188 protein-coding genes, 1 tRNA gene, 1 other RNA gene and 2 pseudogenes (2 of these 192 cut by a window edge) are annotated in these 230,686 nt (G+C 38.3%); 157 read left to right on the forward strand and 35 right to left on the reverse strand.

Annotation, left to right across the window (positions count from 1 at the left end; genetic code table 11):
* The 6 genes from ligA to T501_RS00575 all read left to right on the forward strand — a co-directional run.
* Nucleotides 1-1,503, forward strand: the 3' portion of a protein-coding gene (gene ligA, locus T501_RS00550) for an NAD-dependent DNA ligase LigA (RefSeq protein ID WP_044912646.1). Its footprint begins 522 nt before the window's first position; 1,503 of the gene's 2,025 nt are visible here — the last part of the coding sequence; its start codon lies beyond the left edge, outside the window; the stop codon is at nt 1,501-1,503.
* A gap of 66 nt (nt 1,504-1,569) precedes the next feature.
* Complete coding sequence (gene metA, locus T501_RS00555; protein ID WP_026509445.1) at nt 1,570-2,541, forward strand: homoserine O-acetyltransferase MetA; 972 nt, start codon at nt 1,570-1,572, stop codon at nt 2,539-2,541.
* A gap of 141 nt (nt 2,542-2,682) precedes the next feature.
* A complete protein-coding gene (locus tag T501_RS00560; RefSeq protein WP_026509444.1) occupies nt 2,683-3,159 on the forward strand; it encodes a hypothetical protein in 477 nt (158 codons plus the stop codon).
* Between the two features lie 79 nt (nt 3,160-3,238).
* Nucleotides 3,239-3,736 (forward strand): hypothetical protein, encoded by a 498-nt coding sequence (locus T501_RS00565; protein ID WP_044912649.1) that lies wholly within the window; start codon nt 3,239-3,241, stop codon nt 3,734-3,736.
* Nucleotides 3,737-3,738: 2 nt separating this feature from the next.
* Nucleotides 3,739-4,863, forward strand: a complete 1,125-nt coding sequence (locus tag T501_RS00570; RefSeq protein WP_026509442.1) for a DUF6765 family protein — start codon at nt 3,739-3,741, stop codon at nt 4,861-4,863.
* Between the two features lie 25 nt (nt 4,864-4,888).
* Complete coding sequence (locus T501_RS00575) at nt 4,889-5,422, forward strand: DUF308 domain-containing protein (protein WP_026509441.1); 534 nt, start codon at nt 4,889-4,891, stop codon at nt 5,420-5,422.
* A gap of 166 nt (nt 5,423-5,588) precedes the next feature.
* Here the strand turns inward: T501_RS00575 and T501_RS00580 are convergent, their stop codons facing one another.
* Nucleotides 5,589-9,860 carry a 2-hydroxyacyl-CoA dehydratase gene (locus T501_RS00580; protein WP_044912650.1) on the reverse strand — a complete coding sequence of 1,424 codons (4,272 nt, stop codon included), beginning with the start codon at nt 9,858-9,860 and terminating at the stop codon, nt 5,589-5,591.
* A 236-nt stretch (nt 9,861-10,096) separates the two neighbouring features.
* On the opposite strand from T501_RS00580, the gene T501_RS00585 reads away from it, so the two are divergent.
* The 15 genes from T501_RS00585 (at nt 10,097) to T501_RS00655 (ending at nt 34,173) form a co-directional block, all read left to right on the forward strand.
* The gene (locus tag T501_RS00585) at nt 10,097-10,972 is read left to right on the forward strand and encodes a YhgE/Pip domain-containing protein (RefSeq protein ID WP_026509439.1); all 876 of its coding nucleotides are present in this window, start codon (nt 10,097-10,099) and stop codon (nt 10,970-10,972) included.
* A 73-nt stretch (nt 10,973-11,045) separates the two neighbouring features.
* Nucleotides 11,046-11,804 (forward strand): sigma-70 domain-containing protein, encoded by a 759-nt coding sequence (locus tag T501_RS00590; RefSeq protein WP_026509438.1) that lies wholly within the window; start codon nt 11,046-11,048, stop codon nt 11,802-11,804.
* Between the two features lie 68 nt (nt 11,805-11,872).
* A complete protein-coding gene (locus T501_RS00595; protein ID WP_044912652.1) occupies nt 11,873-12,283 on the forward strand; it encodes a hypothetical protein in 411 nt (136 codons plus the stop codon).
* Nucleotides 12,284-12,529: 246 nt separating this feature from the next.
* A complete protein-coding gene (gene recA, locus T501_RS00600) occupies nt 12,530-13,600 on the forward strand; it encodes a recombinase RecA (RefSeq protein ID WP_026509436.1) in 1,071 nt (356 codons plus the stop codon).
* 5 nt (nt 13,601-13,605) lie between these two features.
* Nucleotides 13,606-14,229, forward strand: a complete 624-nt coding sequence (locus T501_RS00605) for a regulatory protein RecX (protein ID WP_026509435.1) — start codon at nt 13,606-13,608, stop codon at nt 14,227-14,229.
* A gap of 101 nt (nt 14,230-14,330) precedes the next feature.
* Entirely contained in the window at nt 14,331-15,884 is a 1,554-nt protein-coding gene (rny, locus tag T501_RS00610; RefSeq protein ID WP_044912653.1) for a ribonuclease Y, read from the forward strand.
* A 342-nt stretch (nt 15,885-16,226) separates the two neighbouring features.
* Entirely contained in the window at nt 16,227-18,365 is a 2,139-nt protein-coding gene (locus tag T501_RS19715; protein ID WP_050008036.1) for an HD-GYP domain-containing protein, read from the forward strand.
* Nucleotides 18,366-18,372: 7 nt separating this feature from the next.
* Complete coding sequence (locus T501_RS00620) at nt 18,373-22,620, forward strand: hybrid sensor histidine kinase/response regulator (RefSeq protein ID WP_081842978.1); 4,248 nt, start codon at nt 18,373-18,375, stop codon at nt 22,618-22,620.
* 97 nt (nt 22,621-22,717) lie between these two features.
* Nucleotides 22,718-25,099, forward strand: a complete 2,382-nt coding sequence (locus tag T501_RS00625) for an HD domain-containing phosphohydrolase (RefSeq protein ID WP_044912655.1) — start codon at nt 22,718-22,720, stop codon at nt 25,097-25,099.
* 84 nt (nt 25,100-25,183) lie between these two features.
* Entirely contained in the window at nt 25,184-25,558 is a 375-nt protein-coding gene (locus T501_RS00630) for a metal-dependent transcriptional regulator (RefSeq protein ID WP_044912657.1), read from the forward strand.
* A complete protein-coding gene (locus T501_RS00635; RefSeq protein WP_044912658.1) occupies nt 25,548-27,134 on the forward strand; it encodes an RsmB/NOP family class I SAM-dependent RNA methyltransferase in 1,587 nt (528 codons plus the stop codon). Before T501_RS00630 ends, T501_RS00635 begins: the two co-directional genes overlap by 11 nt.
* Nucleotides 27,131-28,870 (forward strand): ABC transporter ATP-binding protein, encoded by a 1,740-nt coding sequence (locus tag T501_RS00640; protein WP_044912659.1) that lies wholly within the window; start codon nt 27,131-27,133, stop codon nt 28,868-28,870. Before T501_RS00635 ends, T501_RS00640 begins: the two co-directional genes overlap by 4 nt.
* Nucleotides 28,863-30,590: an ABC transporter ATP-binding protein gene (locus T501_RS00645; RefSeq protein ID WP_242845463.1), complete on the forward strand. Its 1,728-nt coding sequence runs from the start codon at nt 28,863-28,865 to the stop codon at nt 30,588-30,590. The genes T501_RS00640 and T501_RS00645 overlap by 8 nt, the downstream gene beginning before the upstream one ends.
* Before the next feature lie 170 nt (nt 30,591-30,760).
* Nucleotides 30,761-32,410: a putative manganese-dependent inorganic diphosphatase gene (locus tag T501_RS00650; protein ID WP_044912663.1), complete on the forward strand. Its 1,650-nt coding sequence runs from the start codon at nt 30,761-30,763 to the stop codon at nt 32,408-32,410.
* Nucleotides 32,411-32,640: 230 nt separating this feature from the next.
* Entirely contained in the window at nt 32,641-34,173 is a 1,533-nt protein-coding gene (locus T501_RS00655; RefSeq protein WP_044912665.1) for an Ig-like domain-containing protein, read from the forward strand.
* 77 nt (nt 34,174-34,250) lie between these two features.
* On the opposite strand, the gene T501_RS00660 is transcribed toward T501_RS00655, so the two are convergent.
* Complete coding sequence (locus tag T501_RS00660; protein ID WP_026509427.1) at nt 34,251-34,451, reverse strand: hypothetical protein; 201 nt, start codon at nt 34,449-34,451, stop codon at nt 34,251-34,253.
* A 245-nt stretch (nt 34,452-34,696) separates the two neighbouring features.
* On the opposite strand from T501_RS00660, the gene T501_RS00665 reads away from it, so the two are divergent.
* The 35 genes from T501_RS00665 to T501_RS00835 all read left to right on the forward strand — a co-directional run bounded on the left by T501_RS00665 (nt 34,697) and on the right by T501_RS00835 (nt 77,595).
* Nucleotides 34,697-35,446 carry an alpha/beta hydrolase family protein gene (locus T501_RS00665; protein WP_049945655.1) on the forward strand — a complete coding sequence of 250 codons (750 nt, stop codon included), beginning with the start codon at nt 34,697-34,699 and terminating at the stop codon, nt 35,444-35,446.
* A gap of 117 nt (nt 35,447-35,563) precedes the next feature.
* Complete coding sequence (locus T501_RS00670) at nt 35,564-35,845, forward strand: hypothetical protein (protein ID WP_044912666.1); 282 nt, start codon at nt 35,564-35,566, stop codon at nt 35,843-35,845.
* 90 nt (nt 35,846-35,935) lie between these two features.
* Nucleotides 35,936-36,018: transfer RNA gene (locus tag T501_RS00675), tRNA-Leu, on the forward strand.
* A gap of 244 nt (nt 36,019-36,262) precedes the next feature.
* A complete protein-coding gene (locus tag T501_RS00680; protein WP_044912667.1) occupies nt 36,263-38,746 on the forward strand; it encodes a glycoside hydrolase family 2 protein in 2,484 nt (827 codons plus the stop codon).
* A complete protein-coding gene (locus T501_RS00685; RefSeq protein WP_044912670.1) occupies nt 38,747-40,231 on the forward strand; it encodes a DUF6937 domain-containing protein in 1,485 nt (494 codons plus the stop codon).
* Nucleotides 40,232-40,265: 34 nt separating this feature from the next.
* Nucleotides 40,266-41,705, forward strand: a complete 1,440-nt coding sequence (locus T501_RS00690; RefSeq protein ID WP_044912671.1) for a glycoside-pentoside-hexuronide (GPH):cation symporter — start codon at nt 40,266-40,268, stop codon at nt 41,703-41,705.
* A gap of 234 nt (nt 41,706-41,939) precedes the next feature.
* Nucleotides 41,940-42,266 (forward strand): zf-HC2 domain-containing protein, encoded by a 327-nt coding sequence (locus tag T501_RS00695; RefSeq protein ID WP_049945654.1) that lies wholly within the window; start codon nt 41,940-41,942, stop codon nt 42,264-42,266.
* A gap of 38 nt (nt 42,267-42,304) precedes the next feature.
* Complete coding sequence (gene polA, locus T501_RS00700; protein WP_044912673.1) at nt 42,305-45,037, forward strand: DNA polymerase I; 2,733 nt, start codon at nt 42,305-42,307, stop codon at nt 45,035-45,037.
* Entirely contained in the window at nt 45,038-45,634 is a 597-nt protein-coding gene (gene coaE / locus T501_RS00705) for a dephospho-CoA kinase (protein ID WP_044912675.1), read from the forward strand. It begins immediately after the preceding gene.
* On the forward strand, nt 45,634-47,805 hold the full coding sequence (locus tag T501_RS00710; RefSeq protein WP_242845464.1) for a cell division protein FtsA: 2,172 nt from the start codon (nt 45,634-45,636) through the stop codon (nt 47,803-47,805). The genes coaE and T501_RS00710 overlap by 1 nt, the downstream gene beginning before the upstream one ends.
* A gap of 68 nt (nt 47,806-47,873) precedes the next feature.
* A complete protein-coding gene (locus T501_RS00715; protein ID WP_026509419.1) occupies nt 47,874-48,671 on the forward strand; it encodes an MBL fold metallo-hydrolase in 798 nt (265 codons plus the stop codon).
* A 27-nt stretch (nt 48,672-48,698) separates the two neighbouring features.
* On the forward strand, nt 48,699-48,971 hold the full coding sequence (locus T501_RS00720) for an ACT domain-containing protein (RefSeq protein WP_026509418.1): 273 nt from the start codon (nt 48,699-48,701) through the stop codon (nt 48,969-48,971).
* Between the two features lie 47 nt (nt 48,972-49,018).
* Nucleotides 49,019-50,383 carry a PFL family protein gene (locus T501_RS00725; protein WP_026509417.1) on the forward strand — a complete coding sequence of 455 codons (1,365 nt, stop codon included), beginning with the start codon at nt 49,019-49,021 and terminating at the stop codon, nt 50,381-50,383.
* 23 nt (nt 50,384-50,406) lie between these two features.
* Nucleotides 50,407-51,408 (forward strand): carbohydrate ABC transporter permease, encoded by a 1,002-nt coding sequence (locus T501_RS00730; protein WP_242832940.1) that lies wholly within the window; start codon nt 50,407-50,409, stop codon nt 51,406-51,408.
* Nucleotides 51,409-52,362 (forward strand): carbohydrate ABC transporter permease, encoded by a 954-nt coding sequence (locus T501_RS00735; protein ID WP_081675154.1) that lies wholly within the window; start codon nt 51,409-51,411, stop codon nt 52,360-52,362.
* Nucleotides 52,363-52,394: 32 nt separating this feature from the next.
* Nucleotides 52,395-54,248, forward strand: a complete 1,854-nt coding sequence (locus T501_RS00740) for an HlyD family efflux transporter periplasmic adaptor subunit (protein ID WP_044912677.1) — start codon at nt 52,395-52,397, stop codon at nt 54,246-54,248.
* A 44-nt stretch (nt 54,249-54,292) separates the two neighbouring features.
* On the forward strand, nt 54,293-55,462 hold the full coding sequence (locus tag T501_RS00745; RefSeq protein ID WP_207641173.1) for an ABC transporter permease: 1,170 nt from the start codon (nt 54,293-54,295) through the stop codon (nt 55,460-55,462).
* Between the two features lie 32 nt (nt 55,463-55,494).
* The gene (locus tag T501_RS00750; RefSeq protein WP_044912679.1) at nt 55,495-58,152 is read left to right on the forward strand and encodes an extracellular solute-binding protein; all 2,658 of its coding nucleotides are present in this window, start codon (nt 55,495-55,497) and stop codon (nt 58,150-58,152) included.
* A 45-nt stretch (nt 58,153-58,197) separates the two neighbouring features.
* Complete coding sequence (locus tag T501_RS00755) at nt 58,198-58,647, forward strand: NfeD family protein (RefSeq protein ID WP_044912681.1); 450 nt, start codon at nt 58,198-58,200, stop codon at nt 58,645-58,647.
* 12 nt (nt 58,648-58,659) lie between these two features.
* Entirely contained in the window at nt 58,660-59,571 is a 912-nt protein-coding gene (locus T501_RS00760; protein ID WP_026509410.1) for an SPFH domain-containing protein, read from the forward strand.
* A gap of 332 nt (nt 59,572-59,903) precedes the next feature.
* A complete protein-coding gene (rho, locus tag T501_RS00765; RefSeq protein WP_044912682.1) occupies nt 59,904-61,529 on the forward strand; it encodes a transcription termination factor Rho in 1,626 nt (541 codons plus the stop codon).
* A 417-nt stretch (nt 61,530-61,946) separates the two neighbouring features.
* On the forward strand, nt 61,947-63,041 hold the full coding sequence (gene trpS / locus T501_RS00770; protein ID WP_026509408.1) for a tryptophan--tRNA ligase: 1,095 nt from the start codon (nt 61,947-61,949) through the stop codon (nt 63,039-63,041).
* A 14-nt stretch (nt 63,042-63,055) separates the two neighbouring features.
* Nucleotides 63,056-64,501: a glycogen synthase GlgA gene (gene glgA / locus T501_RS00775; RefSeq protein WP_026509407.1), complete on the forward strand. Its 1,446-nt coding sequence runs from the start codon at nt 63,056-63,058 to the stop codon at nt 64,499-64,501.
* A 4-nt stretch (nt 64,502-64,505) separates the two neighbouring features.
* Nucleotides 64,506-66,155: a putative polysaccharide biosynthesis protein gene (locus T501_RS00780; RefSeq protein WP_044912684.1), complete on the forward strand. Its 1,650-nt coding sequence runs from the start codon at nt 64,506-64,508 to the stop codon at nt 66,153-66,155.
* A gap of 87 nt (nt 66,156-66,242) precedes the next feature.
* Complete coding sequence (locus T501_RS00785; protein ID WP_044912686.1) at nt 66,243-66,455, forward strand: hypothetical protein; 213 nt, start codon at nt 66,243-66,245, stop codon at nt 66,453-66,455.
* A 44-nt stretch (nt 66,456-66,499) separates the two neighbouring features.
* Entirely contained in the window at nt 66,500-66,781 is a 282-nt protein-coding gene (locus T501_RS00790) for a class IIb bacteriocin, lactobin A/cerein 7B family (protein ID WP_044912687.1), read from the forward strand.
* A 13-nt stretch (nt 66,782-66,794) separates the two neighbouring features.
* Entirely contained in the window at nt 66,795-67,211 is a 417-nt protein-coding gene (locus T501_RS00795; protein ID WP_044912689.1) for a hypothetical protein, read from the forward strand.
* A gap of 2 nt (nt 67,212-67,213) precedes the next feature.
* Nucleotides 67,214-69,397, forward strand: coding sequence for an NHLP family bacteriocin export ABC transporter peptidase/permease/ATPase subunit (locus tag T501_RS00800; RefSeq protein ID WP_044912691.1), 2,184 nt, complete (start codon nt 67,214-67,216; stop codon nt 69,395-69,397).
* A 6-nt stretch (nt 69,398-69,403) separates the two neighbouring features.
* Complete coding sequence (locus T501_RS00805; RefSeq protein ID WP_044912692.1) at nt 69,404-71,578, forward strand: ATP-binding cassette domain-containing protein; 2,175 nt, start codon at nt 69,404-69,406, stop codon at nt 71,576-71,578.
* 103 nt (nt 71,579-71,681) lie between these two features.
* On the forward strand, nt 71,682-73,454 hold the full coding sequence (locus T501_RS19720; protein ID WP_050008038.1) for a SpoIIE family protein phosphatase: 1,773 nt from the start codon (nt 71,682-71,684) through the stop codon (nt 73,452-73,454).
* 124 nt (nt 73,455-73,578) lie between these two features.
* On the forward strand, nt 73,579-73,947 hold the full coding sequence (locus T501_RS00815; RefSeq protein WP_044912693.1) for a hypothetical protein: 369 nt from the start codon (nt 73,579-73,581) through the stop codon (nt 73,945-73,947).
* A gap of 30 nt (nt 73,948-73,977) precedes the next feature.
* Nucleotides 73,978-75,216, forward strand: a complete 1,239-nt coding sequence (locus tag T501_RS19725; protein WP_050008039.1) for a sensor histidine kinase — start codon at nt 73,978-73,980, stop codon at nt 75,214-75,216.
* 4 nt (nt 75,217-75,220) lie between these two features.
* Entirely contained in the window at nt 75,221-76,015 is a 795-nt protein-coding gene (locus T501_RS00825; RefSeq protein WP_044912695.1) for a response regulator, read from the forward strand.
* A gap of 102 nt (nt 76,016-76,117) precedes the next feature.
* Nucleotides 76,118-76,804 carry a hypothetical protein gene (locus T501_RS00830; RefSeq protein ID WP_044912697.1) on the forward strand — a complete coding sequence of 229 codons (687 nt, stop codon included), beginning with the start codon at nt 76,118-76,120 and terminating at the stop codon, nt 76,802-76,804.
* Between the two features lie 200 nt (nt 76,805-77,004).
* Nucleotides 77,005-77,595, forward strand: a complete 591-nt coding sequence (locus T501_RS00835; protein WP_044912699.1) for an Hpt domain-containing protein — start codon at nt 77,005-77,007, stop codon at nt 77,593-77,595.
* Between the two features lie 171 nt (nt 77,596-77,766).
* Here the strand turns inward: T501_RS00835 and T501_RS00840 are convergent, their stop codons facing one another.
* Nucleotides 77,767-78,684, reverse strand: coding sequence for a glycerophosphodiester phosphodiesterase family protein (locus T501_RS00840; RefSeq protein WP_044912700.1), 918 nt, complete (start codon nt 78,682-78,684; stop codon nt 77,767-77,769).
* 95 nt (nt 78,685-78,779) lie between these two features.
* On the opposite strand from T501_RS00840, the gene T501_RS00845 reads away from it, so the two are divergent.
* From T501_RS00845 to T501_RS00920, 17 genes and pseudogenes are all read left to right on the forward strand, one after another.
* Nucleotides 78,780-81,014: a sulfatase-like hydrolase/transferase gene (locus T501_RS00845; protein WP_050008040.1), complete on the forward strand. Its 2,235-nt coding sequence runs from the start codon at nt 78,780-78,782 to the stop codon at nt 81,012-81,014.
* A 21-nt stretch (nt 81,015-81,035) separates the two neighbouring features.
* Complete coding sequence (locus T501_RS00850) at nt 81,036-82,829, forward strand: Rqc2 family fibronectin-binding protein (protein ID WP_044912701.1); 1,794 nt, start codon at nt 81,036-81,038, stop codon at nt 82,827-82,829.
* 138 nt (nt 82,830-82,967) lie between these two features.
* Nucleotides 82,968-83,855: a YicC/YloC family endoribonuclease gene (locus T501_RS00855; protein ID WP_026509391.1), complete on the forward strand. Its 888-nt coding sequence runs from the start codon at nt 82,968-82,970 to the stop codon at nt 83,853-83,855.
* A gap of 17 nt (nt 83,856-83,872) precedes the next feature.
* Nucleotides 83,873-84,496 (forward strand): guanylate kinase, encoded by a 624-nt coding sequence (gmk, locus tag T501_RS00860; protein WP_044912703.1) that lies wholly within the window; start codon nt 83,873-83,875, stop codon nt 84,494-84,496.
* A 25-nt stretch (nt 84,497-84,521) separates the two neighbouring features.
* Entirely contained in the window at nt 84,522-84,803 is a 282-nt protein-coding gene (gene rpoZ, locus T501_RS00865) for a DNA-directed RNA polymerase subunit omega (protein ID WP_044912704.1), read from the forward strand.
* Between the two features lie 17 nt (nt 84,804-84,820).
* The gene (gene rimO / locus T501_RS00870) at nt 84,821-86,233 is read left to right on the forward strand and encodes a 30S ribosomal protein S12 methylthiotransferase RimO (protein ID WP_044912706.1); all 1,413 of its coding nucleotides are present in this window, start codon (nt 84,821-84,823) and stop codon (nt 86,231-86,233) included.
* Nucleotides 86,217-86,753: a CDP-diacylglycerol--glycerol-3-phosphate 3-phosphatidyltransferase gene (gene pgsA / locus T501_RS00875; protein WP_026509388.1), complete on the forward strand. Its 537-nt coding sequence runs from the start codon at nt 86,217-86,219 to the stop codon at nt 86,751-86,753. The genes rimO and pgsA overlap by 17 nt, the downstream gene beginning before the upstream one ends.
* 309 nt (nt 86,754-87,062) lie before the next feature.
* Nucleotides 87,063-88,784 carry a DEAD/DEAH box helicase gene (locus T501_RS00880; RefSeq protein ID WP_081842982.1) on the forward strand — a complete coding sequence of 574 codons (1,722 nt, stop codon included), beginning with the start codon at nt 87,063-87,065 and terminating at the stop codon, nt 88,782-88,784.
* Nucleotides 88,785-89,029: 245 nt separating this feature from the next.
* Nucleotides 89,030-89,992, forward strand: a complete 963-nt coding sequence (locus T501_RS00885) for a hypothetical protein (RefSeq protein ID WP_155994756.1) — start codon at nt 89,030-89,032, stop codon at nt 89,990-89,992.
* Nucleotides 89,993-90,132: 140 nt separating this feature from the next.
* Nucleotides 90,133-91,680, forward strand: coding sequence for a 2,3-bisphosphoglycerate-independent phosphoglycerate mutase (gene gpmI, locus T501_RS00890; RefSeq protein ID WP_044912709.1), 1,548 nt, complete (start codon nt 90,133-90,135; stop codon nt 91,678-91,680).
* A gap of 259 nt (nt 91,681-91,939) precedes the next feature.
* Entirely contained in the window at nt 91,940-92,182 is a 243-nt protein-coding gene (gene secG, locus T501_RS00895; protein ID WP_026509385.1) for a preprotein translocase subunit SecG, read from the forward strand.
* A 60-nt stretch (nt 92,183-92,242) separates the two neighbouring features.
* Nucleotides 92,243-94,765 (forward strand): annotated as a pseudogene (rnr, locus tag T501_RS00900) (ribonuclease R); the annotation flags it as partial.
* Between the two features lie 74 nt (nt 94,766-94,839).
* On the forward strand, nt 94,840-95,304 hold the full coding sequence (gene smpB, locus T501_RS00905) for an SsrA-binding protein SmpB (protein WP_026509383.1): 465 nt from the start codon (nt 94,840-94,842) through the stop codon (nt 95,302-95,304).
* Between the two features lie 107 nt (nt 95,305-95,411).
* Nucleotides 95,412-95,760: a transfer-messenger RNA gene (ssrA, locus tag T501_RS20580) on the forward strand.
* 115 nt (nt 95,761-95,875) lie between these two features.
* On the forward strand, nt 95,876-96,697 hold the full coding sequence (locus T501_RS00910) for a hypothetical protein (RefSeq protein WP_044912712.1): 822 nt from the start codon (nt 95,876-95,878) through the stop codon (nt 96,695-96,697).
* Between the two features lie 18 nt (nt 96,698-96,715).
* Complete coding sequence (proB, locus tag T501_RS00915; RefSeq protein WP_026509381.1) at nt 96,716-97,528, forward strand: glutamate 5-kinase; 813 nt, start codon at nt 96,716-96,718, stop codon at nt 97,526-97,528.
* A 2-nt stretch (nt 97,529-97,530) separates the two neighbouring features.
* Nucleotides 97,531-98,097: a GNAT family N-acetyltransferase gene (locus tag T501_RS00920; RefSeq protein ID WP_044912714.1), complete on the forward strand. Its 567-nt coding sequence runs from the start codon at nt 97,531-97,533 to the stop codon at nt 98,095-98,097.
* A 125-nt stretch (nt 98,098-98,222) separates the two neighbouring features.
* On the opposite strand, the gene T501_RS00925 is transcribed toward T501_RS00920, so the two are convergent.
* A complete protein-coding gene (locus T501_RS00925; protein ID WP_026509379.1) occupies nt 98,223-98,801 on the reverse strand; it encodes a hypothetical protein in 579 nt (192 codons plus the stop codon).
* A 151-nt stretch (nt 98,802-98,952) separates the two neighbouring features.
* Here T501_RS00925 and T501_RS00930 point away from each other — a divergent pair, with 151 nt between their 5' ends.
* The 17 genes from T501_RS00930 (at nt 98,953) to T501_RS01010 (ending at nt 120,884) form a co-directional block, all read left to right on the forward strand.
* On the forward strand, nt 98,953-101,835 hold the full coding sequence (locus tag T501_RS00930) for an FtsK/SpoIIIE family DNA translocase (protein WP_044912716.1): 2,883 nt from the start codon (nt 98,953-98,955) through the stop codon (nt 101,833-101,835).
* Between the two features lie 14 nt (nt 101,836-101,849).
* Nucleotides 101,850-103,526 (forward strand): formate--tetrahydrofolate ligase, encoded by a 1,677-nt coding sequence (locus T501_RS00935; RefSeq protein ID WP_026509377.1) that lies wholly within the window; start codon nt 101,850-101,852, stop codon nt 103,524-103,526.
* A 17-nt stretch (nt 103,527-103,543) separates the two neighbouring features.
* Entirely contained in the window at nt 103,544-104,389 is an 846-nt protein-coding gene (gene folD / locus T501_RS00940; RefSeq protein ID WP_044912718.1) for a bifunctional methylenetetrahydrofolate dehydrogenase/methenyltetrahydrofolate cyclohydrolase FolD, read from the forward strand.
* 4 nt (nt 104,390-104,393) lie between these two features.
* Nucleotides 104,394-105,848 carry a chitobiase/beta-hexosaminidase C-terminal domain-containing protein gene (locus tag T501_RS00945; RefSeq protein ID WP_026509375.1) on the forward strand — a complete coding sequence of 485 codons (1,455 nt, stop codon included), beginning with the start codon at nt 104,394-104,396 and terminating at the stop codon, nt 105,846-105,848.
* A 97-nt stretch (nt 105,849-105,945) separates the two neighbouring features.
* Complete coding sequence (locus tag T501_RS00950) at nt 105,946-106,821, forward strand: sulfide/dihydroorotate dehydrogenase-like FAD/NAD-binding protein (RefSeq protein WP_026509374.1); 876 nt, start codon at nt 105,946-105,948, stop codon at nt 106,819-106,821.
* Nucleotides 106,822-106,847: 26 nt separating this feature from the next.
* A complete protein-coding gene (gene gltA / locus T501_RS00955) occupies nt 106,848-108,239 on the forward strand; it encodes an NADPH-dependent glutamate synthase (RefSeq protein ID WP_044912719.1) in 1,392 nt (463 codons plus the stop codon).
* Between the two features lie 61 nt (nt 108,240-108,300).
* Nucleotides 108,301-108,789: a hypothetical protein gene (locus tag T501_RS00960; protein ID WP_044912721.1), complete on the forward strand. Its 489-nt coding sequence runs from the start codon at nt 108,301-108,303 to the stop codon at nt 108,787-108,789.
* Nucleotides 108,789-109,268: a 23S rRNA (pseudouridine(1915)-N(3))-methyltransferase RlmH gene (gene rlmH, locus T501_RS00965; protein ID WP_044912924.1), complete on the forward strand. Its 480-nt coding sequence runs from the start codon at nt 108,789-108,791 to the stop codon at nt 109,266-109,268. The genes T501_RS00960 and rlmH overlap by 1 nt, the downstream gene beginning before the upstream one ends.
* Nucleotides 109,265-110,293 (forward strand): PhoH family protein, encoded by a 1,029-nt coding sequence (locus tag T501_RS00970; RefSeq protein WP_044912723.1) that lies wholly within the window; start codon nt 109,265-109,267, stop codon nt 110,291-110,293. Before rlmH ends, T501_RS00970 begins: the two co-directional genes overlap by 4 nt.
* A gap of 3 nt (nt 110,294-110,296) precedes the next feature.
* Nucleotides 110,297-111,541 carry a hypothetical protein gene (locus tag T501_RS00975; RefSeq protein WP_044912725.1) on the forward strand — a complete coding sequence of 415 codons (1,245 nt, stop codon included), beginning with the start codon at nt 110,297-110,299 and terminating at the stop codon, nt 111,539-111,541.
* On the forward strand, nt 111,525-112,028 hold the full coding sequence (gene ybeY, locus T501_RS00980; protein ID WP_026509368.1) for an rRNA maturation RNase YbeY: 504 nt from the start codon (nt 111,525-111,527) through the stop codon (nt 112,026-112,028). Before T501_RS00975 ends, ybeY begins: the two co-directional genes overlap by 17 nt.
* Nucleotides 112,029-112,059: 31 nt before the next feature.
* Nucleotides 112,060-113,685, forward strand: a complete 1,626-nt coding sequence (locus T501_RS00985; RefSeq protein WP_044912727.1) for an MATE family efflux transporter — start codon at nt 112,060-112,062, stop codon at nt 113,683-113,685.
* A 122-nt stretch (nt 113,686-113,807) separates the two neighbouring features.
* Nucleotides 113,808-115,034 (forward strand): BaiN/RdsA family NAD(P)/FAD-dependent oxidoreductase, encoded by a 1,227-nt coding sequence (locus T501_RS00990; RefSeq protein ID WP_050008041.1) that lies wholly within the window; start codon nt 113,808-113,810, stop codon nt 115,032-115,034.
* Nucleotides 115,031-117,313: a 5-formyltetrahydrofolate cyclo-ligase gene (locus tag T501_RS00995; RefSeq protein WP_081842986.1), complete on the forward strand. Its 2,283-nt coding sequence runs from the start codon at nt 115,031-115,033 to the stop codon at nt 117,311-117,313. Before T501_RS00990 ends, T501_RS00995 begins: the two co-directional genes overlap by 4 nt.
* Entirely contained in the window at nt 117,310-118,578 is a 1,269-nt protein-coding gene (locus T501_RS01000) for a glutamate-5-semialdehyde dehydrogenase (protein ID WP_044912729.1), read from the forward strand. The genes T501_RS00995 and T501_RS01000 overlap by 4 nt, the downstream gene beginning before the upstream one ends.
* 15 nt (nt 118,579-118,593) lie before the next feature.
* Nucleotides 118,594-119,676: a class II aldolase/adducin family protein gene (locus T501_RS19730; RefSeq protein ID WP_050008042.1), complete on the forward strand. Its 1,083-nt coding sequence runs from the start codon at nt 118,594-118,596 to the stop codon at nt 119,674-119,676.
* A gap of 125 nt (nt 119,677-119,801) precedes the next feature.
* Complete coding sequence (locus T501_RS01010) at nt 119,802-120,884, forward strand: lactonase family protein (protein ID WP_044912731.1); 1,083 nt, start codon at nt 119,802-119,804, stop codon at nt 120,882-120,884.
* 127 nt (nt 120,885-121,011) lie between these two features.
* Here T501_RS01010 and aroC read toward each other — a convergent pair whose 3' ends face one another.
* On the reverse strand, nt 121,012-122,121 hold the full coding sequence (aroC, locus tag T501_RS01015; RefSeq protein ID WP_044912733.1) for a chorismate synthase: 1,110 nt from the start codon (nt 122,119-122,121) through the stop codon (nt 121,012-121,014).
* A 189-nt stretch (nt 122,122-122,310) separates the two neighbouring features.
* Between aroC and T501_RS19735 the strand changes: the two genes are divergently transcribed.
* The 19 genes from T501_RS19735 to T501_RS01110 all read left to right on the forward strand — a co-directional run bounded on the left by T501_RS19735 (nt 122,311) and on the right by T501_RS01110 (nt 147,692).
* Complete coding sequence (locus T501_RS19735; RefSeq protein WP_050008043.1) at nt 122,311-123,402, forward strand: M15 family metallopeptidase; 1,092 nt, start codon at nt 122,311-122,313, stop codon at nt 123,400-123,402.
* A gap of 233 nt (nt 123,403-123,635) precedes the next feature.
* Complete coding sequence (gene tgt, locus T501_RS01025) at nt 123,636-124,817, forward strand: tRNA guanosine(34) transglycosylase Tgt (RefSeq protein WP_044912735.1); 1,182 nt, start codon at nt 123,636-123,638, stop codon at nt 124,815-124,817.
* Nucleotides 124,818-124,892: 75 nt separating this feature from the next.
* On the forward strand, nt 124,893-125,255 hold the full coding sequence (gene yajC / locus T501_RS01030; protein WP_044912737.1) for a preprotein translocase subunit YajC: 363 nt from the start codon (nt 124,893-124,895) through the stop codon (nt 125,253-125,255).
* A gap of 182 nt (nt 125,256-125,437) precedes the next feature.
* Complete coding sequence (leuB, locus tag T501_RS01035) at nt 125,438-126,544, forward strand: 3-isopropylmalate dehydrogenase (RefSeq protein WP_044912739.1); 1,107 nt, start codon at nt 125,438-125,440, stop codon at nt 126,542-126,544.
* Nucleotides 126,519-128,162 carry an ArnT family glycosyltransferase gene (locus tag T501_RS01040; RefSeq protein WP_044912741.1) on the forward strand — a complete coding sequence of 548 codons (1,644 nt, stop codon included), beginning with the start codon at nt 126,519-126,521 and terminating at the stop codon, nt 128,160-128,162. The genes leuB and T501_RS01040 overlap by 26 nt, the downstream gene beginning before the upstream one ends.
* An 87-nt stretch (nt 128,163-128,249) precedes the next feature.
* Nucleotides 128,250-129,914: a dihydroxy-acid dehydratase gene (ilvD, locus tag T501_RS01045; protein ID WP_026509358.1), complete on the forward strand. Its 1,665-nt coding sequence runs from the start codon at nt 128,250-128,252 to the stop codon at nt 129,912-129,914.
* Between the two features lie 34 nt (nt 129,915-129,948).
* Nucleotides 129,949-131,634 (forward strand): biosynthetic-type acetolactate synthase large subunit, encoded by a 1,686-nt coding sequence (ilvB, locus tag T501_RS01050; protein WP_026509357.1) that lies wholly within the window; start codon nt 129,949-129,951, stop codon nt 131,632-131,634.
* Nucleotides 131,635-131,649: 15 nt separating this feature from the next.
* Nucleotides 131,650-133,143: a L,D-transpeptidase gene (locus tag T501_RS01055; RefSeq protein WP_044912743.1), complete on the forward strand. Its 1,494-nt coding sequence runs from the start codon at nt 131,650-131,652 to the stop codon at nt 133,141-133,143.
* Between the two features lie 198 nt (nt 133,144-133,341).
* The gene (gene serC / locus T501_RS01060; RefSeq protein ID WP_044912745.1) at nt 133,342-134,424 is read left to right on the forward strand and encodes a 3-phosphoserine/phosphohydroxythreonine transaminase; all 1,083 of its coding nucleotides are present in this window, start codon (nt 133,342-133,344) and stop codon (nt 134,422-134,424) included.
* Between the two features lie 44 nt (nt 134,425-134,468).
* Nucleotides 134,469-135,638 (forward strand): phosphoglycerate dehydrogenase, encoded by a 1,170-nt coding sequence (locus tag T501_RS01065; protein WP_026509354.1) that lies wholly within the window; start codon nt 134,469-134,471, stop codon nt 135,636-135,638.
* A 2-nt stretch (nt 135,639-135,640) separates the two neighbouring features.
* A complete protein-coding gene (locus tag T501_RS01070; RefSeq protein ID WP_044912747.1) occupies nt 135,641-136,876 on the forward strand; it encodes a DUF1015 domain-containing protein in 1,236 nt (411 codons plus the stop codon).
* Between the two features lie 224 nt (nt 136,877-137,100).
* A complete protein-coding gene (locus T501_RS01075) occupies nt 137,101-138,213 on the forward strand; it encodes an asparagine synthase-related protein (protein ID WP_044912749.1) in 1,113 nt (370 codons plus the stop codon).
* 58 nt (nt 138,214-138,271) lie between these two features.
* Complete coding sequence (locus tag T501_RS01080) at nt 138,272-139,042, forward strand: purine nucleoside phosphorylase YfiH/LACC1 family protein (RefSeq protein ID WP_044912751.1); 771 nt, start codon at nt 138,272-138,274, stop codon at nt 139,040-139,042.
* 22 nt (nt 139,043-139,064) lie between these two features.
* Nucleotides 139,065-139,583: a hypothetical protein gene (locus T501_RS01085; protein WP_044912753.1), complete on the forward strand. Its 519-nt coding sequence runs from the start codon at nt 139,065-139,067 to the stop codon at nt 139,581-139,583.
* A 6-nt stretch (nt 139,584-139,589) separates the two neighbouring features.
* Entirely contained in the window at nt 139,590-141,743 is a 2,154-nt protein-coding gene (locus T501_RS01090; protein ID WP_044912755.1) for a peptidase domain-containing ABC transporter, read from the forward strand.
* A gap of 4 nt (nt 141,744-141,747) precedes the next feature.
* A complete protein-coding gene (locus T501_RS01095) occupies nt 141,748-143,889 on the forward strand; it encodes an ATP-binding cassette domain-containing protein (protein WP_044912757.1) in 2,142 nt (713 codons plus the stop codon).
* A gap of 159 nt (nt 143,890-144,048) precedes the next feature.
* Nucleotides 144,049-145,497: an aminotransferase class I/II-fold pyridoxal phosphate-dependent enzyme gene (locus tag T501_RS01100; RefSeq protein ID WP_044912759.1), complete on the forward strand. Its 1,449-nt coding sequence runs from the start codon at nt 144,049-144,051 to the stop codon at nt 145,495-145,497.
* A 58-nt stretch (nt 145,498-145,555) separates the two neighbouring features.
* A complete protein-coding gene (speE, locus tag T501_RS01105; protein WP_026509351.1) occupies nt 145,556-146,419 on the forward strand; it encodes a polyamine aminopropyltransferase in 864 nt (287 codons plus the stop codon).
* 10 nt (nt 146,420-146,429) lie between these two features.
* Complete coding sequence (locus T501_RS01110) at nt 146,430-147,692, forward strand: saccharopine dehydrogenase family protein (protein WP_044912761.1); 1,263 nt, start codon at nt 146,430-146,432, stop codon at nt 147,690-147,692.
* 123 nt (nt 147,693-147,815) lie between these two features.
* On the opposite strand, the gene T501_RS01115 is transcribed toward T501_RS01110, so the two are convergent.
* Nucleotides 147,816-148,181, reverse strand: coding sequence for a response regulator (locus tag T501_RS01115; RefSeq protein WP_026509349.1), 366 nt, complete (start codon nt 148,179-148,181; stop codon nt 147,816-147,818).
* A gap of 147 nt (nt 148,182-148,328) precedes the next feature.
* Here T501_RS01115 and T501_RS01120 point away from each other — a divergent pair, with 147 nt between their 5' ends.
* From T501_RS01120 to T501_RS01325, 42 genes are all read left to right on the forward strand, one after another.
* Complete coding sequence (locus tag T501_RS01120; RefSeq protein ID WP_044912763.1) at nt 148,329-149,012, forward strand: tRNA threonylcarbamoyladenosine dehydratase; 684 nt, start codon at nt 148,329-148,331, stop codon at nt 149,010-149,012.
* 134 nt (nt 149,013-149,146) lie between these two features.
* The gene (gene nspC, locus T501_RS01125; protein WP_044912765.1) at nt 149,147-150,376 is read left to right on the forward strand and encodes a carboxynorspermidine decarboxylase; all 1,230 of its coding nucleotides are present in this window, start codon (nt 149,147-149,149) and stop codon (nt 150,374-150,376) included.
* A 215-nt stretch (nt 150,377-150,591) separates the two neighbouring features.
* Nucleotides 150,592-152,502, forward strand: coding sequence for a fibronectin type III domain-containing protein (locus T501_RS19740; protein ID WP_050008044.1), 1,911 nt, complete (start codon nt 150,592-150,594; stop codon nt 152,500-152,502).
* 423 nt (nt 152,503-152,925) lie between these two features.
* Nucleotides 152,926-153,555: a uracil phosphoribosyltransferase gene (gene upp / locus T501_RS01135; protein ID WP_044912767.1), complete on the forward strand. Its 630-nt coding sequence runs from the start codon at nt 152,926-152,928 to the stop codon at nt 153,553-153,555.
* Nucleotides 153,556-153,647: 92 nt separating this feature from the next.
* Entirely contained in the window at nt 153,648-154,898 is a 1,251-nt protein-coding gene (gene aguA, locus T501_RS01140) for an agmatine deiminase (protein ID WP_044912768.1), read from the forward strand.
* A 126-nt stretch (nt 154,899-155,024) separates the two neighbouring features.
* Nucleotides 155,025-155,948, forward strand: coding sequence for an N-carbamoylputrescine amidase (gene aguB, locus T501_RS01145; RefSeq protein ID WP_081675148.1), 924 nt, complete (start codon nt 155,025-155,027; stop codon nt 155,946-155,948).
* A gap of 95 nt (nt 155,949-156,043) precedes the next feature.
* The gene (locus T501_RS01150; RefSeq protein ID WP_026509343.1) at nt 156,044-156,292 is read left to right on the forward strand and encodes a ferrous iron transport protein A; all 249 of its coding nucleotides are present in this window, start codon (nt 156,044-156,046) and stop codon (nt 156,290-156,292) included.
* Nucleotides 156,293-156,303: 11 nt separating this feature from the next.
* Nucleotides 156,304-157,758, forward strand: a complete 1,455-nt coding sequence (gltX, locus tag T501_RS01155) for a glutamate--tRNA ligase (RefSeq protein WP_044912771.1) — start codon at nt 156,304-156,306, stop codon at nt 157,756-157,758.
* Nucleotides 157,748-159,580 (forward strand): ATP-dependent helicase, encoded by a 1,833-nt coding sequence (locus tag T501_RS01160; RefSeq protein ID WP_050008045.1) that lies wholly within the window; start codon nt 157,748-157,750, stop codon nt 159,578-159,580. Before gltX ends, T501_RS01160 begins: the two co-directional genes overlap by 11 nt.
* Nucleotides 159,581-159,722: 142 nt before the next feature.
* Nucleotides 159,723-160,859 (forward strand): DUF4349 domain-containing protein, encoded by a 1,137-nt coding sequence (locus T501_RS01165; protein WP_026509340.1) that lies wholly within the window; start codon nt 159,723-159,725, stop codon nt 160,857-160,859.
* 176 nt (nt 160,860-161,035) lie between these two features.
* Nucleotides 161,036-163,036, forward strand: coding sequence for an ATP-binding protein (locus T501_RS19745; RefSeq protein WP_050008046.1), 2,001 nt, complete (start codon nt 161,036-161,038; stop codon nt 163,034-163,036).
* A 14-nt stretch (nt 163,037-163,050) separates the two neighbouring features.
* Nucleotides 163,051-164,112 (forward strand): response regulator, encoded by a 1,062-nt coding sequence (locus tag T501_RS01175; RefSeq protein WP_044912772.1) that lies wholly within the window; start codon nt 163,051-163,053, stop codon nt 164,110-164,112.
* 14 nt (nt 164,113-164,126) lie between these two features.
* A complete protein-coding gene (locus T501_RS01180) occupies nt 164,127-164,870 on the forward strand; it encodes a response regulator (RefSeq protein WP_044912773.1) in 744 nt (247 codons plus the stop codon).
* Nucleotides 164,871-164,987: 117 nt separating this feature from the next.
* Entirely contained in the window at nt 164,988-165,773 is a 786-nt protein-coding gene (locus tag T501_RS01185) for a DUF6033 family protein (RefSeq protein ID WP_026509338.1), read from the forward strand.
* Nucleotides 165,774-165,785: 12 nt separating this feature from the next.
* Nucleotides 165,786-166,133: a DUF1292 domain-containing protein gene (locus T501_RS01190; protein ID WP_050008047.1), complete on the forward strand. Its 348-nt coding sequence runs from the start codon at nt 165,786-165,788 to the stop codon at nt 166,131-166,133.
* Between the two features lie 218 nt (nt 166,134-166,351).
* On the forward strand, nt 166,352-168,319 hold the full coding sequence (locus T501_RS01195; RefSeq protein WP_050008048.1) for an alpha-amylase family glycosyl hydrolase: 1,968 nt from the start codon (nt 166,352-166,354) through the stop codon (nt 168,317-168,319).
* A gap of 1 nt (nt 168,320) precedes the next feature.
* Nucleotides 168,321-168,938, forward strand: coding sequence for a DUF5662 family protein (locus T501_RS01200; RefSeq protein ID WP_330363549.1), 618 nt, complete (start codon nt 168,321-168,323; stop codon nt 168,936-168,938).
* Nucleotides 168,935-170,209, forward strand: coding sequence for a peptidase T (gene pepT / locus T501_RS01205; protein ID WP_242845465.1), 1,275 nt, complete (start codon nt 168,935-168,937; stop codon nt 170,207-170,209). The genes T501_RS01200 and pepT overlap by 4 nt, the downstream gene beginning before the upstream one ends.
* Nucleotides 170,206-171,663, forward strand: coding sequence for a tRNA (N6-isopentenyl adenosine(37)-C2)-methylthiotransferase MiaB (gene miaB / locus T501_RS01210; RefSeq protein WP_330376954.1), 1,458 nt, complete (start codon nt 170,206-170,208; stop codon nt 171,661-171,663). The genes pepT and miaB overlap by 4 nt, the downstream gene beginning before the upstream one ends.
* Nucleotides 171,664-171,722: 59 nt before the next feature.
* Nucleotides 171,723-174,368 carry a DNA mismatch repair protein MutS gene (gene mutS, locus T501_RS01215; RefSeq protein ID WP_044912936.1) on the forward strand — a complete coding sequence of 882 codons (2,646 nt, stop codon included), beginning with the start codon at nt 171,723-171,725 and terminating at the stop codon, nt 174,366-174,368.
* A gap of 39 nt (nt 174,369-174,407) precedes the next feature.
* Nucleotides 174,408-176,516 (forward strand): DNA mismatch repair endonuclease MutL, encoded by a 2,109-nt coding sequence (gene mutL / locus T501_RS01220; protein WP_044912775.1) that lies wholly within the window; start codon nt 174,408-174,410, stop codon nt 176,514-176,516.
* A gap of 25 nt (nt 176,517-176,541) precedes the next feature.
* Nucleotides 176,542-177,495 (forward strand): tRNA (adenosine(37)-N6)-dimethylallyltransferase MiaA, encoded by a 954-nt coding sequence (gene miaA / locus T501_RS01225; protein WP_330376956.1) that lies wholly within the window; start codon nt 176,542-176,544, stop codon nt 177,493-177,495.
* Nucleotides 177,483-178,772, forward strand: coding sequence for a methionine gamma-lyase family protein (locus tag T501_RS01230; RefSeq protein WP_044912777.1), 1,290 nt, complete (start codon nt 177,483-177,485; stop codon nt 178,770-178,772). Before miaA ends, T501_RS01230 begins: the two co-directional genes overlap by 13 nt.
* A 152-nt stretch (nt 178,773-178,924) precedes the next feature.
* A complete protein-coding gene (radC, locus tag T501_RS01235; protein WP_044912778.1) occupies nt 178,925-179,641 on the forward strand; it encodes a RadC family protein in 717 nt (238 codons plus the stop codon).
* A 14-nt stretch (nt 179,642-179,655) separates the two neighbouring features.
* Nucleotides 179,656-180,663 carry a rod shape-determining protein gene (gene mreB / locus T501_RS01240; RefSeq protein WP_026509329.1) on the forward strand — a complete coding sequence of 336 codons (1,008 nt, stop codon included), beginning with the start codon at nt 179,656-179,658 and terminating at the stop codon, nt 180,661-180,663.
* Nucleotides 180,664-181,533 (forward strand): rod shape-determining protein MreC, encoded by an 870-nt coding sequence (gene mreC / locus T501_RS01245; protein ID WP_196814168.1) that lies wholly within the window; start codon nt 180,664-180,666, stop codon nt 181,531-181,533.
* On the forward strand, nt 181,534-182,052 hold the full coding sequence (gene mreD / locus T501_RS01250; RefSeq protein ID WP_026509327.1) for a rod shape-determining protein MreD: 519 nt from the start codon (nt 181,534-181,536) through the stop codon (nt 182,050-182,052).
* The gene (locus T501_RS01255; protein ID WP_026509326.1) at nt 182,045-184,909 is read left to right on the forward strand and encodes a penicillin-binding transpeptidase domain-containing protein; all 2,865 of its coding nucleotides are present in this window, start codon (nt 182,045-182,047) and stop codon (nt 184,907-184,909) included. The genes mreD and T501_RS01255 overlap by 8 nt, the downstream gene beginning before the upstream one ends.
* Entirely contained in the window at nt 184,899-186,032 is a 1,134-nt protein-coding gene (locus T501_RS01260; RefSeq protein WP_044912779.1) for an FtsW/RodA/SpoVE family cell cycle protein, read from the forward strand. The genes T501_RS01255 and T501_RS01260 overlap by 11 nt, the downstream gene beginning before the upstream one ends.
* A gap of 17 nt (nt 186,033-186,049) precedes the next feature.
* Nucleotides 186,050-186,445, forward strand: coding sequence for a methylglyoxal synthase (mgsA, locus tag T501_RS01265; protein WP_044912780.1), 396 nt, complete (start codon nt 186,050-186,052; stop codon nt 186,443-186,445).
* Nucleotides 186,429-187,403: a D-alanyl-D-alanine carboxypeptidase family protein gene (locus tag T501_RS01270; protein ID WP_026509323.1), complete on the forward strand. Its 975-nt coding sequence runs from the start codon at nt 186,429-186,431 to the stop codon at nt 187,401-187,403. The genes mgsA and T501_RS01270 overlap by 17 nt, the downstream gene beginning before the upstream one ends.
* 112 nt (nt 187,404-187,515) lie before the next feature.
* Nucleotides 187,516-187,935: a hypothetical protein gene (locus tag T501_RS01275; RefSeq protein WP_026509322.1), complete on the forward strand. Its 420-nt coding sequence runs from the start codon at nt 187,516-187,518 to the stop codon at nt 187,933-187,935.
* A 66-nt stretch (nt 187,936-188,001) separates the two neighbouring features.
* Nucleotides 188,002-189,417 carry a biotin/lipoyl attachment domain-containing protein gene (locus T501_RS01280; RefSeq protein ID WP_044912781.1) on the forward strand — a complete coding sequence of 472 codons (1,416 nt, stop codon included), beginning with the start codon at nt 188,002-188,004 and terminating at the stop codon, nt 189,415-189,417.
* A gap of 53 nt (nt 189,418-189,470) precedes the next feature.
* Entirely contained in the window at nt 189,471-189,995 is a 525-nt protein-coding gene (locus T501_RS01285; protein ID WP_026509320.1) for a cell division protein SepF, read from the forward strand.
* A gap of 80 nt (nt 189,996-190,075) precedes the next feature.
* The gene (gene aroB, locus T501_RS01290; protein ID WP_044912782.1) at nt 190,076-191,179 is read left to right on the forward strand and encodes a 3-dehydroquinate synthase; all 1,104 of its coding nucleotides are present in this window, start codon (nt 190,076-190,078) and stop codon (nt 191,177-191,179) included.
* A gap of 14 nt (nt 191,180-191,193) precedes the next feature.
* Nucleotides 191,194-191,733: a signal peptidase II gene (gene lspA, locus T501_RS01295; protein WP_026509318.1), complete on the forward strand. Its 540-nt coding sequence runs from the start codon at nt 191,194-191,196 to the stop codon at nt 191,731-191,733.
* On the forward strand, nt 191,730-192,674 hold the full coding sequence (locus T501_RS01300; protein ID WP_044912783.1) for an RluA family pseudouridine synthase: 945 nt from the start codon (nt 191,730-191,732) through the stop codon (nt 192,672-192,674). The genes lspA and T501_RS01300 overlap by 4 nt, the downstream gene beginning before the upstream one ends.
* 82 nt (nt 192,675-192,756) lie before the next feature.
* Nucleotides 192,757-193,383, forward strand: coding sequence for a cytidylate kinase-like family protein (locus tag T501_RS01305; protein ID WP_044912784.1), 627 nt, complete (start codon nt 192,757-192,759; stop codon nt 193,381-193,383).
* A gap of 60 nt (nt 193,384-193,443) precedes the next feature.
* Nucleotides 193,444-194,037: a 5'-deoxynucleotidase gene (gene yfbR, locus T501_RS01310; protein ID WP_044912785.1), complete on the forward strand. Its 594-nt coding sequence runs from the start codon at nt 193,444-193,446 to the stop codon at nt 194,035-194,037.
* 30 nt (nt 194,038-194,067) lie between these two features.
* Nucleotides 194,068-196,530 (forward strand): amidohydrolase family protein, encoded by a 2,463-nt coding sequence (locus T501_RS01315; protein ID WP_044912786.1) that lies wholly within the window; start codon nt 194,068-194,070, stop codon nt 196,528-196,530.
* Between the two features lie 92 nt (nt 196,531-196,622).
* Complete coding sequence (locus tag T501_RS01320; RefSeq protein ID WP_044912787.1) at nt 196,623-198,341, forward strand: leucine-rich repeat domain-containing protein; 1,719 nt, start codon at nt 196,623-196,625, stop codon at nt 198,339-198,341.
* Nucleotides 198,342-198,496: 155 nt separating this feature from the next.
* Nucleotides 198,497-199,018: a cysteine hydrolase family protein gene (locus T501_RS01325; protein ID WP_044912788.1), complete on the forward strand. Its 522-nt coding sequence runs from the start codon at nt 198,497-198,499 to the stop codon at nt 199,016-199,018.
* Between the two features lie 135 nt (nt 199,019-199,153).
* On the opposite strand, the gene T501_RS01330 is transcribed toward T501_RS01325, so the two are convergent.
* From T501_RS01330 to T501_RS21170, 6 genes are all read right to left on the reverse strand, one after another.
* Entirely contained in the window at nt 199,154-201,619 is a 2,466-nt protein-coding gene (locus tag T501_RS01330; RefSeq protein ID WP_050008050.1) for an ATP-binding protein, read from the reverse strand.
* 277 nt (nt 201,620-201,896) lie between these two features.
* Nucleotides 201,897-202,766: a CPBP family intramembrane glutamic endopeptidase gene (locus T501_RS01335; RefSeq protein ID WP_044912789.1), complete on the reverse strand. Its 870-nt coding sequence runs from the start codon at nt 202,764-202,766 to the stop codon at nt 201,897-201,899.
* 189 nt (nt 202,767-202,955) lie between these two features.
* Nucleotides 202,956-203,813 carry a CPBP family intramembrane glutamic endopeptidase gene (locus tag T501_RS01340; RefSeq protein WP_026509310.1) on the reverse strand — a complete coding sequence of 286 codons (858 nt, stop codon included), beginning with the start codon at nt 203,811-203,813 and terminating at the stop codon, nt 202,956-202,958.
* Nucleotides 203,814-203,827: 14 nt separating this feature from the next.
* Entirely contained in the window at nt 203,828-204,892 is a 1,065-nt protein-coding gene (locus tag T501_RS01345) for a HAMP domain-containing sensor histidine kinase (protein ID WP_026509309.1), read from the reverse strand.
* Nucleotides 204,889-205,581, reverse strand: coding sequence for a response regulator transcription factor (locus T501_RS01350; protein WP_026492187.1), 693 nt, complete (start codon nt 205,579-205,581; stop codon nt 204,889-204,891). The genes T501_RS01345 and T501_RS01350 overlap by 4 nt, the downstream gene beginning before the upstream one ends.
* A gap of 78 nt (nt 205,582-205,659) precedes the next feature.
* The gene (locus T501_RS21170) at nt 205,660-205,830 is read right to left on the reverse strand and encodes a hypothetical protein (protein ID WP_155831403.1); all 171 of its coding nucleotides are present in this window, start codon (nt 205,828-205,830) and stop codon (nt 205,660-205,662) included.
* A 70-nt stretch (nt 205,831-205,900) separates the two neighbouring features.
* Here T501_RS21170 and T501_RS01355 point away from each other — a divergent pair, with 70 nt between their 5' ends.
* A complete protein-coding gene (locus T501_RS01355; protein ID WP_044912790.1) occupies nt 205,901-206,149 on the forward strand; it encodes a BspA family leucine-rich repeat surface protein in 249 nt (82 codons plus the stop codon).
* A gap of 188 nt (nt 206,150-206,337) precedes the next feature.
* Here T501_RS01355 and T501_RS21175 read toward each other — a convergent pair whose 3' ends face one another.
* Together T501_RS21175 and T501_RS01360 are read right to left on the reverse strand one after the other, a co-directional pair.
* Nucleotides 206,338-206,496, reverse strand: coding sequence for a hypothetical protein (locus tag T501_RS21175; protein WP_022770065.1), 159 nt, complete (start codon nt 206,494-206,496; stop codon nt 206,338-206,340).
* 404 nt (nt 206,497-206,900) lie between these two features.
* Nucleotides 206,901-208,394: a radical SAM/SPASM domain-containing protein gene (locus tag T501_RS01360; RefSeq protein ID WP_044912938.1), complete on the reverse strand. Its 1,494-nt coding sequence runs from the start codon at nt 208,392-208,394 to the stop codon at nt 206,901-206,903.
* A 145-nt stretch (nt 208,395-208,539) separates the two neighbouring features.
* Between T501_RS01360 and T501_RS01365 the strand changes: the two genes are divergently transcribed.
* Entirely contained in the window at nt 208,540-209,088 is a 549-nt protein-coding gene (locus T501_RS01365; protein WP_026509306.1) for a TetR/AcrR family transcriptional regulator, read from the forward strand.
* Nucleotides 209,089-209,195: 107 nt separating this feature from the next.
* On the opposite strand, the gene T501_RS22355 is transcribed toward T501_RS01365, so the two are convergent.
* From T501_RS22355 to T501_RS01415, 12 genes and pseudogenes are all read right to left on the reverse strand, one after another.
* Nucleotides 209,196-209,324, reverse strand: a complete 129-nt coding sequence (locus T501_RS22355; RefSeq protein WP_442856329.1) for a hypothetical protein — start codon at nt 209,322-209,324, stop codon at nt 209,196-209,198.
* Nucleotides 209,308-209,472 carry a helix-turn-helix domain-containing protein gene (locus T501_RS20585; protein ID WP_197027900.1) on the reverse strand — a complete coding sequence of 55 codons (165 nt, stop codon included), beginning with the start codon at nt 209,470-209,472 and terminating at the stop codon, nt 209,308-209,310. Before T501_RS20585 ends, T501_RS22355 begins: the two co-directional genes overlap by 17 nt.
* Before the next feature lie 290 nt (nt 209,473-209,762).
* On the reverse strand, nt 209,763-210,455 hold the full coding sequence (locus T501_RS01370; protein ID WP_044912791.1) for a TVP38/TMEM64 family protein: 693 nt from the start codon (nt 210,453-210,455) through the stop codon (nt 209,763-209,765).
* 36 nt (nt 210,456-210,491) lie between these two features.
* Nucleotides 210,492-211,208, reverse strand: coding sequence for a GNAT family N-acetyltransferase (locus T501_RS01375; RefSeq protein WP_044912792.1), 717 nt, complete (start codon nt 211,206-211,208; stop codon nt 210,492-210,494).
* Nucleotides 211,209-211,212: 4 nt separating this feature from the next.
* Nucleotides 211,213-211,404 carry a hypothetical protein gene (locus T501_RS01380; protein WP_026491476.1) on the reverse strand — a complete coding sequence of 64 codons (192 nt, stop codon included), beginning with the start codon at nt 211,402-211,404 and terminating at the stop codon, nt 211,213-211,215.
* A gap of 33 nt (nt 211,405-211,437) precedes the next feature.
* A complete protein-coding gene (locus T501_RS01385) occupies nt 211,438-212,235 on the reverse strand; it encodes a putative ABC transporter permease (protein WP_026509303.1) in 798 nt (265 codons plus the stop codon).
* 57 nt (nt 212,236-212,292) lie between these two features.
* On the reverse strand, nt 212,293-212,937 hold the full coding sequence (locus T501_RS01390; RefSeq protein WP_044912793.1) for an MBL fold metallo-hydrolase: 645 nt from the start codon (nt 212,935-212,937) through the stop codon (nt 212,293-212,295).
* A gap of 20 nt (nt 212,938-212,957) precedes the next feature.
* Nucleotides 212,958-213,512: pseudogene (locus tag T501_RS01395) on the reverse strand (thermonuclease family protein).
* Nucleotides 213,487-213,777, reverse strand: coding sequence for a hypothetical protein (locus T501_RS01400; RefSeq protein ID WP_155994759.1), 291 nt, complete (start codon nt 213,775-213,777; stop codon nt 213,487-213,489). Before T501_RS01400 ends, T501_RS01395 begins: the two are co-directional and overlap by 26 nt.
* A 78-nt stretch (nt 213,778-213,855) precedes the next feature.
* Nucleotides 213,856-214,227: a hypothetical protein gene (locus T501_RS01405; RefSeq protein ID WP_044912795.1), complete on the reverse strand. Its 372-nt coding sequence runs from the start codon at nt 214,225-214,227 to the stop codon at nt 213,856-213,858.
* A gap of 78 nt (nt 214,228-214,305) precedes the next feature.
* The gene (locus T501_RS19750) at nt 214,306-215,892 is read right to left on the reverse strand and encodes a zinc-ribbon domain-containing protein (protein ID WP_155994760.1); all 1,587 of its coding nucleotides are present in this window, start codon (nt 215,890-215,892) and stop codon (nt 214,306-214,308) included.
* Between the two features lie 748 nt (nt 215,893-216,640).
* The gene (locus T501_RS01415; protein ID WP_044912796.1) at nt 216,641-218,029 is read right to left on the reverse strand and encodes an MATE family efflux transporter; all 1,389 of its coding nucleotides are present in this window, start codon (nt 218,027-218,029) and stop codon (nt 216,641-216,643) included.
* A 103-nt stretch (nt 218,030-218,132) separates the two neighbouring features.
* Here T501_RS01415 and T501_RS01420 point away from each other — a divergent pair, with 103 nt between their 5' ends.
* Entirely contained in the window at nt 218,133-218,363 is a 231-nt protein-coding gene (locus tag T501_RS01420) for a hypothetical protein (RefSeq protein WP_035785880.1), read from the forward strand.
* A gap of 233 nt (nt 218,364-218,596) precedes the next feature.
* On the opposite strand, the gene T501_RS01425 is transcribed toward T501_RS01420, so the two are convergent.
* Nucleotides 218,597-219,775 carry a hypothetical protein gene (locus T501_RS01425; RefSeq protein ID WP_044912797.1) on the reverse strand — a complete coding sequence of 393 codons (1,179 nt, stop codon included), beginning with the start codon at nt 219,773-219,775 and terminating at the stop codon, nt 218,597-218,599.
* Nucleotides 219,776-219,992: 217 nt separating this feature from the next.
* Entirely contained in the window at nt 219,993-221,162 is a 1,170-nt protein-coding gene (locus T501_RS01430; protein ID WP_026509297.1) for an NAD(P)-dependent malic enzyme, read from the reverse strand.
* A gap of 158 nt (nt 221,163-221,320) precedes the next feature.
* Here T501_RS01430 and pepF point away from each other — a divergent pair, with 158 nt between their 5' ends.
* The gene (gene pepF, locus T501_RS01435) at nt 221,321-223,120 is read left to right on the forward strand and encodes an oligoendopeptidase F (protein WP_026509296.1); all 1,800 of its coding nucleotides are present in this window, start codon (nt 221,321-221,323) and stop codon (nt 223,118-223,120) included.
* Between the two features lie 91 nt (nt 223,121-223,211).
* Here pepF and T501_RS01440 read toward each other — a convergent pair whose 3' ends face one another.
* Nucleotides 223,212-223,913: a DUF975 family protein gene (locus T501_RS01440; RefSeq protein WP_044912798.1), complete on the reverse strand. Its 702-nt coding sequence runs from the start codon at nt 223,911-223,913 to the stop codon at nt 223,212-223,214.
* Nucleotides 223,914-224,364: 451 nt separating this feature from the next.
* Between T501_RS01440 and T501_RS01445 the strand changes: the two genes are divergently transcribed.
* Nucleotides 224,365-225,420 (forward strand): tyrosine-type recombinase/integrase, encoded by a 1,056-nt coding sequence (locus tag T501_RS01445; protein WP_044912800.1) that lies wholly within the window; start codon nt 224,365-224,367, stop codon nt 225,418-225,420.
* Between the two features lie 109 nt (nt 225,421-225,529).
* On the opposite strand, the gene T501_RS01450 is transcribed toward T501_RS01445, so the two are convergent.
* The 4 genes from T501_RS01450 to T501_RS19755 form a co-directional block, all read right to left on the reverse strand.
* The gene (locus tag T501_RS01450; protein ID WP_026509294.1) at nt 225,530-226,789 is read right to left on the reverse strand and encodes a 6-phosphofructokinase; all 1,260 of its coding nucleotides are present in this window, start codon (nt 226,787-226,789) and stop codon (nt 225,530-225,532) included.
* A 114-nt stretch (nt 226,790-226,903) separates the two neighbouring features.
* Nucleotides 226,904-227,251, reverse strand: coding sequence for a hydrogenase maturation nickel metallochaperone HypA (locus tag T501_RS01455; RefSeq protein WP_044912801.1), 348 nt, complete (start codon nt 227,249-227,251; stop codon nt 226,904-226,906).
* Between the two features lie 150 nt (nt 227,252-227,401).
* The gene (locus T501_RS01460; RefSeq protein WP_044912803.1) at nt 227,402-228,526 is read right to left on the reverse strand and encodes a DUF5692 family protein; all 1,125 of its coding nucleotides are present in this window, start codon (nt 228,524-228,526) and stop codon (nt 227,402-227,404) included.
* 169 nt (nt 228,527-228,695) lie between these two features.
* Entirely contained in the window at nt 228,696-229,064 is a 369-nt protein-coding gene (locus T501_RS19755; protein WP_050008052.1) for a LysM peptidoglycan-binding domain-containing protein, read from the reverse strand.
* A gap of 459 nt (nt 229,065-229,523) precedes the next feature.
* On the opposite strand from T501_RS19755, the gene lexA reads away from it, so the two are divergent.
* Nucleotides 229,524-230,138, forward strand: a complete 615-nt coding sequence (gene lexA, locus T501_RS01470; RefSeq protein ID WP_026509291.1) for a transcriptional repressor LexA — start codon at nt 229,524-229,526, stop codon at nt 230,136-230,138.
* A gap of 133 nt (nt 230,139-230,271) precedes the next feature.
* Here the strand turns inward: lexA and rsfS are convergent, their stop codons facing one another.
* Both rsfS and yqeK read right to left on the reverse strand, forming a co-directional pair.
* Nucleotides 230,272-230,640, reverse strand: a complete 369-nt coding sequence (gene rsfS, locus T501_RS01475; RefSeq protein WP_026509290.1) for a ribosome silencing factor — start codon at nt 230,638-230,640, stop codon at nt 230,272-230,274.
* 2 nt (nt 230,641-230,642) lie between these two features.
* Nucleotides 230,643-230,686, reverse strand: partial view of a bis(5'-nucleosyl)-tetraphosphatase (symmetrical) YqeK gene (yqeK, locus tag T501_RS01480; protein ID WP_242845467.1) — the 3' portion only. It continues 538 nt past the right edge of the window; the window shows 44 of its 582 coding nt (coding positions 539-582); its start codon lies beyond the right edge, outside the window — the gene reads right to left on this strand; its stop codon occupies nt 230,643-230,645.

Below are 230,686 nucleotides of genomic sequence, written 5' to 3' on the forward strand. Positions count from 1 at the left end.
CTTCGCGGTGAAGTTTATATGTCTCATGAAGACTTTGACAGATTCAATGAACAGCAGGAAAAGCTTGGTAAAAAGGTTGCAGCTAATCCCAGAAATCTTGCTGCGGGTACACTAAGACAGCTCGACAGTAATATCACTAAAGAGCGCGGACTTAGAATGTTTGTCTTCAATGTTCAGGATGGTCCGGAGGAACTTATGCAGAGCCACTGCAAAGCCCTGGATGAGCTTCAGAAAATCGGAATACCTGTAGTGGAGCACAGACAGTGCAAAACTGCTGAAGAGATCCTTGAAGCAATAGATGCCATAGGCGATGAAAGATTTGATCTTGAGTTTGATCTTGACGGTGCTGTAATAAAGGTAGACAGGACCGGATGGAGAGATGATTTCCCTGCAGGAAGTAAGTACTCAAGCGGCCATATAGCCTACAAGTATCCACCGGAAGAAAGAGTTGTGGTTATGGATGAAATTCTTGTAGATGTGGGTAGAACCGGCAAACTAACTTTTACAGGAAGCTTTCATGATAAAGAGACAGGTAAACCCGCAAGACTGTGTGGTACTTCTGTTTCAAGGGCGACACTTCATAACCAGGATTATATTCGCGAGATGAAGATTGGTGTCGGCGGAGCTTACAAGTTGTTCAAGTCAGGAGAAATCATACCTAAACTGAACGGTTGCGTTGAGGAGCCGGAATCAGTATATGAGGCACCGCAGGTTTGTCCTGTATGTGGACACAAGCTTGTAAGAGAGGAAGACACAGCTGATATCAGATGTGTTAATCCTACATGTCCTGCCCAGGTTACAAGGACAATTGCATATTTTACTTCCAGAGATGCTATGAATATCATGGGACTTGGCGATACCCTCATAGAAGCTCTTACCAAAGACGGATATTTAAAGAGCTATGCCGATATATATGAGCTTAGAAATTATCGTGATGAGATGGTTCAGAAGGGAATTATCGGTAAAGAAAAGAACACTGATAAGCTTCTTGGCGAAATAGAAAAATCCAAAGAAAATGATCCTGTAATGCTTCTTACGGGACTTGCCATCCGAAATGTCGGAAAAGCCACAGCAAGAGAAATAATGAAGCACGTCTCTGACATAACTGAATTGTTTAATGTCACGGTTGACGGATTTTTATCAATGCCTGATATTGGTGAGACTACAGCGAATGACCTGTATGAGTTTTTCCATAGTGAAGAGAACAGACAGCTGATTCTCAGAATGAAGCAGGAAGGGGTAAATACAGCAGTTATCCCGGAGGAGGATGCTTCTGATAAACTTGCGGGAATGACAATAGTTGTTACCGGAACACTGCCTACGCTTGGAAGAAAAGAAGCAGAAGGTCTTATTGTTAAAAACGGTGGCAAAGCGTCAGGAAGTGTATCAAAGAAAACTTCTATGGTTCTTGCCGGTGAAGCAGCAGGAAGTAAGCTTACAAAAGCTCAGGACCTTGGAATCAAAATTATAGATGAAGCTGAGTTCCTGAAAATGCTTGAATAAAATATTATTATACGAGACTAAAAATTAAGGATAAAACTCTTGATATAATTGGGAGGAGAAAAAATCATGCCTATAAAAATTATGAATGATCTCCCGGTGCGGGAAATACTTGAAAAAGAAAACATCTTTGTAGTTGACGAAAATCGCGCCATGCACCAGGATATTCGATCTTTGAATATTTGTATTTTAAACCTGATGCCATTAAAGGAAGATACGGAGTTGCAGCTTCTCAGGTCACTTTCAAATACACCACTGCAGATCGATGTATCATTCATGCGTGTCAGCAGCCACAAATCGCTCAACACGTCGCCTAACCATTTGAACAGATTCTATCATACGTTTGAAGAGCTAAGAGATAATACCTACGACGGCCTTATTATCACAGGTGCACCTGTGGAGCAGATGGAATTTGAAGAGGTTGATTACTGGAAAGAATTATGTGAGATTTTTGAGTGGTCAAAAACAAATGTAACATCAACCTTCCACATATGTTGGGGAGCTCAGGCAGGATTATATTATCATTACGGAATACAAAAGAGAAAGCTTCCGGAAAAGCTCTTTGGTCTGTTCGAACACAGAGTTGAAAATAGAAAGGTTCCTTTGGTAAGAGGCTTTGATGATGTATTTTTGATGCCTCATTCAAGGCATACAGAATCTCCTTCCAATGAGATCCATGCATGTAAAGAACTGGTGGTTCTCGCAGAATCTACAGTGGCAGGTGTATTTTTGTGTATGTCCAGAGACGGAAAAAATATATTTGTTATGGGACATGCAGAGTATGACAGATTAACACTTCATAACGAGTATATCAGGGATCTTAGTAAGGATTTGCCGATACATGTTCCTGAAAACTATTATCCTGATGATGATCCTGATAATACCCCTAAGCTCACCTGGAGATCCCACTGTAATAACCTGTATTCTAATTGGCTTGATTACTATGTATATCAGGCGACACCTTATAAATGGGGCCAGATCCTCGATGATGACAGGAAACAGAAAGCAAGAAGTGAACTGACAAAAGAGGACACAGAATAATTTACAAATAATCCATAAAAACATAAAAGTTTTATGAAAAAAAAGTAACATCTGCCGCAAACGATAAGAAATACGATAAAATGTATTATATCGATTACAGTAGGAAAGCGGGTGCCATTATCCGCGGAAAAGGGGTATACAATGGGTTTAGATCTTGAAGAGGAAGAGAAAGAAGTAAAGACTACTCCAAAGGCAAGAACTAAGAGAACAAAAGAGCTTCTTGAAGAGCATGCAAGGCGTATGGATGAGCTTAAGAACGAGCACTCTAGCCTTGAAAAGGAAATAGAGGAATTGGATTCTGAAGCAATGGCTCTTGGCAATAAGGATGCTATCAATTTAAAGATCACTCATGAAAAATTTGGTGAAGGTACTATAAAAAAGCAGGAAGGCAAGTATATTGAAGTTGAGTTTTCCGATGTAGTGAAGAAATTCGTACTACCCGGTGCTATTGCTGATGGCTATTTGAAAATAGATGATGAAAATCTTCTTGATTATTTCAAGAAGAGAAATGATGTTCACAATCGTTCTCTGAAAGCGCATCTTGCTCTCAGGTCTAATGAATTTGCAATGGAACGGTTACAGGACGATATTGATAAAATTATTGAAAAATCTAAATAGTATTATTTTATAGTGATATTGAGGGTTGTCGCAAATGTGCGGCAGCCCCTTTAAATTGTGAATATACGGAGTGTACTAAATGTCTGAGGAGACTTTGGCACTGATAAGAAAATATAATAACAATATTGAAATGAGCGGCTTGGGTGTCATTGCATTCGGCATTTGGGAAGTTCTGAAGTTTTTTATTAAAATTGTTGCCGGGACAGATGATATCAATGGTTACTATATGCTGGTAGATGACGTACCTACACCTGTCGTAAAAGTTCTGGTAGTTATTTTTCTGATGTGCTTTTATGGTGGCATATTATTTTTACATGTTTATATAGGCTTTTCGGCTATAAGATTTGCCAGGGCAAGAAGTAATAAGAAAACATTTCTGATATGGCTTTGTTTGCTTGCAATATACAGTATATGGAGTCTGGCGGCATACATTGGGACAGGAAATATCAGAGAATGGGATGACGGTGATGTAATTACTATTTTTGTAGAGTTATCATTTATGTCTATTATCTTTGACATTATATATTCATTCTACAGAATTAAGAAAATACAAAAAAAAGAGGGGCTGGATAGTTAGATATGCAAGAGGATTTTCATTATTATGCTACATATTGTGCTGCATATCTTGCAGGATATACGCATGAAGAGAGCGAAGATATCTGCTATTGCGCCCAGCTTGTGGATTTATGTTCCGGCACATTTTTAACAAAATTAAATGCTCCTTTATCGGCAGCAACGACACAGCTTCAATTAGAAATGATGGATGCAAGGACAGATATTATAGGACTTCAGAATATAACAAGAATCTGGGCATCATTCCACTTTCTGCCATATGATCTGTATGCTCAAAAGCGCGGTCGCACAAGGATATATATGAATAAATACAGGCTGATCTGTATGCCTAACAGCGACCTTATGGTTAAGACCGTTGAGCTTGCCAAGGGTAAGCCTATACAGGCAGTCGGGGTTGCCATGCATGTGCTGGCTGATACATGGGCTCACAGCTATTTTGCAGGAACACCTTCACTTGCCATAAATAATACGAACTGGAATTTCAGGGAAGTCATCACTATAGAAGGTGAGGAGAGAGAGGTTCCAATAAAATTCAGGCATAACCCTTCAGCTAAAGATGATGTGGCTAATAATCTTTACACAAGTAGTATCTTCCAGAATAATGAAAATTCCGTAATGAACCTTGGACATGGAAGAGCAGGACATCTACCGGATTATTCTTTTATGAAATACAGATATATTCCCGCCTGGGATGACTATAAGGAGATAACTAAGGATAATCCATCTGATTATCTAAAAGCTTTTGCACAGATGATATACGCCATGAAATATATTAGGGGCGATATCAGCACATTTGGAAAAGATAAGTACGACACCGAAGCGATAGAACCATATAAGGATAGAATTAATGCGATTATAAGAAAGAGGCAGCTCATAGCTTCCGAAGACTGGAAGAGCTTTGGTGAAGATCTTTCCGGAAAAAAGATAAGGGATTTTGATCTGGAGATTTATCAGAAGGAGTATATTACAAATTATAAAAAAGAGGATACCTTTTTAGGAAAGTTTATTGAAGCCGCTCTTGCACAAAAGGGAATGGTGACTTATGAAATATATACTTCTAAAAATTATTTGGCGGGATTTTCCAAGACCATATCTAACGGAAACAGTTTATTAAAAACAATCTTTGGGTAATGAATTATAAATCAGGGTAATATTTATGTCTAGAATACATAGAATAAATAACATCATATTTGGCATAGTAATGCTTATTTATGCTTATTTAATGATACAGACACCTGATGAAGCATATCCTGTTATTCTTGCGATTATTGCACTTGGTCTTATGCTTTCTGGATTAAAAGAGCTTTTTTACTTTCTTACAATGGCAAGATTTATGGTCGGAGGGAAACTCAGTCTGTACAAAGGAATAATAACTTTGGATTTTGGTCTGTTAACAGCTACTCTTACAGATATACCATCATTTTATATTTTGATGTATCTTGCCGGAATCCATGCTTTTGCAGGACTCGTGGAGTTCCTGAGAGCCAATGAAGCCAGAATCAATGGCGCCAGATCATGGAAAACTAAATCATTGCATGGTCTTGTGGACATAGGTATTGCGGTTCTGTGCTTTATAAATTATAAAAATCAGGAGACAGCTGTTGTCATCTATAGTCTGGGACTGATTTATTCAGGAGTATTAAGAATCATTTCAGCGCTAAGGAAAACAACGATTATATACATTCCGTAAATGCAAATCGAAGAGATCCTATTAAGCTCGTGAAAAATGATAGGTATAAACAAAATATAAAAAGTGGCGTATCGACCTGACTAATAAAAGTCAGGAAGATACGCCACTTTTTATATGAAAATGTGTTAGCTTTTTATGAATATGGATTCAATCAATATGCCAAGGATTATGAAATGGCTTTCTTTTCTGAAGCATATTCTTCTTCATGTGCTTTTTTATGAGCAGTAGAAAGCATTAGCTTGATTCTGTTAAGCTGGTTAACTTCACTTGCGCCGGGATCATAATCAATTGCGACTATATTACATCCGGGATAGAGCTTTCTCATCTGTTTGATTACACCCTTACCAACTACATGATTGGGAAGGCATCCAAAAGGCTGGGTACATACAATGTTTGAAGCACCTTCCTTTATGAGTTCTACCATCTCACCTGTAAGGAACCAACCCTCACCGGTCTGGTTACCAATGGAAACGATAGGCTTTGCATATTCTACAAGCTTATAAATGCTTGTAGGAGCATCGAAATGTACACTATTTTCAAAAGCTTTGGAAGCGCCGCCGCGGAGCTTCTCAAGAGCCCAGATTCCTGCCTTACAGAAAGCCTTTGTCTTCTTACTTGTACCAAGCTGATCTGCTTTATATACCTGATTGTAGAAGCAGTAGAGCATGAAGTCCAGAAGATCCGGTACAACAGCCTCAGCTCCTTCTGATTCAAGCAGTTCGACAAGATGATTATTGGCTGCAGGAGCGAACTTAACAAGAATCTCACCAACAACACCAACTCTTGGTTTAACTTCATCTGTTATCTCAATCTGATCGAAATCTTCTACAATTTCTTTACACAGATGCTGGAATTTGGTAAAGCTCAGATGTTTCGCTGAAACAAACTCAATACACTTTTTCTTCCACTTTTCATGAACTGCATTAACAGAACCCTTCACTTTTTCATAAGGGCGCATGCGGTAAACACATCTCATGAAGATGTCACCGAATACTGCTGCATAGGCAGCTCTCTCAAGCATCTCAAAATTGATATGGAAGCCGGGATTGTGCTCAAGCTTACTTAAATTAACTGATACAACAGGTACTTGTTCCATACCGGCTTTTCTAAGAGCTCTTCTTATAAATCCTACATAATTGGTAGCACGGCATCCACCACCTGTCTGGCTCATCAAAACTGCAGTTTTGTCCAAATCATATTTACCTGAATGAAGCTCATCCATTATCTGTCCAACGACCCAGAGAGAGGGATAACATGCATCGTTATTAACATATTTAAGGCCCATATCAATGGCATGTTTATTGTCATTCTGCATGACTACAATATTGTAACCACATGCAGAGAGGGCAGGCTCCAATATATCAAAGTGGATAGGAGACATCTGAGGAACAAGAATTGTATAATTCTTTCTCATTTCCTCTGTAAACAGGCGTCTCTTTATAGCTGTTGAACCAATAGTGCGTTCCTTGTTTTCTTTAAGCTTACGTACACGTATTGCAGCAAGCAGGGAACGGACACGGATTCTGGCACTGCCTAAGTTGTTTACTTCATCAATCTTAAGGCAGGTATAAATCTTATCTGAACCTGCAAGAATATCATTAACCTGGTCTGTTGTTACTGCATCAAGACCACATCCGAATGAATTGAGCTGTATGAGATCAAGGTCATCTCTAGTGCGTACAAAGCTTGCTGCAGCATAGAGACGGGAGTGATACATCCACTGATCTGATACAATGAGTGGTCTCTCAGGAGTTCCAAGATGTGAGATGGAATCCTCTGTGAGGACAGCAACACCGTAAGAACAGATCATATCAGGAATTCCGTGATTAATCTCAGGATCCACATGATAAGGACGACCTGCCACAACGATACCGTGCTTGTTATTGTCCTTCATCCACTTAAGAGTCTCTTCACCCTTCTTGCGGATATCATCTCTTGCCTTCGCCATCTCATCCCAGCCGTTTTTTGCTGCAAGAATAATTTCTTTGGCGGGTATTTCTTTAAATTCTTTAACAAGTGCATCTGTAACTGTCTTTAAACTTGTAAAGGACATGAAAGGATTTCTGAACTTAACCTTTCCATCTGTGATCTCTTCTACGTTATTCTTTATGTTCTCAGAATATGAGGTAACAATAGGGCAGTTATAATGGTTGGTTGCACCTTCAACCTCATCTCTTTCGTAGAAAAGTCCGGGATAGAAGATGAAATCAACATTATTCTTTATAAGCCATTCTACATGTCCATGTGACAGCTTTGCAGGATAGCACTCGGATTCACTGGGGATTGATTCAATTCCCAGTTCATAAATCTGATGTGTGGACCTTGGTGATAATACTACGCGATAACCAAGGTTTGTAAAAAATGTGAACCAGAATGGATAATTTTCATAGAAATTAAGTACTCTGGGGATACCTACAGTACCTCTTTTTGCATCCACTTCAGTCAGAGGCTCATAACTAAAAATTCTCTTGTATTTATAATCAAACAGGTTAGGTATTCCTGCTGCATTTTTTACTTTACCGATACCACGCTCACAGCGATTGCCGGATATATGCTGACGACCACCCGTGAATTTATTAATGGTAAGACGGCAATGATTGGTGCAGCCCTGGCAGGTTGTCATGCTGGTTGTGTATTCAAGCTTGTTGATCTGGTCAATGGTGAGCATGGTTGTCTTAGAGCTGTTCTTTTCATGAAATCTGTTTCTGGCTATAAGAGCAGCACCAAAAGCACCCATAATTCCGGCAATATCAGGTCTTGTTACCTGAGCGCCTGATATTTTCTCAAAGGCTTTAAGAACTGCATCATTATAAAAAGTACCTCCCTGAACAACGATGTGTTCACCGAGCTCCTTGGCATCTGATACTTTAATAACCTTAAAGAGAGCATTTTTTATAACTGAGTAAGCAAGACCTGCTGAAATATCAGCTACTGAAGCGCCTTCCTTCTGAGCCTGCTTAACTCTTGAATTCATGAAAACAGTGCAACGTGTACCAAGATCAATCGGCGCCTCGGCAAAAAGTGCGATTTTGGCAAAATCCTGAACGCTGTAATTCAGGGACTTTGCGAAGGTCTCTATAAAGCTTCCACAGCCTGAAGAGCAAGCTTCATTAAGTTGAACACTGTCTACAGTATCATTCTTAATATGTATGCATTTCATATCCTGGCCGCCAATATCCAAAATACAGTCAACCTTGGGATCAAAGAATGCTGCTGCGTTATAGTGGGCGATTGTTTCAACCTCGCCATCATCAAGCATAAGTGCGGACTTTAAAAGTGCCTCTCCGTATCCTGTTGAGCAGGAGCGGGCGATTGTAACACCTTCCGGCATAAGCTTGTATATTTCCTGAATAGAACTGATTGCAGTCTTAAGAGGACTTCCGTTGTTACTTGAATAGAAGGAATAGAGGAGATCTCCATCCTCTGAAACAAGAGCACATTTTGTTGTTGTTGAGCCGGCATCAATTCCAAGGAATGCATTACCCTTATAATCATCAAGCTTAGCTGTCTTAACTCTGTAATTATTCTGACGATCAAGAAATTCCTGATATTCACTTTCAGAATCAAAGAGAGGATCAAGTCTTGAAACCTCAGCAGCCATTGTAATCTTATGAGAAAGCTTGCCAATCATCTCAACCATTGAATAATGACAATTCTCATCTGCATTCATTGCAGATCCCATAGCAGCAAAGAGGTGTGAATTATCAGCGTCAATGATGTGCTCGTCATCAAGCTTAAGAGTGCGGATAAAAGCTTCCTTAAGCTCTGAGAGGAAGTGAAGAGGGCCTCCCAGAAATGCAATGTGTCCACGGATAGGCTTGCCACAAGCAAGACCACTGATAGTCTGATTTACAACAGCCTGAAAAATAGAAGCGGCAAGATCCTCCTTGGTAGCGCCTTCATTTATAAGAGGCTGAATGTCAGATTTGGCAAATACTCCGCATCTTGCAGCTATAGTATATAAAGACTGGTAATTTTTAGCGTATTCATTGAGTCCTGATGCATCAGTCTGAAGAAGAGATGCCATCTGGTCAATAAAGGAACCTGTTCCACCGGCACAGATACCATTCATACGCTGCTCAACATTACCACCCTCAAAATATATGATCTTGGCATCTTCACCACCAAGCTCTATGGCAACATCTGTCTTGGGTGCAAGAGCTTTGAGGGCTGTTGAAACAGCAATAACCTCCTGTACAAAAGGAACCTCAAGGTGACCTGCAAGTGTAAGACCGCCGGAGCCTGTAATTACGGGATGAAGTGTAACATTTCCACTTATTTTGGCAGCATCCTGAAGGAGAGAAAGAAGTGTCTCCTGAATGTTGGCAAAATGCCTCCTGTAATCTGAAAATATAATGTTCCTACCGGCATCCATAAGAGCTATCTTAACGGTAGTAGATCCTATATCAATGCCTAATGTGTAGTCCTTAGAAATCATAAAATCAAACCCCTGAAAATTATAAAACTGATTTGTTATTACTTATTATATATGCGAAATAAATGCGCATTACGCTACATTATAATCTAAGGCGAATCAAAAATCAATTGTGCAAATTACGATGCAAAAGCCCATGAAATGTGATAAACTCATTAAGAATGTGAACAAATTCAATAAATTTTTGCTTGAAAAAGAAAACGGAAAAGATTCATCCGGTTTCTTGAAATAGGAGAAGTATGAGTAATTTTGAAAAGAAATTTGGAAAGTATGCAATTAAAAATTTAACAATTGTATTGATTATCTGCTATATAATCGGATACATTTTCAGATTTGCGCCTGTGGGATCTGGTATTCTTAATTATCTGACACTGAATCCATATGCGATTCTTCACGGACAGGTATGGCGACTTATAACATGGATACTTATTCCGCCAACAGAAAGTAATTTGTTTTTTGTACTGATCATGCTTTATTTTTATTATTCCATTGGAACGACAATGGAGAGAGTATGGGGCGAATACAGATATAACCTCTATATTTTTACAGGTCTTATCTTAATGATAGTAGCTTCGTTCTTATCATATGGCTATGTTATGTTCAAATATGGTCAGGTTTTCGGAAGTGCTGAGATTTCAATGCTTATGCAGACCGTGTCATATGTGTTCAGCACATATTATATTAATATGTCTATTCTTCTGGCATTTGCAGCAACATTTCCGGATAATGTTGTTCTGTTTATGTTCATTATTCCGCTTAAAATGAAGTGGCTTGGAATTGTTTACGGCGTATGGCTGGCATTTGAGGCTATATCAGCTGCAATTAGCGGCAACATATACCTCTTCTTTGCAATAACGGCTTCACTTCTTACATTTGCATTATTCTGGGTTTCAAACGGAAGACTTATGCATCTTCGTCCAAAGGAAGTTAAGAGAAGAAATGAATTCAAGCGTTCCGTAAAGATAACACCACCCGGGATTACCAGACATAAATGTGCGGTTTGCGGAAGATCAGAGATTGATGATCCTACCCTTGAATTCCGTTTTTGCTCAAAATGTAACGGTAATTATGAGTATTGTCAGGAACACTTATTTACCCATACTCATGTAAAATGATGAAGTATTGAACGCAAAGCTGAATATGTGTTCATGAATCTATATTTTAAATTTTTAATTTCGGAGATGTAATATGTCTAATCTTGATAATAAAGAACAGGAATTTGCCAAAAGACTCGGTGACCTTACTAAATACGCCAGAAGACAGGGCGGTACTGTCAGTGAGGATGAAATAAGAGATGCTTTTGATGAACTTGAATTAAGTGATGCACAATATGAGCTTATCTATGAATATTTAAAAAAGCATAATATTGGTATCGGGGAGGCAATAGATGCTTCTGAATATCTGACAAAAGAGGAAGTCAGCTACCTTGATAATTATCTTGAAGAGCTGCAGCTACTTGAAAAGCTCTCAGACGGGGAAAAGGAAGCTCTGATCATCTCTGCAATGGCAGGGGAGAGTGATGCTCAGAAGAAACTTGTGGAGCAGAGCTTGTTAATGGTGACCGATGTTGCAAAGCTTTATGCTGAACAGGGAGTGCTTATAGAGGACCTTGTTGGAGAGGGTAATATCGCTCTTATGAAAGCAGTTACAGAGCTTTCAACTCTTGAAAGCCATAAGGAATGTGATGCTTATCTTGCCCAGAGAGTAATGGATGCCATGGAGAGCCTTATAGAGGACGATGCAGCTGAAACAGCGAGAGCACAGAAGGCTGTGGTTCTTGTACAGGAAGTGGCTGATAAAGCTAAAGAACTGGCTGATGAGCTAAGGAGAAGCTGCACTGTAGAAGAGCTTGCAGAGGAGACGGGAATGGAGGTCTCCAGGATTCTGGAAGCTATTAAGGCCTGTGGTAATCAGATCGAAGATATAGATTATAAACCTGAAAAATAATGAGGGTAAGTTATAGTACACTAAATCTGATATGATATTATCAGAGCGAAACATTAGGGGACGGACGCTTGTATAACATAATTAATGAAGATGATTTTAAATACACAATGCAGGATGTTTCAAGATATTATCTTGGAGCCAGACTCAGCTACAGGGAGATTATGGCAGATGAGATGGCCCCCTTTAAGTTTAAGACGATTGTAGAGCGTTATATTGCAAAGGATATAGACGCGGATACAACTCTTGAAAGTCATCTGTATCATCTGACTGATCAGGACTTTGAATGGCGTGTTTTTAAACAGCTTAGGGCAAAGGTAAGAGTCAGTCAGTTGAAGAAGGGCTCTACAGATCATTATCAGGAAAAAGTTTATACTATGGATCAGCTTGCTGCAATATCTCCTGATAGCAAGGAGAGTGCCGGCATGATAGTCAGGGAGCTGATCATTTCCAAGCTGGCATTACTTGCTTTTTCATTATGATCTAACTATTTTACCTGTTGAATCTTTTTTTTGAAGATCGGATTCAATCAAAAAAACAGGTTGACTTTCGGGGATGATACGTGTAGTATACTAAAGTCTTATTTCCGGCGTTTCGCCAGATATTCCATTTTTTAATTGTCAAAGTAAATGATTTTGCAATTTTGTACTTTTTTATTGACACAAACGAACATTTGTTTTATTATCAATTCAGAACACTTGTTCTGAACAAAGAAGGAGAAGAACAGTATGGAAAGAGAAGATAAGCAGAAAGCATTAGAAGCAGCACTTGGCCAGATTGAGAAACAGTTTGGTAAGGGTGCAGTTATGAAGCTGGGTGATCCGTCAGCACAGATGAATGTAGAGACTACTCCTACCGGATCACTGAGCCTTGATATAGCACTTGGACTTGGTGGTATCCCTAAGGGACGTATAGTTGAGATTTATGGTCCTGAGTCCAGTGGTAAGACCACAGTAACACTCCATATGATAGCTGAGGTTCAGAAGAGGGGCGGTATAGCAGGATTTATAGATGCTGAGCACGCTCTTGATCCGGTTTATGCTAAAAATATAGGTGTTGATGTAGATAATCTTTATATTTCACAGCCTGATTCAGGTGAGCAGGCATTGGAGATCTGTGAGACTATGGTGCGTTCAGGTGCTATAGACATTGTCGTTGTCGACTCCGTAGCAGCTCTTGTTCCCAAGGCTGAAATTGACGGTGACATGGGTGATTCTCACGTTGGTCTGCAGGCCAGACTGATGTCACAGGCGCTTCGTAAGCTTACTGCAGTAATCAGTAAATCAAATTGTACTGTTATATTTATTAATCAGCTTCGTGAGAAGGTTGGAGTTATGTTTGGTAATCCTGAGACTACTACCGGTGGACGTGCTCTCAAATTCTACTCATCAGTACGTATGGATGTCAGAAGAATTGAGACATTAAAGCAGGGCGGAGAGTCAATTGGTAACCGTACAAGGGTTAAGATCGTTAAGAATAAGATTGCTCCTCCTTTTAAGGAAGCAGAATTTGATATTATGTATGGTAAAGGCATATCATATACAGGTGATGTGCTGGATCTGGCGGCAGCTGTTGATATAGTCAACAAGAGTGGCGCATGGTATCAGTATGGTCCTGATAAGATTGGTCAGGGACGTGAAAATGCCAAGAATTACCTCGCTGAACATCCTGATAAACTTGAGGAGATAGCAGCTAAGGTCAGAGCTCAGTATGGACTTGAATCAGATGAGACGGTGAATTCTGAGGAAGCTCCTGCAACAGGAAAAAAAGCAAAAGCTGCTAAAGGCGAAGAGGCATAAAATATATGACTGTAACGGATATAGTACCGCTCGATAATAAAAGATCAAAAGTATATGTAGACGGTGAGTTCGCTTTTATCCTATACAGAGGTGAAATTAGAAATTACAGATTAAGGACTGGCGAAGAAATATCTTCGCCAGTTTTTGATGAGATCAATAATTCACTAATCCCTAAAAGGGCCAAAAAGCGCGCTATGAACCTCCTTCAAAAAAGAGATTATACCGAGTATAAACTCAGAGAGAAATTGAAAGAGGGCTTTTATACTGACGAAATAATAGATGATACTATCGAGTATCTTAAGTCTTACAGATATCTGGATGATGAGCGATATGCAGAGGATTATATCAGATATCATATGGAGTTTAGGAGCAGAAACAGAATCCGTCAGGACCTTATGCAGAAGGGAATCAGTTCTGAGATTATAAGCAGATTACTTGAAGAAGCTTATATGGAGGAAGAGAATAATCCAGAGCTGTTATTATGTGTTAATCTTCTTCAAAAAAAACATTATGATCCTCATACGGTGACCTATGAAGAAAAGCAGAAAATGATGGCATTTTTATACCGTAAAGGCTTTAGTAATGACATCATCACAAAAGCGTTATCTCTTGACACAAGCGGCATCTGAGCGTAAACTTAATATGTTGTTATATTGTATGAATAAAGATTATTAAAATCATTTTATACAAAATATCGTACAATGAAAATTGAATAAGGAGGTGCTCCTGTATGCCTACATTTATTGTAGCAGTAGCAACTCTTGTCGTTTCAGTAGCATGTACCGCATTCATTCTGATTTCCCGTCAAAAGAAAATTGACGCTGAGAATGAGAGTAAAATCGGTAGCGCTGAAGAAAGGGCAAGAAAAATCATCGATGACGCTGTGAGGGCTGCTGATGAATCGAAGCGCGAAAAACTCCTGGAAGTTAAAGAAGAATCACTGAAGGCAAGGAATGAACTTGAAAAAGAAGTGAGGGATAGGAGAGCAGAGGTTCAACGTTCAGAAAGACGAGTTCAGCAGAAAGAAGAGAACGTCGAGAAGAGATCAGAAGCAATTGAGAAGAAAGAAGCCAGTTTAAATGCACGTGAAGATGCATTAAACAAAAAGACGCAAGAGGTTGCGAAGCTTGATGAGCAGAGAAGACAGGAACTTGAGAAAATCTCAGGCTTAACCTCCGAGCAAGCAAAAGAGTATCTTTTGAAAATTGTTGAAGATGACGTGAAGCATGAATCCGCAGTCATGATAAAGAACATGGAAGCGGAGGCAAAGGAAGAAGCAGATAAGCGTGCGAAGGAAATCGTTGTTAATGCGATTCAGAGATGTGCAGCTGATCATGTTTCAGAGACTACAATCTCAGTAGTTCAGCTTCCAAATGATGAAATGAAGGGACGTATTATCGGACGAGAGGGTAGAAATATCAGAACCCTTGAGACTATGACCGGTGTTGATCTTATAATTGATGACACTCCTGAAGCTGTTGTTATTTCAGGATTTGATCCGATCAGAAGAGAAGTTGCCCGTATTGCACTTGAGAAGCTTATTGTAGATGGACGTATCCATCCTGCAAGAATTGAAGAGATGGTTGAGAAGGCTCAAAAGGAAGTTGCTAATAAGATTAAGGAAGAAGGAGAGAACGCTGCTCTTGAAGCAGGAGTTCATGGACTTCATCCTGAGATTATTAAGTTATTGGGACGTATGAGATTCAGAACCAGTTATGGTCAGAATGCACTTAAGCATTCTATTGAAGTGTCCCAACTTTGTGGGCTTATGGCATCTGAGCTTGAGCTTGATGTCAGAATTGCTAAAAGAGCAGGTCTCTTACATGATATTGGTAAAGCAGTCGATCATGAGATGGAAGGGTCACATATCTCATTAGGTGTTGATATCTGTAAGAAGTATAAAGAATCTGCAACCGTCATCAACGCAGTTGAGGCGCATCATGGTGATGTAGAACCTCAGTCACTGATTGCTGTTATAGTTCAGGCTGCTGATACAATTTCAGCCGCAAGACCTGGCGCAAGAAGAGAAACTCTTGAAACCTATACCAGCAGACTTAAAGAGCTCGAAGAGATTACGAATAGCTTCAAGGGAGTAGATCATTCCTTTGCTATTCAGGCCGGAAGAGAAGTCAGAGTTATGGTTGTTCCTGAGCAGGTAAGCGATACCGATATGGTATTAATGGCAAGAGATATTGCTAAAAAGATTGAGAACGAGATGGAATATCCCGGACAGATCAAAGTTAATATCATTCGTGAAAGCAGAGCAACTGATTACGCAAAGTAATTTTCAACGAAAATTAAACCGATATGTACGAAAATGTACATGTCGGTTTTTTATTTATAAGAAATTCCGATGGGGTTCTTATAAATAAAAAACTCCGCGAGAATGCGCACTCGCACTAGAGGAATATGCATCTGATATGGCAGCATGCGCCGTGGTGATGTCACTGGCGAAAGCTTGATTTAATTAAACTTATTATAAGAAATTTATATAAGTTTAATTGAACTGTATATGGTTTATAGATGATAATAAAAGTGGATGTTTCTATCACAATATAGTGAACTGATTATCTCTTTATAGAGTTATCAAAAGGCAGTAGTTTATTCTGAAAGGGATTTGCATTTCATGGAGAAAGCAAATAAGTATAGATTATTCAGATACATATGCGTTTTTCTATGTGCATTACTTAATATTGTTTTGTCTTATATTACAGCAACTATAGGTCTGCCTGTATATCTTGATTCTATAGGCACTATTTTGATGTCCTTTCTTGGTGGCTTTTTTCCGGGAATTATTACGGCTATAATTTCCAATCTTATTGAAGCCGCATTTAATCAGGATGCAGCATATTTCATCCTGATTGGTGTTCTTATTGCTGCCTGTGCATCTAATTTTTCACAAAAAGAATTGTATAAGAAAAAAATAAATATTATGTGGCTCATTGTGATTATCTCACTAATTGGAGGCGGTTTGGGGCTTCTGTTTCAAATACTTCTTTTGGGGGAACCGCAGTTCTTATATATTACAGAAACGGCAAGTATTATAGCTAAGGACAATAAAGTCTTGCTGGCATTTGTACAGTTATTTTTAAGTATAGCTCTTAACATTGTTGATAAAGGCTTTGCCGTAATAATGGCGGTTTTGATATTTAATCTTATTCCACTCGAGTTCAGACAAAATGTTTGGAACAGTGGATGGAAGCAGAAACCTTTGTCACGACTTGAAGCAAATAATATTACTTCATACAAGATGGAAGAAAGAACTTCTTTTCGTGTAAAAGTAACGCTTATGATGATCACCATATCAGCAGCACTTTCAATAATTATCAGTTCTGTCAGCTCAAGGATGCTATACAGCTCTGTGTTGTCAGAGGCAAGAGCTCAGGTAGAGGACATTGCCATACTTATTGATAAGAATATTAAAGAATCTGCTTTTGAGAAGTACCTTAGTGATAATGAATATGTTTCAAAATATGATAATCCGGATTATATAAATGAAAACGAGTTTTTGCTTTCGCTTAAAAATACATTCTCTGAAATTGATAATTTAAAAATTTACAGAATAAAAGAAGATGCATATTATTCAATTTTCGATGTGGACACAGAATTTCAAAAATCAGGGCGAATAGGCGAAAGATATGAATATGATGAAAAGCTTGCCCGGGCTGTTCCACGGATGCTTAAGGGTGAGAAATTTGATGAGATTGGTAAAAAGGATGAAGATAACTACAGTGTTACTGCTTTTGAGCCTATTCATGATAAAAATGGAGAAAAATCATCTTATTACATATTAGCGCAACTGGCACTTCTGGATTATTCATCATACATAAAAGAGTATGTAATCAAAATGATTCTGCTTTGTTCAGGCTTTTTTGTACTGATCTTATCATATGGTCTTGAATTGTCTGCCTATAACTTTGTGTATCCTATAGGAAGCCTTGAGAAGAGCATAGACGAGATCATGAAATCCATGGATGACCAGGATCAGCTTGAAAAAAATGTTCGAAAGCTTCAAAAGCTGGACATAAAGACAAACGATGAGATTGAAAGATTGTATAAGGCTTTCAGTGAAATGGCGATAGTAACGGCTCAGCAGATGCGCAGCACACTTATTCTTGCCAATTCCAATAAGAAAATGCAGTCAGGACTGATCATTACCATGGCTGACCTGATGGAGGGGCGTGGCCTTGATTCCAAGGCACATTTCCAAAGAATGACGGCTTATGTGCGCATAATTTTGATTGGACTAAAACGAAGGGGCTACTATGCTGAAAAGCTTACGGATAAATATCAGTATGATGTAGAAACTTCCGCGCCCTTGTATGATATCGGAAAAATTAATATACCTGAAGTGATACTGAATAAACATGGGAAGCTAAATGACGAAGAAAATGAAATCTATAAATCACATACTACTGCCGGTAAAAAGATACTTGAAAATGCCATAAGTACTGTGGAAGGGGAAAATTATCTTAAGGAAGCAAGAAATATGGCGGCTTATCATCATGAAAGATGGGATGGGCAGGGATATCCTGAAGGACTTCACGGGGAGGTGATTCCACTTTCAGCAAGAATTATAGCAGTGGCAGATTATTTTGAAGATCTTACATCGTTTTATGATGACATTGAGCCGATTCCTGTGGAAAAAGCTATGGATATTCTTAAAAAAGAGTCAGGCTCACGATTTGATCCCAAATGTGTTGAAGTATTTGTTATGGAAGAAGCACAGATACGAAAAATCATAAGAAAGTATCAGGAGACATGATTTTATTATGACAGTGGTAAAGAAAATCAAAAACTTAATAATACTGTGTTTTCTCGCTGCTCTTTTATGTGGGGGTTCTTTGTGCGCTCTTGCTGCTGAAGATGATAAGAATTCTGAAAATCATACGCAGGGACTGATCGGAGGCGGCTATGCATTAACTGATCTAAAGCCTGAAACAAAGTATATGTCCATACTTTATGATGCTTCAAACGGGTTACCTACATCTGAGGCTTATAGTGTGCTTGGGTCATCTGATGGATATGTATGGATAGGTGGAAGCAGTGGTGTTATAAGATATGATGGCGCTAATTTTGACAGGATTGCCGTTGACAATGGCCTTACCGGAGTCAGATATCAGTTTGAAGACAGCAGGGGACGCGTTTGGTGTGGAACTAATGATAACGGCGTTATTGTCGTTGAAGATAGTAAATTTATTCATTTTGAGAAGGGAGATGGATTGCAATCATCTTCTATCAGATGCTTTGCTGAAGACAAAGACGGAAACATCTTCATAGGAACAACTGCGGGAATCAGTTATGTCGATAAAAAGATGCAGCTCCATACAATTAACGATAGCAGAATTGATAATAAAAGAATTCTTAAACTGGAATCAGACAATGTCGGAGATATTTATGGGCATACTAAAGACGGATGTGTTTTCAGGATTGAAAAATGTGTGGTTTCCGGATTTTACACAAGCAGGGAATTAGGAACGGGGGATATCACTACAATACTGACAGATCCTGAGGAAAATGGAAAGCTGTATTTTGGAACGGATCAAAACTATGTATATCATGGATATTTTGGCGATGGCGCAATTAATATGAAAAAGATAATAATTGAGCCAATTAGAAATGTGCACTGGATGACATATGAATTCGGGCATGTTCTTATAGCTTCAGGGGATGCCATAGGATATCTTGATGAAAGAAATCATTTAAGTATTATCGATGATCTGCCGATTGATTCCGGAATAGAAATGATGACTGCAGATTATCAGAATAATTTATGGATTGCTTCATCAAGATTTGGTGTGGCTAAGATTGTTTTTAATAATTTCGACAATTTTACCAAGGCTTCTGAAATCGATGATCAGATAATAAATGCCATATGTTTGCATAATGGAGGCTTTTATATCGGCACGGACAACGGGCTTTTACTTATAGGGCAGAACAGAAAGAGGATGAAGAATGATATTACTTATCATTTAGGTGAGAGCCGTATAAGATGCCTTATGGAGGATAGTGTGGGGAATCTTTGGCTTTCGACCTTCACAAAAGGCCTTGGGCTTGTATGTGCAAAAAAAGATGGAAGTATCATTGACTTTAATACGAAAAATGGAATGCCTGGAAATCAGGTAAGATGTACCTATGAAACAAAAGATGGAACTATAGTTGCAGGAACTGATGCAGGAATTGCTTTTATAAAAGATGATAAAGTGATAAGGGTTGCAGGTCCTGATGAGGGAATCACAAACTCTATAATATTTACAATTTGCGAAGGCGATGATGGGGAAATATATGCAGGCACTGATGGAGACGGAATATATGTAATCCAAAGCGATAACCGGGTAACAAAGATTGATACAAATTCAGATTCCGGTCTTACAAGTGATGTTGTTGTAAAGATAAAGAGGAATATTGAAAAAGATATTGTTTATTTTGTGACTTCCAATTCCATAATGATCCTGAAAGACGGAGAGCTTAAGCATATAACAACTTTCCCCTATAATGATAATTTTGACATTTTTTCAGATAAAAAAGGTAACTATTGGGTTACATCTTCTCAGGGTATCTACGTAGTAAATCAGGAAGATTTTCTTAATGATGATATAAAGGAGTTCAGACTTTATGATGTTTCAAGCGGATTAACCAGCATTCCCGTGGCTAATGGATATAGCTGCATGGATGGTAGTGCTCTTTATATTGCCGGTCAGAAAGGTGTCTGCATGGTAGATACAGATACTTTTGTAGAGGAGACTCCTGAAATAAAAACCAGTATAGGTGAAATCCTATGTGATGGTAACAGGATTTTCCCTGACAGGAACGGAAGATATATAATTCCTTCATCCTGCAAGCGTATCAGTATATCTGCGGATATCCTTGACTATACGTTGTCGGATCCAAACATACATATGTTTCTGGGAGGAGCCGATGATATAGGAATTACATCAAAACTTAGTAAGCTTACACCTTTGGAGTACACCGAGCTTGGCTACGGTGATTATGTTCTGCATATTCAGATTCTGGACAGAGTAAATGCACACATTATTTCTGATGATACCTTCAATATCAGAAAAGAGCCAAGGCTGTTGGAACTTAATGTAATAAGAATTATTATAATTGCTTTTATTATAATTATTTCGGGCTTTATTGTTTTCAGAATAATGAACGGCACGGTTATCAGAAAGCAATACCTTCAGATTCAGGATGCCAAGGAAGAGGCTGAACGCGCCAACATGGCAAAATCAAGATTCCTTGCAAATATGTCTCATGAGATCAGAACGCCTATAAATACTATCCTTGGTATGGATGAAATGATCTTACGTGAAGAAGCAAACGGTGTTCCCAAAAGCTATTTCCTGTCTATCATAAATTATGCAATCGATATAAAGAATGCTACTGAATCATTGCTGGGACTGATAAATGATGTTCTTGACATATCAAAAATTGAGTCAGGAAAAATGCATCTGGTTGAGCAGGAATATGAAACAAAGAGCATGCTCCGTTCGATTATTACAATGATCAGAGTTAGGAGTGATGCGAAAAATCTTTACTTCGATGTTGATATTGATGAAAATCTTCCTCAGAGACTTTACGGTGATGAGGTAAAGATAAAACAAATTGTTCTTAATCTTCTGACGAATGCAGTAAAGTATACAGATGATGGTGGATTTACGCTTACTGTTACCGTTGAGAAAAAGGATTCTTTGTCCTGTGCACTCAGATTTTCAGTTAAGGATACCGGTATCGGTGTCAAAAATGAAGACCTGGACAAGCTGTTTTCAGCCTATGAACGACTTGATGAAGAAAAGAACAGTGGAATTCAGGGTACAGGATTGGGACTTGATATATCAAGACAGTTTGCTGAACTTATGAATGGCAAGCTTTGGTGTGAGAGTGTTTATGGTGAAGGCAGTGAATTTATTCTCACGTTATCACAAAAGATTATAGACGAGCATCCGCTGGGGAAATTTACGGAAGAAGATGATTCATCCCTTGGAGGACCATATGTGCCTCAGTTTGTGGCTCCGGATGCCGATATTCTGGTAGTTGATGATAATCCCATGAATCTGGCGGTTATAAAAGGCCTTCTCAAACCTACTAAGGTTTTTGTGACAACGGCACAGAGCGGAGAGGAATGTCTTGAAAAACTGAAGTCAGGAAGCTTCAATGTTGTTCTTCTGGATCACATGATGCCCGGGATGGATGGCATCGAAACTCTTGCTGAGATCAGAGAGAGCTTTCCTGATCTTCCTGTTTATGCACTCACAGCTAACAGTACGGCTGGGGATGAATTCTATAAATCAAAGGGCTTTAACGGTTATCTTTCAAAGCCTATAGATACTGTGCAGGTTGAGCGGGCGATAATGAGCCATCTTCCTGAGAATATTATGATGAAGCCTGAGCAGTCAGATGCATTATCAAAAGATACTGAGCTGAGTGAAGAGTATAAATGGCTTTACGATGTTGAAGGAATCTCTGTTGAGGAAGGAATAAAACATTCAGGAGGATCACGGGCATTTGTATCATCACTTGAACTTTTCCTCGATACAATTGAGCAGAATGCCAAAGTTATAAAGGATGCGTATGATACAGGGGATATAAGAATGTATACGGTAAAGGTTCATTCACTGAAAAGTTCTGCAAGAATAATAGGTGCGATGAAGCTTTCAGAAGATTGTCAAAATCTTGAAGATGCAGGAAATAAGAAGGATACGGAGTATATTGCTGCTCATACTGAAGAACTTCTTAGCTGCTACACGGAGTATCTGAAGAAGCTTGAGAGGCTAAGAAAAGATGAAGAGGAGCCTGGCGATGACAAGCCTGAAATTCCCGGTGATGTGCTTGCAGATGCATACGAGGCTCTTAAAGAAGTTATTGCACAAATGGATTATGATTCTGTCGAAATGATCATAAAACAATTAAAGGAATATAAGTTACCTGAAAATGATCAGGATAAGATAACAAGGCTTGAGAAAAACCTGAAACTATTTGATTGGGATGAAATGGAGCATATTATAGGGGCCGGTTAACGCTAGCGCACATCCTTTGGGGGCTTGTGGTATTCGTATCCTACCGGACTGAGTCAGACATAAACCAATATTTAAAGAGGTGAATAAGGAGCAGAAGATGTTTGATTTTTTGCGAAATCATCAGGTTGATCTGATGCTGGGGCTCTCCAGTATCTGCGGAATAATTGCACTTTTTACGTTCATTTCCAAAGCTATGCCAAGACGCAGAAAGTATGCTCTTTTGCAGATGGAAATCGGGTCTGCCATCTGGCTGTGGGCAGACAGAGTGGCATATTTATATCATGGTATACCGGGCACTTATGGATATTGGATGGTTAGAATAAGTAACTTTCTGGTATTTGTTTTAATAAATGTCGTATTATTATCCGTAAGCCTGTACATTGAAGATGTACTCTTGAATGAAGGTGAAATAGAAAAGCCTCCAATCATTTTGAACATTACAAAGCTTCTGTCTGTTATTGCAATATGTCTTGTTGTCATTTCACAGTTTACGGGGATATACTATACTTTTGATGAAAATAACATTTACACCAGATCTCCATATTATTTTATAAGCTATGTTTTTCCATATTTTGTTTTAATTATTCAGCTTGCCACACTTGTGCGATATAGAAAAAGACTACGCGGAAAAATTGCTTTGTCAGTTTTCCTTTTTGACGTTGTAAGTCTTACGGCTTCCATGATTCAGTTGTTTGCGTATGGTGTATCTCTTGTGGACATGGCTGCCGTTGTCATGGTAATAGGACTTTATATTTTTGCGCTTCTTGACATGAATGAAAGGGTAGAGAGAGCCAATCAGATAGAGATAAACCAGTTAAAGGTTGAACAGCAGAACTTGAAGCATCTTTTTGAGCAAACAGTAACTGCTCTTGCGACAGCGATTGATGCCAAGGATAATTTTACCCGTGGGCATTCACTCCGAGTTGCAGAGTATGCCAGGGAAATCGCCCGTCTGTCCGGGATGGATGAAAAAAAGTGTGATGAAGTATATTTTGCTGCTCTTGTACATGATGTTGGCAAAATTGGTATAAAAGATGATATCATACAAAAGGATAGTAATTTGTCTGATGAAGAATATGAGATAAAAAAGAAACACACTGAGATAGGCGGAGAGATTCTTTCATCAATTAGTGAGTTTCCTTTTTTGAGCATTGGTGCAAAGTATCATCATGAAAGATTCGACGGAAAAGGATACCCAAGTGGATTATCAGGTACGGATATACCTGATATTGCAAGAATAGTTGCGGTAGCTGACAGCTATGATGATCTGACATCCGGAAGAAGCTACAGGGACCCGCTTCCACAGAGTACTGTCAGGGAGGAAATAGTAAAGGGTCAGGGAACCCTTTTTGATCCTGAATATGCTAGAATCATGGTCAATATGATCGACAAAGATACCGAATACATGATGAGGGAGAAGGAAGAAAATATTAACAGCACAGATCATACTGATCTTAGCAAGGTAACTGAAATGCGCTTTGAAGAATATAAAAACAGCGTTTCAGATGGACTTCAGATAACAGATCACAAAACAAAAATATCCTTTAAAATTAATTCTGATCTGGGATATGAATCCAGATTTGCTATGCCTTCCATTATTCTATTTGATTCATTTGACGGTTGTGTGCATAATGATGATAGGAATATCAGAGTACTGAATTATATCGAATATGGTGAAATCTGGCTGGATGGCAATACAATCTGCACAGCTGCCAGAGATATCAAGTCAACTATTTCCGAAAGCGGTTCATTTTCTCCAAAATGCGAAATTGAAGCCGTAAGAATTAAAGACCATGTTAGAATAAAGATAAGGAACCAGAATAAGAGGATTGATGTAATAGTTGCTCTTTTGGATGCTGTCCGGTTTGCATATATAGGAATTACCGGAGAGCACTGTAAAATACAGAATATAACTGTTGAGCAGGATAAAGAAGCAGTTTTAGAGGACTATATTCCAAGAATTGCACAAGAGGTGAACTATATCAATAATCTTCAGGGTGATATTCCGAATGTTCAGATAAATGGATACAGATCTGATATTACAAAGCCACTACCGGTCAGAGATGGTATGCGGATCAGCTTTTTTACCAAAAGTCTCCCTTCGGCAAATCTAATTTGGCACTGCGCATATGTCCTTTTGTTTTCAGCAGATGATGAAAAGCAGGATGGCACTAATTATAGGGAATTTGCATGTATTCGAATCGACGGCGAAGATGCCACAAAAGTCAAGACAGCATCTAATGAGCTTGTAGTCAGGAAGGATGCGGAATTTGAGAGCTGGGATGTCTGGAAGGAACGCAATAAAAAAGGATTTCCATGTGAGATTACTTTTAAAAGAAGGAAAAATAAGATTACAATGGTGACTTCAAATGCAGGTATTTCCATAAAAAATACCACTATAATTCCGGATAATGAAAAGAATATACTGGTCGCATTGACCGGAGACCAGTGTACTTTAACAAATATTATAGTTTTGTAAGATAAAGGTAGACCTGTTGTTCAAAAAGCTATATAATCAATTAAGCAGTAACAAATTTAATTTAGCAAAACACAAGGAGGAGCTATGCAGGAATCGGGTGAAGATTACATCGAAACAATATATCTTTTAAAGAAGAAAAAAGGTTATGTCAGATCTATAGATGTGGCTAATGAACTTGGCTTTTCAAGACCAAGTGTGTCCAGAGCAGTTGGAATTCTTAAGGATGACGGTTTTATTACTGTTGCTCCCGGTGGAGAGCTTGAGCTTACGGATGAGGGCAAGAAAAAAGCTAAAAGTGTTTATGACAGACATAAGAATCTGACAAAATTTTTGATGATTACTGCTAATGTCGATGAAGAAACAGCAGAGAATGATGCTTGCAGAATAGAGCATATAATAAGCGCTGATACCTTTAAAGGAATAAAAAAATTTTTAAAAGAGCACAAAGATGAACTTTGATGAACAGTTTGAAAATAGAATAAGAGCCATTCTTTCTGATGAATATGAAGGATTTGTGGAATCTCTTGACAGTGAGAAAATTACGGCTCTGCGAATTAATACGCTCAAGGCTTTTGGAAGCGAAAAAGATGATGAGAATTCTGTTAAGGAATGCCTGATAGAATCAGGAACGAAATTTATTTCTGATGTAAAATGGGAGCCTGATGGATTTATTTATAAGGAAGGTGCGCCCGGAAAACATCCTCTTCATGAAGCAGGAGCGTATTATATTCAGGAACCAAGTGCTATGGCTCCTGTTCATTATCTGGATCCCAGACCCGGGGAGAAAATACTTGATCTATGCGCGGCACCAGGAGGAAAAAGCACTCAGATAGCTTCCTATATGAAAGGGGAAGGAGTGCTTGTTTCAAATGAGATAGATAAAAAGCGCGCTCAGATTCTCTCTCTTAACATAGAGAGGTGTGGCGTAAGAAATGCACTTGTAACCAACATGGAACCGAAGAAGCTCTCGGATATATTTGAGGGCTATTTTGATAAAATTTTGGTTGATGCGCCCTGCTCCGGTGAGGGAATGTTCAGAAAAAATGATGAAGCAGTTACTAACTGGAGTATCGATAATATCAGACTTTGTGCACAGAGGCAGACAGAAATTATAAAGGAAGCGGTAAAAATGCTGGCCCCTGGTGGAAGATTGGTATATTCTACCTGTACTTTTGCGCCGGAGGAGGATGAATATCAGGCGGCAAAGATCCTTTCTTTAGGTCTAAAGGCTGTAAGAATAGAACTTTTTGATGGAATGGTCAGCGGAAATATCGATAACTTGAAAAGGGTGATTGATATTTCTGAGGATGAAGTTATTGATAAAGAGTTTGTGCTTGAACTTCCACAGGATATTATAGATGATGTTGCTTGTTGCAGCGGCAGATTATGGCCTCATAAGATAAAAGGTGAGGGCCATTTTTTTGCTGTGTTTGAAAAGACCGGTGATATAGAACTTAACGCAGGAGTCTATAATATAAACGGCAAGATCAAGGCACCGGGTACTGATGATATAGAACCTTTTGCGAATTTTGCCAAAGAATTCCTGTGGGATGTGCGGGTTGTTTTGGATGATGCCAAAAGCACAAAAGATCAATCTGAAAAATCTGATAAAAAATCTAAAAAAGGAAAGCGCGCAGTAAAAGGTCTAAAGAATACATGCAGGATAGAGGGTGCGGTCAGAGGTACACCTTTTATGCTTGGCGAACAGCTTTATCTTGCAGGAGAAGGGATGCCCGGAATAGGCGGAATTACTGTTATGAGACCGGGACTCCATTTGGGAACAATCAAAAATGGCAGATTTGAGCCTTCTCATTCATTGGCACTTGCTTTATCAAAAACAGATGCCAAATATGCTTTTGAGCTTGAAAGTGAACAGAAGGCCATGGAATTTATTGGAGGAATCAGCTTTAGAGAACAGAATTTAGAAAAAGGCTGGTATCTTATCACATATTTGGGGTATACTCTTGGATGGGCTAAATATGCAGGTGGAATATTAAAAAATCATTATCCGAAAGGTCTAAGAATATACACATGAAAAAATTACTTAAATATTTGAAGAAATATTCTCTTGAAGCGGTCCTTGGACCGCTTTTCAAATTGCTTGAGGCCAGCTTTGAGCTTGCGGTGCCTCTTGTTGTAGCGGCTATTATCGATAAAGGTATAGCCGGGAGTGATAGACCATATGCAATAAAAATGAGTCTTGTTCTCATTCTTCTGGCAGCTATCGGATATATTTGTGCCGTTACTGCCCAGTACTTTGCTGCTAAAGCAGCTTCTTATTTTTCTGCAGCGGTTAAAAAGGACTTATTTAAGAATATTCAGAGCTTTTCCTATGAACAGATAGATAATATGGGAACAACGACCCTGATAACAAGAATGACCAGTGATATCAATCAGGTTCAGCAGGGTATTAATCTGACACTGAGACTTCTTTTACGTTCTCCGTTCGTTGTTTTTGGAGCCATGGTGATGGCATTCACGATTGACTTTAATCAGGCTATGATTTTCCTTATAACAATAGTGGTTCTGTCAATTGTGGTATTTGGAATCATGCTTTGGGGAATCCCGAGATACAAGAAAATCCAGGAGCTTCTTGATAAGGTATTGGGACTCACCAGAGAAAATCTCTCAGGAGTTCGTGTTATAAGAGCATTTGGACTCGAAGATAAAGAAACACAGAATTTTAAGGATAGAAATGAAATTCTCACAAAGCTTCAGGAATATGTAGGAAGAATTTCTGCCCTTATGAATCCCATAACTTATGTGATCCTTAATCTGGCAATCATTATTTTGCTAAAGACAAGTGCTGACAAGGTATATGCCGGTGTACTTACAACCGGTGCAGTAGTTGCGCTGTACAATTACATGTCTCAGATTCTTGTTGAACTTGTTAAGCTTGCTTCACTAATAATAACCATCACTAAAGCTTATGCCTGTGGAAACAGAGTACAGGCCATGCTTGAAATAAAAGGAGGCATGGAGGCAGGGAACCTTAATGCACGTACTGCCGTTTGCAGTGAGAATGAGGCAGTTTTAAGTTTTGAAAATGTAAGCCTTAGGTATTATGGTGATGCGGAGGATTCATTATCCGGTGTATCTTTTTCTGCATTAAGGGGCGAAACCATAGGAGTTATAGGAGGAACCGGTGCCGGAAAGACAACACTGGTGAATCTTGTTCCGAGATTTTACGATGCAACCGGCGGAAGAGTTCTTTATAAAGGTAAAAATGTTAAAGAATACACCACTGAGTCCCTGAGGGATGTAATTGGAATTGTTCCGCAGAAGGCTGTTCTTTTTAAGGGGACCATAAGGGATAACATAAAGTGGGGAAATGAAGCTGCCGGTGATGAAGAAATATGGGATGCAATAAAAACAGCCCAGGCAGTAGAAGTTGTTAAGGAAAAGAAGGGAGAGCTTTCAGCTGATATTACCCAGGGTGGAAGAAATCTTTCAGGTGGTCAGAAGCAGAGACTTACGATAGCAAGAGCACTGGTCAAAAAGCCTGAGATCCTGATTCTTGATGACAGTTCATCTGCACTTGATAATATGACCGATAAAAATCTGCGAAAAGCTATTTCTGAACTTCCATATAAGCCTGTAACCATAATCGTGTCTCAGAGAGCTGCTTCTGTCAGATTCTGTGACAAGATAATTGTTCTTGATGATGGAATGGTTGACGGCATCGGCACTCATGAACAGCTCCTTGAAAAGAGTGAGACTTACAGGGAAATATATGAGTCTCAGTTTGGAAAGGAGGCTGCAAATGCGTGAATTAAAAAGAGTACTTAAATATGCAGCTACATACAGACTACTTATATTTTTGTCCATTACTTTTGCTGTAGTTTCGGCGATTCTTGCTTTATATGCACCTATAATTGCAGGTAATGTTGTTGACTGCATAATGGGTGAAGGCAACGTTGATTTTGCAATGATCAAGGTACTGCTAATAAGAATGGGAATTGTAGTCCTTATATCAGCCCTTTGCCAGTGGTTTATGTATGGTGTTAACAACAGAATCACCTATGGCGTTGTAAGAGACGTAAGAAATGATGCCTTTGAGAAAATTCAGATTTTGCCCTTTGAATATCTTGATGGTCATCAGCAGGGAGAAATTGTAAGTAAAATAATAGCTGATGTTGATCAGTTTGCAGATGGACTTTTAATGGGCTTTACACAGCTTTTTACAGGAATAGTTACTATTCTTGGAACGCTGGTGTTCATGTTCTATTTGCAGTGGCAGATTGCTGCAATGGTAGTACTGCTTACACCGATTTCACTATTTGTTGCAAAATTTATTGCCACCAAATCATATGTTTTGTTTAGGGACCAGTCCAAGGCGAGGGCAGAGCAGACGGCTCTTATAGATGAGATGGTCGGGAATCTTAAGGTTGTAAAGGCCTTTGGACATGAGGATGAAAATCAGAGAGATTTTGATGAAATCAATGAAAGGCTGGCGTCCACAAGCCTTAGGGCTACATTCTTTTCATCGCTGACTAATCCTAGCACCAGAATGGTAAACAATACAGTATATGCATTTGTCGCTCTCTTTGGGGCTTTTGAGTGTATAAGCGGTATTATGAGTGTTGGTGAGCTGACGATTTTCCTGAGCTATGCAACCCAGTACACAAAGCCTTTTAATGAAATTTCAGGTGTGGTTACTGAGCTTCAGAATGCTCTCGCATGTGCAAGAAGGGTATTTGAACTCATTGATGAACAGCCACAGATTCCTGATGCTGATCCTGCAGCACAGCTCAATGAAGTAAAAGGAAATATTGAGATAAAGGACGTGGACTTCTCCTATGATAAGGACAGAGAGCTTATTAAAGATCTGACTTTGTCTGTTAATGAGGGTCAGAGAGTTGCCATAGTAGGACCTACAGGAAGCGGAAAGACTACAATTATAAATCTGCTTATGAGATTTTATGATGTTGACAGAGGCAGTATAAGCATAGAGGGAAATGATATCAGAAAATTAAGGAGGGCGGATATCCGTAAAAATTACGGAATGGTTCTTCAGGAGACCTGGCTTAGAGCTGGAACAATACGTGATAACATAACTCTTGGAAGGAATGACTTTACTGACGAACAGATAGTAGAAGCTGCCAAAAAGTCACATGCCCACAGTTTTATCAAAAGGCTTCCGGAGGGTTATGACACTGTCATCGGTGATGATGGCGGCCTGCTGTCACAGGGACAAAAGCAGCTTCTTTGTATAACGAGACTTATGCTTCAGGTTCCTCCCATGCTCATTCTTGACGAGGCTACAAGCTCGATTGATACCAGAACTGAGATGAGAATCCAGAGGGCATTTAAGAAGATGATGGATGGAAGAACAAGCTTCATAGTTGCTCACAGATTATCAACGATAAAGGAAGCAGACAGAATACTTGTAATGAAAGATGGCCACATTATAGAACAGGGTAATCACGAATCACTTCTTTTGAAAAATGGTTTTTATTCTAAGCTCTACAAGAGTCAGTTTGAACAGTAATATAAATATGTAAAATATTCCTTACCAGATTCGTGTAAAAAAGGTAAAATAATTCAATAAAATGAGTTACAATAAGAACAGTTATCAACTGTTCTTATTTAGTTAAATAGAGCACTTAGCAAGGTAATGTCGAGCTTAGTGGAGTTTGCTTTCTCACAGAGGAGAGATTTATGGTTAAAAGACCTATATATGTAATCGGACATAAGAATCCTGACACGGATTCAATTTGCGCAGCAATTTGTTATGCAAATCTGAAAAACAAATTGTCTACAGATGAAAAATATGAAGCCAGAAGATGTGGACATCTGAACGAGGAGACGCAGTTTGTTCTCAACAGATTTGGAATTCCTGCTCCTGTTTATACCAAGGATGTCAGAACACAGGTATGTGATATGGAGATCAGAGATCTTTATGCAGATGATGACCATATCTCATTAAAGCGTGCCTGGGAACGAATGAAAAAAGAAAATGTTGTGACTCTTTGTGTTACGGATAAGGGAAAGCTTACGGGGCTTATTACAACCAATGATATAATGCAGACCTGTATGGATGTGCATGATGCCACAATTCTTTCAGAGACGAAGACATACTACGGTAATATCGTGGATACACTTGACGGCGAGATGCTTGTTGGCGATATGTCTGAGCAGATTACCGAGGGTAAAGTTCTTATCGCAACTGCTTCTCCTGAGATTATGGAGGAGATTATCAATCCCGGTGATGTAGTAATCTGCGGAAACAGATATGAGACGCAGCTTGTAGCTATTGAGAACAAGGCAGCCTGCATTGTAGTATGTATCGATTCCAAGGTTACAAATACCATAAAGAAGCTTGCTGAGGAGAGGGGTTGCAGGATAATAACCACACCCTATGATACATTCACTGTTGCAAGGCTTATAAATGAGAGTGCTCCTGTGGGTTCAATCATGAAGAGAGAGCAGCTTATATCCTTCCATATGAATGATTTTATAGAGGATATACAGCAGACTATGGCTCAGGTAAGGCATAGATATTTCCCTGTCCTTGATGAGGATGATAATTATGTTGGAATGATTTCCCGTCGTAATTTGCTGGGTGCCATGAAAAAACGCCTTATTCTGGTTGACCATAATGAAAAGAGTCAGACTGTCGATGGCGCGGATTCAGCAGAAATACTTGAGATAATCGATCATCACAGACTAGGCTCATCAATTGAGACTGCAAATCCTGTATTTTTCAGGAATCAGCCCCTTGGTTCTTCTTGTACCATCATCTATTCTATGTATAAGGAAATGGGTGTAGAGGTTGATGAGACTACTGCCGGACTTATGCTCTCAGCTATAATTTCCGACACGTTGATGTACAGGTCTCCCACATGTACAGAGATAGACAAGAGGGCAGGAGAAGAACTTGCTGCAATAGCTAAAATTGATGTTGAAGAATTTGCAAGAGAGATGTTCCGTGCAGGTTCCAACATGGGTGATAAGACTCCTAAGCAGATAGTTCATCAGGACTTTAAGAAATTTACGGTTGAAGATAAGACTATAGGCATAGGTCAGGTTAATTCCATGAGTGCGGAGGAGCTTGCAGAGATAAAGGAAAAAGTTCTGCCTGAGCTCAGAGATATTATGGAGAGCGATGGACTTGATATGATTTTCTTCATGATGACCAATATCATAGCAGAGTCATCAATCGTAGCATTTGAAGGAAATAAGGCTGAAGGAATTATTGATGCAGGCTTTCATGTTGCGGCAGGCAGCGATAATGTAGCGCTCCTAAAGGGCGTGGTTTCCAGAAAAAAGCAGCTTTTGCCAACAATTGTTGAAGCTTTACAACAATAAAGATTTCCTTAATAAATGTTTAAAGCACTAAAATATGTTATAATACTCTCAGTAACTATATGTCATAGATTCCTGTTTTTCCTTAGAAAAACGGGAATCGTATTGGACCAGGTCCTCGCAAAGTGAGGGGCGTGTCCTGCAAAGCAGGATTCTTGCTGGCGATTTCCGCTTTTGCCCGCAAGAAGTCATAGTTTTTAGTAGAAACTATGATCACTACTGAGGGTTTTCTTATGAGTAAAAAAATTATGAGGGATTTTTTCAGATCTACGGCTATTGTAATCATAGCTGCTCTTTTTATTTGCTTTTCCGGTTCCAGAGTGCTTATTTCCAATGCGGAAAATAATGGATCGTATATGCCTTCTACAGGGGTTATATATCGTATAAATCCTCTATACGCAGGTGTTATCAGTGAGGATGACATAAACCGCGTACCGGAGTCTAAGATAACCCAGAGTTCTGTCCTTGCGGATTCCGGAAGGGCGACAACAGAGGCTCAGATAATTAATGACTTAAGAGATGCGCTTAAAAGAAGAGACCTTAATATACGTATAAACTATGAGTTTGACGGTACAGGGTATGACGGCTCATCTCTTGTTGCAATGCAAAGCAGAGCGTTTGATGCCGCCATGAATCACACCGGAAACGGTAGTGAGGGGGACTATTTAAAATGGGCCTATAGTTCATCAGGTATGCAGGTCGCCTATAGTAAAAAGAACGGTAAAACTATCGGTTCTTTTATCTTTTATATGACTTACTACACTACATCTGAGCAGGAGCAGGCAGTAAGTGCGAAGGTGAATCAGATTGCATCAAGTCTTGGACTTGCCCAGAAAGGCGAGTATGACAAGATTCTGGCAGTGTATAATTATGTATGCCAGAATATCAAATATGATTATGGGAAATCTTTACTTAAATATTCCTGTTATGCGGCAGCTATAAATAATAGTGCTGTATGTCAGGGGTATTCACTTCTGATATACAGGCTTCTTAATGATAATGGAGTGTCCTGCAGACTTGTTGCCGGTAATACAAGTCAGGGTGGTCATGGCTGGAATATTGTCCGCGTTGGAAGTGTTTACTACAATATTGATTCGACCTGGGATGCCGGAAAGCCATCGGAAAAGTATACCTATTTTATGAAGTGTAATAGTGATTTTACCGATCATGCAAGATGGGCGCAGTATGCTGACAGCACTTTTAACTCTCAGTACCCGATGAGCAGCAGCAATTATGAGACAGGAACTGTAGGTTCGTATGTTGCGATAAAGTCTATTACACTTAATAAAAGCAAGATCTCATTAAAAACCGGTGAAATCGATACCCTTGAGGTTAAGGTCAATCCAACCAAAGGAAAATCAAAGATTATATGGAAAAGCAGTAATACCAGTATTGCAAAGGTGAATTCTGATGGTGAAGTTAAGGCTCTGGCTGCTGGAACCTGTGAAATTTCAGCTTCATCACCTGATGGTGAAGTTAAGGACAGCTGCTATATTACCGTTTCCGGGAAAGCAGCTGAAGTTAAGGCATTAAAATTAAATAAAAAGAAACTAAAACTTGAAAAAGGGAAAAAGTATACATTAAAAGTTACCATAGAACCATCAGCTGCAAAGAATACAGAATTGGTGTGGAAGAGCAGCAATGCAAAAGTTGCTAAGATTTCCAAGAAAGGAGTAGTCAAGGCAAAGGGTAAGGGTAAGTGTAAGATTACTGTTATGACAAAAGATGGTAAAAAGAAAGTAACCTGTAAGGTTACCGTGAAATAGAGAACATGATTAGTTGTACGATAAAAATGGACAAATGCCTGTGGCATATGTCCATTTTTTGAAGTGGGAACTAATTATCAGCTGACAAAGAATTTATCTGCAATAGTCTCCATATAAATTTCTCTCTGTTCTGTAGGAACATCATACTCATCCATAGCCTTAGATACTGACCAATGATGATTACCAATAGAACGAAGCATGTGTCTGATCAAAGTGTAATCAACGACATTATCATTCTGAATATTTGTTTCGCATTCCTGCACTAAAGAAGTTGACATATTAACCCCCAATAGCTAAAACTCTACACAATTAAATACATATAGTTGAGACTTTACTTCCGCAACTACTATATATTGTATTACATATTCGGATTAATGCAACAGGTTTCTTTCGAAAAAATGAATATTATTTTTATGTTTTTTTTATCGTTTAGGCATAGCCCAAAACTTGTTAAAAGTATGCTATTTTGATAAAATTGTTATCGGAATAATGTGGTTCTATATTATATGTGAGGCAGATATATATGCAAAGTACATATATTGTGGAGCGAGACGGGTATCACATTTCTGGGGAAATATATTTGCCGGATGATTCAAAGGGAAGATATCCCATTGTCATCATGGCCCATGGCTTTGGGGGAAGCCGAGAGGGAACAAGACCATATGCCGAAATGCTGGTAAAAGAAGGGATTGGCTGCTATATTTTTGATTTTTGCGGAGGCGGTCTCTCTTCTAAAAGTGACGGAAAAATGACTGAAATGTCTGTTGTTACTGAGAGTGAAGATATTGAGGCAGTTATTGAAAATATCAGAAAAGCACCCTTTGCCGACAGGAAAAATATTTTTTTGATGGGTGAAAGCCATGGTGGGGTTGCGTCAACAATTGCAGCGGCGCAGGCCGGTAAAGAAATAAGGGCTATGGTACTTTTGTATCCTGCATATGTTCTTTTTGATGATGCCAAAAGAAAATATCCTCAAAAAGAAATGATAGAGGAAACTTCCATGGTATTTGGACTTCCGGTTGGCAGAAAGTATTATGAGGATGCATTTTCACTTGATATAAATGACTGTATGGAAAAATATAACGGGAATGTGCTTATTCTTCATGGGAATGTGGATCAGGTTGTTCCCATGTCATATAGCATCAATGCCCGTAAAAAATTTCCGGCAGCCAAAATGATACAAATAACTGATGCAGGACATGTTTTTTATGGTAAAGAGGCTGTAAAAGCAGGCAAAGAAATGATATCATTTATACATGAGAATATTGACTGAAAGGTCTTGCAAAGGAAGAAACCGTCGTGACGAATTCATGATCTTTAATAGTTCCGACCGGAAGGCAGGACCTCAGCGTAATCGTGCCAATAAATATTTTACGAGGGGGATATAAGGATGAGCTTTTTCTTCGAAGATAAATTAAAGGATTTTAATACAGAGGAGATCAGAAAGAGTGCTCAGAATATTATAGAGCTCACCGGAACCAAGGCAAAGGATACGGTTAGCTTTATTAAAGATAAAATCGACGAACTCGATGAAGATAAGAAAAAAATGATCATTGTAGGAGTGTCTGTCTTTGCATGCGTACTTATTGTTGCAGGGGTATTCTATCTTTTGGGAAAACGCGCAGGCAGGAGAGAAGCCGGAGATCTTGAATTTGATGAATGGGATAGCTAAACTTTTGCAGAGTAATACTTTTATTTATTTGATGCTTGAATATCCATTTTTGATGTGGTAACATATTTGAGTCGCAAAAATTTGCGATAGGCCGGTGTGTCGGAATGGCAGACGATGCAGACTCAAAATCTGTTGTCCTCACGGGCGTGTGGGTTCAAGTCCCACCACCGGCACGATAATTATGAAGCTGGTAATTAAACGATATGAAATCGTTTGATTATCGGCTTTTTTGTATGTATTTTGAAAATTTTTCTCAATCAACACAAAAAAAATATCGTTATTGTATTTTTGCACAAAATCAGGAAACGAAATTTGAGCAATACGTTTCTTGTTTTGTGGATTGACATAATGTTAATATATAACTATGGAAACGCTGGAATATATTGACGTTTCTTGAATAGCCTAAGGAAATATGAAATGAGAAAAAGAATATACATAAATGATAATTGGAAATTTAAGCCTGAATTTGATGATGAAATGATAAAAGCCGATTATCATGATGAAGAAATGGAAAATGTGCGTATTCCGCACACGGTAAAAGAAACACCGTTTAATTATTTTGACGATAAAACCTACCAGATGGTCAGCGGATATAGAAGAGTGTTTAATGCTGATACTTCATGGAAGGATAAAAGTGTCATTCTTCATTTCGAAGGTGCAGCTCATGAAGCATTCGTGTTTATAAATGGAGATTTTGTGTGTAAGCATTCCTGCGGATATACAGGATTTGCAATTGATATTTCGGATAAGCTGTTATTTGACAGACCAAACATTATTGCTGTTAAGCTTGATAGCAGAGAGAGTCTTAACGTACCGCCTTTTGGGTTTGTTATAGATTATATGACCTATGGCGGAATATATAGGGATGTTTATCTTGAAGTTGCAGAGAAAACTCATATATCTGATGTGTTTGTATATTCCGATGTACCTGAAGTTTTTGATGAAAACATGAATGAAAGTGAAGTGAAACCTGTAGCGATAGGGGCTTTTATTCATGGAGTAATTAAGCTTGAAGGTGATGCGGACGGATACATGGTTACGGAATCCCTTAAGAGAATCGGGGGCGAGCTTCCTGTAGGAGTAACCGATGAGTATAAGGATGAGATTCTCCTTAATTGTGTGAGCGCAAATAACGAGATCCGCCTTTCGTATCATACACTTCCGGTTGTTTTGTGGGATGTGAAGAATCCTGCAATGTATGAGTTTATAGTCAGAATCTGCAAGGATGAAGTGCTGATTGATGAATATGTGGTGCCATTTGGCTTTAGAAGTGCATCCTTTAAGAGTGGTGGATTTTATTTAAACGGAAGAAAACTTAAAATCAGGGGATTAAACAGACATCAGTCCTATCCTTATGTGGGGTATGCAATGCCTGCCTCCATGCAAAAATATGATGCCAGGATAATAAAAGAGGAACTCTGTTTAAATGCTGTAAGAACCTCGCACTATCCCCAGTCACAGGACTTTGTTGATGAGTGTGACAGACTTGGAATACTGGTGTTTATGGAGTTTCCGGGATGGCAGCACATAGGCGATTCGGATTGGAAGAAACAGGCAGTTATCAATGAAAAGGAAATGATCTGTCAGTACAGGAATCACCCCTCTATATTTATCTGGGGGGTTCGTATAAATGAATCAGCAGATGATGATGAGTTTTATACAGAGACTAATGCTGTAGCCCATGAACTTGATCCTTCGAGATCGACAGGAGGAGTCAGAGCTTCTGCGAAGATGAATCTCTTGGAGGATGTTTATACACTGAATGACTTTTCACATAATGGTAAGACACCCGGATGCATAAAGAAAAAGGATGCAACTCCTGATATGGCAAAAGCCTATATGGTCACAGAATATAACGGCCATATGTATCCGACCAAGACCTTTGATGCTGAGGATATACGGGTTGAACATACAATGAGACATATCAGGGTTATGGATGCAATTGCCGGAGAATCCGATATTGCCGGAGGATTTGGCTGGTGTATGTTCGATTATAACACTCACAAAGATTTTGGATCCGGAGACAGAATATGCTATCACGGCGTCATGGATATGTTCAGGAATCCTAAACTTGCCGCAAAAGCCTATGAAATGCAGGGAGATGAAAAAAATGTTCTGGAGCTTTCATCATCCATGGATATTGGAGAACATCCTGAATGTATAAGAGGAGACATATGGCTCTACACAAATGCTGACTCCGTTAAAATGTATAAGAATGATGTTTTTATAAAGGAGTTTTATCCCAAAAATTCACCATTTAAGAACATTGCACATGGACCGATACTTGTGGATGATTTTATTGGAGATCTGCTTGCTGACAATGAGAATTTCTCAAGAGGTTTTTCTGAAAAAGTAAAGCATGCTCTCAACACCGCAGCCAGATACGGAATGAACAAACTAAGCATTGGAGATAAGATAACCGGCGGTAGGATGATGCTGATCCACCATATGTCAGTGAAGGATATAGTCGATCTTTATCAAAAATATATTGGAGACTGGGGCGGTGAGGCCACATCCTTCAAATTCGAGGCTATCAAAAACGGTAAGGTTGTGAAAACGCTTATAAAGGAGACTGTAAACAGGATTTCACTTGAGACTGTTGTGAGTCATGCAGACCTGCTGGAGGGTAAATCCTATGATGTTGCATCGGTAAGAATGAGAGTGGTCGACCAGAACGGCAATGTTCTTCCTTTCTTTGCTGAGCCTGTGAAGCTGAAAACAGAAGGAGCAATTGATGTTATAGGACCAAAGATCGTACCGATAAGGGGCGGCATGGCAGGAACTTATATCAGGTCAAAGAGAAAACAGGGATCTACAGGTAAACTGATCATTAAGCTGGAAGCAGGCGGTGAGAAAATAAGAAAAGAGATTAATTTTAAAATTGAGGAAGAGGTAGTATAAATGTCTGATAAATCCAAGGTAATTTTTGGAAATATTATGCCTGAAGCAGTTTATAAGAAGGCTGTTAAGACAAAAGAAAAGAATATAAAGAAGTTTGGAGATGACTCAAAGGCTAATTATCCTGTGAAAATCAGCGTCAATCCATACATCGGTGAGAGTCTTGGTGTGCAGAATATAGAGGTTCTGCCGGAAGGTGCTCTGACAAACGGAACACTCCCCTTTGACTCTGAAAAGGGACTCATCGTAGGGAATATCCGAATGGGATTTGGACATTACAGAATAAGTATGGCGATAGCTTCATGTGCAAAATATCTTGGCTATACTCCTTACTGGATGGATCTTAATTCATATCCGCACACAACATGTACCAAGGTTATAAGTGCCCAGAATAATCTTTATTCACTTGGATCAAGACTTTCCAAGAACCCCATATTCAACAAGCTTGTATGGGAACCCGTCAATTATGAGGGATTCAGGGCATTGGCATATAATGCTGCAGATCAGAAAAATGCAGAGCTTATGGCACCTGTATATAAAAATGTGCCTAAAAATATACCTGTTGTCGGTACACATGTATGGCCTGCTCAGGCAGCCGTTCATGCCGGAATGAAATATGTGGTTAATGCAATTCCCGACAACTGGCCAATGGCGCTTCATTTTTCAGAAGGTTCAGTTCATACAATCCAGTGTAGAAATGCATATATGGGGTATAGAATACTTAATGGCATGAATAAGAAAACAGTATGTAAGCCGATGCCACAGGATGATCTTGTTTACACAGGTCATTATATTGATCATGAGCTGACATCTAACATTGAAGCTGATTGTGAGGCGAGAATACAGAGAAGGAAGAACAAAAAGCCTATGCGTTTCCTTCTTACGATAGGTGGTGCAGGTGCTCAGAAGGAAATCTTTGCTGCAATAATAAGCTATCTTCTTCCTAAAATTCAGAAAAAGGAAGCAGCTCTTTATGTGAATGTCGGGGATTACAGGCAGGTTTGGGAAGATCTGAAAAAAGAAATCAGGGAAATGGCACCGTACGTTCACGAGCATATGGGAGATTTTAAGGAAACGGAAAGCTTTGCGGCAGATGCACTTAAACCTGAAACAGAAGTTGAAGGTATTCATGGATTTTATCATGAAAACATTTTTGAGGCTGTATATTGCACTAATCTTCTTATGAGGAGTTGTGATATACTTGTCACCAAGCCTAGTGAGCTTGCTTTCTATCCCGTACCAAAGCTTTTCATAAAGCGTGTCGGTAAACATGAAATGTGGGGAGCAATTCATTCTGCTGAAGTTGGTGATGGTACACTGGAGTGCCGTGATATACCGCACACAATACAGATGATCGATCAGTTTTTGGAAACGCCGCTTCTTGATGAAATGTGCGAGAATATCATAAATAATAAAAAGGCAGGCCTCTACGATGGAGGATATAAGGTTGTTGAGCTTGCCATGGGGTTAAAGGAAAAAAGGTCTTAAAGGACTTATTTATTAGTGGAGGAGTGTATTTAAAATGAACGAAAATGGTAAACTTTCAGGAGCCGCTAAGGCTTCCTATGGACTTGGGGCAGTTGGAAAGGATATGGTATATATGCTTTCCGCATCATATATCTTATATTATTTTCAGGATATTCTTGGGGTGAGTGCAGCTGCGATGGGTGTTATTCTCATGGTGGCACGTGTGTTTGATGCATTTAATGATCCGATTATGGGTGCTGTTGTTGCAAAGACCAAGACGAGATTTGGCAAATTCAGACCCTGGCTTTTGATTGGAACCTTAACCAATGCAGTGGTTCTTATCATGATGTTCTCAGCACCGCCTGCATTATCAGGAAGTGGCCTTGTTGCGTATGCTGCAATAACTTATATTCTCTGGGGTGTTACTTATACAATGATGGATATACCTTACTGGTCAATGATCCCTGCTTTTACTGAGGGTGGCAAGGAAAGAGAGGGGCTTACAACTCTTGCAAGATCCTGCGCTGGCGTTGGTTCTGCACTTATTACAATAGTGACAGTTATGGCTGTGTCAGCACTTGGACATATGTTTGGCGGAGAAGGAATTGCTGACAGAGAAATTGAGAGAATAGGTTTTTCTTATTTTACGATCATTGTGGCAGTGTTATTTGTGATTTTTACGGTAATCTGCTGCCTTAATGTAAAAGAAAAATCAACAGCTCACATGGAAACGCCTTCCATAGGTGAAATGTTCAAGGCTCTTATTCAGAATGATCAGGCAATGGCAGTTGTTGTTTCAATAGTCATCGTTAACTGCTCAATTTATATTACATCCAATCTTGTAATTTATTTCTTTAAGTATGATTTTGGTGGAGAAGGATGGAGAGGTGCATATACTCTGTTTTCAACATTTGGTGGTGGAATCCAGATACTTGCCATGATGATTCTTTATCCATTTCTTAGAAGATTCTTTACATCCATTAGAATTTATTTCATCAGCATGGGAATGGCAATTGCGGGTTATATCTCTCTGCTCACACTTGCATCAACATCTATGAGCAGCGTATATGCTTTGTTTGTGCCCGGATTCTTTATCTTTGCTGCAAACGGAATGCTGGCAGTTATTACTACAGTATTCCTTGCAAATACCGTTGATTATGGTGAACTTAAAAACAACAGACGAGACGAGTCAGTAATTTTCTCAATGCAGACCTTTGTAGTAAAGCTTGCATCCGGTGTTTCTGCTTTTATTGCAGCTTTATCACTTCAGGTGCTTGCTCTTAGCAATGACACTGCAGAGACAGCTTCTGCAATTGATTATTCTCTTGGAGTAAGCGTTATGCAGAAAATGGGACTAAGAATGACTATGACAGTTGTTCCGATAATCGGTCTCGTATTTGCAATCTTCTGGTTCAAGCATAAATACATTCTTACAGATGAAAAGATTGAAGAAATCGAAAGACAGATAGAGAACAGGAAGAAGAAAGTCGCATAAAAACTCTGTTTATAGAAAGACTTATCAGGCTCGAAAGAACCTGGCAAAGTGTTTTACTCATAGAAAAAATGTTAAAACCCTGCGGATTATCGCAGGGTTTTATTGACTTTTTCACCTATCTGCAAAGGTGTATTTGAGGTTGTGAGATTAGACATTTTGGTGTATGCTATATATTGTTTAGTAGTATGCTTAGCGATATTCTGTTCATACAAGATATTGGGGTTAGGGAATACTATGGATTGTAAAGAATTTCAGAGGATGATTCCGGACTTCTTAGAGGATGAGCTGGATAACTATTCTCTTGAGGACTTTTTGAATCATATTGAAAAATGCAAAAATTGCAAGGAAGAACTGACAATACAGTTTCTTATAGATGCCGGTATCCAGAGACTTGAAGATGGTAGTACTTTTAATCTTTCAGATGAGCTGCAATTGACGATTGGTGATGCGTGGCAGAGACTTCGCATGAGAAAAAGGCTGCTTAAAACAGCATATTTTCTGCAGGTTATTGTTTTTGCCGAACTGATTGCTGCATTTGCATTGTCAGTGGCTTTAAAATAATGCGATTATATTATTATATTTAGTTGGGGACATATTTAATGGGGAAAAAATTATTACTTATAGACGGACACAGTATATTAAACAGAGCGTTTTACGGACTCCCTGATCTTACTAACTCAGAGGGTCTGCATACAGGTGCTGTCTATGGATTTCTGAATATTCTATTCAGACTCATTGACGAGGAACAGCCTGATTATCTGACTGTTGCTTTTGATGTACATGAGCCGACTTTCAGACACAAAATATATGCTGAATACAAGGGCACCAGAAAGCCCATGCCAGCTGAACTCAGAGAGCAGGTGCCTCTTATGAAGGAGGTACTGGACAGTATGAAGGTATGCCGCATGGAAAAGGCAGGACTTGAAGCTGACGATATTCTTGGAACTATTGCCAAGAGAGGCGAGAAAGAGGGCATGGAAGTAAGGCTGGTTTCCGGAGACAGAGATCTTCTCCAGATTGCTTCTGAGCACATATGCGTAAGAATACCCAAGACTAAGGCAGGGAAAACCGAAATAGAGAATTATTTTGCAAAAGATGTGGAAGAACTCTATAAGGTTAATCCTGTTCAGTTTATTGAACTTAAGGCTCTCATGGGGGATTCTTCCGATAACATACCGGGAGTTCCGAAGGTTGGTGAGAAGACAGCCATAGAACTTATGACAACCTATGGCTCTATCGAAAATATTTATAATAACCTTGATAATATAAGCAAGAAATCAATCCGTGAGTCTCTTGCTGCAAACAGGGATCTGTGTGATCTTAGTAAGGTTCTTGCTACAATCAATGTAAATGCTGAATTTGACTATACATTTGAAGATGCCGGGATCGATGATATTTTTAACAGAGATGCCTATGAGATGTTTAAGAGGCTCAATTTCAGGAATCTGCTTTCCAAATTTGAAGGTAATGTGACAAAAACAGAGACAAATCTTGAGCTTAAAGATATTGCTTCCATGGACGAAGCTGAGAAGATTTTTGAAGAAGCTCATGAGTATGCCGCTGATAATAATGACAGATTTATCGGAGTTGGTATTATTTCCGATAATCTCAAGGCAGGCTCTAAAGCTTCAACAAAGCTTGGGCAGTTATCACTTTTTGAAGAGGATAACAAACGTGAATCACAGATAGGTATCGCACTTTGCTTTGATGATGGCAAATGCTGGTATTTTGAGACAGGTGATACTTTTAAAGAAGAGTATATAACCGGGAAACTGGAGAAGCTCTCTGTAGACTGCAGACTGACTTTTTTTGATATTAAGAGTGCCTATAGATATTTTAAGCCATTCGAGGTTGACAATTATGAAACAAAAAAGTGTGCATCCTTTGATACACTTATAGGCGCGTACCTTATCAATCCTCTTAAAAATGACTATCTGCCGGAAGACATAGCAACAGAATATTTACAGATGACAATCAGATCCAGGGAACAGATTTTTGGTAAAAACGACCCCTGGGAATCATCTGCTGACCTTAGAAAAGAGTATGCAGGATACCTTGCATTTGTGAATTTCAAAGCAGCACCTGTCATCGAAAAAAGATTGTCAGATACAGGAATGACAGATCTTATGAATGATATAGAGATGCCTCTTAGCTATATCCTGTATGATATGGAAAAAGAGGGAATCCTTGTTAAACGCGATGAGCTTAAGCTTTATGGTGAAAGACTCACCGGAAGAATTGATGAACTTGAAAAAGGTATACATGAACAGGCAGGTATTGATTTTAATATCAATTCACCAAAACAGCTTGGAGAGGTTCTTTTTGAAAAGCTCGGCTTAAAGGGCGGCAAAAAGACAAAGACCGGATATTCTACAGCAGCGGATGTACTCGAAAAGCTTGCTCCTGAAAATCCGATAATAAAGGACATACTTGAATACAGAGGACTTACCAAGCTAAAGAGCACATATGCTGACGGGCTTGCTGCATTTATAGGTGATGATGAGAGAATCCATACAAGCTTTAATCAGACTATAACTGCAACAGGAAGAATCAGCTCCACAGAACCCAATCTTCAGAATATACCTATGAGGACTGAGCTTGGCAGAGCTATAAGAAAGGTATTTGTACCAAAGGAAGGCTATATTTTCTCTGATGCTGACTATTCTCAGATAGAGCTTAGGATACTTGCCCATATGTCAGGAGACAAGGGACTTATTGATGCTTATCATGAGGGCAGGGATATACACAGAATTACCGCCTCTAAAGTATTTGGAATTCCTTTTGACGATGTGACGGATATTCAGAGGAGAAACGCTAAAGCTGTTAATTTTGGTATTGTATATGGCATAAGCGCTTTTGGATTGAGTGAAGACTTGAATATATCCAGAGCAGATGCCAAAAAGTATATGGAGGATTACCTTGCTACATATCCGGGAGTGAAGGAATATCAGGACAGGGCAATTGAAGATGCAAAGGAAAACGGATATGCTGTCACTTTGTATAATCGCAGACGTCCGATGCCTGAGCTTAAGTCAGGTAATTTTATGCAGAGACAGTTTGGAGAGAGGGTTGCGATGAATGCACCTATCCAGGGTACTGCTGCAGATATAATTAAGATTGCAATGATCAGAGTCTATAGAAGAATCAAAAAGGAAGAACTGAAATCCAGAATGATACTTCAGATTCATGACGAGCTCCTTATTGAAACTGCTATAGAAGAAGAGGCTAAGATCAAAAAGATACTTGAGGAAGAGATGACAAGTGCAGCCAGCCTCCTTGTTCCGCTGGAGGCAGAGTGTCACACTGGTACAGATTGGTTTGAGGCTAAATAAGTGGTAAAGATTATTGGGGTTACCGGTGGTGTTGGTGCCGGCAAGAGTACGGTTTTAAATTACATAGAAAAGTGTTGCAAGTGCAGGATCATATTTTCCGATCAGGTGGCCAATGATATTAAATTAAAGGGGCAGCCCTGTTATGAGCCTATAGTTGAGCTGTTATCGACGGATATTCTTTCTGATAACGGTGAGATAGATAAAAAGAAAATGGCTGCCAAAATATTTTCTGATAAAAAATTGCTTAAGAAGGTAAATGATATCATTCATCCTGCAGTTAACAGATTTATTTTTGATGAGATTGAGAATGAAAAGAAAAGAGATGAGCTGGATTATCTTTTCATTGAAGCTGCGCTGCTAATCGAGAATGGCTACGATAAAATAGTTGATGAATTATGGTATATATATGCCTCTGAGGATGTCCGAAGGAAAAGACTTAAGGAATCCAGAGGATATTCTGATGAGAAAATCGATGATATTTTTAAAGGTCAGCTGAGCGACGGGGAATTTAGAAAATATGCTGACTTTGTAATAGATAATAGCCAAAATGAAGATAGCATGAAACGTCAAATTGATTTAAAGCTGGGGGTAAATTAATGGCGACTATGGCAGAACAATCAGAAAAAAATGTAGTTTTCGGTCTTGATATCGGAACGAGAAGTGTTGTGGGTACAGTTGGATACATGGAGGATGACATTTTTAATGTTATGGCTCAGTGTGTGGCCAAGCATGAAACAAGAGCCATGCTTGATGGTCAGATCCATGATATCGGAAAAGTCGGCGCTACGATAAGGAAAGTAAAAGAAAATCTTGAGGAGCAGACACAGATACATCTTACAGATGTTTGTATCGCTGCCGCAGGTCGTGTCCTTAGAACAGTAAAGACTAATTTTGAAGAGGAATTCACTGACAACAGAGAGATGACTGAGGAAGAGATCTACAACCTGGAGTCCAAGGCTGTTGAAAAGGCTTATCAGGAATTTCTGACACAGAACCAGTCTGATATGAAATTTTATCTGGTTGGTTATTCTGTTATGCACTATTATCTTGATGATTATCAGATTGCCAATCTGGAGGGACATAATGCGGGAAGAGTTGCTCTTGATCTCATAGCTACATTCCTTCCGGATGATTGTGTGGACGGATTGTATAAAGCATGTGAGAGAGCAGATCTTAAGGTTGCAAATATGACACTGGAGCCTATTGCTGCTATGATGGTTGCAATACCTCCTCAGTTCAGAATGCTCAATCTGGCACTTGTGGATGTAGGTGCAGGAACCTCTGATATTTGCATAACAGATGATGGTACAATCACATCCTATGGTATGCTGCCTATTGCCGGTGACTCTATTACAGAGATAATAGCCCAGCACTGTCTTGTTGATTTTAATACTGCAGATCAGATTAAAATCGATGCCAGTCACATGGATCAGGTTAAATACGTTGATATTATGGGGCTTGAGAAGACAATTTCCGCAAAAGAAATTTCAAAGATGATAAAGCCTCTTGTTGAGAAAATGTCCAAGATGGTTACTCAACAGATTAAACAGCTAAACGGAAATAAGCCTGTAAGTGCTGTATTTGTAGTTGGTGGAGGCGGTTGTGTTCCCGGATATACAAAAGCACTTGCCAAGGAAATGAAAATACCGGAGGAGCGTGTCGCTTTAAGAGGGGAAGAGGTAATGAAGAGTATCCGCTTCCTTTCAGAGGATACCTCAATCGAGCGTGATTCACTGATGGTTACACCTCTTGGTATTTGTGTAAGCTTCTATGAACAGTCCAACAATTTTGTTTTTGTATCCTTTAATGGTCAACAGACCAAGATTTATGATAATGGTAAACTTGCCATTGTGGATGCAGCCATGCAGGCTGATTTTCCTAATGAGGATCTGTTCCCCAAGAGAGGCGAGGAACTCAGATTCACAGTAAACGGACAGGAGAGAATGGTAAGAGGTGAACCGGGTGAGGCTGCCGTTATTACACTTAATGGCTCACCTGCTGATATACATACCAAGATCCATGCCAACGATATCATTGAAGTTACCAGCTCAACTGTAGGTAAGCAGGGAAGCAGTGAGATCAATGACATACCTGAATTCAAGACTACTTTCAATATTACCGTAGACGGCAAGAGTATTGACGTGCCGAGAATGGCAGAAGTCAATGGTCAGAAACAGACAGGCCTGTATGATATCAAGACCGGAGATGATATAAAGATACTTGATTATGAGACAGCGGCACAGATTGCTCAGCTTCTTGATATCGATATCGATGAGGATACTGTAATAACGGTTAATAATGAAGTTGCAAATGGCGATACACCGGTTTATGAAAACTTTAAGGTTGAATTTAAGAGCGGTGCAGATGCTATAATGGAATACTATGCAAACTTTCCTAATGCCGATGAAGTTGCAATAGAACAGGAAAATGAAGAGTCTGCTTATGAAGCAGATGCTGATATTGATCTTGAAGAAAATGAAGATGGAAGCATGAGCTTTTCAGGAGGCACAACAACTGTTGCACCTTCTTTAAGGCATGCAAGCCCCACCAGAAGGGTGATTACACGAGATCTTCATGTAACAGTTAACAATGAGCCTATTGTGCTTCATGGAAAATCGGATTATATTTTTGTAGATATATTTGATGTAATTGACTTTGATCTTAGTAAACCTAACGGAAGATCAATAGTTACTACGCTAAATGGCGGTACTCCTGATTACATGCAGGCAATCCATGAAGGCGATAGAATAGAGGTTTATTGGAAATAATAAACTTTTTTCCGAATAGACACATTTTTTTCACAGTTTATATTTAGTATTGAAATGGAGATTTAATAATGAGACTTGCGAGCCTCTCAAGTGGTAGTAGTGGGAACAGTATTTATGTGGGTTCTGACACTACACACATTCTTGTAGATGCGGGATGCAGTAGAAAAAGGATTGTAGAAGGTTTATCGAAGCTGGATCTTTCCCTTGATGATATTGATGCCATTTTTGTCACACATGAGCATTCAGATCATATTGCGAGCCTGCATACTATATTGAAGAAGTATGATATACCTGTTTTTGCCACAAAAGGAACAATACAGGGAATTCGTATAAGCGATAAAAAAGGCGAGATGGTTTCATCAGAGTTTCACGAGATTCGTGCTGATGAAAGATTGACGGTTAAAGATCTTACGATCAATCCAATTACAATTATGCATGATGCATTGGAACCGGTAGCTTACAGGATATCATGCGGAGACAAAAAGGTCGGAATTGCGACTGACCTTGGCTGCTATAACGATTATACTGTTGACAATTTAAGGAATATGGATGCAATACTTATTGAAGCCAATCATGATGTCAGGATGCTTCAGACAGGTCCATATCCTTATATGCTCAAAAAAAGAATACTTGGGGATAAAGGACATTTGTCCAATGAAAAAAGTGGGGAGCTTCTTTGCAGGATCCTGCATGATAATCTTAAAGGAATTCTTCTTGGACACCTGAGTAAAGAAAACAATCTGCCCGAACTTGCCTATGAGACAGTAAGGGTTGAAATAGAAATGGGTGAAAATCCTTATCACGGCAATGATTTTCCTATTATTGTAGCTGAGAGGAATACACTTTCCCCTGTAATTGAAGTGTAAGAAAAGTAATAGATGAGGAGTATGAGTATGAATAAAATTATAATCACAGTTGTTGGTAAGGATACTGTAGGAATTATTGCAAAGGTATGTTCTTATCTTGCAGATAACAGTATCAATATTCTTGATATTTCCCAGACAATCGTTTCAGGTTATTTCAATATGATGATGATTGTTGATATGTCTAAAAGCTCTGCGGACTTTATGAATGTATCGGACTCTCTTGAAAAGCTTGGTGAAGAAATTGGCGTAGTGATCAAATGTCAGAGAGAAGAGATATTTGATTCAATGCACAGAATCTGATTAAATAGTTAAATTATCACTGAGATGAATTGAGAAAGGGAGCATTAATGATCAACATAAATGAAGTTTCTGAAACAAATGAGATGATTGAAAAGGAGAACCTTGATGTCAGAACCATCACAATGGGTATCAGCCTTTTTGATTGTATCAGCTCAGACCTGGATACTCTTAACAAAAATATTTATGAGAAAATATATAATTCCGCAAAGAATCTTGTCCAGACAGGTGAGGATATAGCTAAAGAGTTTGGAATTCCGATTGTTAATAAGAGAATTTCTGTTACTCCGATTGCACTTATCGGAAGTGCAGCTTGTAAAACCTCAGATGATTTTGTTACCATAGCCAAGACTCTTGATAAGGTTGCGAAAGATGTTGGAATCAATTTCCTTGGCGGCTACAGTGCTCTTGTAAGTAAGGGAATGACTGAAGCAGACAGACTTCTTATTGAATCCATACCGAAAGCTCTCTCAGAAACAGACGTTGTCTGCTCATCTGTTAATGTAGGTTCTACCAAGACCGGAATCAACATGGATGCGGTGAGACTTCTTGGCGATGTTATAGTTGAGACTGCCAAGGCTACTAAGGATAACGACAGCGCAGGATGTACCAAGCTTGTAGTGTTCTGTAATGCACCGGATGATAATCCTTTTATGGCAGGAGCATTCCACGGAGTAACTGAGGCAGACAGAATAATCAATGTCGGAGTAAGTGGCCCCGGAGTTGTTAAGACTGCACTGGAGAAGGTTCGCGGAGAGAATTTTGAAGTTCTCTGTGAAACCATTAAGAAGACTGCGTTTAAGGTTACAAGAGTCGGACAGCTTGTTGCGAAAGAGGCTTCTGACAGATTAGGTGTTCCATTCGGCATTGTAGATCTTTCCTTAGCACCTACACCTGCTATTGGTGACAGTGTTGCTGATATTTTACATGAGATTGGCGTTGAGCATGCCGGAGCACCCGGCACAACAGCTGCGCTTGCTCTTTTGAATGATCAGGTTAAAAAGGGTGGAGCGATGGCATCATCTTATGTAGGCGGACTTTCAGGTGCTTTTATTCCTGTAAGTGAAGATCAGGGAATGATAAATGCCGTTAATGCAGGAGCACTTACTCTTGAAAAGCTTGAGGCCATGACCTGTGTATGTTCAGTTGGACTTGATATGATCGCTATTCCCGGTGATACAAAGAGTACAACCATAGCTGGTATAATTGCCGATGAGATGGCTATTGGCATGATAAATCAGAAGACCACAGCTGTAAGACTTATTCCCGTAATTGGGAAAAAGGAAGGCGATACCGTGGACTTTGGCGGTCTTCTTGGATTTGGACCGATCATGAGTGTCAACAAATTTTCATGTGATGAGTTTGTAAACAGGGGCGGAAGAATACCTGCACCTATACACAGCTTCAAAAACTAAAAGACGGAAACAATAGACTATTTATGGAAAAGCTTAAGAAGATTTCCGGGAACATCTCGGAAATGACGGAAAAACTAAATAGAGCATTACGAAGAAATGCTGCAGGACAGACTGTGGGCGGACCATCCAAACCGCATAATCTGAAATTCAATAAAAATTCTAAAAAGAACCTGAGAGAAACATTGGTTTCATGGGGCTTTCTTTTACCAAGCTTAATGGGAGTAATGACATTCTTTGTCCTTCCGTTCTGTGTTGTGGTGTTCTATGCACTTGTTAATAATCCGATTCAGAAGGAATTTGTTGGATTATTTAATTTTGAAAGAGTATTTACGAATAACGCTTTCAGGCAGGCTGCATATAATACCTTTAAATTTTCAATTATCGCGGTTCCACTGGCGGTGGTGTTATCACTGTTTCTGGCAGTAGTTATGGAATCAGGGATACCATTTAAGAGTCAGTTCAGAAGCTTTTTTTTAAGTCCGATGATGGTGCCGATCGCTTCCATAGTACTGATCTGGCAGGTTCTATTCCACTTTAACGGAATTGTCAATGTTGTCGGCATGTATTTTGGAGGCCCCAAGATAGACTGGCTCAAGTCTGATAAAGCTCAGATAGTTATCGTTGTTCTGTTTTTATGGAAAAACCTTGGATATAATATGATTCTGTTTATGGCAGCGCTTTCAAGTGTTCCCAAGGATCTTATTGAAGTGGCAAGGCTTGAAAGTGCCACAGATGGACAGATTTTCTGGAATATAAAAATGAGATATTTGTCATCAACGATTCTTTTTGTAACAATAATGTCTCTTATAAATTCGTTTAAGGTATTTAGAGAGATATATCTTATGACCGGAGATTATCCGTACAAGACGCTGTACATGATGCAGCACTTTATGAATAATACATTTGCATCAGTTGATTACCAGAAGCTTTCTGCGTCCGCGATTCTCATGGCTCTTGTAATTGTTGTATTGATGCTGATTATGTTTATTACAGAAAACCGGTATGGAAAGGATATAGAAGGTTAAATGGCGGGGATTAAATTGCCTACCGGGGAAGCTGCATTTTATGAAAAAGCAATTCGGAAGGCAAGACGAAAAAGAAAAATATACAAGTACGGGATTATTGTCGGAACCGTAATATGTGCAATATTTGCAGTGTTGTTTCTGCTTCCGACCATCCTTACAATAACGAACTCATTTATGAGTTCTTCTGAAATTAATGCTAACTATGGAGCGGTATTTAAAACCACGGATACCGGAGGAAAGGTTTTCATCTCCAAAACAGTAAACCTTAAATTCATTCCGGATATAGTTACTTTCAATCAGTACTATACCGTATTGTTCAAATCACCGGAATATCTGGTTAAATTCTGGAACAGTGTGATATATGTTGGTCCAATCCTGGTTGTTCAGCTAATAGTTGCCATGCTGGCATCCTATGGCTTTGCAAGATATAAGGGAAGAGTGAGAGAGATAATCTTTTTCCTGTACATAATAATGATGCTGATGCCTTATCAGGTTACTTTGGTTCCTAACTACCTTGTTTCATCGTGGCTGGGAATACTTGATACCAGATGGGCTATATGGCTTCCTGGATTCTTTTCTCCATTTGCGGTATTTTTGCTTACAAAATTTATCAGAAGAATTCCGGCTGAGGTAATGGAGGCTGCATCAATAGATGGTGCCAGCGAATGGCAGATTTTTTCTCATATATGTGTTCCACTTTGCAAAAGCGGACTTATATCCATAGCCATTCTGGTTTTCATTGACTATTGGAATATGGTTGAGCAACCGCTGATTTTGCTAAGCAATGATGAACTTCATCCGCTCTCGGTATTTTTGTCAAAGATAAACGCAGGCGAGATAAGCCTGGCGTTTGCGGTAGCAGTTATTTATCTTGTGCCGCCGCTTTTGATTTTCCTGTATGGAGAAGAGTACCTGATTGAAGGTATTTCATACCAGGGTGGTTTAAAGGGATAAATTTAGTTTTTAAGGGAAGAGGAAATTACGGTATGTCTGAAGTAAAAAATGTAAGACCTAAGAAAAGCAGGAAGGATATTATAAAAGATATTGCAATTGCATTTCTGACAATTCTTTTATTATTGACCTTCTTTTCTAACACAATCATGAACTATTCATTGCCGGAAGTTTATATCCAGCAGATTCAGGAAGGAACAATTTCTCCTATCATCAGAGGAACGGGAACTGTAGAAGCAAAGGATCCTTATAATGTTAAGGTTTCTCAGGAACGTGTGATCAAGAGTGTAGCTGTTTCTGAAGGAGCAAAGGTTAAGAAAGGTGATATCATTTATTACCTTGAGGATAAGGAATCAACTGAACTTACAGAAGCAAAATCTAAGCTGGACGATCTGCATCAGACCTTTGAGACAGCTTTGTTTTCAGGAGATCTCTCAAATGAAGCAATCAACAGAGTAAGAGGCGGACAGACTCTTACAATGGATCAGTTCCAGGCAAAGCTCAAGGCTGCAACTGACAGATATGATGCTGCCAAGCTGGCTGATGAACAGGCTCAGGCAGCTATTGATGCTCAATCACAGCAGCAGGCATATACGTCAGCTCAGTATAACTATGATGAAGCTACTCCTCAGTACAGAGATGCAGATATCACTTACAAGATAACTGAACTTGATCAGCAGATTGAAGCTGCTAAGGCAGACAGTTCAGATTCAAGCTCTGACACAAATTCTGAAACTGTGCTTAAGGATAAATATGAAAGGGCTAAAGATGATTACTCAACTGCGCAAAAGGAAGAGTCAAGCTACTATGATAAGTGGCAGGAAGCTCTTGCTGATTCCAAGAAAGAAGGCAGTAAGAACACAGCTGAGTCTGTGGCATCTTTAGAAAATGCATATAATCAGAAGGTTCAGGAAACAAAGGATGCCAAGGATAAGTTAAAGGAAGCTGAGAAGAAGTATAAAGCTGCTGAAGGCAATGTGACAAAGAAATCTGTTAATGAAGAACTTATAGCAGCACTTGAAGCTGAGAAAAATCGTCTTCTCCTTGAGCAGGCAAATGGAACAAAGGATGTTTCACAGATTACAACTCAGGCAGGTCAGGTAGATAATGACTACCAGAGAAAAGCCGCTTCACTTCAGGATACCAAAAATAAGACAGCTCAGGAGCTTGATAAAGCTACAACAGAAAGAACAGAGTTACTTACTGAGATTGCTAAGGAAATCGAGCTTGATTCTCAGAGAGATACCATCGAGGAACAGAAGGAAATAGTAGCAAAGCTTGAAAAAGAGGCTGTAGGTGCAACTATTACGGCTCCCGTTGACGGAACAATATCCGAGCTTACACTTAAAGCCGGTGAGTCAACTAATGCAGAGAATCCTGTTGCTATTATCCAGGTTGAAGGTAAGGGAATGCAGACAAGCTTCTCTGTAACAATGGATCAGGCTAAGAGACTTAAGGTTGGTGATATCGCTGAGCCTCAGAACGCATGGTACTATACAGACTTTAAGGCAACACTTAAATCAATTACCGCTGACCAGCAGAATCCTAATACCAAGAAAGTACTTACATTCTCAATTGAGAGTCCTGAAGTACAGAACGGACAGTCTGTAAGTCTGCAGATCGGTCAGAAATCGGATACATATGATCTGACTTTGCCTGCAGGTGCAATAAGACAGGATAATAACGGAAAATATATTTTGATAGTAAAGTCTAAGTCAAGTCCTCTTGGTAACAGATATATTGCATCAAAAGTTGATGTAGAGGTTCTGGGATCTGACGATACGACTGCTGCAGTAAGTGGAAGTCTTGAGGGAGATGAATATGTGATCACTACGAGTACAACTCTTATTAATCCGGGTGATCAGGTAAGATTGGCTAACGATCAATGAGAAAAATAGGCACGAATATTCTTAACTTTATAAAAAATCTGAAATTGAGACAGATCATATATCTCCTGGTTATGGTTGTTTTGGGACTGATTATATTTGGTATAGATGTCTACCATGATCGTACTGTTGACAAACAGTATGATCAGCTGGAAGGCAGAAGATGGTCTGATGATACGAGATGCGGACAGGTAAGCATGTTCTTTTCTGAGAACGAAGGTGTTAACGTAGATAAGATCAATGAATATGTTTACAATATCAACAAAGGTCTTATAGCAGATGGTCTGCAGGAAGCTGATGCAAGTACTCAGGCAGGTAATGCGGTCTGGGATTACTGCTTTAGTTCAGTAGGCAGTGTTGATACCGTAAAGGATCTTAAGACAGTCACAGCTGTAGCTATAGGAGTAGGTGGGAATTATTTCCAGTTTCACCCTATGAGACTTGTAAGCGGAAACTATTTCCCTGCTGATACTGTCATGAAAGACTATGTAATATTGGATGAGGATCTTGCATGGCAGCTGTTTGGTTCCGATAATATTGTCGGAATGGATATACTTATTGGTGGCGTTCCGCATTATATTGCCGGTGTTGTAAAAAGAGACAGCGGGAAATATGTGAAGGCTGCCGGCATGGTTTACCCCACTATATTCATGTCATTTGAATCACTTGCTACATATGGGAAGATCGATGCATCAGTTCTCTCAACTAATGGAACATTGGGTGTATCTTCAGTAGCAAAGAAGAGTGATGATGAAAATGGTAATGGTACATCAGATGTAGATACAAATGCTAAGGGTGTTATCTGTATGGAAGTTGTAATGCCCAACATGGTAAACAATTATGCCAAAAATTTTGTTATCGACAAATTGAGTTTAAATACTACACAGGTTGATGTAGTTGATAATTCTGCAAGATTTGATAATAGAAATCTATTTAATTTAATTGGTAAATTCAATACAAGAGGGATGCAGATTAAGCCGGTTATATATCCATACTGGGAGAATAATGCAAGAGCGTATGAAAATATTTTTGCGGTTCTCCTTTTGATCCAGATAGTCTGTGCTGTCATAATCTTTATTATGATAGCGATAATAGTTGTTCAGGCATACAGACACAGAAAGTGGACGGTAGGGCAGCTTGTTCAGAAGCTGGCTGATTGGAAATATGATCTTGAATCTAACATGAAATATCATAACCAGAAATGGAAATATTTTTGATTATGTTTGCTATATAATAAGGAGGGTAATTAATGAAAAAATTCTATCTTAAGAGGATTCTCAGCATTTCGCTAGCGACTGTTATGACTTTAAATCTTGCAGCTTGCGGATGCGGTAAGAAAAATACTGATAATGCTGTGTCCGATGAAGAAGCTAAGCACGACGCAACTGCGTATGTTTTTAAGGAGTCACCCATTGACCTTGGAGAAGGTGTTGACCTTTCCAGTATCAATTCCATGGGCAGCTTTGGTGACAAAGTTTATGCTGTTGCTAATAATGTTGGTGATGACGGTAACAATGTTACTACCATGTATACCTTTGATAAGGATGGCAGTAATGTGGCAACTGTAAATATAGATACTACCGCTGATTGTTCTGTAACAAATTCTGCTGTTGCATCAGACGGCTCTATTTATACTATTGAAACAAAGTATGCCGGAATGATTGATGGCGGTATTAGTGATGCTAGTATTGAGGATCTGCTTGGTGGAGGTGAAGACAGCTTTGAGGTAATAGAAGAGCCTGCTTCTGAGGATAATGTTACAGATGATATTGATCAGTATTCTGCAGAAGAAAGTGAAGATGCTGCAGAAGCAGATAGTGTGGAAGCAACTGACAATTCAGATGAAGATAACAGCGCTGATGCTGAAAGCAGCGAAGCTGATGAGAATACTGAAAAAGATACTTTTGAAGATAATTTAAATCAGATATCTGAAGCACAGTCTGATTCACTTGGTGGTACTTCTGAAGCTGCAGAAACTACTGAGACAGTTGATGGTATTTCATCTGATACTGAGAATATGATAATTTCAGATGATCCTGCTCAGGCTAATGCAGATACAGATGTTTATTATCTTGTTAAGCACGATGCTTCCGGTGCAGAGATTTGGAAACAGGAGCTTGAGACTAAGACTGATTCTTACTATTATGTCAGTGGCTTTTTACTTGTTGATGACAGTACAATTCTTATTTCTGACACATTAGGAGTTCATAAATACAATACAGCTGACGGAACCAAGACATCAGATTTTGATCTTGCTGATTATGCCGACAGCGATTATGGCATTTCAGTAATGATATATAAAACCGGTAAAGGCGAAGTAGTGGGAATGATTCCCGGAAACGAGCAGTCTTTTTACAGACTTAATCTCGATGAAGGAACACTTTCACCTGTAGAGGGGGCAGATAATCCTTTCTATGAGTTAGTGTTTTATCCCGGAGCAGGAGATTATGATCTTTTTGGAGTAAGTACAGAAGGTGTTTACACATATAATCTTGGGGATCAGAATGCTACAATGATTCTTAATTTCGTGGATTCTGACATTAACACCTATGGTCTTTCACAGATGGTAGCTTTGTCAGATACACAGATTGCTGCACTTATTCCTTCAGATGATGCAGGATACACTCTTTCAATTCTTACAAAAGTAGATCCTAAGTCTGTAAGCGAAAGACAGCAGATTACTCTTGGCTGTAACTATATTGATTATGATGTTCGTTCTCAGATAATCAAATTCAATAAAACAAATGATAATTATCGTATTGTCATAAGTGATTATTCAAAATTTGATTCTGAAAGCGATTATTCCGGCGGAGCAAACAGATTAAATACGGATATTGTTTCAGGTAATACACCGGATATTCTTGTTCTTGATTCAGATATGCCTGTTGACAGTTACATCTCTAAGGGATTATTTGAAGATCTTTCTGATTATTTTAAAAATGATGAAGAGCTTAGTAAGCTTAAGTTCATGGATCATGTAATGGAGACCTTCAAGACTGATGGTAAGATGTACAAGTTGATCCCAAGTTACTCAATTGAAACAGTTGCAGCTTATACAAAGGATGTAGGAGATAAAAATACCTGGACAATTGATGAGCTTGAAAAGATTATTAAGGACAAAAATATACAGTACAAGAACGTATTTGGTAATCTTTCAAGAGAAGATGTTTTTGAGATGGCACTTAGCCTTTCAGGTTCTCAGTATATAGACTGGTCAACTCTTACCTGCAACTATGATTCCGATGCATTTATACATCTTCTTGAATTTGTAAATGAATTCCCTGAGGAACTTGAAGAGGAAGACATTTACAATGATGTATCAGCATATTGGAGAGAAGGAAATTCAATAGCTGAAAGATTATATCTGTATGGATTGTCTGACTATAACTATGAAGCTAAGGGAACATTCGGAGACAAGATTTCACTGGTTGGCTTCCCTTCAGATAATGGAAGCGGTTCAGCTCTTTATCCTAACCTTCAGCTGACAATGAGTTCATCTTCCAAGGTTAAGGATGGCTGTTGGGAATTTATGAGATATTTCCTTACAGATGAATATCAGAAAACCATTGATGGTGCTCTTCCTGTAAGCATGACAAAGATGGATGAAATGATTGCTGCAGCTAAGAAGAAGCCTACTTATATTGATGAGAACGGTAAAGAAGTAGAGTACGAGGATACTACATATATCGGCGAGACTGAGATAATCATTTCACCTATGACAGATGAAGAAGTTAATGGAGTTTTAGATTTTATTAACAGTGTAGATCAGGTTGGTGTTGCTAACGAAGAAGTAGTTAATATCATCTACGAAGAAGCTGCTGCATTCTTTAGCGGACAGAAGACTGCTGCAGAGGTTGCCGATATCATCCAGAGCCGTGTGCAAATTTATGTTAATGAAATAAGCTGATTCAGGTAACCCTTATTTGCCGGATTCAAAATGGAGGTGACTGGTATGTATGATTTGCTATTAGTTTCGCCTATGATGTTTTGGTTGATACTGACAATAGTTTTGGCTGTGTTTGAGCTCCTTACTATGGGCCTATCCACAATCTGGTTTGCGCTGGGTTCTCTTGCCGCTTTTTTAGCGGCAATAATAGGAGCAAGCCTGCCTTTGCAGATTGTAATTTTTATATTGGTTTCAGTATTTATGCTCTTATTGGTGAGGCCTCTGTCTGTCAAGCTCTTAAAGGGTAAAATAGTAAAAACCAATATAGATGCTCTTATTGGTAGAAAAGTAACTGTTAGTAAAGAAGTAGATAATATTAAAGAGACAGGCGGTGTAGTTCTGGATGGCACAACCTGGAATGTGAGAAGTAGCGATGATGACAGTATTATTCCTGTGGGAGAAACTGTTGTTATAGTAAAAGTTGAGGGGAATAAGCTTATAGTAGAAAAAGCTTAAAGGAGGGACGCTATGCCATTTTTTGTTATTATCGTTTTGATTCTGGTTCTGATTGCTGCAAACATTAAGATTGTGCCGCAGGCTCACTCATTTATTGTTGAGAGACTTGGTGCATACAAGGAAACATGGGATGTAGGGCTTCATTTTATGATTCCGTTTCTTGACAGAGTTGCAAGGAAAGTTGACTTAAAGGAGCAGTATTGCGATTTTCCGCCTCAGCCTGTTATTACGCAGGATAACGTAACCATGCAGATTGATTCCATTGTGTTCTTTAGAATTTCAGATCCTAAGGCTTATACATATGGAGTTCGCAATCCTATTGGTGCTATTGAGAATCTGACTGCCACAACACTTCGTAATGTCATTGGTTCTATGACACTTGATGAAACACTTACAAGTCGTGACCAGATAAATGCACAGATGCAGGATGCGCTTGATATTGCTACAGATCCATGGGGTATAAAGATTACCAGAGTTGAACTTAAAAATATCAATCCTCCTGAACAGATACGTGATGCCATGGAAAAACAGATGAAGGCAGAGCGTGAAAAGAGAGAAAAAATCCTTTTCGCAGAAGGTGAGAAGCAGTCAGCAATCACTGTTGCAGAAGGTGAAAAGCAGAGTAAGATATTACAGGCTGAAGCTGATAAGCAGGCTACAATTCTTAAGGCTGAGGCTGAAAAAGAGCGCCGTATCCGTGAGGCAGAAGGTCAGGCTGAGGCTATCAGAAGCGTTCAGAAGGCTAATGCAGATGGTATTACAATGCTTAAGGAAGCCGGAGCTGATGAGTCAGTTCTTACAATCAAGAGTCTTGAAGCTTTCGAAAAAGCCGCAAACGGGCAGGCTACAAAAATCATTGTTCCCAGCAGTATAGCAGGGGTTGCCGGTCTGGCAGAGTCTATTAAAGAAGTCGTAAGTAAATAATTTAAATCAGATATATTTACTTGCTCTGAATCATCATTATTAAATCAGAAATGTTTTAAAGGTATGGGAAACTGAATGTTTCCCATACTTTTACATGAAAAAATTTTTCATACTATAAAAACTTCCCTCATTATTATTTAATAAAATCTTAAAAATATTACTATTGATATTTTTTATTCATTGATGTAATGTGTACATTGTCGAAGATATTTTCATCTTTGAGCAATAGCTTATCGACAATCAGGCTTAATATTTAAGTTATCGATTACATTTTTTCCAAATGATTAATTATTATTTTGATTATATGTGAAATTTTAGAAAGGAATTTTATTTTGAGAGAAAAACTTGAAACACTTACACTGGCTTCACTTCGTGACCTCGCAAAGCAGAATGGCATTAAGAGCGTTACTACAATGAAAAAGTCAGAGCTTATTGATGCACTTTTGGAATTGGATGAGAAACAAAAGGCGCAGCAAGAAGTTGTAAAAGCTGAAGAACCTAAGAAAGAAGTACAAAAGCAGGATACTCCTAATGCAGAGGAGCATAGAAAAGATTCTGCAAAGCGTGAAAATGGTGCAAAGAGAGAGCAGAAGAGATCTGCAGACGATAAAGAAAAATCAGCACCAAAGAAGACTTCAAAGAAAAAAATAATTGTAGCAGATAATACTCAGAATTCACAGAATACGCATGCTAATCAGGCTTCTGCAAATAATCAGAATACTAATAGCAATCAGAATGCCCAGCCACAGGCTGAAGCAAAACCTGCACAGGAAGCAGCGCCTGAGCCATACGCCAAGAAAGAAATACCTGCGGAAGATTCTGAAATTGCAAACGGAATTGATGCTCATGGTATACTTGAAGTAATGCAGGATGGTTTTGGCTTTATCAGATGTGAAAATTATCTTCCCGGTGAGAATGACGTATATGTAGCTCCGGGTATGATCAGAAAATATAACCTTAAGACAGGTGACATCCTTAGTGGTGTTGCAAGACAGAAAAAAGAAAATGATAAGTTCGGAGCATTGCTTCAGCTTAATTCCATAAATGGATATAAGCCGGAAGTTGCTATGGGAAGATGGAATTTCGAGAACATGACACCTATTTTTCCTAAAGAGCAGATAGTACTTGAGCATCCCGGCTGCACAATAGCAATGAGAATTATGGATATGATTTCACCTATTGGTAAGGGACAGCGTGGTATGATAGTATCACCTCCTAAGGCTGGTAAGACTACACTTCTTAAAGATGTAGCACTTTCTGTTAAGAAGAATAATCCTGATATTCATCTTATTGTTCTTCTGATTGATGAAAGACCTGAAGAAGTTACCGATATAAAGGAAAGCATCGAAGGTCCTAATGCGGAAGTTATTTATTCTACATTTGATGAACTTCCTGAACATCACAAGAGAGTTTCTGAGATGGTAATCGAGAGAGCCAAGCGTCTCGTTGAGCACAACAAAGATGTAATGATTCTCCTTGATTCAATCACACGACTCACAAGAGCATATAATATTGTTGTTCCTCCTTCAGGAAGAACGCTTTCAGGTGGTCTTGATCCTGCAGCGCTTCATATGCCAAAGAGATTCTTTGGTGCAGCCAGAAAAATGAGACAGGGTGGAAGTCTTACAATTCTCGCTACAGCACTTGTTGAGACAGGATCCAAGATGGATGATGTTATATATGAGGAATTCAAGGGAACCGGTAACATGGAAATGGTTCTCGACAGAAAGATGCAGGAGAAACGTATATTCCCTGCCATCAATATTCCTAAGTCAAGTACCAGAAGAGAGGATCTTCTCCTTAAGCCTGATGAGCTTGCTGCAGTTAATGCACTTCGCAAAGGCTTTAACGGAATGAAAGCTGACGAAGCTGTAGATCAGTGTATCAACATGTTTGCTAAAACCAGAAACAATGCTGAATTTGTTCGAATGGTGGAAAAACAGGTTGCAAGATATTAAAAAGTTAAGGACATAGCCGAAATGGTTATGTCCTTTTTATCATTTATACAAGAAAATTTGAAAATATTTTTTTACAAAATAAAATAGAAATTTCGCTATGAAATAAAAAAACACGCTTTTGCGTGTATATTTTGGGAGGAGGGGTTGTCAGGTGGGGAACCTGACAACCCGGTATGAAAAAAGTTTTGTTGGGGGAGTCAGAAGTTCTAACTCCTGTTAAATTTATAATATAGATTAAATTTGTACAGAATATGGACAATTCATAAACTAAATATAAAATAATTCGAAATTAAATATAAGCACAAACGAGATTTTGTACATTACTTGATTTGTTCTTCTTATTATCTGTTAAAAAATAATGGAATTTGATATAATAAGCTAGAATAATTTTGATGTATTAAGGAGATGGAAAAAGTTATGCGAAAGGTAATACTGACCGGCGACAGACCAACTGGTAAACTTCACGTTGGACATTATGTCGGTTCACTTAGAAGGCGAGTTGAACTACAGAACTCAGGTGAGTTTGACGATATTTTTATCATGATAGCAGATGCTCAGGCTCTTACTGATAATGCTGAGAATCCTGACAAAGTACGTGAAAACGTAATCGAGGTTGCTCTTGACTATCTTGCAGTAGGTCTTGATCCTGCAAAGAGCACATTGTTTGTTCAATCACAAATCCCGGAGCTCACAGAGCTTTCATTTTATTATATGAATCTTGTTACTGTGTCAAGACTTCAGAGAAATCCTACTGTTAAGTCTGAGATTCAGATGAGGAACTTTGAGACCAGTATACCTGTTGGATTTTTCACATATCCTATAAGCCAGGCTGCTGATATCACTGCGTTTAAGGCTACTACCGTTCCTGTTGGTGAGGATCAGGAACCTATGATTGAGCAGTGCAGAGAGATTGTACGTAAATTTAATTCTGTATACGGTGAGGCACTTGTGGAGCCCAATATTCTTCTTCCGGATAATGCAGCATGCTTAAGATTACCCGGAACGGATGGAACTGCGAAGATGAGTAAGTCATTAGGGAACTGTATTTATCTTTCAGAGTCACCGGATATGATAAAGAAAAAGGTTATGGGTATGTTTACTGATCCCAATCATTTAAGGGTTGAGGATCCCGGAGAAGTTGAAAACAATCCCGTATTTATTTATCTTGATGCATTTGCAAGAGATGAACATTTTGCTGAATTTGCACCGGATTATGCTAATCTTGATGAGATGAAGGCTCACTATAAGAGAGGCGGTCTTGGTGATGTTAAGGTTAAGAAGTTCCTTAACAATGTACTTCAGGCTGAACTTGAGCCGATAAGAAAGCGCAGAGAGGAATTCCAGAAGGATATTCCGTATGTATATGATGTTATTAAAAAGGGTTCAGAGGTAGCTGAGCAGGTTGCAGCCAAGACCCTTAGTGATGTCAAGAAGGCTATGAGAATTGACTATTTCTCTGATGAAGAGCTTATAGCTATGCAGTCTGCAAAATATAAGGTTACAGAAGATTAAACTGGAGGCACTACATGAAGAACATTCTATTTGTAGCATCAGAAGGAGTACCATTTATTAAAACAGGTGGATTGGCAGATGTTGTCGGATCACTGCCAAAGGATATCGATAAGAGATATTTTGATGTAAGGGTAATCCTTCCTAAATATACCTGCATGGCTCAGGAGATGAAGGATAAATTGGAGTATGTATCCAATTTTTATATGGATTTCCACTGGAAAAGTGAATATGTTGGAATATTCCATTCTGAGATAGACGGTGTACATTATTATTTTATCGACAATGAATACTTTTTTGGTGGTATGGCACCATATGGCGGAGATGTTATCTGGGAGATTGAGAAGTTTACATTCTTTAGTAAGGCAGCTCTTTCAATTCTTCCTGTAATTGGATTCAGACCGGATATTATTCATTGTCATGACTGGCAGACTGGTCTTATTCCTGTTTACTTAAAAGAGAGATTCCAGGGGAATGAGTTCTTCCGCGGTATCAAGTCAATAATGACTATTCATAACCTTAAGTTCCAAGGTAAGTGGGATGCTAAGGATGTACAGGATATTACAGGACTTCCTGATTATTACTTTACACCTGACAAGCTTGGATATTATAAAGATGCAAATCTTTTAAAGGGCGGCATTGTATATGCTGATGCCATAACTACTGTCAGCAGCACATATGCCGATGAGATCAAGACAGAATTTTACGGAGAAGGACTTGATGGACTTCTCAGAGCAAGGGCTCATGATTTGAGAGGTATAGTTAACGGTATTGACTATACAGATTTTAATCCTGAAACTGATAAATTCCTGGATTATCCATTTAATGCAATCAATTTCCGCAAGGAAAAATCCAAGAATAAGCGAGCACTGCAGAGAGAGTTAGGACTACCAGAAGATGATAAGACAATGATGATCGGTATCATTTCAAGACTTACAGATCAGAAGGGATTTGACCTTATTGCATATGTGCTTGACGAACTGTGTCAGGATGCAATACAGGTTGTTGTGCTTGGTACAGGTGAAGAACAGTACGAGAACATGTTCAGGCATTTTGCATGGAAATATCCTGATAAGGTTTCAGCAAACATTTATTATTCAAATCCTTTGTCACATAAGATTTATGCAGCATCTGATGCATTCCTTATGCCTTCTCTCTTTGAGCCCTGTGGTCTTTCACAGCTGATGGCTCTTAGATATGGTTCAATTCCGATCGTCAGACAGACCGGAGGACTTAAGGATACTGTTGAGCCTTATAATCAGTATGAGAGTACAGGCACCGGCTTCGGATTTTTGAATTATAATGCACATGAGATGATGAATACCGTTCGTGAAGCTGAAAGAGTTTATTATGATAATAAGCGCGAATGGAACAAGATGATAGATCGTGCAATGGCAGCTAATTTCTCATGGGAAGTTTCAGCAGCTAAATATCAGGAGATGTACGATTGGCTTAGACCATAAGGAAATGAGTAAAAAGAAAAGTATTTTAGTTCAGGGCGGTATTTTAGCTACCGCCGGTATCATATCAAAAATCATAGGCCTTTTATATCAGGCTCCCTTCACCGGAATTGTCGGTGATGAGGGAAACGGATATTACAGTACGGCTTATTATATTTATTCAATAGTACTTCTTATTTCTTCATACAGCATACCTTCTGCGATGAGTAAAATAATCTCGCAGAGACTTGCTGTACATGAATATAGAAACGCACAGCGAATTTTTCACTGTGCGCTTATTTATGTTTGTGTTGTAGGAGCTATAGGAAGTCTTGTTGCATTTTTTGGAGCACCTTTGTTTGTGGATGGATATTCCATCCCGGTACTAAAGGTTTTCTCACCATTCATATTTATTTTTGGACCGTTAGGAGTACTCAGAGGATATTTTCAGGCACAGAGGACCATGATACCAACGAGTATTTCCCAGCTGGTAGAGCAATTTTTGAATGCTTTCGTATCTGTTGGAGGGGCATTCTTTCTGGTTAATCTGGCAATCTCTAAAGGCGGAGATGCATCCACAAGGGCGATGTATGGAGCAATCGGAGGTGCCCTGGGCACAGGCTCAGGAGTGGTTATTGCTCTGATTTTTATGTTTTTTGTCTATAGGATGAACAGAGATGCCGTAAGAAGAAAGGTTATTCACGATCATCATGAAGATATGGGATATAGAGAAATATTTATTCTTATCCTTATGATTGTAACACCTTTTATTTTAAGTACATTTATTTATAATTTATCGACTACACTTAATTCGACTTTATTCTCAAAGATAATGACTTACAACAGAGGAATACCTCATAACGAAGTTGTTACAAGGTTTGGTGTATTCTCAAGAAAGGCTATGAATATAACTAATTTCCCTATAGCGATATCATCAGCAGCTGCTGCCACGATTATGCCAAGTATTTCTACATACTTTGCGCAGAAAAACTATGACAGAACTGCACAAATGATAGAGAGAGTATACAGATTGATCAATATGATTGCTATTCCTTCTGCTGTGGGATTGTTTGCTTTATCAGAGCCGATCATCATGCTTCTGTTTCCTCAAAAAGCCACTTTGCATGAGGCAGGAGTTTTAATGCAGATACTGGCAATTACGGTGGTATTTTATTCTCTTTCCACTGTAAGTAATGCTATCCTGCAGGGAATTGGAAAGGTCAATGCTCCTGTAATTAATGCAGCTATTGCATTGGTTGTTCAGACGGTGGTACTGGTAATTCTTTTGTTTTTCACGAATCTTGGCAACAAAGCTCTGGCAATCGTGACAATTCTGTACTCACTTCTTATGTGCGTACTCAATGAATATTCAATATCCAAAACTATCGAAATCAGACAGGATATTAAGAAGCTTTATATTATACCTTTTTCAGTTTCGGCAGTTATGGGAATCGTTTCTTTTGGCGTATACAGACTTATGAAGCTATTGATAGGTAGAACGTTGGAGAATGATTATTTTGTTAATCTCATTTCAGTTGCCGTAGCAATTTTCGTGGCAGTAATTGTATATGCTGTCGGAATGGTAAGGACAAAAGGAGTTACTGAAAGAGAATTACTTCAATTCCCAAAGGGCTCCAAATTGGTAAATATTTTAAAAAAGGTTCGTATTATAAAATAAATATAAATTTATCTCAATGTTGGACATTTGTTGGACAGTTTTTGATATTATCGTCTTGTAAGGAGTGATTACAAGGAGGAGATAGTAATGATTGAAGTTACTGGAGGAACACCTCTGGATGATGACAGTCTGGAGGATGTTGTTGGCGGAGCAAAGCAATTCCGATCTTTCTACAAGCATAAGAGAGTACAGCTAATGGAAGTCAGCTGCCAGAAATGTCAAAAGATAATTAGGATAAATATTCAGGAATCAAAATGTGAATGTCCTATTTGCGGCGGTATGAATTACTTTGCAGGCTAAGTTGCTTATTTAGTTGAAGCGATTGCTTTGGAAAGGAGTATTCTATGAGTGATAAAGATTTGATGAAAGAACTCAATGATGAGGAGCTTGAGGAAATCAATGGCGGTGCAGGTATTTTTGCCAATGCCGGAGTTGGTGTCGGAGGGATCAGACTTTCAAATACAATAATGACTTCTGATACTGAAATTGCTTCTAATGATCTATTGATGAGTGGAGATACAAACCGCATTGCCGGACCTCTTAAAAACGCAGTAAAAGTTAACAATGTAAAGGTTAAAAATACGACTGGTAGCAACAATACATCCGGTGGTGGAATGTGGGTATAACCAGGGAGCGTCAATGGATGAGAATATTTTCAGGAAAAAGAGTTTGGAAAGGATATCTTCTCCTGAAGCTTTAAATGATTATCTGCATGTAACAACACCCGCCATATGGCTGATACTTATGGCGGTCGTTGTTATGCTTGCAGGTTTTTTTATTTGGGCTTCTGTAGGAAATGTAAGTACAACCGTAAAAGGTGAAGCTTATGTTACTAACGGGAAAGTAACCATGGTAATCAATAATATGCCACAGGATAATCTAAAGGCAGGTCTCAAGCTGACTATTGGCGATTTGAGTGCAACTATAGATTATGTAGACAAGGATTCCTATGGAAGAACAACAGTCGAATGTGATATGAATATTCCCGATGGGGTTTACGAAGCAGACATAATTGTTGAACAAATTAAACCAATCTCTTTTCTTTTGAGCGACTGAAGATGAAGAAGAAAATACGAAAACCAATAAAAAACGGAGTAGCCAGGGTACCGGTAATCATGCAAATGGAAGCACTTGAATGTGGTGCAGCATGCCTTTGTATGGTTATGGCCTACTACAATATGTGGATCCCTCTTGAACAGATGAGGGTTGATTGTGGTGTTTCGAGGGATGGATCAAATGCAAAATATATCCTGACTGCTGCGCGGAAATATGGTTTTGAAGCAAAAGGATTCAGATATGAAATAGACGAAATAAAAGAAGCCGGACTATTCCCGTGTATCATCCATTGGAATTTTGATCATTTTGTTGTACTTAACGGATTCAGGAATGGTTTTGCTTACATTAATGATCCTGCAAGAGGCGAAGTGAAGATTACCATGGATGAGTTTGATAACTCATTCACCGGTGTCTGTCTAAGAATCATTCCCGGTGAGAACTTCGTTCCGGGAGGGAATAAAAAGAGCATTATTGCCTATGCTGCCAAAAGGCTTAAGGGGGCTAAAAAGGCCATTTTACTTGTTGCTTTAACAGGAATTATTTCCTACATGATAGAGGTGATTAATCCTGTGATGACAAGAGTGTTTATGGACAGACTCTTAACCGGAATAAACAGATCCTGGCTTAATCCATTTATAGCAATCATGGTAGTGCTTGCAGTTCTGCAGATTATAAGTGAATTTATATCAAAGATTTATTTTCTCAAGATTAATGGCAAACTGGCATCGATAGGCGCGACTACATATATGTGGAAGGTTTTGAGACTTCCTATAGAATTCTTCTCTCAGAGAATGGCAGGAGATATCATCATGAGAGAAGAAGTTAACGAATATATAGCAGCGACCCTGGTAGATACTGTGGCACCTCTTTTTCTAAATACAATAATGATGCTGGTGTATCTGGTTGTGATGCTAAGATTTAGTGTTGGACTTACTTTCATAGGTATTTTGACCATTGTTATTAATCTTCTGGTTGCAAGTTATATATCTCAAAAGCGAATCAATCTGACAAGAGTTCAGATGAGAGATGAAGGGAAGCTCCTGTCTGCCACTATATCCGGTATTGAAATGGCAGAGACTATAAAATCATCCGGAGCCGAGAATGGATTCTTCCAGAAATGGGCAGGATATCAGGCTTCAGTTCAGGCTCAGAATGTTAAATACAGTACTTTAGATGCATATCTCGGAGTGATTCCGCCACTTCTGGCTGACATTGCTAATTACCTGGTTCTGACCTTAGGTGTTTTCCTGACTATGAGAGGCGATTTTACAGTCGGAATGATCATTGCATTTCAAGGCTTTTTATCATTGTTTATGCAACCGGCTAATATGCTGATCACATCGGGGCAGGCAATTCTGGAAATGCGGACTGATATGGAAAGAGTCAGCGATGTTATGGAGTATCCTGAGGATGATGTTTTTAAAGAGGAAACTATAGAAGATATTGAGGATGGTACTTTTTCAAAACTAACAGGAGCTATTGAGATAAAAAATTTATCCTTTGGCTATTCGAGGCTAAAAGAGCCTTTGATAAAAGATTTTTCATTAAGTGTAAAACCCGGGCAGAGAATTGCTCTGGTTGGAAAAAGCGGCTGCGGTAAGTCTACAATAGCAGGCCTTATTTCCGGTCTGTATAAGCCTTGGAGTGGAGATATACGTTTTGATGGTAAAAACATAAACGAAATACAGACTAGTGTTTTTAAGGGATCTGTGGCTGTAGCTGCTCAGGATATTGGGCTTTTTGAAGATACAATAGAGAACAATATAAAAATGTGGGATGAATCAATTGAAGATTTTGAGATGATACTGGCAGCAAGGGATGCCGGAATTCATGAGAAAATTATTTCCCGTCCCTCCAGTTACAGATCAAGACTTTTAGAGGGGGGTAAGGATATGTCCGGCGGTGAGAAGCAAAGGCTTGAAATAGCCAGAGTCTTAGCCAGAGATCCTTCGATAATAATTCTGGATGAAGCCACCAGTGCGCTTGATGCAAAGACCGAGTATGAAGTAGTCAAAGCTATAAAAAACAGAGGATTAACATGCATTGTTGTTGCACATAGATTGTCAACCATAAGGGATTGTGATGACATTCTGGTTATGGACAACGGAGTCGTTGTTGAACGTGGAACGCATGAAGAACTGATGAAGCTAAATGGCTTTTATAAAGATTTGGTAACTGTAGAATGAGGGCTTATGAGCTGGTTTGAAGATCAGATAAGAGAGAGAAGTAAAAGAGATCAGGAAGCTTTCGAATACTCTATGGAACGTCTTGCCGAAGCCGTTCTTGGACAAAGAGGGAGTATCGCTGATAATGAACGATATCATACATCAGAAGTTATCAGGGACATTTTGTCCTATTTTGGCTGCAAAAATACTGATGTTCCGATCAATATCGATAGTCTTGAGGAGAAGCTGGAATATGCTCTTTGGCCCAATGGCATAATGCGCAGGAATGTGGACCTTGATGAGGGATGGAGCTTTGACGGAACAGGACTTATGCTTGGATTTTTTGAGGACGACAATTCTGCGGTTTTGCTGATTCCAAGAAATACAACGGGCTATTACTATAAGGACAGGACTACAGGGAAAAAGGTCAGAATAACCAGAAAAAATGAAAAGCTGTTTTCCAGGAAAGCTGTGGTATTTTATAAACCGCTTCCGCTTCGAAAGCTTGAACTATCTGACCTTGTGTCTTATATGAGAAAATGTGTCACCTCAGGTGATCTTATTTGTGCTGTTATGGCTTCATTTCTTGTGGTATTCCTGGGAATGCTTTTGCCTCTTTTTACAAGACTTTTGACAGGCGTTGTACTTGCATCAAATGATATGAGATTTTTGATGAGTACAGCTCTGGTTATCGGTACAACAGCCATTACAACGCATCTTATAGATGCAGTAAAAATACTCTATCTTACAAGGATAGAGTCTAAAATGTCTACGCAGGTTGAAGCTGCGGTAATGATGCGAATAATGTCTCTTCCTGCATCTTTTTTCAGAAATTTTAGTTCAGGTGAACTTGCCAAGAGAGAACAGAGTATAAACATCGTTTGTTCTCTGCTTATAAGCAATGTTTTTTCCACCATGCTGGCTGCATTTATGTCGCTTTTGTACATTTATCAGGTAAATACAATAACTCCTGTATTATTCTGGCCGGCTATAACCATTATTCTTTTAGTATTCCTGGTAATCCTTTTGGCATCCTTCTGGCAGTCAAGAATAAATAAGAGGCTTATGAAGCTTTCTGCAGAAGGAATGGGATTATCTTATGGTCTTATCACCGGAATACAGAAGATTAAGCTTGCAGGCGCCGAAAAGAGAGCATTTGCAAAATGGACAGAGCATTTTTCAAAGGAGGCTGAGTGCCGATATAATCCGCCTGTGTTTTTAAAGGTCAATTCGGCTATTGTAACAGGACTCCTTCTGCTTGGAAATGCATTTTTATATGATCTTGCAGTCAGGAACAGACTTACTCAGTCTGATTTCTATGCATTTAATGTTGCATTTGGACAGGTTCTTGCAGCATTTGTTGCTCTTGCAAATATAGCAACTTCAATTGCCCAGATTGCACCTGCATTGGAGTTGGCTGAGCCTATTCTTAAGACCGAGCCTGAGGTTTATAACAATAATGAAGTTGTTGAGAGAATTTCCGGAAGTATCGAACTAAATAATGTAAGCTTCAGGTATGACTCTTCAATGCCATATATATTAAATAATCTCTCACTTAAGATCAGGGCAGGAGAATACGTGGCTATAGTTGGAGAAACAGGTTGTGGTAAAAGTACTTTAATAAGGCTTCTGCTGGGGTTTGAGAAGCCTGATAAGGGTGCTATTTACTATGATAAAAAGGCAATGAACAGCGTGGATTTAAAATCACTACGTAAAAAGATAGGTGTTGTTCTCCAAAATAGTTCTCTTATACAGGGAGATATTTACTCAAATATCACAATTTCTGCGCCCTGGCTAAGTGTAGATGAAGCCTGGGAAGCTGCTGAAATTGCGGGAATGGCTGATACCATAAGAGAGATGCCTATGGGAATGCATACAATAATAAGTGAAGGACAGGGCGGAATATCAGGCGGACAAAAGCAGAGAATCATGATAGCAAGAGCTATAGCTCCAAAGCCCAAGATTCTGATTTTTGATGAAGCTACAAGTGCGCTTGATAATATTACACAGAAGAAGATATCAGACGCACTGGATGGACTTAATTGTACAAGAATCGTAATCGCGCACAGGCTAAGTACAATAAGGAACTGTGACAGAATTCTGGTGCTTAAAGAAGGTAATATAGCCGAAGAGGGAACCTATGAGGAGCTTGTAGAAAAGAATGGGTTCTTCACTGAGCTTGTAAAGAGACAGATGGCTTAAATAATAAATTTAAATGCCGGGAATTTTTATTAAAATATTTCTGGCGTTATACGGCTTATTTGTAGCTTGCCGGATACAAAACGAAGTATGTTGGGGGATTTCTATGACAGAACATAAATCATATAATGACAGACTGAAAATAAGTGTATTTACTGAAATTCTAATATATTTCATCTTTGGTACATTGATAATCGGTGCCGTTTCATATGTTACGATAACCAATTCATCTGCAAGGACTATTCTTGATCAGAAGGAAAAGCATGCGAGCAGCATTTTTAAGGATTTGAATGCTTATTTGGATCAGTTTGAAGGAATAGCCTATATTCTTGAGTACTGGATCGAAAACGGCGACAATATGGATGTTGAATATGAGGCTGATGATGAGACCCGTAGAAAGATGCATGAACTTTTGGCAAGAAAAAAGAATCTGTCGGTAATGGATTCGACAGAAGCTGATATAAAAGCACTAAGTCCGGAAGATCAGAAATTGTTTGCTGAGATAGTTTTCAACAGAGTTCTTATGCATACGAATCATATTAAGACTGCGTATGATATTGACTATGTGTATGTTATGGCTACGGATGACAAATTCAACAGTGGTATTTTTCTCGCCAGCGGTAATGATGGCTCAAGACCAAGGAGCAGCAAGTTTGGAGATGCATATACTCTGGGTACTACAGTTACGCTTACGGATGAACAGGTTACTTCTTTAAAAGAAACATTAAAGAAAACACGTAAAGTTGCAGAATCAGAGGGCTATGCAGATTCATATGAGACTTATATAGACATACCCGGATATCATGTTTTTTTGGGAATTGCATATCAGACATCAGATGTAAAGGAAGAGATAAGGGTAGAGACAATAAGGAGTACTTTGAGATTTGTTGTTTTGCAAATGATATTTGCTGCAATCTGCCTTTTCCTCATCAGGAAAAATGTCCTAAAGCCTCTTAAAAAGGTGCAAAAAAGTGTTGAATCCTATGACAAAAATAAGGATAGCAATTACGTAGTAAATAAGCTTTCTGAAATAAGTCTTGGAAACGAAATCGGGCATCTGGCTGACAGCTTCTCAAAGATGGTACTCACAGTAGATCAGTATATTGATGAAGTACAAAAAATTACAGCCGAGAAGGAAAGAATCAGTGTAGAGCTTGGTGTAGCAACCAAAATTCAAAAGGATATGCTTCCCAGGGAATTTCCTCCATTTCCGGATAGAAATGAGTTTGATATTTTCGCAACCATGAATCCTGCAAAGGAGGTAGGAGGCGATTTTTACGATTTCTTTTTGGTGGATGATGACCATCTTGCCCTTGTGATGGCAGATGTTTCAGGCAAGGGAGTTCCTGCGGCATTGTTTATGGTCATCGCAAAAACACTTATAAAAACAAGAACACTGGCAGGTGGAACGCCTTCAGAGATTCTTTATGATGTCAATAATCAGCTCTGTGAGGGAAATGATGAGGAATTCTTTGTAACTGTGTGGCTCTCTATCATAGAGATTTCCACAGGTAAGGGTGTCGCTGCCAATGCAGGCCATGAACATCCTATACTTCGTCGTAAAAATTGTGAGTTTGAGCCTGTAATATATAAGCACTCAAGTCCTCTGGGAATGATCGAAGGTATCAAATACATTGAGCATGAGTTTAAACTCGATGCGGGAGATGCTTTGTTTGAATACACTGACGGAGTAACTGAAGCAGAGAATAAGAGGCACGAACTTTTTGGAATGGATAATACCGTTAAAGCTCTTAATAAATGCAAGGAAGATGATCCGCAGAAGCAGATAAGTACTGTACGAGAAGAGATAAATAATTTTGTAGGGGATGCAGATCAGTTTGATGATATTACTATGATGGCATTCTACTACAAAGGGTAATTTCATGGTTTTGTATGTTGGACATTTGTTGGACAGAATCAGATATAATGTGCCTATCTAAGTAATACACGTGGAAACGATTTATATTTTTAACGTGTTGCATTTAAGGAGGTACAGAATTATTGTGAAGGGGGTTATAAGTAAAATCAAACGCCTTTTTGATGATGAGATAGATGACAATGTACAGGATAATTGTTCTTTCGATGAGGAACCCATTGAAGAAATGATAAGTAGCGAAGAAGTTACAGATGATAATTTGTTTGAACAGATTGAAATTACCAATAATAATATCGAACTTCTAAGTAAACAGATAATGAAAAATTCGTATGTAAAATCTATTGAGAATAAAATTATTGAAATTGAGGAAGAAATAAAAAAGCAGGATGATGCGGATAGTATTTATCCAAAATTTGATGAAGTGAAGAAAAGCTTTATCCTGGGAAAGGAAAACCAGAAAAAGCTACGAAATAAAGTGATGAGTTCACAGGTCTGATGATCTGTACTCATCCTGGGGATTATTGTTATGACTATTGAATCACAGAGTCTTATAGCACTGAATGTTTCTTTGGTGCTTCAACTGCTGGGACTTTTAGCGGTTGTTCTTGCAGATAGATATATAAAAAAGAAGAATAGAATGATATTGATTCAAAATGTCATTCTTATTTTTTCTGTCATAGTAGTTAGTCAGGTTGAGAGTTTTTCTCAGCATCATAATTCACTGGTGTTTTTAAGGCTTATCACCAGTATTTACTGCTATATTGCAAGGCCTGTAATCATTGTATTGTTTATTCGGCTTTTGAGTGATGAAAAGAAGCCATGGATACTGATTGCAGTAAATACTGCGGTATATCTTTCAGCATTTTTCACTGATATAACATTTACAATTACAAAAGATAATGAATTTGTAAGGGGACCATTAGGTTACTCAAGCCATATAATTTGTGGTATATTACTTGTATGGCACATTATTTTGGCACTTAATAAATTGCGGAGTGAGAAAAAAAGAATTAATATCATTCCGATAGCAATTACTGCGATAATAGTTCTTGGGGTAATCGCTGATAGTAGTTTTAATATTGATGCCAGGATATCATTTCTTACAGTTGCCGTTGTTACAGGTGCGTTGTTCTATTACATCTGGCTGCATCTGCGCTTTGTCAGAGAGCATGACAGGGCAATAGAAAATGAGAAGAGAATTGAGATCATGATGTCTCAGATTCAGCCTCATTTTATGTATAATACGCTATCAACAATTCAGGCTTTATGCCTGACTGATCCAAAGAAAGCCTTCACTACTGCCGAGAAATTCGGTACTTATCTAAGGAATAACATAGGCTCTTTGGATAAAACGGATCTTGTACCTTTTGACAAGGAATTTGAGCATACAAGGGTTTATACAGAAATCGAGACCATAAGATTCCCGAATATCAAGGTTGACTATGATATCGATGATGAAGATTTCCTTCTGCCTGCTTTAACTCTTCAGCCGATTGTTGAGAATGCGATAAGACATGGTGTCAGGATCAGGAAAAACGGAAGTATCTGGATAACAACCAAGCTCGAGGATAATTATCATGTTATCAATGTGCGGGATAACGGTAAGGGATTTGACCTGGAAGACTATGAGAAGAAGGACGAAACTCATTACGGTCTTAAAACTATCCGGGAAAGACTTGAAAGTCTTTGCAATGGAAAGCTTATTATCGAAAGCGAGATAGATAAAGGAACAACAGTAATAATTAAAGTGCCCGCAGGGGGGTAAAATTGTGAAAGCTATTTGTGTTGATGATGAAAATCTGATTTTAGATCTTACAGTATCACTGCTGGATGATTTTGGGTTGTTTGAGGAAGTGAAAGGATTTACCTCGGGGCAGGAAGCCCTTTCATATATGGAAGAGAATAATGTGGGACTGGCGCTTTTGGACATAGACATGCCTGAAATGGATGGGATGACTCTTGCCGGTATTATCAAGGAGAAAAGTCCGGGAACATCAATTATTTTTCTTACCGGATATTCTGATTATGCAGTAGAGGCTTTCTCTATCCACGCTGATGGATATCTTTTAAAGCCTATTGCAAGAGACAAACTTTTCCAGGAAGTTCAGTATGTAATAGATAATAAGGAAGAGGAATCCGCATATCTTGCCAATGCTAAGACTTTTGGTAATTTTGATTTATTTGTAAAGGGCGAAAGCGTTGTTTTCAAACGTTCAAAGTCAAAAGAGCTATTGGCATATCTTATTGATAACAGAGGCGGAACCGTCACAAGAGCTGAAGCTTTTGCGGCACTCTGGGAAGACGGAATGTATGACAGGGCTATGCAGAAGCAGATGGATGTTATAGTAAGAAGCCTTAAAGACACTCTTAAAGACTACAATATCAGCGAAATATTAGAGGTTAAGAGTGGAGGCATGCGTATTTGTCCGGAACTTATCGACTGTGATCTGTATCATTATCTTGACGGTGATGAAGCGGCCATTAAATCCTTCCGTGGAGTCTACATGAACTCTTACTATTGGGCAAGCCTTACTGAAGCATCTCTTTTAGATGAAGATTTTTAATCTTACTGTAATTCATAAGTGAAAGTTATAAATGTAAATAGTTGGCAATTCTTGGAAACTACATGATTTTGTAGTTCCTGAGATCTATTTGAGGGGATAGTTATGAATAATAAATTGTCAATATTTGTCATGTGTACAATAGTGCTATGCTTTTTAGGTTGTGGACAACAGAATGATACTGTGATCACACCTAATGTTGAGTCTATAACTCAAAATGAGAATGAAGATTCAAAAAGTAATCCTCAGGTAAAAGTAATATCTGACGATGAAGTTGCAAAAGCAGCAAAAATCATTGAAGAAAACAAGCATGAGCCCATTGATATTACCGGCTGTTATGATTTTGATGATATCATTGCAAAGCTTGATAAGGGCATGGCTTATGCAAAGACAAGAATAGATCACACTGATGTACTGCTTGTTTCAAGTGGTGCATATGACTGCGATGGTAATGGAACAATGGCCTCTATCGACGCTGAGGTATATAAAAAAGATAATGATGATGTTGTTTACATCGGATATGTGGAAGCAGGCGGTACTGCTTATCCGCTCACGATATATGATGGCGATATATATGTTTGCGGCAATCATTTTACAAGCTCCTATGATATAGACGGCAATGCGCTGGATTTAGAGGATGAGAATTACGTTGAATATGACACCGCTGGTAATGCCACATATTATGAGATTGATGACGGTGAGAAAAAAGTCCTTGTTGATGATTCAGAAATGATGGAAATGTATGAAGAATTTAGTCAGGGACAGGTTATCAAGTTTACAGTAGTTGAGTGATTGTTTACATATGATTTAGAAGAGAACGGCCTGTATTCCGGCTGTTCTTTTTATCTTATAAGAAATTCCGTTGGATTTCTTATGTAACCTTATAAGTGAAATTATTAACTTTTGTTGTTTTACAATTATCGTTGTGCTAGGATTTATATGTTGTATGTTGAAATAAAAATTATGATTATATTTTAGATATTTGACAGGATATGTGCGAGACAGAATTTGATTATTTAAATGAAATAGAAGGAATTTCAGTGTCTGATGGGTTAAACTTTTGTGGAACTCAGAAGGCATTTTTGAAGTTTTTGAATACTTTTTACGGTAATATTGATACAAAATCAGATGAAATAGAAGATGCATATAATAAAGGAGATCTTGGCTTTTATACGACAAAAGTACATGCATTAAAAAGTACAGCCAGGATAATTGGGGCATTTGAACTTTCGGAGCTTGCTCTTATGCTTGAGGAAGCAGGGAGATCCGGAGATGAAAAATGTATTGATGATAATACCTGCAAATTATTGGAGCTTTTTAGAAGTTATAAGGATAAATTAGCTATTCTTGATAATATAAGGCAAAATGATAACGAGAGTAAACAGGAAATATCTCCTGAAAAACTTGAAGAAGCATATAGTGCTTTGCGTGAAGTTATTCCTGTGATGGACTATGACTCAGTTGAAATGATTTTGGATGAGCTAAAAAAATACAGGCTTTCAGCTGAGGACTTTAATAAAATTTCTCAGCTTGATAAGCTACTTAGAAATTTCAAATGGGACGAAATGAAAGATATTATTTAAATACATAGTATTTCCTAGTGCTACTGTCATCAAATACTTGAATTATTTGATGACAGTAGCACTTGCTTTAACGGGATGGCCTGAATATTTCCGGGTGGGCATGGCTTTAAGCGCAAGATTTCTGAATGCATATTTATCTTAGCATTCAGGAAGTCGTGAAATCTTTTTGGCTCAATTAATCAAATCATATCTGTCTGTATAAACTGCCGAAATACCGTCACTAAGGTATTTCTCTATTTCTGTATCTTTGTTTACGGTATGCACAAAGAGCGGAGTATCGGTTTCTTTTATTATTTCCATAAATTCCCTGCTATCTGCAAGTTCTGTATGAAATGTAAATCCAATAAGAGGCTTTTTTGAAGCTTTAAGGAGCGCTGATTTTGTTCGTTCTGAGTCCTCAGTTTCATAAAGCGTATAAATTATGTAGGGGAACCCCACTTTATTAATATCGTCATACTCATTTGCATGATATATCTGAACAACAAATCTGTTTATAAGATTGGGATATTTTGATGCTATCATTTTATAGGTCTCAATATCTGTTTCTTTTGTATCTGTGACAACTATCATATCTTCATGCTGCGTCATGAATGCAGCAACATCATCAAAGGTCATGACAGTGAACTTATCCTGTACCTTGCATTTTAAGAAATCAGAAAAGGAAGGAGCTTCTCCGGGAGTCATCTGTTTTCCATCAAGATAAAGATCACCCCATGCGTGACCGCATACAAGGACATTGTCGTTAGTGTAATGGAAATCTATTTCAATAATGCGATTACCTTTATTATAACTGTTTTCCAATGCCTCTTTTGAATTCGTATAATCGTACTGAATCCCGTCGGAATCTGAGATCATACCGCAGGCATGGATTATGTATTTATTTTGTGCAAAAAGTTCACGCATGGCAATAACATCTGCAGATGGCTCTTTCCGGGAGCAACCGGTAAGCACTGTTACTGATAATACTAAAATACAAAAAAATGAAAAACATAAACGGATAAATGTAGATTTTTTTACTATTTTAAATTGGCATTTTCTGTAGCCTTTGTCAGTTAATATGTCTGCTTTATTGGTCTTTGAATATTTCATGTAATTCCGGTCCTCAAAATTTTGCTATTTAAACTTCTTATATGCTAAAATAATTTGGTTTGAAACAAAAATATTATATCATTTATGGAGTTTTCGTGAAAAAGAGAAATATATTAAAAAATATCATAGCTACTATAATAATTGCAGTTCCGTTTTTGCTGTTCTTTACTTCCTGGTGGTTTTTCCATACCTGGAATACGATGACGGTTAATGAGCTTGTTTTTAATGTGAAAATGTCATTATCAGGTGCATCTCACGCCATGATAAAGCTGTTTGTCATGAAGGCATTTTTACCTGCCTGCATAGCGGCACTGCTGGTCTTTCTTTTCCTGACAGTTTTTAAGAAGGAAGCTTTTAAAGGAAAGAGAAATCTCATAGCAGCTATGTCGGGAATACTGGCATTAGTCGCAGCAATTGGCTATACATGGATACAGCTTGATATGACAACTTATATCAATCAGCAGATACATGCATCTACCTTTATCAAGGATAATTATGTGGATCCTAATACTGTAGATATACAGTTTCCTACCAGGAAGAGGAATCTTGTGTATATTTATCTTGAATCCATGGAAGTTACGGATGCTGACAAGGAGCATGGGGGCGGCTTTGACAAAAACAGAATACCGGAGCTTACGGATCTTGCTCTTGAAAATGAATTTTTTGGTGATAATTCCGGTGAGTTAAATGGCGGTTTCTCAATGCCCGGTACAGACTGGACTATGGGAGCAATTTTCGCCCAGTCCACCGGACTTCCGCTTCAGATAAGTATTGATGCTAACAGTATGTCTGACCAGGAAACCTTTTTCCCTACAGTTAAAGCGCTTGGAGATATTTTAAAAGATGAGGGATATCATCAGGAGTATCTTTGCGGCTCTAATGCGACCTTTGGCGGAAGAGAACTTTTCTTTAGGACTCATGGGGATTTTGACATAATCGATTATCCCTATGCCAAGGAACAGGGATGGATTCCTAAGGATTATGGTGTCTGGTGGGGCTTTGAAGACCAGAAGCTTTTTGATTATGCAAAGGAGCGACTGCTGGAGCTCTCTAAAATCGATGAGCCTTTTAATATGACACTTCTTACCGTGGATACGCATTTTGAAGATGGCTATGTATGTAAGCTCTGTGAGAATGAATTTGATGATCAGTACTCCAATGTTTTTGCTTGTTCAAGCAGACAGGCTACAAGCTTTGTCAAGTGGATACAGCAGCAGGATTTTTACGAAAATACAACTATAGTGCTTGTCGGCGATCATCCAACTATGGATGCAGATTATTGTCTTGAGATTCCAGGTGATTACACAAGAACTGTCTATACCTGTTTTATAAACGCTGACTGCGGTGTGCATGACAGATTAAAAAGAAAATATACTACTTTCGATATGTTTCCTACTACAATAGCTGCTCTTGGAGCAACTATTGACGGTAACAGACTTGGGCTTGGAGCAAATCTGTTTTCGACTAAAGAAACACTTCTTGAAACATATGGAATGGATTATGAAAAAAGCGAGCTCGACAAGAAATCAAAATTTATGAATGAGCTTGCAGGTATCAGTGACGAGTCAATTGCAAGTCAGAATTATGCAGAACCTACTGCAGATGTGACAATAGATAAGAGTGACAAAGAGAATATTAAGATCATAGTAAACAGCATATCCAATAATATTGAACAGGTTGAAAAGATGGAACTGGAAGTTCAGCCTGAAGGGGATCAGGAGCGTAACTTTACAGTTAAAATGGATAAAAATGCTGATGGCAGTTACAGCGCAGATATTCCTGCTGATAAAATTGATGAAACTGATACTGATTTCAGAATATATATGGATGGTTCTCTTGGATCAAGAATATGCCTCTTCTCTCAGAGGGGAGATATTAATCTTAAACAGACTGACATAGGCGATTATCTTAAGGCTCTTAAGAAGTATGCAGAATCTGAGGATTATACCGTATTTATAACTACAAGAAAAAGTGCAGCTATGAGATTGACAGATGAAAACATAGCTGATCTGCATGCACTTGGTATTGAGGATGAGATCAGTAAAGGTGAAGACATTACAATAACAGCGGCAATAAACAACAATCTTAAGGATATTATTGTGTCCAAGCAGAGTGCCGATATAGAAGGAACGGTTTCTGATAATCTTTCCTATCACCTTAAAGGAAGCTGGGACAGCTTTGATGACAGAGATTTTGCTCTTGAAATCAATGGTAATAATGTAATGATGGAACGTAAGGGATTGCATTTTGCTGTTGTGAAAAATTCAAATGGCAGAGTTGTTGACTATGCTGATTTTGATCTTCTTGATAAGGAATGCCGAAGATATTGATGAAGTAAAGGAAGGTACAAAATGGCTTTCGATGGAATTACTGTAGCAAATATAGTTAGAGATTTAAAAAAAGAATTATTAGGTGGGCGAATATATAAAATAGCCCAGACAGAAAAGGACGAGCTTCTTATAACCGTAAGACGGGCAGTGGAAAATGGCGGTGGTCAGAGGAGACTTTTTATGTCCTCTGACGCATCTCTTCCGCTTGTATATATGACGGATGAGAATAAGCAAAGTCCTATGGTTGCACCAAATTTTTGCATGCTTTTAAGGAAGCATATCCAGAATGGTAAGATTATCAATGTTGAACAGCCCGGACTTGAGCGTATTATCCGAATTGAAGTTGAACATCTCGATGAGATGGGAGATTTAAGGCATAAGATACTGCTTATGGAACTGATGGGCAAATACAGTAACATAATTTTTGTGGATGAGGACAACAGGATAATAGATGCCATAAAGCATATTCCGTCTTCTGTAAGTTCAGTAAGAGAGGTGCTTCCCGGAAGAGATTATTTTGTTCCCATGACTCAGGATAAGCTTGATCCGCTAGAGGCTTCAAGGGATGATTTCTTAAGCGTTGTGCCGACAAAGGGACAGGCAGTATTCAAGGCACTTTATGGAAGCTTTACCGGATTATCGCCGATTATTTCTCAGGAAATATGTTACAGGGCTGATATTGATGCAGATAAGTCCGCAATTGCTCTTGATGCTGACGAGTTGAACAGACTTTGGAATGCTTTTGGTGGAATGGTGAATAGTATTAAAGCAGGGGATTTTTCTCCCGAACTTGTTTATGTCAATGACAAGCCCAAGGAATATGCTTCACTTCCTCTCACCATGTATCATGGCAGTGAGACTGCGTCATACAGGGAGTATGAGGAGATATCAGCACTTCTTCTGGATTTTTATTCTGAAAAGAATACGATAACCAGAATAAGACAGAAATCCTCAGATCTGAGAAAACTTGTTGCCACAGCTCTTGAAAGAAATATCAGAACACTTGACCTTCAGACAAATCAGCTAAAAGACACTGAGAAAAAGGATAAGTATCGCATTTACGGAGAGCTTCTGACTGTCTATGGATATAGTGCAGAGGCAGATGCAAAATCAATTACGGTCAATGATTATAATACAGGTAAAGATGTTACAATTCCACTTGATAACACCCATACAATTGCGCAGAATGCCAAGAAATATTTTGACAGATATACTAAGCTGAAAAGAACGGCTGAGGCATTGAATTCACAAATGCAGGAGGTATCACAGACTGTCTCTCATCTTGAGTCAATTGCCGCTTCCCTTGACATAGCAAGGCAGGAAGAGGACCTTACGGATATCAGACGGGAGCTTGTTGAAGGCGGTTACATAAAAGGCAGTGCAGCTGACAGGATAAACGGAAAAGGAAAGGGACAAAAGAGTAACAGAAATCAAAAAACAAAGAGTAAACCTTTTCATTATATAAGTAGTGATGGTTTTCATATTTATGTGGGGAAGAATAACTATCAGAACGACGAGCTTACCTTCAAAATGGCTAACGGCGGAGACTGGTGGTTCCATGCAAAAGGAATTCCCGGTTCACATGTGGTCCTCATAACAGAAGGGAAAGAGGTTCCGGACAGAACCTTTGAAGAAGCCGCATCTCTGGCCGCATATTACTCTAAAGGCAAGGATCAGGACAAGGTTGAGATTGATTATCTAAAGAGAAAAGATGTCAAAAAGCCCGGAGGTGCAAAGCCCGGCTTTGTGGTCTATTACACGAATTATTCAATGGTGATAAGCACGGATATATCAGGTCTTAAGGAAGTTGAATAATTAAAATACTATTAAAATAGTGCTAAAATGCTTTGATAATCGAAATTCTGATACAGGATTTGTTTTTTTGTGTTAGAATAATTAATTAGGAAACTGAGAAAACAAAATGCTGCATTTGCAGCTAGAATGTGAGGAAGTATGGTCTGCAGTATGACGGGTTATGGCAGATGCGAAACTGCCGATGAGAAACATAAGTTTACGGTTGAAATGAAATCCGTTAATAACCGTTATCTTGATATAAATATCAAGATGCCTAAAAAGTTCAATGCGTTAGAGTCAAAGATAAGAAATGAACTTAAGAACTTTGTAAAAAGAGGAAAGGTTGATGTTTTTATTACCTATGAAGACTTTTCCGAAACTGATACCAGAGTGAGGTATAATAAGGAGATTGCCGCTGAGTATCTGGAATATTTAAAGCAGATGTCTGCAGATTTCGGAATCGATAATGATATCCGTGTTTCTTCACTTTCAAAATATCCTGATGTTTTCAGCATGGAAGATGCTGAAATCGATGAGGAGGAGTTGTGGGGATCTCTTAAGAAGGCTATCGATGGAGCAGGCGAGGAGTTTTCAGCTGCAAGACAAAAAGAAGGCGAGTTCCTTCACAGGGATCTTGATGATAAACTTGCTGGTATGCTTGAAAGTGTGGAGTTTATTACAGAGCGTTCACCTGTAATTATAGATGAATACAGAAATAAACTAAGGGATAAGGTGAAGGAGCTTCTTGAAGATAAGGCTGTTGATGAAAACAGACTTATCATGGAGGTCACGCTTTATGCCGATAAGGTAAGTGTTGACGAAGAGCTTGTAAGGCTTAGGAGTCACATAACAGCTATGAGGGATATCCTGAATAAGGGTGATGATAAGGAAGGAATTGGCAGAAAGCTTGACTTCCTTGCACAGGAGATGAACAGAGAATCTAATACTATCTTGTCAAAGTCCACAGACCTTGAAATATCCGATAAGGGTATAAGTCTTAAAACTGACGTTGAAAAGGTTCGTGAACAAATTCAGAATATAGAATAAAGATAGGATGATGTTTTATGAACAAAAAAGGAATTATTGTTGTTGTTTCAGGTTTTTCCGGAGCCGGTAAAGGTACACTGATGAAGGAGCTTTTAAGAACATATGATAATTATGCTCTTTCAATATCAGCTACAACAAGAAATCCAAGGCCGGGTGAAGAAAATGGAAGAGAATATTTCTTTATAAGTAAAGAAGAATTTGAAAAGCTTATAGAGGAAGATGGCCTTATTGAGCATGCAAATTATGTGGGCAATTACTATGGAACGCCTAAAAAATTTGTACAGGAAAAGCTTGATAGTGGTAAGGATGTAATCCTTGAGATAGAAATCCAGGGTGCTCTTCAGATAAAAAAGAAATTCCCCCAGGCACTATTATTGTTTGTGATGCCTCCATCTGTTGAAGAACTTGAAAAAAGACTTCGCGGAAGAGGAACAGAAACTGAAGATGTCATACACGGAAGACTTCTTCGTGCAAAAGAAGAGGGACAGGGTATTGACGAGTATGATAATATAGTAATCAATGACAATCTTGATGCATGTGTTAAAGAGATGCATGAGATAATTCAAGCTGCACATTATACACCTGACAGGAATAAAGAATTCATTGAGGATATTAAGAAGCAGCTGTCAGAGCTTAAATAATTTTTTTATATAATGGAGGACTAACATGATACATCCGTCATATGTTGATCTTATGAAGGTAGTTAATAAGGACGTAGAGGAAGGAAATGAGCCTATTATAAGCTCAAGATATTCCATCGTTATGGCAACAGCAAAGAGAGCAAGACAGCTTATTGCCGGTGATGAGCCTATGGTAAGAGTAAAGGATAAGGAGAAATTCTTATCAATAGCAGTAGATGAGCTTAATGAAGATAAGCTTAGAATTCTTTCTGACGAGGAAAAGCAGGCTCTTATTGAAACAAACGAAGAAAAGTCTTCTGAAGAATAATTAATTGGGAATAATTTATGAAGATTTTATTTGTATCTCTCGGCTGTGACAAAAACCGCGTTGACTCAGAGGTTATGCTTGGCATGCTGTCACAGCGGGGGCATGAATTTACAGACGATGAAGAAATAGCAGAAGCAGCTGTGGTTAACACATGCTGCTTTATTGGTGATGCTAAAGAAGAGAGTATAAACACAATTATAGAACTTGGCAAGTACAGAAAGAGCGGCAAGTATAAAGCCCTTATTGTAACCGGTTGTCTTGCTGAAAGGTACAGGGAAGAGGTATTAAAAGAAATCCCTGAAGTTGACAGAATATTGGGAACAGCATCTGTTGAGCATATTGTGGAAGCACTTGATTCTGTTCTTGGTGAAACATCTGAAATAGTTAATTCAGATGTCAGCAGTATTAAAAGAATATATATTGACAGCCTAGATAAGAAACCGGTTGGTAACAGGGCTCGTATACAGACAACCGGCGGACAGTTTAATTATCTGAAGATTGCTGAAGGTTGTAATAAAAATTGTACATATTGTGTTATTCCAAAGGTAAGAGGAAAATATCGAAGTGTACCTATGGAGGAGCTTGTAGCTGAGGCTAAGGAGCTTGCGGCAAAGGGAGTAACAGAACTTATTCTTGTTGCGCAGGAGACAACTCTTTATGGAACAGATCTTTATGGGGAAAAGAAGCTTCCGGAGCTCTTACATAAACTTGCTGAAATTGAGGATATCAAATGGATAAGAATAATGTATTGTTATCCGGAAGAAATAACCGACGAGCTGATTGATGCAATCAAGAATGAGCCGAAGGTTTGCAATTACCTTGATATTCCTATTCAAAGCGGATCCAATCACATCTTAAAACAGATGGGACGCCGCACTAACAGAGCAGAAATAACCGAGAGAGTTAAAAATATCAGGGCAAAGATACCTGATATTTGTATCAGAACCACATTGATTGCAGGCTTCCCTGGGGAAACTGAGGAAGATCATCAGGAGACCATGTCTTTTGTTAAAGAGATGCGTTTTGACAGACTTGGTTGCTTTACTTACTCACAGGAAGAAAATACAGTCGCTGGTGAGATGACTGATCAGATTCCTGAAGAAGTAAAAGAAAAGCGAAGAGATGAGATCATGTCACTTCAGCAGACTATTGCTTTTGATGCAGCAAGAGGCAGAATTGGTCAGGTTGTCAGCGCTGTAATAGAAGGCAGAATAACTGATGACGACGATGATGAATATGACGGAAGCACGTACGTAGCCAGAACTTATATGGATGCACCGGATGTGGATGGATATTTATTTATAATGAATGTCCCTTATGATTTGATGAGCGGACAATTCGTTGACGTACTTATCACCGGTTCTAATGATTATGACCTGATTGGGGAGTTAATGGAGGGGAATGAAGATGAAAATGAATTTACCGAATAAGCTTACTGTATTTAGAGTTATTTTGATTCCGTTCTTTGTTGTATTTTTACTGGCGAATATTTTTGGAGAAGCTGATAAGTGGATTGCTGTAGGCATATTTATCGTAGCATCCCTCACAGATCTGGCCGACGGTAAAATTGCCAGAAAATATAACCTTGTAACTGATTTTGGTAAATTTATGGATCCTCTTGCTGATAAACTTCTTGTTTGCAGTGCGATGATTTGTCTTATAGAACTTGGCAGAATTCCATCCTGGATAGTTGTGATCATTATTGCAAGAGAGTTTATCATCAGCGGATTCAGACTGATTGCTGTTGAGAATGGACGAGTTATAGCTGCCAGCTATTGGGGCAAATTCAAGACAACATTTCAGATGATAATGGTTATACTTATGATTGTTAACATACCTCAGCTTCAGCTTGTTACCAATATCATAATGTATATAGCACTTGCACTAACCATAATTTCTCTTTGCGATTATATTATCAAGAATAAAGATGTTATGAGTGGTGATATGTAATGTATCATCGTATTTTCAACCAGATTATATTTGGGAGATGATTCGTTAAAAGTTTTATCAAAAAATTGTTGTATAATATTGAAAACAATGATATAGTTTTCAATTGTGTAATTTAAATGTTTTATTTGGGGACGACATTTGATGTGCGTCCTCATTTTTTTTGAGCAGAACGCCGGGCAAAGTTTCTTCGAGCCTGGGATTAACCATTGGGAGCCAAGTGGCATAGTATTAAGCCTGATGGAGCTAAATATTCTGCTCCATGAAACTTATCAGATAAAATGAAGAATCTGATATCAAGAAAGAGGTAATATGGCAAACATACTAGAAGAAATTAAGAAAAACATCGAAGGAATCTCAGAAGCTGTTTCCGGAAATAAAGACAAAGAAACTAAGAAGAATCATAAAGACAAAGAAAATGAAAAGTCTGCATCAAAAGAAGAAGTAAGAGTTCGTTATGATGAGGCTGAAGGAATTGATGAGAAGATTCTCAGGGCCATCACAGAGATGGGGTTTGAGTATATGTCTCCTATCCAGAAGGCTGCTATTCCCGTTATGATGAAGGGTGTTGATATTATCGGACAGGCTCAGACAGGAACAGGAAAAACGGCTGCTTTTGGAATTCCGCTTCTTCAGAAGGTTGATCCCTCCAACAAGCATCTTCAGGCAGTTGTTTTGTGCCCTACAAGAGAGCTTGCCATGCAGGCTGCTGATGATTTAAGAAGCTTTGGAAAATATATGCACGGAATAAAAGTGCTTCCTGTATATGGTGGTCAGGATATATCAAGACAGATACGAGCACTTTCATCAGGCGTTCAGATTGTTGTCGGAACTCCCGGAAGAGTTATGGACCATATGAGACGTCATACTATGAAGATGAGTGATGTCAGAGTGCTGGTTCTCGACGAAGCAGATGAAATGCTGGATATGGGATTCAGAGATGATATTGAGACTATCCTTGAAGGCATGCCTAAGGAGAGACAGACTGCATTGTTTTCTGCTACAATGCCTGAGCCTATTTTACAGATTACAAGAAAATATCAGCAGGATGCAGAATATATAAAGATGACTCCCAAGGAAATCACTGTAAAAGCAATAGAACAGTATTACTATGTGATTCCATCAAACTTTAAAGAAGAGGTCCTTACAAGACTCATTGAGTATCATCAGCCAAAGAGAAGTCTTATTTTCTGTAATACAAAAAGAAAAGTTGATGAACTCACTTCTAATTTGAAGAGCAAGGGATACAAAGCAGAGGGTCTTCACGGTGATTTGTCCCAGTATCAGCGTGATACTGTTATGAACCTCTTCCGCTTTGGACAGGCTGACTTTTTGATAGCTACAGACGTTGCTGCAAGAGGAATAGATGTAAGTGGTGTTACTGCTGTATTTAACTATGATATTCCTGAGGATATAGAATACTATGTACATAGAATAGGACGTACAGGAAGAGCAGGAAAAAGCGGTCAGTCATTCTCACTTGTTTCTCCCAGAGAAATGTATAAACTCAGAGACATTGAGAGAATCTGTCATACAAAAATCGAAGAGGGCGAAGTTCCTTCTGCCAAGGAAATAACAAGAGCAAAGGCAAGAAAGCTTTTCTCAGAGGTAATCGATCTTATTGAGTCAGGTGAAATAACTGATTACATAGAGTTCCTCAATGATAAGGTTGCTGAGGATGAGTATTCAATTGAACAGCTTGCTGCAGGCCTTATGAGACTTAATATGGGTAAAGCTCCTGAAGAACTTGATATTAAACCCAGAAAGCGTGATCTATACAGGGGCGAGCGAAGCCGTGAAAGAAGATATGGAAGAGACGGCAGAGGAAGATCTGACGCACACGGATCACATGATTCCAAAGGAAGAAGAGACGGTAAGGGATCAGGTTATGGTCGTGGCCGCGATGGCAAGTTCGGTAAGGACAGCAGGAATATGCGCGATTCAGCAGGAATGCATAAGAAGGCATCCGCGGATAAATTCAGAAGAAATGCAAGACCAAGAACTGAGAAACTCGGTGTGAGAAAAGATAAATAAATAGTATATAATAGAAGGAATCGTTACTGTTCAGACAGCTCTGCGCACTTGCTGCGCTGAGCGTGAGAATGTTCTACGTCTTGAATATAGGATTTGCCCCTTTGCCGAAGGCAACTGGAATGGGCAAATCCAGTTGCTGTGAGCACCGTAAGGTGTGAACAGTAACAAGGAATCACATGCTATGAATTCTTGAGCTTCAAGAACCATAATAAATGTGATTTCTTTTATATAGGGGAGAGGGATAAATGATGGATTATAAATTGATTGAAAGTGTATTCTGTGATGCACAGGAGAAAATTAAAGATTCCGATATGAAGTTATGTACCATCGTTAAAATGTATGAGCATGAGCTTTTGAAGGAATATGGGGCGGTAATATTTGATGAGAATTATTTTCGTAAATTGGTCGAAAACACCAGCCCTGTCATAGAAAAACAGTATGAAGAACAAAATGAAGATGGCAGTATTGATGGAGATATTTATAAAACTTCCATATTTATTGCGATGATGTGTGTAACATCACGGGTATATGATGATCTTGATGCGATTTTTGCTAGAGATTGTATGCACGCTGGATTGGATGCTGCCCATTATCTTCTTGTAAATAAGCCTGATCTGAATCAGCTTGACACAAATGAGAAGCTTGCCATGTTATGGGCTTTTTCAGAGCTGTCAAAGACAGATAAAGAAATAAAAAATGCTTATGACCACTCAATGATGGCCGGAATGCCTCAGAAAATGAGCAGACAGAAGCGCTATAAGGTTATTGTCAATGACCTGATTCATAAAGCCAGGGAGCTGAGTTCTGATAATGGTACTGCTTACGATGTTTACGGATCCGGACTGGAAATTCTGGTGTTTTCCTGCATGACGATTCTTATGGATGAAGGTAATGCTTTTTTTGATGAAGCTAAGGATGTGGCAGAAAAACTGATTTTTGAACTGGCAGATGAGGCTTTGGAGAAAAGCTATGATGAATTAATTTACAGTCAGAAAATTCTGCTGCTGATTGCATCAATAATAGCAAATTACATTCTTGATAAGGATAAGGCTCTTTCAGATGGAGAGGATTCCCAGCTGATAAAGGTTATAGAATATAAAATTATCAATAAAAAGAAAAATCAGCTTAGTGATGATGAAAAAGAAGTATTTAATAAAAGAATAATTAAATATATTAAAAAAATAGATAATCAGCATATAACAGAGTAGCTGAACTTGAAAAGCAAACAATTTATGGGTATACTACTCTGTGGACAATGATAAATAATGCAGGTATATGGCGAATTGGCGATGCCGGGGCTTAAGATATCTGCATGGCATAAATAATTTTTATATATGGAGGCATAAATATGCAGGGTTCTAAACCAACAGTTTTACTTATCATGGACGGATTCGGTCTTAATGAGAATCCCAAGGGAAATGCTATTGCAATGGCAAATACACCTGTTCTTGACGGACTTATGAAGGATTATCCTTTTGTAAAAGGAAATGCAAGCGGACTTGCAGTAGGACTTCCTGATGGTCAGATGGGTAACTCAGAGGTAGGACATATGAACATGGGTGCCGGACGCATCGTGTATCAGGAGCTTACAAGAATTACAAAATCAATAGAGGACGGCGACTTCTTCACAAATGAAGGACTTATGGCAGCAATTAACAACTGCAAGAAGAATGATTCAGCTCTTCATATGTACGGTCTTGTAAGTGATGGTGGTGTACATAGCCATATTACTCATATTTATGGACTTCTTGAGCTTGCTAAGAGAAACGGTCTTAATAAGGTATATGTTCACTGCTTCCTTGACGGACGTGATACTCCTCCGGAATCAGGTATCGATTTCGTACAGCAGCTTGAGGACAAGATGAAGGAACTCGGAATCGGTGAAGTAGCTACTATTTCCGGAAGATATTATGCTATGGACAGAGATAATAACTACGACCGAGTTAAGATTGCTTACGATGCTATGACCAAGGGCGAGGGTAATAAAGCAGACAGCGCTCATGAGTGCATGGTTCAGACATATAAGGATGGCAAGACAGATGAATTCGTAATTCCTACAGTTATCATGAAGGATGGCGCACCTGTTGCTACAATTAAGGATAATGATTCCATTATTTTCTTTAACTTCCGTCCTGACAGAGCAAGAGAAATCACACATTGCTTCTGCGATAATGAATTTGATAAATTTGACAGAGGCGATAGGATCAAGACAACTTATGTCTGCTTCACAGATTATGATCCGCTTATTCCTAACAAGGAAATCGCTTTTAAGAAGGTACTTCTTAACAACACATTCGGTGAGTGGCTTGCAAACAAGGGCATGAAGCAGGCTCGTATTGCTGAGACTGAGAAATATGCTCACGTTACTTTCTTCTTCAATGGTGGTGTTGAAGAGCCCAATGAAGGTGAGGACAGAATCCTTGTAAATTCACCTAAGGATGTACCTACTTATGATCTTAAGCCTCAGATGAGTGCGCCTGAAGTTTGTGACAGAGTTCTTGAAGCTATTAACTCTGATAAATATGATGTTGTAGTTACAAACTTTGCTAATCCTGATATGGTAGGTCATACAGGAGTTATCGAGGCTGCTGTTAAGGCAGTTGAGACAGTTGATACATGTGTTGGTAAGATTGTTGAAGCTGTTAAAGCTAAGAACGGTACATTATTCATCTGTGCTGATCACGGTAATGCAGACATGATGATCGATTATGAGACAGGTGAGCCTTTTACAGCTCATACAACAAATCCTGTTCCGTTCATCCTTGTAAATTATGATCCTGCATATACACTTCGTGAGAACGGATGTCTTGCAGATATCATTCCTACACTTATTGAGTGCATGGGATATGAGCAGCCTGCTGAGATGACAGGAAAATCACTTCTTATTAAGAAGTAATCATACGGTTACTGTTCAGACAGCTCTGCGCACTTGCTGCGCTGAGCGTGAGAATGTTCTACGTCTTGAATATAGGATTTGACCCTTTGCCGAAGGCAACTGGAATGGGCAAATCCAGTTGCTGTGAGCACCGTAAGGTGTGAACAGTAACATCATACGAGATTAGCTTAGCTGTATTCAGAGCAATACTTATTGATTTTATAGATAAAGTATGTTATCTTAAATAAGTATTTCTGTATAATTTTAGGAGGGTGTTTTTGTGGCAGCTTTGAAAATTGTTTTGGCAATTATTTTTGTTATCGATTGTGTTGCACTTGTTACACTTGTACTTGCTCAGGAGGGTAAGACACAGGGACTTGGTGCTATTCAGGGATTTGCAGAGACTACTTACTGGGGGAAGATTAAAGGTCGTTCCAGAGAGGGAGTTCTTAAAAAGATTACAATCGTATTGTCAGTACTGTTTATCGTTTTGAGCGTTGTACTGAATATGACTGTATTTTAATTGTAAATTGCAGCTTGAAGGGCACTCTTAATGAGTGCCCTTTTATTATCTTATTTCACCATTATAAATACTCTGGAGATTGAAGGGACCTTATATATGAGTAAGAAAAAAATAATGAAGAAAAAACAGAATATAACAGGAACCTTTATTTCTAACCAAAGAGGCTTTGGATTTGTAGAGGTTGAAGGAAGAGAAGAGGATATTTTTATTCCCGAAGAATATACAGGCGGAGCTTTTCAAGGAGATACCGTTGAAGTAATGATTACTTCTGATAAAGATCAGAACGGTGGAATGCGCGATGAAGGCAGAGTAGTCAATATTTTGGTGAGAGCTGTTGACAGAATAGTAGGCACTTATCAGGATGGTAATACCTTCGGATTTGTTATACCTGATAATCTAAAGTTCACCCAGGATATTTTTGTGCTAAAGGAACACTCTAAGGGTGCGGTATCCGGTGATAAGGTTGTAGTATCTATTACCTATTATGGAGATCCGAATAAAAGCAGAAAACCGGAAGGGAAAGTTACTGACATCATTGGTAACATAAATGATCCCGGGGTTGATATCCTGTCTATAGTTGAAGGCTTTGATCTTCCTAACGCATTTCCTGAGAAGGTTATGAATCAGGCTGAAAAATGCAAAGATCATCTGATAGAAGGGGATTATCAGGGAAGGCTTGATCTTAGAAACGTGGATATGGTTACGATAGATGGTGAGGATGCGAAGGATCTTGATGATGCGGTATCACTGACTGTAGAGAATGGTATTTATCATCTTGGAGTGCATATAGCTGATGTAACCAATTATGTACAGGAAGGTTCTGCGCTTGACAGAGAAGCGTTAAAAAGGGGTACAAGCGTGTATCTTGTCGACAGAGTTATTCCTATGCTCCCTCATAAATTGAGTAATGGAATCTGCTCTCTTAATCACGGAGAGGACAGACTTGCCCTTAGCTGCATGATGGATATTGATTCTAATGGTAGCGTTATCTCTCATAAGATAGCTGAGACAGTTATTAATGTTAATGAGAGAATGAGCTATACTTCAGTTGCTGCTATTTTGGAAGATGAAGATGAAGCAGAAATTGAAAAATACCATGAACTTGTTCCCATGTTCAGGAATATGGCAAGACTTTCAGAGATTTTAATAAAAAAGAGACAAAGTCGGGGAGCGATAGATTTTGATTTCCCTGAGGCAAAGATAATTCTTGATAGAGAGGGGAATCCCTTAGATATTCAGTTGCGACAGGCTAATACGGCAACAAAGATGATTGAGAGCTTTATGCTTGCTGCAAACGAAACAGTTGCGGAGCATTTCTATTGGATGGAATCTCCTTTTGTTTATAGAGTACATGAACAGCCTGATTTGGAGAAAATTGCAAATCTCAATGCGTTCATATCAAGACTTGGACTGCATTTGAATATTCGCGACGATGAGGTAAGACCTTCTGAAATACAGGGCCTTCTTGATAAAATAGAAGGAACGGATGAAGAGGCTGTAATTAGTAGAATCGCTTTGCGTAGTATGATGCAGGCTAAGTATAGTACAGAATGTCTGGGACATTATGGACTTGCATGCAAATATTATTGCCATTTCACTTCACCCATAAGGCGTTATCCTGACCTTCAGATACATAGAATTATTAAAGATTATCTGCGTGGAAGGATGGATGATGACAAGATAAAGCATTATAATGAAATCCTTGAAGAAGTTGCAAAGCACTCATCTGATACGGAGAGGCGCGCAGAAGAGGCTGAGAGGGAAACCGATAAATTGAAGAAGGCACAATATATGGAATCTCATATCGGTGAGGTTTTTGAAGGCGTGGTTTCCGGAGTTACCGGATGGGGAATGTTTGTCGAGCTTCCAAATACATGTGAGGGCTTGGTTCCCGCTTCTACTATTGAAGATGACTTTTATGTTTTTGACGAGGATAATTACAGGCTTGTTGGTGAGCGCACCGGTAAAATGTACTGTCTTGGACAGACAGTGAAGGTTAAGGTTCATGATACTGACAGACTTAGTAAGACCATTGATTTTCGTGTGGTTACAGATGATTCTCGAAGTGGAGATTATGATGATCTCTATGAAGAGGATTATTATGAAGAAGAGTATTATGAAGAGGATGAAAACGGACATCTTAAGCTTGTTTCGGGCAAAAAGGATGGTAAACATAAATCAGATAAGCATCTGAGAAAGTCTGAAAAGAGCAAGAAAACTTCCAGAACGGAAAAGAAGACCCCGGCTAAGCTAAGAGCTGCTAAAATTTCAAAGTTATCTCTTGATAGTTCCTTTGAGGAGGCACCTTATAAGGCTAAGAAAAAGGGCGCCGGTGATATTAAAACGCAGTCTGGAAATAAGTACGATGATTTAGGTAGGATAAGCAAGAAAAAAGAAAAAGAAATACTTAAAGAAATTGCTGAACTGAAGAAGAAAAGCAAATTAAAAGGAAAAAAATCAGAGAAAAAGGCAGAAAGTAAAGACAGTGTGAGCAGTAGAAAGGTCTATAAGGTTCACAAATATAAAAAATCAGCTACATCAAAAGCTGCCAGAAGTTCTCAGAAAAAAGGAAGAAAAAAATAAATTACTAAACCTGTGGTTTATTGTTTTTTATCCAAAACAAGATATCATATTACTAGAATAGAGGTGAGTTCATCATGGCTGATGACAAGATTAAACTGATAGCAAATAATAAAAAAGCTTTCCATGACTATTTTATTGAAGAAAAATATGAGGCAGGAATCAGTCTTGCTGGAACTGAGGTAAAGTCTCTCAGGCAGGGAAAATGCAGTATTAAGGAAGCCTGGGTAAGTATTGATAAGGGTGAAGCATTTATCTGTGGCATGAATATAAGCCCTTATGAAAAGGGAAATATTTTTAATAAAGATCCGCTTCGTGTGAGAAAACTTCTTTTGCATAAACTTGAAATAAGAAAGCTGGATCAGGCGTCTCAGGCACAGGGATATACTCTTGTTCCGCTTGAGGTATATTTTAAGCATGGTAGGGTTAAAGTTCAGATTGGTCTTGCAAAGGGTAAAAAGCTCTATGACAAGAGAGAATCAACTGCTAAGAGAGATCAGCAGAGAGAAGCTATGAGAGATTATAAGGTAAGCCTTAGATAATCGTCAAAAATGTTATATAGCCGGTTGATTTTATTTGAAATTGCCGATATACTTATTAGGCATTCGTGGTTTGTTATTCAAATGCTGAATGCCTGAAAATTTAATAAGGGTTAGTAAAGGTTTCGACAGGGATTCTGAAGCTGGAGAAGCTGTCCGCAGGATGGTGCGTTAAACCTCAAACTTAAATATAAACGCTGAAGATAATTTAGCACTCGCTGCCTAAGTGCGGCGCGTAGACCTAAGTGCACCTGCACATTTAGCAATCTACGTCAACTTTGCAGGAAACGACGTGATGATTGCTCCGTAATCATGGGCGTATCAGGGGCTACTTCTTATATTAGGGCGCGGGCTTCCGGTTATAAGAGGGAATTGGCTTTGCCACAATAGCCAGCTATGACAGTAGAAGGACAGGGGATGGGTTTTTGGACGCGGGTTCGACTCCCGCCTAATCCACTAAAAAAGCGCCGATTGGCGCTTTTTTTATGCCGTAACTTATTCTTGCAATTATGTCTACTTGTGGTTAGAATGGTCTTTAGGCATAAAATATAAACATAATATTAGGAGGTAATATATGAAAAAAGCGGGGAATACAATTAGGGGGATAATAGCATCAATTCTTGCAGCAGCTTTCATCGTAAGCGGTGTTCCTGCAAATTCAATTAATGTTAAGGCAGCTACAAAAGTAGATGTCAGTGAGACAACACAGGTATTAAATAAAAAGGGCAATCTTGTATATAAAGAGACTGGTAATAATACAGTAACCATTACTCCAGGTTCTTTTGCAAAAAATGTTCTTTCTGTCACAATCAATGATGAAGATGCAAAGATTAAGAACATTAAGTGCAACAAGAAGCTTAAGTATAAGAGAACCTATGTAAGCTTTGATGAGCAAAATGACAGAGTCACATACAGATTTTCTTTTTATACCACAGCTGCCAGACGTTATAAATTCAAGTTTTCTGTAGATAATCAGGAATATTTTGCAATTATAAATGCAGCAACTCCTGTTGCTAAGGCTACATTTAAAGGACAGGAACTTTCAACAAAGCCCGGTTTTCTTGGTAATTCAAACTATGTGACAGAACTTGCAAAAGGCAAATTTAATGTTACAATGTCAAATAATTACGTACTGACTTCTATTCAGGTTGGTAAGTATAAGAATGTTACTACCGGAGATATCACAGAGCCTACTCTGTACTGGACAACAATCCAGAACAATAAAAAGGTTGTTTTGAGTAATGAACGTCAGGTAGTTGTACATGATAATAAGAATACCAGTGAAAACAGCATGTTTGCCACGACGATTATCAGAGTTAATTATAAGTATGTAAAGAGTAACACAACCGGTTGTGTGGACTATTACTTTAACAGAATTGTGGATACTGACAACTGAGGAATATAGGGAAAAAATATGAGCCGAAAGAAAATTAGAAAAGAGCGAATTGTTGTAAAAGTCGGAACATCGACTATAACCAACGAGAATGGCGGATTAAATATCCACCAGATTGACCTTCTTTGCAGAGCACTGGCAGGAATAGAGAATCTTGGCTATGATGTGGTGCTTGTAAGTTCTGGTGCGATCGCAGTTGGGGCAAATAAAATGAGACTTTCTCAAAAACCAAAGGATTTGAGATTGAAACAGGCTGCTGCATCAGTAGGACAATGTGAACTTATGCATCTTTACGATAAATTATTTGGTGAATACGGTAGACTTGTAGGGCAGATTCTTCTCGATAATGATGATATTGAGAATCCTATAAGAAAAGAAAACCTTACCAATACATTTGATGCACTTTTAGAAAATCATATTATTCCTATTGTTAATGAAAATGACTCAGTAAGCCATGTTGAGATTGAATCAGATCAGAAGCTCTTTTCTGATAATGATATGCTTTCGGCTATAGTAGCTGTATTTTGCGGAGCATGTAAACTTATTATCCTGTCGGATATAGATGGCTTTTATGATAAGAATCCTTCTAAATATCCTGATGCGAAGCTTATCAGCAGAGTTGAGAATATTGATGATACAATATATGAGCTTGCTGAGGGAAGCGGTTCTAACAGAGGAACCGGCGGAATGGTAACAAAGCTTCAGGCAGCTGAACTTGCAACTTCAAGGGGTGTTGATGTGCTTATTACAAATGGTAATAACACAGACAATTTATATGATATTATTAATAAAAAGCATGTAGGTACTTTGTTCGTTGCAAAGGAGAACAACTGATCTTGGTTGGAATAATTAAAACAGAGCGTCTGCTTCTTCGGAAATGGAAGGAGCAAGACGCTGAAATTTTATATAGAATGGCAAGTGATCCCCTTATCGGGAAGGGTGCCGGATGGCTTCCACACAAAGATGCGAATTATTCCAAGGCTATAATAAGAACGATTCTTGTGGATGATGGAGAATTTGCCATAACATTAAGGGACAATCCTGATATTCCCATTGGAAGCATAGGGCTTAGAATCGGGGCTGATCAAAAGCGTGGGATATTCAGAGAGGATGAGGCTGAAATCGGTTATTGGATAGGCCATGATTATTGGGGGAATGGCTATGCGGTCGAAGCTTTGTCTGAACTTGTAAAATACAGCTTTGTTGACATAGGACTCAGTGCTGTATGGTGCAGTTTTTTTGACGGCAATGATAAATCACGAAAAGTTACGGAAAAATGTGGGATGATGTACCATCACAGAAATGAGAATCTTTTCAATTCAATGTTAAAAGAATATTATAATGAAACTATGGTGAGAATCTCGGCAGAAGAGTACTTTATGAATTCAAAAAGTCATAAGTAAGAAAAATTGATCAGGTTTGCAGAGACATCATCAAGTGTTTTTACTGACATAAAAGCTCCACCGGTTCATATGAATTGTACCTGGTGGAGCTTTTATGTGTTGTTTTTAGGATAACTTACTGATTATCAGTCTATTATAGGACTGTCATTAAACTTATCGTAAATCTCTGAAAGATAGGTCTTAACCATTTCAATGTTAGCCATCTTCTTAAGTTCAACATTACCCATTGCAATTGCAATCTCATCAGCAAGAAGAAGCATGTCGTAAATAGCGAGCTTGAATTCGGCTCTGGTCATGTTCTTTAAGCAGATTTCCATGAGGGGAGTACCCAACTTCATGGTTACGTTTTCGTCAGCAATACCTGTCATGAGAACCATTGTGTCGGGATCAAAGTTTACATATAAAATAAGCTTTTCTTTCTCATGCTTTTTTAATGTAAGAGGTGTCTGATGACTTGTCTCCATCCATTCATATAAATCAGCATCATCCGGGTGAAGAAGATAATTTGTAAGCTCTTCACGATGTTTCTCAACGTACTGAAGATATTTGCTGGCGTTAGGACCTGTATAGGAAAGGTCAACTTTAAGTCCGTTTTCTGTTTTTAATAAGCGACATTTGGAAGCTACTTCTTTTATCTTAAGAGTGCTTTCAGTGTTACCAATCTGTCTGAGCAGACCGGTTTCAAGTTCCTGTCTGAATTCCATATGTAAATTCCTCCAAAAAATAGAATTACGTTATCACTGAGCGTGTTAAGTATAGCACAAAGACTTTAAAAATGATATACTATTTCAAGGTATGTGCCTTTTTTGCAAGATATATACCGGGGAAAAGTTTTGAAAAAAGTTAAGGGTAAATATGGCTACAAGTAATTCAAGAAAACGCTCTACAACGGGCAGAAAGACAAACACAAGAAAAAGATCTACGGCAGCAAGAAGGAATTCCAGAGTAAGACAGAATTATGAACCACTGGATTATGCAGTTAAGAGCGAGATAGCTCTAATTGTTTTTGCAGCGCTAACGATCTTTTTATTTTTATGTAATTTTGGTATTTGCGGTATTTTTGGAAATGCGGTAAGCAGTATTTTGTTCGGCTTGTTTGGCATAATTGCATATATTATGCCGATAATCCTTTTTGCTACCGGAGCATTACTGCTGTCAAACGGACCAAGTCCTGCAGCACTTAGGAAAATATTCTCCGGATACCTGGTATTACTGGTGTTCTCAATGTTTTTTGAATTGTTCACCGGCAGGGTACAGGGGATGACCGGATACAATGCAGGTGAGATATATAACAGTGCGGCTTCAGCGCATAATGGTGGTGGATTTATAGGTGGAAGCTTTACATACCTCACCTATCATAACCTGTCTCTTGCAGGAACTCTTATTTTAATGATTGTAGCAGGATTTATAGGAATTTCACTATTCACGCAGAAGTCTATGCTTAACGGTGTAAAGCGCGGCGGAAGGCATGTGCTTGAGAGAACAAGGCAGGGAGCTTTGGATTATAGAGAGCGAATGGATCTGCGCATGAAACTCCGTGAAGAAGAACGCATGAGACTTGAGGAAGAGGAACAGCTCCTTCTTGAACAAAAAGAGGATGCTAAGATCCTCAGAATGGATAAGAAAGTCTCTGGTGTCAGCATGAATACTCTTCTTGACGCAGATGATCAGGAAGAATATGAAGAGACGGATATTTATCGGGAAAATGACACTCCGGAGCATGACGAAGAGCAGCAATTCAGAATTCATGGAATCAATCAGATCGATGAAGAGGAAGATAATAGTCAGTTCTATATTCCGGAAGAAGAAATTCATGATGACATACATGAAATAAGATTCAGACCGGGAATGACAACTGAAGCAGAACCTGACGGTCAGTTTGTAATGAAGACCGAGGTTAAACATGAAAATGAATCGTCACATCATATTATTGACATTAGTGACCGGTATATCGAAGATGATAGCGAAACTGAAGAAGTTTCTTATGATGAGAATGATCAGGATCAGGTTGATGATGAAGATGATTCAGCAGCACTTGAGGCTTTGCATGCTGTGAAGAATTACAAACCTGTCGCAAGGCTTCGGGAAGAAAAAAGTACTGACACTATGGATGATATACCTATTCATTCGGAGAATCTTGCTCCTGATTATAACGGAGAGTATGCTGTTCACAGCACAGATTATATAACAACAACCAAAAATAAAGAGGCTGAGATAAAAAGACAGGAAAAAGAGAAAGAAATTATGAAGAAGCCTGCCGCAGAATACAAATTCCCGCCTGTCAATCTTTTGAAAAAAGGTTCAAAAGGCAAGGGGGATTCAGCAAAGCATCTTAAAGAAACAGCGATGATTTTACAGGATACCCTGTCGACGTTTCATGTTAATGCAACAGTTACCGATATCAGCCAGGGACCTTCTGTTACAAGATATGAGCTTCAGCCTGAGGCCGGTGTTAAAGTAAGAAAAATTGTTGATCTTGCAGATGATATTAAGATGCATCTGGCGGCAACAGATATCAGAATTGAAGCGCCTATACCAGGTAAATCTGCGGTAGGAATAGAAGTTCCGAATAAAGAGAACACGATGGTGGCTTTAAGGGATCTTATAGAAAGTGAAGATTTCCGGAAGTCAAAATCAAATCTCTCAGTTGCAATAGGTAAGGATATTGCCGGAAAACTTGTAATTACTGATATTGCTAAAATGCCTCACCTTTTGATAGCAGGTGCGACAGGTTCAGGTAAATCAGTATGTATCAACACTATCATTATGAGTATTATTTACAAAGCTTCACCTGAGGACGTAAGGCTCATTATGATAGACCCTAAGATAGTTGAGTTATCTGTTTACAACGGAATTCCGCATCTTCTTATTCCTGTTGTCACAGATCCTAAGCAGGCTGCAGCCGCACTTAACTGGGCTGTTTCTGAGATGACTACAAGATATAAAAAGTTTGCGAATGCAAAGGTACGTGATCTGAAGGGCTATAATGCTGCATGTGCAAATGCAGATGATCCTGAAATGCAGAAAATGCCTGAAATAGTTGTTATTGTTGATGAGCTTGCGGATTTGATGATGCAGTTTAAAAATGAAGTCGAGGATTCAATAGTAAGACTTACACAGCTGGCCCGTGCCGCAGGTATTTATCTGATAATTGCAACTCAGAGACCTTCTGTTGATGTTATAACAGGACTAATTAAAGCCAACATCCCCAGCAGAATTGCTTTTGCGGTTTCAAGCGGCGTTGATTCAAGAACGATTCTTGACAGTAATGGTGCTGAGAAGCTCATTGGTAAGGGTGATATGTTATTCTTCCCGAGAGGATATAATAAACCTGCCAGAGTACAGGGATGCTTTGTTTCTGATGATGAAGTATCGGATGTTACTGATTTTGTTAAGAATCAGGGTGTTGAGACAAATTATGGAGGAAATGTCTCGGATGAGATTTCCAATATAGAGGTTTCTTCTAAATCAGCACAATCCTCCGCAGGAAATGACCCGGCGGACACCTCTTCTGATCTGGACCCGTTGTTTGCACAGGCGGGAGCAGCTATTATAGAAAAGGATAAGGCATCAATAGGCATGCTTCAGAGACTTTATAAGATTGGCTTTAACAGAGCTGCTCGAATAATGGATCAATTAAGTGATGCCGGTGTTGTGGGACCTGAAGAGGGCACAAAGCCCAGAAAAATTCTTATGAATAAAGAACAATTTGACCAGATGATAGATAATGCATCATAAGAGAGGAGATTATTATGGCATTTAAATCAGATATTGAAATAGCAAGAGAAGCAGAAATATGGCCAATAAAAAAGATTGCGCAGGATATCGGAATAGACGAGGATGATCTTGAATTATACGGAAAATATAAAGCAAAGTTATCCGAGGAGTATCTTGAGAAAATCAAAAATAATAAGCAGGGCAAACTTGTACTTGTGACTGCTATTAATCCTACTCCTGCTGGTGAAGGTAAGACTACAACAAGCGTTGGACTTGGAGATGCTCTTTCAAGACTTGGTAAGAAGACTGTAATCGCACTTCGTGAGCCTTCACTTGGACCTTGCTTTGGAATCAAAGGAGGTGCTACTGGTGGTGGATATGCGCAGGTAGTACCAATGGATGACATGAACCTCCATTTTACAGGAGACTTTCATGCCATTACATCTGCCAATAATCTTCTTGCAGCTTTACTTGATAACCATATTCAGCAGGGAAATGAACTTCAGATTGATACCAGACAGATCATCTTTAAGAGATGTGAGGATATGAACGACAGAGTTCTTAGAAACATTGTCGTTGGACTTGGTAATAAAATGGATGGCGTTGTCAGGGAAGATCATTTTGTAATTACGGTTGCTACAGAAGTTATGGCTATTCTTTGCCTTGCAAAGGATATGAATGATCTTAAGGAACGTCTCTCAAGGATTGTTGTCGCTTATAACTATGCAGGCGAACCGGTAACAGCAGGCGATCTCAAGGCTGTTGGTGCTATGGCAGCACTGCTTAAGGATGCAATGAAGCCTAATCTTGTACAGACTCTTGAGCATACTCCTGTTATTGTGCATGGTGGTCCGTTTGCCAATATTGCACATGGATGTAATTCAATAAGAGCAACCAATGCGGCTCTGCACATGTCAGAAATAACCATAACCGAGGCAGGCTTCGGCGCTGATCTGGGGGCTGAAAAATTCCTTGATATCAAGTGCAGAATGCATGGATTAAAGCCTGATGCGGTTGTTCTTGTGGCTACCATAAGAGCTCTCAAATATAATGGAGGTATCCCTAAGAGTAACCTTTCTGAAGAGAACCTTGATGCCTTGAAAAAAGGTATTGTTAACCTTGAGAAGCATATTGAGAATTTGCAGCAGTATAAGGTGCCTGTTGTTGTTACTCTTAACAGTTTCCTTACTGACACAGAAGCTGAAATATCTTATGTTAAGGAATTCTGTGAATCAAGAAATTGTGATTTCGCTATTTCTGAAGTATGGGAACATGGCGGTGCCGGTGGTGAAGCACTTGCAAAGGCAGTACTTAATACATTAGAGAATAAGAGCTCAGCTTACGAACCTATATACAGTGATGATTTATCACCTGAAGAGAAGATCGAAGCTGTAGCTAAGAAGATTTATGGAGCAGATGGTGTAATTTATGCGCCTGCTGCCAAAAAGCAACTGCAGAAAATCGTGGATATGGGATATGGAAAACTGCCTGTATGTATGGCAAAAACACAGTATTCTTTATCTGATGATCCTGCATTATTGGGCAGACCTTCAGGCTTTGAGATAAACGTAAGAGATGCTTATGTTTCTGCAGGTGCAGGCTTTATAGTTGCTCTTACGGGAAATATCATGACTATGCCGGGACTTCCGAAAAAGCCGGCTGCATTTGACATTGACGTTGATGATAAAGGCAATATTGTAGGATTATTCTGATTAAAGGATGATATAGAATGAATATTATTGATGGAAAACTGATTTCTCAGCAGGTAAAGGATGAAGTAAAAGCAAAAGCAGCAAAACTTAAAGAAAGTAAAGGCATTGAAGTATGCCTTGCAGTTATATTAGTTGGTTCTGATCCGGCTTCACAGGTATATGTAAGAAATAAGAAAAAAGCCTGTGAGTATGTTGGCTTTAAGTCCTTATCCTATGAACTTCCTGAAGAGACTACTCAGGAGGAACTTTTACAGCTTATCGATAAGCTTAACAATGATGAAACTGTTCATGGAATACTGGTACAAATGCCTGTACCTGAACATATTGATGAGAAAGCTGTAATTGATGCTATATCTCCGAGAAAGGATGTAGATGGTTTTCATCCTATGAACGTCGGTGAATTATGTATTGGCGAACCTGGATTTGTATCATGTACCCCTGCAGGAATAATACAGTTATTAAAGAGATCCAATATCGATATAAGTGGCAAGGAATGTGTTATTGTCGGAAGGAGTAATATTGTCGGTAAACCCTTGGCACTTCTTATGCTTAGGGAAAATGCAACTGTTACCATCGCACATTCTAAAACAAAGAATCTTAAAGAAGTTTGTAAAAGAGCAGATATTCTGATTGCCGCTGTTGGTAAAGCAAAAATGATCACTGAAGATTACGTAAAAGAAGGTGCTGTTGTCATTGATGTAGGAATTAACAGAAATCAGGATACAGGAAAACTATGCGGTGATGTGGATTTTGAAGGAGTTTCAGAGAAGTGTAGCTATATAACTCCAGTTCCGGGTGGCGTTGGACCGATGACCATAGCAATGCTTATGAACAACTGTCTCGAATCAGCAACAGGAGAATAGTTTTATGAAATGTCCTAATTGTGGGAAGGAAATTCCGGAAGGACATCTTTACTGTGAAGCTTGTGGAAAAGAGATTAACTTTGTCCCGGAATTTGACCCGGAAGTTGAAAACAGAATAAATGAGTCTTTGTCCGGCGTAGCCGATGCCCTTAAGAACGAAAGCATCTTCTATACAAAGAAGCTAAGTGGAATGAAGGCAAACAAAAGTGAATTAAGGCCTTATGTTATTCCTGCAATTACGGTCATTGGAATAATCATAGCTTTACTGGTTGTGGTTATATTTATGTTTGGAGGAATCAGAGAGTCAGCAAGCTTTGAGGAACAGGCTGAGAACTATTATGTTGAAGGCGACTTTGATAATGCTATTACTCTAATTGATAAGGCTATTGAGAATTCAGCAGACGAGGATCCTGAGACCAGAGCGAATCTTTTATACACAAAGTATGAGTATCAAAGGGAAGCAGGAAAGACGGATGATGCGCTTTTGACAATTCTGACTCTTACAGATGAGACTGTATTTGGTGAAGATATAGCGAGCAATGCTATCGATCAGGTAGTAGGTATTTATAAAGACAGAGAAGATTACGAGGCTATTTATGAGCTTATAAATAATTCTTCCGTTACTGAAATCAGGGAGAAGTATTCGGATTTTCTCCCCGAAGAACCTTTGATTTCTCCAAATGGCGGTGACTTTGATGAAGTTGTTTATGTGAGAATAACCGATGATTCCAAAGGGGATATTTACTATACGGTAAATGGTAATGATCCTGATGAAAACAGCATTAAATATGGTGATGAGCTTATATTGGAGGAAGAGGGCGATTATAATATCCGTGCTGTATTAATTAATAAATACGGAATAAAAAGTGGTGTTTCGAAGGCTCTGTTTCATCTTGAAAATCTTGGACCTTCAGAACCGGTTATAATGGAGGACAGCGGAGAATACTCCCAGGCGACCATGATTGTAGCCGTATGTGATCCGGATTGCAAAATTTATTACACTAATGATGGAAGTGACCCCACCGAGGCATCGACTGAGTACATTTCACCTATTTCCATGCCAATTGGTAATTCAACTTATAAATTTATAACAGTAGATTCTGAAGGCAATGTCAGTGATGTTGTTGAGAGAAATTATCATCTGACATATACAACACTTATTTCAGTTGAACAGGCCAGACAAAGCATAATATCTATTTTGTTAAAGCTTGATATTCTGCTTGATTCCACAGGAAAAGTCAGAAGTGAGGAAGGACATTTTGATTATGTCTACGGTGGTGATATTGAAATAGAAGGCTCAGGTCAATACTATAAATTCGTAGAAACACATGTTTTTCCTGATGGTCATACAAGTGAAACAGGTCTTTTGTATGCGGTTAATACACATGATGGAAAAGTAAACAGGCTTGGCTATGATTCAAGCGGAAAATATACTCTTATTACCATATCTAACCGATAATTTAACGCTTTAATATGTCAAAGCTTGAAAATAGGTTGTATATAATATATATTTAGAATAATATTCAATTAGCAAATTTAAATTCAGGAGGAGAGCAATGTTCAAAATTTTAGAGGCTAATGAGCTAGCTGCGAATATCCATCAGCTTATCGTAGAAGCTCCCCGTGTTGCCGGCACATGTTTACCTGGACAATTTCTTATTGTTCGTGCCGAAGAAGACGGAGAGCGTATACCACTTACAATCTGCGATTATGACAGAGAGAAGGGTACGGTTGAGCTGGTAGTGCAGGCGCTTGGAGCAGAATCAAGAAAAATCTGCCGTAAAAAGGCAGGAGAATTCCTTGCTGATGTTGTAGGACCTTTAGGTAATGCTTCAGACCTTTGTAATGAGGATATTGAAGAACTTAAAAAGAAAAAAATAGTATTCATAGCAGGTGGTGTAGGAACAGCTCCTGTTTATCCTCAGGCTAAATGGCTTAAGGAGCACGGCGTAGACTGTGATGTTATCATTGGAGCCAAGAATAAGGATCTCGTAATCCTTGAAGACAGATTTAAGACTGTTTGCAACCTGTATGTTACAACAGATGACGGATCTTATGGCAGAGAAGGTATGGTAACAAAGTGTCTTCAGGACCTTTATGACGAAGGTAAGAGATATGACCATTGTGTAGCTATCGGACCGATGATCATGATGAAATTTGTATGCAAACTGACTAAGGAACTTGGAATTCCAACTGTTGTCAGCATGAATACTATCATGGTTGATGGTACTGGTATGTGTGGTGCATGCCGTCTTACAGTTGGTGGAAAGGTTAAGTTCGCCTGTGTAGATGGACCTGAATTTGACGGTCATGAGGTTGATTTTGACCAGGCCATGAAACGTATGAGACTTTATCAGACCGAAGAGGGTCGTCTTGCTCTTAAAGAACAGGAGGGCGATACTCATCATGGCGGTTGTGGAAACTGTGAATAAGGCTTTTTAAAGGATGGAGATAAAAGATGGCACAAGACGTTTGGACAAGAGTTCCGGTTCGCGAGCAGGATCCTAAGGTTCGCGCTACCAATTTTGATGAGGTTTGCCTGGGATATAATGAACAGGAGGCAATTGATGAGGCAACAAGATGCCTTAATTGTCCTAATCCCCAGTGTGTAAAAGGATGTCCTGTTTCAATCAATATTCCTAAGTTTATACAGGAGCTTAAGGAAGGCAATGTAGAAAGTGCATATCAGACTATTAGTGAATCAAGTGCACTTCCCGCAGTATGCGGACGAGTATGTCCTCAGGAGAGCCAGTGTGAGGGAAAGTGTATCAGAGGTATAAAGGGTGAAGCCGTATCTATCGGTAAACTTGAAAGATTTGTTGCTGATACTGCAAGAGAAAGAGGAATTAAGCCTCAGGGTGCTAAGGAAAAGAAGGGTAAGAAGGTTGCCATTATCGGTTCAGGCCCTGCAGGTCTTACCTGTGCGGGAGATCTTGCAAGACTTGGTTATGAAGTTACAATTTTCGAGGCACTTCATGAAGCAGGTGGAGTTCTGGTTTATGGTATTCCTGAATTCCGTCTTCCCAAGGATGCAGTTGTTAAGAAGGAAATTGAAAACGTTGAATCACTCGGCGTTAAAATTGAAAAGGACGTTGTTATTGGTAAGTCCGTAACAGTTGATTCCCTCATGAAGGATGAAGGCTTTGAAGCTGTATTTATAGGTTCAGGTGCAGGTCTTCCCAGATTCATGAATATTCCCGGAGAACAGGCTCTTGGCGTATTCTCAGCAAATGAGTTTCTTACAAGAAGCAATCTGATGAAGGCATTCTCTGAGGATAGTACTACACCTATTATGAGACCTAAGAAATGTGTTGTTGTAGGTGGTGGTAACGTTGCAATGGATGCTGCTCGTACAGCTTTAAGACTTGGAGCAGAAGTTCATATTGTTTACAGAAGAAGTGAAGAAGAACTTCCTGCAAGAAAAGAAGAAGTTGAGCATGCTAAGCAGGAGGGAATCATTTTTGACCTTCTCTGCAATCCTGTTGAAATTCTTGAAAACGAAGATGGATGGGTAAAAGGCTGCAAGTGCATCAGAATGGAACTTGGCGAGCCTGATGAGAGCGGAAGAAGAAGCCCTGTTGAAATTCCCGGTTCTGAATTCGAAATTGAGTGCGATGCAGTAATTATGTCACTTGGTACAAGCCCTAATCCTCTTATTTCAAGCACAACTGAGGGACTTGAGATCAATAGAAGAAGATGTATCGTAGCTGAAGAAGAGAATGGTAAGACATCAAAAGAAGGTGTATTTGCCGGCGGTGATGCTGTTACAGGTGCAGCTACCGTAATTCTTGCCATGGGTGCAGGTAAAGCTGCAGCTAAAGGTATTGATGAATATTTAAGTAATAAGTAATTATTCTTGCCTTCTCCCTTTATGGGAGGAGGCGGCGCTTTGCGCCGGATGAGGGAGGAATATGGTATATCAAAGTAGTGCGCAAAAAGCTGAGGACAATCAGTCATCAGGCATTATGCTAGTTACTGTTGGAGCTATAGGTCTAATCGGGGATATCATCTTTCTTATAAAAAATCCACTTGACATGCCAATGTTTAATAAATATCTCAGTTGCGGAGTTATGGGAGCACTTTTTGTGCTGTTTTTCGTTATGGGGATTTTAGCAGTTAGAAGCTATAAGATCTTTAAGGATAAGGCAACTGAGGAAGGTACGGTTATTGATAAAATAGCTAAATGGAGTGAGCAGGAACTCACTTATGAAAATATTGAAGAGCATATGTATGATGACGACGAAGTATATGAGAATCTTACAGATAAAGAAGATCTATACTTCAAACGTTCAGAATATATAAAGAAAAGAATAATGAGACAATACGTAAACGTCAGCGAAGAATTAATAGATGCTTTTGTTGATGATTATTACGAGAAAATTTTTGGAGATGAAAATTGATAGCTATAGATATTCTCTGTGTTGGAAAGATTAAAGAGAAATATTGGAATGAAGCTATATTGGAATATACCAAGAGACTTTCCAGATACTGCAAATTGAATATTATAGAAGTTCAGGATGAAAAGACTCCTGATAATGCCCCGGAAGCAATAGAGAAACAGATTAAAGAAAAAGAAGGGGAAAGACTTCAAAAAAACATGGATTCCAAAGCTTTAAAGTTTGCCCTGGCAATTGATGGGAAAAAGTACTCATCTACAGGATTTGCAGATACTATTGATAGAGAAAGCGTAATGGGATACAGCAAAATGCAGTTTATTATAGGAGGTTCGCTTGGCTTGTCTGATGAAGTATTACGGACATGTGATCGGAAAATCAGTTTTTCTGATATGACATTTCCGCATCAGATGATGCGTGTAATCCTACTGGAACAGATTTATCGTGCATACAGAATAATAAACGGAGAACCATATCATAAATGAGTAATATTACTGAGAAAACGATGCATCTTGGGATTGAAGAGATGCAAAGTATATTTGGACAGCATGACAAGTATATTAGAAAAATAGAGGATAATCTTAAAGTTGAAATAATAGACAGAAGTGGTGAACTTCATATTATCGGAGCTTTGGATAACGTTAAAAAGGCTTACGATATAATAAGCGAACTGGCAGATCTTTCTGAAACAGGATCAGAGATTGAGGAACAAAGTGTTAATTATGCTATTCAGCTTTCAGAGGATCCATCTGAGGATGAAGAAGAATCCCAGGGCAATATACTTACTCAGATCGATGGGGATGTAATATGTCATACAGTTAACGGAAAGCCTATAAAGCCTAAGACATTGGGTCAGAAGAAGTATGTAGATGCCATCAGAAAGAAAATGATCGTATTTGGACTTGGTCCTGCCGGAACAGGTAAAACTTATTTGGGAATGGCAATGGCAATTACGGCTTTTCAGAAGGGAGACGTGGAGAGGATAATCCTGACAAGACCTGCAATAGAGGCAGGTGAAAAGCTTGGATTTTTACCTGGAGATCTTCAAAGTAAGGTAGATCCATATTTAAGGCCGCTATATGATGCGTTATATCAGATAATGGGCGCCGACAATTTTGTTAAAAATATGGAGAAGGGACTGATTGAAGTTGCACCTCTTGCATATATGAGAGGCCGAACTCTGGATAATGCTTTTATTATTCTGGATGAAGCACAGAATACAACCCCTGCACAGATGAAGATGTTTTTGACAAGAATTGGTTTTGGATCGAAGGTCATCATTACCGGAGACTCTTCACAGAAGGATCTTCCTGCTGATACAAAATCCGGACTTGATATTGCCCAGGCGGTTTTAAAGAAAATTGATGATATTGCTTTTTGCAATCTTACAAGCAGAGATGTAGTAAGACATCCATTGGTACAGCAGATTGTTAAGGCTTATGAAGATTTTGAGAAATCTAAAATAAATGAAGATAAGAAAAAAGCAATAAAGAGGCGGGAAAGACATTAAATCATGGACAGTAGCATAGAAATTAAAGACAATATTGCAAGAACAAAGTCACTTAACAGAAAAGAGGGTATAATAAAGCTTCTTTTTGCTTCGATTTTTATAGTAACGGGGTTAATGCTGTTTGGATTTTCTATTCTATATAATTTGAAGCCGGAAGCGATTATCAGAAATACATTTACAGGTTTTTTATGTGGCGGAATCCTGATTTACATGCTTAATGATGCCGGAGAGAGAAAACTTTTTTCCTACGATAATGGGCAAAAAAGAAACAGGTTTGTAATTTCATACTTTGCCTGTCTGATCATTTCCATGGTGTTGCCGCTTGTGACGGTTGGGGTTTGGCCATATCTGTTTATTTTTCTTTTTCTGGGACTTTTCTCAACCAATGAAATAGGTCTGTTTTCAGGATCGATGCTGGTTATCTTTTCGGTAATGCTGGAAAAGGAAGGCTCATATGCAGAGTTTTTCATGTATTTTCTTGCAGGCGCTGTTATACTCGTACTTTTGCGGGATATAAATGAAACAACTAAAATCGGTATACCAATTTTTATATCTATTTCATTGCAGTTAACTTTGATCGTTGCTTTTGATATACTTTTTCAAAATAAATCATTGTCTTTTGCAATGCTGATCGTGCCAATAGTAAATATTTTAATAAACATTATTTTGATGTTTATACTGCTTAACATGTTTGGAGTATATGTCATTAGAAAGAGTAATGACAGGTATATGGATATAAATGATACAGAGTATCCTCTACTGGTACAGCTTAAGGAAACAGATAAGGATGCATACTTTAAAGCTATCCATATTGCATACCTTGCTGAAAGAATCGCACTGGATCTGGGGCTTAATGCAAGAGCAGTAAAAACCATGTCCTATTATTACAATATTGGTGTGATTGATGGTTCCAAGTCCTGGGAGGATGTAAAGCATTTTTACCTGGAAAACAATTTCCCTGAGGAAGCTATTATTTATCTTGAGGAATATATAAAAAATGATAGGAGTAAGCAACTTTCAAAAGAAGCGGGTATAATATATATGAGCGAAACTCTTATCGAATCAATTTTGTATTTGTTTGAAAAGAACAAAGATACAAAAATTAATTATGATGATCTTATAGAGAAAATTTTCCGTCATAAACTGGAAAATAAAGAATTATATAACTATAATATTTCACTTTATGAATTAGAGCGAATGAAGACACTTATGAAGAAGGAGAAGCTTTATTATGATTTTCTTCGTTGATAATGAGGTGGATGCCAATTTTTCATTTGATATTGAAGAGTTGGCGAAAAAAGTTGCAGCCAGAGTACTTGAGACCGAGGGCTGCCCTTTTGATGTTCAGATAAGCCTGGTTATAACCGATGATGAAGGAATAAAGGAGATGAATGCAGAATTTAGAAATATAGATTCTGCCACAGATGTTTTATCCTTCCCTAATATTGATTTTGAAGAGCCCGGAGATTTCTCTGTGGTAGAGGGGGCCCAGAGAATTGATGTAATAGATCCTGAGAGCGGGCTTGTTGTTTTAGGGGATATCGTGATAAACGAAAAAAGAGTTCGCGAGCAGGCCAGTGAGTACGGTCATAGCGAACTGAGGGAATTTGCATTTCTTGTTGCTCATTCCATGCTGCATCTATGTGGGTATGATCATATGGAGGAAGATGAAGCAGCTGTAATGGAGAAAAAGCAGGAAGAAGTTTTACAGTCACTTAATATTACCAGAGACTAAAGTTTCATTAAGTGAAAGGTGGGAGTTTGGTATGAGTAAAAAGATGAGGATAAGACCTGATGTCGTTTTGGCATCCGCTATGATTTTTATACTTGCGATTATGGCACTGCTTGTTGTTTTTTTTGATATAACCGGTGCAGACGGGGTAGGCTTTCTTGCAGCACCCATATCACTTTTCATAATTGCTTATTGCGTTTTTATTTGCGCCTTTGAATCAACAACCAGAGAGATGGTTCGCCAGAGATTAAGCAGAGGTCAGATGTTATCTGCAAAGAAGAATGTAAGGCAGCTAATGATAATAAGCGTTGTATTTGGCATTGTTTTATCTTTAATGGTTGCAGTGTTTGCCATAGTTTTTGCTCAGTTTGTATTTCACTCACCAAGAAGCTTCTATGTTTTGCTTTTGGTTTCACCTGCATTTTTATTTTTGAGCATTCAGGGGGTATTAAGAGGTTATCTTAGTGGCTCGGGATTTGCCATTGTTTCAGTTGTTTCTGATGCAATTTTGACGATCATTACAGTCATTACTATTTTCTTTCTGTCAAACGCTATATATGATTATGGAAAAAAAGTCGATGCGTTAATGCATGTAAATGATATAGCACCAGCCTATGGAGCAATAGGAGCTGCACTTGGAATATCATTAAGTTCAATAATTAGTTTTATATTTGTTGTAATAATGGTTTTGATCAGGAGAAATGATTTAAATGAATTAACTGAAAGCAGTGCTCCTGTGAATTTAAAACAGAAAAATGAATGCGTTAAGGATCTTATTATAAGTGGAATAATAGCATCTACAGGTGGTTTGCTACTGTTCATTGATGAGTGTATATATCTTAATGTCGCTCATCACCTTCATCCGCAGGAGAGCAATATAGATAATTGGGGCATATACATTGGTCAATGTGTTGCTTTGGTTGTATTTTTTGTATTTGCTTCATCAATTCCTTTTGTAAAATCATGGTTCGGCGTTCATATAAGTATTGTGAAGAAAGACTACAAAGCAGCAAGAGTAAGACTTCAGAGTCTTATTCATTTTGAAGCAATGCTTATTTTCCCTATTGTGATATGGATGATGATTTTGGCGAAAACCTTTAATACGGTTATTTTTGGAAAAAGTAATGAAGCCGGTATAGACATGGTTATTCTTTCAATACCGATAATTATTCCAGGGGCTATTATTGTTTTCCAGACATTCCTTCTTAAGCAGCTGAAGAATAATCTGATCATGATGAGTAATCTGATTTTAGGAGTAGTGATTCATCTGGTGGTTTTGATGGCGATGAGTTATGCCGGCGGCTTTGGAATACATGCGTCGATTGCTGCGTTTGCTGCAATGTTTATAATCCAGGGCATACTGGGAATGATAGAGATAAAAGTGATGCTGGATGTCAATTTTATGATGGTAAGAAACATTGTGATGCCTTTAGTTGCAGCTACTTTGGCAGGTCTTGTGGCTTTACTTATTGACAGATTACTTGTTAATCTCATAGGAGAGATTCTGACATTGATAATTGCTATCGTACTGGCATTTGTTCTATACATGCTTTTGCTTATTGTTTTAAAGAGTGTCAACAGATACGAGGTAGAGCGCATGCCTTTAGGTGACTATTTTGCCATTGTCTCCGATAGAATTTATGGTGACAGTAATCGTTAATGTACATCTTTTTGTGAGCTTCTGATATAAAGCGGCGTTTTTAGAGAAGAGCTGGTTATTGTCAACGAACGTTTATGGGGCGATTATTATATACAGAGTGAAAGGGATATTAAGAATTGTCTTTGAATAATCATGTAATTGTTTGTGGGGCAGGTGCTTCAGGACTTTGCGCTGCTATAGCTGCTGCAAGGGATGGAGCGGATGTTACTGTAATTGAAAAAACTGATTCATGTGGGAAAAAGCTTTCCATGACCGGAAACGGCAGATGCAACCTTTCCAACCTGAATATATCCGAAGATGATTATAATTACAACGCCAGAAAAAGGATGAAGAATTGGCTAAGAACTTTCGGAGTCCATGAGACATGTGAATTTTTCACATCGTTAGGGCTTGTGATTAATAGTGAGGATGGTTATCTTTATCCGGTATCAGGTCAGGCGACTTCGGTTGTAAATGTTCTTGTTAACGAGTGTAAAAGACTTGGAGTCAGGTTTATTTTCAATGAGCAGTTAAAACATATCTCAAAGAACGGTGATGGAAGTATCAGCTTAAAGTCAGACAAAAATGAGTATTCAGCTAAAGCTGTAATCCTGGCGATTGGTGGGCTTGCAGGGCCTAAAACCACCGGTTCTACAGGTGATGGATATTATATATGTGAAAAGCTTGGATTGGAGAAGAAACAGACTTTCCCTGCTCTTGTGGGGCTACTTTCAGAGGACGATACGCTCCCTGCAAAAAGCGGCGTAAGAGCCTTGGCTAACGTGACATTTCTTATAGGTGATGAAGTTATATGTTCTGAGTATGGCGAAGTACAGATAACGGAGAAGGGTGTTTCCGGGATACCTGTCATGCAGGCATCAGGTATCATTGCTGAACATATTTCCAAGAACAGACCGGTAACCTGTTCTATCGACTTTTTTCCGCAATATAGTGACGATGAATTCAGTAACCTTATTAAAGGGCTTATCAGTCTTCCAGGAGAGAGGAGACTTTCTGAATTATTGGAAGGTTTCTGTAATTCAAACATTAACGAGATGATTCTGAAAAGAATGAAGTTCAGCGGCTCAATGAAGATAAAAAATATTGGAGAGTCGATGCTTATTTGTATATTGCAAAAATACAGGGATCTGAGAATTGAAATAAAGGAACCTGCAGAATATAAAAAAGCTCAGGTTACCAAAGGCGGAATAAGCCTTGGTGAACTTGACGATAATCTTCAGGCAAAGAAAGCTCCCGGAGTTTTTGTTGTAGGGGAACTTTGCGATGTTGATGGAAGATGTGGCGGTTATAATTTGCAGTGGGCATGGACCAGCGGTTATATAGCAGGAGAGGCGGCGAGCTGCTTATGATAAGAATTAGTTCTGTAAAATTAGTAAATAGTGGTACTGAGCGCTTACCTCAAAATAGGGAAGAACAGTACGATCAGTTAAAAAGGAAACTGACAAAAAAGGTTTCAAAATTATTAAAAGTCGATATATCGGATATAAGTAAACTTATAATAAGAAAACATTCAATTGATGCACGGAAGAAAACCGAGATAATGGATGTTTATGTTGTTGACGTTTGTATAAATAAAAAAGGCTTTACTGAAGAAAAAGTATTAAAGAAATCCGGATGTAAATCAGCTGCGATTGTAAGTGAAAAGAAATATGTTTTTCCGAATAACCGCAAAGAGGATAATGAATTAAAAAGAGACACGGGCGATAATCCGGGAAGACCTATTATTGTTGGTTCAGGTCCTGCGGGACTATTTTGCGCATATGAGCTTGCTGTCTCAGGCTATTGCCCGATAGTTATCGAACGTGGAATGGACATAGACAAAAGGCATGAAGCTGTAGAAGCTTTCTGGAGAGGCGAAGCGTTGTTACCTGATGGCAACGTGCAGTTTGGCGAGGGCGGAGCAGGTACTTTTTCTGATGGTAAACTTAATACCATGGTCAAGGATAAGAACGGGCTTGGTTATGAGTGCCTGAAGATTTTCCATAATTTCGGAGCTTCTGAAGATATATTGTATGAATCCAAACCGCATATTGGTACGGATGTATTACATACTGTAATCAAAAATATAAGAAATAAAATAATTGAAATGGGTGGTGAATTCTATTTTCAGAAGAAAGTGAATTCACTTATCATAAAGAATAACAAAATAGGTGGAGTTGTTTGCGAGGATGGTCAGGAATTCATATCAAATGTAGTTGTACTCGCAATAGGACACAGTGCAAGGGACACTTTTTATGCATTGAATGATCAGGGAATTACTATGGAACCCAAGGCGTTTGCTGTCGGTCTTAGGGTTGAACACTCCCAGGCTCTAATCAATAAGTCCCAGTATGGTATAGATAATCCTACAAGCCTTCCTCCGTCACCATATAAGGTAACCGCAAGGAGTAGTGACGGACGCGGAGTATATTCATTTTGCATGTGTCCGGGAGGATATGTAGTTAATGCATCTTCTGAAGATAAAAGATTATGTGTTAACGGAATGAGTTATTCGGGTAGAGATGGTAAAAATGCCAATAGCGCTATCGTAGTAACTGTTGAACCGAAGGACTTCGGATCAGATGAAATACTTGCCGGTGTTGAATTCCAGAGAAAGCTTGAGGAAAAAGCTTATCAACTCGCAGGAGGTAAGGTTCCGGTAGAATATTTTGATGATTTTAAGAATGGTGTCTTGGGTGTTGAAATAAATGCTACGGATAAAAGTAAGAGAAATCTTCCCTGTATAAAAGGTTTATGGGAATTTGCACCTGTACATGAGATACTGCCTGATGACATCAACAAATCCATTATTGAAGGAATGGGTCATTTTGGCAGAATGATTGAAGGATTTGATTCAGACGAAGCAATCTTTTCAGGTGTAGAAGCTAGAACCTCATCACCTGTCAGAATGACAAGAGATGAGAATTACGAGGCAGTCGGCATAGAAGGTCTATACCCTTGCGGTGAAGGAGCGGGGTACGCAGGTGGCATTACTTCTGCTGCCATGGATGGAATCCGGACTGCAGAAAAGATCGCAATTCATTATAGAAGCGGCAAAAGTTTTTACAGAGATATGGCCAAAAATAAGAGAGATAATTTGGATAAGGATATCAGGAAGAATCTTGATGATAAATTATCTTTAAATATACAAAATTCCTATGAGTATAAAGATGCCAGTAATATTCTTATCTACTGTAGTGCCAAAGGCGAAGCGGATACGACTTCAATTATTGATAAGGCTATTGCTGATGGAAAAAAGGTTTATTGCCCCAAAATAACAGATACAAAAAATAGAGTTATGGAATTTGTGCGAATTAATTCAAGATCAGAATTGAAGGATGGAAAATATTCTATTCCTGAGCCGACTTTAAATAATAACTCTGAAATATTTACCGCAAATAAAGAGAATACTCTGGTTATTCTTCCTGGACTTGTTTTTGATAAATCCGGAAACAGAATAGGTTATGGCGGTGGGTATTATGACAATTTCCTGATACGCTTTAGTGATGAATTAACTAATGGAATGATGAAAATTGCAGCAATAGGATATGACTTCCAGCTTATAAAGGAAGACTTATCATGTTATATGAATAAACACGATGTCAAGGTGACCACTATACTGACAGACAAGGAGACAATACGTTTATGAGTACAGGAGCTAATATTAAAGACACTATAAACAGCATGGGTAAGAAGGCTTTTGATGCAAAGTTTGAACTTTTGAAGCTTGACGAAGAAAGCAAAAACAAGGTTCTTTTAAAGGTTGCTGATGCTCTGGTTGAAAACGCCGCTAATATCTTAACTGCTAACGAACGTGATATAGAGCGCGGAATTGCAAATGGCATGCATGAAGGACTCCTTGACAGATTAAGACTAACTGACAACCGTATTAATGATATGGCTGAAGGAATAAGACAGGTTGCAGGACTACCTGATCCTGTAGGGACGGTCATGGATGACTGGACATTGGAAAACGGACTTAATATTAAAAAGGTTTCAGTACCGCTTGGAGTTATCGGGATTATCTATGAATCAAGACCCAATGTTACTGCGGATGCTTTCAGTCTGACATTTAAAGCAGGTAATGTTGTAATACTGAAGGGTGGTTCTGATGCTATCGAATCCAATATGGCAATAACTAATGTAATTCGTGATGCAATCGAAAAGGAAGGATATTCGAAAGATTTTATTCAGCTCATTCCCTTTACTGACAGAAGTGCTGTTAATGAGCTGTTGACACTTCGTGAATATGTAGATGTCATTATTCCAAGAGGAAGTGCAAGACTTATAAAAACAGTCTGTGAAAACAGTAAGATTCCTGTAATTGAGACAGGAAGCGGTAATTGTCACATTTATGTTGATAAGGCTGCTGATATAAATAAGGCTATTCCGATAATCATTAATGCTAAAACTCAGAGAATAGGGGTATGCAATGCTGCTGAATCTCTTGTAGTGCATAAGGACATCATGGAAGAGTTTCTTCCAAAATTCAGGGAAGAAATGGCTAAAAATAATGTTGAACTTAGGGCTGATGAGGAATCCATAAAGATCCTGACTGATGCAAAGCCTGCTACAGAGGCAGATTTTGGAACGGAATATCTTGACTACATTCTTTCTGTAAAAACTGTTAATAATGTAGATGAAGCGATAGAACATATTAATAAATATAATACCGGACATTCTGAAAGCATTATAACCGAGGATAAGGAAACTGCTGAGAAGTTCCTTAAGGGAATAGATGCTGCCTGTGTATATGTAAATGCTTCAACAAGATTTACTGATGGTTTTCAGTTTGGCTTTGGTGCTGAGATTGGAATAAGCACTCAAAAGCTTCATGCAAGAGGACCTATGGGGCTTAAAGAGCTCACCTCATATAAATACGCCATCACAGGTGATGGACAAATAAGAAAATAGTGGAAGATTATTTTTATGAAGACAAAAGAAGAATTACAAAGATTAAGGGAGGAGATAATCGAGACTTGTCTCTCTCTTCTGGAACAGGGACTTATAGTAAGAACATGGGGGAATGTAAGTGCCAGGATTGATGAAAAGCATTATCTCATTACACCAAGCGGAATTAAATATGAGGACCTGACACCGGAAATGTTACCTATAGTTTCCATAGAGGATAATTCATATACCGGTGATTATAAACCTTCCAGTGAAAGTCTTGTTCACGCAGCAATCTACAGCATAAGAAATGATGCGGAGTTTATTATTCACACACATCAGGTATATGCTACCTGTGTGGGGGCTTTGGGGAAGAAACGTTTAAAGGCAGAACATAAAGAGAAGAAAGTTGTTTTTCCTGTGGCACAATATGCGCTGCCCGGTACTAAAAAGCTTGCAGATAATGTAAAAGAGGCATCGAGTAAAAATGCCGATGCAAGAAGTATAATTATGGCTAATCACGGTATTGTTGCATTTGGTCATAATGCAAACGACGCCTATAAAGAGGCCCTTAAGCTTGAGATAGCTGCAAAGAAATATATCTTTAATATTTGTAAGACTGATATTTCAAATGATGTAGAAGAAGGATTTTCAAGTAAACTGGAAGATGGTAAAATAGTTTACCAAAGAAGCGATACGCCTGAACGAATTAAGCTTATTCATCAGACGATATATTCGAAAAGACCTGATATTTCCTACATTTTTCATAATAAATCAGAGGCTGTAATGACTATCTCCAGAAGAGTTAATCATATGAGGCCGCTTTTGGATGATTTTGCACAGATTATCGGAACCAGCTTGAGGATTCCCACATCAGAAGGAACACCTCTTAGTGTAAAGAAAAATATAAATGCGGTTTTTGCATATAACGATGGTGCGTATTGCCTTGGAAATACTGAAGATGACGCGAAAGCTGCGGCAATTGTTCTGGATAAAGGATGCATTGCTCATATTGCTGTAATGCGTTTTGGTGAAGGACGATTTATCTCATTGTATGATTGTTCCAAGATGAACAGAAACTACAGAAAAAATTATAGTGTCCTTGCAAATTCTGTAAAATAACATAAAATTAAACTATGAATTCTTGAGCGCAATAGGAATAGCGGTCAAAAAATCTAGTCCAATACGATTTATGAATTTCTGAAAAATTCATGGATCTATAAATAACTAAACATGAGGTGACAGATATGGCTAATGAAAATGATAAATATGTAGCTTATGTTGCGAGCTACACTTCAGGATCAAAAGATAACTATGGTATCAGAATCTATGATGTTGATGTAAAAAACGGAAGAATGACTGAGAAGGAGAAAGTAAAAATCACAAATTCTTCTTACATCGTTCTGTCACACAGTAAGGAAACACTTTACTCTATTACAGATGCCGGTGTTGAAGCTTATCATATTGAGGATGATGGAAGTCTTACGATTCTCAATAAGGCATCAATTAATGGTATGCGCGGATGCTATATAAATATGGATCAGTTTGACAGATTCCTTATTTGTGCAGGATATCATGACGGTAAAGTAACAATACTTAAGCTGAATGATGATGGAAGCATAGGCGAGATCACTGATGAGAAGTTCCATAAGGGACTTGGAACCATTGCGGGACGAAATCATACACCGCACGTTCAGTGTATAAAAGTGACCAAGGATAATAAATATCTCCTTGCAGCTGATCTTGGAATGGACAGAGTAAATGTTTACAAATTCGATACTGAGCATGGTAAGATTTCTGATATTGATGTGATTCACTGCGATCAGGAATCATCACCGAGACATATGCAGTTCTCTAAGGACGGAAAATTCCTTTATGTTGTTTTTGAACAGCAGTGCAGCATAAATGTTTATACGTATTCTGAGGAAAAGGGATTACCTTCCTTTGAAGAAATTCAGTCAGTTCAGAATTCTGATGAGCAGGACACAATAGGTGTAGCCAGCAGTGCGCTTAAATTCTCAGATGATTACAATTATCTTGTAAGCTCTGTTGCAGGCGAGAACAATGTTGTTGTTTACAAGGTAGATAAGGAAACAGGACTTCTTACCAAAAAGATTGAACTTCCTATTTCAGGAGAATATCCTAAGGACGCTTGCCTGTTCCCTGATAATAAGCATCTTGTTTCACTTAATCAGGAATCAAGTACAATGACATTTTTCAACGTTGATTTTGACAACAATACTCTTGTAATGAATGGACCTGAGCTTGAGGTAGACAGACCGAACTGTATTATATTCCATAAGCTTGGTCAGAGAGTTAAGGTAAGATAAAGATTTCGAAAATATTATAAGGATAATAAAAAGTGGAATTTCTGAGTTGAAAGCCCACTTTTTTATGTAGGAAATTCCGTTGGATTTCCTACATGACTGTTGGATAAGTAAGAGTTCACTGTAACACTTAAATGTCATTACCGTAAAAATCTGTTATGTATGTCATTTTAGAATGCATATTTGAAATGAGGAGATCAAGTATTGTAAATGCACACATGCACTCAACAACTACAACAGCTCTTGGAACCACAACAGGGTCATGGCGTCCCTTTATGTTCACCTCGATTTCATCGCCGCTTCTATTTATTGTTGTCTGGGTAGAGGATATGCTTGGAGTGGGTTTTACATGAGCCCTCAGAATAATGTCTGAACCATCACTCATACCGCCAAGAATACCTCCGGAATGGTTTGTCTTCTTTATAACATTATGATTTTGATCAAATGAAAACGAATCATTATTCTGGCTTCCGTAGGCTGCTGATGCCTTGATGCCATCACCGATTTCTACCGCTTTGACAGCACCGATACTCATGACAGCATGAGAAAGCATGGCGTCAAGCTTGTTAAAAACAGGTTCACCTATTCCGGCTGGCATTCCTTTTATGACACATTCAATAACGCCACCAACTGAATCACCCTTTTTTCTGCAATTATTTATAAGTTCAACGGCTTTCTTATCAGCCTCGGCATCAGGCATGGCTGTAATAGTGTTAAGTACAACTGATTTATCTATATTAGAAGTATCAGCCTCCACATCACCGATTGATTTTGTGTAGGCAGTGACATCAATTCCAATTTCCTTTAAAAGCTTTTGACATATTGCGCCTGCAGCGACACGACCTATGGTTTCACGGCCGGATGATCTGCCGCCTCCTCTGTAATCTCTAAAGCCATATTTGACATCAAAACCATAATCGGCATGTCCGGGTCTGTAATACTCTGCAATTTCAGAATAATCACCGGATCTCTGGGAGGTGTTTTTTACAATAAGAGAGATAGGTGTACCAGTGGTTTTGCCTTCAAATATTCCGGAGAGGATTTCTACTTCATCATCCTCTTTCCTGGGAGTAGTAACGACGGAGGATCCGGGTTTACGTCTGTCCATAAATACCTGGATATCAGCCTCATTTAAAGGCATTCCTGCAGGAAAGCCATCTAATACGACTCCCAACGCTTTCCCATGTGATTCACCCCAGGTTGTGATTGTTATGTTGTTACCGAAAACTGAACCGCTCATTATTATCATTTCCCCTTTTGTCAATTAGTTCTTTCTATTTTGGCACAGAATAAGCTTTATATCAAACTAAAAACCTTGATTTTTTCTAATTATTATGGTATTTCTTAAATTATTCTTAATTTTTTATTTAAAATTTGAAATAAAGAGGTATAATAGTAATTGGATTATATTTTATGAGGTTATGAGGGAATGCGTGCGAATCATTTACAGATGGGACCGACCTTTAAAGATAAGGTCATGGATAATGTCCGCACTTTTAACAGAAAACATAAGTATTTAAGATTTTTGGGTACGTTCTATGCAATAGTGGCATTGATACTGTATAGGATAGCACTTCATTTTTGCAGCAATGCTAAGAGATATACATGTCTAGCGTCAATTCTTTTTTTCTTTATTTCTATTAGTAGTTTTACTTATCCTGAAGCAATTGGGCTTAACGTCAGCTTTGTAATAGATTTTACTGAAGATGAAGACACGGAGTATTTTATAGCTGATTCCCTGGAAGAGGTTTTACCGGAGTCTGAGGCAGAACTTGCGCAGATCAGTCCTGTTGATAAAGACAAAATTCTAAGTGAAGAAGATACGAATGTTTCGGAAGATCAGGAACTTAAGGAAGGATTTTTGCTTGCAGGAGATATTGAGAATCTTGAAGATTCTTCAGATTCTGAATACGTAGATAATGAAGAAAAGCAGAACGAGAAATTTGATAAGGATGATTGGAAAATAATACTTGTAAATAAACAACATCCTATTCCGGATAATTATGAATTTCCGCTGGGTGAAATTGATGATACTATGAAATGCGATGAGAGAGTATTGTCACCACTTAAGGCTCTGCTCAAGGCAGCTGCAGCAGACGGTATAAACCTTGCCATTTGTTCTCCCTATAGAGACAGTGCAAGGCAGGAGAATCTGTTTTCAAGAAAAATAAACAATTATCTTGAAGCAGGACTTTCTTATATGGAAGCATATAATGCGTCATCCCAGGCAGTAACTGTTCCCGGGGCATCTGAGCATCAGATAGGACTTGCATTTGATATTGTATGTGGAACATATTATAATCTTGATGAAGGATTTGGCGATACGGCAGAAGGTAAATGGCTGGCTGATAACAGCTATAAATACGGTTTTGTCGTGCGTTATCTTAAGGGCAAGGAAAACATAACCGGTATCGAGTATGAACCATGGCATTTCAGGTATGTTGGTGTTGATGCTGCTACGATTATGTATAATGAGAATCTTTGTCTGGAAGAATTTTGGGATAATTATTTGTATGATTAGTTTGGGGGCTGTTGTATAATATACGACAGCTTCTTTTATCATATAGGAAATTCCGTTCGATTTCCTACATGATAAAAAGCACTCCGTGGGATGCACAGCTCGCGGAAAGGTATTTAATTTCTTCGCAATACCGCTCGCGCGCTAGGATTTTGCAAACAAAATCCTTTTTTATAGCATAGGATAATCCTTCAAAATCCCTGGAAGATAATAAATTTATTTACGAAAGGAATTATATGTATAAGCTTTTAAAAAAAGAGGGAATGGCGAAAAGGGCAGAATTTGAGACTGTTCATGGAACCATTCAGACTCCTGTTTTTATGAATGTTGCAACCGTTGCAGCAATTAAGGGCGCAGTTTCGACAGAGGATCTTGAACAGATCGATACTCAGGTTGTGCTTTCAAATACGTACCATTTGCACCTTCGTCCCGGTGATGATGTTATTTATAAAATGGGCGGACTACATAAGTTTATGAGCTGCAACAAGCCTATTTTAACTGATTCAGGCGGATTTCAGGTCTTTTCTCTCTCTGAAAACAGAAAGATTAAAGAGGAGGGAGTGTACTTCAGATCACACATTGACGGACATAAACTTTTTATGGGCCCTGAGGAAAGTATGAGGATTCAGTCTCATATCGCTTCAACCATCGCTATGGCATTTGATGAATGTCCTTCTGCCAGGGCAGATCATGAATATGTGAAAATGTCTGTTGACAGAACTACAAGATGGCTAAAGCGTTGTCAGGATGAAATGAACAGACTTAATTCACTTCCTGATACCATTAATAAAAATCAGCTTCTTTTCGGAATCAATCAGGGAGCAATATTTGAAGATCTTCGAATAGAACATGCAAAGCGTATATCAGAAATGGAGCTTGACGGATATGCTGTTGGCGGACTTGCCGTAGGCGAGACCCATGAGGAGATGTATCACGTACTTGACATTGTTACTGAGCATCTGCCTGAAAATAAACCCACTTATCTTATGGGAGTTGGTACACCTGCCAATATTCTTGAAGCTGTTGACAGAGGAATCGATTTCTTTGACTGTGTATATCCCAGCAGAAACGGCAGACATGGGCATCTTTATACAAAGAGAGGTCATATTAATCTGATGAATGCCAAGTATGAGCTTGATGACAGACCGATTGAAGAGGGCTGTAATTGTCCTGCATGCAGAAGATATTCAAGAGGATATATAAGACATCTTCTTAAGGCAGGAGAAATGCTTGGTATGCGACTTTGTGTTCTGCATAACCTGTATTTCTATAATCATCTTATGGAAGATATAAGAAACGCCCTGGATGCAGGCTGCTACAAAGCTTTTAAGAAAAATACCCTGGATGCAATGCTTGAATACGATTCAGAGGAGCCGACTGAGCGTTATGATATAGCAAAGGGATGGAAAAAGGGTTAAATTGTTACTTGTTAAAAAAGTCTATTAATTGTAAGATACTACATATGTTTAATAAAAGGTAATTTGGAGGTTGATATGAGTTTTGTGAACAGAATGGCCCTTGAAAGTGCCGGGGCTGTAAATGGTACCGGAAGCATTATGATAATTGTGGTTTATATTGCGATTTTTGCGGTACTTTATTTTATCATGATTCGTCCACAGAGAAAGGAACAGAAGCAGAAGGCACAGATTCTTTCCCAGCTTGCTGTTGGTGACAGTGTCAGAACTACCGGTGGATTCATCGGAACAGTAATTGATATTGATGATGAATCATCTACAGTAATCGTTGAATTTGGTAATAACAAGAACTGTCGTATTCCTATGGTTAAGGAAGCTATTGTTGAAGTTGAGAAGCCTGAGGATGCTGTAAAGGACAGCTCAAAAGACGATAAAAAGTAACTTAAAAGAGGACTGGTTTCAGTCTGCATTATAACGTGGACAGCCGGCGAACTTTATTTTTGCCGGCTTTAACTATATGGGGAGTTGGTTACCGCCAGCGTGCATACCTTTCACACTTGCAGGATTTGTATTGGGCCATAATGAGTCAAATATAAACATATAGTTTAAAGAGGAGAAAAAATATGAAAATGGGGATAACCTGTATACCGGGTGATGGTATAGGACCGGAAATTGTAGCAGAGGCTAAGAAAGTTCTTGATAAAGTCTGCTCTGTTTACAGTCATGAAATAGAATTTACTGATGTTCTTATGGGCGGAGCTTCTATTGACGCCTATGGTAAACCTCTTACTGAAGAAACAATCGAGGCCTGCAGAAAAGCAGATGCCGTTTTGATGGGTTCAATTGGTGGAAACACTTCTACTTCGCCATGGTATAAACTTGAACCGTCTCTTAGACCCGAAGCCGGACTTCTTGCGCTTCGAAAATCCTTAAATCTATTTGCAAATTTAAGACCAGCTTTTTTATATGATCAGCTTCAGGATGCATGTCCGCTTAAAGCAGAGACGTCAGATAAGGGCTTTGATCTCCTTATTATGAGAGAATTAACAGGCGGATTGTATTTTGGTGACAGGAAAACTGAAGAAGTCGATGGTGAGCTTGTTGCAACCGATACGCTTGTTTATAAAGAGAGCGAGATAAGAAGAATTGCAATCAAAGCCTTCGAAGTAGCAATGCAGAGATCCAAAAGCGTAATAAGTGTTGATAAGGCGAATGTACTTGATTCCTCAAGACTTTGGAGAAAGGTAGTTGAGGAAGTAGCAGCAGACTATCCGGAAGTAAAGCTCTCACATATGCTTGTTGATAACTGTGCAATGCAGCTTGTTAAGGATCCTTCTCAGTTTGATGTTGTATTAACTGAGAATATGTTTGGAGATATCCTTTCTGATGAGGCAAGTATGATTACCGGATCAATAGGTATGCTTCCAAGCGCTTCTTTAAATGAGACCAGTTTTGGATTATATGAACCAAGTCATGGAAGTGCACCGGATATAGCAGGCATGGATATTGCCAATCCTATTGCCACAATTTTGTCAGCAGCTATGATGCTAAAATTCACGTTCAAGCTTGATAAAGAGGCTCAAAGCATAGAAGATGCAGTAAAAAAGGCTCTTGAAGATGGCTATAGAACTGTAGATCTTATTCGTGGTGATGAGAGCATTGATGAGAGCAAAAAGTGTGGATGCTCTAAGATGGGAGATATAATTGCTTCGCGAATCGAAAGAATCTGAAGATGACTTAACTTTATATGATTATCTGCCCCAGGAACCTATAGATATGGTGGTTGTGCTTACAGTAATAGCTATGTTCTTTTACTATATCTGGCGCTCCACTTATCTGACTCCCTGGTATGATGAATTATATTCATATTATTATTTTATAAGCAGAGGACCTGTATATGCGGCTATTCATTGGCCGCTTCCGAATAATCACGTAGGGTATTCAGTGCTTTCATCTATACTCGACTTATTCGGCAATTCATATATGGGGCTGAGGGGAATATCTTTCTTTTGTGCTGTTTTAAACCCTTTTCTTGTTTATAGGCTGGGCAGACGTTTTTTGGATGATTGGTATGCATATGGAGCTATGCTTTTGTATTTTTCCAATATGCTTGTTAATGAAATGTCGGTTCAGGGAAGAGGATATACTCTTGCAACGACCTGTTTTCTAATTACTATAAGGCAGCTGACGATTATATGCAGATCTGGTGAGTTTAAGCTTTTTGATTACATTGCTTTTGGAACTGCATTGGTACTGGGCTTATACACATTGCCAAGCAGTATTTACTGGGTTATACCATCATGCCTTGCAGCAGGTTTCTTTCTGGTTGTAAATGGCTACAGGACGTATGACAATAGAGGTCAGATTTGGACTTCAAGATATTATAAAATACTAAAGAACTGTATTATCACAGGGCTTATCAGCGCGCTGATCGTGTTTGTCCTTTATCTTGTTATATGGCTTGCAATTGGATCGAATCTTCTTGTTAAGGATGAGAGCAGTGTATTTTATGGTATGTCACATGTCAGACTAATACTTACACATCCGTTCAAGGCTTCTTTTACGGGCATTGATTATATGCTGTCTCAGCCTTATATACAAAGTGTAAGCAGGAATGGCTATATCCAGAATCTTTTAAATTGGGCAAGAGGCTTATGCGGATATAATTATCCGGGGTTAAATGCTGTTACGTATTTTTTTATAATAAGCGCAAGTATTATTCTGATATTTGAGTGTATAAGACATTTTGAAAACAGTAGAACCATTTTTAATCTGCTTATGGTGTTTAATATAATCGGCTATCCTATTATGCTTATTATTCAGGCTAAATTACCATATTTTCGTGTATTTTCCTATGCAGGAGTTCTTTCTGCCATGTCATTTGCTTTTGTGCTTGAGCATGTAAGCGTAAAGCTAAGATACTTACTCAGGAAAAGGGAGAAGAGCAGGGGGCTGAAGAATATTATATTTTCATTACCTGTTCTAATGATGGTCGTAATGTCAGTTGTAATGATTTTAAGACCGGATTATCATAATCAGCTTGGCAAAAGAGAAACCAATTGTTATAACGCTCTCTATATTGCACATCCCACGAGTGCTAAAAAGATATGTGCCATTGATTGTGATCAGCAATTTCTGCTTAAATTCGGATGGGGAATTGATTGCGAAAATTATGATATAACGGATTGCGATTATATTCTTGTCGATAAAAATATGATGTATGAAGGCTATAATGGGCCGGACTTATGGAAATTTTATCAGACCTATGAAACAATACCCTGGGACTATGTAAATTCTAACTATTTTATCTTTTATGAGAATGAGAACTTTGTTTTATATAAAAGATAAGAGAGATAGTATAAATTATGAAAATTGTGGAACGTTAGAGATTTATCTTAAGCGGATCCGCTAAAGATATTATTAAGGAGGTTTTTTATGAACAGTGATCGCGTAATGGAAGGACTTCAACAGGCACCTCACAGAAGCTTGTTTAATGCACTTGGCTTCACAGCTGAAGAGAGGAAAAAGCCTCTTATTGGTATAGTAAGCTCTCAGAGTGATATAATTCCGGGACATATGGAGTTGGACAGAATTGCACAGGCAGTAAAGCTTGGTGTTGCCGAGGCTGGCGGAATGCCCGTAATCGTACCGGCTATAGCTGTATGTGACGGTATTGCAATGGGACATGTAGGAATGAAGTATTCACTCGTAACAAGAGATCTTGTTGCAGATAGTACTGAGTGTCTGGCAATGGCTCATGCTTTCGATGGAATGGTAATGATTCCCAACTGTGATAAAAATGTTCCCGGACTTCTTATGGCTGCTGCCAGAGTAAATATTCCCACTATTTTCTGCTCAGGCGGTCCTATGATGGCAGGACGTGTGCACGGTAAAAAACGCTCATTAAGTTCAATGTTTGAGGCAGTAGGCAGTGTATCAGCTGGAAAAATGACTGATGAAGAACTGTCTGAATTTGAAGAAAAGGTTTGTCCTACCTGTGGTTCATGTTCAGGAATGTATACTGCTAATTCCATGAACTGCCTTACAGAGGTTATAGGAATGGGCCTTAGAGGTAACGGAACTATTCCTGCGGTATATTCTGCGCGCATAAGACTTGCTAAAAAGGCAGGATATCAGATCATGGAGCTTGTTAAGAATAATATTCGTCCCAGAGATATCATGACTAAGGAAGCTTTTGAGAATGCTCTTGCCATGGATATGGCGCTGGGATGCTCTACAAACACCATGCTTCATCTGCCGGCAATTGCTCATGAGGCAGGTATAGAGATCAATATGGAGATGGCAAATGAGATTTCCGACAGAACACCAAACCTTTGTCATCTTGCACCTGCAGGTCCTACTTACATGGAAGATCTTAATGAGGCAGGCGGTATTTATGCGGTAATGAGCGAGCTCGCAAAGAAGGATCTGCTTCATCTTGATCTGCTAACCTGCACAGGAAAAACTGTGGGCGAGAATATAAGGAATGTTCATAATCTTGATCCGGAAGTTATAAGACCGATAGATAATCCATATATGCCAAACGGCGGTATCGCTGTTCTTAAGGGGAATCTTGCTCCTGATACCGGCATTGTAAAGAGATCGGCAGTTGTTCCTGAAATGATGGTACATGAAGGCCCCGCAAGAGTATTTGATTGTGAAGAAGATGCTATCGCTGCAATTCTTGGTGGAAAGATAGTAGAAGGTGATGTGGTAGTTATCAGATACGAAGGTCCTAAGGGCGGTCCTGGCATGAGGGAAATGCTTAATCCTACCTCTGCAATTGCAGGTATGGGACTTGGTTCAACTGTAGCACTTATCACAGACGGACGCTTCTCGGGCGCAAGCAGAGGCGCTTCAATAGGCCATGTATCACCTGAAGCAGCTGTTGGGGGACCGATTGCACTTGTAAAAGAGGGAGATATTATTTCTATCGATATTAATAACAATAAACTCGATATGAAGGTATCTGATGAGGAGCTTGCTAAGAGAAGAGCTGAGTGGACTCCCAGAGAACCCAAAATCACAACAGGATATCTTTCCAGATATGAAAAGATGGTTACAAGTGGTAACAGAGGAGCAATTCTTGAAATAAAATAATAAAAAAGCAGGTTGAGAAAAGGAGCAATATTAAATGCAGCTTACAGGAGCACAGATTGTACTGGAATGCCTTAAAGAACAGGGAGTAGATACTGTTTTTGGTTATCCGGGGGGAACAATTTTAAATGTTTACGATGAATTATATAAGCAACAGGATCAGATAAAGCACATTTTAACGTCACATGAGCAGGGCGCATCACATGCAGCGGACGGATATGCAAGAGCAACAGGAAAAGTTGGCGTTTGCCTTGCAACCAGCGGCCCGGGCTCTACAAACCTTGTGACAGGTATTGCATCTGCATATATGGACTCAGTTCCTATGGTTGCAATTACCTGTAATGTAAATCTGCCGTTGCTTGGTAAAGATACCTTTCAGGAGGTAGATATCGTAGGTATAACCATGCCTATAACAAAACACGGTTATATCGTTAAGGACATAAAACAGCTTGCAGATACTATAAGAAAAGCATTTGATATTGCAAGGAGCGGAAGACCGGGACCTGTAATTGTTGATATTACTAAGGATGTAACAGCCGCAAAATGCGATTATAAATTCTCAGAACCTGTTCATAAGGACAGACCGTTAAAGTATACTGAAGATGATATTGCTACAGCAGTTAAGATGATTGAGCACGCTAAAAGACCATTTATATATGTCGGTGGTGGTGCTGTTATTTCAGGTGCTAATAATGAACTGCTCACATTTGCTGAGAGAATTCAGGCACCTGTATGTGATACACTTATGGGAAAAGGCGCGTTTAATGGTCATCACAGCCTCTATACCGGTATGATTGGTATGCATGGCACTAAAACTTCTAACTTTGGTGTCAGCGAATGCGATCTTTTGATTACTCTTGGAGCGAGATTCTCTGATCGTGTTATAGGAAATGCCAAGACTTTTGCCAAGAAAGCAAAGATACTGCAGATTGATATAGATGCTGCAGAGATCAATAAGAATATACGCACTGATTATTATATAGTGGGTGACCTTAAGGAAGTGCTTGAGAAAATCAATGATAAGCTTACCCAGCAGAATCATTCTGAATGGATTGCTCATATTAAAGAATATGAGAAGAAGTTCCCGCTTAATTATGACAAAGAATCTCTTACATGTCCTTATGTAATTGAGACTTTGGATAAATTAACTGATGGTGAAGCTATCATTTCAACTGATGTAGGACAGCATCAGATGTGGACTGCGCAATTCTACAAATTCAAGCATCCCAGAACTTTCCTCACCTCCGGCGGCCTTGGAACTATGGGATATGGACTTGGCGCAGCCATTGGTGCAAAAGTTGGCATGCCTGAAAAGACTGTAGTAAATATTGCAGGTGACGGATGCTTCAGAATGAATATGAACGAACTGGCAACTGCCAGCAGATATAATATTCATGTGATTGAGGTAGTTATAAACAATCAGGTTCTTGGTATGGTAAGGCAGTGGCAAAACTTGTATTATAATCAGCACTATTCAAATACCATTCTTACCGACAAAGTGGACTATTGTAAAGTTGCTGAAGCACTTGGATGTATGGCAATCAGAGTTACAAAGAAGGATGAGGTTCTTCCTGCCCTTAAGAAAGCTCTGGATGCGAAAGGTCCTGTACTTCTCGATATTGCAGTTGATCCGGATGAGAAGGTATTTCCTATGGTATCTCCCGGCGGATCAATAAGTGAAGCTTTTGATGAGAAAGATTTAGAGGGAAAGGACAGGGCATAACTGTCCGGATAAGGTATGAAGAAGAGGGGAATTTTATATTTAGTTCTGGCATTATCTTTGGGTTCTTTTATAACAATATATTTACTGTTGGGCTTTTACTACAGTGGAAGCTTTGCTTACGGTACATGGATCAATCATGTTTATTGTACCGGTAAGACAGTGAATGAGGCCAATAATGAGCTGAAGAACAATACCTTTTACAATGGTATTGTTGTTTCAGCTGCCGATGGGGAAAAGTACTTCATCAATTCAGATTCTATTGATTTTAGTATCGATTACTATGATGAGCTTAAAAATATAATGGATTCCCAAAATCCATTTATTTGGGGAGAAAACTTATTTATATCAAAGAATCGTGAAATCCCGGGCAGTCCTTCTTTTGATGAGGAAAAGCTTGAAAAAATATTGCTCGAATGGAATCTGTTTGATGTAGCAGATAAGCCATATTATCAGTTAAAGAAAAATGATGGCGGATATTATTTGGAAACATCCTCTGAAAAGACGGCTAATTTCCGTAAAGTTTATGATTTTGTAAAAGATGCTGTTTATCAGAAAAAGTATGAAGCTGATGTGAGCTCGTTATCTGACTTTTATGATGATATAAAAGCGACAGAGGACGACATGAAGGTCTATGATCTGTTTGAGAGAATAGATAAAGTTCAAAATAACGATGCTTCGATTAGGATAGCCGAAAATAAAATAAGTGCCGCTCCGTCTGATATCACTGAATGGATGATCACTCTTGATGAGTTGGATAAGGCTATTGATGAAGAAAAGAGCGAGGAAAATCCGGGAAATGGTTACTTTATTGCAGGTGATAAGGTAATAGAGTTTCCAAGAGATTATCGTGTTGAAGAGAATATTGTAACTGATAAAGATGGTAATATTCTTTTAAGCTGCTCCAATGTATACGATTTTATCTGTGACAAGCTGGCTGAGATAGATACAAATCAATGTATAGAAAGATATCAGAAAGATGGCAAAGGCCTCATTTATGTCAGCGGCAACAAGAACGGAAAGCTATATGATGAGAATAAGGAATATGAGAATTTCGTAAATTCTATTGATGGTGCCGGACCTGCTGTGTCTGAAATAGCTCTTCCCAATAAATCATTAGTTTTGGATGGTGCTGAGCTTGGTAAGGAATATATTCTTGTTGATATGGGTAATCAGCATCTTAGATATTACAAGAATGGAAAAATCTGTATTGAGTATGACATTGTAACCGGTAATATCGGCCTCGGAAGAGGTACTCCTGTAGGACTTTACCACATTTACAATAAGCGATATCACACAATTTTACGAGGTGCTGACTATGCTTCATTTGTAAATTATTGGCTTGGTGTTAATAAGGGAATAGGGATACATGATGCCACCTGGAGAAAGGAATTTGGTGGCGAAATTTACAAACGTTCCGGTTCTCATGGATGCATAAATTCACCACTTGATCTCATGGAAAAACTGTATAATCAGGTTGAAGTTGGCGTACCTGTATTGCTTTATTACTAAATTAAAGCTCCTGAATTTCTAATGAAATTTAGGAGCTTTTTCTTTTTAAAATATTAAATAACATTAATTATGGAATATGCAGTTGACAAAAAAATATTTGTGATTTAAATTATTTTTAAATCAAAGATTCGAGTTCTAAAAAAATAAAAAAATAAATTTGTGTTTGCCAAATATTTTTTATCACAGGAGGAAAAAACAGTGTCCAGAGTTTACAATTTTAGTGCAGGTCCGGCAGTACTTCCGGAAGAGGTTTTAAAACAGGCTGCAGCAGAGATGCTTGATTATAACGGAAGTGGAATGTCAATTAATGAGATGAGCCACAGATCCAAGGCCTTTGATCAGGTTATTCAGACAGCTGAACAGGATATCCGCGATCTTATGAATATTCCTGATAATTATAAAGTTCTATTTCTTCAGGGCGGTGCAAGTCAGCAGTTTGCAGCGGTACCAATGAACCTTATGCAGAATAAAAAGGCAGCATATATAGTTACCGGACAGTGGGCTAAAAAGGCAATGGCAGAAGCAAAGAAGTATGGAGAAGTGGTCGAAGTTGCTTCAAGTGCAGATAAGACTTTCTCATATATTCCTGATTGCTCTGATCTGGATATTCCGGAAGACGCTGATTATGTATATATTTGCGAGAATAATACAATTTATGGAACAAAGTTCAAGAAGCTTCCTAATACTAAAGGACACATACTTGTATCCGATGTATCTTCATGCTTCTTATCTGAGCCTGTAAATGTAAATGATTACGGTGTTATTTACGGCGGCGTTCAGAAGAATGTAGGACCTGCAGGACTGGTAATCAGTATCATAAGAGAAGATCTTATCAGAGATGATGTTCCTGATTTTGTTCCTACAATGCTTAAATGGAAGACTCAGGCTGACAACGGATCTCTTTACAATACACCTAACTGCTGGGCTATTTATATGTGTGGTCTTGTGTTTAAATGGCTCAAAGCTCAGGGGGGTCTTGAGGAGATGAAAAAGAGAAATGAAGAGAAAGCAGCGCTTCTTTATGATTTCCTTGATAACAGCAAGATGTTCAAAGGAACAGTAAGACCTGAGGACAGATCTCTGATGAATGTACCGTTTGTTACAGGTAATGATGACCTTAACGCAAAATTCATCGCAGAGGCAACTGCAAATGGTCTTGTAAGTCTTAAGGGACACAGAACAGTTGGTGGTATGCGTGCAAGCATTTATAACGCTATGCCTAAGGAAGGTGTACAGAAACTTGTAGACTTTATGGAAACATTTGAAAAAGCAAATTCATAATTTTTCAGAAATATGACTTAATAAATTATTGAAAGGAAAACAAAATGTTTAAATATAAATGCTTAAATCCTATCGCAAAAGTAGGTTTAAATAATTTCACAGATCAGTACTCGGCAGTAGATAATGTGGATGATGCAGACGGAATTCTTGTCCGTAGCGCTAATATGAATGAGATGGAGTTCTCTGATAATCTTCTTGCAATTGCAAGAGCCGGCGCCGGTGTTAATAATATTCCAGTAGACAGATGTGCAGAGGAAGGTATAGTAGTATTTAATACTCCCGGAGCTAATGCAAACGGTGTTAAGGAGATGGTAATAGCAGCAATGCTTATTGCTTCCCGTGATATCATCGGTGGTGTTGAATGGGTAAGAGCAAATGCCGGAGATCCTGAAATTGCAAAGCTTACTGAGAAGACAAAGAAGAAATTTGCTGGAACAGAGATTGCTGGTAAGAAGCTCGGTATCATAGGTCTTGGTGCTATCGGAGTAAGAGTTGCAAATGCAGCAAGAAATCTGGGCATGGAAGTATACGGTTATGATCCTTATCTTTCCGTAGATGCAGCATGGAGCCTTTCATCAGATGTAAAGCACGTTACCAACGTTGATGATATCTATTCGAAATGTGACATAATCACAATTCATGTTCCTGCACTTGATAATACTAAGGGAATGATCAATGCAGAAGCAATTGCAAAGATGAAGAAGGGCGTTATTATTCTCAATCTTGCAAGAGATATCTTATGCAATGAAACAGATGTCCTTTCTGGAATCAACTCAGGTAAGATCAGAAAATATGTAACTGATTTCCCGAACACAGTAACTGCAGGTCATGATGATTGTATCGTTATTCCTCACCTTGGAGCTTCTACAGAGGAGTCAGAAGATAACTGCGCTATTAAGGCAGTGTTACAGATGAAGGATTACCTTGAAAATGGTAATATCGTGAATTCTGTTAATATGCCGCGCTGTGAGCAGGGCATTTGCACAGGTCCCAGACTTGCTATTATCCATAAGAATGTTGCAGGTATGATCGGTAAGTTTACTCAGGTACTTGCAAATGCGAATTACAATATTTCAAATATGACAAATAAATCCAGAGGTGATTTCGCTTATACTATTATTGATGTTGAAAGTAGTATTTCTGATGACCTTGTTAAGGAAATCCAGGACATTGATGATGTAATACGTGTTCGTGTAGTAAGAAAGGATGTATAAAAATGGCTGACGTAAGAGCTTTTGCTGCATATAGACCAAGAAAAGACATAGCTGATAGAGTTGCAGCACTTCCTTATGATGTTTACAACAGAGAGGAAGCGAGAGCTGAGGTTGAGCGTGAACCAATGTCATTTCTTGCAATAGACAGACCTGAAACACAATTTCCGGAAGATCATGATATGTATGCTGAAGATGTTTATCAGAAGGCACATGATATGCTTTGGGAAAAGATTGAAAATGGAATTTTCATACATGATGAAAAGCCTTGCTATTATCTGTATGAGCAGACCATGAACGGCAGAGTTCAGACAGGTATCGTGGCATGCAGCTCTGTAGATGACTATGATAATAATGTTATTAAAAAGCATGAGAATACTCTTGCAAAAAAAGAAGCTGACAGAATACATCATGTAGATTCATGTGATGCTCAGACAGGACCAATCTTTTTATGCTATAGAGAAAATGATTCCATAAGAAAGGTGATAAACAGAGTCAAGGCTGAGGATGAACCCCTTTATGACTTTGTGACCAAAGATGGAATAAAAAGCAGAGTTTTCATTATTGATAAGGATAATGAGATAGAAACCATAGCTGAAGCTTTTAAGGGTATGGACAGCATCTATATAGCAGATGGTCATCACAGATGCGCTTCTGCGGTTAAAGTTGCAAAGAAAAGAAGGGCTGAGGATCCTGACGCTAATGGAAATAAGGAATATGATTTCTTTTTATCTGTACTGTTTCCTGATAGCGAGCTGATGATCATGGATTATAATCGTGTGATCAAGGATTTAAATGGAATGTCTAAGGAAGATTTTCTTCAGAAAATATCCGAGAAGTTTGATGTTCAGGAGGAAGCCGGACAGGTTAAGCCTTCACAAAAATGCGAGATCGGAATGTATCTGGGAAATAAATGGTACAGATTAAATGCACACGATGATATTAAGAGTGATGATGCTGTAGAAGGGCTTGATGTAAGCGTTCTTCAGAACCATGTACTTACACCTCTTCTCAACATAAGTGATCCTAAAAATGATCCCAGGATTGACTTCGTTGGCGGAATCAGAGGTCTGGGTGAGCTTGAGAAGAGATGCAAAAATGACTGTGTATTAGCTTTTTCAATGTATCCTACTGATATTCATGAGCTTTTTGCAGTTGCTGATGCAGGAAGGCTTATGCCTCCCAAATCCACCTGGTTTGAACCAAAGCTCCTTAGCGGCTTATTTATTCATGCCATTTAAAATACCTTAAATATATTTTTAACCGACAAATTATTAAAAAAGATGTTACTAAAAGGTGAGATTTCGCCTTTAGTAACATCTTTTTTATATTATGTAGAGAACTAACTTATCGAAGTATTTTAGATTGTTTTAATTATGATTATCGGGTTAATCATGATAGACTAAAAAGTGTAATTATTTTTATGTAAAAATATAAAGAAGCTATACAGGTGATGGGGGAAAATATGTTTAAAAAAGAATTGCTGGATCGGAAATCAATTGATTCCTATTTAAGATTTTCCTATTTTGGAACAGGTATGTCCTATTTTGATCCAACTTCAAAGGGTTGTGATTACGTAGATTTTTCTATAGGTAAAGAGAAGGAAAGGGATGAATATCTAAAAGAACTAAACAGTATACTTGATGATATTCTTACAAAAGAAAGACAGTACAGTGAAGCTGCATTTTTATCATCAGGTGTTGATTCCTCTTTGTTGGCATGTGGGATTAAGGCGAAGGATACTTTCTCTGTAATATATGATGATGTGGAATTCGATGAGTCACCTTATGCACGAAAGACAGCGGAAATGATAGGTAGCAGACATCATGAGGTTAAGGTTGGATCTGCGGATTTTTTTGGAGTTGTTTCAGAAGCCTTGAAAAGCAGAGAACTGCCAACGGGAGATCCTTCCTACATCGCTCTGTATATTGGTGTCATGGAGGCAGCCAGGATTACTGATACAATCTGCTCAGGTGAAGGTCCTGATGAGATGTTTTGCGGATATCACTGTTACAATAAATATTTAAATAATCCTATGAAGGACTTTTATCTTTTTATCAATTCGATTTTCGATGTAGGGACAAAGGAAATTTCCGGTCTATCCGACTATGACGGAGATGGATTTCTTAAAATGAATGCCTTTGATCTTACCTGGTGGATGAATGGAAATATTATTCCAAATATTGATAGAGCTGCCGCAGCTAATAACATAAATATAAGAACACCGTATATGCGGGATGACCTGAAGAAATTTGCTTTATCATTACCTGTAAAATATAAGGCTGATAAACAATACGGAAAGATTCTATTCAGGGAATCTGCAAAACGATATGTTGGTGATGAAATTGCAAGTAGAGAAAAGAAGGGGTTCCCGGTACCGGTTCGCAAATGGATGAGACAGGAGCCATACAAGACCAGGATTCTTGATGCGATAACAGATTCTGATATGAAAGATATATTCTCTTCAATTGATTTGAAGTCGGTTATCAAGGGCTTTTATGAAGATATGGATGATACTTTTTATAAACGTGTTTATACATTATTTGCTTTTGCAACATGGTATAAACAATTGGTATAGCTGTTGATTACGGATATAGACAGGAAATAAAAGAAACTAAACTGAAAGGGGATAGTGCATGACGCCGGTTGCTTTTTTAGATGATAAATATCCTGTCAGGACTTTTATTTCGGATTTTGGTGACACTAAGGATTACGACAACTGGAAAAGCGTCTCGATACGAGCTCCGGTAATAAAAAAGTTTCTGGGGGTTGATTTTGATGAAAGCTTTTATGGTCAGGAATCTCATTCCGGTAATGTCTTTGTGATAAATCAGAAAAATGAAGGTATGAATGGAAAGCTGGAATATATAAATGAGACCTATGCAGTTGGAGATGCCGGTGGTTATGACAGCATAGTTACTTCCCTGAAAAAGGTAATGATATGCATCTGGTCAGCTGATTGCGTACCTGTATTTCTGTATGATCCTGTAAAACAGGTAATAGCCGTGGCCCATAATGGGTGGAGAGGGATTTTAGCTGATATAACCATAAATACATTAAATGTTATGGAAAGATGCTTTGGAACAAAGCATGCGGATGTAATAGCTGCATACGGGCCCGGAATCTGCGGGAATTGCTACGAAGTCGGAACGGATATATATGATATCTTTTTGGGAAAATTTGAAAAAAACGTAACTTCCGGATTTTTCAGGAAAAAGGATAACGGGAAGTTTTTACTTGATTTGAAAAAGGCAGCAACATACGAATTGACCGCTGCAGGAGTTCAAAAAGAAAACATTTTTGATACAGGGATATGTTCCTACGAGAATAAAAGCTATGCATCCTACAGACGTGATGGTAAATCAGGACCTGCAATGCAGACAATTTCAGGTATCGTAATGTATTAACCAATAAGGAGCTTTTAACTATATGCAAAATAATCAGAATTACAGAGACTGGATACAGTCTGACCCGCAATATAATAAGGAAGAGGCGTGGCCTTCATCTATTTTTCCGAAGGCAAAATATCATTTTTTCAAGGAAACCGGGTGTCTTGTGACGTCACTTGCTATAATGCTTAGGCATTTTGGAATTGAGAAGGAAGAGGATGAGGAAAAATTCAATCCCTGGATTCTTAATAAGAGGTTTATAGAAAAGGAATTATTTACCGAAAGTGCTGATCTGGAACTTAATTACATAGACAGAGTTTATCCTATTGAATATAAAGGACGTTTTCCCTTTTCATTTGAAAAATTAAAAGAATTGTATGAGAGTGGACAACCTTTTCTGTTGACAGTTCCGGGCGTAAAGGGAGAAAGACATTTTATTGTACCGGATGAACTTATAGATGATAATTTGACTGTTATAGATTGTGCCTGGCAAAAAAAATATCTTAGCGATTTCAATACAATTTGTGAACTAAGAAAATTTCAGCGTAAGGAGGCATAATGCTGTATGCTTGTTGGATTAAGGCGAATGCAAATTAATATTGCACCTCAAAGGTCAGAATTCGGTTCTGCCTGCCTTAGTATGCTGTCAGGATTTTACGGAAAGACTATTTCACTTATGGAAGCAGCAAAGCTTTGCTGTGTTTCTAAAAACGGCTGCACATTTGAACAGCTAAGGGATGGAGCACAGTATATAGGCTTTAACTGTGAAATATTGGATGCAGATTATGGAATTATAAGTAAGAGAAATGAGCCCTGCATAGTTATGCTTGATTCAGACTATGCTGTTTTTTATAAGCTAAAGGGCCGCAAAGCAATTTTATGCACTCCTGATAAAGGGCTTGTGAAAATTGATATAGATGATTTCAAAGAAGCCTTATCTTCTAAAATGTTATATATTTCACCTTCAGGTGAATCCGGTATCAAATCTATTGAATACCTTTCACCTGCAAAATACATTTTTTCCATTTTGGCAGAAACAAAGAAAAGCTATCTCTTTATCAGCTGTTTGCTGCTTACTTCCATATCCTTGCTTTTTTTTTCTGTACAGTACTTTATAAGTGAATTTACGGATACTTACTATGCTTCGAATTACGAAAACAGTAAGCCTTTTATTTATTGTGTTTATATTTTAATAATTCTTTTGATTTTACTTATAGTTTTTGAGGTTTTTCAGACAATCGTTTTTCCGAAGCTGTCAGAAAATATAGCTACTATTTGTCGCAAGAATTTTGTGTGGTCATCACTTAATCTTCCCATGTTTTTTTACTCAATTAGATCTGACGGATATTTTATGGAAAGCGTTTTGCAGGCTGTTCGCACCGGCTATTTTTTATCCAAACAGATTGTTGAACTGATTATAAGACCTTTCTTTGCAGCGGTTTGCCTTTTGTTTATAGCCAGGGTTTCGGTGATTGCCTGTATATTAGTTATTCTTTCCTATATCGTGATGAGTATTGCAACCTATATAAATGCCCGCCTGGAGGATGAGACAGAAGAAATAGTATTTTACAAGGATTCGAAGGCTGAAGGCTTTCTTTATGATGGATTAAAGGCTATAAGAAGCATCAAAAATTCAGGATCGGAATTCATTTTTTTCAGGGAATATTTTGGTCTTAACCTTGATACTTCCAAAGAACAGAAGAAATTCGATATCATTGAGGGCTCTTTTAACGGTTTTCCTACACTGGTAGCTAATATCACAAAGATGATTCTTTTGATGCTTGGAATTATAAGTATTATTTATAGCAAGGTTACTTATGGTGGTCTTATTTTCATAATTGGAATATACGAGATTTCTCAGGAATATATAAAAGCCGCGATTTATTCAAGAAAGGTTCTTATAACAATAAATAATAAATTAAAAAATCTTGCTGATATTTTCAGTAGCGCTAAAGATGATGAAAACGGAGTTCCGGCAGAGAATGTAAGCTATAACAAGTTAAAAGGGAATATAGAGATAAAAGGAGTAAGTTTTGGTTACAATAAGTATTCAAGAGAAATCCTGCATGATATATCAATGACAATTCCTTCCGGAAACAGTATTGCAATTGTTGGAGCAACCGGTTGCGGAAAAACAACTCTTAAACAACTGATTTGCGGAAGATATGACCCCTGGAAGGGAGAAATACTTTTTGATGGAGTTTCATCCGGGGATATTCCCGAGGATGTACGTCTGAGCTCTATTTCCTCAGTTGATCAGAAGATAGGAATATTTGGCGATACCATAATGAATAATATTAAAATGTGGGACAGTACACAGCTTGATGCCGATGCTATCCTGGCTGCAAAGGATGCTCAGATCAATGAGTGTATCATTTCCCGCAAGAATGGTTACAATTATGTTATGAGTGATAATGGCACTGACTTTTCAGGCGGAGAGCGACAGCGAATAGAAATAGCCAGAGCACTTTCAATGGATCCGTCAATTCTTGTTCTTGATGAAGCAACCAGCTCCCTTGATACGATCGTTGAAAAGAGAATTGTTGAACATATACGACAAAGAGGAATTACAACAATAGTTATTGCTCACAGGCTTTCCACAATAAGGCAGTGTGACAAAATATATGTAATGGAAAATGGTCGAATTATTAGTAGCGGAACTCATGAAGAGCTTATGGAAAAATGTGAGCTATATCATGAGCTTGTGACAGTGGAATAAAACTATGAGTAATCTTTTTACAAGGCAGATCAGAGAAAGAAAAATAGCCGATTCTATTATGAAGGATAAGGCTGATAATTTAATAGAAGATGTCTATAAAAGAAATTATGCACGTAACATATTTTCGAAGGTTACGTCTAATAATGATGCCCTTGATCTGATTGTTTCATGGTGCGGTATCAGCAAAGACAAGCTTTCTGATATAGAAAATGAAAATATTCTTTTCACTGATGTCGTAAAGGAAAAGGAATGGTATAAAAGCCAGATGGGCTATTGTATTGGCTTTGGTACGGATGGAAAGGCAGTCGCATTTATTCCGGCAGCTTTTGGCGGATATTATTATTTTGATGAAAATAATAAAAGGATATTTGTAAATAAGGATACAGCTGCTTCCTTTTCTAAGATTTATCTGGTTTGCAGACTTCTTCCTGAAAGAAATCTATCTATTGTAGATTTTTTTCTTTATCTGATGAGTTTTATGAGGCCTGAATTATTCATTATCTATATAGTTATTGCAATAATTTCGGGTGTGTTGGGACTTCTTTTTCCTGCGCTTGTAAGTGATATTCTTGATAAAGCAAAAAAGCTTGATACCTTCAGATTCAGAGACATTGCACTTGTAATTGTTTTTTGCATAGGCGTAGAATGTATAAGATTTTTGTTTAGTATGATACTTAATATCTATAGCAATGTCTTTACCAACATGGTGGGATTCAATGTCCAAAACGCAGCACTGTCGAGGTATTTGGAGGGTAACAATGATAAAATAACTAAAAAGGAGCCGACCTATGTATGGACAGCTATCACTGCAGAAATTCCTGAGTTTATAAAGAATATTCTAAATGCCTGCCTTTGCATTATTCCGCAACTGATATTTACTGTGTTTTACTGCATTGCAACTGTTTATTATTTGAGAGGATACTTTTTCTGGATGCTCGTTGGAATATTTATTCTGATGAATATTATGTGGGCAGTCTATTCAGGCTTTGATAAATGGTACAGTAAAACTCTTAATGATCGTATTCGAGGTGATAAATATCTGGGCCAGGTATACCAATGGATAGAAAAAATAAGAAGCAGAAAAGCTCAGAAACGTATATATCTTGGATGGTCCAAAATTTATGCAAAAGAGGCCGGGGCTGATATTAATAGAAAAAAATACGATGTAATGGAAGCTGCTGTAATAGATTTTGTGGGTCCAATGTTTCAGATTATCCTGATTATTATTGCACTTGCAGGTGATTTCTCATATCAGGTTTTTACAACCTGTATAGTGCTTGCAGGCCTTATTGCACCGCAAATATGTGAAATCACAATGTACATAGAAAGGATGTTTAACAGCAAGTCATTATGGAATAACATCGAATTCTTATTTCAGGGAGATGTAGAAAAGAAAACAAACACTCTTTGTAATAAATTTACAGGGGAGCTTAGTGTACGAAATCTCTCCTTTGCTTATCCTGAGATGGAAAGACTTATTGATGATATATCCTTTGAGGTACATGAAGGAGAATACATTGGAATTACCGGAATTTCCGGATGCGGTAAAAGTACACTTTTAAAGCTTCTTCTGGGAATGCTGAGTCCCGATAAAGGTGAGATCAGTTATGGCAAATATAATCTTCAAAGGACAGATCAGAGAAGTATAATGAAAAACATAGGAATTGTCATGCAGGGAGAGACCCTTATTCCGGGAACAATCAGGCAAAATATGAGTATGCAGCCAAGACCTGTTACGGACGAGGAAATATGGGAAGTACTTACTAAAGTTGGAATAGACGATCTTATAAGAAGCTATCCTGCCGGACTTGATACTGAAATAGGAGTTTCCGGTGCGGAAATATCAGGCGGACAAATGCAAAAGCTTCTTATCGCCAGGGCTATTATAGCAAAGCCCCAAATGATAATTTTTGATGAGGCTACAAGTGCTCTTGATAATATTTCACAGAGGGAAATCAAGAACCTTCTCGATGACATGAAATGTACAAAAATAGTTGTTGCTCACAGGTTATCAACCATAAAGGACTGTGACAGAATTCTTCTTCTGGAAAACGGGAGAATAACCCAGGAAGGTACCTTTGATGAATTAGTAAATGAGGATGGCCAGTTCAAAGAACTTGTTCTTTGTCAGCAGGCTGCTAACTAAATATTTTTAAGAGCCAAATGAGGCATTCTTTGGCTTGACATTAGATGCATCTATGCTAAGATAATTTTGCCTGATTAATGAGAATTTTGGAAGGGCTGTATGCATATAGGCATGCCGCCCTTCTTTCTGTCTATATTATATTTTTTGGAGGACAAGTAATTGGATCTGGATCGTCAGAGAAAAGCGCCTGTTTATGAAGCGCTTGAAAGATTTAGAAAACAGAGAGTGGTGCCCTTTGACGTACCTGGACATAAAAGAGGTCGCGGTAATGCTGAGCTGGTTCGATTTCTAGGTGAACAGTGTGTTGGAATTGATGTTAATTCCATGAAACCTTTGGATAATTTATGTCATCCTGTCTCTGTAATAAAGGAAGCAGAAGAGCTGACAGCAGATGCTTTCGGAGCTGAGCATGCCTTTTTAATGGTTAACGGAACCACAAGTGCTGTTCAGGCTATGGTTTTATCGTCGGTTAAGCATGGCGAAAAGATCATCATGCCAAGGAACGTTCATAAAAGTGCAATTAATGCGCTTATTTTATGTGGAGCTGTTCCTGTTTACATCGATCCTAAGGTTGATACCAAGCTAGGAATTCCTCTTGGCATGGAAATTTCTGATGTTGAGGCAGCAATCAAAGAGAATCCTGATGCGAAGGCTATTTTAATCAATAATCCTTCCTATTATGGAATATGTTCAAATCTTCAGGCAATTGTTGACCTGGCTCATGAGAATGGAATGAAGGCGCTTGTTGATGAAGCTCACGGAACTCACTTGTATTTTGGACCTAACCTTCCCTTGTGCGGTATGAGGGCAGGAGCTGACATGGCCGCAATAAGCATGCATAAGTCGGGAGGCAGCCTCACACAAAGTTCAATACTTCTTTGCGGAAAAAATGCTAATATAGGATATATAAGCAGAATTGTAAACCTGACACAGACAACAAGTGCAAGCTATCTTTTGATAGCAAGTCTTGATATTTCAAGAAGAAATCTTGCACTTCACGGCCATGACAGCTTTGAGAAGGTAACCGGAATGGCTAAGTATGCAAGGGAAGAGATCAATGAGATTCCCGGCTACTATGCTTATGGCCACGAGCTTATAAACGGCGGAAGTATCTATGATTTTGATGAGACCAAGCTTGTTGTTAATACCAGAGGTGTTGGACTTACAGGAATAGAAGTGTACGACCTTCTTCGTGATGAATATGACATCCAGATGGAATTTGGTGACCTTTCTAATGTAATGGCGTACATTTCTATCGGTGACAGGCTCCAGGATATAGAGAGACTTGCAGGAGCACTGTCAGATATAAGAAGATTGTATGCAAAACCTGAGCAGGAATTCTTCTCAGCAGAATATGTAACACCTATAGTAAAGGCTACTCCACAGGAAGCTTTTTATGCTGAAAAGGTATCACTTCCTATAAAAGAAACAGTTGGAAGAATAAGTGCTGAATCAGTAATGTGTTATCCTCCGGGAATACCTATCATTTCACCCGGAGAAGTAGTTACCGAGGAGATACTTGATTATATTCTTACTGCAATGGAAAAAGGATGCTCAATGCAGGGGCCTGAAAGTGAAGATATATCAGAATTACAGGTACTAAAATAGATTTCTGATTTTAATATATTAAGTCTGTTTATTTAATGGAGGAAACGAGATGCCACAAATGGACTATTGGTTTGGTGAAATGCATACCAATAATGTGAAAATAAATATCAGATTAAGTAAGCAATTATTTTCAGGCTCTAGTGAATTTCAAAGAATTGACGTATTTGATTCACCGGAATTTGGTAAGTTTCTTGCATCGGATGGCAATATTATCTTCTCTGAAAAAGATGAGTTTACTTATGATGAAATGATTGTTCATGTACCCATGGCTGTTCATCCAAAGGTACAGAGAGTGCTGGTACTTGGCGGAGGTGATGGCGGGGTGGCCAGAGAGCTGAGCTACTATGATGAGATCAAGGTAATTGATGTTGTAGAGCCTGACAGCATGTTTGTAGAAGTATGTAAGCAGTACTTCCCTGACAACGCCTGTGGACTTGATGATGACAGAGTGCATATCTATTATCAGGATGGATTAAAGTTCCTTAGAAAATGCGAAGATATGTATGACCTTATAATAAATGATGTAACAGAGCCTCTTGGACATGAAGCCGGACTTTTTACTAAGGAATTTTACGGAAGCTGTTACAAGGCACTTCATGATGACGGAATAATGGTATATCAGCATGGAAGCCCTTTCTATGATGAAGATGAGGAGAGCTGCAGAGCTATGCACAGGAAGGCATACAGAGTATTCCCTGTCAACAGAGTATATCAGGCTCATATACCCACCTGTCCAGCTGGGTACTGGCTTTTTGGATTTGCCAGCAAAAAGTATCATCCTCTAAAGGATTTCAATCCTGACAGATGGGATGAGAGAAATATAAAGACATGGTATTATACAACACATCTTCATAAAGGAGCTTTTATGCTTCCAAAATATGTTGAGGATCTTCTTCAGGAAGAAGAAGCAATGTCAAGGTAAAGGAGAAATTATGAGCAGATTATTAGTTATTGGCTGTGGCGGAGTAGCACAGGTTGCAATTCAGAAATGCGCACAGAACAGTAAAGTATTTACTGAGATGTGCATAGCTTCAAGAACTGTTTCTAAGTGTGATGCGCTTAAGGAAAAACTTGAAAAAGCAGGTACTCCTGTTAAAATCACGACGGATACCGTTAACGCAGATGATGTAGAAGATATAAAGAGAGTAATAAACAGTTATAAGCCTGATGCAGTGCTTAACGTTGCACTTCCTTATCAGGATCTCACAATAATGGATGCATGTCTTGCATGTAAGGTTGACTATATTGATACTGCCAATTATGAGCCCGAAGACACTGATGATCCTGAGTGGAGAAAAATATATGAGAAGCGTTGTAAGGAGAAAGGATTTACAGCATACTTCGATTACAGCTGGCAGTGGGCTTATTTTGACAAATTCAAGGAAGCCGGACTTACAGCTCTTTTAGGAACAGGATTCGATCCTGGTGTAACTTCTGTATTTACAGCATATGCAAAAAAGCATTATTTTGATGAGATTCATTACATTGACATCATGGATTGCAATGGTGGAGACCATGGTTACGCTTTTGCTACAAACTTCAATCCTGAGATCAATTTAAGAGAAGTTTCTGCAAACGGAAGCTATTGGGAAGATGGACACTGGGTTGAGACAAAGCCCATGGAAATAAAGAGAGAATATGATTTTGCCCAGGTTGGAAAAAAGGACATGTATCTGCTTCATCATGAAGAAATCGAAGCTCTTGGCAGAAATTTCCCCGAAGTAAAAAGAATTCGTTTCTTCATGACATTTGGACAGAGCTATCTTGATCATATGAGATGCCTTGAAGACGTAGGAATGCTTTCAACAAGTCCTGTTATGTTCGAAGGACGCGAAATAGTGCCGATTCAGTTTTTGAAAGCACTTTTACCTGATCCTGCAAGTCTTGGTCCCAGAACAGTTGGAAAGACAAACATCGGTTGTATTTTCAGAGGCATCAAGGACGGTAAAGAGAGAACAATCTATATTTATAACGTATGTGATCATCAGGAATGCTATAAGGAGCTTGGAAGTCAGGCTATTAGCTACACAACAGGTGTTCCTGCTATGATAGGTACTGCTCTTGTAGTTACAGGTCAGTGGAAGAAACCCGGCGTATTTACTACGGATGAGTTTGATCCCGATCCGTACATGGAGATGCTTAATGAGTATGGTCTTCCCTGGGTTGTAGAAGAGAATCCTACTCTTATAGATTGATACTATTACATTCGCAGAAGGGCTATATAGTAAGCAGTCTAATCTGATGCTTGATATAAATATACGAAATAAAAAAGGGGTGTTCTCCGAATGGAGATCACCCTTACTTTAACTAAAAGAAATCTATTCATTAAAAATCTTTTTGAGGGCACGCATGACATCACTTGCCATAAAAGGCTTTACTACAAAATCTTTTGCGCCTTTTTTAAGAGCAAGAACAATCATGGGTTCCTGTTTTTGGTCGGAACACATTATTACGTTTGCGTTTGGATCAAATTCCATAACGCCTGTAAGAGCGTCTATGCCGTTCATAACAGGCATATTTATATCAAGAATTAAAAGATCCGGCTTTTTCTCTTTATATTGATCTACAGCCTGCTGTCCGGTAGTTGCCTCTCCAACAATCTCGTATTTTTCTTTGTCCAGTGCTGATTTTAGCATCTCTCTCATGAATGTTGTATCATCGGCTATAAGGATACGTTTGCGCATATTAACCCCCATGTGTATAGTTATTCATTAATAAGTATTTAAAAATCTTATATAAATAATTATTACAACAAAATCATCCAATATCCAATAAAAAAGAGTTACAATTCTATTAATTAAAAATAAACAAAGGAAGGGATTTTCAAATAAATGGAAACTCAGTTTTCAAGAACTGAATTACTTATAGGAAAAGAAGCGCTTAATAAACTTGCTGACAGTCATGTGGCTGTATTTGGAGTTGGTGGTGTTGGCGGCTATGTATGTGAAGCCCTGGCGCGAAGCGGCATTGGTGAATTTGACCTTATTGATAGTGATACGGTAGCATTAAGTAATTTAAACCGTCAAATAATCGCTCTAAACAGCACAATCGGTAAATATAAAACTGAAGTAATGAAGGATAGAATGCTGGACATAAACAAGGAAGTGAAAGTGAATATACATAACTGCTTTTATCTTCCCGAAAATGCAGATGATTTTGATTTCTCCGGGTATGACTATATAGTGGATGCAGTTGATACAGTAACTGCCAAAATTGAAATCGTAATGAGAGCCAAGGAATGCGGGACTCCTGTTATTAGTGCTATGGGAGCAGGCAATAAGCTCGATCCTTCAAGGTTCAGAGTTGCTGATATTTATAAGACAAGTGTATGTCCTCTTTGCAGAGTTATGAGACGGGAATTAAAGAAGAGAAATGTTGATAGCCTCAAAGTTGTTTATTCGGATGAAGAGCCAATTAAGACAGAGGCCGGAAGAACCCCGGGAAGTACAGCCTTTACGCCATCAGCCTGCGGACTTGTTATCGCAAGTGAAGTGGTGAAGGATTTAATAGGTTAAATTTGTTTTTTAATACCAAATAATAGATTGTATATGAGCCTTTAAAAAATACACACATTTATTTTATATGCTGCTGATCTTAAATAGAATTAACCAGATTGGAAATAAAATTAGTTAAAATTGAGGATTAAAAAATGACAATAAACAATATAAAAACTCCGGCTTATCTCATTGACGAGAAAAAACTCCGCGAAAACTGCGAAATACTTAAGGAAGTCCAGGATAAATCAGGTGCAAAAATTCTGCTTGCACAAAAGGCTTTTTCTGCCTATAGCACATATCCCTTAATAGCCAAATATCTTTCCGGAACGACTTCCTCCGGATTATTTGAAGCAAAGCTTGCTCATGAAGAATTTTATCCGGAAAATTATAATGAATCCGTTATGGGCGAGTGTGATTCTAATGAGATAAATGAAAACTGTGTAAAAAACGCAAAGCCTGAAATCCACGTATTTGAGCCTGCCTTTAACGACGAAGAGATGGAAGAACTCTGCAGTATATGTGATCATATGGTTTTTAATTCCTTAAATCAGCTTGAGCATCACAGGAAGGTATGGGAAAAGGCAGTAGAAAAAGGTCAATTATCAGTTGGTCTAAGAGTAAATCCAGAGCTTTCGACACAGGAGGGGCATGAAATCTACGATCCCTGCGCACCGGGCTCAAGGCTTGGAATACGAGTATCCGATATGCCCGATACTTTGCCAAAGGGAGTGGAGGGTCTACATTTTCATACCTTGTGTGAACAGGGCTTTGAGCCATTGAAAGCCACTTTTGATGAATTTGAAAAACGGTTTCAAAAATATCTTAATAATACTGAGCACAAACTGAAATGGATAAATCTTGGTGGTGGTCATCATATAACCCGGGAGGAATATGATAGAGAAGGACTCATCAACCTTGTAAAATACATCAGAGAAAAATATGATGTTGAAGTCTACTTAGAACCCGGAGAGGCCATCGCACTTGATGCAGGATATCTTGTAACAAGGGTAATGGATATTGTGGAAACTGAAGTTTATCCTGTACTTATACTAGATACTTCTGCTGCCTGTCATATGCCTGATGTTCTGGAGATGCCTTACAGACCACCACTTAAGGACAGTGGAGAGGCTGATGAAAAGAAATACACCTACAGACTTTCATCAAGAACCTGTCTTGCCGGAGATGTAATTGGGGATTACAGCTTTGATCATGAGATAAAAATCGGAGACAGGCTTATTTTTGAAGATATGGCTATTTACAGTATGGTTAAAAACAACACTTTTAACGGTATGCCACTACCGGATATAGCCTTACTTCATGAAGATGGCAATGCTGAAGTTGTAAAGAGCTTTGGGTATGAAGATTTTAAAATGAGGCTATAAAAAAGTTTATACTTTTTTTATATTTTTGTTCAAAAATAATTGCATAACTATATTTTTTTATATTAAAATCTATTTGGAAAAGTTGATAGGGGGGGTAAACATTATAATGTGTTTTAGCAGAAACAGTTAATTGTTATGCTTTAAATCATATTTTTTAACGCATCCTTTAACGGCTTTCCCGGGATGCGTTTTGAATTTTTAAGGAGGATTTAAAAATGGAGAGAGGTAAACGGTATGTTGGGGCAAAACAGCTTCTAATGATGTGCGTATTATCATTGATGCTGTGCTTTGTACCCGGAGTAAAAGTAATGGCGGCTGATCGTGTTGTTGCTGCTAATGAAACATGGAAGCCTACAGCTGATGTTACTTGCACCAAGCTGACTGTAAATGGTACAGCAGATTTTTCTGACACAAATTGTAAGAAGGTTGAAGTTAGTAATTTCGAGGTTACGCAAGGCGCAAAGGTTGTTTTAGATGATACATATCTTATAGTAAATGGGAATGCTTCTATAAGCGGAGAATTCATTTTGAAAAATGGTTCTGTTCTTCTTGTAAAAGGTGACTATTATCAACCTGATGGATCGGTTGATTATGCTGCAGATAGTGAAATAAATGTTAAGGGAAACTTTATATTTCAAAAACGGAATGCAGCCGGAACAATGACTCATTCAACAGCATCCCTTTTTGCAAAAGGAATACTTAGGGTTGATAAGAACTTTACCGTTGATAGCACGGGAAATATGCTGAATCTAAGAGGCGATTTTTATGTTGGCGGTGATGTTGAATTGATTGATACAACAGATATTTATTGTCTGCGTTTTCTGGGAGAGTTTAATTTAACAAATGAAAATCCGCAAACCATCAGTATGAGTAATTGTGCATCAATTGAAAACCTGAAGAGCAGCTGCAATACAGTTAAGAGTGCAAATTACTTAAACGTTGGTAAAGTTCAAAGCGATATTACTTTTGTTAGTGATAGTAGGAAGTTTGTTATAAATTATCCTAATAGTGTTTTGGACAAAACAGTTACTTTTGATGGTAATGTTGTTGTGGAAACCGGTAAACTTGAAGTAAATAACGGAGGAACATTAACAATTAAGGGTAATCTTCAGGCATTAGAGGGAAGTGTATCCGTTCAAGGTAACCTTATTGTTGAGGGTGATCTTAAATTTGAAAAAGAAAATGCAGCAGGAGTAGTCACAACTGTTGGTGGTTCGTTTTATCAGTCATATGGTGCAAAAATCACTGTAAAAAAGAACTTTACCTGGAACAGTACCGGAAATGGGTTGAATTTTAAGGGAACCATGGATCTGTATGGAGATTATAATGATAGGAGAGGTGCTGAATGGGGTGGCACAGTAAGACTCTTGTCAACAGGTCAGCATGTAACAATTGCTGAAGGTGGTAAGATTTATCATCTTTATGTAGAACACAAAAAAGGTGATTATTTCTTCAACCCGGATCCATGCTGGGAAGAATTAACAGAAGGCGAACCTACAACACCGTCTGGCAATGGAACAACTACAGAACAGGGAAATACATCAAATAACCAGAATGGTAATGGCAACACCACAAATGGTCAGGATAATGGTCAAACCAATCAGAATAATAATTCAAACGACCAGGGGAATACACAGAATAATCAGGGAAATAATTCAAACCAGAATAATGCACAGAATGGTCAGAACAATAGTACAACCGACCAGAATAACAATCAGACTAACTATAATAACAACACAAGCAATCAGGGTGAAAATGCAGCTAACCAGAATAGCCCTTCAGAAGTTATCTCAAATAATGACACTCAGAAGGCTGAGCAGGCTCAGGAGAAAATAGACAGCTCAATTAAAAAGACAAAAATCAAGTCTGTAAAAGCTGCTAAGAAGAAGTTTACATTAACTTTAAAGAAGACCAATTCCATAAACGGTTATGAAGTTCAATATGATACTTCAAAAGAATTTACTTCAGCTAAGACAAAGAACCTCGGTGCTAAGAAAACAAGCCTTACCGTTAAGAAGCTTAAGCCAAAAACAACATACTTTGTAAGAATTCGTTCTTATAAGAATACTGATGATGGAAAAGTATATTCCAATTGGAGTAAGGTTAAGAAGGTTAAAGTGAAATAATTAAATAGTATTAGTGATAAAAAATATCCAGTCTGTTTGGAAGACTGGATATTTTTCATTATCCTTTTGGAACACTAGGTTTTGCATCGGATGCACCGTCATATTTATTTATGTATTTTACAATTGTTTTGCTTGTTGGGACGAAATCTTTAAAGCGCTCTAAAGGAAGCCTGGGACCTTCGGCACCGGTGAATTTTACAGTAACTTTACTCTTTATTCCTTTAAAGCAGTTCTTTTTGATTGTCTTTTTTTATCCATTCGCCACAAACCATCAAACACTATTTCTGAAAGTTTAGAGCAATCCATGATAAATATTAAATTACGATAATGTAAAATTTAAGTTATAAAAATGTTTTTATCTTTAGTAGCGTCCCTTATCAATATATGATATTATTTTTTCAGTAAATTCGGAGGTAAAAGAATATGAAAAATGTAACAGCTTTAAATCATCCGCTTATTGAGCATAAGCTTTCAATTTTAAGAGATAAAAATACAGGAACTAAACTTTTCAGAGAACTCGTAGGAGAAATTGGTGCTTATCTGATTTATGAAGCAATGCGTGATGTTGAGCTTGACGAAACAACAGTTGAGACTCCCATTAAAACAATTAAGATGGGAAGACTCAATGAGGATAAATATGCATTTGCTCCTATCATGAGAGCCGGAATGGGACTTCTTGACGGCGTTCTTAAGGTAATTCCTAATGCGAAGATTGCTCATGTAGGTATGTATCGTGATGAGACAACTTATGAGCCTGTTAATTATTTCTTCAAGGCTCCTGAAGATATTTCTGACAGAGAAGTTATAATTCTTGATCCCATGCTTGCAACTGGTGGTTCTGCATGTGATGCAATTGAACTCTTTAAGAGCAAAGGCGTAAAGAAAATGAGATTTATCTGCCTTATTGCTGCACCGGAAGGACTTAAGAAGGTTACTTCAGAACATCCTGATGTTCCGATCACATGTGCGCATATCGATGATATGCTTAACGAGAATAAATACATTGTTCCGGGTCTTGGAGATGCTGGAGATCGTATTTTCGGAACAAAATAATCGTATTACAGATATAAATATATATAATAAAGCTGGAACACTTTGAATTTTTTGATTGTTCCAGCTTTTTTAAGGAAATACCGAGGTAAAAGATGAATAAAAAATTAAATGGTATTCCAATAAATGATGGGTTCAGTATGCCTGCAGAATATGATATTCATGATGGAACCCTTATGATATGGCCAAGCCGTCCGGGAAGTTGGGGGATAGATTCGACTGAAGCAAGACTGGCGTTTTGCAGTATCTTTTCTGAAATTATAAAATCAGAAAAATTATACGTGCTTTGCAGTAGTGATGATTTTGAAAGTGCTGGAAATTTTATACGACAAAATGTTAAGGGACTGGATAAAATCATAACTGTACGTGAAGCCGATAAAGAGACTGGTATTCTTCAGGCTGATATATTAAAGGAAACTAATGAATCTGAGACCGGGATTATCTGTTTGATAGAACAGCAGACAGACGATTCCTGGGCCCGGGATGTGGGGCCAACCTTTTTAAGGAACCCAAGTGGAGAAATACGGGGCATAGATTGGGAGTTTAATGCCTGGGGAGGCGACTATGACGGCCTTTACAGCAGCTGGGAATATGATGATAAGGTTGCCGCTGATTTTTCTGCTTTAATAGGTAAAGCTTATTATGATGCGCATCCTTTTGTCCTCGAAGGCGGTTCAATACACTCTGATGGAGAAGGAACCGTAATGGTTACCGAAAGCTGTCTATTAAGTAAAGGAAGAAATCCGAAGCTTACAAAGCAGCAGATTGAAGAAAGCATAAAAAACTACCTGGGAGTAGAGAAAGTACTATGGCTTCCTTTTGGTATATATAATGATGAAACAAATGAGCATGTTGATAATGTCTGTGCTTTCATAGCGCCGGGAGAGGTGGTTCTTGCCTGGACTGATAATAAGGATGATCCGCAGTATGAAATGTCATTAAAGGATTATGAATACCTTTCCGGAGTTACTGATGCAAGGGGCAGGAAACTTAAAATTCATAAGCTTTATATACCTGATGTGCCTGTCTGCTGCACAAAAGAAGATATAGATAATTATGTTTTTGAAGACGGCGAAGATGAAAGAGAAGTCGGTGAAAGACTTGCTGCAAGCTATGTGAATTTTTATTTTACCAATACAGAAGTGCTTATACCTGCTTTTGGCGGAGAAAATAAAGAAAGTGATGACAGGGCTATGCAGCTGCTTTCAGAAATCTGTAAGAACAGAACTGTTGTACAGATTAAGGCAAGGCCGATTCTTCTGGGAGGAGGAAACATTCACTGTATTACACAGCAGATTCCTTCAAAGATAAGTAATATGCATAGAAAAGTTATTCATTTTGAATGATATGATGATAGGATCAAAAGTTCAAAACGCGTTTACTCTTGCATAAATCACATTATGATATGTAACTGATAAAAATGGATTTCTAGATTACGAAGAAACCTATTCTGATAGAAAGGCAAAACAATTATGTATAAGGGAAATACATCTACAACAGTAGCTGCTATACAGTTTGCATGCGGAAAAGAAGCCTATAATAATCCTGATATTTCGGATGATGAGCTTGTTTCCCTGAATATTAAAAAAGCTGATAAGATGGTGAGAAAAGCTGCAATGCAGGGAGCTCAGATAATTCTTTTATCTGAGTTGTTTGAGAGACAGTACTTCTGCCAGGAAAGAAGATATGATTACTATGATTTTGCGACTACTACAGAGACCAATCCTGCAGTATTGCATTTCAGAAAGGTCTGCAAAGAGCTTAAAGTAGTTATGCCTATAAGCTTTTATGAAAGAGAAGGAAATGTTCTTTATAATTCTGTTGCCATGATAGATGCAGATGGAGAAATCCTTGGAGTATACAGGAAAACACATATTCCTGATGATCATTATTATCAGGAAAAGTTCTATTTTACTCCTGGTGATTTAGGTTTTAATGTATTTGAGACTGCTTATGGCAGAGTTGGCATCGGAATTTGCTGGGATCAGTGGTTTCCGGAGACTGCAAGATGTCTTGCCCTGCAGGGAGCAGATATAATACTCTATCCAACCGCTATAGGGTCAGAACCGATTCTGAATGTTGACAGTTCAGGACACTGGCAGAGAACCATGCAGGGACATTCAGCAGCTAATATTGTTCCTGTTGTTGCTGCAAACCGAATTGGAACTGAAAATGTAATACCATCAGAGGAAAATGGCGGACAGTTATCTTCTCTTAATTTCTATGGCCATAGCTTTATGACTGATGAAACAGGAGATATATTAAGGCAGGCCGGAAATAATACCGAAGAGATCATTATGGCTGTATATGATTTTAATGAAATCAGGCAAAACAGATTGTCCTGGGGCCTTTTCAGAGACAGACGACCGGAATGTTATAAGGAAATTACAGATTAAACTTTACCACATTAAAGCGATGCTCTTTTCATTTATATAAAGGTGTTATATAATTCCAAAGTATTTGAAATTTTAATGTTTTTTGAGGTAATTTTATGACACTTATCGATGGGGAAAAGAATGGTGTTTATCTTGTCAAAGAGATGAACATCGAGCAGTTAAGCTACTCAGAGAGGCTTAAATCAATAGGCGTTGCCAGTGGATCTCACATTAAAGTAATCAATAAAAAAGAACGCGGCGGACTTATTATACAGGTCGAAAAAAAGCAGATAGCTTTATGCCGTAACGTGGCTTCGGGAATAGTTGTAGAATTTGAGAAAAAAGAATTTCCTGAGGTTATGTAGAAGGAGTAATAATGTCACAGAAGATTAGAACCCGTTATGCACCAAGCCCGACGGGAAGAATGCATGTAGGAAATTTAAGAACAGCACTATATGCTTATCTTATTTCCAAGCATGAGGGTGGTGATTTTATCCTCAGAATAGAGGATACTGACCAGGAGCGTTATGTAGAAGGCGCAACTGAGATTATTTACAGAACACTTGAAAAGACAGGTCTTATTCATGATGAAGGACCTGATAAGGATGGAGGTGTAGGTCCTTACGTTCAGAGCGAAAGACAAAAGCAGGGACTTTACCTTAAATATGCCAAGGAACTTGTTGAAAAGGGAGAAGCTTATTACTGCTTCTGTACCCCGGAGAGACTTGATACACTTACACAGATAATTGATGGCAAGGAAGTAAGTGTTTATGATAAGCACTGCCTTCACCTTTCAAAAGATGAAGTTGAGAAGAATCTGGCTGAAGGAAAGCCTTATGTAATAAGACAGAACAACCCTACTGAAGGTCAGACAACTTTTAACGATGAACTTTATGGAGATATCACAGTTGACAACAGTGAGCTTGATGATATGGTACTCATTAAGTCAGACGGATATCCTACATACAACTTTGCAAACGTAGTTGATGATCATCTTATGGGAATTACGCATGTTGTAAGAGGAAATGAATATATTTCTTCTTCACCAAAGTACAACAGACTCTACGATGCATTTGGTTGGGAAGTACCAAAGTACATTCATTGTCCTCTTATTACTGATGAAGATCATCATAAGCTCAGTAAGAGAAGTGGACATTCATCCTTTGAGGACCTGATCGAGCAGGGATTTCTTCCTGAGACAGTAGTGAATTTTGTTGCACTTCTTGGCTGGTCTCCTGAGGATAATACAGAGATAATGAGCCTTGAAGAGCTCGTTGAGAAATTCGACTACAGAAGAATTAACAAATCACCTGCTGTATTCGATTATACTAAGCTTCGTTGGATGAATGGTGAATACCTCAAGAAGATGGATGATGAGAAATTCTTTGAACTTGCACTTCCTTATATGAAGGAGGTTATAAAGAAGGACCTCGATCTTCACAAGATTTCAGCGATGATAAAGACCAGAATTGAAATATGGCCGGATATTGCGGAAATGATAGATTTCTTTGAAGAAATGCCGGATTACGATATTTCAATTTATAAGCACAAGAAGATGAAGACTGATGAAGCTTCTTCACTTTCAGTATTAAAAGAGCTTCTTCCGATTCTTGAAGAGCAGCAGGATTACAGCAATGATGCTTTATATGCCAGACTTCAGGAATATATAAAAGAAAAAGAATACAAGAACGGTTATGTTCTCTGGCCGATTCGTATAGCTGTTTCCGGTAAAGCCATGACTCCCTGTGGAGCTACGGAAGCAATGGAAGTCATCGGAAAGGATGAGACTCTAAAGAGACTTAGAGCTTCAATAGCAAAGCTTGAAGCCTGATAATACAATTAAATGTAATTCCGCTCAGAGGCGTGCAATTGAGCACGATAAGGGACCTGCTTGTGTTATAGCAGGTCCCGGAAGCGGAAAAACATTTGTAATAATACAGAGAATAATCAATCTGATCCGGAAGGGAGTAAGGCCCGGATCAATACTTACAATTACATTTACAAAAGCTGCTGCTATAGAGATGCAGCAAAGATTTATTAAAGACACTGATTCTATGTATCCGGAGGTTCTCTTCGGAACATTTCATTCCATTTTTTATCATATTTTAGATAATGGTAAGCTATCCATTATCAAAGAGACGGATAAGTATAAAATACTTAGCCATATTTTGCATGGTCGTGATTATGATAATGAAATGATAAGACTGATTTTATCTGAAATATCACGAATCAAAAACAGCGGGGTTTCACCTGAAGAAAGGGATAAAGCAACGCCTTTTTACGAGGAGTTCCCCCGAATCTATGATGAATATGCATCCATATTAACTGAGCAAAAGCTTATTGATTTCGATGATATGGTTCTATGCTGCCGGAAATATCTGATAGAGAGACCTGATGTAAGGAAAAAATGGCAGGATAGATTTGAATATATTCAGATTGATGAGTATCAGGATATTAATAAAATGCAATTTGAAGTTATAAAGCTCCTTTTGAATAAAGAACAAAATATATTTGTTGTTGGAGATGATGATCAGTCGATTTACGGATTTAGAGGCTCTGATCCCGGAATTATGCTTGGGTTTAAAGAAAGTTTTAGTGATTCTGAAGAGATATTACTGGATACAAATTACAGGTGTGCCAGACATATCCTTAAGTCAGCAATGAACGTCATAGAAGAAAATACAATCAGGTTTAAGAAGAATATAATTGCTGGTAAGAGTGAGCCTGCCGGAATTATTAAAGGATATAGCTTTACAGACAGAAAAGAACAATATGAGTATTTGTTAAACAGTCTGAAGGGAAGAAATGATCTTTCCGATATAGCAGTAATATTAAGAACAAACGTTGAAGCTACTGCTGTTGCACGCACCTTGACTGAAGCAAATATACCATGCAGTTATAAAGAAAGAGTAGTTGCCCTTCATGAAAAACAGGGAGTGAGGGATATCGTTTCATACATGGCATTTGCATGTGATGGCGCAAAAAGAACTGATTTTTTACGAATAATGAATAAACCTCTCAGATACATAAGCAGGAAATGCTGTATAAGCGAAAAGGTTCTTGAAAACGAAGTTCTTATGTATTACACAAGAGAAGGAAAACTATCAATGACTTCAACTGTTCAAAAGTTATTCAGGGATATTCGTATGTTAAGTAAGTTAGGTCCCAAGGCATCTGTACATTTTATCAGAGGATATATGGGATATGATAAATTTCTAAAGGAAAAATATATTGCAAATCCCAAAATATATAATGAACAGATCTCTGATCTGAATGATTTTGAGAAGTTATGTGAAAATTTCAGAAGTTTTAATGAATTAAAGGAATATCTGTCGGACCTCCAAAAACAGTTAGATAGTCTGAAACGTATAGATATTAAGAATAAAAACGGTGTTAAAGTAATGACAATGCATGCTTCTAAAGGGCTTGAGTTTAAGGCGGTGTTTCTTCCGGACCTTAATGAAGGCATTGTCCCATCAAGAAAGAGTATTACCATAAAAGAACTGGAAGAAGAACGAAGAATGCTTTACGTGGCTATGACAAGGGCAAAAGAAGAATTATATATGTCTTATGTTAAGGGAACCAGAGAAAACCCTATGAGAATGTCCGGGTTCCTCAGACCTGTAAGAAGTATTTTTGATAAAAATGATTAAATCAGCAAAATGGCAGACTTTATTATGGATTAACTGATATTATAAACAATTATATTTTTTATCATGATAAATGGAAAAATCTTCGTAATTTTGATAAACTAAATCTAACAATTTATTGGAATTTCGTAGATGGAGGGATCTTATGAAAAGGAATAAAGGGACTATAATTAGATTAATTGTTGGGACTCTTTCCTACATCATGATTGTTACAGGCTGTGGTGGGAGCGATAGTGCTTCTAAAAGCACAGACTATTCTGCTGAAAGCTCATACGAGGCAGCTGAAGAAGCGGCAGGGCTTTATGATCAGGCTTATGAGACAGATTCGGAAGGTGCCACAAATGGAGGGGCAGCAGATGAGATAACTGAGGAAAAGGCCACCAATAAACGTAAGCTTATTACAAATATGAGCATGAGGGCTGAAAGTAAGGAATTTGATAAGACCCTTGATTTTATAAAGAACAGAACAACAGAACTTGGCGGCTACATTGAAAGCTTTAGTACTGAAAAAAGCTCATACAATGATGAGAGAACCGCAAATCTGACATTAAGAATTCCGGAAGAGAAACTGACCGGATTTGTAGATGAATTTTCACAGAACAGCAATATTACTTCCCAGGAAATGAATGTGACTGATGTTACCTTAACCTATGCGGATTTAGAGAGTCATAGGAATGCTCTTCGGGCTGAGGAACAGCAGCTTCTTTCGCTTATGGAGAAGGCTGAGACCATTGAAGATATAATGACAATCCAGGATAAGCTTACCGATGTCCGCTATCAGTTGGAATCAATGGAGTCGCAGCTACGTACCTATGATAATCAGATTACTTTTAGTACATTAAATGTTACCTTAAGAGAGGTGATAGAGTACACTCCTGAACCTGTTAAAAATCCAACATTTGCAGAGAGAGCTAAAGAAGGATTTGTTGAAAATCTTGAAGGCGTTATAGCATTCTTTACAGAACTCTTATTGCTTCTTATAACGCATATTCCGGTTCTTGTTATACTTTTGGTAATAGTAATTGTAGTAATAGTATTTATCAGAGCTTATGAAAAGAAGAGAAAGAAAAAGCTTGCTTCAATGCCACGTGTGCAGCAGCCTGTAATGCCCAAGGGACCTGTAACGTATGGCACATATAACGGATATCAGGCTCCGAAAAATGATGTAACAAATGGTGCACATAATCCCGCAAAGCCGGATACTGCAAATTCTCAAAGTCAGCAAGGCACTGGTTTGGAAAATAAATCTAATTTAAATAGTACTGAGAATACAGATAAATAGGAAAGTTTAGAAAATGCCCTGTAATTTATTAATTACAAGGGCATTTTTTTCTTATTTTTTTTTAATAACTAATATTATTGTTATTGAATAACGCTAATGTTATGATGAAAAAAAGTAGTTTATCGGTGGGAGTTTGTAATAACGAGCGAATTGACTGATCACGGAGATGACTTTCAATGCTTGGAGAGACCATTAAAAAGTTTAAAGAACAAGAAGATAAATACTTCACTATATGTGAACATGACATTATTAAGATGAATATGAGCGTTCAAAAGAAGATGTCTATAACGCTGGTAGGCGTCTATTTAGTAATGCTTATAGTTGCAAAACTCATTCTAAAGGGCTTTAAGATACATAACATTTACTACATCTTATTTGTTATTATCATTTTGTTTTTTATAACAAATCAATTTTTGACTGATAAAAAGATAAATATAAGGTTTTGCAGGGCTGAATCAATTTTTTATTACGGACTTTTATATGTAACTCTGATATTTATTGATGTGTGGCCATACAGAGACCAGCCGGCCGGATTGTTTCCATTTTTTCTGATCATGTTTTCCGTAATATACATAGACCGGCTTCGGCTATATGCTTGTTTTGAATTTGCGTTGTGCGTATGCTTTTGCATAATTTGTTATTTCAGGAAGGATAGCTTTTATTTTTCAAGGGATGTATTTTCGATAATTTCCAGTTTCTTTGTATCGACTATATGTACGCTGATACTTGTTAACCTTAGAATACGGGAGGCTTTAAATTCCGCAAAATTTGAGGAACTAAGTGAAAAAGCTGCAGAAGCAGAGGCAAACGCTATTGCGGCAAATGGTGCAAAAACCCAGTTTTTGTCGCAGATGTCGCATGAGATAAGAACTCCGATAAATGCAATTCTCGGTATGAATGAACTCATTATGCGTGAGTATGATGAGCCCCAGCTAAAAAAATATACACATGGAATAAAAACTTCAGGTAATACTTTGCTTGCCCTGATAAATGATGTACTTGATTTTTCTAAGATTGAAGCAGGCAAAATGGAGCTATATACGGTAGATTATGATCTGGCTGACCTTATAACCGATCTTATTAATATGGTTGATGAAAGAGCCAAGAATAAGGGGCTGGAACTTAATGTTGTGGTGAATAAAGAAATACCACATCTTTTACATGGAGATAATGTAAGGCTTAAGCAGGTAATTTTAAATATATTGACTAACGCCATCAAATATACAGAAAAGGGAAGTGTTCAGTTTTCCGTAGATTATATAACGGGAAGCCATCTTGATGTTAATGGTTCCATAGGACTTAAGATTGCCGTTTCTGATACAGGAATAGGAATTCGTGAAGAGGATATGAAAAGATTATTTGATCCTTTTGAACGAATTGAGGAATCAAGAAACAGAAATGTAGAGGGCTCAGGACTAGGTATGAGCATCGTACAGAAATTTCTTGAACTTATGAACTCTGAGCTTCATGTAAAAAGTGAATACGGTAAGGGGTCAACTTTTTCTTTTATAGTAGAACAAAAAACTGTCAGCTGGGAACCAATAGGTGATTTCAAAGTAGCCTATGACAGGATTATTGAGGATGATGGTAAATACACAGAACTATTTACAGCTCCGGATGCCAGAATTCTCGTTGTTGATGATAATGAGATAAACCTTGTGGTTACACAGAATCTCTTAAAGGATACATTAGTAGAGATCGAGACAGCTTCAAGCGGCAAAGAAGCCCTTGAGCTAACTACCAAAACCAAATATGACGTAATGCTGATTGACCATCAGATGCCTGAAATGGATGGAATGGAGATGCTTTGGAGAGTTAAGAGCGATGATTCGAATCCGAATATCAATACTCCAAGTGTTGCGCTTACTGCGAATGCATTTGCTGGTGCCAGGGAAGTTTATATAAAATCAGGATTCCAGGATTATCTGTCAAAACCGATAATCGGTGATGCACTGGAAAGAATGCTTCTAACTTACATTCCTAAGGATAAAATCAATTCTGTGCAGGAGCATGAGAAAACCAGGATCAATCCTAAAAAGGTAGTAAGACATGAAAAGAAGTCATTGGAAAACAGCAATATGATAGATATCAGTGAATTACGTGAGAATTATAATGACGATAAAGAACTCTACGATGCGATAGGGCTTTTGATGAAGCGCGCAAGCATGGATCATTGATGGTGGAGGCTCGTGTGAACGCTAAAGTTTTAATAGTAGACGATTCAGAACTTGATAGATTTTTTATAAAAAAATTGTTGGAGTATTTAGGCGTTGACTCTGATGAAGCCGAAGGTGGAAGAGAGTGCCTTAAAGCAGTACGTTCCACGGAATATTCTCTTATACTTATGGATTATCTTATGCCCTATATGAATGGGATTCAGACACTTGTTCAGATAAGAGATGGCGTGGACAACAGAAATGAATCAACTCCGGTCATAGCCCTGGTATCACCGGATGATCCGAATGAAGGAAAGACGTGTCTGGAGGCAGGTTTTTCAAATTATCTCGATAAACCGGTGGAATTCAAGCAGCTTATGGCAGTACTTATTATGTATCTTCCGGACAATATACGTAATAATATTAAAATACCTGCTGCAGTAAATGCCGAGAAAGAAAGCACTTTTAATGATTCTGTAGTGGCTGATACGGCTGGAGAAGTATCCTCTGATACTGATATTATTTCTCAGATATCAAGAGTGCCGGAAATTGATTACAAGAAAGGTATATCATTATGCGGATCTGAGGATGGATACCTGACCGCAATAGGAATTTTCTTTAATTCCATAGATTTCAAGGCAGATGAAATCGAGAACTATTATAAGAACGAAGATTATAAAAACTATACTATTAAAGTACATGCTTTAAAAAGTTCAGCGAACCTGATTGGAGCATCAAAGCTTTGGGAAGATGCCAAAGATCTTGAGGAAGCAGGTAATAATAACAACATTGAGAAGATTAAAAATGAAACGGAAGCATTGCTTTCCGACTACAGATCTTTTAGACAAAAGCTTTCTTTCCTTTCAGATGAAGATGAGGATGACAAGCCTCCTGTTCCGGAGGATGCGCTTAATGATGCATATGCTGCTCTTTCGGAATTTACAGAAGCAATGGACTTCGATCTTGCTGACATGGTAATAAAATCCATGAAGGATTATAAACTTCCGGAGGCTGATGAAAAGAGATTTAATGATCTGGAGAGACTTTTAGCCGGTCTTAATTGGGATGACATGAGATCAATTCTTTCAGAAAGATAAGTTTGGAGAATGTTATGGCAAAGAATGCGACTATCATAAGTTCAAATGAGACTTTTATGGTAAAGGGACTTATTATGAAGTTAAAAGATGTAGGTATTACTGCATCGTTTTGTCCCGATAAAATGGAAGATCTTCAAAAAAAGCAGGAATCAGCAGATGTCTTTATATATTATCTGGATGAAATTGCTCCTAAAACGCTTATTTACCTTAAGGATCTCTGTCTCGAAACCCACAGGCAGGTAATATTTATCTGTAATCCGCTTGAATATGAAGAAGCTCTTACATATCTTCCGGAATCTCATGTTCATAGTTTTTTTGAAAGACCGCTCAGGATGGATGACTTTTTGGAAACCATGAATAAGTTCTATATGGACGAAATGATGGAGACCAATAAAAAAAGCGTTCTTATTGTAGATGATGATGTTTCTTATATGAGAACCATAAGAGACTGGCTTAAGGATGAATACAAAGTTTCAATGGCTAACTCAGGAATACAGGCAATTACCTGGCTTGCCAAGAATAAAGCAGATCTTATACTTTTGGATTATGAGATGCCTGTGACATCAGGTCCAAAGGTCCTTGAAATGTTTAAGAGTGATATGAGTATAAAAGACATACCTGTTATGTTTCTTACTTCAAAGGGAGATAAGGCAAGCATTGTACGAGTTTTGGCCCTTAAGCCTGCCGACTATATTTTAAAGACTATTGATAAGAATTCACTACATATTAAAATTGATAATTTCTTTAGAATGAGATAAAAAATTAGTATAAAAAGTATTAAGAAAAACATTAAACCATCCGATAAAAAGATTGGAGTAGTATATCCATCTAAGTGACAAGGATGTCACGGTTTCAAAGACAAAGGAGGGTTTCATATGAGTATGGTAAATGGCATTGGTTCAAATATAGCGAACCAGCTAAGTGCTTATCAGACAAAGAATCATCATGCGCAAAAGGCAGATTCTTCAAAAAACACAGATTCACAACTGGGAATACAGAAAAATAAAGGTATTTCAGAAACGCACGTTCAGGAAGGCGTGGATCTTTCTGATGGTGCAAAAAAACTTTTGGATGAACTGAAAGAAAAATATGGCAATATGGACTTTTTTGTGTCAAACTATTCTTCAGACGAGGAAGCAGAGGATATTATGTCCCGAGGCACAAAAGAATACAGCGTTCTGATCGATCCTGATCTTCTTGAAAGAATGGCTGCCGATGAAGAGACCAAAAATAAATACATGAATGTTATTGATGAGTCCACAGGCAAGCTTGATGAGATTAAGGAAAAAATAAGTGAATCCGGTCAGGAAGTTGATTCAATCGGAATGAAGATTGACGCTGAGGGTACAGTCCAGTTCTTTGCCAAAATTAAAGAGCAGAATGAGAAGTATCAAAAGCAGACTGCTGATGCTAAGGAAGCTGCAAAAGCTGAAGAAGAGAAGGCTGAGAAACGTAAAGAGCGGGACGAGGCCATGGAGAAACTTCGGGAAGGACATGGGACTAATCCTTACAGCAAGAAAGAAGCTCCTTATGAGAAATCGACAACTGTTTATGCAGATACTGTCGAAGAGCTCTTGGATAAAATAAAAAATGTGGACTGGAGTCAGATAGAAGCCACTCCTGTAAAGGATTATGGCAATAAGTTTGACTTCTCGGTCTAAGCGGAGGTGTATATGATCTTTTCAGAGATCGCAACAGAGATGAATACTAAAATTCAGAACGACGAGCAGATTACGGTGGACATAGAGCTCGAAGACGGTAAAAATGTTACCTGTGCTGTTCTGATAGTACTCACAGTTAATGAAAAAGACTATATTGTTCTTCTTCCATTAGATGAGCATGGACAAAATAATGATGGAAATGTATGGTTCTATCAGTTTATTCAAAAATCCAAGGATGATGAACCTGAACTTGGATACATTGAGGATGATGATGAATACGAGGCAGTTGCAGATGCTTTTGATGAGTATCTTGACGATGTTGAGTTTGACGAATTGATAGATGCAGATCCTGAGGACTGAAAAGATCATAAAAGAGATTTCCTATAGCATACAAGGCAGTGTGGTTGTTTCCATACTGCCTTTTTTATATATTAGGAAATTCATCCGAATTCCCTAATATATAAAAACGCTCCGCTATGGTTTTTTTATATATTCAGATGAGTGTCTTTGATTTTATTCGATAAGTATTTACTTTTTGTGGTATAATACTATGTCGTAAATTGGAAAAAGGAAAGCTGATGAATAATAATCTGAGATTGGCAGCCTCCCAGCCGTATCCAATGGGAGTAAAAAGAACATCCAAAGGTATCCGTGTTTGTGCAGTTTATAGCGGAAAAAAAGACTGTGGAATTATTCTGTATCGAAAAAATGACAGGAAAGGGACAGAAATCATATTTTCTGATGATTTTCGGTATGGAAAGATTTTTTGTGCAGAAATAATAGGTGATACTGATGTATATACGCATTATATGCTGATTGAAGAAGGGAAGCTGTTTGCAGACCCTTATGCATGTTACATTGAAGGCCTTGAAAAATGGGGCAAAAATGTAAAAATGGATGATCTTAGCTGCAGGATTGATAGATCTGATTACGATTGGGGTCAGGATGTTCATCCGGGCTGGAGATATGAAGATTCTTTCATATATACATTACATGTAAGAGGCTACACAAAAAGTCCCAGCAGCGGAATTGAACTAAAAAAACGTGGCACATATAAAGGAATTATCGAGAAGATTCCTTATATTAAGAGTCTTGGTGTAACTGCTGTAGAGATAATGCCTACATATGAAATGAACGTTCTTGATGTTCCAAAGACAGGAAGCACCTCTAACGGTGGTAATATGCCTGAGGGGTCATTCAGACATCATAACAGGACATCAGGTGAAATTGTATATAGTGAGAACGGTTCTATAAAAAGCAGAAATTCAATTCGTCAAAAGATTAATTTCTGGGGGTATAAGCAGGGTTATTATTTTGCTCCCAGAACAGCATATGCTGTTGATACAAAGAATGCTGACCTTGAGCTTAAGGACATGATCAGGGAGATGCATAAAAACGGCCTGGAAGTAATATTACAGTTTTATTTTGCCGAGGACGATACGGAGGATATTATCAGTGCTGCAATAAGACACTGGGTATTTGAGTATCACATAGATGGTGTTCATATGAAAGGAAGCCATCTGGCTCCGGCAATAGTTGCTGCTGATCCGGCTCTTTCTGACATTAAGATATGGTATTACGGTTTTGATTATGGCAGATTATACTCCGGTAAAGCCCCGGAAGTTCGGACTCTGGCTGAGTTTAAACCTGATTTTATGTATGCTTCAAGACGTTTCTTAAAGGGCGATGACAACTCACTTGGAGATTTCATTAAAGCAATGCTCACGAACAATCGCGATGCAGGAAGCATAAATTATATTTGTGACTATGAAGGCTTCAGACTGGCTGACCTTGTCTCTTATGAACATAAGAGAAATGAGACAAATGGTGAGAATAACACTGACGGCACAGACAATAATCTTAGCTGGAATTGTGGAATTGAAGGGAAAACCAGAAGAGCTGCCATTCTAAGCCTTAGAAACAAGCAGGTAAAAAATGCTCTCACAATGGTTATGTTTTCACAGGGAACGCCTATGATATTTGGCGGTGATGAATTTGGTAATTCACAGGATGGAAACAATAACCCATATTGTCAGGACAATGCCACAGGATGGATTGACTGGAGTCAGGCAGATAAGACTGCAAATATTGAGATAACAAATTATCTCAGATTTTTGTCAAAGCTCAGGTTTAAATACAGAATCTTACATGAATCCAAAGCCTTTAAACTTATGGATTATAAGGCATGTGGTTATCCTGATCTTTCTTATCATGGAATAGAAGCATGGCGCCCTGATCTTTCGAATTACAGTCACAGTATAGGAATGCTTTATTGCGGATTATATGAAGATAAGGATAAGGATCAGGACTTTTTCTACATAGCATATAATATGCATTGGAATCCTGTGACTTTTGCGCTTCCTAAATTGCCTGATGGCATGAGATGGTATGTTTTAAATGATACCGAAGAGACAGTAGATAATTTGAAGATGAAGGCGGTTAAGGATCAGACAAAGATTGAATGCAGTGAAAGGTCAATCAAAATACTGATTGGAGCCGGTAAACCTGCAAAAAAGGCAGACAAAAAGACAGCTAAGAGTAACTGATATGGAAAATACCGATAGAATAACACTTCGAAGTACATTCATGCATTTTAAGACCATTACAAAACACAGGCATCTTGTGAGAAAACACTGCTTTAAAATGGGATTATTTTATCAGGGACTTACCCATGATCTTTCAAAATATTCTCCCTCTGAGTTTTGGAATGGCGCCAGATATTTTCAGGGCACACGTTCACCTAACACCAGAGAACGTGAACTTTTTGGCTATTCAAAGACATGGCTGCACCACAAGGGCAGAAATAAGCATCACTTTGAGTACTGGATTGATTTTTATAAGATAAATGGAAAAGAAAATAACGGAATCGTTCCCTGTCCGATGCCGGACAGGTATATTGCTGAGATGATTGCCGACAGAGTTGCTGCCTGCATGACTTACAGAGGTGATGAATATAATTCATGGGATTCATTTAATTACTATCAGCGAGAGAAGGAAGTATTGAAACATCTTGTCCATCCTGATACCTTGAATAAACTGGAGTTTTTCCTTAATATGCTTGGTGAACAGGGTGAACAGGCAACATTTAAATATATAAAAGAAATTTTTCTCAAAGGCAAAGACAAAGGCCGTTGGGAAAGAGAATTAGAGGAGAGCTTAAATTGAAAAGTATAAAAGATTCAATTAAGAACAAGCCTGAAAATTTAATTGAGAGATTTATCAGGTATACAAAAATCGACACACAGTCAAATGAACATACAAACACAAGTCCTTCAACTCCCGGACAACATGATCTTGCAAAGCTCTTATATAAAGAGCTCACAGAAATGGGTGCTTCTGATGTTTATTATGATCAGGAGCATTGTTATGTATATGCCAAAATTCCGGCAACTATAGATTCGGATAAAAAAGGTCCTGTAATAGGATTTATTTCACATATGGATACATCAGATGCTGTAAGCGGAAAAGATGTAAAGGCACGAATCGTAGAAAAATATGACGGTGGAGATATAAAACTTTCAGATGACGGCAGATACATCCTCTCACCAAAGGATTTCCCTGTTTTAAATGAGAAGAAGGGGGAAGATCTTATTGTAACTGATGGTTCTACACTCCTTGGTGCAGATGATAAAGCCGGAGTCGCTGAAATAATGACAATGGCTGAGACTTATCTTAAGAACCCTGAAATCCCTCATGGTGAAATAAGAATTGCATTTACTCCTGATGAGGAAATAGGTGAAGGTACTGATCATTTTGATCTTGAGAGATTTGGTGCTCAGTTTGCATACACTGTTGACGGAGGAGATCTCGGTACTCTTGAATATGAAAACTTCAATGCTGCTGAAGTTGAGCTCATCATAAATGGAAGAAGTGTTCACCCCGGTGATGCCAAGAATCGTATGCTTAACGCAACACTTATAGCATATGAATTCCAGTCTATGTTACCTGTAGAGCAGAATCCTATGTATACAGAAGGCAGAGAGGGATTTTTCCATCTCACCATGATGAAGGGTACTTGTGAAAAGGCAGTTGTTTATTACATTGTCCGTGATCATGACATGGATAAGTTTACTAAGAAAAAGGACATCGTTAAGGATATTGTTGAATTCCTCAATAAGAAATATGGGGAAGGCACAGTTGAACTTACGATGGAAGATTCTTATTATAATATGATCGAAAAAATCCGTCCTCACATGCATCTTGTGGACAATGCCATGAAAGCAATGAAAGAGCTTGATATTGTACCTGTAGCTATTCCGATAAGAGGCGGTACTGACGGCGCAATGCTTTCTTACAAGGGCCTTCCCTGTCCAAACCTTTGCACAGGTGGATATAACTATCATGGAAGATATGAATTCGCAGTAATAAGTGAAATGGAAAAGACTGTAGATATTATTCTTAATATCTGCAACATATATGGAGATTTTGAGATTTGAGTAATGAGATTTTAAATAAAAATACCCTGCTTCATTCTGAGGTTGTTGAGGACTCGGGTGAAGAGACAAGAAGACAGTTTGATTACATGGAAAAGGTAAGAAAACACGTCGAAGAGCTTTCAAAAGAACTTGGAAGAAAGCCTACTGCGTGTGTAGTTACCTTTGGCTGCCAGATGAATGCCAGGGATTCAGAAAAGCTTCTTGGTGTGCTAACTAAGGTTGGATATGAAGAAGTGGATTCAGAAGATGCTGATTTTGTAATTTATAATACCTGTACTGTTCGTGACAATGCAGATCAGAGGGTATTTGGCAGACTTGGATACGTTGGCGGAATCAAAAAGAAAAAGCCATGGATGAAAATTGCACTCTGCGGATGCATGATGCAGGAACAAGGGGTAATTGAGAAGATTCAGAAAAGCTACAGACATGTAGATCTGATTTTTGGTACGCATAATATATTTAAATTTGCAGAGCTTCTTAACACCTGTTTTGAATCTGACAGAATGATAATTGATATTTGGAAGGATACAGATCAGATAGTTGAGGATCTTCCTATTGTAAGAAAGTACAAGTTTAAGTCTGGCATCAATATAATGTTTGGCTGTAATAATTTCTGCACTTACTGCATCGTGCCTTATGTTCGCGGAAGAGAACGCTCCAGAAGTCCAAGGGATATCATCAGAGAGATTGAGTATCTTGCTTCTGACGGTGTAAAAGAAATTATGCTTCTTGGACAGAACGTTAATTCCTATGGAAGAGGACTTCCCGATAGCGATAAAATGAGCTTTGCAGAACTCCTTAGTGAGGTATGCAAGGTGCAGGGAATTGAACGTGTCAGATTCATGACATCTCATCCCAAGGATCTTTCAGATGATCTTATTAAGGTAATAGCCGAGAATGAGAAGGTGGCAAGACATATTCATTTGCCGCTTCAGTCAGGATCCGATGAAATCCTGAAAAAGATGAACAGACATTACACTAAGGAAAGCTATCTCAATCTTGTGGATAAGATTAAAAAGGCAATTCCTGATGTATCAATTACTACAGATATCATTGTCGGATTCCCGGGAGAAACTGACAGTGATGTAGATGAGACGATTGATGTAGTGAGAAAGGCTGCATTTGATAATGCATTTACTTTTATATATTCAAAGAGAACCGGTACTCCTGCTGCCGGTTGGGAACAGGTTCCGGAATCCGTAAGTAAGCCTAATTTTGACAGACTTCTTAAGGTTGTTCAGGAGACTGCTAAGGAGCGTGCTTCTAGATTCACAGGTCAGACACACCGTGTGCTTGTTGAAGAGATTAATGAGCAGGATTCATCCCTGGTTACGGGTAGAATGTCAAACAATACATTGGTTCATTTCCCCGGTGATGCTTCACTGATAGGGGAGTTTGTTGATGTAAAGTTAGTGGAATGCCATGGTTTCTACTATACCGGAGAACAGGTATGATAAAAACAGACATTTAAGAGGAAAAAGTTTTGGAAATAGAATTCGAAAAGTTAAGTCCCATGATGCAAAATTACATGAGGACTAAGGAGGAGTATAAAGACTGTATTCTCTTCTACAGACTTGGGGATTTTTATGAAATGTTCTTTGATGACGCTAAAGTGGCATCTAAAGAGCTTGAGCTTACTCTCACAGGAAAAGCCTGCGGCCTTGAAGAGCGTGCTCCCATGTGCGGAGTACCCCATCATGCCGTTGAAAGCTACTTAAGTAAACTTGTTAACAGAGGCTATAAAGTAGCGATTTGTGAGCAGTTAGAAGACCCTAAGGAAGCAAAGGGCATAGTTAAGAGAGATGTAACGAGAGTAGTCACTCCCGGAACAAATCTCAATATGCAGGCACTTGATGAGACCAAGAACAATTATCTCATGTGTGTCTTTTATTCTGATGATAAAAGCGGAATTGCCTTTGCTGATGTTACAACAGGTGATTTCTTCCTTACGGAAGTAGATAAGCTCAAGGATATTATTGATGAGATTCAGAAATTTCAGCCTTCTGAGCTCATATGTAATGATGCTTTTTTACTTAGCGGAGTAGATATTGAATTATTAAAGGACAGGAATAACATTGTTGTAAATCCGCTTGATCCCAGATACTTTGATGATGAGTCCGGAAAACAGATCATCATGAAGCACTTCAAGGTTGGAAGCCTTGTGGGGCTTGGAATTACCGATTTTCCTAATGGGATAGTCTCTGCAGGCGCAGTGCTTAAATATCTGACAGAGCTTCAGAAGGATGAGTTATCAAATATAATTCATATTTATCCATATCTTAACAGCAAGTATATGCTGCTTGACTCCTCTACAAGAAGGAATCTTGAGCTTATCGAGACAATGCGTGACAAGCAAAAAAGAGGTACTCTTTTATGGGTTCTTGATAAGACAAAAACCGCAATGGGTGCAAGGATGCTTAGAAGCTTTATTGAGCAGCCTCTTATTGATACAAATGATATCCTTCAGAGGCAGACAGCAATCGAAGCTCTTGTTAAGAATGTTATTGCCAGGGATGAAATAAGAGAATATCTGGGGCCTATATATGACCTGGAGCGACTTATGGCGAAAATCAACTACCATACTGCTAATCCAAGAGATTTACTGGCTTTCAGAAATTCATTAAAGATGCTTCCTGCTATAAAGATAGTATTGGAAGATCTTAGAAATACAGTTTCCCTGGACGATGTGTTTGGTCAGATAGATGATCTTCAGGATATATATGAACTGATTGATAAGTCTATAATTGAAGAACCGCCTCTTACTATAAAAGAAGGTGGAATTATCAAGGATGGATTTGATTCAAATATTGATCATTTCAGACAGGCGAGCAGCAACGGTAAGGAATGGCTTTCAGAACTTGAAGCCAGGGAACGCGAAAAGCTTGATATAAAAAATCTGAGAATTAAGTATAGTAATGTCTTCGGATATTCTTTTGAAGTTACAAATTCTTTCAAAGATAAGGTTCCGGATTACTTTATAAGAAAGCAGACACTTACCAACTGTGAACGATATACTACCTCTGAACTCAAGGAGCTTGAAGACACAATCCTTAATGCTCAGGATAAGCTAAATAACCTTGAATACGAGATGTTTTGTAAAATAAGAGATTCCATTTCTTTGGAAATCGAGAGAATACAGCAGACTGCTAAAGGAATTGCGTTACTTGATGTTTTCTGCTCACTTGCTTATGTGGCAGAAAGAAATCATTATGTAAAACCGACTTTATCAGATAAAGGTACCTTAAAAATAAACGGAGGGCGTCATCCGGTAATTGAACAGATGCTCGACAGAACTGATATGTTCATTTCAAATGATACCTTCCTTGACGATAAAAAGCATGCTGTTGCAATTATTACCGGTCCTAATATGGCAGGTAAATCAACCTTTATGAGGCAGACGGCGTTGATAGTTCTGATGGCTCAGATTGGAAGCTTTGTTCCCGCAGAGTCTGCGCAGATAGGTGTTGTTGACAGAATATTTACAAGAGTCGGAGCTTCTGATGATCTTGGAAGCGGACAGAGTACATTCATGGTTGAGATGAATGAGGTTGCAAACATATTGAGAAATGCAACTTCAAAATCACTTCTTATACTCGATGAGATAGGAAGAGGAACATCTACATATGACGGATTGTCAATAGCATGGGCTGTTATTGAACATATCAGTAACAGAAAGCTTTTAGGTGCAAGAACACTTTTTGCAACACATTATCATGAGCTGACAGAGCTGGAAGGGAAAATTGATAATGTAAATAACTACTGCATCGCCGTAAAGGAAAAAGGTGATGATATTGTTTTTCTTCATAAGATAATTAAAGGCGGCGCTGATAAAAGCTACGGTATTCAGGTTGCGAGACTTGCAGGTATTCCTGACATGGTAATAGACAGGGCCAAGACTATTGCCGAAGAACTGACAGATAATGACATTACTGAAAAGGTTCAGGGAATAGCCATAAATCAGAGCAGCACTAAAAAATCAACAGTTAAGCATTATGATACTGTTGATCTGTCCCAGATGTCACTTTTTGATACAGTGAAGGATGAGGATGTTTTAAAGGAATTACAGGAGATCGATATTTCAAATCTTACGCCTATGGATGCCTTAAATACGTTATACAAGCTGCAGAATCAGCTAAAAAACAGATGGAAAGGCGCTTGATCTCAGGTTAAATGACCTGGTTCTTGCGGGGGTAAAATAATGGCTAAAATTTTTGAGCTGGATCAGAATACCATAGACCAGATTGCTGCGGGAGAAGTTGTTGAAAGACCATCAAGTGTGGTAAAGGAACTTGTTGAAAATGCAATAGATTCCGGAGCTACTTCCATAACCATCGAAATTCAGGATGGTGGAACGAAGCTTATACGAGTAACGGATAACGGTAGCGGAATTGAAAAATCCCAGATTAGAAATGCTTTTAAGCGACATGCTACAAGTAAACTTATGAGCATTGATGATATATACAGATTAAAATCCCTGGGCTTTAGAGGTGAAGCATTATCGAGTATCTCTGCTGTATCTCAGACAGAACTAATAACAAAAACAGCAGATGAACTTGTTGGTACAAGATACTGCATTAATGGTGGTACTGAAGCTTCTATGGAAGATATAGGTGCACCTACAGGAACTACTATCATCATAAGGGATCTTTTTTATAACACACCTGCAAGGAAGAAGTTCCTTAAGACACCACAGACAGAAGGCTCTTATGTAGGAGATCTCATGGAACATCTTGCCATGGATAATCCTTCGATATCATTTCATTTTATAAATAACAGAGATGATAAATTTACTACCTCCGGTAATGGTGATTTAAAGGAACTGATTTATAGAATTTATGGCCGCGATGTTTCAATGTGCCTTGTTCCTATTTCATATACTGAGGGCGAATATACAATCGAAGGTTATCTGGGAGAGCCGGCACTGAACAGATCCAACAGGAATTTTGAGAATTTCTTTGTTAATGGCAGATATATAAAAGACAAAGTGATATCCAAGGCTCTCGAAGAGGGATACAAGGAATATCTTATGCAGCACAAATTTCCGTTTTGTGTCGTACACATAAGGATGAGTACTGAACTTGTTGACGTTAATGTACATCCATCCAAGATGGAAGTGAGATTTTCAAATCAGCCATTTGTTTATGAATTTATAAGAAAAAGTGTTGCAAAAACGCTGCATGATCACGAGATGATCCCTGAAGTATTAAGGGACGAGAAGGAAGACAAAGCTTTTGAAAGAAAAAAGGCTGATGCCATAAAACAACAGGCTTCTTCAATGATACCTCAGGCAGGTATTGCAAGAACTGATGCCGGAATATCATATTTAAAAAATAATTCTGCACCGGATAAAGCTCTGGGAGAACGTGAGCCATCCTATAAAGCTGAAGTCTTTTTCTCAGATGAAAATAAAGTTTCCGATAAGGGTGCTGATCCTGAAAAGAGCACTGTGCCAGAGCCTTTTGAAAAGAGCAGACTTACTGCTGAGAACAGGCTGCAGGAAAGTAAACCTGTATTTGCAGAAGGAATTGCACCTGAACCTGTTGTAATAGAGGACAACATGAAGTCTGCGGTGTGGACCAGAGTTTTTGGGGACCATTCACCTGCAAAATCCGATGATGATAAGGCTGCAGGTCCCATAATTAAAAGTTCAGACGCAGTGATCATCGAAAAAGGTATACAGCTTGACCTTTTTGATGACAAAATGTTAAAGAAGGATAATCGTAATGAATACAACATCCTTGGACAGATATTTGATACTTATTGGATAATTGGTTTCAAGGATAAAATGTTCATTGTTGATCAGCATGCTGCTCATGAAAAAGTAAACTATGAGCGAATGATAAAGCGTTATGAGACTAAGGAAATGGCATCTCAGCTTGTGCAGCCGCCTATTATAGTCACTTTATCAGCACAGGAGATTGATGTTTTTGAGAAATATCATTCATCCTTTGAGAAGCTCGGATTTAATATTGAACCGTTTGGCGGACACGATTATGCCATAAGGGAAGTTCCTGTAGACATCTACGGATGCAATAATGAGAAAGAAATGTTTACAGAAATCCTGGATGAACTTGCTACCGATACCAATCTTGACAGGACTCCTGATGTTATAAATTACAGGATTGCAGGAATGGCTTGCAAGGCATCAGTCAAGGGAAACATGAAGATGTCCACCATGGAAATGGAAAAGCTTATAGATGAACTTCTGACTCTGGATAATCCTTATAACTGTCCCCATGGCAGACCTACGATTATTTCTATGAGCAAGTATGAAATAGAAAAGAAATTCAAGCGTATTGTTGACTGATACTAATTATTGAATTGGAATGATTATGGAAAAACTAGTCATTTTGACAGGACCAACTGCTGTTGGAAAAACAAAAATCTCAATTGAGCTTGCTAAAGCTTTAAACGGTGAGATTATATCGGCTGATTCAATGCAGGTATACCGTGATATGAACATTGGAACAGACAAGATAACAGATGAGGCGATGCAGGGAATAAAGCATCACCTCATTGATATTCTTGACCCAAGTGAAGAATTCAATGCATTTGAATTTAAAAAACGTGCGAAGGAATTGATCACTGATATAAATAACAGGGGAAAACTACCAATAATTGTAGGCGGAACAGGCTTTTATATTCAAACAGTTCTCTACGATGTGGATTTTTCTGAAAATACAGAAGATGCCGAAATAATAAAATACAAAAATGAGCTTACTGAAATTTCAAAATCACCTGATGGGGTTCACAGGCTTCATGAAATGCTTAAGGAGATCGATCCCGAATATGCAGGTGATCTTCATGAGAACAACATTAAAAGAGTAATCAGAGCGCTTAGTTTTTATAAAGAAACAGGTACAAGGCTTTCAGAGCATAATAAGGATCAGCGGGATAAACAATCACCTTATGATTTCTTTTACTTTGTTCTGACTGATGAACGAAGTGTGCTGTATGACAGAATAGAAAAACGTATTGATAAAATGATGGATGAGGGCCTTTTAGAAGAGGTAAAGGGACTTGCTGCAAGAAATATCGACAGACAGTCAACATCCATGCAGGCAATTGGCTATAAAGAGATATTTTCTTATCTGGATGGAGAAAACAGTCTCGAAGAAGCAGTTGCACTTTTAAAGAAAAATACGAGACACTTTGCAAAAAGGCAGATTACATGGTTTAAACGGGAAAAAGATGTGACCTGGATTGACAAATCTGAATTTAACCGTGATGATATAAAGGTTTCAAAAGAATTAATTAAAAGGATTAAAGACAGATGGGAAATATAGAATTAAAGAATTTGTATAAAAGTATGGGAATCCCGGAAAAGGTATATGATTACTGTGATAATATCTGGGATTCATTAAAACCAAGATTTGACAAGATACAGGAAGTGTCTGACTTCAACCAGGCAAAGGTTCTGAAGGCTATGCAGGATAATAAAGTTTCTGAAGCATGTCTTCTTGGAACAACCGGCTATGGTTACAATGATATTGGAAGAGATAAGCTCGAAGCTGTATATGCTTCAATTTTTCATACCGAGGATGCGCTGGTAAGACCTCAGATAACCTGTGGAACACATGCTCTTGCCCTTGCACTTATGAGTAACTTAAGACCCGGTGATGAGCTTTTGTCACCTGTAGGAAAGCCCTATGATACTCTTGAAGAGGTAATTGGAATAAGACCGTCAAAAGGTTCACTTGCAGAATATGGCATAACCTATAAGCAGGTTGATCTTTTGCCAGACGGAGAATTTGATTTTTATGGTATAAGAGCTGCCATAAATGATAAGACAAAGCTTGTTACAATTCAGAGAAGCAAGGGATATCAGACAAGGCCTACTCTGTCTGTTGAGCGTATCGGAGAGGTTATAAAATTTATCAAAGATATTAAGCCCGATGTAATCTGTATGGTAGATAATTGCTATGGAGAATTTGTTCAGACCATAGAGCCTACCGATGTGGGTGCTGATATGGTTGTAGGATCACTTATAAAGAATCCCGGTGGCGGACTTGCTCCTATAGGAGGATATATTGCAGGTAAGAAGGAGTGCGTTGAAAACGCAGCTTACAGGCTGACTTCTCCCGGACTTGGTAAAGAGGTGGGAGCTTCACTTGGCATTTTACCTCAGTTTTACCAGGGACTGTTTCTTGCTCCTAATGTTACTGCCAATGCGCTTATGGGAGCTATATTTGCAGCTAATATTTATGAGAAGCTCGGCTTTAGTGTCCTTCCGAATGCAGTGGAAGAGCGCTATGACATAATTCAGGCTATAACTTTTAATGATCCGCTGCTGCTTACATCCTTCTGTGAGGGTATTCAGGCTGCTGCACCGGTTGATTCATATGTAACACCTGAGCCATGGGATATGCCTGGATATGATTCACAGGTTATCATGGCTGCCGGAGCCTTTGTATCAGGAAGCTCGATTGAACTTTCTGCGGATGGACCGCTTCGCGAACCCTATTCAGTATTCTTCCAGGGAGGACTTACATGGCAACATGTAAAGTACGGAATAATGAAGACCCTGGCAGTTATGTTTGAAAAAGGTCTTATAGAACTTTAAAGATATTTGGGATTTATTTTGTGTATTGACAAGCTAATGCGAGCCTAAAATTGATTAGCAATGTAGTTGATACATAGCTAAATTGTGGTATAATCATTTGAGGTCTGATTTTCTTTTTTAAATCATTTGCCCGAAGAAGCAATGAGTAGAAAATGAAAAGAAATAAATCGATCAATACTTTATTAAAAGAGGATGCCGGTAACCGTTTAATGCTTCCATATGAGCGCTTTACTGCAATGGGTGCAGGTTCATTAACGGATGCAGAATTATTGGCTATTATTATAAGGACCGGAACCTCTACAAAGACTCCGATGGAAATCGGTAATTCTGTGCTTGGACTTTGTGACAGGACTGGAATGGGCTTGTCAGGATTAAAGCATCTTACAATTGATGATATGTTGAAAATTCCCGGAATAGGTGAAGTAAAAGCTGTTAAGCTCCTTTGCATTGCGGAATTATCAGACAGAATTGCCAGGAGTAAGGCGCGTCCTCGCCTTGATTTCAAGACTCCACGGACAGTTGCTGATTATTACATGGAGACCATGTGCCATTATCAGCGGGAGCATGTAATGTTAGTGTGCCTGAATAATCAGGGACAACTCATCTGTGACTATGAGGTATCAGTCGGAACAGTAAAAACAGCATCACTTTCTCCAAGAGAGATTTTTATTAAGGCTCTACAGGTAAATGCAGTACAGATAATAATTCTGCACAATCATCCAAGTGGTGATCCTGCTCCTTCGAATGCTGATCTGGAAATGACTGAACAATTAAGGAATGCCGGTATAATACTGGGCATGAATCTTATTGATCATCTAATTATAGGTGATCATAGATACTATAGTTTTTTAGAAAATAATGTTTTGTAATATAGGAGGCTATTTTGGGCAACAATACATTTGGTATCGATCTTGGAACAAGCAATATCAAAATTTATAACAAAGCAACAGATGCTGTTACTGTAGAGAAGAATCTAATTGCAGTAGAGAATAAGACATCACTTCTTGCTTATGGTAATTCTGCATACGATATGTATGAGAAGGCTCCAAGCAACATTAAGATTTCTTATCCGCTTAGCAATGGTGTTATTGCTGATATTGAGAATATGAAATCATTGGTTAAACTCTTCATCACAGATCAGATGAAGGGTGCATCTAAGCCGGTTGATGTATATATTGCCGTTCCCAAGGATGTTACAGAGGTAGAAAGACGTGCTTTCCATGATCTGATTAAAGAGTCAGGCGTTAAAGCCAAGAAAATCATGATGGTTAAAAAGCCCGTAGCAGACGGCCTTGGAATGGGTGTTGATGTCATGAACTCACAGGGTGTACTTGTGGTAAATGTAGGTTTTGACACAACTGAAATTTCAATTCTTTCACTCAAAGGTATAGTTATCAGTAAGCTCATTAAGGTCGGTGGAAAGAAATTCGATGATGCTATAAGAAATGTTATCAGAAAAGAGTTTTCACTTATTATTGGTGAGAAGACTTCTGAAGCTATAAAGATTTCCTTAAAGGATCTTGAAAAATCAGGTCAGGATGCTGTTGTTTATGGTAGAGATATCGTTACAGGTCTTCCTGTTGAGAGATCTATTCCTACAGACCTTATAGATCAGTGCCTTACAGAGAGCTTTGACCAGATTCTTGATAATATTAAGGCAACATTGGAGCGTACTCCTCCGGAACTTGCCGCAGATATTTTTAAGCATGGTTTATATCTTACAGGAGGAGCTTCACAGGTATGTCATCTTGCTCAGAGATTATCTAACGGTGTAGGTCTTAATGTTAATCTTGCAGAGAATCCGCTCAGTTCAGTTGCACTCGGCCTTGGAAAGATCATCAAGGATGATCAGTATAAGGCTCTTGCTTACTCAGTTGAAGAGGATGTATAAATGAGTCCTGTCATTAAAAGAGGGGGAGATAAATTTACACTTCCAAGTAAATATCTCCTCTTTATTTTAACAATTTTATGTGTGGGGTTAATTGTTGTTACTTTCAATACAGATGTTTTTAACAGTTCCGTTAATTCTTTTGCAGGAACAGTTGTAGTACCATTTCAGAAAGGCATTACTTCTGTAGGTGTCTGGATGAAAGGAACTGCCGATAATCTTGCCAGTATAAGAGCACTGCAAAAAGAAAATGAGAATTTAAGGAAACAGGTTGAACAGCTGACGATTGAAAACACCAATTTGGAACAGGATAAGTATGAGCTGACTAATCTTCGTGAGCTCTACGAACTGGATGCACAATATTCAGATTATAAAAAGATTGGTGCCAGAATTATAGCGAAGGATGCAGGTAACTGGTATCATTCTTTTGTAATTAATAAAGGCACCGATGAAGGTGTTCAGGTCGATATGAATGTGATTGCCGGAGGAGGTCTTGTTGGTCGCGTAACTGATGTGGGTCCTGACTGGGCTAAGGTTCAGACAATCATAGCTGACAATTCTTCAGTGAGCGGAACTGTGTTATCAGCCTCTGAGAATTTGATTGCAACCGGTAATCTTGAGTTATATAACGAAGGACAGATTACATTTTCCAAGCTTGTTGATGAAGCTGATAAGGTAAGTGTCGGTGATAAGGTAGTTACCTCCAATATCAGTGATAAATATTTGCCGGGAATTCTTATCGGTTATGTTTCGACTATTGAGGAAGACTCCAATAACCTTACAAAATCAGGAAAAATTACTCCAGTTGTTCAATTTGAGTATATGAACGAGGTTCTTGTTATCATGGAACTCAAAAGCACCGGGGATAAATAAATGCGAAGATTCGTTTTTACATTATTATCTATTTTAATAAGTTTTATATTGCAGACTACAGTATTCAGAGTTATTGATTTCAGTGGTATAGTTCCAAATCTGATGATCATACTGACGGCATCCTATGCATTTATGCGTGGTGATAAAAGCGGTATGGTCATTGGTATGTTTTGCGGTATATTGATTGATATTTTCTTTGGCTCATATTTAGGATTCTATGCACTTATATATATGTACATTGGGTTCATTGTTGGAAAATTCAACAAAATATTTTTCCCGGAAAATATCTTACTGCCTCTGGCACTGATCGTTTCTTCAGACTTTTTGTTCGGATTTACGTGCTATGTGCTTTTATTCATGTTCAGAAACAAGTTTGATATAGGATATTACATGCTAAACGTGATAATCCCCGAAGCAGTATATACTGCACTTGTTGCAATTTTTATCTATCCTGTTCTGATCAAGATAAATATGTATCTTGAGGACATCGAACAAAGGAGCGCTAAAAAGTTTGTTTAATAAGATTAAAGAAGTCTTTATAAATTTCATAACTTCACGTCTTGTAATGATATCTGCGGTAATGATTCTTGCAGCATCAGGGCTTGTATATCGTTTGTTTTATCTGCAGATAATAAGAGGTGAGACATATCTTGATTCCTTTCAGTTAAAGATTATGAAAGAGAAATCCATTCCTGCTGCGAGAGGTAATATCTACGACAGGAACGGTAAACTTCTTGCATATAATGAACTCTCTAATTCAGTAACGATAGAAGACGTTTATGAATCAGGTTCAGGTAAGAATGCTGCTGTTAATGAGACAGTTAATAAGGTAATTGACATCATCGAAAAGGACGGAGATGTAGTTGATACTGATTTCAGCATTCAGTTAAACAGTTCAAATAACTTTGAGTTTACAGTAGAAGGGAATTCACAGCTAAGATTCCTTGCTGATGTTTACGGAAGAACCTCAACAAAAGATTTAAAATATGAGGAAAGATCAAAGACTGCGCAGGAAGTTATTGATGATCTCTGTGAAAAATTCGGAATCGGAGATTATACTGAACCAGGAAATAAAAAGTCATTTGTACCCGGAATGGGCTATGAAAAGGACAGGCTTTTAAAGCTGGTAATTGTCAGATTCAAAATGAATTCCAACAGTTATCAGAAATATATAAATACTGTAATTGCCAATAGTGTAAGTGATAAAACAGTTGCAGATATTATGGAGAATTCAAATATTCTCGACGGTGTTTCCATTGAGGAGGATACTGCCAGAGTTTATGTTGATTCTGTATATTTTTCACAGATTCTCGGATATACAGGAAAAATATCTGACAGTGAGCTGACAGAATTGCAGGCTCAGAATTCTAATTACAGATCAAATGATACAGTAGGAAAATCCGGTATCGAGCAATCTATGGAATCTGTACTTCAGGGAACAAAGGGAAGCGAAACTGTTTTTGTAGATAATACAGGTAAGGTTCTTGAGACAAGCAGCTATATTGATTCCAAGGCAGGAAACGATGTCTATCTTACTATAGATAAAGACCTGCAGGAGGCTTGTTATAATATTATTGAGCAGTCACTTGCCGGTATTTTGATATCAAAAATACAGAATACCAAGTTTTTTATTTATGGTGACAATATTAAAAAATCAGATATACAGATACCTGTATATGATGTTTATTTTGCATGCTTTGATAACCATATCATCGATCTTGATCATATGGCATCTGAGGAAGCCGGAAGAAATGAGAAGCTTGTCTATGAGCATTATCTGCAGAAAAGACAGCAGGTTAATGAAGAACTCAGAGCAGAATTCACTACAAAAAATACGCCTTATAATCTTCTGAGTAATGAATATAAGGTTTATATGAGTTATATAGCCCAGAAGCTTTACAGTAACGGAGTTATTGATTCTTCTAAGGTGGATAAGGAAGATAAGACATATATTGCCTGGACTACTGATGAGACTATTTCGTTATCGGATTATATAAAATATTGTATTTCTGCAAACTGGATTGATGTTACTTTGCTTAATCTTGAAAGTCAGTATGTTGATTCAGAAGAAATATATAATACAATCATTGATTATATTTTTAAGGATATTGAAGAGGACAGTGAATTTAATAAAAAGCTTTATAAGTATCTGCTCTCAGATGATATCGTTACCGGTGATGAAGTTTGCAGTATACTCCTTGAACAGGGAATAGTAGAACTGCCTGAAGAAGAACTGTCACAGTGGAATTCAGGATCTGAATCGCCTTATACTTTTATGATCAACAGAATTTCCGCTCTGGATATTACACCGGCGCAGCTGGCACTTGATCCATGCTCAGGATCAATGGTAGTTACAGATGTTAATAATGGTGACGTTTTGGCACTTGTATCTTATCCGGGATATGATAATAATAAGATGGCCAATGGTGTTGATGCGGAGTATTATGCAAAGCTAAGAAGCGATCAGTCATCCCCTCTGATAAATTATGCAACTATGCAAAGAACGGCTCCGGGTTCTACATACAAGATGGTATCAGCCACTGCAGGACTTATGGAGGGTGTTATTGATACTTCTTCAACGATTACCTGTACCGGTGTATTTGATAAACTGGACAATACCAACCCTGCACATTGCTGGATATATCCTCGTGCGCATGGATCACTTGATGTGGTTGGCGGAATAAGGAATTCCTGTAATGCATTTTTCTTTGAAGTTGGTTACAGGCTTGGCCTTGTAGGTGAGAACTTCCACTCGGATACAGGTCTTGAGAAACTCGCCACATACGCTGATATGTATGGCCTTAGTGAAAAGACAGGAATTGAAATTTCAGAATATGAACCAATAGTATCAGATTTGGACTCAACCCGTTCTGCTATTGGTCAGGGTACTAACTCGTTTACAACAGTTGGACTTGCCAGATATGTCACTACTGTTGCTAACAGCGGAACCTGTTATAACCTTACACTTGTTAAGAAAACATCTGATTCAGATGGTAACCTATTACAGGAATATGGTGCAACTGTAAGAAACCATATTGATATGGATTCATCTTACTGGAATGCAATACATCTTGGAATGAGACAGGTGGTTGAAGATAAGCCTTATTTCAATGATCTTGCAGTAAATGTTGCAGGAAAAACAGGAACAGCCGAGGAGTCAAAGAAAAGAGCAAACCATGCACTTTTTGTATGCTATGCTCCCTATGAAGCTCCTCAGATAGCTATAGCTACACGTATTGCATACGGATATACATCAAGTTATGCAGCACAGATTACAAAAGAAGCTGTAGCATACTACTTCGGATTAAAAGATCCTGATGATGTACAGAACGGAACAGCTCAGCAGCTTGAAGGTGGAGATGCAAATGCGGACTGAATCATTTTTGGAAAAACTAAAGAGCTACCGTATATTTGATTATGATTTTAAACTGGTTTTAATGCTGGTGGCTTTATCTATCATAGGTGTAATTGCTGTCGGCAGTGCGGATCCGACATATAAAAGTAAGCAGATTGCAGGACTTGTACTTGGATTGTTTATGATGGTCCTGGTTTCACTTATGGATTATTTGGTAATCATCAAATTTTATGTTGTTTACTATATAATCAATATTTTCTTTCTGGCACTGGTATTTACACCTCTTGGAAAATCGGTTAAAGGTGCAACAAGATGGATAGATGTGGGCGTTGTATTTCAGCCTTCTGAAGCATCTAAAATATTATTGATTTTATTTTTTGCAGCGTTCATAATGAAATATAAGGAAAGAGTCAAGAAAATATATTTTATTTTCATCTGTTTTGGACTGCTGGCTCCACCACTTTTGATGATTGTGATGCAGCCTGATCTTTCCACAACAATTATGCTTACTGTAATTATCAGCTGCATACTTTTTTCAGCCGGAATAAATATGAAATTTGTTATTACGGTTCTTGCGATATCTATCCCGTCTGCATTACTTGTTATCTTTGATGCACTTGCAGACAAAAGCATCTTGCTTAGGGAATATCAGCAAAGCCGTATTCTTGCATGGCTGCATCCGGAGGATTATGCCAATTCTGATGCTTATCAGACGCTTAATTCAATGATGGCTATCGGTTCCGGGCAGCTGTTGGGAAAAGGCTACAATACTAACGAAATCACTTCAGTTTTAAATGGTGGTTTCGTATCAGAGTCCCAGACAGACTTTATCTTTACTGTTGTAGGTGAGGAATTCGGTTTTATTGGGGGCCTTGCCGTTATTGCTTTGCTTTTATTAATTGCAGTGGAATGCTTTGTTATTGCCGGCAGATCTAAAGATCTTGCAGGGCAGCTTATCGCTACAGGTATGGGGGCCTGGATCGGATTTCAGGGATTTCTTAATATCGGAGTTGCCACAGGTGCGCTTCCGAATACAGGAATTCCGCTGCCATTTGTAAGCGCCGGACTTACATCGCTTGTCAGTTGTTACATAGGTATGGGATTCGTACTGAATGTTAGACTGCAAGGTAAAAAATATTTTTAGTTGGGGAAGGGGTAACCATGAATATTGCATTTATAGCACACGACGCAAAAAAGAAGCTGATGCAGAACTTCTGTATCGCATATAGAGGAATTTTATCAAAGCATGATCTTTTCGCTACCGGTACTACCGGCAGGCTTATTGAAGAGGTCACTAATCTTAATGTCCATAAATATCTCGCAGGACATCTTGGTGGATCTCAGCAGATTGGTGCTGCAATTGAAGCGAACGAGATTGACCTTGTGATTTTCCTGAGAGATCCTCTTACACAAAAGAGACATGAGCCTGATGTAAATAATGTTATGCGACTTTGTGATATGCATAACATTCCGATTGCAACCAATCTGGCAACAGCTGAGCTTTTGATTAAATCTTTGGACAGAGGAGACCTTGAGTGGCGTGAGATGTATAAATAAGACTAAGAAATGTCTGATTGCTATTAGTTTGATCCTGGCTTCTGTAACCGGTCTTGCCGGTTGTGCACCGGCTGAATATGCTTTTGCGTATTCCCTGCCTACTGTTGAATATGGTGAAAATACAGGTTTGACTATGAAAACATTTGCATCCGAACTTTGTGTGACTAATGGTGATATAGGGGATTCCTTATCTTTATCAGAGAATACCTGCTGTGGACTGTTTGACTTAAAGAATAAGAAGACTTTATATGCAAAGAATGCTCAGATTCAGCTGGATCCGGCTTCTCTTACAAAAGTTATGACAGCTATCGTAGCATTGAAAAAAGGGTCGCTTGATCAGATGCTTATTGCTGATTCTGAAGTCTATATAAATGAGCCCGGAGCGCAGCTTATCAATCTTAAGGAAGGGGATTCAATGACCTTGGATCAGGCCCTTCATATTTTGCTGCTTTATTCTGCCAATGATGTTGCTGTTCTTATTGCCAAGGGAATATCCGGAAGCGTTGAAGCTTTTGTTGAGGATATGAATAATGAGGCGCTTGCCATAGGTGCAACCAATACTCATTTTATGAATCCTAACGGGCTTACGGCTGATAATCATTATACAAGTGTTTACGACATGTATCTTATGTTCAATGAAGCACTTAAATATGAGAAATTCAATGAAATAATAGGAATGTCTACTTATTCCACACAGTTCGGAACTGCGTCCGGTGAATTAAGAGACGTTGAAGTTAAAAATACCAACGGATATATCAACGGAGCAAGGGAAATGCCATCCGGAATAACCGTCCTTGGGGGTAAGACAGGGACAACCAGTGCGGCCGGACATTGTCTTACTCAGCTTGCTTCTGATACCTCCGGAAACAACTATATTGCCATAATTATGAGAGCAGAGGACACGGAAACTCTTTATACCGAAATGTCTGATTTGTTATTGCAGATAACGAATGGTTAATTTATAATTATTATAACAACGAAAAGATAATTCTGGTTTTCGCCAGACGGGAGATGTTTCTTTCTCGAACCTTTTCAAAAAACAAAAATCAAAAAACGTGGAGGGTATGGATATGGTTCAATTAATCGTTGGGAATAAGGGAAAGGGCAAGACAAAATGCCTGTTGAACAAAGTCAATACCGAGGTAAAAAACATTTTAGGCAATGTTGTTTTTCTTGATAGAAACACAAAGCACATGTTTGAACTCAACAACAAAGTACGTCTTATTGTAGTTCCGGAGTTTATGATTGAAAATTCAGACGAATTTATCGGTTTCGTCAGTGGCGTGATTTCACAGGATCACGATCTTCAACAAATGTATTTCGATGGTTTCCTTAGCATAGCTTGTCTCGAAGGAAAAGATATCACAGCAACAATTGAAAAACTTGACCGCCTTGGCGAGAAATTTAACGTAGATTTCGTACTAAGTGTATCTATGGATGAATCAGAGCTTCCTGAAGCAGTTAAATCGAAGGTTGTTACAGCTCTATAATTATATATAAAGAATAGGAAATGGATAAGCCGCGTTTTATCTCGCGGCTTATCTTTAGTTTAAGACATGGCAAAACAGAGAAAAAACAAGGTGACTAAATATCCAGTGTTTTTGCACATAAATGTTGGATTGATATTCTTTGCTTTTATTATCATTTATGTTGTCATCTGCGTTTTTACATATTTCAGTAAAAAGCATATTGTTGGTTACGAAGTAAGAGAGGGGGCTCTGTCTTCCAATAACATTTACGAGGCCGTTGCACTAAGGCAGGAAAGCGTTGTAACTGCTTCAAATGCCGGTTATGTTAATTACTTTGCGCCTGAAGGTCAGAGAGTGGCCGTAGGTAATCTGGTCTACACTGTAGATGAATCAGGTGATTTACTTGATTATCTTAAGACTCAGGGTACTGAACAGGCTTCCTTGACTGATGAAGATCTGAGCGAATTACGTTCTCAGATTGTAAACTACAGTGCAGACTTTGATCCTAAATCCTTCTCAACTGTTTACGATTTTAAGAGCAGTCTTGATGGCACGGTTCAGAAGCTTGCAAGCTCCAGTATACTTCAAAGCATTAATTCGCTTAATAATAACGCCGGTGCACTGCAGAGTATCAATTATTGTTATTCTCAGGGAACCGGAATAGTCCAGTATTATGTGGACGGATATGAGGATCTTAATATTAATAATATGACAGTTGATCTTATGGATAATACCAAGTATGAACGGACTCAGCTGATCAGCAATGCACTGGTAGGTGTAGGTGATCCGGTATTCAAGCTTTCGACCAATGAAGACTGGATGATCGTAATAAATGAAAATGATCTGGATAAAGTTAAAGCTCTTGCTGAAAAAGAGTACATAAAAGTGCGATTTCTTAAGAACCAGGATGAAGCCTGGGGAAAAGTATCCTATGTTACAAATGATGCCGGAGATACATTTGTAGGATTATCATTTACCAATTCCATGATTACTTTTGTTAAAGACAGATTCTTAAGTGTTGAACTTATAACAGAAGATGAAAGCGGTTTAAAGATTCCAAATTCTGCAATTGCCGAGAAGAGTTTCTTTGTAATTCCTAAGGAGTATGTGACAAAAGGAAATAATAATAATTCCGGAGTTCTACGTGATAAATATGATGAAAATGGAAATGAAACATCTGAGTTTATAGAAGTAGAACTATATAATGAGAGTGATGATTCATATTATGTAGATGATGATACTTTAAGAAACGGTGACATAATCATCAAACCTGATTCACAGGATAAATTTACTATTAATAATAAGGATACGCTTATTGGGGTGTATAACATAAACAAGGGTTATGCAGACTTCAGACAGATAATTATATTGTATCAGAATGATGAATATGCTATCGTTAAATCAAATACAAATTATGGTTTGAACGTATATGATTATATCGTGCTTGACGCTTCCACTGTTGAGGGTGATGTTAAGAATCTTGACACTTCGGAAGAAAACTAGCATAATATAGGATAATGAATTTATAGTTTTGGTTGGGGTTAGGAGTTAATCACATGAGTGTAATGGATAAGTTTTTATCAGCTATGAAGCTGAATGGGGATGATGAGAGCGGATATTATGATTCAGATGATGATGCATATTATGACAGCACCATCGAACCTATTCATAAATCCAGTTCAATAGGTAAGGATGATCCTTCTATTGAGGTAAATGAGGAGAAGCTTAAGAGAACTGCTCCTGCACCTAGAAGTTTACCGAACAGGACAAGATCAGGTAATGGAATGGAGGTTTGTGTTGTAAAGCCTACTTCTATTGAGGATGCAAGAGAGATTACTGAGACGCTTCTTAATAATCGTACTGTAGTACTTAATCTCGAAGGAATTGATGTTGAGCTTGCTCAGAGAATAATTGATTTCACATCCGGATCATGTTTTGCAATAAGCGGGAATCTGCAGAAGATTTCAAGATATATCTTTATTGTAACACCCGCAAGTGTTGATATTTCCGGTGATTTTCAAGATATTCTAGGTGGTGCTTTTGATGGTGGCATGGGAAGTGCCGGTCCGCAGCAGATGTAAACAATAGATCTGATTATGAGGCAGAAGCGTTTGTTTCTGCCTTTTCTATTTGATTAATATATGAATTGAAAGGATTAATTATGTCCGAAACATTGACTGTTAATTATAATAATGCACCTTGCTATGATATTGTGTTTGATACAAGTTTTGATGAACTGCTGGGATGCATTTCAGAGCTTGGTTTTGCAGATAGGAAATTTGCAATAATAACTGATACAAATGTAAAAGATCTCTATGCAGAAAATCTTGCATCGATGCTTGAAGCTATTTCATCAAAAGTAATTGTATATGCAATCCCTGCCGGAGAAGATCATAAAAATCTTGATGAGATAAGAAAAGTCTATTCTGTATTGATTGACAATAAGTTTGACAGGAATGATCTTATTATCGCTGTAGGAGGCGGAGTTGTTGGCGATATGGCAGGATTTATTGCCGCAACTTATTTAAGAGGTGTTTCTTTTATACAGGTTCCAACAACACTTCTTGCTCAGACTGATAGCAGTATAGGTGGTAAAACAGGCGTCGATTTTGACGGATATAAGAATATGGTTGGCGCTTTTCACATGCCATCTCTTGTTTATTTAAATATCAGTGTTCTTAATTCATTACCTGGTGAGCAATTTGCTTCAGGTTTCGCTGAAGTAATGAAGCATGGTCTTATAAAGGATTCAGATTTCTATATCTGGTTATTAGACAACATGTATGAGATAGGCGAGAAAGATCCCGATACACTTATATATATGATAAAGAAGAGCTGTGATATCAAAAGACTTGTGGTAGAAAAAGATCCTACTGAAAAGGGGGACAGAGCGCTTCTCAATTTTGGACATACAATCGGTCATGCTATTGAAAAATATAAAAATTTCGAATTATTCCATGGCGAATGCGTTGCCCTGGGTTGTGTCGCCGCTGCTTTTATTTCATGGAAGAAGCAGATGCTCTCAATGGAAGAATATTATGAAATAAGAGATATGTTTGTACCCTTTGGACTTCCTATTTCAGTTACGGACATCGATGAAGATGAGGTTATAAGGCTTTTGCACTCTGATAAAAAGGCCGATGGTAATACAATTAAATTCATTCTTCTTAAAAAGGTCGGTAAGGCTGTAATTGATAAAAATGTTACAGACGAAGAAATAAGAGAAGCCTTAAAGGAGATTACCTGGTCAGAGGATTTTGAATAATATTTGGAGTTAATATGAACAATTTTACAAACAGGAAAAAGATTTTTCTTTTAGCTGATATTATATCAGTTGCAATACTTGTTATTTTAGATCAATTTACAAAACATCTTGCTGTCAAGTATCTGATGGATAAAGAATCAATCGTAATAATACCAAAAGTTCTGGAATTGACATTTTTGAAAAACAGAGGAGCTGCATTTGGAATATTACAGGATCAAAAAGTATTTTTTGTGATGATAGCAATAATGATCATGATTGTAATTGCTTATGTATTATTTCAGCTTCCTCTTGAAAAAAAATATAATATATTACAGATTATTCTTGTTATGATAGCAAGTGGAGCTGCCGGAAATATGATAGACAGGATAAGAAATGATTACGTAGTGGATTTTATTTCTTTTGTAATCATTAATTTTCCGATATTTAATGTGGCAGATATATATGTTACTGTTTCTACAATTCTTTTTATTATACTGTTCCTGTTTTATTATAAAGAAAAGGATTTTGATTTCTTAAGCTTTAAACAGCAGAAAAAGTATAGGGAGTTTAAATGAATAATTCATTTGAAGCAGAGAACAAATTTAATTACATAGCTTCTGATGATATGGAGGGAGAGAGAGTTGATAAAGTTATGAGCTCTCTCTCTGATTCTATGTCCAGAAGTTATATTCAAAAACTAATAAAGGATAAAAAAGTACTTCTAAACGGCAAACCTGTTAAGGCAAGTACTTCAGTATCGGAAGGGGATCTTTTGGAAATGGAAATTCCAAAGTCTGTCGTTCCTGATATTGAGCCTGAGGACATTCCTCTTGATATAATCTATGAAGACAGTGATGTTCTTGTTGTAAATAAACCTAAAGGCATGGTGGTCCATCCTGCTGCCGGTCATTATAACGGTACTCTTGTTAATGCACTTATGTATTATCTTGGTGATGATCTGTCAGGGATAAACGGAGTGATGAGACCCGGAATAGTTCATAGAATAGACAGGGATACTACCGGATCAATAATAATCTGTAAAAATGATATTGCCCACAGATGTATTGCTGATCAATTAAAAGAGCATAGCCTTAACAGAATTTATCATGCAATATGTTATGGAATTCTAAAGGATGATGAAGGGACAATTATTGGCAATATCGGAAGGAGTGCTACAGATAGAAAAAAGATGGCTGTTGTTCCTGATGGTCAGGGTAAAACAGCTGTTACACATTATAAAGTTCTGAAACGTTTTGAAAAAGATAAAATGACTTACATTGAATGTAAACTCGAAACAGGAAGAACACATCAGATCAGAGTGCATATGTCTCATATAGGGCATCCTCTTTTGGGAGATACGGTATATGGTCCTTCCATGAAAAGCAAATTCAAACTTGAAGGACAGTGTCTTCATGCCAAAGTTCTTGGATTTAAGCATCCGGTGACCGGTGAATATATCGAAACAGATGCGCCATTTCCTGAATATTTTCAGCATTTACTAAATGTTTTACAGTAAGTCAGTTTTTCTATCCTAATAGTTTGATTTGTGTTATAATTGTATTAAATTTATGAAATCTTTTATTATGGAGGTTTTATTTATGAATACAATCATTACAATAGGCAGACAATTTGGCTCTGGTGGACGTGAGATTGGAATGAAGGTTGCTGAACACTTTGGCATTAAGTTTTATGACAAGGAATTGCTTACAAGAGCTGCTTCAGAGAGCGGCTTCGCTAAGGAAATGATTCAGGATCATGACGAGCGTCCCACAACATCATTTCTCTACAACCTGGTTATGGATACGTATTCATTTGGATATAATTCCTCTAGCTTTGTAGATATGCCCATCAGTCACAAGATTTTCCTGGCTCAGTTTGATACTATCAAAAAGATCGCCGATGAAGGTCCCTGTGTAATCGTTGGTAGATGTGCTGATTATGCACTTGCCGATTACAAAAACGTGCTGAACATATTTATTCACGGTGATGAAGATGATAAGATTCAAAGAGTAATGGACAGATATCCGGATGTGACTACTAAAGATAAAGCTCTTGAAATGCTTATAAAAAAGGATAAACAGAGGCAGAGCTATTATAATTATTACTCATCTAAAAAATGGGGAAGATCTGATACCTATGATCTTACGATAAATAGTAGTGTGCTTGGCATTGATGGCACGGTGAAACTGATAACCCAATTTGTCGCAGATTTTGAAACAAAATAAAAATATAAATCAGAAAGGAATAAGGGGCAGACTTAGGGTTTGCTCCTTTTTTATACGAAAATGGCATACAATTTTTTTGCTACAATTTCCAGAATGAAATATATCGAGCGTTGGGCTCTTATGAGAAATTCAAGACCGGAAAACTTAAGTGAACATTCACTTGAAGTTTCAATGATAGCCCATGCGCTCTGTGTAATAGGAAACGTCAGATACAATAAGAACCTTAATGCTGAAAAGGCTGCTTTGATTGGCTTATATCATGATGCTTCTGAGATTATTACAGGGGACATGCCCACGCCTGTAAAATATTATAATGAAGAACTGAAAAATGCGTATAAACAGGTAGAGGCTATAGCAGATGTGCAACTGCTTCATAAGCTTCCGGATGATTTGAGGCCCGCTTTTGAAGACATATTCAAGGCACAGGATGGCGATGATGAAAAGTATATGCGAAAACTTGTTAAAGCAGCTGATAAACTGTCAGCTCTGATAAAGTGTATCGAAGAAAAGAATTCCGGAAACAGTGAATTTCGAACAGCTGAAAAAAGCACGATGCAATCATTGGAGAAGATGAAAAAAGAGTTACCTGAAGTCAATGACTTTATGGAAGATTTTCTTGAACCATATGGAAAAACTCTGGATGAGCTTTCCTGAATTATTTTGTTTTTATCGAAAGGAATTATTATGACTTTTTTTACATGCTTTTTCCTTGATGCAGAAAAAGATATCATTGTAAGTCTATATAAGGATTTGGATAAAATGTATTATATTTTATCTACTCCTAATCATCACACAGGCAATCTTATCAGGAATCTGTCTGCGCTTTGCAAGCTACCACTCACTCAAAATGAAAATGATATGCTTGAGATAAGAGGTGAGGTTCCCTGTTTTGTTGATGCCAATAACGTAGAATCTTATGTATTTAGTATTGGAGATGTTGAAATAGCCAGTATTTTCCAGGATGGCACAGTTGATGTAAAAGCAACTATACCTGCAATCGCGAAGACTTTAATGAGTCAGACAAAGGACTATCAACTGGATATTTCAAAGACTCTTTTTAAGACCTATGTCAGAAAAGAATTAAAATTCCGTGCGGATTTGCACACGCATATGAATGGTAATCTTCCAGGAGACGTTCTGATAGCGCTTGGAATATATCATCAGATAAGATACCCGTTATATTATGTTAAAAAGCTTGATTTAAAACTTACTGATGCGCAGTGGGATAAACTTAATGCTCAGAGGGAAAAAGTCGCAAGACAATTTGTAACATCAGGACTGCAGGGAAAATACCTTGATCGAAGAATAAATGATAACACTTTTATAAATTTTGCAGATCTTATTTTAAATAACCTTGATAATGCAGAGATGAATATTGTTAAGATTCGAGGCTCTCTTGCGGTGATTAAAGACGGGCAGGCTGTTTTCACTAATCTTGAAAAGGTATATCTGTACAGATATGTTTTCTGTAAGGCTAAAGAAAGTGAAGATAAGATTGTCTATAGTAATATGGATCAGATTCCTGATAAAGACGTAAGAGATGTTTTAAAACAGATGCAGAAGGACAAAGAAAATCCTGATTATTCTAAAAATACAGTATTTCAGGATAAGCTTTTATGGATCGCCAGAAATTATAAAAGACAAGGCGTCTGTTATGCTGAGATAAGTGATACCACACTTGTAAAAAAATATGAGTCAGTGGAGATGCTAAAGCAAGTACATGAGGTTATGCCTAAAATATATCAGGAAACAGGCGTAATGATCAGATTTCTTGCGGCAATGAGAAGAATTCCGCTCACTATTGTAAAAGATGCTGTTACCCCTTCTGATTATCTTGAGCAGAATCTTGAAGTGTTAAGAGCGACTTTCCTTGATCCCTACGTCGCAGGATGCGATTTCGTAGGTGAAGAGATAAATGACATTATCACACTAAAGCCTGTGTTTAAAGAGCTTGTAAAATTTGCTGCGATTGATCCCAGTTTTGTTATAAGAGTTCATGCAGGAGAGAATGATTCACTAAAGGATAACATCTCGCATAGTATACAGTGCGTAAAGGATTGTCTGCTTCCGGGACAGTCTATGCCCAGAATGAGGCTTGGACATGGACTTTATACATACAGTCCCAGATCAAATAAGGGTAAGGAAGTAATTGAGCAGCTTAAAGAAAACAATATAGTCTTGGAGTTCCAGCTTACAAGTAATGTAAGGTTAAATAATCTGAACTCATTAAAAGAACACCCTCTAAAGTATTATTTGAAGCAGGGAATTCGCTGTGTTCAGGGGACAGATGGAGCTGCGCTTTATGGCACAAGTTCCATTGATGAACAACTTTCTCTAAAGAAAATGCTGGAGCTTTCTGATGAAGATCTAAAGCTTATGAAGGATGCAGAAGCACAGATAATTGAGGAAGGGCAGACAGCATATTCCGATAAGAAGGCTGCTTTTATAGCCCTTCTAAAAAACAGAGACATGGAAGAAGTTCTTCTTGAAAAGATGAAGACTGTAAGGATATCAAAATCATCTTCAAAGAAGTATAAGCGTCTTGATGCGAATAAAGAGCTTAAAGATCAGATTTCAGAAATAACCTGGGATCGTTTTCCTATTGTTCTTTTAGGCGGCAGCTTTAATACAGAAAAAAGAGCTACCAGAATCACGCCTGATGGTCAAAAGGAACTCGATGAATTGATGGACTTTTTAAATCCTGAAGAAGTGTGTTTTGTTATAGGACATAAGCTCTCAGGCTATGAGAAATATCTGATTGATAATAATAAAAAGAATTTCAGAATATATGCGGTTGTTCCTACACTTATAACAAAGCAGGAGAGAGATAAACTAATTGAAGCAGGTGTCTATATAAGAGTTTCTCCGGAAGCTGAGGGAATGGGAATATATAAAAGCTTTAACTATGAGATATTTGAAAGAAGGCCGTCAATGGTAATTGCATTTGACGGAAACAGTTCAGCTGCAAATCTTATTCAGGAGGCAAAAAACGGTAAAGGCAAATCTGCGATTTTTATCTGGAGTCATTCCCAGACATTGAAGCAAAAGGCCAAATCCCTGCATGGATATGTAAACATTTTTGACACTGAAAATCCGATAGTTAAGAGAATTGTCGAATTACAAACGGAGTTAAGTAGAAAATCATAAAATATCTTAATTTTTTCTATTTTGTTGGACATTTGTTGGACAAATTATTATATAATAGTGTACGTAAAATAGTTTATCGAGGGAGGCTAACAATGGCTAAAAAAAGTTTTAATGTATTACAAAAAATGGGGACAGTTATTCTTGCTGCTGCACTCGCAGTAACAGTGGTACCAACAACATTTATCACTTCAGAGCCTATCGTTGCTAAAGCAGCAAATGCTTCAGCTATACGCGATAGTCTTAATGATGCTCAGAAGAAGATTTATGATGCTTACAACTATCTTGATTCTAAGATAATGGATCAGGGTGTTGCTATTTCAGCTGAGAACAAGGCACAGTTTAACGCATCAAATTTCTACACAATGTTTACAGGTGAAGCTGAAAAGAAGAAGTATTCAGCCGAGGATCTCAAATTTGCAAGACGCGCATATGTATATTCAAATCCTTTAAATATTGCCGGTGCTATGGCTGAGCTTAAACTTTTCTATGTTAAGGATAAGGATGAAAAGTATTCATGCTACGCATACCTTAAGAGAATCAGCGACAACAATTACACAGGTGAAGAGAAGGCATTAAAGAATGCTGTAAACAAAATCATGAGCAATATTGATGCTGATGATACAAATTTTGTAATTGAATATCAGTGCTTTAATATGGTTCTTGATAATGTAACAAATGTAAAGGTTGATATTGATAACAAAGATCTGAAGAACACAGCTTATGGTGCACTTATTCAGCACAGAGCTTCTTCTCAGGGATATGCACTTGCATTTGCAGCACTTCTTGACAATGCTGAGATTTCCAATGATATTCTTTTTAACGGAAACAAGTGCTGGAACCAGGTTAAAATCGGTTCAAAATGGTATGAGACTGACCTTGTAGCATGTGATAAGGCAAAGAAGGGTTATATCGATTACGAGAGATTCAACACATCTCAGGCTAAGATGAAATCTTATGGCTTAACACGTGTTAATTACTGCACAAAGCTTCGTGAGTCAAAGGGTACTCATAAGGAAACAAGTAACAGAATCCAGAAATATGATGAGTCACTTTTCAAGGATTCACATAACTTTGGTTTAGGTATACTCAATGCTGATAAAACAGTAACTCGTACTACAATGCTTAGCTCTGAAAAGACAGCAAATTTTGTTCCTACATTTAAAGATGCTTCACAGCTCTATGATTGCAGCCTGATTCTTAAGGCCGTTTCAATTACAACAAAACCTGAAGAAAGTGCATTTACATGGGTTAACTGGACTAAGGAGCATCCTTATATCGAGCTTACAAAGAACGGTGCAGGACAGAGCAGAATCCTTAATGTTACTATTGTTATTGATGATACTGCCAACACCACTGTAAGCTTTGCAGCTACAATAAATGATCTTGATGATACAACAGGCAAATTTGTTTATCAGGTAACTGGTGAAGATACAGTCGCTGTTTCAAAATATACTAAGAAAAATGTTAAGAGTATTACAATTCCTTCAACAGTTGTTGTTAACGGCAAGGATTACAAGGTAACAAAAATCAACAATAATGCATTCAAGAGCTGCAAAAAGCTTGAGACAGTAATGCTTGGTGCAAATATTACTGAGATCGGAAAAAATGCATTCTCCGGAAAGACAAAGCTTATCCGTGTTGAGACATTAGGCTATAATCTTACAAAGCTTGGTAAGGATGCATTTAAATCAGCAGATTCAAATACATTATTCTTACTTAAAGGAACAAGTCGCGGAGCATACAATAAGCTTGTTAAGAAGGTAAAGAAGGTAGGCGGTAAGAATTCTGTTTTCAAGTACAGAGCTTACTAATTAGATTCTGAATCTTAATAATTTGATTTTAGTAGAGGCCATATGAATAATATGGTCTCTATTTTTTTCTTTGTAGTCATGATATACTAATACTGTTTGAATACTAATACATTGGACGCAATGCATTGAAAATAAAAGTGGAGGAATTATTCGGTATGAGAAAGTTATTAGTTGTAATCGATATGCAGCACGATTTTATTGATGGATCTCTTGGGACTAAGGAAGCTGTAGCAATTGTTCCCAATGTCATTGAAAAGATCAAAAAATATGACATAAAAGATGTTTTTGCCACCAGAGATACACATCAGCCTAATTATATGCAGACTCAGGAAGGCAAAAATCTGCCTGTTGAGCATTGCATTATAAATACCCATGGCTGGAATATTGAAGAGAAAATTGCAGAACTTTTAAAGGATGCAACCATTATTGATAAGCCTACATTCGGATCAACAGAGATTGCATCAAGAATTAAAGAGATTGCAGATAAAGAAGAAATAGAGATTGAACTTGTGGGATTATGCACAGATATATGCGTGGTATCAAATGCACTTATATTGAAGGCATTTATGCCTGAAGTAAGGATCTCAATAGATCCGGATTGCTGTGCAGGCGTTACACCTGAAAAGCATCTGGCTGCAATTAAAACAATGGAGTCATGTCAGATTGCATTTTCTTGATTGAAATAATAAATATGCTTATTACTTCGTTAAAGAGGGATTTAACGAAGTAATGTTTGTCTAAGATCAAACTGCCCAAGCACGTAATTTATACGCTCCTTATATGGTCGGCCATACAGACCGACTTTTACTGAATTAAAGCTCTTCCAGAATCTTTTTATATTGGCGATATAAGCTCAGCATTTCATCATGATTTTCCTTTATGTAATCAAGGTCACCATTTAAGCCCGCTTCCTCGAGAAGTCTTGCTTTTTCCGAGAGATCCTTAGCACCGATCATTCTTGCAGAGCTTTTTAGCGCATGCACTTTTGTTGCATAATCCTCAATATTATTCGAGTTTAATAGTTGCTCTAGCTCGGCGGATTTTTTATCCACGTTGGCCCTGAAGAACCGCAGAGTATCCACAAACAGTGTTTCTGCACCTGCGTATTCAACTCCGGATTTGATACTTATATACCTGTCGTTTTGGAGCTCTTTTAGCTTCTTCATAGTGTCGGCACTTACAATGGACGGATTTTCATCGCTGTTATCTGCGCTACTTTCATCATCTTTTTGAACGGTATTATTCCTTTGGTCATTTTCGCTTTGGGTTATGCTCGCAGGGGAAATAATCCTATCAGGATGGATATATTTTTTTAGCATATCCTCAAGACGCTTTCCATTAACAGGTTTTTCCAGATAATCGTCAAAACCGGCATTAATAAACATCTCTCTTACTCCACTTACCACATTGGCAGTGAGAATTATGCAGACGCTATAATAATTTATTCCGTCAGCATCATATTTAATATGCTTAAGAAGCTCTACTCCATCCATCTTGGGCATGCGATAGTCTATCAGCAAAATATCATATTTTGTTTTGCTCAAAAGTCCCAACGCAATCTTCCCGCTAAGAGCAGTGTCCACCGTCATCCGTGTTTTCTCCAGAAGACCTGTAATTACCTTGAGGTTTAGCTCATTATCATCAACAGCAAGTATTTTTACGCCCGGAGCTACGAAGCTGGGACAGTAATTACCCTGGCCGGTTGCAACCTCCTCTGCAATTTTGTCATATTCGCCTATCTTACCCCAGTTGGCGACTTTCTGCCTTACAACAAAGGAAAACTCGCTACCTACACCATACTCACTTTTTACTTTAAGATTGCTTTCCATTGCATCGAGAATCTGTTTAACTATACTCATTCCAAGGCCTGTGCCCTCGATAGTTTTGTTTTTATCTTCATCAAGTCGTTCAAATGCTTTGAATAGCTTGTTAAGCTCTTCCTGCTTCATTCCGATGCCTGAATCCTTGACACTTATATATAAATCTATGCAATTAGATTCAATCTTTTTAAAGCTGATATTTAGTTCTACAAAGCCTGCCATGGTGTATTTCACACCATTTGTAAGCAGATTTATAAGAACTTGCTTGAGCCTTGTCTCATCACCTATAAGACCATCGGGAATATTGGCATCAACTACGGGATTATAGACAATTCCCTTACTCTTGGCACGTTCAACTATCATCATATTGACATCATTAAGCAGACTCGATAAATGATAGGGATCATTTCGGAGCTTCATTTTCCCGGCTTCCATCCTTGAGAAATCAAGGATGTCGTTGACAAGATAGAGAAGAGAATTGGCAGAGCTACAAATGTTGAAGGCATACTGCTTTATCTTCTTGTCGGCAGTCTCTCTCTGTACCAGTTCGCCCATACCCATAATGGCATTAATGGGCGTTCTGATTTCATGAGACATATTTGCAAGAAACAATGTTTTAGCTTTAGAAGCCTCTTCAGCGATTTCGTAGGCTTTTTTGAGTTTTATGTTCTCGAATAACCAGACACCACAAACTATAACAAATATAACCAGAATAAATCTGTACTCATACAGATAGTCGAAAAAACCATACCTGTACAGCTTTCTGGTGGTATAGTCCAGTATCACGGCTTGTCTTTGGCTATCGGTTAAATTTGCGATATCACTGTTTAGTTTTTCAATGATTTTCCGGCTCTCTGGAGTATCAACAGCACCTGCATAGAATTCCATGGAAATGACTGCTGAAGGGTGAATTGTCAAATCCGAATAAGATGGCTTCTGCAAAATGTAACTCCATACATAAGAATTATGCAAAAGCGCATCAACTTTACCGGCTTTAAGCATCTTCACACACTCAGGCACATTTTCGTACAGAGTAATGTCTATTCCGGGCAAAGTCTGTTTTAGTGATTCAGCAACACCCGCCTGAGATTTCAGCATTCCGACTTTTATGTTGTTAAAATTCGGAAGTGCCTGTTTGTTCACCGTAACAAGAGTCATCGGTGTCTCTACCAGAGAATCAGTTATGATAGTTTGCTGACCGCTTGCGCTGGTAATGGTACTCCCAAGAGGCATCACCAGATCATAATCTCTATTATCAAGAGCAGCCTTTAAATTCTCCTCTTTAATTGCCTTGAAGCGCATTTTATATCCTGCTGCTTCGCCAACTTCACTGAGCAGATCAACGCCTATGCCAACAATCTTATCTGTTTTGGAATCTACATAGATCATAGGGCAACGATCCACAGGAACGCCTACAGTTAATGTTTTTTTTGCAGCTGCAGCATAGTATGAAGACATAGCGATGCTGACATGCATTATGAATATACATATCAGCAGGATTAAGATTCGGTTTGAATTCCGCATATTCTTCAAAGCTATAACCCATCCTTTGTATTGGAATTAGTGCAAATACTGTGTGTATAGTACCTGCAAGTATATGTTACATCAAATTTATTTGGTGTATGTTAAATGACGATAAAAAATTTATGTAGAAAGGCTTAAACTTTTAGATATTTCGCGGAAATCTAAAAAAGGCCACCGACATTTCTGCCGGCAGCCTCGTACTTTTTATGAATTATGCAGCAACCTCTGTATTTTCGGCCTGCTTAGTCTCTATGGGCAGCTTCTTGTAAATAAATGCAGCAAGTGCCAGAAACACTACACACATAATAGCTGCTTCAATATTGCTAAGAGCTCTTCCCATAAGTGAAGGTAATGCAATAGCAACTGTATTATTGATAGCATGCATAATGATTGCAGGAACTACTGAATTATACTTATAAGCTACGAATGCAAGTGCCAGTCCCAAGGGCATTGCATATATGCTCTGAAGCGGGTTCATGTGCATAAGTCCAAACATCACTGCTGAGAGGATGACACAACCTACAATTTCAAAAGACTTCTTTGAGTTCTTAAGCATTACTGCTCTGAATGCCAGCTCCTCGGCGAAGGGAGCAAGCAGTGCTACTGTAAGTACAGCGATAACCTGATTTCCACCTGAGATAAGTCCCATAATCTGACCAAACAGCTCTTTGCTCCCGGGGATAAGGGCTGCAGTAACATTGGAAACTATTAATACAAATGCATAGAAACCAAGTGCAGCGCTGGCAAGGAATGCGATTGACTTTACATTTGCTATCTTCTTAAGACCTGATTCATAGGTTCCCTGCTTTTTATCTTTTCTTACAGATCCAAGGTAATACCAGAGACCGAATACCGCTATGCAGGCAATCTCTCCAACAAACTGTAATACAGTTAAGATTTCGGAAATGTAATCCATATATTCTGCCTGATCCTTAAAGGTTTCTCCTGTCTGAGCATAATGTATATAAGATGCTCCGACTGATCCTGCAGCTCCAATGACTCCCTGGATTCCCAAAAACAGGAGCACAATTCCCAGTGCTACGAATATTGCTTTTGCTTTACTTCCCTTTGTTGTTTTCATACTCATTCTCCTTTTTCTTATAAAATTATTGTTATCAATTTGAGGTTAAAAAAACTTCAATCCTACAGGCGATTCCGTATCATGTTTGCACGCTTTCCTTTGCCTGATGAAAACATGATAATTCGAAATCATTTCCGCAGATTGAAGTAAATCTTAACGTAACCTTATTTTTACATTATTTTCAAATCTTTATTCGTTCTGAGAGGGAATATCCTTTGTATCTTTATTTGAAAAGGGAATTTTCCTGTACATAAAAATTGAAAGTGCAAGGAAAATAACAACACAGCATGCACTTACAACAGGTGGAAGCCCCGGACTAAATATCTGATTCAGTAATATCGCTCCGATATTGTTTATTAGGATCACCAGCATGCCCGGTACGACTGAATTAAACTTGTAAGAAATAAACATCATAACAAGGCCAAATGGGATTCCGTAAATTATCTGCACCGGATTAAGCATCAATACGGCAAACAGTATGGCAGGTATAATTATGCATGCCGCCATCCCGAAGGAATTCTTGAATTTTTGCATTATAATACCCGGAAAGGCAAAGGCCGTTGCCATAGCTGATAATATAACCATTGATGTGATATTCATGGGAGTTACTTCCGAAACGTTTGACATTATGGTGGATAATAACTCACCGCTTTCAGGAGATATCATTATTATCAGATCAGCAATATGTCTGTCAAAAAGTCCTATTGCCAGTGATGAAAACACTATAAAAGCAATGACTTTTGCATCACACATTTTCTCATGCCAGGGCTCATAAGTTCCGGCAAGCTTGTCTTTTCTTACATATCCCAGGTAATACCAAATTCCAAACAATACTGTACAGATTAAATTCGAAATGAATAGCATAAGCGGTTGCATGGCATTAATACTATCGAGCAAAGCTTCCTTATCCATGTTGTCTACAGACATGGTCAGGGATACAACCAGACTGATAATGATTGATACCGCCAGTTGTATCAGCAGGTAAAGCAGTGTTATTGCTACTGCCTCCATTACTGTCTTAACCTTGTTTTCCTTTTTTGTTTCCATATTTTTTTACCTCTCTACATCCATTCCAAGGGTAAAGTAACTACAAAACTTTTGTAGCCATCATCCGAATTCTCATTATATTCGAGGCTTCCGCCATGAAGCTCGACAATTCTTTTTGCTACTGATAATCCAAGTCCGCTGCCACCGCTTTTCCCCTTCTTATAGGGTTCGAAAATGTGCTCCTTCAGGTCTTCCTCCAGAAACGGACCATCATCTGAAAAGCTGATAATTACGCCATTTTCCTCTTTTATTGATACCCTGAAGGTAGTATTTTCAGGGTTATGCCTTATGGCATTATTGATCAAATTAGTAAAAACACGCTTCATCTGCTCAGTGTCATATTTGCAGATGACTCTGTCCGGTATTTCAGGCTCAAGAATCATTTTCCTGTCCTCAAATCTGTAGAACATATCTGCAAGAATGCCACGAAGAAAACCCGCAATATTGCCTTCTTCCGGGAAAATCTTATAGTCTGTGCTTCCGTATTTTGCATACTCAAGCATGTCTTCTAGCTGAACATTGGCAGCTTTTATCTGTTGTTCGATTATAGTCAGATAGTGATTTCTGTCATCCTCAGAGATATCCTCCTCCTTGAGAAGTCTGGCATAGCCCATTACCATAGTCATGGGAGTCTTCAGATCGTGAGCAATCCCGGCGTATAACTGCCTGTTCTGTTCCTCATTCTGCTCTCTGATACTCTGAGCCTCTTTTAATTTCAAAACCATGTGGTTGAAGGCTTCTTCCATCTCTGCAAATTCAAAGCTGTCCTTTACTTCCATCTGCACATCAAGATTCCCAGAGCTTACCAGATTCATGTTATCTGCTATTTTTCTGGCAGGTTCCGAAATATTCTTTTCCAAAATATTGGACAGTCCCCAGAAAAGAAGGTAGGTCACAATCATGCTGGCCATGGTGATCTGAGTACCGAGATCTTTACTCATACCCTGACCGCCATATAAGCCGTCTATGACTCCCATCAGGAACTCCCTGATTTTATCTATAAATAGGATAAGTAAAAAAACATATGCCAGAATAATTATCAGGAATGTTTGGAGTTTTCTTTTATATTTAAGTCTCATTTTTCTTCCATCCGATATCCCAGCCCTCTGATGGTGTGGATATAATCATTTTCTCCGTCAGAGATTTTCGATCTCAGCTTACTTATGGCAACCATAATGCTGTTATCGTCCGGGAATTTGTCGCTTTCCCATGCTGCCTCATATATTTGATCCTTAGTGAGGACCTGTCCGATATTACTCATGAAAAATTCGGTCATTCTGTATTCCAGAGCCGTAAGCTCAACGGACTCATCATTTTTATAAAGGCGCTTCAATGATGGCTTGAGCTTTAGCGCCCCGCAAATGAGCTCCTTCCCTTCCTCCTGACGGTCATAACCGTAGCATCTGCGAAGGGTTGATAACACTCTTGCAGCGACCTCCATGGGATCGAAGGGCTTTACGATATAATCATCCGCACCAAGATTAAGTCCCTTTATCCTGTCCAATACATCACCCTTTGCGGTCAGGAAAAGCACCGGTACATTGCTCTGCTTCCTTATCTTTTCAACCAGCTCATACCCGTCCATGACAGGCATCATTATATCTGTGATGACCAGATCAAACTGTTCGGAATTGAACAGTTCATAGGCTTTGCTACCATCATATTCTTCCTTTACCGTCATTCCATGCATCTCAAGACATACTTTTAAAAGTCCTGCTATTTGAGGCTCGTCGTCAACGACCAGCACTTTGTACTTTTTATCCGCCATATATACTCCCTCTAACCCACTTTTTCATTTTTATAATTTATAATACCCCTCAGTCATTTCTGTACATTTAAGTGAATCTTAACGTAACCTTAACCAATCTTTGCTCTTCTCTATATCTGCATAAAAATATCCGGCCTTTACATTTACTTCTATTCCGCTTCCGGTCCAGAACAATGCCGTACAATCATCTAATGAAGAACATCTTCCCCATATACGCTTATTTTCTATTTCTGATAATTTATATTCCATTTTCCATATCCTCCAAAAAACACCAGTTACTTCAAAATTGTAATTCTTAGTACCATATATAGCAAGAAGTATGCGCAAAATATCACGTTTATATATATCAAAAAACAATTCCAATGTTGAAAATATGTATCGAATGTTTTCATATTCATTAGCCCTTAATAGCATCAATATCAGCAGCTTTAATACTTCAAAGGTAACCAATGTCCAGGAAATGTTTGACAGCTGCACAAGTCTGGAACACCTTGACCTTCGAATTTTTGATCTTACAAATGTTCCTGCAGAAAAAGCAGGCAGTTTTCTTGAAAATGCAAGAATCTGAAGTACGTGGACGGCCCCGCTAAAACAAACCGCAAATTTCCATAAAAGGATTAGTCCTGCATAAAAAATAGCAATAAAAGGGAGCTGGAAAAATGTTTGATTATCCTAAAAAACTCCCGACCAGATGTCGAGAGTTTATGGTATATCCAACTATAAGAACCAGTTAGGCAAGTTGATTTTCTAAGAAAGTTATGAGCGCCTTTTATCTTCAGGAACCCATGTATGCCATGCTGGTGCTTTAGGCATCTCCTCCCCTGTGATCAGGGACTTGATCACACGTCTGTGGATGAAAAGACATCCACCAAAGAGTATTGCTACTACTGCCAATATTACATTTCCTGACTTCATCTTAAATCTCCTGCTGTTTATTTGTTCAATTGTTTTTCAATGCTTCACACTAAGGTATCCGGCTTCTCTGAAGGTATAAACCTTTCAGCTATATTTCCATCTTTATCAATTTAAACAATTAGATACAATATGATAGTATCACATTCAATTCTGAATTCAAGATATCTTTTTATTAATTCTTTGTTTATATTTACAAAGCATTAAGCTGCTTTTTACGGTAAATTTTCAGGGTAAACGCACACTTTTTAATAAATAAATTTTATCGAACTAAATGCACACAAAGCCAGAGTTTTTCAGCACTCTGGCTTTTTTTTTATGCCCTTAACTTCACTGATTCAGGTGAATAATAGCTTCTGACAAATCCAGAGTATTAAGCCGTATTTTGGAAAAACGCATATCTATAATCATGCATGTTTTTTGAAATCTTTGGCAAGGTCTGGTTTCTTCTCTTCAAATCTCATAAGATTATCATTTCCTATCCTATTAGCCGGTGCATAATTTTCATACTTCTTTTTTTGATGTGGCTGCGATTTCCAAATCTCATCGGCAACAGGGGCCCACTTGAGAGCATAGTCATCACACTTTGCACATAAATGCTCTACACTCTCCTCCGATTCTTCATTTGTGCCATGTGCTTTTGATCTTTCCACCATCTCCCTTAGAAGTTTTGGATTTTCGAGCATCGGACACGGTCTTAAGTGATTTTTATTAAAGGGCTGTCCCTTATGATATTCCATGAAAAGCGGACTCTTTAGCATTTCCAAAATAGAATTGTCATGTATATTAGTGTTTGAAAAATGGATGAAAACGCAAGGTTCTGCATCTCCGCTTGAGTTAATATGGAAATAATTCCTTCCACCTGCAATACATCCACCTACAGCTTCTCCGTCATTCTGAAAATCCATCGGAAAGAAGCCTGTATCACATTCGTTTGAGCGAATCCATCTGATACGTTCTATCATCAGCTTTCTCTGCTCTACGGTAGGCATCAGCTCCGGTACCGCATTATTTCCAACCGGCATATAGTGGAAGAAAAAGCCAAATCTCGCGCCTTTTTCTGCAATATACTTTATAAATTCAGGATTTGTCACGGCTTCAATATTATTTCTTGTATAGCAAATAGATGTACCAAAGAGAATCCCGTATTTTTTGAAAAGAGACATTGCATTCATCACTGCATCATAATGACCGATTCCTCTTCTTGCATCATTAGTTTCAGGTGTCCCCTCTATGGAAAGCATGAATGTAATATTTCCCAGCCGTACAACCTCTTTACAAAAATCATCATCCACAAGAGTTGAATTACTATATATTCCGAACTGCACATCATTATGCTTTTCTGCAAGCTTAAGTATATCTGCCTTCCTGACAAGGGGCTCTCCACCTGTCATCATATAGAGATACACGCCCAGCTCTTTTCCCTGAGTTACTATCTTATCCATATCGGCAAAAGACAAATTGTTCTTTGGTCCATAAGTGCCTGACCAGCATCCTTTACAGTGCATATTGCAGGCAGAAGTAGGATCAAAAAGTATAAGCCATGGTATGTTACAGCCGTATTTTTCCCTGTTCTTCCGTATAGTCTTTGTTCCCCTGAAGAAAGCCTCGTACCCCAGATTGAGCATGGTCATTTTGGCTATATGCGGATCAGTTTCATCCACTACTCTGTTTATAAAGTTTACCCAGCGGTTATCCGGATCCTTAAATGCACGTCTAACAGCTTCCAGTTTTTCAGGATCAGCAGCCTTCTTTCCCCAAAAGCGTTCTGCTTCATCAACGAGCTTTAAGTATGTTTTGGTGCGGTCATCAGTCTTATCAAGATGGCCAAGGAATTTGTCTATCAGGATACTAAAAGCTTGTCTTTGCGCTGCATGTGAAATATTTGTAAATGTGTTCATATCGTCTCCCAGTATTTTTATGTATATTGACAAAACATCTGTCTGATAATACATTTATATCATCTATACAAATGTCAAACAATATGTTGTGCGTATTTGATACACAATTTTACAAAATGTAGTGACAATACAAATGGAGGCCAAAATGTCCACAGAGCTTGAAAAAAGAAATATACGAAGAATGTCAAATAAGGAGTCCAATAGAATTACTAAAGAATGCATCTGTGATGCGATGATCGGATTGATGAAAGAGCATCCGTACAAAGATATAAATATGACCATGATAATAAAAAAATCAGGAGCTTCAAGAGCTTCTGTCTACAGAAATTATCCTTCAAAAGAGGCTATCATTCAGGACATTACAAAAAACATAACTGACGAGCTCAGCGCTTCTTTGACAGGACTGTTGCAGAAAAGTAACACGTATGAGTGGTTTTTAAAGGTGTTTTCAAGGCTGCACTCCGATAAAGACATGTGTGTACTTATCCGTAATTCAAATATCTCTTTTACGGATATGTTCTATAATGCCTTATGTATTGCCTCAGACAGCGAATACGCTTCCCAACATGAATATATTGCCAGAGGTATTGCTGCCGGCTTATGGGAAGTGTCGCTGACATGGATAAAAAACGGTATGAAAGAATCTCCTGAATATATGGCAAGGGTATGCTCAGAAACCTTAAGATTGGAATGAAAATTACTTAACGAAACATCCAAAAGTTTTATTCAAGAGACAAAATCTGAAAAGCTTGCCCCATCCGGAAACAAATCCTGATTCATATCATCACGTCACCCTTCATACTATACTGACACGGCATTTCGTCCAAGGATATTGGGTTCGTCTATAAAAAAAGCAATGATTGTATCCCCAAAGTACTCTGAAAGCTCAGCATAGTATTTCTCATGAGTAAGTTCAATAAACTTTTGCACCTTCATAACGTTTTCTTTTAAATACACGATGCTTTTCAATTTCTCTGATTACAGTTGAATGGGATTTTCCTATCTTTCTAGATATCAGATTAGGATTAAGATTATTATCAAGACCTTCCTGAATATAAACACGATCATCTAATGTCATATGAGACATTTTTTCACCTGTCTTTCATATAATGTGTTGATCATCATATGAACACAAGAGACCCATATTCGAAATACGTCTTGATATATAGAAAAAAAGAATTCTCAGACTAAACGCAACACCTATAGAATAGTGTGCTTTTAATCTGAGAAATATGCGTCTAACTAAATAATTTACAAAGCTGCTTTTCACATCCTTTTTTCGTGATTTCTCCTTGCTTTTCCGAATACATCCATTGGTTTGTCTGCCTGAAAAGACAGATGGAGATCTCCAAGTGCATATAGTGCCATTTATTCACCACTATTAACAGTTTTTTTCTTAATAAGCATAGCAACAGCCAGGTAAACAACTACTGCAATGATCGCGCCCGCAGCAATATAGCTGTATTGGTTCTCTAGCATCTTTTCAGCTCCGAATGTATAGATAAAGATATGCGGAAACCTTGCAACAAAAGTGATCAGGATCCATTGGATCACATTTTCTTTTGAATAAAAGCCAAGCCATGCATAAGTATCTTTTGGCAATGGTAAAAGCATGAACAGAACATGTACCAATACCGGATTTTTATTTAGAACAAGATTTTCAACCTGTTCCAATTTACTTTTGGGAAAAAGCAGAAGCAAAAAATCTCTTCCATATTTCTTTCCCAAGAGGAATGCAGTTGTGTTTGCCATAGTTGCAAATATATCACAAATGATTGCTCCCTTAATGCCTCCAAATGCAGCGCCAGCAGCAAGATAAAACGGAAGTCCTGGTATGCAGTTTGAGAGTGTCTGTAAAAAAACAAAAAAGCCAAACACTAATAGTCCAAAGATGCCTCTGCTTTTAACATATTCTTGAAATCCATCTGCATCATCAACAAAAGCAATCATAGGTTTTCCAATTAAAAAGTAAATACCAAGCAGGAAAAAAGCAACAAAACATACAATCAGGATTCTCCGCTTATTATTCTTTTGAGATTTGTTTGTGGACTCTAATTGCATCGCATGTCCTCTCCAAAATGACAGTATATGTAAAAATCATTCGAGCCTATCTGTTACAAGTTCTGCCCAGGCCGGCACAAACCCTGAACCGATAGCAACCTTCTGGGAAGCGATATGTCCCATGGAAGTACCGTAATATGGAAGCCTTCCCTTACCAAGGATCTCATTTTTAAGAAGTGAAACCAGCATCTTTCCAATGCCCTTTCGTCTTCCGTTTGGCTCCACATTTATGCCGATCTGCCACATCATAGGACTGTCCATGCTTGCTCCTGCCATGCCAAGGATTTCATCATCTTTTATGGCTGCGACACCTACCATATCAGGTGCAGTTTTGCAGAAGGTATAAGCTTCGCAGAACCTGTTATCTCCCCTAAACTGCTCGATTTCCTTGCCCCGATACCACTTAATATCATATCCGGAAGTGTCTACATCAGATTTTTCCTCAGATATATAAAACGGATGGGCCATGCCTATCTGGTATCCATCCAGATGCAGTCTGTCGTTCAGCTTTCGAAGGTTTTTTGCTTCCATAAACCACTCAGAACCATAACTTTCATAGTTTTCCTGACACCAGGCAATAATATCTTCTCTGCCGGTAAACAGGAGCTTTCCGTTAACACATACAAGCTTAAGGTAGCATTCTTCTTTTTCCTGGTATCTGCGCCTGCCATCTACAGGGCTATACTTATCAATTACATCTTCCCGAGAGCAACAGTAATCACGGGATAGCTGTTCACAAAGTATATCGTTCATAGTCCTACTCCATCTCTCCGGTTTCTTTACTGATCCTTATTGTGCTGTCTCCCATAAGCGGCATGATATCCCCGTCTTCTCTGACAAGACCAAGTCCGAAACACCAATACTCCGGATCCTCAAATGAGTTTACAATAACAAGATTATCTGCCAGCTTTTGTTTTAATATTTCTCTGGCTTGTTTCTGATCTATCACGCTAAAACCTCTTCTTTACTTTAAGCTCATTTTTCATTTTCTACTATGATCGCGATGGTCACGGAGGGCAGTCTTAAGACTGTCAAGAACAAGCTCCCTTCCACGATTATGCTCGCTGCTACTATTAAGCAATGGTGTAAAACTTTTAATATTATCTACAATCCTCTTTTGATTGACATTACTTCTTTCTATAAAAGCTCTGCTCCTCTCAATTCTGTTTTTGATATTTTCTGGAATCTCTGCGACTTTATCGTATCTTGCCTGGGCTTTTTCGTTAAATTCGGCGTGGATTTTTTCAACTTCCTCAAGCAGCTGTGAAAGGCTGACTTCTGTCATAGCAAAATCTGCACCGAACAGGATTGCGAAGCATAGGGCAAGAAGCTCATAGATTAGTGGTGGGATAAGCCCTCTTGCAAATGCTATCAGCGGAAGCAGATACTTTATGATAAGAACACCGGCTATCCCAAATGTGCAGCTTACAGGGACGCATATCCTCCCCTGTATATTGAGCGGCATTTTACTGTAATCCCACCATCTGGCATGGAATCTTTTTTCTAGAACCCATGAGGTACCAAATTCTGCTATGGCGCTTCCTATATAACATAGGATAAACAATATCCATACAGGAAAATCAGGATCTGAAAGCCTTGGAAAAATAACAAGAACTAATGATGCGCCCACTACACATGAGCCATATATGGGACAGATGGGGCCGAAAAGAAAGCCTCTGTCGGCCCATTTCTTTTCTTTTACAGTGCAGTATATGGATTCCCACACCCAACCCAGAAAGCTGTACAGAATAAATTCGACAAAGTACTGAGAAACAATCATAACTAACCTACAATATCTGCTTTCCTTTAAATATTTCTTTCAGGCGATGCTGAATTTTCATTCGAAATACTGTATCTTCTCTATCACCTTTACAGGAGAAGATACAAGCTCTGCAAATGCCTTCCCATCAGTCTTTTTCCCTACAATACTGCCGTAATGTGTGGGGATTGCATACTTGGGACGAATGATGTTTACGAGCTCTGCAGCTCTTTTAACATCCATCGTATATGTTCCGCCTACAGGGACAAGTGCGATATCACATCTGACTTGCTTTGCCTCTTTTGTTGCGCCGGTATCTCCGGCAATATAGACCCTTTTCCCGTTGATCCGTAAGATATATCCAAGCCATTCTGCCCTTCTTGGATGAAATGGCTTAACTGTATTGTATGCAGGAATCGTTTCAACTTCTAATCCGGATAATTCCTTATAGATCCCTGGTTTTAGGGGAATAATGCTCTTAACTTCTGCAGAGAGTTCCCTGGCATCATCCTCCATTCTTGCCGGGACTACAAGTACTGTGCTGCTTTTTATGACTTTTCTTATGTCCTCGATTGAAAAGTGGTCTGAATGAGAATGTGTTATGAAAACGTAGTCAGCATCATGGGGGTCACTTTTCATCTGAAAAGGATCCACATAGATTGTTCTGGTTTTATCTTTTATTCTTATACTGCTTTGCGTAAATACTTCAATGTTATCTAACATTAATTACTATTTCCGTCCTTTTAATTAAAAAATCCTGTTCCCCAGAAGCCTGCTTTCTGCTCTTTGGCAATCAGCTCCTGAGCTGCAAACCTCTCTGCGTATTTGGTATTGGGCTCGATCTCCATGGTTTTAGCATATCCGTTTTTTATGAGGAGCTCATTTACCATTGTACTCCCATCGGGGAGTTATACATAAGCCAGAGTTCTTTGGTAGCTGTCAGTTTGTTCCTTGTCATACTCAAGGTAAACACTATTACCTTCAAGGAGGTTTCTGGTATACTCAGATGCCTTATCTCCCTCAGGAGTATTCACTTTGTAGCCGTCGGAGGCCACGCTTTCCGGAGTGTCTATGCCGATGAGCCTTACATGGACATCGCCACCATCACTTTTAACAATGATCGTGTCACCATCTATGACACTCACCACATCATAAGGGCCATCAAAGTCCTGCGAAACTGAATTGATGGATTGCTTTAAGAGATACGTGATCAAATATATGAGAGCAAGAACTGCCACTGTGGCAATTACGCTCAGAATGTATTTTTTGTTTCTATTCTTCCTCTTCTTCGTCGCCATTAGAAGATGATTCCTTATCTCTTATGCTATCTATTCCACTTTTGATTGTTTCCTTGATCTTAGCCTTAACTTTTTTCTTGGCCTTCTTCTTAAGAATCTTTAGGACAATCAGAAGGATAATAAGACCAAGCACTCCAAGAATAACAGGTATATTATACTTTAGCATTTTTAAGGTTCTTTCACGCTGTTTCTTCTTGATATATTTCTCTATACGCTCTTTCATGATAAGTCCTTCCTGATGTTCTTTACCTACAGCTTGTGCCATCTATCCAGTATGTATCACGAGACTTGCCTGCTATTTAGTCAGTGCGTCCTCCATACTCATGCCTTTTCTTCTCCTGCTTCAATAGGTGCTTACCTTTACGTCATAAAAGGCGCACATTTCTGCCTCATTAGCATATTTGTTTCCAAGATGGTCTGTTACCCGGAATGACTTCCTATCAACGATGTCATCAATTGAATATCCATGTTTTAGCTTTAGGCGGAATGAGTTTGGATGGATGTCAAAGGCGTCACAGACTTCCTTCTGAGAATAGTAATCTTTTCCATCACATGAAAAATAAGGCTGCTTACCTTCAAGAGCTTCCTTGACGGACCAGCCTCGCTCGATTCGTTTGAGATATAAAGTTGGAGTTACACCAAAGGCATCACACATTTCCTTGATGGATTCGTATGTGATGCCATTATGGTCGGTACAAGGTGTTTTTGTGTTCATATATGCTTTTTATACTAAAAATGATTGTTTTTACTATAAAACAGTATATCACTTGTATGTGTTTTTTGTCATGGAAGCTTAAGCAAAGGGAAGCACCATTTGTTCATATTCAGGTTTTTTCGGCATAGTAACGATAGGTGCGACAGAGGGCTTTTTAGTGTCAGTACTGGCAACAAGCTCTGCCAGCATTGAGTGTCTGTCCTCAATCATGTTGTTATCAATAGACTCATAGAAAGCGTCATAAGTTCCTATAAGCGTTACCTGATGCTTCCCTCTTGTGATTCCGGTGTAAAGGATGTTTCTTTTCTTCATAAGTCCATGTCTTTGTGTAAGGCAAAGGACAACGGAATCATATTCAGAACCCTGGCTCTTATGTACAGTTGTGGCATAGGCAAGGGTCAGCTGCTCCTTTGCATCATTGTAGGAGTAGTCTACGCTTGTCGGATTTTCTCCGGGAAACAAAAACTTTACTTCATCAAATGTGATCTCAATGACATATCCAACATCGCCATTAGCAACATCATCTATATTTTTAAGCTGCATAACCGGATCTCCTGCTCTTAGGAGCATATCGTTTGGGATTTTCAGCTCGTTTTCACCTTTGGAAGGATTTAGTACATTCTGAAGAATGTTATTCACCCTGTAAACACCGCAAGCACCTTTTTTAAAGGGACAAAGGACCTTAACGTTTTCAAGGCCATATTGGTATATTTGCTGAAGTGCTGAGCCGATAAGGTTTTCTTCAGCTGTTTCAAGGTCTTCTGCTTCTACAATATGGAAATCATCACCGGTATTTAAGTTGTGAAGCCCGTTCTTTATATTCTGAGCATTCTCGCAGATATTAAGAGCATCGGCAGACTGCCTGTGGATAGTATCAAGCTGAACACAAGGAACAGCTCCGAACTGGATAAGATCCCTTAGAATAGATCCGCATCTTACTGAAGGAAGCTGATCAACGTCACCGATAAGACCAAGTGTTGAATCTTTGATGTTTCTGAGAAGCCCTTCCATAGTCCAGAGATCTATCATTGATGCCTCGTCTACGATCACTTTGGAATTTACCAGGCACTCTTCATTAAATCCCTTTGTGTCAGCAAATCTTTCATCATCAACAATGCCAAGGCCAAGAGCTGAATGTATGGTCTTAGCGGGGTAACCAGTAGATTCTGTAATTCTTCTCGCTGCTCTTCCGGTTGGTGAAAGAAATACGTTGTTATCCTTGCCTGCTTTATAACCACATTTTATGCACCCGTTGCCTTGAACAGTTCGTTTATTCAATGAAACTGTCCATCTGTGTCCACATATATGGCATTTCCAATGAACCTTCTTGCCACTATTGAACATTATCTCGCCCGGATAAATGTCATGCATTGCATTCTCTTCATAATCCCAATCAGCAAGAAGCTCCGGCATTTTTGTTTCTAAATCATTAACCCCTTTTTCAAAAATAAAGCCTGCACATTTGGGACATCCTGTATGATTCTTGGCACGATGATAAACTTCCGCTTCCCATCGATATCCACAAGTAGAGCAGTTCCAGTTTACATACTGTGAAGAACCTGCGGAAATCATGTCCGGTTTCAATTCACCATTTCTCTCATAATCCCATTCTTCGGCTAATTCCGGAGCAATTTCCTGAACAGAGTTATTTACTGGTCCTTTCAAATATGACAATATATCAAAGCGATCCCCTAGTTACGTCAATATCAGGTACCGAAGGTATTGAACCATTCTTTGTTTGATCTAGTATCCAGGTAATAACATTTTTTATACTAATACTTAATGCAACTTCATCTGACTCAGTCTCAGGTGAAAACACACACCAATCTGCAGCTGGAACTTCATCCACATGCTTTCTCTTTTCTCTGACTTGTATCAGTGTTATTCCATTTTCTTTGCAAATATCATACTTTCGCTGTTCTCTTTCGTATGCAGCTGCTTTCTTGTGATGCCATTATACGCCATCATATTCTATTCCTATCTTCAGATCAGGAATATAAACATCCAATTCCATGCTCCTAGTGAATATTTCTTTGTATCCGCTTATAGCTGTAGGATACACTTTTTTAACATAATAATATAAAGCCTGCTCCGCAAAAGAAGTTTGGCGACCGGAATTGCAGACAGGGCATTTTGTTCCAGCTCCATTTGTTCTATGTAAAACTGTTGCCGAGTATTTTTGTTACTTTGTTGCTCAAGGTCATAATTTCTATTATCAGTGAGAACACTTCGGGTATTCAAAGTTTTTGAGGGTCAATCATTTTGAGGGGTTGTCGTGAGGGGCTACTTTGAGGGTCTCTTGTGATAATAAACAAAACCAGGGTTAATCAGTTATTGAAACTGACTAATCCTGGTTCTTTTTATGCAGGGATCATTCCCTGCACTTCCTCCTTCACCTATATGTATACTGTCGTCAGATGTGCAACTCCTCTGCGTCCCGCCACATACGTCTGAACTCCTGGCGCAGAACGAAAAAGGAAACCACTGCAGCAAGAAAGTCTGCGACAGGACCAGCGTATAGGACACCTTTGATGTCAAACATCAGTGGTAGAAATAGCAACAGAACAATCAACGTCAGCTGCTTGGAAAGTGAGATCATGATCCCGCGCTTCGCCTTACCCACAGAGGTCATAACATGCATTGAGATGGGTGGAATGCCTGCGAGGATAACCAGCAGCATAAATACATGCATATAAAGAATGGCAAATTCCTCATATCCACCTGCGCTACTGCCAAATATCTGGAGAATCTGATGAGGGAAGACCCAGAAACAGACTGTCTCAATGGCTCCAACAATCAGCGCATACCGCAGCGTAGCAAAGTATGTATCTGTCACACGGCGGTATTTTTTCGAACCATAGTTGAAGCCCAGGATGGGCTGACCACCTATGCCGCATCCGATAATTGTAGAATAAAACAGGAAGTTAACCTTGGTCACCACGCCGGCTGCGGCCAGTGCCTCGCTGCCACCATAGACAGAAAGTGCTCCATAGTGTCGCAGTGCGCTGTTCAGGACAAGATTCATCACCATCATGGCCGCCTGATTAAGACTGGGAGCAGCACCGATGGAAACAATCTGCTTAAGATTCTCACCTGTGATCAGAAAAAGATGTGCTTTTACGCGCCCCGTTTTGAATCGGAACATATAGGTAATAACCATTACCGCAGACAGAATCTGTCCCAGGATTGTTGCCAGTGCCGCACCTGCTATCCCCATATTCAGCGGGTACAGGAAGAGATAGTCCAGCACAAAATTCAACGCCACGCCTGATATGGAACAGATCAGCGCATATCGGGGACTACCATCTGAACGTATCAGTAGCGTTCCTCCGGCAGTTACAGCAAGGAACGGAACGCCAATGGCGATAATGCGCATATAGGTCAGCGCGTAGGGAAAAACTTCCTCCGTAGACCCAAACAGATTGACGAACCACGGCGTGAATATGCCCACAATCAAGCCCAGAAGGAGTCTTTCCGCCGTGATCAGGGTCAGGCCATTCATGCCAAATGTCATGGCCTCATCCTTTTTTCCTCTGCCATTGAGGATGTTAAAGTTCACAGCGGCGCCATTACTGAACAGAAGCGTCAGCGCACCGCATAAAAACGTCAGCGGATAGGCAACCGTCGTTGCAGCGTTACCGAGATACCCAATCCGCTGCCCGATAAAAACCTGATCCATCATGTTATACAGCGAGCCAATTAGCGTACTGATTATTGATGGTATGGCATACTGTAGCAGCAGTCGGCCAATGGGCTGCTCTCCAAGTGGGTTTCCGCCCTGAGCAGAGGCTGTTTTTTCCATAACGTGCTCCTTCTGTTGGATGGTGTCTCCCTGCGATGAACTATCTTTTCTGTATCTGATAACTTTAATGATATCCTCACGTATATACCCATTGTATCAAATCATGAACTACCACGCACCTAATGGTGACAATGTCTTTGATGATGATGGATGGCCGCTAGACTTTATAAACACTCTTCGCAGCTGGAAAGAAATGCGCGAATACTTTGACTGCGTAAATGAAGAACAAAAAGAATCTGAAGAAGGCACTCAAAGCTTTGCTTCTATACCTGATGGAAATGTGTTTGATGATTTTCCAGAAGACTTTCTAGGCGCAACAGATTTACCTTTCTGACTTATAACTCAGCCCGCGGAGTAATCCGTGGGCTATTAAAATGGCTCCAACATACAGACCCTCAAACCAGACCCTCAAACCAGACCCTCAAACTAGACCCTCAAACCAAACCCTCAAAAACTCCCCATACTAAAAGGGCCAGACCCTCAAAGTCAGACCCTCAAAACGCTTGGCAAACCCTCAAAAAGTTTGATTATCCATTTTTTCACAGCCCCTTTTTTATCCGTTTCTGATCAGTTCGTGTTTCTTAGTCCTGAATTTCCTTGCCATTCATATGTGGAATCAGCGTCTTTGGTATATTCAAATACCATGGCAATATTGGAATCACTAATTGTTATTATCTGTTTTCCATCATAATCGGATCTAAAGTATATCATTTTTTCCTGACCTTCATCTGTGGCAACATATATTGTCCCATCATCCCAGGATAAATCGTAATAGGTTCCGATAAAATGCGCATAGCCTTTACCATCAGGACAAAGCATCATATCGAATTCAACACCAGCATTTTTTAATTGATCTTTTGTGTATGTGGTGCCATTCTCCTGAAAAGCCATTATCTCATAATATCCGACATCTTTATGCTTTGAAGTTGATAAATCAGGTAGATATGATGAATCAAATTGCGCTGTATCAGTGTTATCACTACTATCATCAGATTTAGGTGTAACGGATAATGAACCCTTAAGCGAAGTTGAAGCGCCATCCAAAGCATCTTCAAACTCCTCTGATGCTTTTTCTATTTCTTTCGAAGCGTCATCTGCTGCATCATCAATAGTATCTTTTGCATCATCTGCTATTTCGTCTATCTGATTCATGGCATCATCATAGGCAGAATCCAATATATCATCTGTAATCTGATCTATGGTCTTATTGGTATCACCATTTTCATATGCTTTTATCTCATCCTCGGTCATTTTTACAAAGACCATCTCATCTATTCCCTGTTTAAGTGTGAACTCACCATTTACAAAAGTATACTCTGTGACAGTATCTTCACTCTCATCATGAACAGTAATAGCTTTGTCATCCCAGTTTAAACCAGTAATTTCTCCAAGCATGTTAATAGATCCTGTACCATCTTCATTAAGTATCATATAGATGCCGGAACCCATATCCTGAAGTTCTAAAAGTTCTGCAGTAATATCTTCGCCTTCAGAGATAAATTTAATTAGTTTATAATAGCCTGAAACTGAGTTATCATCAGCTTTAGTACTCTCCTTTTCGGTTCCTTTACTTGATGTCTCTACGGTTTTTGCGGATGCATTAGAAGCCTGCGATGTAGCCTTTAGTTTTCCCTCTGATATCTCTGTACGAACATTTTCTTTGGCGTTTTTCTTAGACGAGCCACAGGCACTCATGGAGACTGACAAAGTCAGAATTAATGAAACTACAAGAATTTTCCTAAACATAAGCAGTTCCTCCCTATAAGTTGCATCAATGTTCCCATGTAAATTATAAATGAAAGAAACAAATAAAATTATTAAAAAGCTATAAAATAAAATTTCATTGCGGAGCGCTTTTTATTCAATAGGAAATCCGAAGGAATTTCCTCGTTGAATAAAAAAAGAGCCCCAAATGCGACGAGCACATTTTGGACTCAATAATTATTTGTTATGAAAAGAAGTATTATATTCTTGCTACGCCGCATTCACGAGCAGCTTTAGCTACTGCATCTGCAACGGCTTTTCCGACTCTCTTATCAAAGGCAAGAGGAAGAATATATTTATCATTAAGTTCTTCAGGAGAAACAAGGTCTGCAAGTGCATAGGATGCGGCCTGCTTCATCTCTTCTGTAATATCCTTGGCACGAACATCAAGCGCACCTCTGAAAAGTCCTGGGAAACAAAGTACATTATTTATCTGGTTCGGATGATCACTTCTGCCTGTACCAACAACTGCTGCGCCTGCTTCAAGTGCCTCATCAGGCTCGATTTCAGGAACAGGATTAGCCATAGGGAATACAATAGCGCCTTCAGCCATGGATTTAATCATATCCTTAGATACTATGTGAGGAGCACTGACACCTATAAATACATCGGCACCTTTCATGGCATCTGCAAGAGATCCTGAGAACTTTTCAGGGTTTGTCTTTTGTGCCATCTCTTCCTGAGCAGAATTCATTTCAATTCCTTCACAGAGTATGCCGAATCTGTCTACCATTTTAAGATGCTTTACACCAAGGTTCATAAGATGCTTTCCTATTGCAATACCTGCAGATCCGGATCCATTTATTACGACTTTTGCTTCAGATAATTCTTTTTTTACTACGCGAAGAGCATTTATAAGAGCTGCGCCTACAACAACTGCTGTTCCATGCTGATCATCATGAAATACGGGAATATCGCAAATTTCCTTAAGCTTTCTCTCAATCTCAAAGCATCTGGGTGCAGCTATATCCTCAAGATTTATGCCGCCAAAAGAACCTGAAATAAGATATATTGATCGAACTATTTCATCTACGTCCTTGCTTCTGATACAGATGGGAAAAGCATCCACATCTGCAAACTCTTTAAATAATGCACATTTACCTTCCATTACAGGCATACCTGCCTCAGGACCGATATCGCCAAGACCAAGAACAGCAGTTCCGTCTGTTATTACAGCTACAAGGTTATGACGTCTTGTAAGTGTATATGACTTATCATAATCCTTCTGTATCTCAAGGCAAGGTTGTGCAACACCGGGTGTATAGGCTAAAGAAAGATCCTCTTTATTTTCAACCTTTACTCTTGATACTACTTCTATTTTTCCCTGCCACTCTCCATGTAATCTAAGGGATTCTTCAGCATAGTTCATAGATAAATTCTCCTCTTAAGTATTTTTTAATTGTGTTCTCCAATTGGATATATTCTGGTATACTAATTGGGTGCAATGCGTCATTAGAAATATACACGTATACATACAATTGGGCTATAATTAGCTCATTATTAAATAATAATAAGGAGAATAACTAAATGCAAGGAAAATTACCAAAAAGACAAGAAGTTGACATGTCACTTACATGGCGACTTGAGGATATTTATGAAAATGAGGATCTTTGGGAGGCAGACGTAAAGGAGGCCCTCTCAATAGCTGATAAGTTATCAGAATATAATGGAAAGCTCTCAGATAGTTCTAAGGCGCTTTTAGAGGCACTTAAGCTCTATGAGAAGGCTGACCTTCTGACAAGTAAATTCTATGGCTATGCCCATATGAGGCACGATGAGGACACTGCAAATTCCAAATATAACGGAATGAATCAGAGGGCTACTTCAGCTAATATTCAGATTGAAGAGAAGGCTTCTTTTGTAGAGCCTGAGATACTTTCTATTTCTGATGATAAACTCTCCTCTTTTTATGAAGAAGAACCGGAGCTTAAAAATTATGAATTAAAGATCAGGGAAATAAGAAGGCTTAAAGACCATATTCTCAGCAAGGAACTTGAACAGCTAATCGCTTCAGCAGGTGAAATGGGACGCACTCCCTATAACGGCTTTAATATGCTATCCGATGCTGATTTAAAATTCCCCAGTGTTACTGATTCAGAAGGAAATGAAGTTGTTCTTTCAAACGGCAGATTTGTACCTGTTCAGATGTCAAAAGACAGAGACCTTAGAAAGAAAGCATTTGAAGCATTCTATGGCAGATATGAAGAGTTCAAAAATACCTGGGCTGCTCTCTATGATGGTGAAGTTAAGACCAGAATATTCAATGCTAAAGCAAGAAAATATAATTCCAATTTCGAAGCAGCTGTTGATGAGAATAATGTAGATCCTAAGGTCTGTGATAGACTTATCGAATCCATACATAATGGTTTTGACAAGATGCATAGATATGTTGCTCTTCGTAAAAAGCTTCTCGGTGTCGATGAACTGCATATGTATGATGTATATGTTTCAATGATAAGTGATTTTGATATGCAAGTAAGCTATGATGAGGCAAAAGACATCTCTCTTAAGGCTCTTGCACCTCTTGGCGATGAATATCTTAATATCGTAAAGGAAGCCTATGAAAGTCGTTGGATTGACGTTGTAGAGAACGAAGGAAAAAGAAGCGGTGCATATAGCAGCGGTGCTTACGGCGTTCATCCCTATATGCTTCTTAACTACAACAATACACTTGAAGATGTATTTACTCTTGTTCATGAAATGGGTCACTCAATGCACACCTGGTATTCAGAGCATGAGCAGAGCATCTGGAATGCAGACTATAAGATTTTTGTTGCTGAAGTAGCATCTACTACAAATGAAGTACTTCTCTACCATTATCTTAAAGATAATGCCAAGAGCAAAGAGGAAAAGGCGTATATCATCAATCATTTCCTTGAGAGCTTCAAGTCAACAATGTACAGACAGACCATGTTTGAGGAATTTGAAAGAAAAACAAATGAAATGGCTGAAAATAGTGAGCCTCTTACAGCAGAATCTTTATCAGAAGTCTACTACAACCTGAACAAAGAATACTTTGGAGAGAATATGGTTTCTGATCCTCAGATTGCATATGAATGGTGCAGAATACCTCATTTCTACTACAATTTCTATGTTTATCAGTATGCTACAAGCTTTGCTGCTGCTGTTTCAATCGCTAAAAAGATCCTTGATGAAGGAAGCAGTGCTGTTGAGCAGTATAAAAAATTCTTAAAGAGTGGATGTACACAGGATCCTGTAAGCCTTCTGAAGATAGCCGGAGTAGATCTTACAACTGCTAAGCCGATTGAAGATGCACTCAAGGTATTTGAAGAAGCACTTGAAGAAATGGAAGAACTTTTTAAATAAGTAAATAAAACGGTGCTGTCACAGTAATGCGACAACACCGTTATTTTAATCAGTGCATTTAGTAAATATTTTAAGTTTAGTACAAGCTGGTTCAAACATTTTCAGGCTGAGGATTGAAGGTTTCCTTAATTGCTGTATAAAGCTCTGCATCAGAGCACATCTTATAAGGGAATGAATAGAAAACTCCAACTATTCCGCAAGTGATGATAGCAAGTATGTACCATCCGATGAAAGAAAGATCATAAATAAAAGCATTCATCTTCTGCCCATTCATCATTGTTCTTGAAAGTGTAATAGCTTCACTTGCTGTCATATCAGGATTGTCTGCAAGTATATATGGAACCAGTCTGTAAGAATATGACTTAATGATTCCGGGAATAAAGCAGAGTAATGTCCAAAGACATAAATAAAGATCTTTTAAAAACATTACCTTTACAATATTCATCCAATTACTTTTAAAACCATAGGTTACTTCTGAAATCTGTGCATTATCCTGAGTTCTGTTAACAATACAGAATTTCTGACATCCTACCTGTAATACATTAAACAATAAAATATCGATAACTACCGCAACCAAAAAAGCAACACCTACAACACCTAAAATAACAGCAACAATTTCAGGTGAAAGATTAGCAAACTGATCTCTAATCTGCTCATTGTTTGCGCTGTTTGCAGTACCTCCTGCACTTCCTCCAGCACATATGCCCAGAATGATTGAAACAACAATACAAGCCCATCTGTTTTTCTTAAAATTTGCAAGGCCATTTGCTTTAATTTGAGCATTTGTCCACATAATTTTCTCCTCCTTCACAAGTTTTTTATTATTACAAGATTATTATACATCATAAAGCAGAAATTAAATATAATTTTTTCGATAATTAGAAATATTTATTTTTCTTTTCTAACTATTGTATATAATTTAGAAATTAGGTAGAATTTATTTTCTATTTTCAGTCATGATATAATTAGTATGTACCGTTTTTTTTGAAGAGATGGATGCCACTAGTGTCTTGTCTGGATGACAATTTGTTTAATTACTTGTCTAATTCTCAATATGCATCATCATCTTCAATCGCCGTAGCCACCGCTACGACTCATTCAGATTCCTAGCCTATTGAGAATGATACTTCGTAATTAAATCAAAAGTCATCCAGACAAAACACTTGCGTATGTCCTTTGGACGCTCAATGGTCCGGCTATTTAAGAAACGATGCTTTAGCATAAATATAGGAGGAGTTAAAGTTATGGGGGCAGACTCAGAATATAATAAAAAACTTCATTTAAAACGCTTGGAGAAGCTTCATACACTGGAAGATATGCTACCTGTGTATTGTATCCCTTTCCTGGACGACAAAGAGCTTACGTCGCAGATTAATACAGTTATCTCCTATGCATACGATCTTATTACATTCTTTCAATTTCTTAAGGAACGCAATCCTTTACTAAAAGATATTGTAGAAATAAAGAATATTGAATTAGAACTACTTGATCGACTTTCATTTGAGGATATTAATGAGTTTCAGAGATATCTTTCCTTTAATAATGGAGAAAATAAGCACATAAATAAAGAAAAAGGTATCGCAAGAAGAATGTCTGCGGTGCGTGGTTTCTATGAATTCATGTGCCAGCATCATTATCTTAAGAATAATCCTACTCTTGGTGCTGCGAAGCGTAAAAAAACGCCTAAGAAAGATATTATCAGAATGAATTCCGAAGAGGTTAATACTCTTATGGACACTGTGATAAACACTGAAATCAAGGTTTCAGCCCGTCAGCGTTCATTATGTGAAAAAACTAATTTACGGGATACAGCTATATTTACTCTCCTTTTGAATACGGGTATTCGTGTATCAGAATGTGTTGGACTTGATGTTGATGATATCAATTTTGACGAGAATTCCTTTAGTGTAGTTCGTAAAGGTGGTAATACACAGATTTTATACTTTAACAGAAATACTGCTGAAGCACTAAAAGAATATATTGAATTTGAAAGACCGTCTCTTGTGTCCAATGATAAAGAAAAAGCCTTATTCTTATCGCTTAGGAAAAGCAGAATAACTGTCAGAAGTGTCGAACTCATGGTAAAAAAGTACACACAAATGGCTGTACCCGGAAAAAAGCTTACTCCACATAAAATGAGAAGCACATATGGTACTGCTCTTTATCGTGAAACCGGTGATATCAGACTGGTTGCTGATGTTCTTGGCCATAAGGATATAAATACAACAGCTAAGCACTACGCTGCTATTGAAGAAGAACACAGACGTCGTGCAGCTACAATTGATCCATACAGTAATTGATAAAATTAAAAAACTCCGATTATTGTTATACTGATAATCGGAGTTTTAATTATATAGAATTAAAATATTTAGTTATTTTTTGGTCAATTATTTCAGGCTTTGAATCGGCTTACAGCAGTTCCTGGAATCCGGGTACAAACAGATGTCTCGGAATACCATCTACCATGATAGGACCTACATCACCCTGAATAAGAGGACGAACATATGTAATAAATTCATCTGTTACATAGGTGCCTTCCTTATTGATCCATTCTCTGGGAACAAGACGCTCATCATTAGCAATCTTGTGAACATCCTTAACTTCAGTACCTGCCTGATAAGGATCATCTGAAAGTCTTTCGATAACAACCATCTTGCCGCTATCACCTTCATCTGCAGCTTTCATAGCTGCACCACCAACTTCATAAGCTTCAAGGATATCAACACGTGAAGCACAGTGACTTGCAGCTCTCTGAAGAGTTGAAAGCTCAATTGCTCTTGTCTTACAACCAATTTCAGTTGAGAGAACTGTGCAAAGATATCTGGCAGTACCGGTAAGCTGTTTATGACCAAATGCATCTACATATTCAACGCCGTTGTCATACTCACTGATATACTTACCATCTTTGTCATGTATACCTTCGGAAATTGCAATAACTACGTTTGCTTTCTCCTTCAGCAACTTCTTAACCTTATCGATGAACTTTTTAACATCGAAAGGAAGCTCAGGAAGATAAATAGCATCGGGACCATCACAGTCTTCACCTCTTGAAAGAGCTGCCGAACCTGTGAGCCATCCTGCATTTCTACCCATGATCTCAACAATAACAACCTGACCATGCTCAGTTTCAAGACTCCATCCATCACGGATAATTTCTTTTACAGAAGTTCCGATATACTTTGCTGCTGATCCATAACCGGGCGTATGATCAGTAAGAGCCAGATCATTATCAATGGTCTTGGGACATCCAACAAATCTTACAGAAGATCCGGAAATAATTGCATAATCCGAAAGCTTCTTGATGGTATCCATAGAATCATTGCCACCGATGTAGATGAAGCAATCGATTTCCAGGTCAGAAAGAATCTGGAAAATCTTTTCATAAGTTTCTTTACTCTCGAAAATCTCAGGAAGTTTGAATCTACATGATCCAAGATATGCAGATGGTGTCCTCTTAAGAAGCTCAGCATCAAGACCGGTCTTGATATGATCAGCAAGATCAACATATCTTCCTTCCATCAGACCCTGAACACCGTGGATCATACCGTAAACCTTCTTGTATCCACGATCGATAGCTGTACGATAAACACCTGCAAGTGAGGAATTAATAGCAGCTGTGGGTCCTCCTGACTGTCCAACAATTACGTTTCTCTTCTCCTTCGTTGCCATGGTTATGAATACCCCCTTATCTAGTTTAGTTATGCAACATGTATATATTTTACCAAAATAAGTAGGATATGTCATTAATAATGAACATAATTATAAAATGTTTTTGAATATTCTTTATTCCGTTACTTCAATTTCCTTAATGAGGAATTCATTTCCTTGTAGCAAATATGTTTTTTCACTTCTGCAAAACGGGCAAATACGTCCATGTTCCAATGTTCTGTATTCCTTTTTGCATTCCTCACAATAAGTAATGGCGGGAATTGTTTCGATAGAAAGCTTTGTATTTTTTAGAAAATCCTGCTTAGAAGCTGCCCAATTAAAGCAGTCTGTAAGAATGTGAGGTATTACAGTAGAAACCTCACCAAGCTCAATTGTAACCTTATCAATTTTTTCTAACTGATTTTCTTCTGCAACAACCTTAAGATCATCAATTATATGAAAAACAACACCAAGTTCGTGCATAATACCTCTTTAGATATAGCCATAATATGATTTATTCTTACGAATTATGGCTGAATATTTGTTTTTAATATATTTAGTCTAAATACGGATACCGCAATCACATATGACGTGATCAGGGTATCCGTTTATTATTAGATATTAAAATACATATCAGGCTTTTTCTGCTCTTTCCATGGCAAGCTTGAAGTCCTTTGTATCTCCAAATACTTCATTAGCATATGGATTCTTGCCAAGCTTGACAGATCTCTTAATAATCTCAGCTATGCAGATTACATTGATTGCAATAGCAAGCACTGCAACAAAGCCCTGCATTCTCGGATCTGCAGTTATACCCATTGAAGCGATGATCTCACCTGCCTGGGATGATTTACCTGCACCTGAATTATAAAGATCAATTGCCTTAGCATAGAGGTCCATTGTTGTAATACCGTTCTCAGTAGCTCCACCATAAACTGAAGGCAGTGCAGCTGCAAATTTACTTGAAAGCTGGAATCCGGGTACTACCTGAGCCCACATACACCATATTGCAAGTGTATTTGCTCTGTTCTGTATCCATGCCCCCTTGTTCCAAAAAGCATTGGCAAAAGTAGGAGCAAGAAGAAGTGCAACACCGCAATACCAAGAATGTGTAGGAAGGTTAAGATATGTGTATTCAAAATTCCATACATCATATGCAAGTATGAACCATACTGTCATGTCAGGCCAAAGCATATCTGACTGGTTTCTGTCATTAGATGTGTAAAGATGTATGCAGCCTGTCATACAGAAAATATTGATCATACCGGCAATGGCATTTACAACATTCCACCATCCACCGTAGATGAATACACCTTCATTTGAAGCCCACCAGGCACCACTTAAGTCACCGGAAATCTTAAATGCAGCAATTGCAGATTCCATATCTGATACATTAGCAATCATGATATTAGCAGCAACTATAAACCAGGGGAACCATGCAAACCATTTTTCCTTTCCGATGCCCCATTTATACTTGATCATCATAAAGCCTACGCAGCCTATATCAGCAGCATAGAGTTTGAAATAATGGAACCAGCCGTCCATAAATGCAACTGTAGGGTTAGATGCTCCACCGAATGCACCCATATGTGCAGCAATGAAATAAACAGTAAGAATTGTAGGGATTATAACGAATACAACCATTCCGCCTGCTTTTGTACGACGACCAATCTCATTCATAAGGATAAGTCCCACAAATACCAGTACCCAACCTAATAATTGAGAGCTGGCTGTGGTGCCGTAAAGTTGAAATAGCATAAAGCACCTCCAAAAATTGATATTATTAAGTATATAAATAAATAATAGCAATTTGCATGTGCAAATTGCTATTGGCAAAACTCATATAATTTACATTCAATATTTAGATACTATTATTCAATATGTGGTTTCCTTAATTGATCTAAGCTTGTAAACATACTGATTATATTCATTTCTCCAGTTCAGAATAATAAGGAATGATAAGATTAGTTCCTGCTCTCAGCTTAGAATCAGGGGAAATTCTATTAATATGTGCTATATCCGTAACATATTCCCTTGTATTTCTGTAATGAAGTTCATCCATATATTCTTCAGCAATTGACCATACAGAATCTCCGGAGGTTACACTTACAGATGTATAGTATCTGAACTGTTCATTATCTGAATTAGCACTGGCATCTGAGTTAAAGGAAAAAGACAATATTATAAACAAAGATAAGATAATAGATGCCATTACACAAAATGTTATGATTCTTCTTTTTATTATTACTTCTCTTCTGTGATGCCTTCTTGTTAATGCTCTTTGTTCTGCTCTCATCTCTCTCCTCCATTTATCGACCTAAGTGGTACCGCATACTGCGGATTCCTTAGGTCAAACCAGTATTTTCAAAATTGATTTGACACTACATAGCCGAACAAACGTTGCGAACAACTGTTCTGTATTAAATATATCGAACATATTTTCTTTTGTCAATAGAATATTCGTACGTTTGTTCTTTTTGAATCTTAAATAAATCATTCGTTTTAGTTCATAATTTGTTCATATTTATCCAGTATATTTATATCAAGATAGTTGATGAACGAAATCACTATCTCCCCCTCATAAGAAAATCGCAGGACACTCACAGTAATGTGAGTGTTTTGTGATTAATCCCTTTTCTTTATATTTCTATAATAAACTTCGATGTGTCCCATAAAAAGTACAGCGAATATATGTTTGCGTTATGCCCTGGTTTATGATAAACTGAACATAGGTTCTTGAAAATGGAGGAATAATATGGAAAAAGGAAAAATCAGTGAAAAGCAGAAAGAAATCCTTGAATATATTAAGGAATGTATTCTGGATAAGGGGTATCCGCCGACTGTAAGGGAGATCTGTGAGACTGTTCATTTAAAGTCTACATCTTCTGTTCACTCTCATCTGGAGACTCTTGAAAAGAACGGATATATTCGCAGGGATCCTACTAAGCCCCGTACCATAGAGATTTGTGATGATTCTTTTAACATGGTACGTACTGATATGGTTAGTATTCCAGTGGTTGGACAGGTAGCTGCAGGTATGCCGATCTTAGCTGAACAGAATATTGATAGTTATTTTCCTATTCCGGCTGATCTTTGCCCTAAGGGTGAAATGTTTATATTGAATGTTAAAGGTGATTCAATGATTAATGCAGGAATTTTTAATGGCGATCGTATTTTTGTTGAATCCTGCAATACTGCTAAGAATGGTGAACAGGTCGTAGCACTAATAGATGATTCTGCTACTGTTAAGACATTCTATAAAGAGAACGGCCATATAAGACTTCAGCCCGAAAATGATGCTATGGATCCTATTATTGTTGATGATTGCGAGATTTTGGGTAAAGTTTTTGGCGTTTTAAGACTATATTAAGAATAAGCGCACTTGCTCGTTAGAAACTCACTTAGTGCTTTGCTCTAATAATTCAGCGGACTATGATTCATGTCATAGCCCGCTTTTATATTGATTTTTAATTCTATTCGACTATTTGTTAGTACAAATTCTATTAGTCCAAATCTTCTTTAGTTACATGCTTTCCATCGCGCCATATTCTTTCCAAATCATAGAAAAGCCTGTTTTCCTGATCGAAGATATGGACAATCACATCACCAAAATCCTGAAGGATCCAGAACGCACTTTCATAGCCCTCAATATCCTTTTTCTCATATCCGGCTCTTCCGAGAGACTCTTCTACTTTGTCTGCCATAGCCTGTATCTGAGAACGGTTTGTTCCACTGGCTACGATAAAGTAATCGCCAAGAGAAGAAACCTCACTGATATCGATTATCTCAATGTCCTGTCCTTTTGTGTTCTCGATTGCTTCTACTGCAAGTTTAACCATCTGTTTTGAATTTTCAATTGAATGTTCTGCCATTATTAATTATCCTTTTTTAAATAATATTCATAGGTCTTTGCTGTCA

Source organism: Butyrivibrio sp. WCE2006, assembly GCF_000701985.1.
In the GTDB taxonomy this organism is placed as follows: Bacteria; Bacillota; Clostridia; order Lachnospirales; family Lachnospiraceae; genus Butyrivibrio.

What these genes read in the sequence shown, in the direction of transcription:
- metA (WP_026509445.1), top strand. Translation starts at nt 1,570, where the DNA reads ATGCCTATAAAAATTATGAATGATCTCCCGGTGCGGGAAATACTTGAA.
- T501_RS00560 (WP_026509444.1), top strand. Translation starts at nt 2,683, where the DNA reads ATGGGTTTAGATCTTGAAGAGGAAGAGAAAGAAGTAAAGACTACTCCA.
- T501_RS00565 (WP_044912649.1), top strand. Translation starts at nt 3,239, where the DNA reads ATGTCTGAGGAGACTTTGGCACTGATAAGAAAATATAATAACAATATT.
- T501_RS00570 (WP_026509442.1), top strand. Translation starts at nt 3,739, where the DNA reads ATGCAAGAGGATTTTCATTATTATGCTACATATTGTGCTGCATATCTT.
- T501_RS00575 (WP_026509441.1), top strand. Translation starts at nt 4,889, where the DNA reads ATGTCTAGAATACATAGAATAAATAACATCATATTTGGCATAGTAATG.
- T501_RS00580 (WP_044912650.1), bottom strand. Translation starts at nt 9,860, where the DNA reads ATGATTTCTAAGGACTACACATTAGGCATTGATATAGGATCTACTACC.
- T501_RS00585 (WP_026509439.1), top strand. Translation starts at nt 10,097, where the DNA reads ATGAGTAATTTTGAAAAGAAATTTGGAAAGTATGCAATTAAAAATTTA.
- T501_RS00590 (WP_026509438.1), top strand. Translation starts at nt 11,046, where the DNA reads ATGTCTAATCTTGATAATAAAGAACAGGAATTTGCCAAAAGACTCGGT.
- recA (WP_026509436.1), top strand. Translation starts at nt 12,530, where the DNA reads ATGGAAAGAGAAGATAAGCAGAAAGCATTAGAAGCAGCACTTGGCCAG.
- T501_RS00605 (WP_026509435.1), top strand. Translation starts at nt 13,606, where the DNA reads ATGACTGTAACGGATATAGTACCGCTCGATAATAAAAGATCAAAAGTA.
- rny (WP_044912653.1), top strand. Translation starts at nt 14,331, where the DNA reads ATGCCTACATTTATTGTAGCAGTAGCAACTCTTGTCGTTTCAGTAGCA.
- T501_RS19715 (WP_050008036.1), top strand. Translation starts at nt 16,227, where the DNA reads ATGGAGAAAGCAAATAAGTATAGATTATTCAGATACATATGCGTTTTT.
- T501_RS00620 (WP_081842978.1), top strand. Translation starts at nt 18,373, where the DNA reads ATGACAGTGGTAAAGAAAATCAAAAACTTAATAATACTGTGTTTTCTC.
- T501_RS00625 (WP_044912655.1), top strand. Translation starts at nt 22,718, where the DNA reads ATGTTTGATTTTTTGCGAAATCATCAGGTTGATCTGATGCTGGGGCTC.
- T501_RS00630 (WP_044912657.1), top strand. Translation starts at nt 25,184, where the DNA reads ATGCAGGAATCGGGTGAAGATTACATCGAAACAATATATCTTTTAAAG.
- T501_RS00635 (WP_044912658.1), top strand. Translation starts at nt 25,548, where the DNA reads ATGAACTTTGATGAACAGTTTGAAAATAGAATAAGAGCCATTCTTTCT.
- T501_RS00640 (WP_044912659.1), top strand. Translation starts at nt 27,131, where the DNA reads ATGAAAAAATTACTTAAATATTTGAAGAAATATTCTCTTGAAGCGGTC.
- T501_RS00645 (WP_242845463.1), top strand. Translation starts at nt 28,863, where the DNA reads ATGCGTGAATTAAAAAGAGTACTTAAATATGCAGCTACATACAGACTA.
- T501_RS00650 (WP_044912663.1), top strand. Translation starts at nt 30,761, where the DNA reads ATGGTTAAAAGACCTATATATGTAATCGGACATAAGAATCCTGACACG.
- T501_RS00655 (WP_044912665.1), top strand. Translation starts at nt 32,641, where the DNA reads ATGAGTAAAAAAATTATGAGGGATTTTTTCAGATCTACGGCTATTGTA.
- T501_RS00660 (WP_026509427.1), bottom strand. Translation starts at nt 34,451, where the DNA reads ATGTCAACTTCTTTAGTGCAGGAATGCGAAACAAATATTCAGAATGAT.
- T501_RS00665 (WP_049945655.1), top strand. Translation starts at nt 34,697, where the DNA reads ATGCAAAGTACATATATTGTGGAGCGAGACGGGTATCACATTTCTGGG.
- T501_RS00670 (WP_044912666.1), top strand. Translation starts at nt 35,564, where the DNA reads ATGAGCTTTTTCTTCGAAGATAAATTAAAGGATTTTAATACAGAGGAG.
- T501_RS00680 (WP_044912667.1), top strand. Translation starts at nt 36,263, where the DNA reads ATGAGAAAAAGAATATACATAAATGATAATTGGAAATTTAAGCCTGAA.
- T501_RS00685 (WP_044912670.1), top strand. Translation starts at nt 38,747, where the DNA reads ATGTCTGATAAATCCAAGGTAATTTTTGGAAATATTATGCCTGAAGCA.
- T501_RS00690 (WP_044912671.1), top strand. Translation starts at nt 40,266, where the DNA reads ATGAACGAAAATGGTAAACTTTCAGGAGCCGCTAAGGCTTCCTATGGA.
- T501_RS00695 (WP_049945654.1), top strand. Translation starts at nt 41,940, where the DNA reads ATGGATTGTAAAGAATTTCAGAGGATGATTCCGGACTTCTTAGAGGAT.
- polA (WP_044912673.1), top strand. Translation starts at nt 42,305, where the DNA reads ATGGGGAAAAAATTATTACTTATAGACGGACACAGTATATTAAACAGA.
- T501_RS00710 (WP_242845464.1), top strand. Translation starts at nt 45,634, where the DNA reads ATGGCGACTATGGCAGAACAATCAGAAAAAAATGTAGTTTTCGGTCTT.
- T501_RS00715 (WP_026509419.1), top strand. Translation starts at nt 47,874, where the DNA reads ATGAGACTTGCGAGCCTCTCAAGTGGTAGTAGTGGGAACAGTATTTAT.
- T501_RS00720 (WP_026509418.1), top strand. Translation starts at nt 48,699, where the DNA reads ATGAATAAAATTATAATCACAGTTGTTGGTAAGGATACTGTAGGAATT.
- T501_RS00725 (WP_026509417.1), top strand. Translation starts at nt 49,019, where the DNA reads ATGATCAACATAAATGAAGTTTCTGAAACAAATGAGATGATTGAAAAG.
- T501_RS00730 (WP_242832940.1), top strand. Translation starts at nt 50,407, where the DNA reads ATGGAAAAGCTTAAGAAGATTTCCGGGAACATCTCGGAAATGACGGAA.
- T501_RS00735 (WP_081675154.1), top strand. Translation starts at nt 51,409, where the DNA reads ATGGCGGGGATTAAATTGCCTACCGGGGAAGCTGCATTTTATGAAAAA.
- T501_RS00740 (WP_044912677.1), top strand. Translation starts at nt 52,395, where the DNA reads ATGTCTGAAGTAAAAAATGTAAGACCTAAGAAAAGCAGGAAGGATATT.
- T501_RS00750 (WP_044912679.1), top strand. Translation starts at nt 55,495, where the DNA reads ATGAAAAAATTCTATCTTAAGAGGATTCTCAGCATTTCGCTAGCGACT.
- T501_RS00755 (WP_044912681.1), top strand. Translation starts at nt 58,198, where the DNA reads ATGTATGATTTGCTATTAGTTTCGCCTATGATGTTTTGGTTGATACTG.
- T501_RS00760 (WP_026509410.1), top strand. Translation starts at nt 58,660, where the DNA reads ATGCCATTTTTTGTTATTATCGTTTTGATTCTGGTTCTGATTGCTGCA.
- trpS (WP_026509408.1), top strand. Translation starts at nt 61,947, where the DNA reads ATGCGAAAGGTAATACTGACCGGCGACAGACCAACTGGTAAACTTCAC.
- glgA (WP_026509407.1), top strand. Translation starts at nt 63,056, where the DNA reads ATGAAGAACATTCTATTTGTAGCATCAGAAGGAGTACCATTTATTAAA.
- T501_RS00780 (WP_044912684.1), top strand. Translation starts at nt 64,506, where the DNA reads ATGAGTAAAAAGAAAAGTATTTTAGTTCAGGGCGGTATTTTAGCTACC.
- T501_RS00785 (WP_044912686.1), top strand. Translation starts at nt 66,243, where the DNA reads ATGATTGAAGTTACTGGAGGAACACCTCTGGATGATGACAGTCTGGAG.
- T501_RS00790 (WP_044912687.1), top strand. Translation starts at nt 66,500, where the DNA reads ATGAGTGATAAAGATTTGATGAAAGAACTCAATGATGAGGAGCTTGAG.
- T501_RS00795 (WP_044912689.1), top strand. Translation starts at nt 66,795, where the DNA reads ATGGATGAGAATATTTTCAGGAAAAAGAGTTTGGAAAGGATATCTTCT.
- T501_RS00800 (WP_044912691.1), top strand. Translation starts at nt 67,214, where the DNA reads ATGAAGAAGAAAATACGAAAACCAATAAAAAACGGAGTAGCCAGGGTA.
- T501_RS00805 (WP_044912692.1), top strand. Translation starts at nt 69,404, where the DNA reads ATGAGCTGGTTTGAAGATCAGATAAGAGAGAGAAGTAAAAGAGATCAG.
- T501_RS19720 (WP_050008038.1), top strand. Translation starts at nt 71,682, where the DNA reads ATGACAGAACATAAATCATATAATGACAGACTGAAAATAAGTGTATTT.
- T501_RS19725 (WP_050008039.1), top strand. Translation starts at nt 73,978, where the DNA reads ATGACTATTGAATCACAGAGTCTTATAGCACTGAATGTTTCTTTGGTG.
- T501_RS00830 (WP_044912697.1), top strand. Translation starts at nt 76,118, where the DNA reads ATGAATAATAAATTGTCAATATTTGTCATGTGTACAATAGTGCTATGC.
- T501_RS00835 (WP_044912699.1), top strand. Translation starts at nt 77,005, where the DNA reads ATGTGCGAGACAGAATTTGATTATTTAAATGAAATAGAAGGAATTTCA.
- T501_RS00840 (WP_044912700.1), bottom strand. Translation starts at nt 78,684, where the DNA reads ATGAAATATTCAAAGACCAATAAAGCAGACATATTAACTGACAAAGGC.
- T501_RS00850 (WP_044912701.1), top strand. Translation starts at nt 81,036, where the DNA reads ATGGCTTTCGATGGAATTACTGTAGCAAATATAGTTAGAGATTTAAAA.
- T501_RS00855 (WP_026509391.1), top strand. Translation starts at nt 82,968, where the DNA reads ATGGTCTGCAGTATGACGGGTTATGGCAGATGCGAAACTGCCGATGAG.
- gmk (WP_044912703.1), top strand. Translation starts at nt 83,873, where the DNA reads ATGAACAAAAAAGGAATTATTGTTGTTGTTTCAGGTTTTTCCGGAGCC.
- rpoZ (WP_044912704.1), top strand. Translation starts at nt 84,522, where the DNA reads ATGATACATCCGTCATATGTTGATCTTATGAAGGTAGTTAATAAGGAC.
- rimO (WP_044912706.1), top strand. Translation starts at nt 84,821, where the DNA reads ATGAAGATTTTATTTGTATCTCTCGGCTGTGACAAAAACCGCGTTGAC.
- pgsA (WP_026509388.1), top strand. Translation starts at nt 86,217, where the DNA reads ATGAATTTACCGAATAAGCTTACTGTATTTAGAGTTATTTTGATTCCG.
- T501_RS00880 (WP_081842982.1), top strand. Translation starts at nt 87,063, where the DNA reads ATGGCAAACATACTAGAAGAAATTAAGAAAAACATCGAAGGAATCTCA.
- T501_RS00885 (WP_155994756.1), top strand. Translation starts at nt 89,030, where the DNA reads ATGATGGATTATAAATTGATTGAAAGTGTATTCTGTGATGCACAGGAG.
- gpmI (WP_044912709.1), top strand. Translation starts at nt 90,133, where the DNA reads ATGCAGGGTTCTAAACCAACAGTTTTACTTATCATGGACGGATTCGGT.
- smpB (WP_026509383.1), top strand. Translation starts at nt 94,840, where the DNA reads ATGGCTGATGACAAGATTAAACTGATAGCAAATAATAAAAAAGCTTTC.
- T501_RS00910 (WP_044912712.1), top strand. Translation starts at nt 95,876, where the DNA reads ATGAAAAAAGCGGGGAATACAATTAGGGGGATAATAGCATCAATTCTT.
- proB (WP_026509381.1), top strand. Translation starts at nt 96,716, where the DNA reads ATGAGCCGAAAGAAAATTAGAAAAGAGCGAATTGTTGTAAAAGTCGGA.
- T501_RS00925 (WP_026509379.1), bottom strand. Translation starts at nt 98,801, where the DNA reads ATGGAATTCAGACAGGAACTTGAAACCGGTCTGCTCAGACAGATTGGT.
- T501_RS00930 (WP_044912716.1), top strand. Translation starts at nt 98,953, where the DNA reads ATGGCTACAAGTAATTCAAGAAAACGCTCTACAACGGGCAGAAAGACA.
- T501_RS00935 (WP_026509377.1), top strand. Translation starts at nt 101,850, where the DNA reads ATGGCATTTAAATCAGATATTGAAATAGCAAGAGAAGCAGAAATATGG.
- folD (WP_044912718.1), top strand. Translation starts at nt 103,544, where the DNA reads ATGAATATTATTGATGGAAAACTGATTTCTCAGCAGGTAAAGGATGAA.
- T501_RS00945 (WP_026509375.1), top strand. Translation starts at nt 104,394, where the DNA reads ATGAAATGTCCTAATTGTGGGAAGGAAATTCCGGAAGGACATCTTTAC.
- T501_RS00950 (WP_026509374.1), top strand. Translation starts at nt 105,946, where the DNA reads ATGTTCAAAATTTTAGAGGCTAATGAGCTAGCTGCGAATATCCATCAG.
- gltA (WP_044912719.1), top strand. Translation starts at nt 106,848, where the DNA reads ATGGCACAAGACGTTTGGACAAGAGTTCCGGTTCGCGAGCAGGATCCT.
- T501_RS00960 (WP_044912721.1), top strand. Translation starts at nt 108,301, where the DNA reads ATGGTATATCAAAGTAGTGCGCAAAAAGCTGAGGACAATCAGTCATCA.
- T501_RS00970 (WP_044912723.1), top strand. Translation starts at nt 109,265, where the DNA reads ATGAGTAATATTACTGAGAAAACGATGCATCTTGGGATTGAAGAGATG.
- T501_RS00975 (WP_044912725.1), top strand. Translation starts at nt 110,297, where the DNA reads ATGGACAGTAGCATAGAAATTAAAGACAATATTGCAAGAACAAAGTCA.
- ybeY (WP_026509368.1), top strand. Translation starts at nt 111,525, where the DNA reads ATGATTTTCTTCGTTGATAATGAGGTGGATGCCAATTTTTCATTTGAT.
- T501_RS00985 (WP_044912727.1), top strand. Translation starts at nt 112,060, where the DNA reads ATGAGTAAAAAGATGAGGATAAGACCTGATGTCGTTTTGGCATCCGCT.
- T501_RS00995 (WP_081842986.1), top strand. Translation starts at nt 115,031, where the DNA reads ATGATAAGAATTAGTTCTGTAAAATTAGTAAATAGTGGTACTGAGCGC.
- T501_RS01000 (WP_044912729.1), top strand. Translation starts at nt 117,310, where the DNA reads ATGAGTACAGGAGCTAATATTAAAGACACTATAAACAGCATGGGTAAG.
- T501_RS19730 (WP_050008042.1), top strand. Translation starts at nt 118,594, where the DNA reads ATGAAGACAAAAGAAGAATTACAAAGATTAAGGGAGGAGATAATCGAG.
- T501_RS01010 (WP_044912731.1), top strand. Translation starts at nt 119,802, where the DNA reads ATGGCTAATGAAAATGATAAATATGTAGCTTATGTTGCGAGCTACACT.
- aroC (WP_044912733.1), bottom strand. Translation starts at nt 122,121, where the DNA reads ATGAGCGGTTCAGTTTTCGGTAACAACATAACAATCACAACCTGGGGT.
- T501_RS19735 (WP_050008043.1), top strand. Translation starts at nt 122,311, where the DNA reads ATGCGTGCGAATCATTTACAGATGGGACCGACCTTTAAAGATAAGGTC.
- tgt (WP_044912735.1), top strand. Translation starts at nt 123,636, where the DNA reads ATGTATAAGCTTTTAAAAAAAGAGGGAATGGCGAAAAGGGCAGAATTT.
- yajC (WP_044912737.1), top strand. Translation starts at nt 124,893, where the DNA reads ATGAGTTTTGTGAACAGAATGGCCCTTGAAAGTGCCGGGGCTGTAAAT.
- leuB (WP_044912739.1), top strand. Translation starts at nt 125,438, where the DNA reads ATGAAAATGGGGATAACCTGTATACCGGGTGATGGTATAGGACCGGAA.
- ilvD (WP_026509358.1), top strand. Translation starts at nt 128,250, where the DNA reads ATGAACAGTGATCGCGTAATGGAAGGACTTCAACAGGCACCTCACAGA.
- ilvB (WP_026509357.1), top strand. Translation starts at nt 129,949, where the DNA reads ATGCAGCTTACAGGAGCACAGATTGTACTGGAATGCCTTAAAGAACAG.
- T501_RS01055 (WP_044912743.1), top strand. Translation starts at nt 131,650, where the DNA reads ATGAAGAAGAGGGGAATTTTATATTTAGTTCTGGCATTATCTTTGGGT.
- T501_RS01065 (WP_026509354.1), top strand. Translation starts at nt 134,469, where the DNA reads ATGTTTAAATATAAATGCTTAAATCCTATCGCAAAAGTAGGTTTAAAT.
- T501_RS01070 (WP_044912747.1), top strand. Translation starts at nt 135,641, where the DNA reads ATGGCTGACGTAAGAGCTTTTGCTGCATATAGACCAAGAAAAGACATA.
- T501_RS01075 (WP_044912749.1), top strand. Translation starts at nt 137,101, where the DNA reads ATGTTTAAAAAAGAATTGCTGGATCGGAAATCAATTGATTCCTATTTA.
- T501_RS01080 (WP_044912751.1), top strand. Translation starts at nt 138,272, where the DNA reads ATGACGCCGGTTGCTTTTTTAGATGATAAATATCCTGTCAGGACTTTT.
- T501_RS01085 (WP_044912753.1), top strand. Translation starts at nt 139,065, where the DNA reads ATGCAAAATAATCAGAATTACAGAGACTGGATACAGTCTGACCCGCAA.
- T501_RS01090 (WP_044912755.1), top strand. Translation starts at nt 139,590, where the DNA reads ATGCTTGTTGGATTAAGGCGAATGCAAATTAATATTGCACCTCAAAGG.
- T501_RS01095 (WP_044912757.1), top strand. Translation starts at nt 141,748, where the DNA reads ATGAGTAATCTTTTTACAAGGCAGATCAGAGAAAGAAAAATAGCCGAT.
- speE (WP_026509351.1), top strand. Translation starts at nt 145,556, where the DNA reads ATGGACTATTGGTTTGGTGAAATGCATACCAATAATGTGAAAATAAAT.
- T501_RS01110 (WP_044912761.1), top strand. Translation starts at nt 146,430, where the DNA reads ATGAGCAGATTATTAGTTATTGGCTGTGGCGGAGTAGCACAGGTTGCA.
- T501_RS01115 (WP_026509349.1), bottom strand. Translation starts at nt 148,181, where the DNA reads ATGCGCAAACGTATCCTTATAGCCGATGATACAACATTCATGAGAGAG.
- T501_RS01120 (WP_044912763.1), top strand. Translation starts at nt 148,329, where the DNA reads ATGGAAACTCAGTTTTCAAGAACTGAATTACTTATAGGAAAAGAAGCG.
- nspC (WP_044912765.1), top strand. Translation starts at nt 149,147, where the DNA reads ATGACAATAAACAATATAAAAACTCCGGCTTATCTCATTGACGAGAAA.
- T501_RS19740 (WP_050008044.1), top strand. Translation starts at nt 150,592, where the DNA reads ATGGAGAGAGGTAAACGGTATGTTGGGGCAAAACAGCTTCTAATGATG.
- upp (WP_044912767.1), top strand. Translation starts at nt 152,926, where the DNA reads ATGAAAAATGTAACAGCTTTAAATCATCCGCTTATTGAGCATAAGCTT.
- aguA (WP_044912768.1), top strand. Translation starts at nt 153,648, where the DNA reads ATGAATAAAAAATTAAATGGTATTCCAATAAATGATGGGTTCAGTATG.
- aguB (WP_081675148.1), top strand. Translation starts at nt 155,025, where the DNA reads ATGTATAAGGGAAATACATCTACAACAGTAGCTGCTATACAGTTTGCA.
- T501_RS01150 (WP_026509343.1), top strand. Translation starts at nt 156,044, where the DNA reads ATGACACTTATCGATGGGGAAAAGAATGGTGTTTATCTTGTCAAAGAG.
- gltX (WP_044912771.1), top strand. Translation starts at nt 156,304, where the DNA reads ATGTCACAGAAGATTAGAACCCGTTATGCACCAAGCCCGACGGGAAGA.
- T501_RS01165 (WP_026509340.1), top strand. Translation starts at nt 159,723, where the DNA reads ATGAAAAGGAATAAAGGGACTATAATTAGATTAATTGTTGGGACTCTT.
- T501_RS19745 (WP_050008046.1), top strand. Translation starts at nt 161,036, where the DNA reads ATGCTTGGAGAGACCATTAAAAAGTTTAAAGAACAAGAAGATAAATAC.
- T501_RS01180 (WP_044912773.1), top strand. Translation starts at nt 164,127, where the DNA reads ATGGCAAAGAATGCGACTATCATAAGTTCAAATGAGACTTTTATGGTA.
- T501_RS01185 (WP_026509338.1), top strand. Translation starts at nt 164,988, where the DNA reads ATGAGTATGGTAAATGGCATTGGTTCAAATATAGCGAACCAGCTAAGT.
- T501_RS01190 (WP_050008047.1), top strand. Translation starts at nt 165,786, where the DNA reads ATGATCTTTTCAGAGATCGCAACAGAGATGAATACTAAAATTCAGAAC.
- T501_RS01195 (WP_050008048.1), top strand. Translation starts at nt 166,352, where the DNA reads ATGAATAATAATCTGAGATTGGCAGCCTCCCAGCCGTATCCAATGGGA.
- T501_RS01200 (WP_330363549.1), top strand. Translation starts at nt 168,321, where the DNA reads ATGGAAAATACCGATAGAATAACACTTCGAAGTACATTCATGCATTTT.
- mutS (WP_044912936.1), top strand. Translation starts at nt 171,723, where the DNA reads ATGATGCAAAATTACATGAGGACTAAGGAGGAGTATAAAGACTGTATT.
- mutL (WP_044912775.1), top strand. Translation starts at nt 174,408, where the DNA reads ATGGCTAAAATTTTTGAGCTGGATCAGAATACCATAGACCAGATTGCT.
- miaA (WP_330376956.1), top strand. Translation starts at nt 176,542, where the DNA reads ATGGAAAAACTAGTCATTTTGACAGGACCAACTGCTGTTGGAAAAACA.
- T501_RS01230 (WP_044912777.1), top strand. Translation starts at nt 177,483, where the DNA reads ATGGGAAATATAGAATTAAAGAATTTGTATAAAAGTATGGGAATCCCG.
- radC (WP_044912778.1), top strand. Translation starts at nt 178,925, where the DNA reads ATGAAAAGAAATAAATCGATCAATACTTTATTAAAAGAGGATGCCGGT.
- mreC (WP_196814168.1), top strand. Translation starts at nt 180,664, where the DNA reads ATGAGTCCTGTCATTAAAAGAGGGGGAGATAAATTTACACTTCCAAGT.
- mreD (WP_026509327.1), top strand. Translation starts at nt 181,534, where the DNA reads ATGCGAAGATTCGTTTTTACATTATTATCTATTTTAATAAGTTTTATA.
- T501_RS01260 (WP_044912779.1), top strand. Translation starts at nt 184,899, where the DNA reads ATGCGGACTGAATCATTTTTGGAAAAACTAAAGAGCTACCGTATATTT.
- mgsA (WP_044912780.1), top strand. Translation starts at nt 186,050, where the DNA reads ATGAATATTGCATTTATAGCACACGACGCAAAAAAGAAGCTGATGCAG.
- T501_RS01275 (WP_026509322.1), top strand. Translation starts at nt 187,516, where the DNA reads ATGGTTCAATTAATCGTTGGGAATAAGGGAAAGGGCAAGACAAAATGC.
- T501_RS01280 (WP_044912781.1), top strand. Translation starts at nt 188,002, where the DNA reads ATGGCAAAACAGAGAAAAAACAAGGTGACTAAATATCCAGTGTTTTTG.
- T501_RS01285 (WP_026509320.1), top strand. Translation starts at nt 189,471, where the DNA reads ATGAGTGTAATGGATAAGTTTTTATCAGCTATGAAGCTGAATGGGGAT.
- aroB (WP_044912782.1), top strand. Translation starts at nt 190,076, where the DNA reads ATGTCCGAAACATTGACTGTTAATTATAATAATGCACCTTGCTATGAT.
- lspA (WP_026509318.1), top strand. Translation starts at nt 191,194, where the DNA reads ATGAACAATTTTACAAACAGGAAAAAGATTTTTCTTTTAGCTGATATT.
- T501_RS01300 (WP_044912783.1), top strand. Translation starts at nt 191,730, where the DNA reads ATGAATAATTCATTTGAAGCAGAGAACAAATTTAATTACATAGCTTCT.
- T501_RS01305 (WP_044912784.1), top strand. Translation starts at nt 192,757, where the DNA reads ATGAATACAATCATTACAATAGGCAGACAATTTGGCTCTGGTGGACGT.
- yfbR (WP_044912785.1), top strand. Translation starts at nt 193,444, where the DNA reads ATGGCATACAATTTTTTTGCTACAATTTCCAGAATGAAATATATCGAG.
- T501_RS01315 (WP_044912786.1), top strand. Translation starts at nt 194,068, where the DNA reads ATGACTTTTTTTACATGCTTTTTCCTTGATGCAGAAAAAGATATCATT.
- T501_RS01320 (WP_044912787.1), top strand. Translation starts at nt 196,623, where the DNA reads ATGGCTAAAAAAAGTTTTAATGTATTACAAAAAATGGGGACAGTTATT.
- T501_RS01325 (WP_044912788.1), top strand. Translation starts at nt 198,497, where the DNA reads ATGAGAAAGTTATTAGTTGTAATCGATATGCAGCACGATTTTATTGAT.
- T501_RS01330 (WP_050008050.1), bottom strand. Translation starts at nt 201,619, where the DNA reads ATGTCTTCATACTATGCTGCAGCTGCAAAAAAAACATTAACTGTAGGC.
- T501_RS01335 (WP_044912789.1), bottom strand. Translation starts at nt 202,766, where the DNA reads ATGAAAACAACAAAGGGAAGTAAAGCAAAAGCAATATTCGTAGCACTG.
- T501_RS01340 (WP_026509310.1), bottom strand. Translation starts at nt 203,813, where the DNA reads ATGGAAACAAAAAAGGAAAACAAGGTTAAGACAGTAATGGAGGCAGTA.
- T501_RS01345 (WP_026509309.1), bottom strand. Translation starts at nt 204,892, where the DNA reads ATGAGACTTAAATATAAAAGAAAACTCCAAACATTCCTGATAATTATT.
- T501_RS01350 (WP_026492187.1), bottom strand. Translation starts at nt 205,581, where the DNA reads ATGGCGGATAAAAAGTACAAAGTGCTGGTCGTTGACGACGAGCCTCAA.
- T501_RS21170 (WP_155831403.1), bottom strand. Translation starts at nt 205,830, where the DNA reads ATGGAATATAAATTATCAGAAATAGAAAATAAGCGTATATGGGGAAGA.
- T501_RS01355 (WP_044912790.1), top strand. Translation starts at nt 205,901, where the DNA reads ATGCGCAAAATATCACGTTTATATATATCAAAAAACAATTCCAATGTT.
- T501_RS21175 (WP_022770065.1), bottom strand. Translation starts at nt 206,496, where the DNA reads ATGAAGTCAGGAAATGTAATATTGGCAGTAGTAGCAATACTCTTTGGT.
- T501_RS01360 (WP_044912938.1), bottom strand. Translation starts at nt 208,394, where the DNA reads ATGAACACATTTACAAATATTTCACATGCAGCGCAAAGACAAGCTTTT.
- T501_RS01365 (WP_026509306.1), top strand. Translation starts at nt 208,540, where the DNA reads ATGTCCACAGAGCTTGAAAAAAGAAATATACGAAGAATGTCAAATAAG.
- T501_RS20585 (WP_197027900.1), bottom strand. Translation starts at nt 209,472, where the DNA reads ATGACATTAGATGATCGTGTTTATATTCAGGAAGGTCTTGATAATAAT.
- T501_RS01370 (WP_044912791.1), bottom strand. Translation starts at nt 210,455, where the DNA reads ATGCAATTAGAGTCCACAAACAAATCTCAAAAGAATAATAAGCGGAGA.
- T501_RS01375 (WP_044912792.1), bottom strand. Translation starts at nt 211,208, where the DNA reads ATGAACGATATACTTTGTGAACAGCTATCCCGTGATTACTGTTGCTCT.
- T501_RS01385 (WP_026509303.1), bottom strand. Translation starts at nt 212,235, where the DNA reads ATGATTGTTTCTCAGTACTTTGTCGAATTTATTCTGTACAGCTTTCTG.
- T501_RS01390 (WP_044912793.1), bottom strand. Translation starts at nt 212,937, where the DNA reads ATGTTAGATAACATTGAAGTATTTACGCAAAGCAGTATAAGAATAAAA.
- T501_RS01400 (WP_155994759.1), bottom strand. Translation starts at nt 213,777, where the DNA reads ATGGCACAAGCTGTAGGTAAAGAACATCAGGAAGGACTTATCATGAAA.
- T501_RS01405 (WP_044912795.1), bottom strand. Translation starts at nt 214,227, where the DNA reads ATGAACACAAAAACACCTTGTACCGACCATAATGGCATCACATACGAA.
- T501_RS01415 (WP_044912796.1), bottom strand. Translation starts at nt 218,029, where the DNA reads ATGGAAAAAACAGCCTCTGCTCAGGGCGGAAACCCACTTGGAGAGCAG.
- T501_RS01420 (WP_035785880.1), top strand. Translation starts at nt 218,133, where the DNA reads ATGAACTACCACGCACCTAATGGTGACAATGTCTTTGATGATGATGGA.
- T501_RS01425 (WP_044912797.1), bottom strand. Translation starts at nt 219,775, where the DNA reads ATGTTTAGGAAAATTCTTGTAGTTTCATTAATTCTGACTTTGTCAGTC.
- T501_RS01430 (WP_026509297.1), bottom strand. Translation starts at nt 221,162, where the DNA reads ATGAACTATGCTGAAGAATCCCTTAGATTACATGGAGAGTGGCAGGGA.
- pepF (WP_026509296.1), top strand. Translation starts at nt 221,321, where the DNA reads ATGCAAGGAAAATTACCAAAAAGACAAGAAGTTGACATGTCACTTACA.
- T501_RS01440 (WP_044912798.1), bottom strand. Translation starts at nt 223,913, where the DNA reads ATGTGGACAAATGCTCAAATTAAAGCAAATGGCCTTGCAAATTTTAAG.
- T501_RS01445 (WP_044912800.1), top strand. Translation starts at nt 224,365, where the DNA reads ATGGGGGCAGACTCAGAATATAATAAAAAACTTCATTTAAAACGCTTG.
- T501_RS01450 (WP_026509294.1), bottom strand. Translation starts at nt 226,789, where the DNA reads ATGGCAACGAAGGAGAAGAGAAACGTAATTGTTGGACAGTCAGGAGGA.
- T501_RS01455 (WP_044912801.1), bottom strand. Translation starts at nt 227,251, where the DNA reads ATGCACGAACTTGGTGTTGTTTTTCATATAATTGATGATCTTAAGGTT.
- T501_RS01460 (WP_044912803.1), bottom strand. Translation starts at nt 228,526, where the DNA reads ATGCTATTTCAACTTTACGGCACCACAGCCAGCTCTCAATTATTAGGT.
- T501_RS19755 (WP_050008052.1), bottom strand. Translation starts at nt 229,064, where the DNA reads ATGAGAGCAGAACAAAGAGCATTAACAAGAAGGCATCACAGAAGAGAA.
- lexA (WP_026509291.1), top strand. Translation starts at nt 229,524, where the DNA reads ATGGAAAAAGGAAAAATCAGTGAAAAGCAGAAAGAAATCCTTGAATAT.
- rsfS (WP_026509290.1), bottom strand. Translation starts at nt 230,640, where the DNA reads ATGGCAGAACATTCAATTGAAAATTCAAAACAGATGGTTAAACTTGCA.